The 222,177-nt window shown below is 63.0% G+C and carries 222 protein-coding genes, 6 tRNA genes and 1 pseudogene (2 of these 229 only partly in view); 111 read left to right on the forward strand and 118 right to left on the reverse strand.

From position 1 onward, the window contains the following. From AC1D1L_RS12815 to cpaB, 5 genes are all read right to left on the reverse strand, one after another. Positions 1-182: the start of a TadA family conjugal transfer-associated ATPase gene (locus AC1D1L_RS12815; RefSeq protein WP_192258762.1), read on the reverse strand. It extends 1,240 nt beyond the left edge of the window; the window shows 182 of its 1,422 coding nt (coding positions 1-182); the start codon lies at positions 180-182; the stop codon falls past the left edge of the window. Then, positions 179-1,393, reverse strand: coding sequence for a CpaE/TadZ family protein (locus AC1D1L_RS12820; RefSeq protein WP_352588834.1), 1,215 nt, complete (start codon positions 1,391-1,393; stop codon positions 179-181). The genes AC1D1L_RS12815 and AC1D1L_RS12820 overlap by 4 nt, the downstream gene beginning before the upstream one ends. 44 nt (positions 1,394-1,437) lie before the next feature. After that, entirely contained in the window at positions 1,438-1,704 is a 267-nt protein-coding gene (locus AC1D1L_RS12825) for a hypothetical protein (protein ID WP_477341739.1), read from the reverse strand. A 4-nt stretch (positions 1,705-1,708) separates the two neighbouring features. Then, positions 1,709-3,109 (reverse strand): type II and III secretion system protein family protein, encoded by a 1,401-nt coding sequence (locus AC1D1L_RS12830; RefSeq protein ID WP_477238481.1) that lies wholly within the window; start codon positions 3,107-3,109, stop codon positions 1,709-1,711. A 78-nt stretch (positions 3,110-3,187) separates the two neighbouring features. Next, the gene (cpaB, locus tag AC1D1L_RS12835; protein ID WP_192258766.1) at positions 3,188-4,093 is read right to left on the reverse strand and encodes a Flp pilus assembly protein CpaB; all 906 of its coding nucleotides are present in this window, start codon (positions 4,091-4,093) and stop codon (positions 3,188-3,190) included. Between the two features lie 260 nt (positions 4,094-4,353). On the opposite strand from cpaB, the gene parE reads away from it, so the two are divergent. Continuing rightward, positions 4,354-6,408, forward strand: a complete 2,055-nt coding sequence (gene parE / locus AC1D1L_RS12840) for a DNA topoisomerase IV subunit B (RefSeq protein WP_352588822.1) — start codon at positions 4,354-4,356, stop codon at positions 6,406-6,408. A 44-nt stretch (positions 6,409-6,452) separates the two neighbouring features. Next, positions 6,453-8,516 (forward strand): FUSC family protein, encoded by a 2,064-nt coding sequence (locus AC1D1L_RS12845; protein ID WP_477341742.1) that lies wholly within the window; start codon positions 6,453-6,455, stop codon positions 8,514-8,516. 4 nt (positions 8,517-8,520) lie between these two features. On the opposite strand, the gene AC1D1L_RS12850 is transcribed toward AC1D1L_RS12845, so the two are convergent. Continuing rightward, the gene (locus AC1D1L_RS12850; protein WP_112564644.1) at positions 8,521-9,642 is read right to left on the reverse strand and encodes a DUF2336 domain-containing protein; all 1,122 of its coding nucleotides are present in this window, start codon (positions 9,640-9,642) and stop codon (positions 8,521-8,523) included. Between the two features lie 151 nt (positions 9,643-9,793). Here AC1D1L_RS12850 and AC1D1L_RS12855 point away from each other — a divergent pair, with 151 nt between their 5' ends. Next, entirely contained in the window at positions 9,794-10,246 is a 453-nt protein-coding gene (locus AC1D1L_RS12855) for a MaoC family dehydratase (RefSeq protein ID WP_477341744.1), read from the forward strand. Then, positions 10,246-11,127 (forward strand): HpcH/HpaI aldolase/citrate lyase family protein, encoded by an 882-nt coding sequence (locus AC1D1L_RS12860; RefSeq protein WP_477341745.1) that lies wholly within the window; start codon positions 10,246-10,248, stop codon positions 11,125-11,127. The genes AC1D1L_RS12855 and AC1D1L_RS12860 overlap by 1 nt, the downstream gene beginning before the upstream one ends. 69 nt (positions 11,128-11,196) lie before the next feature. Here AC1D1L_RS12860 and AC1D1L_RS12865 read toward each other — a convergent pair whose 3' ends face one another. Beyond that, a complete protein-coding gene (locus AC1D1L_RS12865) occupies positions 11,197-11,781 on the reverse strand; it encodes a nitroreductase family protein (RefSeq protein ID WP_477341747.1) in 585 nt (194 codons plus the stop codon). Here AC1D1L_RS12865 and AC1D1L_RS12870 point away from each other — a divergent pair. After that, positions 11,765-11,956 carry a hypothetical protein gene (locus tag AC1D1L_RS12870; protein WP_477341749.1) on the forward strand — a complete coding sequence of 64 codons (192 nt, stop codon included), beginning with the start codon at positions 11,765-11,767 and terminating at the stop codon, positions 11,954-11,956. The two genes, AC1D1L_RS12865 and AC1D1L_RS12870, sit on opposite strands and share 17 nt — an antisense overlap. Continuing rightward, complete coding sequence (locus AC1D1L_RS12875) at positions 11,949-12,914, forward strand: hypothetical protein (RefSeq protein WP_352557526.1); 966 nt, start codon at positions 11,949-11,951, stop codon at positions 12,912-12,914. Before AC1D1L_RS12870 ends, AC1D1L_RS12875 begins: the two co-directional genes overlap by 8 nt. Before the next feature lie 10 nt (positions 12,915-12,924). Here AC1D1L_RS12875 and AC1D1L_RS12880 read toward each other — a convergent pair. Next, positions 12,925-13,861, reverse strand: a pseudogene (locus AC1D1L_RS12880) (lysophospholipid acyltransferase family protein). Between the two features lie 84 nt (positions 13,862-13,945). Continuing rightward, entirely contained in the window at positions 13,946-15,919 is a 1,974-nt protein-coding gene (gene thrS, locus AC1D1L_RS12885) for a threonine--tRNA ligase (RefSeq protein ID WP_477341752.1), read from the reverse strand. A gap of 207 nt (positions 15,920-16,126) precedes the next feature. Between thrS and AC1D1L_RS12890 the strand changes: the two genes are divergently transcribed. Beyond that, on the forward strand, positions 16,127-16,963 hold the full coding sequence (locus AC1D1L_RS12890) for an SAM-dependent methyltransferase (protein ID WP_477341754.1): 837 nt from the start codon (positions 16,127-16,129) through the stop codon (positions 16,961-16,963). A gap of 11 nt (positions 16,964-16,974) precedes the next feature. Here AC1D1L_RS12890 and blaOXA read toward each other — a convergent pair whose 3' ends face one another. The 3 genes from blaOXA to AC1D1L_RS12905 form a co-directional block, all read right to left on the reverse strand. Next, on the reverse strand, positions 16,975-17,790 hold the full coding sequence (blaOXA, locus tag AC1D1L_RS12895) for a class D beta-lactamase (RefSeq protein ID WP_477341756.1): 816 nt from the start codon (positions 17,788-17,790) through the stop codon (positions 16,975-16,977). A gap of 153 nt (positions 17,791-17,943) precedes the next feature. Next, positions 17,944-18,312: a membrane protein insertion efficiency factor YidD gene (yidD, locus tag AC1D1L_RS12900; protein ID WP_477341758.1), complete on the reverse strand. Its 369-nt coding sequence runs from the start codon at positions 18,310-18,312 to the stop codon at positions 17,944-17,946. A gap of 124 nt (positions 18,313-18,436) precedes the next feature. Then, entirely contained in the window at positions 18,437-18,595 is a 159-nt protein-coding gene (locus AC1D1L_RS12905; RefSeq protein ID WP_477341760.1) for a hypothetical protein, read from the reverse strand. 93 nt (positions 18,596-18,688) lie between these two features. Here AC1D1L_RS12905 and AC1D1L_RS12910 point away from each other — a divergent pair, with 93 nt between their 5' ends. Further along, on the forward strand, positions 18,689-19,606 hold the full coding sequence (locus AC1D1L_RS12910) for a LysR substrate-binding domain-containing protein (RefSeq protein ID WP_477342173.1): 918 nt from the start codon (positions 18,689-18,691) through the stop codon (positions 19,604-19,606). A gap of 28 nt (positions 19,607-19,634) precedes the next feature. On the opposite strand, the gene AC1D1L_RS12915 is transcribed toward AC1D1L_RS12910, so the two are convergent. Both AC1D1L_RS12915 and AC1D1L_RS12920 read right to left on the reverse strand, forming a co-directional pair. Continuing rightward, complete coding sequence (locus AC1D1L_RS12915; protein ID WP_477341762.1) at positions 19,635-19,979, reverse strand: hypothetical protein; 345 nt, start codon at positions 19,977-19,979, stop codon at positions 19,635-19,637. A 95-nt stretch (positions 19,980-20,074) separates the two neighbouring features. Further along, the gene (locus tag AC1D1L_RS12920; RefSeq protein ID WP_112564670.1) at positions 20,075-20,521 is read right to left on the reverse strand and encodes an iron-sulfur cluster assembly scaffold protein; all 447 of its coding nucleotides are present in this window, start codon (positions 20,519-20,521) and stop codon (positions 20,075-20,077) included. 240 nt (positions 20,522-20,761) lie between these two features. Between AC1D1L_RS12920 and folE the strand changes: the two genes are divergently transcribed. The 3 genes from folE (at position 20,762) to AC1D1L_RS12935 (ending at position 22,997) form a co-directional block, all read left to right on the forward strand. After that, positions 20,762-21,397 (forward strand): GTP cyclohydrolase I FolE, encoded by a 636-nt coding sequence (gene folE, locus AC1D1L_RS12925; protein WP_454574164.1) that lies wholly within the window; start codon positions 20,762-20,764, stop codon positions 21,395-21,397. A gap of 91 nt (positions 21,398-21,488) precedes the next feature. After that, positions 21,489-21,941 carry a phosphoribosyl-AMP cyclohydrolase gene (hisI, locus tag AC1D1L_RS12930; RefSeq protein ID WP_477342175.1) on the forward strand — a complete coding sequence of 151 codons (453 nt, stop codon included), beginning with the start codon at positions 21,489-21,491 and terminating at the stop codon, positions 21,939-21,941. A gap of 84 nt (positions 21,942-22,025) precedes the next feature. Continuing rightward, positions 22,026-22,997 (forward strand): patatin family protein, encoded by a 972-nt coding sequence (locus AC1D1L_RS12935; RefSeq protein WP_112564844.1) that lies wholly within the window; start codon positions 22,026-22,028, stop codon positions 22,995-22,997. Between the two features lie 15 nt (positions 22,998-23,012). Here AC1D1L_RS12935 and recJ read toward each other — a convergent pair whose 3' ends face one another. From recJ to AC1D1L_RS12960, 5 genes are all read right to left on the reverse strand, one after another. Then, positions 23,013-24,797 carry a single-stranded-DNA-specific exonuclease RecJ gene (gene recJ, locus AC1D1L_RS12940; RefSeq protein WP_477341765.1) on the reverse strand — a complete coding sequence of 595 codons (1,785 nt, stop codon included), beginning with the start codon at positions 24,795-24,797 and terminating at the stop codon, positions 23,013-23,015. Positions 24,798-24,857: 60 nt separating this feature from the next. After that, positions 24,858-25,841: a class II fructose-bisphosphatase gene (gene glpX / locus AC1D1L_RS12945; RefSeq protein WP_477341767.1), complete on the reverse strand. Its 984-nt coding sequence runs from the start codon at positions 25,839-25,841 to the stop codon at positions 24,858-24,860. A 230-nt stretch (positions 25,842-26,071) separates the two neighbouring features. Next, positions 26,072-27,385, reverse strand: coding sequence for a homoserine dehydrogenase (locus AC1D1L_RS12950; protein ID WP_477341768.1), 1,314 nt, complete (start codon positions 27,383-27,385; stop codon positions 26,072-26,074). Positions 27,386-27,433: 48 nt separating this feature from the next. Continuing rightward, positions 27,434-28,651, reverse strand: a complete 1,218-nt coding sequence (locus AC1D1L_RS12955; RefSeq protein ID WP_142865034.1) for an LL-diaminopimelate aminotransferase — start codon at positions 28,649-28,651, stop codon at positions 27,434-27,436. Positions 28,652-28,742: 91 nt separating this feature from the next. Next, positions 28,743-29,207, reverse strand: a complete 465-nt coding sequence (locus AC1D1L_RS12960; RefSeq protein WP_477341770.1) for a hypothetical protein — start codon at positions 29,205-29,207, stop codon at positions 28,743-28,745. Between the two features lie 43 nt (positions 29,208-29,250). Between AC1D1L_RS12960 and phaC the strand changes: the two genes are divergently transcribed. The 9 genes from phaC (at position 29,251) to AC1D1L_RS13005 (ending at position 36,666) form a co-directional block, all read left to right on the forward strand. Next, entirely contained in the window at positions 29,251-31,086 is a 1,836-nt protein-coding gene (gene phaC / locus AC1D1L_RS12965) for a class I poly(R)-hydroxyalkanoic acid synthase (protein ID WP_477341772.1), read from the forward strand. A 327-nt stretch (positions 31,087-31,413) separates the two neighbouring features. Further along, complete coding sequence (locus AC1D1L_RS12970; protein ID WP_477342176.1) at positions 31,414-32,571, forward strand: YcbK family protein; 1,158 nt, start codon at positions 31,414-31,416, stop codon at positions 32,569-32,571. Positions 32,572-33,022: 451 nt separating this feature from the next. Then, a tRNA-Glu gene (locus AC1D1L_RS12975) sits at positions 33,023-33,097 on the forward strand. Positions 33,098-33,443: 346 nt separating this feature from the next. After that, positions 33,444-33,779, forward strand: coding sequence for a hypothetical protein (locus AC1D1L_RS12980; protein WP_477341774.1), 336 nt, complete (start codon positions 33,444-33,446; stop codon positions 33,777-33,779). A gap of 146 nt (positions 33,780-33,925) precedes the next feature. After that, complete coding sequence (locus AC1D1L_RS12985) at positions 33,926-34,177, forward strand: hypothetical protein (protein ID WP_477341776.1); 252 nt, start codon at positions 33,926-33,928, stop codon at positions 34,175-34,177. 5 nt (positions 34,178-34,182) lie between these two features. Beyond that, on the forward strand, positions 34,183-34,347 hold the full coding sequence (locus tag AC1D1L_RS12990) for a DUF3606 domain-containing protein (RefSeq protein ID WP_477342178.1): 165 nt from the start codon (positions 34,183-34,185) through the stop codon (positions 34,345-34,347). Between the two features lie 221 nt (positions 34,348-34,568). Then, the gene (locus AC1D1L_RS12995; protein ID WP_352588762.1) at positions 34,569-34,748 is read left to right on the forward strand and encodes a hypothetical protein; all 180 of its coding nucleotides are present in this window, start codon (positions 34,569-34,571) and stop codon (positions 34,746-34,748) included. Positions 34,749-34,782: 34 nt separating this feature from the next. Then, entirely contained in the window at positions 34,783-35,010 is a 228-nt protein-coding gene (locus AC1D1L_RS13000; RefSeq protein ID WP_352588759.1) for a KTSC domain-containing protein, read from the forward strand. A gap of 1,332 nt (positions 35,011-36,342) precedes the next feature. Then, positions 36,343-36,666, forward strand: a complete 324-nt coding sequence (locus tag AC1D1L_RS13005; RefSeq protein ID WP_477341779.1) for a helix-turn-helix domain-containing protein — start codon at positions 36,343-36,345, stop codon at positions 36,664-36,666. 635 nt (positions 36,667-37,301) lie between these two features. Here AC1D1L_RS13005 and AC1D1L_RS13010 read toward each other — a convergent pair. Continuing rightward, on the reverse strand, positions 37,302-37,496 hold the full coding sequence (locus tag AC1D1L_RS13010; RefSeq protein ID WP_477341781.1) for a hypothetical protein: 195 nt from the start codon (positions 37,494-37,496) through the stop codon (positions 37,302-37,304). 186 nt (positions 37,497-37,682) lie between these two features. Between AC1D1L_RS13010 and AC1D1L_RS13015 the strand changes: the two genes are divergently transcribed. Further along, the gene (locus AC1D1L_RS13015) at positions 37,683-38,222 is read left to right on the forward strand and encodes a hypothetical protein (RefSeq protein WP_477341783.1); all 540 of its coding nucleotides are present in this window, start codon (positions 37,683-37,685) and stop codon (positions 38,220-38,222) included. Between the two features lie 24 nt (positions 38,223-38,246). Here AC1D1L_RS13015 and AC1D1L_RS13020 read toward each other — a convergent pair whose 3' ends face one another. From AC1D1L_RS13020 to AC1D1L_RS13030, 3 genes are all read right to left on the reverse strand, one after another. Beyond that, positions 38,247-38,915: a DUF2161 domain-containing phosphodiesterase gene (locus tag AC1D1L_RS13020; RefSeq protein WP_436260212.1), complete on the reverse strand. Its 669-nt coding sequence runs from the start codon at positions 38,913-38,915 to the stop codon at positions 38,247-38,249. Between the two features lie 63 nt (positions 38,916-38,978). Beyond that, the gene (locus tag AC1D1L_RS13025; protein WP_477341785.1) at positions 38,979-40,220 is read right to left on the reverse strand and encodes a sensor histidine kinase; all 1,242 of its coding nucleotides are present in this window, start codon (positions 40,218-40,220) and stop codon (positions 38,979-38,981) included. Beyond that, on the reverse strand, positions 40,217-40,942 hold the full coding sequence (locus AC1D1L_RS13030; RefSeq protein WP_477341787.1) for a response regulator: 726 nt from the start codon (positions 40,940-40,942) through the stop codon (positions 40,217-40,219). The genes AC1D1L_RS13025 and AC1D1L_RS13030 overlap by 4 nt, the downstream gene beginning before the upstream one ends. Positions 40,943-41,161: 219 nt before the next feature. On the opposite strand from AC1D1L_RS13030, the gene AC1D1L_RS13035 reads away from it, so the two are divergent. From AC1D1L_RS13035 to AC1D1L_RS13055, 5 genes are all read left to right on the forward strand, one after another. Next, entirely contained in the window at positions 41,162-41,839 is a 678-nt protein-coding gene (locus AC1D1L_RS13035; protein ID WP_477341789.1) for a hypothetical protein, read from the forward strand. A gap of 113 nt (positions 41,840-41,952) precedes the next feature. Further along, entirely contained in the window at positions 41,953-42,168 is a 216-nt protein-coding gene (locus AC1D1L_RS13040; RefSeq protein ID WP_477341791.1) for a hypothetical protein, read from the forward strand. A 253-nt stretch (positions 42,169-42,421) separates the two neighbouring features. Next, a complete protein-coding gene (locus AC1D1L_RS13045) occupies positions 42,422-43,687 on the forward strand; it encodes an efflux RND transporter periplasmic adaptor subunit (RefSeq protein ID WP_477342180.1) in 1,266 nt (421 codons plus the stop codon). 4 nt (positions 43,688-43,691) lie between these two features. After that, positions 43,692-46,829: an efflux RND transporter permease subunit gene (locus tag AC1D1L_RS13050; RefSeq protein WP_477341793.1), complete on the forward strand. Its 3,138-nt coding sequence runs from the start codon at positions 43,692-43,694 to the stop codon at positions 46,827-46,829. Positions 46,830-46,839: 10 nt separating this feature from the next. Next, the gene (locus AC1D1L_RS13055) at positions 46,840-48,339 is read left to right on the forward strand and encodes an efflux transporter outer membrane subunit (protein ID WP_477341795.1); all 1,500 of its coding nucleotides are present in this window, start codon (positions 46,840-46,842) and stop codon (positions 48,337-48,339) included. Positions 48,340-48,368: 29 nt separating this feature from the next. Here the strand turns inward: AC1D1L_RS13055 and AC1D1L_RS13060 are convergent, their stop codons facing one another. From AC1D1L_RS13060 to AC1D1L_RS13075, 4 genes are all read right to left on the reverse strand, one after another. Then, positions 48,369-48,644 (reverse strand): DUF6074 family protein, encoded by a 276-nt coding sequence (locus AC1D1L_RS13060; RefSeq protein ID WP_352588720.1) that lies wholly within the window; start codon positions 48,642-48,644, stop codon positions 48,369-48,371. Positions 48,645-48,788: 144 nt separating this feature from the next. Next, positions 48,789-49,088 carry a DUF982 domain-containing protein gene (locus AC1D1L_RS13065; protein WP_352588717.1) on the reverse strand — a complete coding sequence of 100 codons (300 nt, stop codon included), beginning with the start codon at positions 49,086-49,088 and terminating at the stop codon, positions 48,789-48,791. Positions 49,089-49,211: 123 nt separating this feature from the next. Then, a complete protein-coding gene (locus tag AC1D1L_RS13070) occupies positions 49,212-49,448 on the reverse strand; it encodes a hypothetical protein (RefSeq protein ID WP_352588714.1) in 237 nt (78 codons plus the stop codon). 118 nt (positions 49,449-49,566) lie between these two features. Next, the gene (locus AC1D1L_RS13075) at positions 49,567-49,830 is read right to left on the reverse strand and encodes a hypothetical protein (protein ID WP_477341798.1); all 264 of its coding nucleotides are present in this window, start codon (positions 49,828-49,830) and stop codon (positions 49,567-49,569) included. Positions 49,831-50,193: 363 nt separating this feature from the next. Between AC1D1L_RS13075 and map the strand changes: the two genes are divergently transcribed. Beyond that, a complete protein-coding gene (gene map / locus AC1D1L_RS13080) occupies positions 50,194-51,021 on the forward strand; it encodes a type I methionyl aminopeptidase (protein ID WP_192257239.1) in 828 nt (275 codons plus the stop codon). A 75-nt stretch (positions 51,022-51,096) separates the two neighbouring features. On the opposite strand, the gene AC1D1L_RS13085 is transcribed toward map, so the two are convergent. Beyond that, the gene (locus AC1D1L_RS13085) at positions 51,097-51,999 is read right to left on the reverse strand and encodes an SDR family oxidoreductase (protein ID WP_477341800.1); all 903 of its coding nucleotides are present in this window, start codon (positions 51,997-51,999) and stop codon (positions 51,097-51,099) included. Between the two features lie 47 nt (positions 52,000-52,046). Further along, positions 52,047-52,796 carry an SDR family oxidoreductase gene (locus AC1D1L_RS13090; protein ID WP_477341802.1) on the reverse strand — a complete coding sequence of 250 codons (750 nt, stop codon included), beginning with the start codon at positions 52,794-52,796 and terminating at the stop codon, positions 52,047-52,049. Between the two features lie 107 nt (positions 52,797-52,903). Between AC1D1L_RS13090 and AC1D1L_RS13095 the strand changes: the two genes are divergently transcribed. Further along, complete coding sequence (locus AC1D1L_RS13095) at positions 52,904-53,806, forward strand: LysR family transcriptional regulator (RefSeq protein ID WP_477341804.1); 903 nt, start codon at positions 52,904-52,906, stop codon at positions 53,804-53,806. A 152-nt stretch (positions 53,807-53,958) separates the two neighbouring features. Continuing rightward, positions 53,959-54,726 carry a RadC family protein gene (gene radC, locus AC1D1L_RS13100; protein ID WP_477341806.1) on the forward strand — a complete coding sequence of 256 codons (768 nt, stop codon included), beginning with the start codon at positions 53,959-53,961 and terminating at the stop codon, positions 54,724-54,726. A gap of 73 nt (positions 54,727-54,799) precedes the next feature. Here the strand turns inward: radC and AC1D1L_RS13105 are convergent, their stop codons facing one another. Beyond that, a complete protein-coding gene (locus AC1D1L_RS13105) occupies positions 54,800-55,579 on the reverse strand; it encodes an alpha/beta fold hydrolase (protein ID WP_477342182.1) in 780 nt (259 codons plus the stop codon). 118 nt (positions 55,580-55,697) lie between these two features. Next, complete coding sequence (locus AC1D1L_RS13110; protein WP_477341808.1) at positions 55,698-56,705, reverse strand: LysR family transcriptional regulator; 1,008 nt, start codon at positions 56,703-56,705, stop codon at positions 55,698-55,700. Between the two features lie 166 nt (positions 56,706-56,871). On the opposite strand from AC1D1L_RS13110, the gene AC1D1L_RS13115 reads away from it, so the two are divergent. The 7 genes from AC1D1L_RS13115 (at position 56,872) to AC1D1L_RS13145 (ending at position 63,147) form a co-directional block, all read left to right on the forward strand. Beyond that, the gene (locus tag AC1D1L_RS13115; protein WP_477341810.1) at positions 56,872-57,798 is read left to right on the forward strand and encodes a DMT family transporter; all 927 of its coding nucleotides are present in this window, start codon (positions 56,872-56,874) and stop codon (positions 57,796-57,798) included. A gap of 150 nt (positions 57,799-57,948) precedes the next feature. Then, a complete protein-coding gene (locus tag AC1D1L_RS13120) occupies positions 57,949-58,833 on the forward strand; it encodes a cytochrome c oxidase subunit II (protein WP_477341812.1) in 885 nt (294 codons plus the stop codon). Between the two features lie 24 nt (positions 58,834-58,857). Further along, positions 58,858-60,627: a cytochrome c oxidase subunit I gene (gene ctaD / locus AC1D1L_RS13125; protein ID WP_477341814.1), complete on the forward strand. Its 1,770-nt coding sequence runs from the start codon at positions 58,858-58,860 to the stop codon at positions 60,625-60,627. Further along, positions 60,624-61,328 carry a cytochrome c oxidase subunit 3 gene (locus tag AC1D1L_RS13130; RefSeq protein WP_477341816.1) on the forward strand — a complete coding sequence of 235 codons (705 nt, stop codon included), beginning with the start codon at positions 60,624-60,626 and terminating at the stop codon, positions 61,326-61,328. The genes ctaD and AC1D1L_RS13130 overlap by 4 nt, the downstream gene beginning before the upstream one ends. A gap of 13 nt (positions 61,329-61,341) precedes the next feature. After that, on the forward strand, positions 61,342-62,064 hold the full coding sequence (locus tag AC1D1L_RS13135) for a heme-copper oxidase subunit III family protein (RefSeq protein ID WP_112564734.1): 723 nt from the start codon (positions 61,342-61,344) through the stop codon (positions 62,062-62,064). A 9-nt stretch (positions 62,065-62,073) separates the two neighbouring features. Further along, entirely contained in the window at positions 62,074-62,478 is a 405-nt protein-coding gene (locus AC1D1L_RS13140) for a cytochrome C oxidase subunit IV family protein (protein WP_477341818.1), read from the forward strand. Positions 62,479-62,673: 195 nt separating this feature from the next. Beyond that, positions 62,674-63,147, forward strand: a complete 474-nt coding sequence (locus tag AC1D1L_RS13145) for an aminoacyl-tRNA deacylase (protein ID WP_477341820.1) — start codon at positions 62,674-62,676, stop codon at positions 63,145-63,147. 54 nt (positions 63,148-63,201) lie between these two features. Here the strand turns inward: AC1D1L_RS13145 and AC1D1L_RS13150 are convergent, their stop codons facing one another. The 4 genes from AC1D1L_RS13150 to tig all read right to left on the reverse strand — a co-directional run bounded on the left by AC1D1L_RS13150 (position 63,202) and on the right by tig (position 67,437). Continuing rightward, a complete protein-coding gene (locus AC1D1L_RS13150; RefSeq protein ID WP_477341822.1) occupies positions 63,202-64,020 on the reverse strand; it encodes a DUF2189 domain-containing protein in 819 nt (272 codons plus the stop codon). 312 nt (positions 64,021-64,332) lie between these two features. Then, positions 64,333-65,265 (reverse strand): heme o synthase, encoded by a 933-nt coding sequence (gene cyoE / locus AC1D1L_RS13155; RefSeq protein WP_477341824.1) that lies wholly within the window; start codon positions 65,263-65,265, stop codon positions 64,333-64,335. Between the two features lie 52 nt (positions 65,266-65,317). Next, the gene (locus AC1D1L_RS13160) at positions 65,318-65,698 is read right to left on the reverse strand and encodes a c-type cytochrome (RefSeq protein WP_352588933.1); all 381 of its coding nucleotides are present in this window, start codon (positions 65,696-65,698) and stop codon (positions 65,318-65,320) included. Positions 65,699-65,961: 263 nt separating this feature from the next. Next, positions 65,962-67,437, reverse strand: a complete 1,476-nt coding sequence (tig, locus tag AC1D1L_RS13165) for a trigger factor (RefSeq protein ID WP_192257266.1) — start codon at positions 67,435-67,437, stop codon at positions 65,962-65,964. 340 nt (positions 67,438-67,777) lie between these two features. Between tig and AC1D1L_RS13170 the strand changes: the two genes are divergently transcribed. Continuing rightward, a tRNA-Leu gene (locus AC1D1L_RS13170) sits at positions 67,778-67,860 on the forward strand. Between the two features lie 99 nt (positions 67,861-67,959). On the opposite strand, the gene AC1D1L_RS13175 is transcribed toward AC1D1L_RS13170, so the two are convergent. The 3 genes from AC1D1L_RS13175 to AC1D1L_RS13185 form a co-directional block, all read right to left on the reverse strand. Next, positions 67,960-69,408 (reverse strand): aromatic amino acid lyase, encoded by a 1,449-nt coding sequence (locus AC1D1L_RS13175; protein ID WP_477341827.1) that lies wholly within the window; start codon positions 69,406-69,408, stop codon positions 67,960-67,962. A gap of 81 nt (positions 69,409-69,489) precedes the next feature. Next, positions 69,490-70,071 carry a GDYXXLXY domain-containing protein gene (locus AC1D1L_RS13180; protein WP_477341829.1) on the reverse strand — a complete coding sequence of 194 codons (582 nt, stop codon included), beginning with the start codon at positions 70,069-70,071 and terminating at the stop codon, positions 69,490-69,492. Next, the gene (locus AC1D1L_RS13185; protein ID WP_477341831.1) at positions 70,068-71,180 is read right to left on the reverse strand and encodes a DUF2157 domain-containing protein; all 1,113 of its coding nucleotides are present in this window, start codon (positions 71,178-71,180) and stop codon (positions 70,068-70,070) included. The genes AC1D1L_RS13180 and AC1D1L_RS13185 overlap by 4 nt, the downstream gene beginning before the upstream one ends. Positions 71,181-71,527: 347 nt before the next feature. Between AC1D1L_RS13185 and AC1D1L_RS13190 the strand changes: the two genes are divergently transcribed. Both AC1D1L_RS13190 and AC1D1L_RS13195 read left to right on the forward strand, forming a co-directional pair. Beyond that, entirely contained in the window at positions 71,528-71,668 is a 141-nt protein-coding gene (locus AC1D1L_RS13190) for a DUF1127 domain-containing protein (RefSeq protein WP_006335194.1), read from the forward strand. A 51-nt stretch (positions 71,669-71,719) separates the two neighbouring features. Then, positions 71,720-71,863 (forward strand): DUF1127 domain-containing protein, encoded by a 144-nt coding sequence (locus AC1D1L_RS13195; protein WP_112564748.1) that lies wholly within the window; start codon positions 71,720-71,722, stop codon positions 71,861-71,863. A 367-nt stretch (positions 71,864-72,230) separates the two neighbouring features. Here AC1D1L_RS13195 and AC1D1L_RS13200 read toward each other — a convergent pair whose 3' ends face one another. Then, positions 72,231-73,130 (reverse strand): LysR family transcriptional regulator, encoded by a 900-nt coding sequence (locus tag AC1D1L_RS13200; protein ID WP_477341833.1) that lies wholly within the window; start codon positions 73,128-73,130, stop codon positions 72,231-72,233. A 134-nt stretch (positions 73,131-73,264) separates the two neighbouring features. Here AC1D1L_RS13200 and AC1D1L_RS13205 point away from each other — a divergent pair, with 134 nt between their 5' ends. From AC1D1L_RS13205 to AC1D1L_RS13220, 4 genes are all read left to right on the forward strand, one after another. Beyond that, positions 73,265-73,744, forward strand: coding sequence for a carboxymuconolactone decarboxylase family protein (locus tag AC1D1L_RS13205; protein WP_477341835.1), 480 nt, complete (start codon positions 73,265-73,267; stop codon positions 73,742-73,744). Positions 73,745-73,802: 58 nt separating this feature from the next. Continuing rightward, entirely contained in the window at positions 73,803-74,555 is a 753-nt protein-coding gene (locus AC1D1L_RS13210; protein ID WP_477341837.1) for an SDR family oxidoreductase, read from the forward strand. Positions 74,556-74,618: 63 nt separating this feature from the next. Continuing rightward, a complete protein-coding gene (locus AC1D1L_RS13215; RefSeq protein ID WP_477341839.1) occupies positions 74,619-75,044 on the forward strand; it encodes a cupin domain-containing protein in 426 nt (141 codons plus the stop codon). Between the two features lie 66 nt (positions 75,045-75,110). Further along, on the forward strand, positions 75,111-76,127 hold the full coding sequence (locus AC1D1L_RS13220; RefSeq protein ID WP_477341841.1) for a mechanosensitive ion channel family protein: 1,017 nt from the start codon (positions 75,111-75,113) through the stop codon (positions 76,125-76,127). Here the strand turns inward: AC1D1L_RS13220 and AC1D1L_RS13225 are convergent. Further along, positions 76,110-76,598, reverse strand: a complete 489-nt coding sequence (locus AC1D1L_RS13225; protein ID WP_477341843.1) for an RrF2 family transcriptional regulator — start codon at positions 76,596-76,598, stop codon at positions 76,110-76,112. The two genes, AC1D1L_RS13220 and AC1D1L_RS13225, sit on opposite strands and share 18 nt — an antisense overlap. A 168-nt stretch (positions 76,599-76,766) precedes the next feature. Between AC1D1L_RS13225 and trmFO the strand changes: the two genes are divergently transcribed. Then, positions 76,767-78,185, forward strand: coding sequence for a methylenetetrahydrofolate--tRNA-(uracil(54)-C(5))-methyltransferase (FADH(2)-oxidizing) TrmFO (gene trmFO / locus AC1D1L_RS13230; RefSeq protein ID WP_477341845.1), 1,419 nt, complete (start codon positions 76,767-76,769; stop codon positions 78,183-78,185). A 3-nt stretch (positions 78,186-78,188) separates the two neighbouring features. On the opposite strand, the gene AC1D1L_RS13235 is transcribed toward trmFO, so the two are convergent. From AC1D1L_RS13235 to yajC, 7 genes are all read right to left on the reverse strand, one after another. Continuing rightward, positions 78,189-79,139 (reverse strand): sterol desaturase family protein, encoded by a 951-nt coding sequence (locus AC1D1L_RS13235; RefSeq protein ID WP_477341847.1) that lies wholly within the window; start codon positions 79,137-79,139, stop codon positions 78,189-78,191. Then, positions 79,139-79,573 carry a hypothetical protein gene (locus AC1D1L_RS13240; protein WP_477341849.1) on the reverse strand — a complete coding sequence of 145 codons (435 nt, stop codon included), beginning with the start codon at positions 79,571-79,573 and terminating at the stop codon, positions 79,139-79,141. Before AC1D1L_RS13240 ends, AC1D1L_RS13235 begins: the two co-directional genes overlap by 1 nt. A gap of 82 nt (positions 79,574-79,655) precedes the next feature. Next, entirely contained in the window at positions 79,656-80,477 is an 822-nt protein-coding gene (locus AC1D1L_RS13245; RefSeq protein ID WP_477342184.1) for a phytoene/squalene synthase family protein, read from the reverse strand. Between the two features lie 25 nt (positions 80,478-80,502). After that, positions 80,503-80,892 carry an Mth938-like domain-containing protein gene (locus AC1D1L_RS13250; RefSeq protein ID WP_112564768.1) on the reverse strand — a complete coding sequence of 130 codons (390 nt, stop codon included), beginning with the start codon at positions 80,890-80,892 and terminating at the stop codon, positions 80,503-80,505. An 11-nt stretch (positions 80,893-80,903) separates the two neighbouring features. Beyond that, positions 80,904-83,453: a protein translocase subunit SecDF gene (gene secDF, locus AC1D1L_RS13255; RefSeq protein WP_352588620.1), complete on the reverse strand. Its 2,550-nt coding sequence runs from the start codon at positions 83,451-83,453 to the stop codon at positions 80,904-80,906. Positions 83,454-83,638: 185 nt separating this feature from the next. Further along, positions 83,639-84,739, reverse strand: a complete 1,101-nt coding sequence (locus AC1D1L_RS13260) for a SecDF P1 head subdomain-containing protein (RefSeq protein WP_477341852.1) — start codon at positions 84,737-84,739, stop codon at positions 83,639-83,641. Between the two features lie 55 nt (positions 84,740-84,794). Then, a complete protein-coding gene (gene yajC, locus AC1D1L_RS13265) occupies positions 84,795-85,142 on the reverse strand; it encodes a preprotein translocase subunit YajC (protein WP_112564772.1) in 348 nt (115 codons plus the stop codon). Positions 85,143-85,413: 271 nt separating this feature from the next. Between yajC and AC1D1L_RS13270 the strand changes: the two genes are divergently transcribed. Further along, positions 85,414-86,289: an ATP-binding protein gene (locus tag AC1D1L_RS13270; RefSeq protein ID WP_477341854.1), complete on the forward strand. Its 876-nt coding sequence runs from the start codon at positions 85,414-85,416 to the stop codon at positions 86,287-86,289. A gap of 38 nt (positions 86,290-86,327) precedes the next feature. Here the strand turns inward: AC1D1L_RS13270 and AC1D1L_RS13275 are convergent, their stop codons facing one another. After that, positions 86,328-87,143, reverse strand: a complete 816-nt coding sequence (locus AC1D1L_RS13275; protein ID WP_477341856.1) for a helix-turn-helix domain-containing protein — start codon at positions 87,141-87,143, stop codon at positions 86,328-86,330. A 111-nt stretch (positions 87,144-87,254) separates the two neighbouring features. Between AC1D1L_RS13275 and AC1D1L_RS13280 the strand changes: the two genes are divergently transcribed. Beyond that, positions 87,255-88,145 carry an NAD-dependent epimerase/dehydratase family protein gene (locus AC1D1L_RS13280; RefSeq protein ID WP_477342186.1) on the forward strand — a complete coding sequence of 297 codons (891 nt, stop codon included), beginning with the start codon at positions 87,255-87,257 and terminating at the stop codon, positions 88,143-88,145. Between the two features lie 126 nt (positions 88,146-88,271). On the opposite strand, the gene AC1D1L_RS13285 is transcribed toward AC1D1L_RS13280, so the two are convergent. From AC1D1L_RS13285 to AC1D1L_RS13345, 13 genes are all read right to left on the reverse strand, one after another. Continuing rightward, positions 88,272-89,780, reverse strand: coding sequence for a peptidoglycan DD-metalloendopeptidase family protein (locus AC1D1L_RS13285; RefSeq protein WP_477341858.1), 1,509 nt, complete (start codon positions 89,778-89,780; stop codon positions 88,272-88,274). A gap of 115 nt (positions 89,781-89,895) precedes the next feature. Continuing rightward, positions 89,896-90,549, reverse strand: coding sequence for a protein-L-isoaspartate(D-aspartate) O-methyltransferase (locus AC1D1L_RS13290; RefSeq protein WP_436260353.1), 654 nt, complete (start codon positions 90,547-90,549; stop codon positions 89,896-89,898). A gap of 26 nt (positions 90,550-90,575) precedes the next feature. Next, a complete protein-coding gene (gene surE, locus AC1D1L_RS13295; protein ID WP_112564779.1) occupies positions 90,576-91,337 on the reverse strand; it encodes a 5'/3'-nucleotidase SurE in 762 nt (253 codons plus the stop codon). Further along, positions 91,337-92,641, reverse strand: coding sequence for a serine--tRNA ligase (gene serS, locus AC1D1L_RS13300; protein WP_477341860.1), 1,305 nt, complete (start codon positions 92,639-92,641; stop codon positions 91,337-91,339). Before serS ends, surE begins: the two co-directional genes overlap by 1 nt. A gap of 116 nt (positions 92,642-92,757) precedes the next feature. Further along, a complete protein-coding gene (gene tatC, locus AC1D1L_RS13305; RefSeq protein WP_477341862.1) occupies positions 92,758-93,633 on the reverse strand; it encodes a twin-arginine translocase subunit TatC in 876 nt (291 codons plus the stop codon). Then, positions 93,630-94,376 carry a Sec-independent protein translocase protein TatB gene (gene tatB / locus AC1D1L_RS13310; RefSeq protein WP_477341864.1) on the reverse strand — a complete coding sequence of 249 codons (747 nt, stop codon included), beginning with the start codon at positions 94,374-94,376 and terminating at the stop codon, positions 93,630-93,632. Before tatB ends, tatC begins: the two co-directional genes overlap by 4 nt. 28 nt (positions 94,377-94,404) lie before the next feature. After that, positions 94,405-94,626: a twin-arginine translocase TatA/TatE family subunit gene (locus AC1D1L_RS13315; protein WP_023667688.1), complete on the reverse strand. Its 222-nt coding sequence runs from the start codon at positions 94,624-94,626 to the stop codon at positions 94,405-94,407. A gap of 180 nt (positions 94,627-94,806) precedes the next feature. Beyond that, positions 94,807-95,592, reverse strand: coding sequence for an SMC-Scp complex subunit ScpB (gene scpB, locus AC1D1L_RS13320; protein ID WP_477341866.1), 786 nt, complete (start codon positions 95,590-95,592; stop codon positions 94,807-94,809). Further along, on the reverse strand, positions 95,589-96,392 hold the full coding sequence (locus AC1D1L_RS13325) for a segregation and condensation protein A (RefSeq protein ID WP_192257679.1): 804 nt from the start codon (positions 96,390-96,392) through the stop codon (positions 95,589-95,591). The genes scpB and AC1D1L_RS13325 overlap by 4 nt, the downstream gene beginning before the upstream one ends. 61 nt (positions 96,393-96,453) lie before the next feature. Further along, entirely contained in the window at positions 96,454-97,473 is a 1,020-nt protein-coding gene (nagZ, locus tag AC1D1L_RS13330) for a beta-N-acetylhexosaminidase (RefSeq protein WP_477341868.1), read from the reverse strand. A gap of 133 nt (positions 97,474-97,606) precedes the next feature. Next, a complete protein-coding gene (locus tag AC1D1L_RS13335) occupies positions 97,607-100,930 on the reverse strand; it encodes an SPOR domain-containing protein (protein WP_477341870.1) in 3,324 nt (1,107 codons plus the stop codon). Positions 100,931-101,033: 103 nt separating this feature from the next. Continuing rightward, positions 101,034-102,791, reverse strand: a complete 1,758-nt coding sequence (gene argS, locus AC1D1L_RS13340; protein WP_477341872.1) for an arginine--tRNA ligase — start codon at positions 102,789-102,791, stop codon at positions 101,034-101,036. A 62-nt stretch (positions 102,792-102,853) separates the two neighbouring features. After that, positions 102,854-104,068 carry a deoxyguanosinetriphosphate triphosphohydrolase gene (locus AC1D1L_RS13345; protein WP_477341874.1) on the reverse strand — a complete coding sequence of 405 codons (1,215 nt, stop codon included), beginning with the start codon at positions 104,066-104,068 and terminating at the stop codon, positions 102,854-102,856. 76 nt (positions 104,069-104,144) lie between these two features. Between AC1D1L_RS13345 and erpA the strand changes: the two genes are divergently transcribed. The 6 genes from erpA (at position 104,145) to AC1D1L_RS13375 (ending at position 106,816) form a co-directional block, all read left to right on the forward strand. Next, entirely contained in the window at positions 104,145-104,492 is a 348-nt protein-coding gene (gene erpA, locus AC1D1L_RS13350; RefSeq protein WP_142865088.1) for an iron-sulfur cluster insertion protein ErpA, read from the forward strand. A 7-nt stretch (positions 104,493-104,499) separates the two neighbouring features. After that, positions 104,500-105,093, forward strand: a complete 594-nt coding sequence (locus tag AC1D1L_RS13355; RefSeq protein WP_477341876.1) for a hypothetical protein — start codon at positions 104,500-104,502, stop codon at positions 105,091-105,093. Further along, entirely contained in the window at positions 105,090-105,245 is a 156-nt protein-coding gene (locus tag AC1D1L_RS13360) for a hypothetical protein (protein ID WP_477341878.1), read from the forward strand. Before AC1D1L_RS13355 ends, AC1D1L_RS13360 begins: the two co-directional genes overlap by 4 nt. Before the next feature lie 2 nt (positions 105,246-105,247). Continuing rightward, positions 105,248-105,640 (forward strand): VOC family protein, encoded by a 393-nt coding sequence (locus AC1D1L_RS13365; RefSeq protein ID WP_477341880.1) that lies wholly within the window; start codon positions 105,248-105,250, stop codon positions 105,638-105,640. Positions 105,641-105,648: 8 nt separating this feature from the next. After that, a complete protein-coding gene (gene xth / locus AC1D1L_RS13370) occupies positions 105,649-106,443 on the forward strand; it encodes an exodeoxyribonuclease III (protein WP_352588203.1) in 795 nt (264 codons plus the stop codon). 118 nt (positions 106,444-106,561) lie between these two features. After that, positions 106,562-106,816: a hypothetical protein gene (locus AC1D1L_RS13375; RefSeq protein ID WP_352588200.1), complete on the forward strand. Its 255-nt coding sequence runs from the start codon at positions 106,562-106,564 to the stop codon at positions 106,814-106,816. A 157-nt stretch (positions 106,817-106,973) separates the two neighbouring features. On the opposite strand, the gene AC1D1L_RS13380 is transcribed toward AC1D1L_RS13375, so the two are convergent. The 9 genes from AC1D1L_RS13380 to AC1D1L_RS13420 all read right to left on the reverse strand — a co-directional run bounded on the left by AC1D1L_RS13380 (position 106,974) and on the right by AC1D1L_RS13420 (position 118,816). Beyond that, positions 106,974-107,798, reverse strand: a complete 825-nt coding sequence (locus AC1D1L_RS13380; RefSeq protein WP_112564806.1) for a tetratricopeptide repeat protein — start codon at positions 107,796-107,798, stop codon at positions 106,974-106,976. Further along, positions 107,785-109,509: a dihydroxy-acid dehydratase gene (gene ilvD, locus AC1D1L_RS13385; protein WP_477341882.1), complete on the reverse strand. Its 1,725-nt coding sequence runs from the start codon at positions 109,507-109,509 to the stop codon at positions 107,785-107,787. Before ilvD ends, AC1D1L_RS13380 begins: the two co-directional genes overlap by 14 nt. 290 nt (positions 109,510-109,799) lie before the next feature. Continuing rightward, positions 109,800-111,002: an outer membrane protein transport protein gene (locus AC1D1L_RS13390; protein ID WP_477341884.1), complete on the reverse strand. Its 1,203-nt coding sequence runs from the start codon at positions 111,000-111,002 to the stop codon at positions 109,800-109,802. A gap of 358 nt (positions 111,003-111,360) precedes the next feature. After that, positions 111,361-114,144 carry a valine--tRNA ligase gene (locus AC1D1L_RS13395; protein ID WP_477341886.1) on the reverse strand — a complete coding sequence of 928 codons (2,784 nt, stop codon included), beginning with the start codon at positions 114,142-114,144 and terminating at the stop codon, positions 111,361-111,363. A 257-nt stretch (positions 114,145-114,401) separates the two neighbouring features. After that, positions 114,402-115,304 carry a DUF2497 domain-containing protein gene (locus AC1D1L_RS13400; protein ID WP_477341888.1) on the reverse strand — a complete coding sequence of 301 codons (903 nt, stop codon included), beginning with the start codon at positions 115,302-115,304 and terminating at the stop codon, positions 114,402-114,404. Positions 115,305-115,675: 371 nt separating this feature from the next. Further along, the gene (locus tag AC1D1L_RS13405; protein ID WP_477341890.1) at positions 115,676-117,064 is read right to left on the reverse strand and encodes a TolC family outer membrane protein; all 1,389 of its coding nucleotides are present in this window, start codon (positions 117,062-117,064) and stop codon (positions 115,676-115,678) included. A gap of 186 nt (positions 117,065-117,250) precedes the next feature. Continuing rightward, complete coding sequence (locus AC1D1L_RS13410; RefSeq protein ID WP_477341892.1) at positions 117,251-117,925, reverse strand: protein-L-isoaspartate O-methyltransferase family protein; 675 nt, start codon at positions 117,923-117,925, stop codon at positions 117,251-117,253. Between the two features lie 109 nt (positions 117,926-118,034). Beyond that, a tRNA-Cys gene (locus tag AC1D1L_RS13415) sits at positions 118,035-118,108 on the reverse strand. 447 nt (positions 118,109-118,555) lie between these two features. Further along, positions 118,556-118,816: a hypothetical protein gene (locus AC1D1L_RS13420; protein ID WP_352557443.1), complete on the reverse strand. Its 261-nt coding sequence runs from the start codon at positions 118,814-118,816 to the stop codon at positions 118,556-118,558. Between the two features lie 232 nt (positions 118,817-119,048). Between AC1D1L_RS13420 and AC1D1L_RS13425 the strand changes: the two genes are divergently transcribed. Both AC1D1L_RS13425 and AC1D1L_RS13430 read left to right on the forward strand, forming a co-directional pair. Next, positions 119,049-119,123 (forward strand) — tRNA-Asn (locus AC1D1L_RS13425). A 176-nt stretch (positions 119,124-119,299) separates the two neighbouring features. Then, entirely contained in the window at positions 119,300-119,530 is a 231-nt protein-coding gene (locus AC1D1L_RS13430) for a hypothetical protein (RefSeq protein WP_477341894.1), read from the forward strand. Positions 119,531-120,275: 745 nt separating this feature from the next. Here the strand turns inward: AC1D1L_RS13430 and AC1D1L_RS13435 are convergent. The 3 genes from AC1D1L_RS13435 to AC1D1L_RS13445 all read right to left on the reverse strand — a co-directional run bounded on the left by AC1D1L_RS13435 (position 120,276) and on the right by AC1D1L_RS13445 (position 121,212). Next, positions 120,276-120,578 (reverse strand): hypothetical protein, encoded by a 303-nt coding sequence (locus AC1D1L_RS13435; protein WP_477341896.1) that lies wholly within the window; start codon positions 120,576-120,578, stop codon positions 120,276-120,278. A 113-nt stretch (positions 120,579-120,691) separates the two neighbouring features. Then, positions 120,692-120,919 carry a hypothetical protein gene (locus AC1D1L_RS13440; RefSeq protein WP_477341898.1) on the reverse strand — a complete coding sequence of 76 codons (228 nt, stop codon included), beginning with the start codon at positions 120,917-120,919 and terminating at the stop codon, positions 120,692-120,694. Further along, a complete protein-coding gene (locus tag AC1D1L_RS13445; RefSeq protein ID WP_477341900.1) occupies positions 120,916-121,212 on the reverse strand; it encodes a hypothetical protein in 297 nt (98 codons plus the stop codon). Before AC1D1L_RS13445 ends, AC1D1L_RS13440 begins: the two co-directional genes overlap by 4 nt. A 271-nt stretch (positions 121,213-121,483) precedes the next feature. Between AC1D1L_RS13445 and AC1D1L_RS13450 the strand changes: the two genes are divergently transcribed. The 4 genes from AC1D1L_RS13450 to AC1D1L_RS13465 all read left to right on the forward strand — a co-directional run bounded on the left by AC1D1L_RS13450 (position 121,484) and on the right by AC1D1L_RS13465 (position 122,828). After that, a complete protein-coding gene (locus AC1D1L_RS13450; RefSeq protein WP_477342188.1) occupies positions 121,484-121,705 on the forward strand; it encodes a helix-turn-helix domain-containing protein in 222 nt (73 codons plus the stop codon). A gap of 304 nt (positions 121,706-122,009) precedes the next feature. Continuing rightward, positions 122,010-122,132, forward strand: coding sequence for a hypothetical protein (locus AC1D1L_RS13455; RefSeq protein WP_477341902.1), 123 nt, complete (start codon positions 122,010-122,012; stop codon positions 122,130-122,132). A gap of 23 nt (positions 122,133-122,155) precedes the next feature. Beyond that, entirely contained in the window at positions 122,156-122,335 is a 180-nt protein-coding gene (locus AC1D1L_RS13460) for a hypothetical protein (protein ID WP_477341904.1), read from the forward strand. A gap of 313 nt (positions 122,336-122,648) precedes the next feature. After that, positions 122,649-122,828: a hypothetical protein gene (locus AC1D1L_RS13465; protein WP_477341906.1), complete on the forward strand. Its 180-nt coding sequence runs from the start codon at positions 122,649-122,651 to the stop codon at positions 122,826-122,828. A 224-nt stretch (positions 122,829-123,052) separates the two neighbouring features. Here AC1D1L_RS13465 and AC1D1L_RS13470 read toward each other — a convergent pair whose 3' ends face one another. Then, positions 123,053-123,742: a hypothetical protein gene (locus AC1D1L_RS13470; RefSeq protein ID WP_477341908.1), complete on the reverse strand. Its 690-nt coding sequence runs from the start codon at positions 123,740-123,742 to the stop codon at positions 123,053-123,055. Positions 123,743-124,236: 494 nt separating this feature from the next. Here AC1D1L_RS13470 and AC1D1L_RS13475 point away from each other — a divergent pair, with 494 nt between their 5' ends. Further along, a complete protein-coding gene (locus AC1D1L_RS13475; protein WP_477341910.1) occupies positions 124,237-124,380 on the forward strand; it encodes a hypothetical protein in 144 nt (47 codons plus the stop codon). On the opposite strand, the gene AC1D1L_RS13480 is transcribed toward AC1D1L_RS13475, so the two are convergent. Further along, positions 124,367-125,257, reverse strand: a complete 891-nt coding sequence (locus AC1D1L_RS13480) for an adenylate/guanylate cyclase domain-containing protein (RefSeq protein ID WP_477341912.1) — start codon at positions 125,255-125,257, stop codon at positions 124,367-124,369. The genes AC1D1L_RS13475 and AC1D1L_RS13480 overlap by 14 nt on opposite strands. A gap of 921 nt (positions 125,258-126,178) precedes the next feature. On the opposite strand from AC1D1L_RS13480, the gene AC1D1L_RS13485 reads away from it, so the two are divergent. Then, positions 126,179-126,856: a GDSL-type esterase/lipase family protein gene (locus AC1D1L_RS13485; RefSeq protein WP_477341914.1), complete on the forward strand. Its 678-nt coding sequence runs from the start codon at positions 126,179-126,181 to the stop codon at positions 126,854-126,856. Positions 126,857-127,777: 921 nt separating this feature from the next. On the opposite strand, the gene AC1D1L_RS13490 is transcribed toward AC1D1L_RS13485, so the two are convergent. After that, complete coding sequence (locus tag AC1D1L_RS13490) at positions 127,778-128,095, reverse strand: hypothetical protein (protein ID WP_477341916.1); 318 nt, start codon at positions 128,093-128,095, stop codon at positions 127,778-127,780. Positions 128,096-128,364: 269 nt separating this feature from the next. Between AC1D1L_RS13490 and AC1D1L_RS13495 the strand changes: the two genes are divergently transcribed. The 4 genes from AC1D1L_RS13495 to AC1D1L_RS13510 all read left to right on the forward strand — a co-directional run bounded on the left by AC1D1L_RS13495 (position 128,365) and on the right by AC1D1L_RS13510 (position 130,387). Next, the gene (locus AC1D1L_RS13495) at positions 128,365-128,526 is read left to right on the forward strand and encodes a hypothetical protein (protein WP_477341918.1); all 162 of its coding nucleotides are present in this window, start codon (positions 128,365-128,367) and stop codon (positions 128,524-128,526) included. 63 nt (positions 128,527-128,589) lie between these two features. After that, complete coding sequence (locus AC1D1L_RS13500) at positions 128,590-129,021, forward strand: cupin domain-containing protein (RefSeq protein ID WP_477341920.1); 432 nt, start codon at positions 128,590-128,592, stop codon at positions 129,019-129,021. A gap of 107 nt (positions 129,022-129,128) precedes the next feature. Then, positions 129,129-129,884 carry a copper homeostasis protein CutC gene (locus AC1D1L_RS13505; protein ID WP_477341922.1) on the forward strand — a complete coding sequence of 252 codons (756 nt, stop codon included), beginning with the start codon at positions 129,129-129,131 and terminating at the stop codon, positions 129,882-129,884. After that, on the forward strand, positions 129,881-130,387 hold the full coding sequence (locus AC1D1L_RS13510) for a GNAT family N-acetyltransferase (RefSeq protein WP_477341924.1): 507 nt from the start codon (positions 129,881-129,883) through the stop codon (positions 130,385-130,387). Before AC1D1L_RS13505 ends, AC1D1L_RS13510 begins: the two co-directional genes overlap by 4 nt. Positions 130,388-130,504: 117 nt before the next feature. Here the strand turns inward: AC1D1L_RS13510 and AC1D1L_RS13515 are convergent, their stop codons facing one another. Further along, on the reverse strand, positions 130,505-131,743 hold the full coding sequence (locus tag AC1D1L_RS13515) for a flavin-containing monooxygenase (RefSeq protein ID WP_477341926.1): 1,239 nt from the start codon (positions 131,741-131,743) through the stop codon (positions 130,505-130,507). Between the two features lie 149 nt (positions 131,744-131,892). Here AC1D1L_RS13515 and AC1D1L_RS13520 point away from each other — a divergent pair, with 149 nt between their 5' ends. Further along, positions 131,893-132,396: an SRPBCC family protein gene (locus AC1D1L_RS13520; RefSeq protein ID WP_477341928.1), complete on the forward strand. Its 504-nt coding sequence runs from the start codon at positions 131,893-131,895 to the stop codon at positions 132,394-132,396. Between the two features lie 3 nt (positions 132,397-132,399). Here AC1D1L_RS13520 and AC1D1L_RS13525 read toward each other — a convergent pair whose 3' ends face one another. From AC1D1L_RS13525 to AC1D1L_RS13540, 4 genes are all read right to left on the reverse strand, one after another. After that, positions 132,400-132,510, reverse strand: a complete 111-nt coding sequence (locus AC1D1L_RS13525; RefSeq protein ID WP_477341930.1) for an MFS transporter small subunit — start codon at positions 132,508-132,510, stop codon at positions 132,400-132,402. Between the two features lie 35 nt (positions 132,511-132,545). After that, positions 132,546-133,343 (reverse strand): FAD binding domain-containing protein, encoded by a 798-nt coding sequence (locus tag AC1D1L_RS13530; protein ID WP_477341932.1) that lies wholly within the window; start codon positions 133,341-133,343, stop codon positions 132,546-132,548. 12 nt (positions 133,344-133,355) lie between these two features. Continuing rightward, complete coding sequence (locus AC1D1L_RS13535) at positions 133,356-135,707, reverse strand: xanthine dehydrogenase family protein molybdopterin-binding subunit (protein WP_477341934.1); 2,352 nt, start codon at positions 135,705-135,707, stop codon at positions 133,356-133,358. A gap of 109 nt (positions 135,708-135,816) precedes the next feature. Then, on the reverse strand, positions 135,817-136,317 hold the full coding sequence (locus tag AC1D1L_RS13540) for a (2Fe-2S)-binding protein (protein ID WP_112565388.1): 501 nt from the start codon (positions 136,315-136,317) through the stop codon (positions 135,817-135,819). 247 nt (positions 136,318-136,564) lie between these two features. On the opposite strand from AC1D1L_RS13540, the gene AC1D1L_RS13545 reads away from it, so the two are divergent. Genes AC1D1L_RS13545 through AC1D1L_RS13555 form a run of 3 tightly spaced genes read left to right on the forward strand, consistent with a single transcriptional unit; the run spans position 136,565 to position 139,542 of the window. After that, positions 136,565-137,749 carry an FIST N-terminal domain-containing protein gene (locus tag AC1D1L_RS13545; RefSeq protein ID WP_477341936.1) on the forward strand — a complete coding sequence of 395 codons (1,185 nt, stop codon included), beginning with the start codon at positions 136,565-136,567 and terminating at the stop codon, positions 137,747-137,749. A gap of 4 nt (positions 137,750-137,753) precedes the next feature. Then, on the forward strand, positions 137,754-139,097 hold the full coding sequence (locus tag AC1D1L_RS13550) for an ATP-binding response regulator (protein ID WP_477341938.1): 1,344 nt from the start codon (positions 137,754-137,756) through the stop codon (positions 139,095-139,097). A gap of 19 nt (positions 139,098-139,116) precedes the next feature. Next, positions 139,117-139,542, forward strand: coding sequence for a lipocalin-like domain-containing protein (locus tag AC1D1L_RS13555; RefSeq protein ID WP_477341940.1), 426 nt, complete (start codon positions 139,117-139,119; stop codon positions 139,540-139,542). Positions 139,543-139,629: 87 nt separating this feature from the next. Here AC1D1L_RS13555 and AC1D1L_RS13560 read toward each other — a convergent pair whose 3' ends face one another. After that, positions 139,630-140,313 carry a response regulator gene (locus AC1D1L_RS13560; RefSeq protein ID WP_023681717.1) on the reverse strand — a complete coding sequence of 228 codons (684 nt, stop codon included), beginning with the start codon at positions 140,311-140,313 and terminating at the stop codon, positions 139,630-139,632. Positions 140,314-140,520: 207 nt separating this feature from the next. Here AC1D1L_RS13560 and AC1D1L_RS13565 point away from each other — a divergent pair, with 207 nt between their 5' ends. From AC1D1L_RS13565 to AC1D1L_RS13575, 3 genes are read left to right on the forward strand one after another with little or no spacing between them, the layout of a single operon-like run. After that, complete coding sequence (locus tag AC1D1L_RS13565; protein WP_477341942.1) at positions 140,521-141,213, forward strand: fumarylacetoacetate hydrolase family protein; 693 nt, start codon at positions 140,521-140,523, stop codon at positions 141,211-141,213. A gap of 4 nt (positions 141,214-141,217) precedes the next feature. Beyond that, entirely contained in the window at positions 141,218-141,868 is a 651-nt protein-coding gene (gene maiA, locus AC1D1L_RS13570; RefSeq protein WP_477341944.1) for a maleylacetoacetate isomerase, read from the forward strand. Positions 141,869-141,901: 33 nt separating this feature from the next. Beyond that, positions 141,902-142,942 carry a zinc-dependent alcohol dehydrogenase family protein gene (locus AC1D1L_RS13575; protein ID WP_477341946.1) on the forward strand — a complete coding sequence of 347 codons (1,041 nt, stop codon included), beginning with the start codon at positions 141,902-141,904 and terminating at the stop codon, positions 142,940-142,942. Positions 142,943-142,969: 27 nt separating this feature from the next. On the opposite strand, the gene AC1D1L_RS13580 is transcribed toward AC1D1L_RS13575, so the two are convergent. Further along, a complete protein-coding gene (locus AC1D1L_RS13580) occupies positions 142,970-143,833 on the reverse strand; it encodes a DMT family transporter (RefSeq protein ID WP_477341948.1) in 864 nt (287 codons plus the stop codon). A 106-nt stretch (positions 143,834-143,939) separates the two neighbouring features. On the opposite strand from AC1D1L_RS13580, the gene AC1D1L_RS13585 reads away from it, so the two are divergent. Continuing rightward, positions 143,940-145,358 carry an aminotransferase-like domain-containing protein gene (locus AC1D1L_RS13585; RefSeq protein WP_477341950.1) on the forward strand — a complete coding sequence of 473 codons (1,419 nt, stop codon included), beginning with the start codon at positions 143,940-143,942 and terminating at the stop codon, positions 145,356-145,358. Positions 145,359-145,362: 4 nt separating this feature from the next. Here AC1D1L_RS13585 and AC1D1L_RS13590 read toward each other — a convergent pair whose 3' ends face one another. Further along, the gene (locus AC1D1L_RS13590; protein ID WP_477341952.1) at positions 145,363-146,256 is read right to left on the reverse strand and encodes a LysR family transcriptional regulator; all 894 of its coding nucleotides are present in this window, start codon (positions 146,254-146,256) and stop codon (positions 145,363-145,365) included. Positions 146,257-146,385: 129 nt separating this feature from the next. Here AC1D1L_RS13590 and AC1D1L_RS13595 point away from each other — a divergent pair, with 129 nt between their 5' ends. After that, positions 146,386-147,840 carry an MFS transporter gene (locus AC1D1L_RS13595; RefSeq protein ID WP_477341954.1) on the forward strand — a complete coding sequence of 485 codons (1,455 nt, stop codon included), beginning with the start codon at positions 146,386-146,388 and terminating at the stop codon, positions 147,838-147,840. A gap of 15 nt (positions 147,841-147,855) precedes the next feature. On the opposite strand, the gene AC1D1L_RS13600 is transcribed toward AC1D1L_RS13595, so the two are convergent. The 3 genes from AC1D1L_RS13600 to AC1D1L_RS13610 form a co-directional block, all read right to left on the reverse strand. Then, positions 147,856-148,353 (reverse strand): MaoC family dehydratase, encoded by a 498-nt coding sequence (locus AC1D1L_RS13600; protein WP_477341956.1) that lies wholly within the window; start codon positions 148,351-148,353, stop codon positions 147,856-147,858. Between the two features lie 178 nt (positions 148,354-148,531). Beyond that, positions 148,532-148,957 carry a phasin family protein gene (locus tag AC1D1L_RS13605; protein ID WP_477341958.1) on the reverse strand — a complete coding sequence of 142 codons (426 nt, stop codon included), beginning with the start codon at positions 148,955-148,957 and terminating at the stop codon, positions 148,532-148,534. Between the two features lie 110 nt (positions 148,958-149,067). Beyond that, on the reverse strand, positions 149,068-150,363 hold the full coding sequence (locus tag AC1D1L_RS13610) for a DUF445 domain-containing protein (protein WP_477341960.1): 1,296 nt from the start codon (positions 150,361-150,363) through the stop codon (positions 149,068-149,070). 281 nt (positions 150,364-150,644) lie between these two features. On the opposite strand from AC1D1L_RS13610, the gene rirA reads away from it, so the two are divergent. Next, the gene (gene rirA, locus AC1D1L_RS13615) at positions 150,645-151,106 is read left to right on the forward strand and encodes an iron-responsive transcriptional regulator RirA (protein ID WP_112565484.1); all 462 of its coding nucleotides are present in this window, start codon (positions 150,645-150,647) and stop codon (positions 151,104-151,106) included. Between the two features lie 5 nt (positions 151,107-151,111). Here the strand turns inward: rirA and AC1D1L_RS13620 are convergent, their stop codons facing one another. From AC1D1L_RS13620 to hemP, 5 genes are read right to left on the reverse strand one after another with little or no spacing between them, the layout of a single operon-like run. Next, the gene (locus AC1D1L_RS13620; protein ID WP_477341962.1) at positions 151,112-151,900 is read right to left on the reverse strand and encodes a heme ABC transporter ATP-binding protein; all 789 of its coding nucleotides are present in this window, start codon (positions 151,898-151,900) and stop codon (positions 151,112-151,114) included. A 23-nt stretch (positions 151,901-151,923) separates the two neighbouring features. Next, complete coding sequence (locus AC1D1L_RS13625; RefSeq protein ID WP_477341964.1) at positions 151,924-153,021, reverse strand: FecCD family ABC transporter permease; 1,098 nt, start codon at positions 153,019-153,021, stop codon at positions 151,924-151,926. Positions 153,022-153,025: 4 nt separating this feature from the next. Then, positions 153,026-153,916: a heme/hemin ABC transporter substrate-binding protein gene (locus AC1D1L_RS13630; RefSeq protein WP_477341966.1), complete on the reverse strand. Its 891-nt coding sequence runs from the start codon at positions 153,914-153,916 to the stop codon at positions 153,026-153,028. Between the two features lie 11 nt (positions 153,917-153,927). Beyond that, on the reverse strand, positions 153,928-154,986 hold the full coding sequence (locus tag AC1D1L_RS13635) for a hemin-degrading factor (protein ID WP_477341968.1): 1,059 nt from the start codon (positions 154,984-154,986) through the stop codon (positions 153,928-153,930). A gap of 32 nt (positions 154,987-155,018) precedes the next feature. After that, a complete protein-coding gene (gene hemP, locus AC1D1L_RS13640; protein ID WP_023673860.1) occupies positions 155,019-155,225 on the reverse strand; it encodes a hemin uptake protein HemP in 207 nt (68 codons plus the stop codon). A gap of 256 nt (positions 155,226-155,481) precedes the next feature. On the opposite strand from hemP, the gene AC1D1L_RS13645 reads away from it, so the two are divergent. The 4 genes from AC1D1L_RS13645 to hmuQ all read left to right on the forward strand — a co-directional run bounded on the left by AC1D1L_RS13645 (position 155,482) and on the right by hmuQ (position 159,525). Beyond that, entirely contained in the window at positions 155,482-157,629 is a 2,148-nt protein-coding gene (locus AC1D1L_RS13645; RefSeq protein WP_477341970.1) for a TonB-dependent hemoglobin/transferrin/lactoferrin family receptor, read from the forward strand. 5 nt (positions 157,630-157,634) lie between these two features. Next, positions 157,635-158,075 (forward strand): hypothetical protein, encoded by a 441-nt coding sequence (locus tag AC1D1L_RS13650; protein WP_477341972.1) that lies wholly within the window; start codon positions 157,635-157,637, stop codon positions 158,073-158,075. Positions 158,076-158,202: 127 nt separating this feature from the next. Then, positions 158,203-159,159 carry an energy transducer TonB family protein gene (locus AC1D1L_RS13655; RefSeq protein WP_477341974.1) on the forward strand — a complete coding sequence of 319 codons (957 nt, stop codon included), beginning with the start codon at positions 158,203-158,205 and terminating at the stop codon, positions 159,157-159,159. Between the two features lie 51 nt (positions 159,160-159,210). Then, positions 159,211-159,525, forward strand: coding sequence for a heme-degrading protein HmuQ (gene hmuQ / locus AC1D1L_RS13660; RefSeq protein WP_112565354.1), 315 nt, complete (start codon positions 159,211-159,213; stop codon positions 159,523-159,525). Between the two features lie 38 nt (positions 159,526-159,563). Here hmuQ and AC1D1L_RS13665 read toward each other — a convergent pair whose 3' ends face one another. Together AC1D1L_RS13665 and putA are read right to left on the reverse strand one after the other, a co-directional pair. Next, positions 159,564-160,616 carry a glycosyltransferase gene (locus AC1D1L_RS13665; protein ID WP_477341976.1) on the reverse strand — a complete coding sequence of 351 codons (1,053 nt, stop codon included), beginning with the start codon at positions 160,614-160,616 and terminating at the stop codon, positions 159,564-159,566. 91 nt (positions 160,617-160,707) lie between these two features. Then, a complete protein-coding gene (gene putA / locus AC1D1L_RS13670; RefSeq protein ID WP_477341978.1) occupies positions 160,708-164,316 on the reverse strand; it encodes a bifunctional proline dehydrogenase/L-glutamate gamma-semialdehyde dehydrogenase PutA in 3,609 nt (1,202 codons plus the stop codon). A 164-nt stretch (positions 164,317-164,480) separates the two neighbouring features. Here putA and AC1D1L_RS13675 point away from each other — a divergent pair, with 164 nt between their 5' ends. Then, positions 164,481-164,933 carry an Lrp/AsnC family transcriptional regulator gene (locus AC1D1L_RS13675; protein WP_112565348.1) on the forward strand — a complete coding sequence of 151 codons (453 nt, stop codon included), beginning with the start codon at positions 164,481-164,483 and terminating at the stop codon, positions 164,931-164,933. Position 164,934: 1 nt separating this feature from the next. On the opposite strand, the gene AC1D1L_RS13680 is transcribed toward AC1D1L_RS13675, so the two are convergent. Together AC1D1L_RS13680 and AC1D1L_RS13685 are read right to left on the reverse strand one after the other, a co-directional pair. Beyond that, the gene (locus tag AC1D1L_RS13680; protein WP_477341980.1) at positions 164,935-166,134 is read right to left on the reverse strand and encodes a cytochrome-c peroxidase; all 1,200 of its coding nucleotides are present in this window, start codon (positions 166,132-166,134) and stop codon (positions 164,935-164,937) included. Positions 166,135-166,138: 4 nt separating this feature from the next. Beyond that, positions 166,139-166,582 (reverse strand): FixH family protein, encoded by a 444-nt coding sequence (locus AC1D1L_RS13685; RefSeq protein WP_477341982.1) that lies wholly within the window; start codon positions 166,580-166,582, stop codon positions 166,139-166,141. Between the two features lie 156 nt (positions 166,583-166,738). Between AC1D1L_RS13685 and AC1D1L_RS13690 the strand changes: the two genes are divergently transcribed. Further along, positions 166,739-167,659: a sugar kinase gene (locus AC1D1L_RS13690; RefSeq protein ID WP_477341984.1), complete on the forward strand. Its 921-nt coding sequence runs from the start codon at positions 166,739-166,741 to the stop codon at positions 167,657-167,659. Positions 167,660-167,666: 7 nt separating this feature from the next. Here the strand turns inward: AC1D1L_RS13690 and AC1D1L_RS13695 are convergent, their stop codons facing one another. The 3 genes from AC1D1L_RS13695 to AC1D1L_RS13705 all read right to left on the reverse strand — a co-directional run bounded on the left by AC1D1L_RS13695 (position 167,667) and on the right by AC1D1L_RS13705 (position 171,476). Beyond that, on the reverse strand, positions 167,667-168,692 hold the full coding sequence (locus tag AC1D1L_RS13695) for an aldose epimerase family protein (RefSeq protein ID WP_192257688.1): 1,026 nt from the start codon (positions 168,690-168,692) through the stop codon (positions 167,667-167,669). Positions 168,693-168,873: 181 nt separating this feature from the next. Beyond that, entirely contained in the window at positions 168,874-170,331 is a 1,458-nt protein-coding gene (locus tag AC1D1L_RS13700; protein WP_477341986.1) for an NAD-dependent succinate-semialdehyde dehydrogenase, read from the reverse strand. A gap of 194 nt (positions 170,332-170,525) precedes the next feature. Then, entirely contained in the window at positions 170,526-171,476 is a 951-nt protein-coding gene (locus AC1D1L_RS13705; RefSeq protein ID WP_112565340.1) for an AEC family transporter, read from the reverse strand. A gap of 109 nt (positions 171,477-171,585) precedes the next feature. Here AC1D1L_RS13705 and AC1D1L_RS13710 point away from each other — a divergent pair, with 109 nt between their 5' ends. The 11 genes from AC1D1L_RS13710 (at position 171,586) to AC1D1L_RS13760 (ending at position 179,951) form a co-directional block, all read left to right on the forward strand. Continuing rightward, positions 171,586-171,993, forward strand: coding sequence for a caspase family protein (locus AC1D1L_RS13710; protein ID WP_477341988.1), 408 nt, complete (start codon positions 171,586-171,588; stop codon positions 171,991-171,993). Next, a complete protein-coding gene (locus tag AC1D1L_RS13715; protein WP_477341990.1) occupies positions 171,878-172,402 on the forward strand; it encodes a hypothetical protein in 525 nt (174 codons plus the stop codon). Before AC1D1L_RS13710 ends, AC1D1L_RS13715 begins: the two co-directional genes overlap by 116 nt. A 34-nt stretch (positions 172,403-172,436) precedes the next feature. After that, positions 172,437-172,985, forward strand: coding sequence for a histidine phosphatase family protein (locus tag AC1D1L_RS13720; protein ID WP_477341992.1), 549 nt, complete (start codon positions 172,437-172,439; stop codon positions 172,983-172,985). Between the two features lie 215 nt (positions 172,986-173,200). Beyond that, positions 173,201-173,275 (forward strand) — tRNA-OTHER (locus tag AC1D1L_RS13725). Position 173,276: 1 nt separating this feature from the next. Further along, positions 173,277-173,343 (forward strand) — tRNA-Met (locus AC1D1L_RS13730). Positions 173,344-173,705: 362 nt separating this feature from the next. Then, the gene (locus AC1D1L_RS13735; RefSeq protein ID WP_477341994.1) at positions 173,706-174,851 is read left to right on the forward strand and encodes a slipin family protein; all 1,146 of its coding nucleotides are present in this window, start codon (positions 173,706-173,708) and stop codon (positions 174,849-174,851) included. Positions 174,852-175,028: 177 nt separating this feature from the next. Further along, a complete protein-coding gene (locus tag AC1D1L_RS13740) occupies positions 175,029-175,310 on the forward strand; it encodes an acyl carrier protein (RefSeq protein WP_006335407.1) in 282 nt (93 codons plus the stop codon). A 56-nt stretch (positions 175,311-175,366) separates the two neighbouring features. Further along, the gene (locus AC1D1L_RS13745) at positions 175,367-176,557 is read left to right on the forward strand and encodes a beta-ketoacyl-ACP synthase (protein ID WP_477341996.1); all 1,191 of its coding nucleotides are present in this window, start codon (positions 175,367-175,369) and stop codon (positions 176,555-176,557) included. A gap of 42 nt (positions 176,558-176,599) precedes the next feature. Next, complete coding sequence (locus tag AC1D1L_RS13750) at positions 176,600-177,871, forward strand: beta-ketoacyl-ACP synthase (RefSeq protein ID WP_477341998.1); 1,272 nt, start codon at positions 176,600-176,602, stop codon at positions 177,869-177,871. Positions 177,872-177,907: 36 nt separating this feature from the next. Further along, positions 177,908-178,936 carry a zinc-binding dehydrogenase gene (locus AC1D1L_RS13755; RefSeq protein WP_477341999.1) on the forward strand — a complete coding sequence of 343 codons (1,029 nt, stop codon included), beginning with the start codon at positions 177,908-177,910 and terminating at the stop codon, positions 178,934-178,936. A gap of 4 nt (positions 178,937-178,940) precedes the next feature. Next, positions 178,941-179,951, forward strand: a complete 1,011-nt coding sequence (locus tag AC1D1L_RS13760; RefSeq protein ID WP_477342001.1) for a lipid A biosynthesis lauroyl acyltransferase — start codon at positions 178,941-178,943, stop codon at positions 179,949-179,951. A 4-nt stretch (positions 179,952-179,955) separates the two neighbouring features. On the opposite strand, the gene AC1D1L_RS13765 is transcribed toward AC1D1L_RS13760, so the two are convergent. Next, a complete protein-coding gene (locus AC1D1L_RS13765; protein WP_112565327.1) occupies positions 179,956-180,387 on the reverse strand; it encodes a L,D-transpeptidase in 432 nt (143 codons plus the stop codon). 223 nt (positions 180,388-180,610) lie between these two features. Between AC1D1L_RS13765 and AC1D1L_RS13770 the strand changes: the two genes are divergently transcribed. From AC1D1L_RS13770 to AC1D1L_RS13790, 5 genes are all read left to right on the forward strand, one after another. Continuing rightward, entirely contained in the window at positions 180,611-181,891 is a 1,281-nt protein-coding gene (locus tag AC1D1L_RS13770; protein WP_477342003.1) for an acetylornithine deacetylase/succinyl-diaminopimelate desuccinylase family protein, read from the forward strand. A 122-nt stretch (positions 181,892-182,013) separates the two neighbouring features. Further along, a complete protein-coding gene (locus AC1D1L_RS13775; RefSeq protein WP_477342005.1) occupies positions 182,014-183,492 on the forward strand; it encodes an ABC transporter substrate-binding protein in 1,479 nt (492 codons plus the stop codon). After that, on the forward strand, positions 183,489-184,436 hold the full coding sequence (locus tag AC1D1L_RS13780) for an ABC transporter permease (RefSeq protein WP_477342007.1): 948 nt from the start codon (positions 183,489-183,491) through the stop codon (positions 184,434-184,436). Before AC1D1L_RS13775 ends, AC1D1L_RS13780 begins: the two co-directional genes overlap by 4 nt. Then, on the forward strand, positions 184,433-185,302 hold the full coding sequence (locus tag AC1D1L_RS13785; protein WP_477342009.1) for an ABC transporter permease: 870 nt from the start codon (positions 184,433-184,435) through the stop codon (positions 185,300-185,302). The genes AC1D1L_RS13780 and AC1D1L_RS13785 overlap by 4 nt, the downstream gene beginning before the upstream one ends. Then, the gene (locus AC1D1L_RS13790) at positions 185,299-186,921 is read left to right on the forward strand and encodes an ABC transporter ATP-binding protein (RefSeq protein WP_477342011.1); all 1,623 of its coding nucleotides are present in this window, start codon (positions 185,299-185,301) and stop codon (positions 186,919-186,921) included. Before AC1D1L_RS13785 ends, AC1D1L_RS13790 begins: the two co-directional genes overlap by 4 nt. Before the next feature lie 119 nt (positions 186,922-187,040). Here AC1D1L_RS13790 and AC1D1L_RS13795 read toward each other — a convergent pair whose 3' ends face one another. Beyond that, entirely contained in the window at positions 187,041-187,472 is a 432-nt protein-coding gene (locus tag AC1D1L_RS13795; protein ID WP_477342013.1) for a TerB family tellurite resistance protein, read from the reverse strand. Between the two features lie 198 nt (positions 187,473-187,670). Here AC1D1L_RS13795 and AC1D1L_RS13800 point away from each other — a divergent pair, with 198 nt between their 5' ends. The 4 genes from AC1D1L_RS13800 to AC1D1L_RS13815 all read left to right on the forward strand — a co-directional run bounded on the left by AC1D1L_RS13800 (position 187,671) and on the right by AC1D1L_RS13815 (position 190,144). Beyond that, a complete protein-coding gene (locus tag AC1D1L_RS13800; protein WP_477342015.1) occupies positions 187,671-188,456 on the forward strand; it encodes a TSUP family transporter in 786 nt (261 codons plus the stop codon). A gap of 52 nt (positions 188,457-188,508) precedes the next feature. Further along, positions 188,509-188,679, forward strand: coding sequence for a hypothetical protein (locus AC1D1L_RS13805; protein ID WP_112565466.1), 171 nt, complete (start codon positions 188,509-188,511; stop codon positions 188,677-188,679). A 148-nt stretch (positions 188,680-188,827) separates the two neighbouring features. Next, positions 188,828-189,652, forward strand: coding sequence for a helix-turn-helix domain-containing protein (locus AC1D1L_RS13810; protein WP_477342016.1), 825 nt, complete (start codon positions 188,828-188,830; stop codon positions 189,650-189,652). Positions 189,653-189,724: 72 nt separating this feature from the next. Further along, the gene (locus tag AC1D1L_RS13815) at positions 189,725-190,144 is read left to right on the forward strand and encodes a VOC family protein (RefSeq protein ID WP_477342018.1); all 420 of its coding nucleotides are present in this window, start codon (positions 189,725-189,727) and stop codon (positions 190,142-190,144) included. On the opposite strand, the gene AC1D1L_RS13820 is transcribed toward AC1D1L_RS13815, so the two are convergent. Beyond that, entirely contained in the window at positions 190,141-191,616 is a 1,476-nt protein-coding gene (locus tag AC1D1L_RS13820) for a cobyric acid synthase (RefSeq protein WP_477342020.1), read from the reverse strand. The two genes, AC1D1L_RS13815 and AC1D1L_RS13820, sit on opposite strands and share 4 nt — an antisense overlap. Positions 191,617-191,619: 3 nt before the next feature. Beyond that, positions 191,620-192,252: a dimethylsulfonioproprionate lyase family protein gene (locus AC1D1L_RS13825; RefSeq protein WP_477342022.1), complete on the reverse strand. Its 633-nt coding sequence runs from the start codon at positions 192,250-192,252 to the stop codon at positions 191,620-191,622. Positions 192,253-192,379: 127 nt separating this feature from the next. On the opposite strand from AC1D1L_RS13825, the gene AC1D1L_RS13830 reads away from it, so the two are divergent. Continuing rightward, entirely contained in the window at positions 192,380-193,546 is a 1,167-nt protein-coding gene (locus AC1D1L_RS13830) for an isobutyryl-CoA dehydrogenase (RefSeq protein WP_477342024.1), read from the forward strand. A gap of 25 nt (positions 193,547-193,571) precedes the next feature. Next, positions 193,572-194,456 carry a 3-hydroxyisobutyrate dehydrogenase gene (gene mmsB / locus AC1D1L_RS13835; protein ID WP_352588021.1) on the forward strand — a complete coding sequence of 295 codons (885 nt, stop codon included), beginning with the start codon at positions 193,572-193,574 and terminating at the stop codon, positions 194,454-194,456. A gap of 283 nt (positions 194,457-194,739) precedes the next feature. Here mmsB and AC1D1L_RS13840 read toward each other — a convergent pair whose 3' ends face one another. The 5 genes from AC1D1L_RS13840 to AC1D1L_RS13860 all read right to left on the reverse strand — a co-directional run bounded on the left by AC1D1L_RS13840 (position 194,740) and on the right by AC1D1L_RS13860 (position 200,035). Continuing rightward, the gene (locus tag AC1D1L_RS13840) at positions 194,740-195,378 is read right to left on the reverse strand and encodes a cytochrome c oxidase assembly factor Coa1 family protein (protein WP_477342026.1); all 639 of its coding nucleotides are present in this window, start codon (positions 195,376-195,378) and stop codon (positions 194,740-194,742) included. 115 nt (positions 195,379-195,493) lie between these two features. Then, the gene (locus AC1D1L_RS13845; protein WP_192257489.1) at positions 195,494-195,859 is read right to left on the reverse strand and encodes a hypothetical protein; all 366 of its coding nucleotides are present in this window, start codon (positions 195,857-195,859) and stop codon (positions 195,494-195,496) included. A gap of 123 nt (positions 195,860-195,982) precedes the next feature. After that, positions 195,983-197,362, reverse strand: a complete 1,380-nt coding sequence (locus AC1D1L_RS13850; RefSeq protein ID WP_477342029.1) for an aspartate aminotransferase family protein — start codon at positions 197,360-197,362, stop codon at positions 195,983-195,985. 254 nt (positions 197,363-197,616) lie between these two features. Further along, entirely contained in the window at positions 197,617-199,686 is a 2,070-nt protein-coding gene (locus tag AC1D1L_RS13855; protein WP_477342031.1) for a prolyl oligopeptidase family serine peptidase, read from the reverse strand. 124 nt (positions 199,687-199,810) lie between these two features. After that, on the reverse strand, positions 199,811-200,035 hold the full coding sequence (locus tag AC1D1L_RS13860; RefSeq protein WP_477342033.1) for a hypothetical protein: 225 nt from the start codon (positions 200,033-200,035) through the stop codon (positions 199,811-199,813). A 470-nt stretch (positions 200,036-200,505) separates the two neighbouring features. Here AC1D1L_RS13860 and AC1D1L_RS13865 point away from each other — a divergent pair, with 470 nt between their 5' ends. From AC1D1L_RS13865 to AC1D1L_RS13880, 4 genes are all read left to right on the forward strand, one after another. Next, positions 200,506-202,083 (forward strand): trimethylamine methyltransferase family protein, encoded by a 1,578-nt coding sequence (locus AC1D1L_RS13865; RefSeq protein WP_477342035.1) that lies wholly within the window; start codon positions 200,506-200,508, stop codon positions 202,081-202,083. 73 nt (positions 202,084-202,156) lie between these two features. Further along, the gene (locus AC1D1L_RS13870; RefSeq protein WP_477342037.1) at positions 202,157-204,727 is read left to right on the forward strand and encodes a GcvT family protein; all 2,571 of its coding nucleotides are present in this window, start codon (positions 202,157-202,159) and stop codon (positions 204,725-204,727) included. A 43-nt stretch (positions 204,728-204,770) separates the two neighbouring features. Continuing rightward, positions 204,771-206,345, forward strand: coding sequence for an ArnT family glycosyltransferase (locus tag AC1D1L_RS13875; RefSeq protein ID WP_477342038.1), 1,575 nt, complete (start codon positions 204,771-204,773; stop codon positions 206,343-206,345). Positions 206,346-206,401: 56 nt separating this feature from the next. Beyond that, positions 206,402-207,709 carry a M24 family metallopeptidase gene (locus tag AC1D1L_RS13880; RefSeq protein ID WP_477342191.1) on the forward strand — a complete coding sequence of 436 codons (1,308 nt, stop codon included), beginning with the start codon at positions 206,402-206,404 and terminating at the stop codon, positions 207,707-207,709. Here AC1D1L_RS13880 and AC1D1L_RS13885 read toward each other — a convergent pair. Further along, a complete protein-coding gene (locus AC1D1L_RS13885) occupies positions 207,674-208,501 on the reverse strand; it encodes a phosphate/phosphite/phosphonate ABC transporter substrate-binding protein (protein WP_477342040.1) in 828 nt (275 codons plus the stop codon). The genes AC1D1L_RS13880 and AC1D1L_RS13885 overlap by 36 nt on opposite strands. Before the next feature lie 92 nt (positions 208,502-208,593). Next, positions 208,594-209,604 carry a fatty acid desaturase gene (locus AC1D1L_RS13890; protein ID WP_477342042.1) on the reverse strand — a complete coding sequence of 337 codons (1,011 nt, stop codon included), beginning with the start codon at positions 209,602-209,604 and terminating at the stop codon, positions 208,594-208,596. A gap of 229 nt (positions 209,605-209,833) precedes the next feature. Between AC1D1L_RS13890 and AC1D1L_RS13895 the strand changes: the two genes are divergently transcribed. After that, the gene (locus AC1D1L_RS13895) at positions 209,834-210,691 is read left to right on the forward strand and encodes a helix-turn-helix domain-containing protein (RefSeq protein ID WP_477342044.1); all 858 of its coding nucleotides are present in this window, start codon (positions 209,834-209,836) and stop codon (positions 210,689-210,691) included. 112 nt (positions 210,692-210,803) lie between these two features. Beyond that, positions 210,804-211,826: a betaine--homocysteine S-methyltransferase gene (gene bmt / locus AC1D1L_RS13900; protein ID WP_477342046.1), complete on the forward strand. Its 1,023-nt coding sequence runs from the start codon at positions 210,804-210,806 to the stop codon at positions 211,824-211,826. Positions 211,827-211,837: 11 nt separating this feature from the next. Here bmt and AC1D1L_RS13905 read toward each other — a convergent pair whose 3' ends face one another. The 7 genes from AC1D1L_RS13905 to AC1D1L_RS13935 all read right to left on the reverse strand — a co-directional run bounded on the left by AC1D1L_RS13905 (position 211,838) and on the right by AC1D1L_RS13935 (position 219,612). Further along, positions 211,838-212,029 carry a hypothetical protein gene (locus AC1D1L_RS13905; protein ID WP_477307393.1) on the reverse strand — a complete coding sequence of 64 codons (192 nt, stop codon included), beginning with the start codon at positions 212,027-212,029 and terminating at the stop codon, positions 211,838-211,840. Positions 212,030-212,363: 334 nt separating this feature from the next. Further along, complete coding sequence (locus AC1D1L_RS13910; protein ID WP_477342048.1) at positions 212,364-214,502, reverse strand: vWA domain-containing protein; 2,139 nt, start codon at positions 214,500-214,502, stop codon at positions 212,364-212,366. Positions 214,503-214,504: 2 nt separating this feature from the next. Then, positions 214,505-215,065, reverse strand: coding sequence for an RNA polymerase sigma factor (locus AC1D1L_RS13915; protein WP_477342050.1), 561 nt, complete (start codon positions 215,063-215,065; stop codon positions 214,505-214,507). Between the two features lie 79 nt (positions 215,066-215,144). Continuing rightward, a complete protein-coding gene (locus AC1D1L_RS13920; protein WP_477342052.1) occupies positions 215,145-216,323 on the reverse strand; it encodes a BaiN/RdsA family NAD(P)/FAD-dependent oxidoreductase in 1,179 nt (392 codons plus the stop codon). A gap of 95 nt (positions 216,324-216,418) precedes the next feature. Beyond that, entirely contained in the window at positions 216,419-217,156 is a 738-nt protein-coding gene (locus AC1D1L_RS13925; RefSeq protein WP_477342054.1) for a dienelactone hydrolase family protein, read from the reverse strand. Between the two features lie 105 nt (positions 217,157-217,261). After that, positions 217,262-217,948, reverse strand: a complete 687-nt coding sequence (locus AC1D1L_RS13930) for a hypothetical protein (RefSeq protein ID WP_477342056.1) — start codon at positions 217,946-217,948, stop codon at positions 217,262-217,264. Between the two features lie 89 nt (positions 217,949-218,037). Next, positions 218,038-219,612, reverse strand: a complete 1,575-nt coding sequence (locus tag AC1D1L_RS13935) for a trimethylamine methyltransferase family protein (RefSeq protein WP_352587969.1) — start codon at positions 219,610-219,612, stop codon at positions 218,038-218,040. 260 nt (positions 219,613-219,872) lie between these two features. Between AC1D1L_RS13935 and AC1D1L_RS13940 the strand changes: the two genes are divergently transcribed. Then, the gene (locus AC1D1L_RS13940) at positions 219,873-220,571 is read left to right on the forward strand and encodes a corrinoid protein (RefSeq protein WP_013531175.1); all 699 of its coding nucleotides are present in this window, start codon (positions 219,873-219,875) and stop codon (positions 220,569-220,571) included. A gap of 89 nt (positions 220,572-220,660) precedes the next feature. Here AC1D1L_RS13940 and AC1D1L_RS13945 read toward each other — a convergent pair whose 3' ends face one another. Further along, positions 220,661-220,801, reverse strand: coding sequence for an entericidin A/B family lipoprotein (locus tag AC1D1L_RS13945; protein WP_023670401.1), 141 nt, complete (start codon positions 220,799-220,801; stop codon positions 220,661-220,663). A gap of 65 nt (positions 220,802-220,866) precedes the next feature. On the opposite strand from AC1D1L_RS13945, the gene AC1D1L_RS13950 reads away from it, so the two are divergent. Then, entirely contained in the window at positions 220,867-221,496 is a 630-nt protein-coding gene (locus tag AC1D1L_RS13950) for a DUF1638 domain-containing protein (RefSeq protein ID WP_477342059.1), read from the forward strand. Between the two features lie 114 nt (positions 221,497-221,610). Further along, positions 221,611-222,177: the 5' portion of a DUF4893 domain-containing protein gene (locus AC1D1L_RS13955; RefSeq protein WP_477342061.1), read on the forward strand. 9 nt of this gene lie beyond the right edge of the window; 567 of the gene's 576 nt are visible here — the first part of the coding sequence; it begins with the start codon at positions 221,611-221,613; its stop codon lies beyond the right edge, outside the window.

A 222,177-nucleotide genomic window follows, 5' to 3' on the forward strand; every position in this document is an offset into this window, starting at 1 on the left:
TGAATGCGCACGCGGGCGTCGAGCACCTTGTTGGCGCTTTTTCCCGGTGTTGTATCTGGCTTCGGCGGCGAGGCCTTGCGGATCGTCGGAATGACCACCGCATGATGCGCGACCGGCGCCGCATCGGCGGGCTTCAGCGGGCGGACGTCACGGTTCTGCAGGGTCGAGAAGCGACTGGTCATCCCGCTTTCCTCTTCAGGAGGCCCCTGCCGATGCCGAACAGCGAGCGTGATTTCTCCGGCGTCGCCACGGCTTCCTCCGGCAGGATGATCTTCTTCAGATCGTTGACGACATTGGCGTTCGGGTCGATCTCGTGCAGCGGCACGCCGCGGTCGACCGCTTCGCGCACCAGCCGGTAGTTGTTGGAGATGCCGCCGACGAAATGCTCGCCGAGGATTTCCTGCACATCCGCCTGCTTGATACCGTTGTCGAACATCTTCTGCTCGAACCGGTTGACGATGACATTCGGCTTCACTTCCTTGCCGGCCGTCTCGTAGACTGCCTGGATCAGCCGCTGTGTGTGGCGCAGGCACGGCACCGTCATTTCGGCGACGATGTAGAGCTTGTTGGAGCCGAGCAACACCGTCTCCGTCCACGGGAACCAGGTGCGCGGCATGTCGATGACGACATTGTCGAAATAGGCCGAGACGAGATCGAGCATGCGCACCACGACATCGGTCTTGAACGAGCGCATTTCCGATGGATGTGTGGGGGCGGCCAGCACGCAGAGCCCGCTGGCATGCTTGGACAGCATCACATCCAGCAGCTGCCGGTCGAGGCGCTCGGGCTGGTTCTCGATTTCGGTGATGTCGAAGCGCGGCTCAAGGTCGAGATATTCGGCGCAGGCGCCCTGCTGGAAATTGAGGTCGACCACGCAGGTCGACGCGCCGCGGGTCACCGAATGATGCAGCTGGAAGGCGGTTTGCAACGCCAGCGTCGTGGTGCCGACGCCGCCGGCGGCCGGCATGAAGGTGTAGATCTGCGACTCGGTGTTTTCCTCGCGTCCCGGCCCTTGCAGCGCGCGGATAGCGGAGCGCACCAGGTCTGCGGTGGTGATCGGCTTGACCAGGAAATCGGCGACCTGCAGCTGCACCAGGATGCGCACCGCGGCGGCGTTGAACTCCTGGGTGACGACGACCACCGGAACCCGGCCTTCGAGCCGGCGCATGATGCGCTGCAGCGACTCGATCTCTTCCAGCTTCGCCGCATCCATGTCGACGATGAGCGCGCCGAAATCGGCTTCCTGGACCTCGCCGCGCAGTTCGGAAATGTTCTTCTCGACGGTCGAAAGCTGGATCACCTCCGAGGCCGCGAACGCGGTGCGCGTATCCTGCACAAAGGTCCGGTCGCTGGACACCAGCAGGATTTTCTTGGTCTTGATGCCGCTTGCCATTTTGTCAGCCTGTCAGGTCATTCCCGGTCAAATCGCCAGGAAGATCAATCGGTTGTCGACGTTGGTTGCACGGCCTTGGCGCCCGCCGCCTGATCGGCGGCGTTCACCGCCGCCTCACTGCGCTGCGCCGGCACCAGCAGCCTGGTGTTCTGGACGCCGTACTTCCAGGGATCGACCATCTGCATGGCCGTATTGGCAGCCTGCGCGTTGCCGGCGCCGGTCGTCGGCCCCTCGCTGCGGATATAGTCGTCGCTGGTGCAGCCGCTGGCGAGGCCGGCGAACAGCAGGGCGATGCATGGTCCCATGCGCATGGCTTCAATCCTTCGGCAGGTCGAGGAAATGCCCGACCGTGGTGACCGGGGCCGGCTGTGCCGTGCTGCCGCTGGCCATTGCCATTGCGCGGTTGGCGTCGGACGCCTTCACTTCTTCGGTGTTGTTGAGGAAATAGTCGACATTGCTGGCCGGCTGCGTGCCGTCGGTCGGCTCGAGCAACTTCTTCGACGGATCGACCGGCTTGACCAGATAGGGGGTGACGATGATCACCAGATCGGTCTCGCGCCGCTGATAGGATTTCGAAGAGAACAGCGGGCCGAGCACCGGCAGCTTGCCGAGGCCGGGAAGACGCGACGTGGTGATGTCGTTCTGCGATTGAAGCAGACCGGCGATCATGAAGCTCTGGCCGTTCTTCAGGTCGACCGATGTCCTGGCGCGGCGCACGATAAAGCCCGGCACCGAAATCTCACCGATATTGTAGGAGGCCGAGGCATCGATCGAAGACACTTCCGGCGCGATGTCGAGGCTGACCAGTCCGTCCTTCAGCACGGTCGGCGTGAAATCCAGGCTGACGCCGTATTTCTTGTAGCTGACCGAGATCTTGCCATTGTCCTCGGAAACCGGGATCGGGAACTCGCCGCCGGCGAGGAAGCTTGCCGTCTGCCCCGAACGGGCGATCAGGTTGGGCTCGGCCAACCGCCTGGCAAGGCCGCGCTCCTCCAGTGCCTTGATGGCAACGTCGATCGACAGGCCGTTTGACAGCAGCCGGCCGATGATCTCTCCATTGCCCGCAGCCGGCAACGCGCCCGGCTCGATGGTGACGTCTCGCCCGCCAAGGCCGTAAGCGAAATTGGCGCTGTATTTGGCGCCGAGATCCTGTCCGGCCTGGCGGTTGATCTCGACGAAGCGGACGTTGAGCTGAACCTGCTGCGAGGACGAGATGTTGACCGAATTGATCACTTCCTCATTGCCGGAGAAGCGGCTGGCGATCTTGCTCGCCTTCTCGGCGGCGACCGCGTCGTCCGCCTCGCCCGACAGCACGACGCGGCCATTGGCCGAGCCGACCTTGATCTTGGCATCCGGCACGCTGGCGCGGATGGTGCTGGCCAGCTGGTCGGTGTCCAGCGTCACCTCGATGTCCACGGTGCCGACCAGCTGCTTGTTCTCGTCGAACAGCGCGATGCCGGTGGTGCCGAGATTGTTGCCCAGCACATAGAAGGATTTGTCGGTCAGCGGATTGACGTTGGCGATCTCCGGATCGCCGATAACGATCTGGTAGAAGGCGGCATTGGTCATGATCGTCTTCGGCTTGCCCTTGGCCACCTTGATCGACGCATTCTTGGTCGACGACACATAGACGATGTCGTTGTCGGCCCTGGCCGGCGCGCTGAGGCCGAGCATTGCGGCCGCGGCGAGGCAAGCCGCCATCGCAAGCGCCCGCATTGGGCGCAGCCCTTTCGTCATCCGATATGCATGAAGTCCCGACATCTGTCCCGTCCCTCGCCCGGTCCCCACCGGCAGTTATGGCTGGTCCCGCGCAGGAACCTGGTATTCCTCGACCTGCGTGCCGCGCGTCACGATGATCGTCTTGAATTTCGGCTTCTCAGGCTCCTTGGTCGCGGCCGTGAACAGCGCGCCGGCAGCAGCCTGGACGCCGGACGCGACCGACCCGCCGAAGGATGAGATGGTGGTGACGCCGTCCTTTGCGGCACCGCCGTCGGCGGAGGAGCGGAGCGACAGCGACAAGGTGCCGACGGTGCGGGCAAGCGCCACTTTCTGCGCGCCGTCCGTTGTTACCTCGATGGTTACGGAATTGGCGATCTGCGGCGTGGTCTGGCGCTCGTCGGCGCCCTGCCCGACGGTCAGCACCCTGGCGTCGGAGACGACGATTTCGGAGGTAACGGTCGAACCGGCCGCGCCTTGCGCATTCTTGGCCACTTCCTGGATTTCGCCGGCATCGCGTGTCAGCACCACGTCGACGCGGTCGCCCGGCATCACGAAGCCGCCGACACCGGCGATCTCGTCGGTGCGGATGGTCACCGCCCGCATGCCGGGCGTCATCATGTTGGACAGCGTCGCGCGGCCGTTCGGCCCCGACAGCTTGCTGAGCAGCACCGGCTCGTTGATCTCGATCGGCGACAGCACAACACGGCTGCCTTCGGCAAGCAATGCGTTGATGGTGGTGAAGGCGCCCTGCGGCACGGACTCTTCCGACCATGGGATTTCAGTGAGCTGTGCGCGGTCGAGTTCCATGCCGTAACGCAGCGGTGCGTTGGCCACCACAATGGTCTTAAACTCAACTTTTGGGGTCACGGGCGCCGGGATCGCCGCCGTCTTTTCCTCGGCATCGGTCCTGGCCTGGCTCTTGACCCAGAAATCCGCGGCAAAGATCGAGATCGCGCCGAAGACGGCGGCGATGCCGATCATGGTTATGGCCTTGCCCCTCACAACTAACCCCTGACACCCTGATGGTCTTTTGTTTATTGAGGCCCACACTAGGCCGCTTGGTTAAAGATTCAGGAATCCCGACCGGTCCCCACGGACCTATTTCCGCCGGCTTGGTTATCGAAAGGTTTTAGGATAAGAAGGGGTTAAATCCCCGAACGTAACAGGAACTTTGGTCGCTTGGCGCTGAAAAGCGTGGCAGTATCGACGGGTGATTCGCGGCACCGGATTCTATGGCAGGCATGGACGACAACAACGATCTTTTCGGCAATCTGGAAAAGCAGCCCCAACCGACCCGGACAACGGCGCGCCCAGCTGATCCGCTGGTGCAGGCCGCGAAGCGTCCCGTTGCGACCAAGGATGGCAGCGAAGGCTACAGCGCTGCCGACATCGAGGTGCTGGAAGGGCTGGAGCCGGTGCGGCGCCGTCCCGGCATGTATATTGGCGGCACCGATGACAAGGCGATGCACCATCTGTTCGCCGAGGTCATCGACAATTCGATGGACGAGGCGGTCGCCGGCCATGCCACCTTCATCGACGTCGAGCTTTCGGCCGACGGGTTTCTGACCGTTACCGACAATGGCCGCGGCATCCCGGTCGATCCGCATCCTAAATTCAAGAAGCCGGCGCTCGAAGTCATCATGACGACGCTGCATTCGGGCGGCAAATTCGACTCCAAGGTTTATGAGACCTCGGGCGGCCTGCACGGCGTCGGCGTCTCCGTCGTCAATGCGCTGTCGGACCATCTCGAAGTCGAAGTGGCGCGAGGCCGCCAGCTCTACCGCCAAAGATTCTCTCGTGGCGTTCCGGTGAGCGGGCTGGAGCAGCTCGGCGAAGTGCACAACCGCCGCGGCACCAAGATCCGCTTCCATCCCGACGAGCAGATCTTCGGCAAGGGCGCAGCCTTCGAGCCGGCGCGGCTCTATCGCATGACGCGCTCGAAAGCCTACCTGTTCGGCGGTGTCGAGATCCGCTGGAGCTGCGATCCGTCGCTGATCAAGGAAAAGGACCAGACGCCGGCCAAGGCGGAGTTCCATTTTCCCGGCGGCCTGAAGGACTACCTCAAGGCATCGCTCGGCGACGACTTCCAGGTGACGCGGGAAATCTTCGCCGGCAAGAGCGAGAAGCAGGGCGGCCACGGCTCGCTGGAATGGGCGGTGACCTGGTTCGGCGGCGACGGCTTCATCAACTCCTACTGCAACACCATCCCGACCGGCGAAGGCGGCACGCACGAAGCCGGCTTCCGCAATGTGCTGACACGCGGGCTTCGCGCCTATGCCGATCTCGTCGGCAACAAGCGCGCCTCGATCGTCACCTCCGAAGACGTCATGATCTCGGCGGCAGGCATGCTGTCGGTGTTCATCCGCGAGCCGGAATTCGTCGGCCAGACCAAGGATCGGCTGGCGACGATCGAGGCCATCCGCATTGTCGAGACCGCCATCCGCGATCCCTTCGACCATTGGCTGGCCGACAATCCGCAGGAAGCCTCCAAGCTTTTGGAATGGGTGATCGCGCGCGCCGACGAGCGGGTGCGCCGGCGTCAGGAAAAGGAAGTGTCGCGCAAGAGCGCGGTGCGCAAGCTCAGGCTACCCGGCAAGCTCGCCGACTGCACGCAGAATGCCGCAGCCGGCGCCGAGCTGTTCATCGTCGAAGGCGACTCGGCCGGCGGCTCGGCCAAGCAGGCGCGCGACCGCGCCAGCCAGGCCGTCCTGCCGCTGCGCGGAAAAATCCTCAACGTCGCCAGCGCCGGCAACGACAAGCTGGCCGCCAACCAGCAGATTTCGGATCTGATCCAGGCGCTCGGTTGCGGCACGCGCTCGAAATATCGCGACGAGGATCTGCGCTACGACCGCGTCATCATCATGACCGACGCCGACGTTGACGGCGCCCATATCGCGTCGCTGCTGATCACCTTCTTCTACCAGGAAATGCCGGGCCTGGTGCGCGACGGCCATCTCTATCTGGCGGTGCCGCCGCTCTATTCGATCCGGCAAGGCGGCAAGGTCGCCTATGCCCGTGACGATGCGCACAAGGACGAGCTGTTGCGCACCGAATTCACTGGCCGTGCCAAGGTCGAAATCGGCCGCTTCAAGGGCCTGGGCGAGATGATGGCCGCGCAGCTCAAGGAGACCACCATGGACCCGAAGAAGCGCACTTTGCTCAGGGTCGATGTGAACGAAATCGATTCAGCCACCAAAGACAGGGTCGATGAGCTGATGGGCACCAAGCCTGAGGCCCGCTTCCGCTTCATCCAGGAACGCGCCGAATTCGCCGCGACGGAAGTGCTGGATATCTGAGCGTCAGCCGGTCTAGCCTGCGCTTCCGATACGGAGACCAGCTTGTGATCTGGCTGAAGAGCTATTTCGAAGCCAGTTTGGCGGGGCTGGCTCAGCCGACACGCTCGGACTGGATTTTCGCGCTACGCACCGTTTCGGCCGGCCTGATCGCGCTTCTCGTTGCCTACGCGCTAAAACTCGACCACCCGCAATGGGCGATGATGACAGTCTTCATCGTCGCCCAGCCGGTCGCCGGTATGGTGCTGGCGAAAGGCTTTTACCGGCTGCTCGGCACGCTGGCCGGTGGGCTTGCGGCGATCGGCATCACCTCCGTTTTCGGCACCAACCCCTGGCTGCTGGTCACGGCGTTGTCCGTCTGGATCGGCCTGTGCACGCTGGTTTCGTCGCTGCTGCGCAACCCGGAAGCCTATGGCGCCGCACTTGCCGGCTATACCGCGATGATCATTGGGCTGCCGGCCTTCGGCCAACCGCATGTGATCGTCGATCTCGCTGTAGCGCGCTGCGCCGAGATCGTGCTCGGCATCGTCTGCGCCGGGCTGACCAGCCGGCTGATCCTGCCCAAGCTGGCGGCCGATGCCATCATATCGCGGCTGAAGCGCAGCATCCTCGATCTTGCCACCTATGCCGGCGGCGCTTTTTCCGGCGGCGACCCGGCGACGCTGGCCGGCCTGCATCGCAAGCTGATCAGCGACGCCCAGACGCTGGCCGAGATGCGCACCTATGCCCGGCTCGAAGCACCGAGCTTCGCCACCCGCGCCCATCCGGTCCGGCGCACCATCGGCCAGCTTTTGTCGGCGCTGTCGGCGGCGCGCGCGCTGCATTCTCACGCCGCGCCGAAAAACGCTGCACTCATCCCGGTGCGCTCCGAACTGCAGTCGCTGGTCAGCGAACTTGCAGCCACGTCCAAGGCGCTGGACGACACGTCGCCCTGGGTGACGCGGCTTGAGGCGATCGCCGGCAAGGCCCGGCAAATGCCCGACGCCTCGACCGATCAACGCGACGACAGGGTCGGCTCCATAACGCGCCTCACCATCGCCGCCGATTTCGCAGAAGCCTTCAAGCAGGTGTTGCGCGGTCTCGATGCCCTGCGCGCACCGGTGACCCGTCCTGGTCAAGGCAACAGGCAGCAGCCCGCGCTGGTGGTGCACCGCGACTACCCCGGTGCTTCGCGCAATGCCATACGCGCGGCCCTCGCCACGCTGGCGGTCGCCGCCTTCTGGCTGACGACGAAATGGTCCGACGCTGCCGGCACCGTCATTCTCGTGGCCGTCGTCTCCAGTCTTTTCGCCGCCCGGCCTGACCCGGTGCAGGTGTCATGGGGCTTCTTCAGGGGAACGCTGCTGGCCCTGCCCTTTGCCTTCCTTGTCGGCCAGATCGCGCTGCCCGCCCTGCCCGGCTTCAGCTGGTTCACGCTGTTTGTCGTGCCGATCCTGATTCCGACGGCGCTGGGCATGGCCAATCCGCGCACCGTCGGGGTGGCGACCGCCTTTGCCATCAACTTCCTCGCCTTCCTCAGCCCGCATCAGGCGATGACCTATGCTCCGGGCCCGTTCTTCGCCGGCTCGGCGTCAGTGCTGGTCGGCATCCTGCTGGCGATCGGCGTCTTCATCGTTGTGCTGCCCGCCGATCCGTGGCTTGCGGCCAACCGCATCGTCCGCGCCATGCGAGAGGACTTGGCCCGGCTTTGCCTGCATGAGCGTGTGCCGCGGCGTTCGGCCTTCGAGAGCCTGGCCTATGACCGTATCAACCAGCTGATGCCGCTCTTGCAGAACGCCGGCAGGAAAGGCGATGCCGTCCTCGGCGGCAGCGTTGCCGCCGTCACCGTCGGTCTCGAGATCCTGCGGCTGCGCACTGCACAGCAGAACCCGGCCACGCCTTCCGAAACCGCGCTTTCGATCGGCAATTTCCTGCGCGGCCTGGCGCGTGAACTGCTCTTTCGCGCATCCGGCGATCCGCAGACGGCGACGGTCGCCGTCGCCCGGCAATATGCAGCCGGCCTCAGCGAGCGCGGCGACAGTGCCGAAACGCTGCAGATTGCAGCCTCGCTGCGCATCATCGCCGCGGCGATCGAGGATTTCCCGGATTTTTTCGCCAAGGATCGGGACTAGGAAGTCATGCTGCGGCGATCGCCAGCGCATGGCCGCGCGCGTTTTCGCGCAGCGCGTCGAGATGGATCGATTTGACCAGGCCGGCGAGATCGCCCTCAGTGGACTGGCCGCCGAGTTCCTTCAGCATCAGCCAGCTAACTTCCTGCACGCCGGCGACGCGCTTGCCATTGGCGACCTCGCGCCAGATCTTGAGCGCCCGCAGGATGATACCATGGGTCGGAGCGGCAAGACCGGCGCCGCGAAACAGCGCCTGCAGCGCAACGTCTTGTCCGCCGGCAAGCAGCGCCCGCACCCGTTGCTCCGACTGCTGGCTGAGCGCGACCAGGGTCGAGCCAAAGAAGTCGACCTTGCCGTGGGCAATCGTGCGGATGATGAAACTTGCGGTCAGGTCACCGCGCAGGCGCAGATGCTCGATGAGTGCGGCATGTTCTTCCGTGCGCGTGCCTTCGACCAGCCGCACCGAAGCCTTGACGCAGGCATCGCGCGTGACGCGCTCGGCTCTCGCCGCCCCCATCAGCGCCATCACCAGCGGTGAACCCTTCAGCGTTTCGCCGAGCTTGACCAGCAGCATGTGCCGGCAGTCGGCAGGCAGCCTGATATCGGTGACCATTGCCTCGCGCAAATGAGCGATATGGCCATGCCGCTCGGCCATGCGGCGAAAGCTGAGCGATGCTATATCGGCACCGTCATTGGCGAGCAGCGCGGCGCATGCTTCCGGTTCGCCGATCTCGGCAATGGCCGCGGCAACCGCCATCGAGACGACCGGCCGGTCGGCGATCAGTTTTTGCGTCGCTTTGTGACCGGCCGCAACGCGGTCGATCAGATCGGCATCGGTGAGCAGCGGCGAGCGTGCCAGCACCAGGGCTGCAACCTCCGGCTGATCGGAGGCGAGCGCGCTGATGATCTGCAGCGGGGCGTGATGGCTCATCGACAGTGCCTCGGCCAGCGCCAGCCGCACCTTCGACGAGGCGTCGTCAAGCAGCAGCGTCAGCGCCGCCTCGGCGGCGCAGCGGTCCTCGAACGGCAGGTCGGAATTGATATAGGCGCGGGCGAGCGCGCTCGCCGCCGCGGCACGCTCCGAAACCCTCGCCGTGTAGATCCATTTGAGAAAATGCGAGACAACCATACTGCCTGCTTATGCCCCTTGCCGGAAAGCTTCCGGCCCCAGGAATGACCCTAGGCAGAAAAGGTTTACGAACGGTTCACCATGTTTATTAACTGGCTTGCGGGTGGCATGGGCAGCGCCTATCAACGTCAGGCAGCAGAGGAGGACGATAATGGCCGGGCTTTATCTCGAAGAGTTCGTCGTCGGCCATGTCTTCCAGCACACCCTGCGCAAGACCGTCACCGAGAGCGACAACATGCTGTTTTCGGTGATGACGCTGAACCCGCAGCCGCTGCATATCGACTTCGACTTCGCCGCCAAAAGCGAATGGGGCAAGCCGCTGGTCAATTCATTGTTCACGCTCGGCCTGATGATCGGCATTTCCGTCAATGACATCACCGTCGGAACCACGGTCGCCAATCTCGGCATGAAGGAGACGGTGTTTCCCCACCCGGTTTTCCACGGCGACACTATCCGTGTCGAGACGACGGTGCTCTCGGTCAGGGAATCGAAATCGAAGCCGGACCGTGGCATCGTCGAGTTCGAGCATCGCGCCTACAATCAGAGCGATGTGCTTGTCGCCAAATGCACGCGCCAGGCGATGATGATGAAAAAGGCGATCTGATGCGCTCGCTGCTGTTTATGCCGGGCGATTCCGAAAAGAAGCTGGAGAAGGGCTTTGGCGCCGACGCCGACGTGGTCATCGTCGACCTCGAGGATTCCGTCGCGCCACAAAACAAGGTGGCGGCGCGCGAGATCGCGGCACGCTTCATTGCCGGCAACAGGCAGCAGACAAGCTCCGCCATCTATATCAGAGTCAACGATCTTTCGACCGGATTGACCGACGACGATCTGGCAGTGCTGGTGGCAGTCAAACCGGACGGCATCATGCTGCCGAAGTCGAACAGCGGCCAGGATGTTCAGCAGCTCTCCGCAAAGCTCCGCGTGCACGAAGCCGAAAACGGATTGCCGGACGGCGGCATAAAAATCCTGCCGATCATCACCGAGACCGCTGCCGGCGTGCTTGCCGCCGCGAGCTATGCGGGGGTAAGCGCCCGGCTTGCCGGCCTCACCTGGGGTGCGGAAGATCTGTCGGCTGCGATCGGTGCGCGCGCCGCGCGCGACGACAACGGCCGCTATACCGATGTCTTCCGTCTTGCCCGCTCCATGACCATCCTCGCCGCCGGCGCGGCCGAAGTCGCGGCGATCGACACGGTCTTCCCCGCCTTTCGTGACATGGCTGCCTTCGAAGCCGAATGCGCCGAGGCCGAGCGCGACGGCTTTACCGGCAAGATGGCGATCCATCCGGCGCAAGTGCCGGTCATCAATGCCGCTTTCACACCCTCGGCCGAGGCGATTGAACGATCGCAGGCCATCGTCGCAGCGTTCGAAGCTGCCGGAAATCCCGGCGTGGTCGGCATTGACGGCAAGATGTATGACCGGCCACATCTGCGGCTGGCCGAACGGCTCCTGGCCCGGGCCGGCGCTGCGGGCGTTTCTAGTTAGTCCGTTGAGTGTAACGCCGCCCAACGGCCGCTCGTCGGCACGGATGCGCCGGCTCACGACGGCACGCGTTCAAGCCTTCCACGGCCCCGTATAGTCGGCATAGAGCTTTGCCGGATCGGGCCGCGGCCGTTCCGGCGCCGGGCCCTGGTAGGAGCCGATATGGACGAAGCCGACGATGCGTTCCTGCGGCGCCAGCCCCAGCAGCGCCCTGCCCTCGGCCACGTCGGAATACCAGTTGCTGATCATGTTGGTGCCGTAGCCCAGCGCATTGGCCGCGATCATCAGGTTCATCGCCGCCATGCCGCCGGACAGGAACATTTCCCATTGCGGGATTTTTGGGTTGTCCTTCGGAACCGACACCACGCCGATCACCAGCGGCGCACGCGAAAACCGCGCCAGCTCCTGGTTGTGGCGGTTTTCCGGCAATGGCCCTTCGCGCTGTTCGGCAAGGGCGGCGAGCTTCCTGCCGATCTCGACGCGCGCTTGGCCGCGATAGAGGATGAAGCGCCAGGGCTCCAGCCGGCCGTGGTCAGGCACACGGCTTGCAGCCGCGATCATGGTCGCGATATCGGCATCGCTGGGCGCCGGCTCCTTCAATTCAGGGATCGGTGCGGAATTTCGGGTCAGCAGGAAGTCGATGATCGGCGACGCCATGGGGGCCTGGTCTCCTAAAGCACTCGATTTTGAGCTGAAGCGCGCCATTGCGGATCGGGGGCGGCTCGGGCATTGGCGCGGACGCGCCGGACGAAAGAGCCTGTTGCCAAGGCGGACCGGACTCTTAAGCCTTGAAATTGCCACCGCCTTGGGCTTCAACGCAAGGCATGTTTGAGGGGACATTGCGCCTTTTCCTGATTTGGCTCGCCGCCGCGCTGTTGATGGCGCCGGCCTCGATGGCCATGGCGCAGAATGCCGACGGCATCTCCAATCTGAAACTCCCCGATATTTCGAGCTATACATCGCCCAAGAGCGAGACGTCGCTGGCGCTTAGTGGCGGTGGCGCCATCACGCTGTCGGCCCAACTTACCGACAAGGGCGCCGATATCACCCGCGGCATCGTCTGGCGCGTGTTCAAGCCCGAGGCCGCCAGCGACGGCAAGCTGCCGATGGTGGCGTCCGCGCATGGCGGCACCGCGGTGTTCCAGCTCGAACCGGGCAGCTATCTGGTGCACGCCTCCTACGGACGCGCCGGCGCCACCAAGCGCATCACCGTCGGTAAGGACGCCAAGCGCGAAAGTCTGGTGCTCGATGCCGGCGGCCTCAAGCTCGACGCGGTGCTGTCCGGCGGCGTGCGCATTCCACCGAAAAAGCTGCGCTTTTCCATCTATGAGGGCACCGCCGAGGCCAATGGCGACCGCGCTTTGATCATCCCCGATGTCGAGCCGAACAGCGTCGTGCGGCTCAACGCCGGCGTCTACCATGTCGTCTCCACCTATGGCGCGGTGAATGCCGTCATTCGCTCCGACATACGCGTCGAGGCCGGCAAGCTGACCGAAGCCACGGTCGAGCATCGTGCGGCTGAAATGACCATGAAGCTGGTGCGCGAGACTGGCGGCGAAGCCATCGCCGATACATCCTGGTCGCTGCTCAACGAATCCGGCGATCCGATCAAGGAAGCCGTCGGCGCCTTCGCCTCGATGGTGCTGGCCGAAGGCCAATACACCATCATCGCCAAGAACCGCGACCGCATCTACCAGAAGGATTTTACCGTCGTTGCCGGACAGAACCAGGAGATCGAGGTCCTGGCCACCGAGGCCTCGGCGATCGATCCCGAGGAAGGCGCCGACTAGTTAGCGTTTCTCAGGCGGCCTTGCGCAGGCGGCGCGGCAGAAAGTGGACGCGGCCACGCGGTGCATCCGGCGCCAGATCGAAGACGCCGCGATGAAGACGGTCGAGCAAGGTCGCGGTCGCGCAGCGGCTCCAGTTCGGCCCAGTTCAGCACATTGCCGACGCGCACGTCGATCGCCTTGCCGGACAGCCGCGCGAATTCGCGGATGAGCATCGAAAGGCGCAGCGTCAGCGACGCCTTGCCGACGAATTTCGCCACCCTTCCCTCGCGCTCGGCCATGTTCATCGGGCCGCTGACCAGATGGAACAGCCGGCCGTTCTGTCCGGAAAAATGCATCGGCACCACCGACGCCTTGGCATCCTGCACGAGGCGCGCCGGAAACATCTTCCACGGCAGATCGCGCGCCCGGCCAAAGCCTTTCGGCGCGGTGGCGACGCCTCCGGCCGGAAACACGACGATGGTGACGCCCTCTTTCAACAGCCGAACCGCCTCGTGGCGCACCGCCATGTTGTTCTTCACGGCGTCCTTGGTCTCGGAAAAGTCGATCGGCAGCGAGTACGGTTCCATCTCGCGGATCTTGAGCAGATCCTTGTGGATCATGACGCGGAACGGACGTCCGAGTTGCTCGACCAGCGACAGCACGGCAATGCCGTCGCCGATGCCGAACGGATGGTTGGCGACAATCACCAACGGCGTGTCCGGCAGCTTCGCCGGCGGCCACTGATCGGCGCTGCGCACCTTGACGTCGATGAGCTCCAGCATGCGGCTGAACACGCGCTCGCCGGTCGGCGCCACCTGGCGGCGCCAAAAATCGTAGAGCGCAGCATACCGGTCACGTCCCGACAGGCCTTCAATGGAATGGATGAACCAGCGCGTCAGCGCGGGCTGGCTCGCATTGGCGTAGGACAGCTCGGGAAACGGTCTTTCCCGCATTTTCAGCTTGAGCATGTGGGCTCGTTACAGGGTTGGCGTGACAGGCATGTGAAAATGGCGGTGGATCGCTCCACCGCCATTCCTGCAGATATTGATGCTTCAGGCCGCGCGCCGTCTGCGGTCGGGCGAAGTGGCCTCGTCGGACAGCGACTTGAGCGCATCGGCCAGCGTCAGCGATTCCTGGTCGCGGGAGCCGAGCCGGCGGATGTTGACCGTCTCCTCCTCCGCCTCGCGCTTGCCGCAGACGAGGATCACCGGAACCTTGGCCAGCGAATGCTCGCGGACCTTGTAGTTGATCTTCTCGTTGCGCAGATCGGCTTCGGCGATAAGCCCCGCCGCCTTCAGCTGTGCGACAACCTTTCGCGCGTAGTCGTCGGCATCCGAGGTGATCGTCGCCACCACCACCTGCAGCGGTGCGAACCACAGCGGGAAATGACCGGAATAGTGCTCGGTCAGGATGCCGAGGAAGCGCTCCATCGAGCCGCAGATGGCGCGATGCACCATCACCGGCTGCTTCTTTTCCGAATCCGAACCGATGTAGAAAGCGCCAAAACGCTCCGGCAGGTTGAAGTCGACCTGCGTGGTGCCGCACTGCCATTCGCGGCCGATGGCGTCCTTCAGCACATACTCGAACTTCGGCCCATAGAAGGCGCCCTCGCCCGGATTGATCGAGGTCTTGATGCGGTTGCCCGACCGCGTCCTGATCGTATCCAGCACGCTGTTCATGATCGCTTCGGCGTGGTCCCAGGCCTCGTCGGTGCCGACGCGCTTGTCAGGTCGCGTCGACAGCTTCACGCTGACCTCGTCGAACCCGAAATCGGCATAGGTCGACAGGATCAGGTCATTGATGCGCAAGCACTCGGCGGCGAGTTGATCCTCGGTGCAGAAGATATGCGCATCGTCTTGCGTGAAACCGCGCACGCGCATCAGCCCGTGCAGCGCGCCGGACGGTTCGTAGCGATGCACATTGCCAAATTCTGCAAGCTTTACGGGCAGATCGCGATAGGATTTCAACCCATGCTTGAATATCTGCACGTGGCCCGGACAATTCATCGGCTTCAGCGCGAACACGCGGTCGTCGTCGGTGTCGTCGCCGGCCACCGTCACCTTGAACATGGCGTCGCGATACCAGCCCCAGTGACCCGACGTCTCCCACAGGCTCTTGTCCAGAACCTGCGGCGCGTTGACCTCCTGGTAGCCTTGTTCGTCAAGACGGCGGCGCATGTAGTTGACCAGGTTCTGGAACATCTTCCAGCCCTTGGCGTGCCAGAAGACGACGCCCGGCCCCTCTTCCTGGAAATGGAACAGATCCATTTCGCGGCCGAGTTTGCGGTGGTCGCGCTTCTCCGCCTCCTCCAGCATCGTCTGGTAGGCATCGAGCTCAGCCTGGTCGGCCCACGCCGTGCCGTAGATGCGGGTCAGCATCGGGTTGTTCGAATCGCCGCGCCAATAGGCACCGGCCACCTTCATCAGCTTGAAGGCGTTGCCGATCTGCCCGGTCGAGGCCATGTGCGGCCCGCGGCAGAGGTCGAACCAGTCGCCCTGGGCATAGATCTTGAGATCCTGGTCCTCGGGAATGGCATCGATCAGCTCGAGCTTGTAGCGCTCGCCCTTCTCGGCAAAGACCTTTTTCGCTTTGTCGCGCGACCAGACTTCCTTGGTGAACGGCTTGTTGCGCGCAATGATCTCGCGCATCTTCTTTTCGATCACCGGGAAATCGTCCGGCGTAAACGGCTCGTTGCGGGCGAAGTCGTAATAGAATCCGTTCTCGATCACCGGCCCGATGGTCACCTGCGTTCCCGGCCACAGCTCCTGCACGGCCTCCGCCAGCACGTGCGCCGCATCGTGGCGGATGAGCTCCAGTGCGCGCGGATCGGTGCGGGTGATGATCTCGACCTTGCCGGGCTTGCCGAGCGGGTCGGAAAGATCACGCACAGTGCCGTCGATGGCATAGGCGACGGCTTTCTTGGCCAGCGACTTCGAGATCGATTCGGCCAGCCCAGCACCGGTCATCGCCGCGTCGTAGTCGCGGACGGAGCCATCGGGAAATGTCAGGGAAACGGAATTCAGCATCAGGTATCTCCTATCCAGTCCCGCAAACGAGCGCGGGTGGTCGTGGTGTGAAGCCGGAGGCATCCGGCAGCGGGCGGGTTTTAGAGGCAGCACGGTAAGAGGTAAAGAGCCGTCGATGGCGCAGCCGTCAGGAATTGGCGCGACAGATGTCGCAGGCCAGTCGCACAGGCTTGCGAATTTCCCCGACACGAGGTTGGAATCCCCGGCATGAAAGACGCAAAACCCAGCCGAACCGCCATGGGCGTCGCGCGCATGCGGGCCCTCCACCAGTTCTCACCGCAGGCGGCGCTGTTTCGCGACCCGTATGCGAGTGCGATACTGGGCGATGCCGCACCGACGGCAAAGGAGCTCGAGCAGGAAGATGAGCGCAGCCGGCGCATGCGCCTGTTCGTGGCCTCGCGTGCCCGTCTCGCCGAGGACTGGCTGGCTGCGGCGGTGCGCCGGGGCGTTCGGCAAGTGGTGGTGCTCGGCGCCGGTCTCGACACTTTCTCGCTGCGCAATCCGTACCCGAATGTCGCGGTGTTCGAAGTCGATCATCCGGCAACGCAGGCCTGGAAACGCAAATGCCTCGCCGATGCTGGCCTTGCCGAACCGCCGGCCACCACGTTCGTGCCAGTCAATTTCGAGCGGCAGAACCCGGCGGACGAACTGGCATTAGCCGGCTTGAGGCCAGCCGAGCCCAATTTCTTCATCTGGCTGGGCGTCGTTCCGTATCTGAGCCAGGAAGCGATCTTCAGCACCCTGTCCTGGATTGCCGGCATGCCCGGTTCGGAGGTCGTCTTCGACTATAGCGAGCCGGCCGAGAACCGCGATGCGGCGGGTCAGGCTGCCCTCTCCTTCCATGCAGCGCGCGTCGCCGCTGTCGGCGAGCCCTGGATCAGCTTCTTCGTCCCCGCCGCGCTGGCGCGATCGCTGCGCGAACTCGGCTTCGATGAGATCGAAGATCTGGAAAGCAGCGAGATCGCCGCCCAATTCTCCAGGGCGCCAAAGGCAGAGGCAAGGAATTCCGGCGGCCACCTCATCCGTGCCCGCCGGAGCGCTTAAGCCACGCAAGGTCACTTCACCAGCTGCGGCAAATCCTTCAGGAACGCCGTGCGCGTCGCAGGGCCTTTCGGCGTGTCGACCGGCTTGGTATCGACCACCAGCCGGGCAAAGACGATCCGGCGTCCGCCCTTTTCGGCCCAGCCGACGAACCAGCCCAGCGAGCGCTTGTCCTTGCTGTTGCCGAGCCTTGTGCTGCCGGTCTTGCCCTGCACCGTCCAGTCGCCGGCCTGAAAACTCGGCAGGATGGCTTGGGTCATCTCATGCGCCTTGGCCGTAACAGGCATCTTGCCGGCAAGCAGCTGGCGCAGGAAGGCTGTCTGTTCGACCGGCGATATCTGCAGTGAGGAATTTATCCAGGATTGCGTGAGCCCGTTGTCCTTGCCGGCATCGCCCGAGACATCCATGTTGCCGTAGCCGAATTTCGAGACGTAGCCGGCAAAGCTTTTCGCGCCGAGCCGGCGCACGATCTCGCGCGAATACCACACGATCGAGTCGCGCTCCCAGATCGTCGGGTCGACGGTTTTGTGGTCGCGCTTCACGGCCTTGAATTCAGGCTTGTAGTCCCAGCGCGGCGTATGCGCGTCACTCAGGATGCCGCTGTCGTAACCGATCAGCGCCAGTGGCACCTTGAAGGTGGAAGCCGGGCTGACGCGTTGGTCGCAGACGCCGTTCTGATAGAGCGTCTCGCCGCTCGCCGCGTCCTGGATCAGCGTGCATGCGACATCGCCGAGCGGCGCCGAGTGCGCCCGCATCGGAAACCCCAAATACCAGGCCAGAAGGAACAGGACCGCGGCAATGATAAAGGGATGGGTTTCGATCCGACGCATGTGAGCTCTCCTGGGAATGACAGGCGCTTAGCGAGTTGTCTTGGCTCGATTTTGACTCAAATGCGCAGTCTTTGTGCAGGCCGTTGTTAACCCTACCGGACCGTAAAGAAATGCGGCCTTGGCGATCTGAATCAAGGGCCAAGAGGGTCGCCGTCAGGCCTCGCCGCGCTTCTTGCCGATCCGCCAGTACCGCCAAGGCATGAACCAGACATAGCGTGGGGCGAGCACCTCCGGAACACGGTCTATGCCATGCGTTCCGAACGGCCCGCAGCGCAGCACGCGAAACAACCCCATCCAGCCACCGGCCCACAAGCCGTGCCGGGCAATCGCCTCATGCGCGTATTCGGAACAGGTCGGCAGATGCCGGCAGGAGTTGCCGACAAAGCCGGACAGCGTCAGCTGGTACAGCCGCACCAGCGACGTGCCGAAAATGCGGCCGGGCGTCCTGCGCCAGGGACCGGGCCAGTTGCGCCCGCGCTGGGTCTGTCCGGGGGCATGCACATGCCGGTGCTGGTCGCCCACGGCGATCTCTTTCTGAACGTGATCCGAACCCGTTTTTCAGGATCGGCTTGCGCTTCCAAGCCGATAGATGTGAGCTTCGGCAGGCAAACGCAATCCCGTTCACTCACTTGCTTCCCTGTCGGCATCAGGGTCGCGAGCGACGAAAGGGATGCCGCTCCGTTGGACTCGCCCAGCGGGTGGCCGGCCGTTCCTCGATGCGCGGGGCGTGATGCCGCCTGTCGCCCTGCCATTGAAACGTCGCGATCCGCATCACATCGCCAAAGATTTCCAGAAACTGGATCATGTCCGTGTCTCCTTTGAGAGCGGATTAGACGCCCACTGGTCTTCGCCTTCAAACGAGTATAATTTCCGCTTCGGATAACTTTGGGTTATGCGAATGAAGCGCGGCCGGCTGCCTCTGACAGCGTTGCGAAGTTTCGAGGCGGCCGGCCGACAACTGAGCTTCAGCCGGGCCGCCGAGGAGCTGTTCGTCTCGCAGGCCGCGATCAGCCGGCAGATCCGCGAACTCGAGCAGTTCCTGCGCCGGCCCTTGTTCCACCGCCATCACCGCCGCGTCGAGCTGACCGAGGCCGGCCAGCGCCTGCTCGATCAGCTGGTCAGAAGTTTCGACGACATCGACAGGCTGCTTTCGGACCTGGTGGCGGCCCCGGCGCAGTCCGTGGTTCGCGTCAGCGTCGAGCCTTCGCTGGCCTCGGTATGGCTGTTGCCGCGGCTCAACCGCTTCAGCCAGTTGCGGCCCGATATCGACGTTTCCCTCGAAGTTGACCCAAGGCCGATCGAGTTCCGCAGCGATCAGCCCGAACTTGCATTGCGCTTCAGTGCGCGAGCCACCTCATGGCCGCGCAGCGAGGCCGAATGGCTCGCTTCGACCGTCGATTCACCGGTCCTGTCGCCGGCCTTGCTGGCGTCGGGCCCTCCTCTCGAAAAGCCGCTCGACCTCGCCCGCTACACGCTGTTGCACGAGGAAAACCGTCAAGGCTGGGCGCGCTGGTTCGAGGCGGCCGGCGTGGCCGCCGACGCCATTCCGGCGCGCGGCCCGATGCTGGCGGATGTGTCGCTGTCAAAGCAGGCGGCCCTGCTCGGCCACGGCGTGGCGCTGGGCGACCTTTTGCAGATCGGCGAGGAGATTGCGTCCGGCGCGCTGGTCAAGCCGTTCGACATCGACGTCGCATCCGGCGCCTACTGGCTGGTCGCCAGGAGTTTGAAGGACCTGCCGGAACCGGCCAAGGCTTTTGCCGATTGGGTGAGAAGCGAATTTGCCGAAAGCAGACGCGCGCAGGAACACCAGACCTAAGCCGGCGTCCTTCTTAAGCCTTCGGTTTCTATTTCTGCTGCGCGCTGGATGACATCACTCGGGCGTCGAAATTGACCGTCGTCTCGCGCCAAGCCTGGTAGCTATCGGCAAAAGCTGCAAGGCCAGTGAAGGGCGCACAACGGGTAATTGCCCGAACTGCGCTATCATTGAACCTCTTGCCCTGTGGTTCTGTCGCGGGGTTGAGTATCTTTGGCGGTCCGGCGAGCGAGCCATCCGGGTTCAGACTGATTTGGACGCGCGTGATCGTGATCACGTATCCGTCGTCGACTGGGATAGTCCAGCAGCCAGCCAGCTTGTCAGAAAGGTAGGCGGCAGCCCTTCTGCTTCGAAGCGCTTTCTGCTCCTGCCGCATAACCGCTCGTCACCAGCGAAACCGCAAGGCCCGAAGCCACCGTCAACCAATGCAAGCGGTTCCTCCATCATGGCCGGCGCGAAACCGGCGCTATGTCACGCGGCTTCTTCGGCGCGTTTCTTCTCGATCTGGCCGATGGCGTCGACGACCGCGTCGAAGGTCAGCATGGTCGAGGCATGGCGCGCCTTGTAGTCGCGCACCGGCTCCAGATATTTCAGATCGGCGAAACGACCTTCTGGCGGCGCCCCGTTTTCCTTGAGCATCTTCAGCATGGTGTCGCGCACAGCCCGCAATTCGTCAGCGCTGGCGCCGATGACGTGCTGAGCCATGATCGAGGACGAGGCCTGGCCAAGCGCGCAGGCCTTCACGTCATGGGCGAAATCGGTGACGACGCCATCGTCCATCTTGAGGTCGACAGTCACTGTCGAGCCGCACAATTTGGAATGGGCACGTGCCGTCGCGTCCGGATCATCGAGCCGGCCGATGCGTGCGATGTTTCCGGCAAAACCCAGAATTTTCGCATTGTAGACGTCGTCAATCATATTTTTCCAATCCGTCGCCGCCAAGCGAACAGCGATTGCCGCTGTGGCGTCTTTCATTCGCTGGGCACGACCATATATAATGCTGGCAGTCGGGTATCGACAAGGCAACGCAAAGCCGCCGTCCTTGCCCATTCGTTCACGCCGCTTGCGGGCTGGAAGCCGGGCGAATTTCCAGCACCCGAAAGGTCGTGGTCCGTTCAACTCGTTCCTCCTGAGAGAGGAACTACGGGAGACGCCTTTATGGATGCCGTCATCAAGAAGATCATGCCCCCCTCCGACTATCTGGACAAGCCGGTCACCGACAGACCGAGCGAGGCCGAGGTCGAGGCCGCCGTGCGCACGCTGTTGCGCTGGACCGGCGACAATCCGAACCGCGAAGGCCTGATCGACACGCCCAAGCGCGTCACCAAGGCCTTCCTCGAAATGTTCAACGGCTACGACATGTGCCCGGCCGAAGAACTTGGCCGCACCTTCGAAGAAGTCGCCGGCTATGACGATCTCGTCATCGTCAGGGACATCCAGTTCCATTCGCATTGCGAGCATCACATGGTGCCAATTATCGGCAAGGCGCATGTCGGCTATCTGCCGGACGGCAAGGTCGTCGGCCTGTCCAAGATCGCCCGCGTCGTCGATATCTTTGCCCATCGCCTGCAGACGCAGGAAGCCATGACCGCGCAGATCGCCGGCGTCATCCAGGACGTGCTCAATCCGCGCGGTGTCGCCGTCATGATCGAGGCCGAGCATATGTGCATGGCCATGCGCGGCATCCGCAAGCAAGGCTCCACCACGTTGACCTCGACCTTCACCGGCGTGTTCAAGGACACGCCTGAGGAACAGGTCCGTTTCGTCACCATGGTGCGCGGCCTCGGGGTGTAAGCCCCCTCGCCGGCATCGCCAAGCCATGATCCCGAAAAGTGGAGACCGGTTTTCGGATAAGATCATGGCCAAACAAGAAGACAAACCGGCGATGTCGGCACTAACGTTCCCCAAGGCTCCATCCGACAAGAAGGCGTTAGAAGAAGGCGCGGTGTTTTCACCGCGCTTTGACGCCAGCGGTCTCGTCACCGTCGTGGTCACCGACGCCGAAGACGGCATGCTTTTGATGGTCGCGCATATGAATGCCGAGGCGTTGACGCTGACGCTGGAGACCGGCATCGCCCATTACTGGTCGCGCTCCCGCAACGCACTTTGGAAAAAGGGCGAAACCTCCGGCAATTTCCAGCATGTCGTCGAAATGCGGACTGACTGCGACCAGGACGCCTTATGGCTTCGCGTGAAAGTGTTGGGCCACGACGCAACCTGTCACACAGGCCGGCGTTCATGCTTTTATCGGACGGTGGGGCTCAACGACGGCAAGGCGACGCTTGCCGACGATGGCAGTAAACCGCTATTCGATGCGGACCAGACGTATCGGAAGTGAACCATTCAACAGTCACAAACCACCCATATTCACTATTTTCAAACGTCCTTCCTTTAGAACGGACATGGGACATGGGAGATCATGATGCTCGAATGGGCGTCATTGCGTAGCAGACCAGACGCGCGGGAGGCCAATGGCCCCTCATCGTCCGGCGGCGTGCCTGACCCGCAACCTGCGGGGAAGACAGGCATTTCGCTCGCGCTGGGCGGCGGCTGCGCACGCGGCTGGGCGCATATCGGCGTGCTGCGCGCGCTCGACGAGGCTGGCATCGAAGTCTCGATGATCGCCGGCACCTCGATCGGCGCGCTGGTCGGCGGCTGCTACATCGCCGGCAAGCTGGATGAGCTCGAGGAATTCGCACGCAGCCTGACCAAGCGCCGCATCTTCGGCCTGCTCGATCTCAATCTGCGCGGCAGCGGCCTGTTCGGCGGCATGAAGCTGGACGCCAGGCTGCGCGAGCACATGGCCGGCATCCGTTTCGAAGACCTGACAAAGCCTTTCGTCGCCGTTGGCGCGGAAATCCGCACCGGCCACGAGATCTGGCTGTCGAGCGGATCGCTGATCACCGCCATGCGGGCCTCCTATGCGTTGCCCGGCGTGTTCGAACCGGTGAATTGCAACGGCCGCGTGCTGGTCGACGGCGCGCTGGTCAACCCGGTGCCGGTCTCGGTCTGCCGCGCCTACGAGCAGCCGTTGGTCGTCGCGGTCAACCTTCACTACGATCTGTTCGGCCGCGCCGCCGTCATCAAGCACAGCGCCGGCGAACTGCTCATCGAGAAGGACGCGCCTCGGCCGGGGCAGGCCGACCCCGACCACCAGGCGCACCAGACGCGCCTCGGCATCACCGGCGTCATGGTCGAGGCCTTCAACATCATCCAGGATCGGATTTCGCGCGCGAGGCTGGCCGGCGATCCGCCCGACATGTCGCTGCAGCCGAAGCTCAGCCATATCGGCCTGACCGAATTCCACCGCGCCGACGAGGCCATCAGCCTCGGCTACCACGCGACGATGGCGCAGATCGGCGAGTTGAAGCGGCTGCAGACGGTTCTGGCCTAAACCAATCCAGTAATCTCAGGCCTTGGCCGCATCGCTGATGCGAAACTGCACCGAACGGTTGCCGTTCCAGTAATTGCCCGACAACGAACCGGCGACATGGATCGTCTTGCCCCGGTTCTTGAACAGGAATTCGCCGAGCGCGGTATCGACCGCGCGAAAGGCGATCGCCTGGATGCGGCCGCCGCTCTCCGACTGCAGGTCGGCGCGGATGTGGTTGGTGCCGACTGCGCGCGCGTCGGCCAGCCGGTGGCGTGGCAGCGCGAACACCGGCGCGACATGGCCGGCCCCGAACGGACCGGCCTTCTCCAGGGCATCGAGCAGGCTCAATGTCGCCCCTTCGGCGGCGAGCGCACCGTCTATGGCCAGGCTTTCCTCGTCCTGCAGGCGGAACACCTCGGCCGCCGCGCGCTCCTCGAAGAAGGCTCTGAGTTCACCGAGTTTTGCGCGCTCCACCGTGATGCCGGCCGCCATGCCATGGCCGCCGCCCTTGACGATCAGCCCGGCATCGGCAGCTTCGCGCACCAGCCGCCCCAGGTCGAAGCCCGACACCGAACGGCCCGATCCGGTGCCGATGCCATTGGCGTTGAAGGCGATAGCAAAGGCCGGCCGGCGCGCATGATCCTTCAGCCGCGATGCAATGAGCCCAACGATGCCGGGATGCCAATTGGTGCTGGCGGTGACGATGACGGCCGGGCCATTGCCGCCGGCAAGCTCGGCGTCGGCCTCGGCGCGCGCCGCGGCCAGCATCTCCAGCTCCATCTGCTGGCGTTCCTGGTTGAGCCGGTCGAGCGTCTCGGCAATCGTGCCTGCCTCGACCGGATCGTCGGTGGCGAGCAGCCGGCTGCCAAGGGCTGCGTCGCCGATGCGGCCGCCGGCATTGATGCGCGGCCCGATCAGATAGGCGAGATGAAAGGTGCTGATCGGCTCGCCGATGCGCGACACCCGCGCCAGGGCGGCCAGCCCCTCATTCTTCTGCTGACGCGCCATCTGCAGCCCTTTGACAACGAAGGCGCGGTTGACGCCGACGAGCGGGACGACGTCGCAGACGGTCGCCAGCGCCGCCAGGTCGAGCAGCGAAAGCAGGTCGGGGTGCGTTGCATCGGGCAAGCGGCTGCGCAGGATCCTGGCTGTCTGCACCAGGGCGAGGAAGACGACGCCGGCGGCGCAAAGGTGGCCTTGTCCGGAAAGATCGTCCTCGCGGTTGGGATTGACGACCGCGGTCGCTTCCGGCAGCGCGCCACCGACCTGATGGTGGTCGAGCACCACCACATCGGCGCCGGCCGCCTTTGCCGCGTCGATGGAAACGGCGCTGTTGGTGCCGCAATCGACGGTGACGATCAGCGTCGCGCCACGCGAGACCAGTTCGCGCATGGCCTCCGGATTGGGGCCATAGCCCTCGAAAATGCGGTCCGGAATGTAGATTTCAGACGGCACCGAGAAATGCGTCAGGAAGCGCCTGAGCAGTGCCGACGAGGCGGCGCCGTCGACATCGTAGTCGCCGAAGATCGCCACTTTTTCCTTGGCCATGACCGCTTCGGCGATACGAGCGGCGGCCTTGTCCATGTCGGTCAGCGAGGCCGGATCCGGCAACAGGTCGCGGATCGTCGGATCGAGGAAGCGCTCGGCCTGGTCGGCGGTGACGCCGCGCCCGGCCAGCACGCGCGCGACAATGTCGGGCACGCCGTGGCCCTGCGCGATGGCAAGCGCCGTCATGTCCTGCCGCTCGCTCAACCGGTGTTCCCAGGAAACACCGGTCGCGGACTGCCTGACATCGAGGAAGAGGCGTTTGTCGCCCGTCATAGGACGCGTCGTCTGCAGATTGTCATTTCCGGCAATATGCGACGGCTAAACAGGAAAGTCTCAAAACTTTTCCAGATCCTGGTGACGCGCCTTGATCTCGCGCACGGTGCGCGAAGACGAGCGCAGCACGATGGTGTGCGTGGTGATGTAATTGCCGCCGAACTTGACGCCGGCCAACATGTTGCCGTCGGTGACGCCGGTCGCCGCAAACAGCACGTCGCCACGCGCCATGTCCTCGGCGCGATAGACCCGCTTCGGATCGGCAATGCCCATTTTTGCCGCGCGCGCCACTTTCTCCGCTGTGTCGAGGATCAACCGGCCCTGCATCTGGCCGCCGGTGCAGCGCAGCGCTGCCGCGGCCAGCACGCCTTCCGGCGCACCGCCGGTCCCGAGATAGATGTCGATGCCGGTCTCTTCCGGATCGGTGGTGTGGATGACGCCGGCGACATCGCCGTCGCCGATCAGCCGGATCGCAGCACCCGTGGCACGCACCGCTTCGATCAGCCTTTCATGGCGCGGCCGGTCGAGGATGCAGGCGGTGATTTCGGAGACCGCGACACCCTTTGCCTTAGCCAGGCTGGCGATGTTTTCGGCCGGCGAGGCATCGATGTCGATGACGCCTTCGGCATAGCCCGGGCCGATGGCGATCTTGTCCATGTAGACATCGGGGGCAAACAACAGGCTGCCCTTTTCGGCAATGGCGATGACGGCCAGTGCGTTGGGCAGGTTCTTGGCGCAGATCGTCGTGCCTTCGAGCGGATCGAGCGCGATATCGACCGCCGGACCGATGCCACTGCCGACTTCTTCGCCGATATAGAGCATCGGCGCCTCGTCGCGTTCGCCCTCGCCGATCACCACCGTGCCCTTTATGGCGAGGCGATTGAGTTCCTGGCGCATGGCGTCGACCGCGGCCTGGTCGGCGGCCTTTTCATCGCCGCGCCCGCGCAGTCTGGCGGCCGCGACCGCGGCGCGCTCGGTGACACGCACAACTTCCATGGTGAGTATCCGGTCGAGACCGGCGACAATGTTCTGGGCCACATTCATCGGGAGAAATCCTCGTTCACACACGCCTCCGCCAGGGGCGCGCTTCTTGTGTCAAAGCTCCATGACAAGGGCAAGACTTGCCGCGTCAATTTTTCGAAATCGCAGCAATATCAATCGATTAAAGAGGAAAGATGACTTCCTCAAAAGCAATTCCAGGAAAAGAGCAAGGCGGTTTTCCCGGGAAAAGCGCGTAGCGCTTTCCCTTGGGAATTGCGTCAAACAAAAAGAGGCTACCCAGCCCGCTCGATGCGGATGACCTGCGGCTTGTCTGTGAGATGGCCGTCCTTGGTGATGCCGTCGACGGCCTTGCGCACCGCCGCTTCCGTCGTCTCGTGGGTGACCAGGATCACTGTTTTCTGCGCATCGGTTTCCGGTCCGGCCGCATGCTGAACGATCGATTCCAGCGAAATGTCGTTATCGGCCATGCGCTTGGCGATTGCGGCAAACACGCCGATGCGATCGTGCACGGTAAGCCGGATGAAATAGCCGCCGGCATGGCTACGCATCTGCGCCTTCTTGTAGGGGCGCAATTCCTTGGCCGGCAGACCGAACACCGGACCATGCTGGAAGCCCGGCCGGCTCTTGGCGATGTCGGCGATGTCGCCGACCACCGCCGAGGCGGTGGCGTTGCCGCCGGCGCCAGGGCCGGAGAGCAGGAGTTCGCCCAGAATGTCGGTTTCGATCGCCACCGCATTGGTCACGCCGTGCACCTGCGCGATCACCGAGGCGGTCGGAACCATGGTCGGATGCACGCGCTGCTCGATGCCGCTGTCGGTGCGCTGCGCAACGCCGAGCAGTTTTATCCGGTAGCCGAGATCGCCGGCGGCGCGGATGTCAGCCTGGCTGATGTTGGAAATGCCTTCCATGTAGATGTCGTTGGCGGCGATCCTGGTACCGAAGGCCAGGCTGGTCAGGATCGACAGTTTGTGCGCCGTATCATGGCCCTCGATGTCGAAGGTCGGATCGGCCTCGGCATAGCCCAGCCGCTGCGCGTCCTTCAGGCACTCGTCGAAGGAAATGCCCTCTGCCTCCATACGGGTCAGGATGTAATTGCAGGTGCCGTTGAGGATGCCGAAGACGCGTGTCACCGAATTGCCGGCCATCGCCTCGCGCATCGTCTTGATGACCGGGATGCCACCGGCGACCGCCGCCTCGTAGTTGAGCAGCACGCCCTTCTTCTCGGCGATTTCGGCCAACGCCACGCCGTGCTTGGCCAGCAGCGCCTTGTTGGCGGTGACGACATGGCGCCCGGCCTCAAGCGCTGCCTTGACCGACGAGCGCGCCGGCCCTTCGTCGCCGCCGATCAGTTCGACGAAGACGTCGATGTCGGCGGTCTGCGCCATCTTGACCGGATCGTCGAACCATTTGGCGGCGCCGAGATCGACGCCGCGGTCACGCTTCGAATCGCGTGCCGAAACGGCTGATACAACGACGTCACGGCCGCACTGGCGTGTCAGTTCGGCCGCCTTGTCGCGCAGCACGCGCGCTACCGAAGCGCCGACGGTGCCGAGACCCGCAATTCCAACACGCAACGCTTCAGCCATGTCCGGCGACGCCCCTCAAACTCTGCTCAATTAAGATGTGCGACGACCTCAGCGATGCGCGGCGAGCGGCACCACATTGTTCGGCTGCTTGGCGCTGGACGCCAGAAAGCGCTTGATGTTGCGCGCCGCCTGACGGATCCGGTGCTCGTTTTCGACCAGTGCGATGCGCACATGATCGTCGCCATGTTCGCCGAAGCCGATGCCCGGCGCCACAGCCACGTCGGCGTGCTCGATCAGCAACTTGGAGAATTCGAGCGAGCCGAGATGCTTGAACGGCTCCGGGATCGGCGCCCAGGCAAACATCGAGGCCGCTGGTGCGGGAATGGTCCAGCCGGCGCGGCTGAAGGCGTCGACCATGACGTCGCGGCGCTTCAGATAGACCTCGCGCACTTCGGCGATGTCGGCGCCGTCGCCATTGAGCGCATATGCCGCCGCCACCTGGATCGGCGTGAAGGCGCCGTAGTCGAGATAGGACTTCACCCGAGTCAGCGCCGAAATCAGCCGCTCATTGCCGACGGCAAAGCCCATCCGCCAGCCGGGCATGGAGAAGGTCTTCGACATCGAGGTGAACTCGACGCAGACATCGATGGCGCCTGGCACCTGCAGCACCGAAGGCGGCGGATTGCCGTCGAAGTAGATCTCCGAATAGGCAAGGTCCGAGAGGATGATGATGTCGTTCTTCTTGGCGAAGGCGACGACGTCCTTGTAGAAATCGAGCGAGGCGACCAGCGCCGTCGGGTTCGACGGATAGTTGAGGATCAGCGCTAGCGGCTTCGGGATCGAATGGCGGACACCGCGCTCGAGCGCCGGAATGAAGCCATCGTCCGGCTCGACCTGCAGCGAGCGGATGACGCCACCCGACATGATGAAGCCGAAAGCGTGGATCGGATAGGTCGGGTTGGGGCACAGGATCACGTCGCCGGGCGCGGTGATTGCCTGCGCCATGTTGGCGAAGCCTTCCTTCGAGCCGAGCGTGGCCACCACTTGCGTGTCGGGATTGAGCTTCACGCCGAAGCGGCGCTGATAGTAGGCGGCCTGAGCGCGGCGCAAACCGGGAATGCCGCGCGAGGAGGAATAGCGATGCGTGCGCGGATCGCGCACCACTTCGCACAATTTGTCGACGATCGCCTTCGGCGTCGGCAGGTCCGGATTCCCCATCCCAAGGTCGATAATGTCGGCGCCGCGCGAACGGGCGCTGGCCTTCAGCCGGTTGACCTGCTCGAACACGTAGGGCGGAAGCCGGCGGACCTTGTGAAATTCTTCCATGTCAGTTCCAGACGATTAGAATTGGCTTTGGCAGAGTTGGCTTGGCAAAGCGGACCTTGGCAAAGGTGGGCTTTCGGCGCGCCATATAGCCCTATTTGCAGGTAGGGTCGAGGGCGGGATCGCATTTGGCCTCGATCTGTTTCAGCGTATCCTTGCCGTGGTTCTTCGCCAGCGAGTTCAGGGCCGCCGGGCTGGTGGACGGAACACCGCCGCCTCCCTTGCCCGCCTGCGCCTGCTGTTCACCCTTCAGCAGGGCAAGCTTGGCCTGGGTCTCCTCAGGCGTGAGCTGCTTTGCCGCGACCTGCGGCGGGATGTTCAGATTGGGGTAGGAGCCGGTGTCCTGCGCGCCCTGTGTCAGGCCGGTATTCATCCCGTTGCCGGTGTTGGCGCTGGTGCAGCCGCCTGCTGCCAACAGCCCTGGCGCCAGAAAAGCTGTCGCAACAGCGATGCGGCAAAAGCGACCTGCCCCTGAAAAAATGGTCTTGCCGGTGTTAATCGTCATATTGTTTTCCTGGCAGCCGGGGTACAGCGCATTGGACCCGGTCAGATGTCCCATGATAATATGTCAAGAAAACGCCTCGGGAGGAACCCCGCGAGCCATGTCCAAAACACCTGATTCGAGCAAAGCGGAAGATGATCAATCTTCGACCGTCGAGCAATATCTGGTGAAAGACCCGGAACGCTTCGCGTTGAACATGGCGCGCATGGTCGAGCAGGCCGGCAAGGCGGCCTCCGCCTGGGCCGAGCCGCGCGAAAAGGGCGAGGTGCGCGATCACGTCGCCGAGCCCGTGGTCGACATGGTCAAAACCTTCTCCAAGCTCAGCGAATACTGGCTTGCCGATCCGCAGCGCGCGCTGGAAGCGCAGACGCGACTGTTCGCCGGCTACATGACCGTCTGGGGAAACGCCATCCAGCGCATCAGCCCGAATGCCGAGGCGCCCGACGATGCGGTCAAGCCGGAGCGCGGCGACAAGCGCTTCCAGGACCCTGAGTGGGGCCGTAACGCGTTCTTCGATTTCCTCAAACAGGCCTATCTCGTCACCTCGCGCTGGGCGGCCGACCTCGTCGAGCATGCCGAAGGCCTCGACGACCACACCCGCCACAAGGCGAGCTTCTACGTCAAGCAGGTGTCCAACGCCATCTCGCCGTCGAACTTCATCCTGACCAACCCGGAGCTGTTTCGCGAAACCGTTGCCTCCAACGGCGAAAACCTGGTGCGCGGCATGAAGATGCTGGCCGAGGACATCGCCGCCGGCAAGGGCGACTTGAAGCTGAGACAAGCCGACTATTCGCCCTTCGAGATCGGCAAGAACGTCGCGACCTCACCCGGCAAGGTGGTCGGCCGCAGCGATGTCGCCGAGATCATCCAATACGATCCGACGACCGAGACCGTGCTCAAGCGCCCGCTGCTGATCTGCCCGCCCTGGATCAACAAATACTACATCCTCGATCTCAACCCGCAAAAATCCTTCATCCGCTGGGCGATCGAGCAGGGCCACACCGTCTTCGTCATTTCCTGGATCAATCCCGACGAGCGCCACGGCGCCAAGGGCTGGGAAGCCTATATCCGCGAAGGCCTGCAATACGGGCTCGACACGATCGAGAAGGCGACCGGCGAGAAGGAGGTCAACGCCATCGGCTATTGCGTCGGCGGCACGCTTTTGGCGGCCGCACTCGCGCTCCTGGCGCAGGAAGGCGACAACCGCATCAAGTCGGCGACCTTCTTCACCACGCAGGTCGACTTCACCCATGCCGGCGACCTGAAAGTGTTCGTCGACGAGGACCAGGTGGCGGCGGTCGAAAAGTCGATGAACGAAAAGGGTTACCTCGACGGCACCAAGATGGCGACCGCCTTCAACATGCTGCGCTCGGGCGACCTGATCTGGCCCTATGTCATCAACAACTACATGCGCGGCAAGGATCCCCTGCCCTTCGACCTGCTCTACTGGAACGCCGATTCCACCCGCATGGCGGCGGCCAACCATTCCTTCTATCTGCGCAACTGCTATCTCGAGAACAATCTCACACGAGGCGTGATGGAACTCGCCGGCCGCATTGTCTCGCTCGCCGACGTCACCATCCCGGTCTACAATCTGGCATCGAAGGAAGATCACATCGCGCCGGCGCTTTCGGTATTCCTCGGCTCGCAATATTTCGGCGGCGACGTCGAGTATGTAATGGCCGGCTCCGGCCACATCGCCGGTGTCGTCAATCCGCCGGCGGCCAAGAAGTATCAGTACTGGACCGGCGGCAAGCCGGTGGGCGATTTTGGCCAGTGGTTCGCCAATGCAGTGGAGCATCCCGGCTCCTGGTGGACGCACTGGCAGCACTGGATCGAGACCCAGGACGACACCCTCGTTCCGGCCCGCAAACCGGGCAACCATATGAAAACCCTGGGTGATGCCCCCGGCACCTATGTCAAGGTGCGTGTGTAACAGACTGTAATGTCTGGTGAGTTGACGGACCGGCAAAACGGGGCGAAATGGTGTCGTCAACCATCAAGTAGCCTCAATTCGCCTACAACGAGCGATTAATTCAGAGGCTTGCAGAATTGACACAAGTCTCGTTTCCGGTTTGGGAACATAGGGTTATTGGACGTGAACGTTTCGACGCCGCACCAATAGCAGGCCGACCGGACACCGAGGGGGAATTTAGTTTTGAGATCAGTAGGATCGCGTCTCGCGGGGAGAGAGGGTCGCACAATAGCGGCAGCACTTTTCTCCGTGCTTCTGGCGTCCTGCACCTCCGCCGGCGACCCGACAATGTCGGTCGGCATGCCTGGCTACAACGCCACTGCTTCTGACATCGCCGCGGCTTCCGGCACCAGCCCTGCGGCGCCGGGCGATTCGACCGTGCAGGTCACATCGACCGCGCAGATCACGTCGACGGCGCCACAGATGATGATGACGGCCGCGGGCGATGCGACGCTGCCCGAGCAGGTCGCCTATGTGCCGGTGGCCAAGCCCGGCACAAGCTTCCCGGTCACTATTCCCGCGGGCGCCGAAGCCATCGTCGGCCAGGCGCCGCAGGCGCTGCAGCAGCCGGCACAGACTGCGGCCGCAACGGACGACGCGGCGCAGAAGATTGCCGATGCCGATGCCGGCGTGACCGCACCGAAGCCGACGGCCGCAGCACCCGCGACCCCCGCGACCAATGAAGTCTACGTGACGGCCGCCGCACCCCAGCAGGTCGACACGCCGAAGAGGGGTTTCTTCGCTTCGCTGTTCAGCACGGCACCAGCCTCGGCTGCACCCGCTCCGCTGATCAACTCCCGCTCGGGCGAACAGCCTGCGGTTGCTGCCCAGCCCAAGGAAGCGCCCGCCAAGCCCATTGTCACGCTGGCTTCTGCCACCTCGGCCGACAAGCCGGTGCAGTTGGCCTCGCTCGGCGACGACAGCAGCAGCCATATCACCGGCGCCGATGCGCTGCCCGGCGTGCGCCAGACGGCGCTGTTCGAGATCAAGCGCAAATCCGGCATCGACGACGAAAGCGACGTCGATCTGAACGAGGACGAAGGCTCGGGCGGCGCCTATCAGGTGGCTTCCGCCGCCGGCCTCGCCCGGCTGGCGCCCAACGGCCTCTTGAAGCAGAACGAAAGCGTCGACGTTGCCTGCCTGAAGCCGTCGCTGGTGCGCGTGCTGAAGACCATCGAAGGCCACTACGGGCGCAAGATGATGGTCACCTCCGGCTATCGCGACCCGGCCCGCAACCGCCGCGCCAACGGCGCCAAGAACTCGCTGCACATGTATTGCGCCGCCGCCGACATCCAGGTTCCCGGCGTCTCCAAATGGGAGCTGGCGAGCTACATCAGGACCATGCCCGGCCGCGGCGGCGTCGGCACCTACTGCCACACCGAATCCGTCCACGTCGACGTCGGCCCCGAGCGCGACTGGAACTGGCGCTGCCGCCGGCGGGGCTAAGCCCCCATACGGCAAACGGGTTGAGGGCTGCCAGCAGCCCACCGTTCCTTCCGGCTAGCTATGAGCAACGTTCGAGATTAGCCGAAGCCTCCGCGACTTCGTCATCCTTGGGCGCAGCGACGCGAAGCGGAGCGCAGACCCAAGGATCCATGCCGGGACTCCAGCCGCAGAACGCAGCGGTGCAGAATTCTGCACCGTGGCGACGCTCAAACGTCGCGGCATGGATCCTCGGGTCTGCGCCGCGTCGCTACGCTCCTTGCTCCGCCCGTGGATGACGACCGTGAGGAACGCTTCGGCCAATCTCCACAGGCATGCGATCTCCGCGCGACTACGGAGCCCGCCTGCCCTACCGAAACAGCCGTTCTTAGCCCTCCTGAAAAAAGTTGTCGCATCTTGCGGCTGATGGGTTGCCGGTTGGCAACAACGCAATTATAAGCCGCTTCGTCTGAGCGCGCCCATCGTCTAGCGGTTAGGACACCGCCCTTTCACGGCGGTAACAGGGGTTCGATTCCCCTTGGGCGTACCAGATATTTCAAGGACTTGATTGTGATCTGATGTCTGCGGACTCGATAAGGGCCAGAAATGCATCTCCGCGTCGGTGAGTCTCCGCACCAAGGTGGGCTTCGCGAAGCAGGGCTCGTTAGTTCAGGTCGATTATTTTGAATGGGTGGACCGTCACGACCGTTTTAGCGCCGCTTACCATCCCGTCGGCCGCTCGCGGTTAACCAATGTCCGATTTAAGCCAGCATTCCTTTTTGCTCTGAACGAACGCAAAAGCGGCACAACTAGTGGCGCAGGTGTGGCCTTAAGTCGCAAACTATTGGCTTCAAAAGCAGGGCGTCGGGCTTCATTGACGGTGCGACCAGCACCATATGGTGATCCAAAGCCCTCCAAATCGAGAGAAGCTCGCCCGACGGGTCGCACTGCGGCTGTCAGCCAGAAATGGCTATGAACCAAGGAACCTGAAAACCATCATGCCTGAAAATACCAGACTAACTTCGAGAGACATTCCCCTCATTCAGCTCGGCGTCTATCAGTGCCGCTTCCCGGTGAGCGAAGACCCGTCAGTACCTGGCGGCTACCGTTTTTGTGCCGGGCCAACTTCGCCAGATCGTGTCTACTGCGATCACCACCACAACATTGTGACCGCCGTGGACCCTCGTCGAGCCCGTTCGGGTCTCCATATCCCCCAACGGCGCGCCGCTTAGGTTACGAGGCCCACAAGCCACACCCGCCGGCAGCGGCGCGTCACATCCCGGCGGAAACGCGCTGTTAACGTCGTTCGCGGGTGACGGTATGTCGGCCCCGGTTCGAAAGTGTAAGTTCCATTCGCTCTCAGCCGTGGAGGTCGGGAATGAACTTGCTGCGAACAGCGCTTTTGTGCGCGGCCATGATCGGCCTGGCAGGCGTGGTGTCGGTTCGCGCCGAAGATCAGCCTGTGTCGCCGAACGCCGCAGCGGTACCAGAGCAGCCGCCGGTTCATTGCGAGGGGCAAAATTGCTTGCCGCCGGCCGAGGACCACGTCGAGGAGTGCAAGGGGCAAGATTGCACGCCGGTGCCATCGACCGACCAAGCGCCTGCTCCTGAGGTCGAACAGGTCAACTAAACAGCATCGGCCGGTATCCTCCCAGCGAAACCGGCGACGATTATGAGGTCCAGTATTTCGCCAAGAAGGTCGGGATCACGCCCCAGCAGGTGAAAGACCTGATCGCCAAGCACGGGAACATTCGCGCGACGCTGGAGCGGGAAGCGAAGGCAATGGGAAGCGAAAGGTAGGCCAGCATGCCAGAATACCAAGTGGAAGAGTGGCATGGAGACGAGCGTGTCTCGTCCCATGCCACAAACGCCGATGATCCGATATCAGCGGTAGAGAAAGTCACTGGGCAACGAGTGTCGCCTCGAACTCTTCAGGAACACTGGTTTCGTGTGGTCGATGAGGATGCGAGAAGCACGCATGAATTCAGTCTTGAGGATGGCGTGCCCCGGGACTTTGCCAAATGACGAGAATTGCGGACCTTGGACCACCTAAGCCCGGCAAGCCCCACGAGCCGAAGGCAGACGGCCACGACCATTTTCACACATGCCCGATCTGCGGCCAGAAGGTCGACCGGCGCGACTTTCGCCAGGTGATGTGGCACGAGCAGCCGGATCACGAGCCGCTTGAAATGAACAACTAGGAGCGGGGCGGTTGCCGAAGACCCTCAACCAACCATGCCGTCGACCTCGATCAGCAAGTTCGACTATGACCCAAACACCCGGGTTCTCTCAGTCTGGTTTGTAGCCAGCGGGAAGCACTACGAGTTCTTGGACGTACCGGTTGAGGCCTTTGCCGCGTTTCAATCTGCGTTTGCTAAGGGCCGCTATTTCAACAACCACATCCGTAACAACTACGCATTCCGGCTCGCGCAAGGGAAGGCAGGAAGCTCATCGGGCGGTTGACATAAGCGGCAAGAGAGAAAGCCCGACCTGCTGGCTCGCGCCGCGGGCATGAAAACGGCTCGCATCGCTGCAAAACGGCCCTGCAGAACCAAGGCAAAGACCATTGCAACTTTGGAGAGTGAGTGGGCCTGCACCGCTGGGGGCGATGCGGGCCCGGCCAAGGGTTGGGGCCCTCGGCCAGCAGCGGGGGGCCGCTGCCGTATCTGAAACCAGGCGCAAAATATCAGGTTCCGCTTATATAGCAAAAAGCCGGCCGAGCTCCTTTGACGGGCAGCCGCATCAGCTAGATAGTGCCAGTCCGTATGATCCATTCCAGCAAGTTGGAATCTACGTCATCACTATCCGTATAGTCTCGGATCAACAGGGCAGCCTCGTCACGCCATCGGTCCTCTGGGATGTTCTTTTCGATGACGCATTTTAGGAAGGCGCCACGCAAGACATTGCAGTCGGAAGCCGATATCCTTGGCTGGGTCATGATGCCCACCTCTAATCCCGGGGCGAAAGCGCAACGAACTCCAAGCACCGATGCGTCGCCGGTGACCTTGGGGGATTTAATGCGCTCAGAGGTGGCTTCAACCAGGACTCACTGTACGTCCTTAACCAATCGTTACCGATCGTTCGGAGAGCGCTAATTTCGGTGGGCGGTTCCCGTATTCCGCGGTGGCCGGCGCGGATTTCACTGTTCTCACCGGCCAAGATCGCGTCGGCCACCTTCAGGCTCTATAAGCATCGCTTAATGAACGATTCCACCAAACCGGCCTGGCCCCCGGGGCCGGTCAGGGCCCGACGTTCAACCCGCCACCCCAACGCACTGCCGGATAGCCAAGCCTTATCCTCGCGTCGCATTGGTCGCAGTTGAAGCTCGATATAACCTTGAACCACGAGCCCTTTTTCACCATTACATGGGAACAGTTGGGGCACTCAAATTCCAGGTACTCGTCCTTCAACTCATTCGAAATTGGCGTTAAGCCACCTCCCCAATACAACGACGCGAATGACACTGCCGAACGTAGCGCTTCAGCAAACGTTCCGCGTTCCGACGTCAGGCGCATTGCACATGGGACCTAGGTCCGATTACATTGTCTCGGGCGCGATCGGCGATTTTTGATCGACTTGATGGACCCTTGCATTCGTCACAGAAGTCTTTGGCAATCACCTCGCAGATACGGCTCGCAAACTCGCTCGGCGAAGGCTCTCAAAAGTCAGGCTGCTGACTAAGACCTGACGGCGGGCTTAATGTCTCATTGTCTGGTTCGGCTCCGTAGCTGTCTCTTATGTAAGCGAGATGGAACATTCGCTGTCAGCCGCTGTTCTTTGCCAGGAGGAACGGTCATGGCCGACGACATTAGGAACCACGGCGTCAGCCAGCAGGACGGCAGAGGCGAAAGCACTTCGACCCTGGTGATGACACCAGAGCAGTCGCGGGCGGCACGGGCGCTATTGAACTGGTCTCAGGTGCGGCTCGCTTCCAAGAGCGGTTTGAGCGAAGGGACAATACGCGACTTTGAAAACGGGCGGAGGATTCCGCGTCCCACGAAGCTCGCCGCCCTACTTCATGCGTTTGAGGTGGCTGGTGTAGTATTCACCGCTGCGGGGCCGTCACGAACTAACTTCTCTGAAGGGGAGTCGGGTGTGATCGGCTCCAATGAGATGTAGCGCTACGCTAAGCTGGATCCAAGAAAATCAAGGGCGGGTTAACGACTAGCCGCCTTCGCCAGCGCGCGTTCACCTTTGCCCAGCACCGTGTGCGCCCCATGCGTGATGCCCATGATCTCGGACCCTTCGAACCAAGTCGAGACGTTCAATTTCGGAAAATGCAGCACGCGAGCCGCCCACCAGACAATGTCGTGATCGCCTAGCCCCTTCGCCCCAGGCGCCAATCTCCTCGCTCGGGCTTCCGCGATCACACCATAGGCTTACGCGATCCCGGCAGTTCACAATACATCTACAAGCGGTCGATTCCTTAGGGATGTAGCCGCTCCCATCAGAGGTCCGTCGCGTGGGGGCACGCGGCGGACTGCTGGTGGCCCATCCGGCTGATATAGCGCGGCGCCCGGACCATCGCCAGGCGACGGCGGGTTTGTTTAGCCTTCCCTTACGTAAAGAAACGTCTCCTGCACGGTTCGGGAACGGAAGGAGCCCATTCTACAACACGTTATGTCGGCGTATGATCCCTTGCCAGCCGGCGCCCTCACGCCGGTTAGGCCCGGTGGTCAAAACCCCCAAGCCCCCGCCCTTGACCGCTGGGCCGCTACTAGCCCCACCAGCGAGCGTTTCCGTGGGCCGCCATCCTACCGCCGGCGAAGAGCCTCGCCCGTCCTGGCGCCCGCCTGTGGCTCGACGCCGACGCTGCGCAGCCAGTCCACCCAGCCGGTCGGGCGCTGGTCATGGATGAGTGAAGCGCCGAGCAGGTCGGCGGGGGTGCGCAGCGCGCCGGCCAATTCCTTCGTCGCGACAGGCGACAGAAAATCCCTGGCGATCAGCAAACTCTCGCAGCCTTCCGGGGGCGCATCGGCGTAGGGGCTGGAGTAAAGCGCGGCATTCCAGTCCGTGATGCATCCATCATCCGAATGGCAACGCCGTCTTTACCGGCGGATGTCAGGATCCAGCCGTCATTGTGCCTTCATCGATGATGGCAGATTGTGGCAGGCGCCACGGGCGGGATCGGCAGGATGCTGGCTTGGGAGACATCGCATACGGACCGGTGGCAGGCCGGCGGCTGGAATGGTCTGCAAGCCTGCTTTGCCTTCCTCGCCTTGACGGCGGCCTTCGTACAGACGGCAGAGGCAGGCGACCGTATCTCGCATCTGCTTGATCGCACCAGCACAGCCTCGGCCTATGCGGCCGAATCGGACCTTGTAACTGCCTACACGTCGGGCATGGCGCGCAGCCGCCTGAACCTTGCCGGGCGCACCGGTGAGACCAATCTGGCGGTCCCGCTCGAGCCATGGTCGTTGCGAACGGAATTCCGGGCGCGGACATGGCGCGCGGCGGATGGCAGCCTGCTGCAGGGTTTTGCAGGCACTGGCGGCTTCCGGGTGACCGTCGGAAATTGCCTTGCCCGCTTTTGCGCCGCCAGCGAATGCAGCGATGTCGGTTGGCCGCTCTACAGCTGCAGCGACGGCCGCAAACGAAAGATGTCGGCCACCGACTTTGTGACGGCAAGTTTCGATGGCGTCTCCTACCGGCGGTTGAGCGCCGCCAAGGAGTAACGCTGCAGGCACTGCGAAAAATCCTCACCCCTGGTCGTGCGCCACCTGCGGCCAGCGCTGCAGGGCGGCGTGGCCACCTTCGGTCAGCGCATAGACCCCACGCTCGGCCCGAGCGAACCAGCCATAGACATTGTCCAGAAGGATGCTGGCCGCCCGTGGCGAAATCGCCTTCAGATCGCGCGGCCGCTTCGGGCCATCAGTCATGGCGGCGGCGCAGGCCAGCGCATCCTGCCGGTAGGCGGTCATGATCGGCGCGCGCGAACCGCCGCCGATCACCGGATCGCCGCGCCGGCGCCGGTGTTCCTCCATCAGCCGCGAGCGCCGCTTCGGGTCGCGGCGCGGCGGCAGAGCGGCCGGGCTGAGCAGCAATTCGACCTCGCCCTTGCTGCTGACAGCCAGAAGCCCGAAGCCGAGCCGCCGGCAGAGCGCGCGAAAACGGCGGTCGTGCTCGCGGCCCTTGCCACGCGCCGACATGCGCGCCGCCAACCATACCTCGTCGCAAGCGGCGGCGCGATCGACGCCTTGCAGGACGAGTTCGAGGTTGAACTGCAGTTTCAGTTCGCAAATGACCAGCACCGGCGGCTCGCCATCGCGCACCGCCACGATATCGCAATTGCCGATTTCGCCCTTGACCGTGAATTCCAGGCTCTCAAGAAACCGCTTCACCGGGACGTAGAGGGACGTTTCCTGCATGGCGCAGGCATAGCCGATTCGGGCCGGACCGGCACCGGGATCGCCGAGGGGTCTGGCCGCGCGCTAAACCGCCTCAAACCCAACCGTCTGCAAAAGCCCGCCGCCCGGCAGGTTTTCCAGCGTGATGGTTCCACCATAGCGTTCGACGATTTCCTTGGCGATGGCCAAGCCCAGACCGGCGCCGGGGATGGATTGCCAGCGGGCGGGGTTGACGCGGAAGAATGGTTCGAACGCCTTGTTTAGCAATTCCGGCGGGATGCCGGGGCCATGGTCGGCGATTGCCAAGGCGGCGCGGCCGTCGGCAGCGGTGAGCGAAACGCTGCAACCCTTGCCGTGCGTGGCGGCGTTGACGATCAGATTGCGCAAGGCCCGGCGCAGACCGAGCGCCCCTGCCCGCACCGAGACCTTGTCGAGGTGGTCGGCCGACACCTGGTGTCCCAGCGACCGCATCTCGGCGGCGATGTCGCGCACCAGCCGTTCCAGGTCGACCGGTTCGACCGCATCCTGGTTGACCTCCTCGCGCACCAGCCGGATGGCGCTATCGGCGATGCGGTCGAGCTCGTCGAGGTCGTGCAGCCATTTTTCGCGGTCGTCGTCGAGAAATTCGGCGCGCAGCCGCATGCGGGTCATCGGCGTGCGCAGATCATGACCGGCGGCAGCGACCAGCCGCATGCGACTTTCCATCGCCGTCTTCAGCCGGGCGGAGAGCTGGTTCAGCGCATGCGCGGTCGCCTTGACCTCGGCCGAGCCCACTTCCGGCACCGACGCCAGCACACCGTCCGAGCCGATCTTGGAGACGGCGGCCTCCAGCATTTCCAGCGGCCGGATCAACACGGAAGTGAAATAGACGGACACCGCCGTGGCGCCGGCCACGATCAGCGAGATCCAGCCGGCCAGAACCAGCCATTCGCGCCTTGGCGGCTTGACGTGCGGCACCTCCATGATCGCCCAGCGGCCGTCGGGCATTTGCACCGATGCAATTTGTCCGGGTTCGTCCGCCTTGTCGCTGACGATGGCCCGGAGGTCGAAGCCCCGGCGGCGCAGTATGTCGTTGAGCATCGCCGTTTCAGCACGAGTGACCTTGCCGCCGGCGGGATGATCGGTGAGCTGCACGTTCAGCACATCAGGGACGGGACCGGGCTGCAGCCGCACCACGAGTTCCATCTGTTGCGCAATCCAGGGCACGGTCAGTTCCGGCGGCGGCCCACCGCCGCGCACGCTGATCACGGCGGCGGTGGCCAGGCCAACTACGCCGACGATCGAAGCGACCAGCAACAAAATGAGCCGCCGGCGCAGCGAGTTCATATCTCCGCCTCCACGGCCTCGACGCGCGCGGTAAGCTGGTAGCCGCCATTGCGCACTGTCTTGAACAAGGGCCCCTCGCCGGTCTCGCCGAACTTACGGCGCAGCCGGCTCATCAAAACGTCGACCGAGCGATCAAGCGGTTCGCGCTCGCGCCCTTGTGTGAGATCGAGCAACTGGTCGCGCGACAACAGCCGGCCGGGCCGGTCGAGAAACACCTGCAACAAGTCGAATTCGGCGCCGGTGAGATCGACAAGGGCACCTTCAGCGTCGGTCACTTTGCGGATGTCGGGCTCCAGCGTGTAGCTGGCGAAGCGGTAGATGCGCGCGCGTGGTGCGGCAAACTCCTCCGGCACCGCCCGCCGCAGCACGGCGCGGATGCGGGCGGAGAGTTCGCGCGGGTTGAACGGCTTGCCGATATAATCGTCTGCGCCGAGTTCCAGGCCGATGATACGGTCGACGTCCTCTTTCAGCGCCGTCAGCAGGATGATCGGGATATGCGGTTTGCGGTCCCGCAACCCCCGGCAGATATCGAGCCCCGATCCATCGGGCAGCATGACGTCGAGCACGATCAGGTCGAACTGGCCAGCGCCGAGCTTCTGCTCGCATTCGCGCCGGTCCGCCGCCATCGACACGCGGAAGCCCTGGCCGTCGAGATAGCGCCCGAGAAGCGTCCTGATCTCGCGGTCGTCGTCGACGACGAGGATGTGGGGTTGCGATTGCATTGCCTGCGATGTGCCCTTTGCCGATTTACCGCGCCGATTATAGGCAAGCCGCCGGCGCACAGCAGATAAAATTGCAACCGAATGTTGCCGGCAATCCGGCAGAAACATTCCGAAACAAATCTCCCTTTGCTGGAAACCTTCGGCAACACACCGAAGCAAAGCGGAAAAAGAGGCCCCCTATCCTGCTGCCATCCGATGCATGTGGGAAAGGATTACGTCATGCAAAGCAGACTTCTGGCGCTCGGCCTGTTCTCCGCGGTCGCCATTCATCCCGCCCTTGCGCAGCAGGCCGGCCCCGCGCCCGGCGAGCAGCCGCAAATCCTGGCGCTGCAGGACGACCCGGACCAAGGTCCCCCGGGTCAAGGTCCCTGGCCGCACCGGCCGGCATGGCATCGCCCGGACAGCTTCGGTCCGCATCGCATGGGCCCGCCGCCACAATTTGTGCTCGCGGCCCGGCTTGCTACGCTTGAAACCCGCATCGGGGTGCGCAGCGAACAGCTCGACGCCTGGCGCGACTATACCAGCGCGCTGCAGGCGGTGCTGGCACCGCCCGGGCCCGATCATGGCCCCGGTGGTTCCGGCAATCGTGGTCCTGGAGCCGCGGATGGCTCCGGCGGCAAAGCCGATCAGGGTCCCCGCGATCCCTTCGCTTTCCAGGAAAGGCTGGCCGACGATGTTACCGAGCGCGCGGTCGCAGCCACCAAACTGAAGGACGCCATCGCAGCCCTTCGCATCAAACTGACGCCCGAACAGCTTGAAATTCTTGCCTCGGCGGAGCCTCACGGACCACCCCCCGGTCCCTGGGGCCACCTGCCGGACGCAGCCGGCCCCGGAGGTCTGCCTGGCCATGACAGACATGCTCCCGATGCCCTACCCCGGACTGATGAGCAACTCTGACCGGCTGCGCCGGCCGGCCCGCTGACACACCCGTTCTCGGGCCGGCCGGTTTGTTTTCCCCAAAATGGGCAGCCGGCTCGTCCCGGCCGCCGTCAAGCAACGAAAGCACGACAATGTGGGAAGCCCTGATGATGCTGCGGCTGATCGCAGCCTTTGGCCCAGTCGGCGGCTCGCTCAGTTCGACCGGCCGCGGCGCTCGAACCATGCAGCCGGCCCTGCCGGCAGACACGCTCAAGGGCGCGATCCGGCTAAGCTTCGCCGCCTGGCGCCTGTCGCTGCCGCTTTCGACACAGTCGAGTGCCGCCCTTGATGACAAGAAAATTGCGTAAGGGCCGCCCATTGCCGATCACGGGCAAGGCGCTTGGCGAAACGCTGTCTATTGGCCTATTGGTGGTGCTGGGCATCGCGGCCAAGACTTCATTCTGCCAAAGACTCATTGTGCTTGTCGAATACACCCTGGCCGCCGAGAAGGAGCGCAGGATGAGCCGCTTCGAGGCATTGCTCGACGCCGCGCGCAAGCCCTGGCGCAAAAACCCGCTGCCGACAACGCGACCGCAACCCCAGCGAAAGATGACCGACGCCATGCCGTTCCCGTCCAGCCAGTCCTTTTTACCGTCGCGTCGGTCCGCATCCTGGGCCGCCCTTTGCGCCGCACTCCTTCTCGCGGCCTGCTCGCAGGAGGGAGCAAAGGCTCCGGCAGGCATGGGCGCTGCTGGCCGGCCCGAGGTCGGTGTCGTCACCCTGCATCCCCAGTCGGTGGCCATCACCGCCGAACTGTCTGGGCGCACCAGCGCTTCGCTGACCGCCGATGTGCGCCCGCAGGTGAATGGCATTATCCAGGCCCGGCTTTTCCAGGAAGGCAGCGAGGTCGTGGTCGGCCAACCGCTCTATCTCATCAACCCCGCGAGCTACCAGGCAGCCCTGGATAGCGCGAAAGCAGCCCAGCAGAAAGCTGAAGCGGCGGTGCCGACCGCGCAGTCCAAGTTCGACCGCTACGCCGGCCTGCTGGCGCAAAAGGTGGTCTCGCAGCAGGACTACGACGATGCCGCCGCGACGCTGGCGCAGGCCCAGGCGGATGTGGCGTCGGCCAAGGCAAGCGTCGAAGCCGCGCGCATCAATCTCGACTACACCAAGATCACCGCGCCGATCGCCGGCCGCATCGACAAGTCGTCGCTGACGCCGGGGGCCCTGGTCACCGCCAACCAGGACACCGTGCTCACAACCATTCGTGCGCTCGATCCAATCAACGTCGATGTCACGCAATCGAGCACCAATCTGCTCAATTTGCGCCAGGCGATCAACGAAGGCCGGCTGAAGTTCAGCGGCCCCAATGTCTCGGTCAAGCTGAAGCTCGACAACGGCACCGTCTATACGCAGACCGGCAAGATGGAATTCGCCAGCGCCAATGTCGACCAGTCCACCGGCACCTTCGCTCTTAGAGCGCAGTTCCCCAACCCGGATCGCCTGTTGTTGCCGGGCATGTATGTGCGCGCGCTCATCGAAGAAGGCGTCGCCCAGAACAGCTTCCTGGTGCCGCAGCGCGCCGTCAGCCGCAACACCAAGGGTGAAGCGACAGCCATGGTCATCAACGCCGCCGGCAAGGTCGAGCAGCGCGTGCTCGCCGTGCGCAACAGCGTCGGCAACAGCTGGCTGGTGGATTCGGGCGTTGGCGACGGCGACCGCGTCATCGTCGAGGGCTTGCAACTCGTGCGCCCAGGTGGCGACGCGACCGGTGTCGAGGTGACGATCGACGAGGCGACCGGCGAGGTCAAGGACCGCGCGCAGACCTCATCGGCCGTGCCTGCCACCTCTGAGGTGGCCGCCAACGCCCCGAAGACCGGGAACTGACCCGATGTCCGCATTCTTCATCAACCGGCCGATCTTCGCCTGGGTGATCGCCATCGTGATCATGTTGGGGGGCCTGCTCGCCCTCACCACGCTGCCGATCTCGCAATACCCGCAGATTGCGCCGACCACGGTCAACATCAGCGCCACCTATCCCGGCGCTGACGCCCAGACGGTGGAAAACTCGGTGACCAAGGTCATCGAGCAAGGCATGACCGGCATCGACAATCTCGACTACATGACGGCGACGTCGACCTCGACCGGCGCGGCCTCGATCACGCTGACCTTCACCACCGCGGCCGATCCCGATACCGCGCAGGTGCAGACGCAAAACAAGCTGCAGCTGGTGCAGTCGCAGCTGCCTCAAGTGGTGCAGAGCAACGGCATCACTGTCTCCAAATCCTCGACCGGCTTCCTGATGGTCATCGGCTTCGTTTCCAGCGACGGCAAGATGAATTCGACCGATCTCGCCGACTATGTCGACTCCACCATCAACGACACGCTGAAGCGTGTCGCGGGTGTCGGCTCGACGCAGCTTTTCGGATCCGGCTATGCCATGCGCATCTGGCTCGACCCCGACCAGCTCGCCAAATACGCCCTGATGCCAAGCGACGTGGCCGCCGCGATCGAGGCGCAGAATACGCAGGTGTCGGCCGGGCAGCTCGGCGGCCTGCCGCAACGCAAGGGCCAGCAGCTCAACGCCACGGTAACCGCCAAGAGCCGGCTGCAGACCGCCGAACAGTTCCGCAACATCATCCTGAAGAGCCAGACCGACGGCTCGCTGGTCCGCCTCAACGATGTCGCCACCCTCGCGCTCGGCGCCGAAAGCTATACGACGCAGGCCAATTACAACGGCAAGCCGGCAGCCGGCGTCGCCATCAATCTGGCGACCGGGGCCAACGCCATCAGCACGGCGGAAGCGGTGCGTTCGACGATCAACCGGCTGAGCCCGACCTTCCCGCAGGGCGTCGAGGTCGTCTACCCCTACGACACCTCCCCCTTCGTCCGGCTGTCCATCGAGGAGGTGGTGAAGACGCTGCTCGAAGCCATCGTGCTCGTCTTCCTGGTGATGTTCGTCTTCCTGCAGAATCTGCGTGCCACCATCATCCCGACCATCGCCGTGCCGGTCGTGCTGCTCGGTACGTTCGGTGTGCTGTCCTTCTTCGGTTATTCGATCAACACACTGACCATGTTCGCCATGGTGCTGGCCATCGGCCTGCTCGTCGACGACGCTATCGTCGTGGTCGAGAATGTCGAGCGCGTCATGCAGGAGGAAGACCTGTCGCCGAAAGAGGCGACGCGCAAATCGATGAACGAGATCACCGGCGCGCTGGTCGGCATCGCCACCGTGCTCTCGGCGGTGTTCGTGCCGATGGCTTTCTTCGGCGGCTCGACCGGCATCATCTACCGGCAGTTCTCGGTGACCATCGTCTCGGCGATGATCTTGTCCGTACTGGTCGCACTTGTGCTGACGCCGGCACTCTGCGCCACCATCCTGCGGCGGCCCAAGGACCATGCGACACAGACCGGTCCGTTCGGCTGGTTCAACCGCGTCTTCGACCGCGGCACGACGGCCTATCGTGACGGCTCGCACGGCATCATCAACCGCTCCTGGCGTTTCCTCGCCGTCTTCCTCGCCATCGTCATCGCCATGGGCTGGATGTTTGCCCGGCTGCCGAGCTCCTTCCTGCCGGAAGAGGACCAGGGCATCCTGATCACCAGCGTGTCGCTGCCGGTCGGCGCGACGCAGGACCGCACGGAGCGCGTGCTGAAGCAGGTCACCGACCACTATCTCAACGACGAAAAGGACGCGGTCGCAGGGGTGTTCACCGCTTCCGGCTTCGGCTTTGGCGGCGCCGGGCAGAATGTCGGCATTGCTTTCGTGCCGCTGAAGGAGTTCAGCCAGCGCAAATCGCCGGCCTTGGCTGCGCAAGCGGTTGCCGGCCGCGCCATGGGCGCCTTCAGCAAGATCAGGGACGCGCAGGTCTTCGCGCTCGCCCCGCCCGCCATCCAGGGCTTTGGCAACACCAACGGCTTCGATTTTTACCTGCAGGACGTCAACGGCGCCGGCCATGACGCGCTGATCCAGACCCGCAACCAACTGCTGGGTCTTGCCGCGCAGAGCAAGGTGCTCACCGCCACAAGGCCCAACGGCCAGGAGGACCAGCCGCAATTCTCGGTCGACATCGACCAGGAGAAAGCCAGCGCGCTCGGCGTCAACCTTGCCGACATCAACAACACGCTATCGGCGGCCTGGGGCAGCGACTACGTCAACGACTTCATCGATCGCGGACGGGTGAAGCCGGTCTACCTGCAGTCGGACCCGAACTTCCGCATGCAGCCGGAGGATCTGGACAAATGGCAGGTCCGCAATTCCGCCGGCACCATGGTGCCGTTCTCCTCCTTCGCCTCCAGCCACTGGACATTCGGCTCGCCGAGGCTTGAACGCTACAATGGTTCGGCCGCGGTCGAGATCCAGGGTGCTGCGGCCGCCGGCATCAGCTCGGGTGCCGCCATGGACGAGATCGACAGGCTGGTGGCGCAGCTGCCGCCCGGCTACTCCCATGAATGGACCGGGCTGTCGCACCAGGAACGGCTTTCCGGCAACCAGGCGCTGTCGCTTTATGCGATCTCGGCGCTGGTCGTGTTCCTGTGCCTGGCAGCACTGTATGAGAGCTGGTCGATCCCGTTCGCGGTCATGCTGTCGGTGCCGATCGGCATCTTCGGCGCGCTCTTGGCGGCCAGCTTGTTCGGCCAGACCAACGACGTCTATTTCAAGGTCGGCCTGCTGACTACGATCGGCCTTGCCGCCAAGAACGCCATCCTGATCGTCGAGTTCGCCATCGAGCGGCAGACGGCCGGCATGGGTCTGGTCGAGGCGACGCTGGAGGCGGCGCGACAACGATTGCGGCCGATCCTGATGACGTCGCTGGCCTTCATCCTCGGCGTCACGCCGCTTGCGATCGCCAACGGCGCCGGCTCGGGCGCGCAAAACTCCGTCGGCATCGGCGTCATGGGCGGCATGATCGCGGCGACGGTGATCGGCGTGTTCCTGGTGCCGCTGCTGTTCGTCACGGTGCGGCGCATCTTCAAGGGCGGGGCGGCTAAACAGGGCGAAGCGACAGCAGCAGCCAACCAGCAATAAGGGTTTTCGTATGACAGGTTTTGAACGTGGCTCGCGGGCCGCGAGGCGGACAATTTTGCCTATGCTTACCGCCGCCGTGCTCTCCGGCTGTGTCGTCGGTCCGGACTATCAGAAGCCGTTCCTGGCGATGCCGGCTGCGTGGAGCGACCAGAAGTCGTCCAGACCGGCCAAGCCGCCGCAACTGTCGCAATGGTGGCAACGGCTGCGCGATCCGCAGTTAAATACGCTTGTCGAGGAAGCGGTTGCCGGCAATCTCGATGTCGCCACCGCCAAGGCAAAAATCCGCCAGGCACGCGCCAGCTACCGCCAGAGCGTCGGAACCTTGTTCCCCACGGCCGATGGCAGCGGCTCGGCCACCCGCAGCAAGACCGCCGCGACCACGGAAGGCGGAAGCGCCGGAGATGCCTACAGCTATTACCAGGCCGGCTTCGACGCCAGTTGGGAGCTCGACCTGTTCGGCGCCAACCGCAGGGGCGTCGAGGTCGCCCGCTATGGGGTGGACGCTTCCGAGCAGGAGCTGCGTTCGACCCTGCTGACCCTGGTTGGCGACGTCGCATCCTATTATGCCCAGGCACGCGGCTACCAGGCGCGCATCCAGCTCGCACGGCGCACGACTGCCTCGCAACAGCAGACCGCGGCGCTGACCCGCACCATGCTTTTGGCCGGCACGGGGACGGCCGCCGACGTCGCCAAAGCCCAGGGACAGGCAAGCGCCACGGCGGCCGATGTCCCCTCGCTCGAGGCCAGTTACGCCCAAGCCGTACACCGGCTTTCCGTTCTAACCGGCCGCCCGCCGGCGGCGCTGAACGAGCGGTTGAAGCGCGGCGCGCCGATCCCGGCTCCGCGCCTGCCGCTGCCGACCGGCATTCCGGCCGACATTTTGCTGACCCGGCCGGACGTGCGCATGGCCGAGCGGCAGTACGCCCAATACACCGCCAAGGTCGGCCAGGCCGAGGCGGCCCGCTATCCCTCGGTCAGCCTCACCGGCAACATCGACACCTCGGCCTTCAAACTCGGCGACCTCGGCAAGAATTCCACCATCGGCTGGTCGTTCGGGCCGACGCTCAGCGTGCCGATCTTCAACGCCGGGCAGTTGAAGGCTGCGGTCGACGTCGCCAGGGCCGAGCGCGACCAGTATTTCATTGCCTACAAGGCGTCCGTGCTGACGGCGCTGGAAGATGTCGAAAACGCCATCGTTGCGCTGCGCCAGGAGCGCATCCGCAACGGCAAGCTTGCCGCTTCCGTAAAATCCTATGGCGAGGCCGCCAATCTCGAGCGCACGCTGTTCAAGTCCGGCGAAAGTAGCCTTCTCGACGTGCTCGATGCCGAGCGTTCGCTCTATTCGGCCGAGGACAGTCTGCTGCTAAGCCGCATCGCCATTGCCACCGACTATGTCGCGCTCAACAAGGCGCTCGGCGGCGGCTGGGATGGCATGATCGACAGTACAAAACCTGAAATTATCGACGCCAAGACCGGGCCACGGCTGGCATCAGCGCCTGTGAGCCAGTGATGTCGGGCGGCGGGCTTGTCTGCGCAGGTTTAGAAGCGGGTGCGCGTCTGGCGCTGCCCCGGTGCGGCATCGTCCGCCTTAAAATGCATCTCGTCCTGGACGGCGGCAAAAAACCGGCGGACATCGTTGGCGGCGGAAGCCGCGTCGCTGCCGGCCGCAATCGCCTTGTCGAGGAGTTCGCGCGCGGTGGCCTTCCAGAAGGAGGTGGCCGTGTCGCCATGTAGCCTGCCCAGCCTGGCCGCCACCTCGCGTACCAGCATGGTCTGCCGGTCTAGCGGAAAGGCGCGCACATTTGCTGAGGACATATTCTGCACCATGACACTGACGCAACGAATCAGACGCTGCTCTATGCGTCATGCCTAGCTCTGAAGTCGGAAACGGAACCTTAACGCTGCGGAGTCCGCGTCGATCTGAGCGAGTCGGTTGGCATGCCTCCAGATCAAAGGGCTCTAGAACCGCAGGCCCCTCGCCTCGCCGCCGCTTCGCTTGGCCGTAATCATCATGTCCCTGGCCAGCAGGCCACTCACCCGGCAGAACGCCATGAAGGCGCGGCAGGCGTCCTCGGTCTTGACCACATCCACCGTGGCACCAAAGCAGGCATTGAACGCCGCTTCATAGACCTTGCCCTGTCGCTTCTTTGGCCACTCATGCAGGACATCCAGCGCCTGTTCGACGCTGTAGATCTCCTCTACCGGCAGCCCGGGGGCGGGCGCGATACGCACCGGCACTTCGAATTGCAATCTGTCCATTTCCAAGTCTCCCGAACTGGCGTCGACCACAGCAACGCCGTTCGTTCCGAAAAGTTGCTTCGACCGCCTTTCGCCCAAAAATGTGTCGTCAGTGCGGTCTCGGCATTCGGGGAGCGCTTGGCCCTATTGGTTCGCCGGATCGGTCTCGGCCTCATAGGCCATACGCACGGCGATGAAGAGCACATAGGCCGAGGGCAAAGCGAAGATCGCGGCAAGCACCAGTGCGGCCGTTCCCGCCATGCCGAGCGTCTCGGCGATCGCCCAGTAGAGCGTGCCGATGCAGATGAGCGCCTGCACCGAAAGGAACAAGGCGGCCGAGACCGCGCGGGTGAGCGTTTTGACTGTTTTTATGCGTTGCATGGAAGACTCCGAAAAACGGCGCGTCACGCGAATCCATGGTCGGCCTGCGGCCGCCGCGGAATCGCGACGCGAAAACAATGGGATGATTGAAAGATGCGGGCTTTAAGCCGCGCTCAGCCTAAACGGATGGCGGCGCCCGTGGCTGGTTGGCATGGACGCGCGGCGCCGAGATAAACGCCGATGGCGCCGCTGCCGGGACCGGCCAAGCCTGGTCCAGCAGGAACAAGCCGGTAGCAGGCGCGATCGCCGCTGCATTGCCGCTGACGGCCTTGGCCGGCACCGGCCGGCCGGCGCGGATTTCGAGCCCTTGCGCCTTGGCTGTGACGCGCAGCAGCGCCACGGCATCGCCCTGGCGCGCAGTACTGATGCTCGGTCCGCCCAAATTTGCGGGTCGCCGATGCCGTTGCTTCCACCTGGAACAGGCTGAGCAGCGACAGCAGCAGCAACGCCATCAGGCCCGAGCAGATCGCCCTGATCGGCGTCATGACTGATTTTGCGCGCTTGACCGCCATTGGAAGGCAAGATCTCCTGATATCTCCACCGACCTAGCCGACCGAGCCCCAAAAGAAAAGCTTCGGTCGCCCGAGCAGAACAAGGAACAACACCGCCGAAAGGCATGAATATCGCCGGCGCAAGCCCCTCGCCGGCAGTTCTTCCTTGAACCTTGCGGCTTCCAATGCCAAATCTGGAGAGATTTTCGAACGGCGCTGATATGCATCGCCCGCTTACAGGCAAAACGGACACTATGGTCACTTATCTCGACGCCGCCACGGCACCCCTCAGGAACACCGGCCAGATCCGCCTCTACGGCGAGGAAGGCTTTGCCGGCATGCGCAAGGCCTGCGACCTCACCGCGCGCTGCCTCGACGAGCTGGTGCCGATGGTCCAGCCGGGCGTCACCACCGAGACCATCGACCGTTTCGTTTTCGAGTACGGCATGGACCATGGCGCGCTGCCGGCGACGCTGAACTATCGCGGTTACACCAAATCGTCGTGCACCTCGATCAATCATGTCGTCTGCCACGGCATTCCCGACAACAAGCCGTTGAAGGATGGCGACATCGTCAACATCGACGTCACCTACATCCTTGACGGCTGGCACGGTGATTCCTCGCGCATGTATCCGGTCGGCACCATCAAGCGCGCTGCCGAGCGCCTGCTTGAAGTCACCCATGAATGCCTGATGCGCGGCATCGCGGCGGTCCGGCCCGGCGCCCGCACCGGCGCCATCGGCGCCGCCATCCAGACCTATGCCGAGGCCGAGCGCTGCTCGGTGGTGCGCGACTTCTGCGGCCACGGCGTCGGCCAACTGTTTCATGACGCGCCCAACATCCTGCACTACGGGACATCAAGCGAAGGCGTCGAGATGCGGCCAGGCATGATCTTCACCATCGAGCCGATGATCAATCTCGGCCGCCCGCATGTGAAAGTGCTCTCGGACGGCTGGACGGCGGTGACCCGCGACCGCTCGCTGTCGGCGCAGTACGAACACACGATCGGCGTCACCGAAACTGGCTGCGAGATTTTTACGCTCTCGCCAAACAAGCTCGACCGCCCCGGCTTGCCGGCCTAGCGATCCAAATACGCAAATGGGCCGGCGACACAGCGCCGGCCCGTTTTGTGTTTCTTGTTCTTGTGGCTAGCGACCTCAGCCGACAACAGCCGGGTGAAGCAGCTCTTCGAGGCCAATGTTGCGGTAGATCTCGCGGCGCATGCGGTCGGCAACGCCGTTGACGATTTCGGCGCCGTCCTGTGACGGGTCGACATGGACGCGGAACGGCCGCTTGCCGAACGGCATGTCCACGACGCGAACGATCTCGCGCGCCACTTCCGACGGATCGGCATCGGCAGGCTCGAGCCCGGCCAGTCCCTTCAGCGCCCGATCGGCAATACCGGCATAGGGTCCGGCTTCATATTCGGCAACGCGCGCCGCATCGGACGGCTTGCCCGAATGCGCAAAATGATTGGTGCCCTTGGTGAAGGCGCCGGGAACCGTGATGGTGGTTTCTATCCCCCACAGAGCGAGCTCGGTGGAGTAGGACACGGCCAGCGCATCCATCGCCGCCTTGGCGGCGAAATAAGGCGCCAGGAACGGCGGGGTGCCGCCGCGCGTCGAGGATGAGCCGACCCAGACCAGCAGGCCCTTGCCCTGCCCGCGCAGATGCGGAAGCGCGGCACGATTGACCCGCTGCGCCCCCAGGACGTTGACGTCGTACTGCTGGATGAACTGGTCGGGGGTGAAGGCCTCGGCGGGACCGAACACCATATGACCGGCATTGTGGACGATGACATCCAGCCGGCCCGCCTCGGCGATGATGTGGGCGATGCCGGCCTCGGCCGAAGTGTCCGATTGAACGTCGAGCTCTGCGGTGCGCAGATCGGCCTTGTGCTCAGCGGCCCAGGCGGCGACGGCGGCGACCTGGGGTGCATTGCGCCCGGTCGTCTCGCGCATCGTGGCGTAGACGGTGTGGCCGGCTTCGGCCAGCGACCTGGCGGTCATCAGGCCGAAGCCCGAGGACGCGCCGGTGACGAGGATGACGAATTTCGACATGACGAGGTTTCCTTGGTTGAGGTTGGGTGTGCGGGCGGGCGGCAGGATCAGATGATCCCGCCATTGGCCCGCAAGGTCTGGCCGTTGATCCAGGCGCCGTCCGGCCCGGCGAGGAAGGCTACGGCGTCGGCGATATCCTTGGGCTGGCCGAGACGTTCGAGCGGGGCGAGTTTGGCCATGCGGTCGACGAGGTCCTGCGGCTTGCCGTCGAGGAATAGTTTCGTTGCCGTCGGCCCCGGCGCGATGGCGTTGACAGTGATGTTGCGGCCGCGCAATTCCCTAGCCAGCACGCTGGTCATCGCTTCCACGGCAGCCTTGGTGGCGGCATAGACGCCATAGGTCGGCTGCAGCAGGCCGACGACGCTGGATGAGAAATTCACGATCCGGCCGCCGTCGCGCAGCCGCTTCGCCGCCTCGCGCAATGTGTTGAAGGTACCCTTGAGGTTGACGGCGATCGTGCGGTCGAACAGCGCGTCGTCGCTGTCGGCGATGGTGGCGAGGTTCATGATGCCGGCATTGTTGATCAGCACGTCGATGCCGCCGAAAGCGGTTTCGACCGTGTCGAACATGCGGGTCGCCGCGGCAGCGTCCGAAATGTCTGCCTTGGCCGTCACGGCCTTGCCTCCGGCCGCTTCGATCCTGGCGGCGACCGCTTCTGCCGAGGCGGCGTTGCCGGCATAGTTCACCACGACGGTGAAGCCGTCCTTGGCGAGGCGCTCGGCGACAGCAGCGCCGATGCCGCCCGAGGCACCGGTGACGAGGGCGATCTTGCCAGTCTGATTGATCTGGTTGGTCATGGTCAGTCTCCTTGTTGAGTGCCGTTGATCGGCTGACAGCAAGATGCGCCTTCCCGTGCTGCGGATAATTGGGCATAATCCGACATCATCATTCGAGATTTCGAACAATGGATCGCTTCGAAGCCATGCGCGTCTTCATCCGCATCGTCGAGCGGCGCAGCTTCACCAAGGCCGCGGACGATCTTGGACTGCCCCGCTCATCTGTCACCGACGCGGTAAAGGGTCTGGAGGCGCGGCTGGGCGTGCGGCTTTTGCAGCGCACGACCCGTCAGGTCAGCCCGACACTGGATGGCGAAGCCTATTATCAGCGCTGCGTCAGCCTAGTCGCCGATCTGGAAGACGCCGAGGGCGCCTTTGTCGGCGCCAAGCCATCAGGCCTTGTCCGCGTCGACATGCACGGCACCCAGGCGCGGTATTTCCTGCTGCCGGGCCTGCCCCGCTTCCGCGAGCTGTATCCGGACATCCGGCTGCATATCAGCGAGATGCACCAGCCGTTGGATATGATCCGTGAGGGGTTCGATTGTCTCCTGCGCGCCGGCGAACTGTCCGACAGTCCGCTGATCAAGCGACGCCTGGCGACGCTGGAAAGGGGCACCTTCGCCAGCCCCGACTACCTCGGCCGCTTCGGCACGCCGCAGACGCCCGACGATCTTGCGGGCCACGAAATGGTCGGGCTGATGTCGCCCGAGGCAGCAGAGATCATCCCGCTCGTCTTCAGCATCGACGGCAAGCCCCGCCGGATCACCTTGCCTGCCAATGTGACTGTGACCGGCCCCGAGACCAATGTCGCTTCCGCATGCCTTGGTCTCGGGCTGATCCAGGTGCCACGCTACCGGGTCGTCTCGGAGCTGGCCAGCGGCGCGCTGGTCGAGGTGCTCACAGGCTTTCCGCCGACACCGTTACCGGTTCACGTCCTCTATTCGCCCACACGCCAATTGTCGCCGCGCCTGCGCGTATTCATCGACTGGATGGCACAGCAGTTTCGCAATCGAACCGCGCCGGCCGAATGAAGCGCCGGACCACAGCAGCTGCCTGATCCTCTGAGGCCTCAGCTTGGCCAGGCGCAGGCCGTTCACCCCCGGCCTTACGCTCGTCGCCGAAAAGCACTCGACCGCTGCCAGCCTGTCGCTCTAGTCTCATGCGGAAGCCTTCGGGGGGATGGATGGGGAAGAGTGGCGACGACGAAAGAGGGTTCTTCTCCGAGCGGTGGATTGAACCGCCGGCGAAGGACAAGGCGCCAAAAGACAAACCGACGGAGAAACCGCACTATCACGGCCATCGCGACCGCTTGCGCGAGCGCTTCGTTGCCGGCGGCGCGGACGCCCTGCCCGACTACGAACTCCTCGAGCTGCTGCTGTTTCGCCTGATCCCGCGCGTCGACACCAAGCCGATCGCCAAGGCGCTTTTGGCGCGCTTCGGCACATTCGGCGAAGTGCTTGGCGCACCGGTGGCACTGCTGCAGGAGGTGAAGGGCATCGGCCCCGCAGTGGCCGTCGACCTGAAGGTGATTGTCGCTGCCGCGCAGCGCATGGCACGCACCGAAGTCCGCGACCGCGAGGTGCTGTCCAACTGGACGCAGCTTCTTGCCTATTGCCGCTCGGCCATGGCGTTCGAGAACCGCGAACAGTTCCGCATCCTCTTCCTCGACAAGAAGAACGTTCTGATCGCCGACGAGGTGCAGCAGGTCGGCACCGTCGACCACACGCCGGTCTATCCGCGCGAAGTGATCAAGCGCGCGCTGGAACTGTCGGCCAGCGCCGTCATCCTGGTGCACAACCACCCCTCAGGCGACCCGACGCCGTCGCGCGCCGACATCGAGATGACCAAGCAGATCATCGACAGCGCCAAGCCGCTCGGCATCGCCGTCCACGATCACATCATCATCGGCAAGAAGGGCAATGCCTCGATGAAGGGCCTGCTGCTGATCTAAGCCTGACCCAAAGTAGCGCGGACGGAGCATGAGGCGGCTGATATCCATGCCGCCCCAGATCCGCCCAATCCCACTAGCTGAGCGACCCGGCTGCTTGCGAGATGAGCCCGGCGATCACGTCGGGGTGGGAAATCAACGACAAATGGCTTGCCTTCACTTCGATGGTCTTTGCGTTCATGCGCTTTGCCATGAAGCGCTCGAGATCGGGATTGATCGTGCGATCCTCGGTCGAGACCGCATACCAGCTTGGCTTCGAGCGCCAGGCCGCTTGCGTTGTCTTTCCGGTGAAAAGCTTGTCCGAGATCGGCCCCTGGACGGCGTAGAGGATGCGCGCCTTGTCGCGAGGAATATCGCCCGCGAAATCCCGCAGGAAGGCCTCCTCGCTAAGCTTGCCATAGCCTTCGGACCAGACGAGCCCGGCGGAGGCGGGCGGCGCCGCAAAAGTCTTGGCGAGCGCCGTGTAATCTTCGCCCGCATCCGGCGCGCGCGCCGCGACATAGACGAGCGAGGAAACCTTTGGATCCATCCCTGCCTCGCTGACGATCATGCCGGCAAAAGAGTGTCCGACAAGGACCGTCGGTCCATCCTGGAGTGCGATCGCACGCCGCGTTGCCTCGACACCAGCCTCCAGCGTGGTCAGCGGATGCTGGACAACGGTTGCGTTGAGGCCGGCCTGTTGCAGCAGGCCGACCACCTCTGACCAGCATGAGCCATCCGCATAGGCGCCATGGACCAGAACGACATTGCGAACCTTGGGGGCCGTCTGCGCTCGCGTCGTATGGGAGCCGGCCAATAGGCTCGTCGCCACCCCGGCGACGAGCGCGGTGGAGAAAGTACGCCGATTTATCATGATCGTGGATTCCTCGAGAGGTTGGCGGATCGCGCCCAGACTTCGGCTGGGACGCGCCGCAAATGCTTCGCCCGGCGCCTATGTCCAGTCTTCGCAGCCTGCCGAGCCTTCGTTACGGCCGTCACCGCTTCGCGATCGCGCGCCTTGGCTCTCGCCGAAGCTCTGGGGCTTTTTGCTGGGCCCGAACGCACGCGCTTCCGTTGGCGTCCACGTCACGCACGCCGCCGAGCCTGCCTTCCAGAAGGTCGCGCCGCTGCTGCAATTCGCCGGAGACGAATTTGGTAAAGGCATGCACGCGCGCCGTGCGGCGCAGATCGTCATGCACCAGCACCCACAGCGCAGAGCCGATTTCCTCGATCAGTCCGCCGACGCGTACAAGCCCGGGCAGGCTGTCACCGAGATAACAGGGAAGCGCTGCGATCCCCATGCCGGCGCCGGCTGCATGCGACATCGTCACCAGGGAATCGGCGCGCATGGCTATCTCGGCATCCGGCAGTGACGACCGCATCCAGCGGGCAACACCGGTGTTGGCCAGGCTGTCATCGGGCGCAATCCAGCGCAGCGAACCGAATTTCGGCTCCGCTGGCAGCGTCTCGGCATAGCCGCGCGCCGCGTAGGCGGCGAAGGCGACGCCCGAGATGCGCCTGCCGACCAGGATTCCCTGCGGCTGCGACACCGGCCGGATGGCCACATCCGCATCCCTATGCGTCAAATTGGCGATGGTATTCTGCGTCATCGCCTCGACCCGTATGCCGGGATGGAACTCACGAAACGCAGCCAGGATCGGCGGCAGCACCGACACCATCAGCGTGTCCGTGGTCGTGACCCGCAACGTGCCTTCGAACCTGAGATCCTGCCCCGAAAGTTTGCGCGCCAACTCATTGACCGTCTCGGCCATTGTGCGCGCCGCACCCAGCAGCTCTTCGCCGCCGGCGGTGAGCGCATAGCCCGTCGGCAGCCGATCGAAAAGACGGATGCCAAGCCGCGCTTCGAACGCGTTGACGCGCCTCAGCACAGTGGTGTGGTTCACCCCCAGGATTCGCGCTGCCGCCGCCAGCGAAGCGCCCTCCGCGACAGCCAGCACCATCCGCAGGTCTTCCCAGTCGATTTGGTCGCGTGAGCTGTGCATTTCCGCAGAATGATAAGGGAAAACACGGAAGGTTGCGAACTAAAAGCCAACGGAGCTCTGCAGAAACGCACAGCGGATGGGCAAATCAGCAGATCGATCTGCGAATCCGCGCACGCCATATAAGCCGTCGCAACAGTCGCACGCCTCAAATTCAAGGAATGATATCGTGGAAATCCTCTTCATACCCCTGCCGCTTGTTGCCGGCAGTCTGCTCGCGGTGCAGGCCGGCGCTAACGCCCAACTGTCGAAGGCGGTCGGCTCGCCCTTCGCCGCGACGACGCTTCAGCTCGCCGTCGGCGCAATCGTGCTGCTGTCGGTCACGGCCCTTACAGGAACGGCGCCTGCGCTGCTGGCCGTTCGCAACGCCGAATGGTGGCACGCGATTGGCGGCATGGCTTCGGCCTTCTACGTCGTGTCGACCATTCTTCTGTTCCCTCGCCTCGGCGCTGTCGTATCGGTCGGCCTCTTCATCGCCGGGCAAATGCTTGTGTCCTTCGCCCTCGACACATTCGGCTGGCTCGGCATTCCGGAGGCCGGCCTGCGCCCCGGGCCTGCCTTTGGCATGCTTGTCGTGCTTGCAGGCGCGGCCCTCATCGTTCTCGGACAGAAGGGCGCGGCCGACAATCTCGCGCCGTCGAAACTGGGCTGGATCGGCCTGGCGCTGCTGGCCGGCACCGTGCTGCCGGTGCAAGGTGCGGTCAACGCCTTGCTTAGGCACGACCTTGGCGGCGCGCCGTTTGCTGTCGGCACCATCTCATTCCTGGTGGCGATGCTGGCCATGGCTGCGGTGCTTCTGGCCACGCTGGCCCTGAGCAAGGCGCCTCGCCCCCGCCTCGCAGGCCTGTCGTCGGTGCCCTGGTGGGGCTGGCTCGGCGGGTTCGCCGGCGCCACCTATGTCACGACGGTCTTCACCGCAATCCCCGTCATTGGCGCAGCGGCTGCCGTCAGCCTGACGGTGGCCGGGCAGCAGGTGGCCAGCATTTTCGTCGACACGTTCGGCTGGTTCCGGCTGCCGCAGCGGCTAGTGTCGGGCATGCGGCTCGCCGGCGTCGTGTTGTTGCTGGCCGGCTGCATTGTCATCAAGGCGCTTTGATCCCGTGCCGAGCCCCGGCCGCCGCCGCAAAAGCGATTTTTTGCCCCTTCCACAGCCGGCTCTAGAATTTCGATCGCAAATCACGCATGATGCACTTGGTATTTTCCCGGGACGGCTTCGCGCCCCCTGAAATACCGGGAGGAACGGGACATGCCCATCGTGGTTGTACTCGTTTTGATCGTCTTGGGCTCGGTGTTGTTCCACTTCCTGAGCCCATGGTGGTGGACTCCGATTGCCTCGAACTGGGACTATATCGACAACACCATCATCATCACCTTCTGGATCACCGGCGTCGTTTTCGCCGCCGTGGTGCTGTTCATGGCCTATTGCGTCTTCCGCTTCCGTCATCGCGAAGGCAGCCGGGCTGCCTACGAACCGGAGAACAAGAGGCTCGAATGGTGGCTGACGATCGTCACCGGAGTGGGCGTCACGGCGTTGCTGGTTCCCGGCCTGTTTGTCTGGAGCCGGTTCGTCAACGTTCCAAGCGACGCAACCGTGGTCGAAGTCGTCGGCCAGCAATGGCAGTGGAGTTTCCGCTTGCCGGGCAAGGACGGCAAGCTCGGCACATCCGACACCCGCGACGTCACCGCCGAAAACCCGCTGGGCGTGATCGCCAAGGATCCCAACGGCCAGGACGATGTCGTGGTGGAAGCGGCCGACCTGCATCTGCCGGTCGGCAAGCCGGTCAAGATGCTGCTCCGCTCGATCGATGTGCTGCATGATTTCTATGTCCCGGAATTCCGCGCCAAGATGGACATGATCCCGGGCTCGGTCACTTATTTCTGGTTTACCCCGACCAAGACCGGAACCTTCCAGGTCCTGTGCGCCGAGCTTTGCGGCCAAGGCCATCCGATGATGCATGGCATCGTCATGGTTGATACCGAGCAGGACTATGTGGCCTGGCTCGGCCAGCAGCAGACGTTCGCGCAATTATCGGCGCCCCAGCAGACCGGCTCGGCGGAACAGGCGCCGGTCAACGCGACGGCGTCAGCTTTGAAAGTTGCGGTAAAACTCGAAACTGTCGGGTCCCGCTGAAAAGGGCACGGAGGTGCTCCGCCCATGGTCGATGTCACGCCTGCAGATGCCGTCCCGCCCGCCGAAGTCGCGGAAATGGAGCTCTACCATCCGCACAGCTGGTGGACGAAGTATGTCTTCTCGCAGGATGCCAAGGTCATCGCGATCCAGTATGCAGGGACCGCAACGGCCATCGGTCTGGTCGCCCTGGTCTTGTCATGGCTGATGCGCCTGCAACTCGGCTTCCCCGGCACGTTCGACTTCATCACCCCGGAAGCCTACTACCAATTCATCACCATGCACGGCATGATCATGGTGATCTACCTGCTCACGGCGCTCTTCCTCGGCGGCTTCGGCAACTATCTGATCCCGCTGATGGTCGGTGCGCGCGACATGGTCTTTCCCTATGTCAACATGCTGAGCTACTGGATCTACCTGCTTGCCGTGCTGGTTCTGGTGTCGAGTTTCTTTGCGCCCGGCGGACCGACGGGCGCCGGCTGGACGCTCTACCCGCCACAAGCCATCACCAGCGGCACGCCGGGCGGCCAGGACTGGGGCATCATCCTGATGCTCGTCTCGCTGATCCTGTTCATCATCGGCTTCACCATGGGCGGCCTGAACTATGTCGTGACGGTGCTGCAGGCCCGCACGCGCGGCATGACAATGATGCGCCTGCCTTTGACCGTGTGGGGCATCTTCACCGCGACCGTCATGGCGCTGCTGGCCTTTCCCGCGCTGTTCGTCGCCTGCGTAATGATGTTGCTTGACCGCGTGCTCGGCACCTCCTTCTTCATGCCGGCGATCGCCGAGATGGGCGAGCAACTGCCGCACAATGGCGGCAGCCCGATCCTGTTCCAGCACCTGTTCTGGTTCTTCGGCCATCCCGAAGTCTACATCGTGGCGCTGCCGGCCTTCGGCATCGTGTCCGACTTGATCAGCACCCATGCGCGCAAGAATATCTTCGGCTATCGGATGATGGTCTGGGCCATCGTTGGCATTGGCGCGCTGAGCTTCGTGGTCTGGGCACATCATATGTATGTCAGCGGCATGGATCCCTATTTCGGCTTCTTCTTCGCCACCACGACGTTGATAATCGCCGTCCCGACCGCCATCAAGGTTTATAATTGGGTGCTGACCTTATGGCGCGGCGACATCCATCTCACCGTACCGATGCTGTTTGCCCTGGCCTTCATCGTCACCTTCGTCAATGGCGGGCTGACCGGCTTGTTTCTCGGCAATGTCGTCGTCGACGTTCCGCTGTCGGACACGATGTTCGTCGTCGCCCACTTCCATATGGTCATGGGTGTCGCCCCAATCGTCGTGGTTTTCGGCGCGATCTACCATTGGTACCCTAAGGTCACCGGCCGGATGCTCAACGAGACGCTCGGCCGCTTCCATTTCTGGGTCACGTTCCTCGGCGCCTACCTGATCTTCTTCCCCATGCACTATCTCGGCCTGATGGGCGTGCCGCGGCGCTACGCCGAACTGACCGACATGACTGTCATGACGGAGTCGGCCCACCACCTGAACTCGTTCATCAGCATCATGGCGTTCATCGTCGGCTTTGCCCAGATGGTGTTCCTGTTCAATCTGATCTGGAGCATCCGCCATGGCCGCGAGGCCGGTGGCAATCCATGGCGCGCCACCACACTCGAATGGCAGACGCCGCAGACACCACCTGCGCATGGCAATTTCGGCAAGGATTTGCCGATCGTCTATCGCTGGGCCTATGACTACAGCGTGCCAGGCGCCAAGGAGGACTTCATTCCGCAAAACATGCCGGGCACCTTCGGCCCCTCCAGGGAGCCAGCATGAGCGTCATCCTGGTCTTCCTGCTCGTGATCGCCGGCTTTGCCGGCTGGTGGCTTTCGCATCAGCGGCTGATGACCAAGCCATGGCTCGAGCAAGGTGCGGCGGGAGATTTTGTCGCCTTCGACCGGTCGGGCCTGCCGACCGCCAAGATCGGCCTCGGTGTCTTCCTCGCCGTCGTCGGCTGCCTGTTCGCGCTGTTCACCAGCGCCTACTTCATGCGTATGGCGCTGTCGGACTGGCAGCCGCTACCCATGCCGCGCCTGCTCTGGCTCAACACCGGCATGCTGGTCCTGAGCAGCATCGCGCTGCAATGCGCCTCGGTCGCGGCGCGCAAGCGCCAGATGGACACGGTCAGGCTTGGCCTTGCCGCAGGTGGGCTCACCGCGATCGCCTTCCTCGTCGGGCAGCTGATGGCATGGCGGGACCTGACCGCCGATGGTTATTTTCTGGCCTCCAATCCGGCCAACAGCTTTTTCTACCTGATAACCGGGATGCACGGCCTGCACATAGTGGGAGGGCTGGTGGGCCTGAGCAGAACAACCGCCGGCGCCTGGAACGGAGCACGGCCGGAACGGCTTCGCCTCAGCGTCGAATTGTGCGCCATGTACTGGCATTTCCTGCTTTTCGTCTGGCTCGCCATCTTCGCTCTTTTGGCCGGCTGGGCCGCGACGTTCATCGATATTTGCCGGCAGTTGCTGACCTAGGAGGTCGAGGAGCATGGCAGAAACGACACTGACGCATACCGGCCAAACGGAGTCGCGACCCGCAGGCTGGCAAGGCATTGCCGCCGACTGGTCCTCGGATCAGCGCGCGTTCAAGAACGTGTCCTGGGGCAAGGCCATGATGTGGATCTTCCTGCTCAGCGACACCTTCATCTTCGGCTGCTTCCTGCTCTCCTACATGACCGCGCGCGCCTCCACACGCGTGCCGTGGCCAAATCCGAGCGAGGTCTTTGCGCTTCGTATCGGCGGTTCGGACATCCCACTGATCCTGATCGCCATCATGACCTTCGTGCTGATCTCGAGCAGCGGAACGATGGCCATGGCGGTCAATTTCGGCTATCGCCGCGACCGCCGCAAAACGGCAATCCTCATGCTTTTGACGGCAGCATTGGGAGCCACCTTCGTCGGCATGCAAGCCTTCGAATGGACCAAGCTGATCACCGAAGGGGTACGGCCCTGGGGCAATCCGTGGGGCGCGGCGCAGTTCGGTTCGACTTTCTTCATGATCACCGGCTTCCACGGCACGCATGTGACGATCGGGGTGATCTTTCTCATCATCGTGGCGCGAAAGGTCTGGCGTGGAGACTACGACGTCGGACGTCCTGGCTTCTTCACCAGCCGCCGGGGTCGCTACGAGAACGTCGAAATCATGGGGCTATACTGGCATTTCGTCGATCTGGTCTGGGTGTTCATTTTCGCATTCTTCTATCTTTGGTGAGAGGCTGACATGGCTGAAGCAACCGCAAACGGCCTGGGGCAACACGCACTTCACGCTGGTCATGCGCATGACGCGCCAGCGACTGGCGTCGCCCAGGCGGAGGTTCATCAGGAACACCCGATCAAGCTCTATCTGGTGGTCTGGGCATGGCTGTTCATCCTCAGCACCTGCTCCTATCTGGTCGATTATTTCGGCCTCCACGGCTATCTCAGATGGTCGCTGATCCTCATCTTCATGATCCTCAAGGCGGGGCTGATCGTCGCCGTGTTCATGCACATGGCCTGGGAGCGGCTGGCACTGACCTATGCGATCATCCTGCCGCCGGTTCTGATACTGGTGTTCGTGGCGATGATGCTCTTCGAAGCGGATTACACGCTTCTCACCAGGATGGTGTTTTTCGGGCCGGGGCCCTGACGCGCAATCCGGGTTTGAGGCTTCGCCCGCGGCATTTCCAGTCAGGAACCGCAGGATCCTGACTGTGGTCCGGCCGACGTGCTGCTGCCTTGAAACAAGCGGCGGCTGATCCATCTTGCTATTATCGGAAACGATCGGAGGGGAATGATTGCCTTCGTTTCCAATGCGCCGCGAACTCCAGCAGGGAGGCCGAAGATGACGATCGCAAACAGACTGAAGGACTACATTGACGGGAGAGGAATCTCCTACGACACCGTCGCCCATCATCGCACATCGACGAGCAGGCAGTCCGCCATTGCCGCGCATGTGCCCGGCAGCATGATGGCTAAATCGGTGGTCGTGCACCACGAACTCGGTTATGCGCTGGCCGTGGTCCCAAGCACGCACAGAATCGAGCTCGGTAGACTGCAGGACGTCATGGACAGGCGTCTTGGACTCGCCTCCGAAGACGAGGTGGTCTCACTCTTCGGCGATTGTGACACCGGCGCCATTCCGCCGATCGGCGCGGCCTATGATGTCCCGGTGATCCTCGACGACAGCCTCGGCGAAGCCGCCGACATCTATTTCGAGGGCGGCGACCACAGGACGCTGGTGCATGTGAGCGGCAAGGATTTCCGCAACCTGACCATGGACGCACGTCACGCCCGCTTCAGCCACGCTGCCTACTGAAAAAATCAACCGTCTGCACCGGTACTCTTGCCGGTGCAGACCAGCCGGATATCGTCAACTCGACGGCCTGACCGGCGACGGCGGTTCCACAACCTTCCGGTAGACATGCCATGTGGCGTGACCGAGGATCGGCAGCACGACCGCCAGCCCGGCAAACACCGGCAGCGAGCCGATGATCAGGGCGACGGCGACCATCAGTCCCCAGACAGCCATGGTGATCGGATTTGCCAGCACCGCTCGCACCGAGGTGTGGATGGCTTCGTAGGCGCCGACATCGCGGTCGAGCAACAATGGGAAGGCGACGACTGTCGTGCACAACACCACCACCGCGAAGACGAAGCCGATGGCGTGCCCCAGGATAATCAGAGTCCAACCGCGCCCGGTGGCAAATATCTCATTGATGAAGCCGGATATCGATTCCGGCGGAGCCGGGCCGAAGAGATATTGATAGAACATCTGCGCTGTCAAAAGCCAGGTGATGAAGATGGCAAACAGCATGATCCCGACCGCCGCGATGGCCGGCACGGCCGGAGAATTCCTGACCTCGAAAGCGTGCCTCCAGGAGGTGTCGAGCCCGGCTTCTCGTCTGCGGCTGATCTCGTAGAGGCCGATCGCTGCGAATGGACCGATCAGCGCAAAGCCGGATACCAGCGGAAACAGCAACGGCAACGCATTGGCGCCCGAAGTCCAGGCAGCAAGCACGACGCCGACAAGCGGATAGAGCAGGCAGAGAAAGACGATGTGCGACGGTTTGACCATGAAATCGTCAACACCGCGCTTGAGCGCATCGAAAAGATCGGAAATACCGATTTTTCGAATTTTGGTGTGTTCCAGCGTTTCGCTGGCGCCTGCAATGACGTGAAAACTTGCCATGCCCGTTCCTCCAGACCAGGTCCGGTACGGTCGCGGTTTCACGGTGCTGACGTTCTGCATGACTGGCCACGCAAAACCGCGACCTGCACCGAAATCAACATACTCCATTGCCTGGAACTTGTCGCCCTTTTGTCACAAAGGCTCGGAAGGTCATGCGCTGGCTCTTGCGGCCCTTCTTCGATATCCTGTCCAATCGAAGGTGTAGGTCATGGACAGAAAACCCATTCTGCTGCTCGGCCTTGGCGTCGTCGCTCTGCTGGTCCTGGGATTCTGTGCTCTGCCAGCGTGAGCCGATCCCGATGTGCAACGCTGTCAACCTCCGGCTGACATGAACGCGCGCATCGCGATGGTGTCGGCAAGCAGCATGGCAAAGATCGCGAAAAGATAGAAAATCGAATAGGCAAACAGCGCCTTTGCCGGCTTCATCTCCTTGTCGGGGATGACCAGAACCTTCCAGGCGCACCAGATGAAACCCGTGCCCAACGCGGCCGAAACAACCCCATAGAACCCGCTCGTGAATCCGAACGCCCAGGGCAACACGCCGATTGGCGCCAGGAGTAGTGAATAGGCGAAGATCTGCCTTCTGGTCGAGGCCTGGCCGGCCACGTTCGGCATCATCGGGATGCCGGCAGCGGCGTAGTCGCCTGCCTTGAACAGCGCGAGCGCCCAGAAATGCGGCGGCGTCCACAGGAAAATGATCAGGAACAGGATGAGGCTTTCAATGCCGATGGCGCCAGTGGCCGCCGCCCAGCCAATCATTGGGGGAAGGGCACCCGCCGCGCCGCCGATGACGATGTTCTGCGGCGTCGAGCGCTTCAGCCACATCGTATAGATGACGACGTAGAAAAAGATGGTGAAGGCCAGCAGCGACGCGGCAAGCCATCCCACCAGCACGCCGAGCGTCATGACCGAAAACGCGGAAAGCACCAAGCCGAAGCCGAGAGCTTCGCCGGGCGTGACACGGCCTGACGGAACCGGCCGCTTTGATGTGCGTGACATCAGCGCGTCTATGTCCGCATCGTACCACATGTTGAGCGACCCGGCCGCTCCCGCTCCAACCGCAATCGCACCGATTGCGATCACGGCGATGACCGGGTTCATCGCGCCGGGCGCCACCATCAGACCGACGAAAGCGGTAAAGACGGCAAGCGCCATGACCCGCGGCTTCAAGAGCGCAAAGAAATCGCCGGCCGTCGCTTCCGAGAAGCGGACGCCGGTATCCTTGAGGCTTTCCTTGACCGACATTTGAGACGACCATCAATGGAAAACGGGCGGCCTGGCCGACCGAAGAGCCAAGCTACTGGGAAAATTGCTTCAGATAGGCGATGACGTTGGCGACATCCTCGTCCTTCTTGAGGCCGGGAAACGCCATCTTCGTACCTTTGACCATGGCCTTGGGATCGTGAAGGTAGGTGGTCAGCGTCGGTTCATCCCATTTGACGCCGGATGCGCCGGCCGCGATCATGGCCTCGGAATATTTGAAATCCGGATGCGTGCCGGCCGTCCGGCCGATAACGCCGTGCAACGACGGGCCGATCTTGTTCGTGTCTTGGTCTGCGACGTGGCAGACCTTGCATTTGGTGAAGACCTTCTCGCCCGCCGCAGCATCCTGTGCCCGCGATGGATTGGCGATGAAGGTTGCAACAGACACGACGGCGAAAAACGCAACCAAGCGCATGGCATTTCCTCCCTGGTCGTCAAATTTGCCCGAGACGATCTGCGCATGCCGATACCGCCAGCATGCGCCTTGCACGGCAGAACGGATTCTCCGCTTCTCCCCCCAAATGGAATTGCGGCACCTGTGTACCACAGAATTTGGCCGGCAGGTAGAACAGGTCGACCGTACAAAGGTTTAGGTGATCTGCGGTGGCTCAAGGCACATCCGCCACAACGAAAAAGGCCGCCTCGAGGGCGGCCTTTTCTGATCTTGTCGTCAAGCGCTTATTCGGCGTCCTTGGCGGCCTTCTTCTTGGGCGCGGCCTTCTTCTTGGGCTCTTCCGCGTCGTCGGCCTTTTCAGCCTTGTCGGCCTTCTTGGCAGCGGCCTTCTTGGCCGGCTTGGCCTTAGCGGTGTCGGTCTCCTCGTCGTCTGCCATCAGCTCTTCCTTGCTGACCTTGACGTCGGTGACCGAGATCTGGCCGAGCAGATGGTCGACGACCTTCTCCTCGAACATCGGCGCACGCAACGTGTTCAGCGCTTCCGGATTGCTGCGGTAGAACTCGAAGGCTTCCTGCTGCTGGTTGGCCGGGTAGCGGCGCACCTGCTCGAACAGGCCGCGCTGCAATTCCTCGTCCGAAACGGTGACGCCGGCCTTCTCGCCGATCTCGGCCAGAACCAGACCGAGACGCACGCGGCGTTCGGCAAGGCGCAGATATTCGGCGCGTGCCTCTTCTTCCGTCGTTTCTTCGTCGGCGAAGGTACGGCCGGCAGCTTCGAGATCGCGGTTCACCTGGGTCCAAATGTTGTTGAATTCGGCATCGACGAGCTTCGACGGCGCTTCGAACGAATAGGCTGCGTCAAGCTGGTCGAGCAGCTGGCGCTTGACCTTCTGGCGGGTCATCGAACCGAACTGGTTCTCGATCTGGCCGCGCACCACGTCGCGCAGGCGTTCCAGCGATTCCAGGCCGAGATTCTTGGCCATCTCGTCGTTGATTTCCAGCGCGCCGGGCTTGGACACTTCCTTGACGGTGACGTCGAAGGTGGCTTCCTTGCCGGCCAGATGCGCCGCCTGATAGTTTTCCGGGAAAGTGACCGTGACCTGCTTCTCGTCGCCGGCCTTGGAGCCGATCAGCTGGTCCTCGAAGCCCGGGATGAATTCCTTGGAGCCCAGGACCAGCGGCTGGTCGGTGCCAGCACCGCCGGAGAAGGCCTCGCCGTCGATCTTGCCGACATAGTCGATCGAAACGCGGTCGCCTTCGGCGGCCTTGCCGGTCTTCGGCTCGAAGCTGCGTGCCGATTCGGCGACGCGCTGGACCTGCTCGTCGATCTCGCTGTCCGGCACTTCGAACACCTGGCGCGTCACCTTGATGTCGGAGAAATCCTTGATCTCGATCGCCGGGATGACCTCGTAGTTGAGGCGGAATTCGAAGTCGGCGCCACCGGCCAGGATCTTCTCGGCCTCTTTCTCGTCCTCGGTCATGATCACTTCGGGCTGCATGGCGGCCTTTTCGCCGCGCCCGGTGATGATCGAACGGGTCGAATCGTTGAGGATCTCGTTGACCACTTCGGCCATGAACGACTTGCCGTAGACCTTGCGCAGGTGCTGGACCGGCACTTTGCCCGGACGGAAGCCGTTGATGCGGACCTTGTTGCGGGCGTCGGACAGCCGCGCCATCAGTTTGGCTTCCATATCACCGGCCGGCACGGTGATCTTGATCTCGCGCTTGAGACCGGAGTTGAGCGTTTCGGTGACCTGCATCGTAAAACCTTTATCTTCACCAAAGAGACTGCCACGGCCTTCTGCCGTTCACAGCCTGCCGGTACAATCTTGCCGGGAATGGCTTTTGGTACGGAACCTGGCGATTTGACCGAAATTACGGCTCAAATTCTTCCAAACTGCGTTCCAAGATGTGAATAAGTTCTTGTTTTTCCTACTTCTTATCACATTCTGCAGAAGCGGATCGGCGCGTCCCGTCACATTTGACACGCCTTTTGTCACAGGCGAGGCTAATTTTCAACCATCTTCGCGTTGCAGCGAATGACCGTCATTTTCGCCCCGACATTGACAGAATGATGGCTACATGGGATTGCCGGGCCACGCGGGTATGGCGGAATTGGTAGACGCACCAGATTTAGGTTCTGGCGTGAAAGCGTGGGGGTTCGAGTCCCTCTACCCGCACCACCCTTTGCTCTGACGAGCTTCGGGTGGCAGGCCACCTGAGGCTCGTCAGAGCAAAGGGTGTCCTCCGAAGCCTTGGCGTAGGAGGACTGGCGCGACGCCCTACACTTCAAACGCTTGGCTCGTGAACCACTCCGCCAGCTTCGCCAGTTCCGGCCCCAGCACCCGGTCAGCATCGACCGGCGGCACGATCTTCCTGATATTCGCGACAAAGTCCTGCAACGCCGGCGGCGCGGTCCGTTCGGTGACGTGCAGCGCTTGCGAGGCGATCATAGCCAGCATGGCCATCGCCGCATCTAGGCAGCGGCCGGCGGTCGCTTCCTTGGTCCAGGCGAAGAATGCCGTGGTGGCGACGTCGTCCTGGCCGGCCCCGGCCGATTCGGTGCCCGGAATGAAGGTGCGCTGTGCCGCAAGCTTTGCCTGTTCGAGATAGCCGGTGATCGCCATCGGCACATAGCCGACATTGCCGTGGCCGTCGCTGTCGGCCCAATGCCGACCGGTCATCAACAGGTCCGGCAGCAGCGACACCTTGCCGTTGAGAAGTTTCGAGGCGTGGCGGTCGCAGAGCAGGCAGAGATCGGCCCAGATCGCTGCCAGATCGTCCAATGCCGGCGTCGCCATCGCATTGTGATAGCCGCCGGTGGAGATGCAGCGTCCCAGCGGATGCGCGGCGTCGGGCGGGATATAGACCGGATTGTCCGATATCGAGGCCAGCGACACGGTGGCCGCCTGCTCGGCGCCCGAAAGCGCCCGATGCGCGTGGCCGAGCACGCGCGGCACGATGCGGTAGCTGACCGGCGCCTGATAGTTGCGCCGCCCGTCACCGGCGCCGACCAGAAACTGCCGCAACCCGCGCAAGGCCGCCGCCTCGTGTTCGTCGCCCCAGAGCCCGTCGAGGGCGGCATCATAATGCTCGAGCGGGGCGCGAAACGCTTCGATCGACAGCGCAAACACCTTGTGCGCCATCGCAACGCGGCGGCGTGCGGCAAGTGCCGCGTCAGCCACCAGTGCCGCCGCGCAAGGCGAGCCGTTGATCAACGAACCCCGCTCCTTCACTTCGAGCTCCAAGCCGGCGGTAAGCTCGGCAAACAGCGGATAGAGCGCCAGGATCTCGCCGGCGCCGCCCTGCCCCTGCGATGGCACCACCGGCATCGGTCGGCCATCCAGCATCGCCGCGACAGCCTGCGCGATACGCGGCGTGGTGGCGGCATTGCCTTCGATGAAATTGGTCAGCCGGGCAAGCACGATCGCCCTGACGACGCGCTCGGGCAACTGCTCGCCGAAGGAGGTGGCCGCAGCAAAAGCCTTGATGCGCGCATGGCGGACGCGCTCGTCACGTTCGAGCTTGCGGCTAGCCAGTTCGCCCATGGCGGTGGTGACACCATAGATGACCGGCGGCGGATCGGACTCGATGAGTTGGAGGAACGAGGCGCGGCATTCGGCGATGCGTCGCAAGGCCTTGTCGCTGATGGCGACCGTGTCGTTTTTCCAGGCGACGCGCAAAACCGCATCGAGATTGATGTCGTCGCGCGTCGTCAGCGTAATCGTCATGGTTCTTCGCCCGGCCTGGTCTGGATGGATCTGGGCGAAGCGATCGATGTCTACCGAAATCCGTGCCCTGGGTAACGTCGTTTAATAGAGCGGTTCCTCGAACAATGTCTTGTCGCCGTCCATCAGCGCCTTGATCTGCGCCTCGCCATTGGCGGCGAGCGCGATTCGCACCCCGAATGGCCGCACCCGCATGTCGTTCTGGATCGCGATGCCCTGTCCCTCCGGCAGGTAGAAACGGTCGATGCCATATTGCGGTGCGATTGTGGATTCGGAATCAAGCGTCCAGCCCGGCGCGCCCTGGCCGACAATATCGGCTTCGTCGGCGGCCGGCGGCGTCGGCGCCTTGCCGAACCAGGCAGTGGTCGCATGCCAATAGCCGTCGGCGCCCGGCTTCAGCCGGACCACGATCGGCGTGTTCTCGGTGCTGAGCTGTCCGGCCGGAATGTTGGCGATCAGCTTCACCGGCAGGCGCGATATCTCGTAGCCGAGTATAATATAGTCGCCGCGCAACAGGTCGCGCGGATCGACCGGCTCGATCTTCAGCAAGACCTCCTTGCCGTTGCGCAGGATCGCGGCCCGGCCGGCGATGATCCAGCTCAGGAAGCCGATCTGCACCAGCGCCAGGATCAGCGCCGAGATGACAAGTTTCTTTCCCGACATCATGCTGCCGCTCCTTCCGGGGCCTTCATGCGTTTTTCGACGCGGATGATGACGAGGGCCAGGATGCCGAACAGCACCGCTGCGGCCAGGAAGAAGCCGGCCGTGTCGAGCATCGACTGCAGTGTCACCACGTAGATGACGGCGAGTTCGAAGGCAAAGCCGGCATAGGCGACCCAGCGCAGCCCCCTGCTCTCGCGCCCGCCCAGCATGACCGCCGCAGCAATGCCGGCCAGTGCCACGACCGAGGCGATGGCAAAGCCGCCGTTGAAGGTGCTGTGATCGCCAAGCTCGAACTGAATCATTGCCAAGCCTGTCAGAAAGCCGATCAAGGCGTGCAATGGCAGCCGCCCGCCGAGCTGCAGAACCCGGTCGACCGGCCCAGCGGCGAAGATTCCCACGGCAAACAGCAACGCCGACACCACGACCAACGGGATAGCCAGCAGAAGCGTGTTGTGGTCCATGCCGCGCACCGCGATATAGAAGATGACCGAGAGAATAATCAGATGTCGGGCCGGCTGGCTGCGCGTCCAGAACGAGACGACAAACAGCGCCAGTGCCATGATGACGAAGAAATTCGGGAATTCGGTGCGGTTGTAGAAGTCGAACTCGCGCACGAACAGCCAGGCCACGGATATGCCGACGGCAGCGACGGTCAGCGGGTTCGAGCGCAACGCCACCGCGGCAAGTGCTGTGCCGATGCCCCAGGTGACAATGGCCGAGGCCTCGTCGCCCGTGAGATGGTACATCTGGCCGATCAGCGCGATCGATCCACCGAACGCCGCGGCCGCCACGATCCACAGCGCCTCGCCGATGGCCGTCTGGTCACGCGTCTTCAGCACCGCGCCGCCGACATAGCCGGCGAGAATGACGGCAAACAGTGCCGCGACCCGCACCAGGCGCGGGATGGCCTCCCAATTGGCGGCGACGAAGAGCAGGATCGCGGCGCCGAACAGCAGCGCCGCCATCATTGCCAGGATGGTGCCAAAGCTCAGCGATTTGCGTTCGTTTGCTTCGATGTCGCGCGTCAGCGCATCGGCCGTCTTCGCGTCGATCAGGCCGGCCTGCAGCCAACGCCCGATATCCGTCCTCACCCGTGACGAATAGCTCGCCATGCCGCTTCTCCCCCAGTTTTGGCCTTTTGTCAGCCGATGCGGTCAAACCGCTGACGCCAGAGCATGATGCCGAAAAGTGTGACGCGGTTTTCGGGCGACATCATGCTCTATCTCTTAGTTTAGAGGCGGATTCAGATTTCAGGTCGAACAGACCTGAAATCATCCGACTCTAGGCATTTTCCGATTCGGGTTCCTTTATGTCGAAGCCGTGAACGGCCGTTAATGTTGCATTGCACAATTTGCATTGCTGCCATGCGTCAATGGCACTTTTAAATCGATATAACCCCGCCTATTTTCCATTCGTACACAAACGGAATGATCCGAAGAAAGACGAAACGAGTACTACCATGAACCTGATCCGCAACTACCGCAACTGGCGCCGCTACCGGGACACCGTCTCCGAGCTGAGCCGCCTGTCGAACCGCGAACTGACCGACCTCGGCATCAGCCGCAGCGACATCCACTACGTCGCCCGCAAGGCAGTCTAATCCTCTTCGGGCCGCAAATGGTCCGAACCAGTTTTGAAAAAGAGAACGACAATGAACCTGATCCGCAACTACCGTAACTGGCGCGTTTATCGCGACACCGTTACCGAGCTGGGTCGCCTTTCGAACCGCCAGCTCCATGATCTCGGCATCGTCCGCGACGAGATCAAGATCGTCGCCCGCAAGGCGACCTTCTAACGGCAAGAATTTCGCCAGGGTCGACCTCCTCCCCGACCCTGACGGATACGGCCAACCCTTACCTCCTCCCAAGGGTTGACCACCAAAACGGCGCCCGCCGCACCTCCTCCCGCGGCGGGCGTTGTTTCCGAAGCGAACGCAGTTCGTCTTCCAAAGCGAACGTAGTTCGTCTTCCAGGGTTTCGCCCCCTTCATCCGGCGAAAAGAATTTCGTCAAAGCCGACCTCCTCCCCGGCGATGACGAATACGGCCGGTCCCCACTCCTCCCGAGGATCGGCCCCCAAAACGACACCCGCCGGATCCTCCCCCGGCGGGTGTTGTTGTTTCTGGGGCAGGCTTTCAGCTGAGCAAGCAGTCGACCAAGGCGCTTATGCCGCCATCAAAGCATCGTCACGGACGGACTGGACAAGAAAGTCGAGCACCGTCGTCACCCGCAGCGGCATGTTCTTGCGGGATGGATAAACGACATTAATCGGCAGCCGCGTCGGCGGAAAATCCGGCATCACCTTGACCAGCCTGCCTGCTTCGATGTCCGGCCCGGCCAGGATATGGGACAGCACCGCAAGCCCGGCTCCTGCCAGCGCAGTCCGATGGACAGCCATTGAATTGTTGGCGACCAGGCGAGGCTCAACGCGCACGACCATTTCATCCGATCCATTGGAGAACGACCATGACCGGCCATCGCCGGCGCGGCTGTAGCAAATGCAGCTGTGACCTTTGATGTCTTGCGGCCCTTGCGGTGTACCGCGCGCCTCGAGATAGCTGGGCGAGGCCACGAGAAAGGCCGTCGTCCAGCCGATCCGGCGGCAGATCAGGCTGCTGTCACTGACCGGCCCGAGGCGTACCTCGAGATCGATGGCATCGGCGACCAGATCCGAGGCTTCCTCCCGCAAGATCAGTTCGACGGCAAGGGATGGATGATCGTCTAGAAGCCTTGCGAGGCGATCGCTAATGGAGAGCCCGAGCGGCGCCGGCAAGCTGAGCCGCACTTTTCCAGACACGGTTGCACCTTCGGCGCCACCCGCTTCGCTCAGCGCGTCGACCGCTTCCACCACGCGCAGCGCCATCGGCAGCATCTGTTCGCCCTCCACCGTCAAGGCAAGCGCGGTCGTGGTGCGATGCAGAAGGCGCGTCTTCAGATGCGCTTCCAGCGCGGAGACCTGCCGGGACACGGCCGGCTGCGTCAAATTGAGGTCGATCGCGGCCGCGGAGAAGGACCTTGTCTGTGCCACCCGCAGGAACGTTCGCAATGCCGATACGACGTCCATCCTTACCCTCATTACCTTTCGACATATGCCTTATGTCCGCATCCTAGGCGGCAGGCGCTTTACTGTCCAGCTATTATGGATATTAGTTGTCCTTAAGGACACAAGATATCCTCAAACCTTCAAAAGGACTCGCCATGACACAGCGCCTGAACGCCGCCCAACAATCGCCCGAGCTGTTCAAGAAGCTTTCCGACCTCAGCATGGCCGAGGCGCACGGCGCCATCGAGGAAAAGATCCGCGATCTCGTCCATATCAGGGCTTCGCAGATCAATGGCTGCGCCTTCTGTCTCGACATGCATGTCAAGGAAGCAAAGATCCACGGCGAGAGCGAGCTGCGGCTCTACCATGTCGCCGTCTGGCGGGAATCGACCCTGTTCATTCCGCGTGAGCGTGCCGCTCTTGCCTGGACGGAAGCCGTCACGAAACTCCCCGAAGGCGGCATTCCCGACGACCTCTACGAGCGTGTGCGCGGGCAGCTCTCGGAAAAGGAAATCTCCGACCTGACCTTGTCGATCATGACCATCAATGCCTGGAACCGCCTCAACGTCGCCTTCAAGACTGTGCCCGGTTCGGCGGACAAGCTCTACGGGCTCGGCAAGGCTGGCCTGAACTGACCCTTCCCCAACCATCAATCGATGCGGCGTGACAGCGCGGCCGCAAACGGAGAGCATCATGAAAATCGTCATCATCGGCGGCACCGGCCTCATCGGCACCAAAACCACCGAACGCTTGCGCAAGCAGGGCCACGAAGTGATCGCAGCCGCGCCGAACACCGGCGTCAACACCATCACCGGCGAAGGGCTGAAGGAGGCGCTTGCTGGTGCGGAGGTGGTCATCGATCTCGCCAACTCGCCGTCCTTCGAAGACAAGGCCGCGATGGAATTCTTCGAGATTTCGGGCCGCAACCTGCTGGCGGCGGGCAAGGCTGCCGGGGTCAAGCACCATATCGCGCTCTCGGTTGTCGGAACCGAACACCTGCAAGACGCCGGCTATTTCCGCGCCAAACTCGCTCAGGAAAAGCTGATCAAGACTTCCGGCATTCCTTACACCATCGTTCATTCCACGCAGTTCATGGAATTCCTGCCCGCCATCGCCAAATCCGGCGCGGTCGGCGAAGCCGTGCATCTGTCGCCGGCCTATGTGCAGCCCATCGCATCCGACGATGTCGCCGATGCCATGGCCAATGTCGCGCTCGCCGCGCCGATCAACGGCACGATCGAGATTTCCGGCCCTGAGCGTGTGCGCATGAGCGAGCTCGTCGCCCGTTACCTCAAGGCTTCCGGCGATCCCCGCAAGGTCGTGACCGATCCGGAGGCGCTCTATTTCGGCGCCAGGCTGAACGACAATTCGCTCGTCTCCGACAACGATCCCCGCCTTGGCCACATCAGCTTCGAGCAGTGGTTCGCCACTTCGGCGCGGAAATGACCGTCAGGCTGCGCCTCAGCCCAGGCGCAGCGCACTGCGCAACACAAGAAAAGGAGTTTCGAAATGATCAAGTCCATCGCCGCAGCCGTCATCGTGACGGCAGCCCTGGCCAACCCGGCCGGAGCCAAGGATGCTCACGCCGGCGAAAAGGCCGCCAAAGTCACGCTTGTCTATGAACATGAACTGCCGAATGTGCCAGGCAAGAGCATCAAGGGCATCCTGGTTGAATATGGTCCCGGTGGCTTCTCCGAGGCGCACACCCATCCGAGCTCGGCCTTCATCTACGCGACGGTTCTGGAAGGCTCCATCCGCAGCCAGGTCAATGACGATCCGGCCAAGGTCTACAAGGCCGGCGAGAGCTTTTCGGAAATGCCGGGCGATCGCCACAGCGTGAGCGAGAACGGCAGCAAGACCAAGCCGGCAAAACTGCTGGCCGTCTTCGTCGTCGATACAGCCCAGAAAGAACTGACCTATCCGGTCACGAAATAGGCCGAAAAGGCCGGACGCAGTCCTGGCTTCCGGACTTGCCTGTGAGCTTTATCCTATCGGGGACCCATGTTCGGCAATCATCATTCCGTTGCCCTGGTCTTGATCAATCTGCTGGGCCTTGCCGGCATTGTCGTCTGGTATTTCCAGGGCCGTGGGCGCCCGATGGCACGCCTGATCGTCCAGATCCTGTTCTTCGCCAGCATGACTGCAGTGCTCTGGCTCAGCGGAATCCTGCCGCATTGGGTGGCTGAGACCGATCTTCAGGGCGCGTATCTGGCAAAGTCGGCGCGCATCCTCTGGTGGATACACCTTGCCTGGACGCTTGTCGGCTTTGTGCGCCTCTATATCGTCGTGGAACATCGGCCGCGAGAAGCGCGCCTGCTCCAGGAACTGGTCGTCGCTGTCATCTATCTCGGCGTGGCGCTGTCGATAACGGGTTTCGTCCTCGGCGTTCCCGTCGCAACGCTGGCGGCAACGTCGGGCGTGGTTGCCATCATCGTCGGGCTTGCGCTGCAGAACACGCTTGGCGACGTCTTTTCCGGCATAGCGCTGACGCTGGGGCATCCCTACACGCTCGGCGACTGGATCATGCTGGGCGACGGCACGGAAGGACGCATCGTCGAAACAACCTGGCGCTCCACGCATCTGCTTACCGCTGCGTCCAACATTGTCGTCCTGCCCAACAGCGTGTTGGCGAAACTCAGCCTGACCAATCTAAGCCGTCCCGACGAGAGACAGCTGATCAGCGTGAACGTGCGGATTGCCAGGACGCAGGCACCGCATGTCATCGAGGGAGCTATGCGCGAGGCCCTCGGAAACTGCGAGCGGATCGTCAAGGACCCGGCACCGCGTGTCGCGCTCAAGGACATCAACGCGGTGGCAATCGGGGTGGACCTGTTCTTTTGCGTGGCCGGTCCGGCCGACCGGTTGCTTGCGAGGAATGAGGTGATCGACTCTGTCCATCGGCATTGCGAGGTGAATGGTCTTTCCCTGGCTATGCCGCCGCAGAGCTATGCCATCCTGCTGCCGGCGACGGGAGACCAGCCGCAAGCGACGGTCATGCGCTCATCCGGCGCGCTCTAGCACCCATTCGAAGCTGTTCTTCCAAAGTTCCGCCGGAATCTCCTGCGCCAGCGCTTCGGTGAGATCGGAAAGCCTGACACTGCGCAATTTTGCCCGCCAGGCCTCGTCGGCTTCCCACATGATGCGCGACACCGCGCAGGGACCGCTTTCGCAATAGCCCTGCGGACGGCAAGGGTTGTTTTCGCGGATGTTGGTGCACACAAACGTTCGCGCCTTGCCCTCCACCGCTTCGACGATCTCCAGGAAAGTCAGCTCGGCCGGCGGCCGCGCCAGCCGGTATCCGCCCGACGGACCGAGCGTCGTATCGACCAGGCCCGCCTGCGACAGGCTTTGCAGCGCCTTGGAAAGATACTCCTTGGGAAGGCCGTGGAATTCGGCGAGCGCTTTTGTCGAGAGATAACGCCCGGCAGGTAGGCCTGCGAGAATGGCGCAGCAGTGCAGCGCCCATTCGACTTGGCTTTTCAGGATCATCAATGGATTCCGGGTCGATACCAATCAAGCTTATATTAAGGATATGAAATATCCCTATTTTCCTGCTGTGTAAACAGACAGCCGGCGCAGTGGTTACGAGGGACAGCAACGCCCACGCTCGCAGCCGGCCAATTGCAAACAGCGCGCCAAGCGATTATTCCGGCGTTCATGAGCAAAAATCCAATCCACATCGTCGGCGGCGGCCTCGCCGGCTCCGAGGCCGCTTGGCAAGCAGCGCAAGCCGGCGTGCCAGTGATCCTCCATGAGATGCGCCCCGTGCGCGGCACCGATGCGCACAAGACCGACGGTCTGGCCGAGCTCGTCTGCTCCAATTCCTTCCGCTCCGACGATGCCGAGAACAACGCCGTCGGCCTGCTGCATGCTGAAATGCGGCTCGCCGGTTCGCTGATAATGAGCGCCGGCGACGCCAACCAGGTGCCGGCCGGCGGCGCGCTGGCCGTCGACCGCGACGGTTTCTCCGACGCGGTTACGAAAAAACTCGAAGCGCACCCGCTGATCACCATAGAGCGCGAGGAAGTGCCGGGCTTGCCGCCGGCGGAATGGGACCAGGCAATCATCGCCACCGGGCCGCTGACAGCACCTTCGCTTGCCCAGTCGATCGCCGAAGCGACAGGCGCCGACGCATTGGCCTTCTTCGACGCCATCGCCCCGATCATCCATTTCGACACCATCGACATGGACACCTGCTGGTTCCAGTCGCGCTACGACAAGGTCGGGCCCGGTGGTACCGGCAAGGACTACATCAACTGCCCGATGGACAAGGAGCAGTATCTCGCCTTCGTGCAAGCGCTGGTCGACGGCCAGAAGACCGAATTCAAGCAGTGGGAAGGCACGCCCTATTTCGACGGCTGCCTGCCGATCGAGATCATGGCCGAGCGCGGCGTCGAGACGCTGCGCTATGGGCCGATGAAGCCGATGGGGCTGACCAATGCGCACAATCCGACGGTCAAAGCCTATGCGGTGGTGCAGCTGCGCCAGGACAATGCGCTGGGCACGCTCTACAACATGGTCGGTTTCCAGACCAAGCTGAAGCATGCCGAGCAGGTGCGCGTGTTCCGAACCATTCCCGGGCTCGAAAACGCCGACTTCGCCCGGCTGGGCGGCCTGCACCGCAACACCTACATCAACTCGCCGACCCTGCTCGACGCCTCGCTGCAGCTGAAGTCGCGGCCCGGCCTGCGCTTCGCCGGCCAGATCACCGGCTGCGAGGGCTATGTCGAGAGCGCGGCCATAGGTCTCCTCGCCGGCCGCTTCGCTGCTGCCGAGCGGCTAGGCCATGCGCCATCGCTGCCGCCACTCACCACCGCCTTCGGTGCATTGCTCAACCACATCACCGGCGGCCACATCGTCTCCGATGATGAGCCGGGCAAACGCTCATTCCAGCCGATGAACGTCAATTTCGGCCTGTTCCCGCCGGTGGAGGCGCCGAAAACCGAAGGCAAGCGCCTGCGCGGCAAGGACAAAACGGTTGCCAAGCGCCACGCGATCACGTCGCGTGCGCGGGCTGATTGCCGGGAGTGGCTGGGATTGCCGGCGCAACCAGAAACGGCCGAAGCCGCGGAGTAACCCCTACTCCGCCAGCTCAGCCCTTACCATCGGCAGCCCCGGCTTGCCCGCCTCGCCCGGGTTCCTCCTGACATAGGCCGCCTTCAAACTCTCTGAAGTCTCGCGCGAGTCGTCATGGCTCCAGCCCGGCGGCTTGATCAGGTAGTTGAGCCGGTCGCGCATCGTCAGTCCCGGCGCGAAGGCATCCCTGAACATGCCTATCCACTCGTGGAACGCCACTTTCAGCGGATTGAAGGTGCCGAGATTTTTCACGATGCCATAGCGCGGCCGGTCCTCCTCCAACTCCTCGACGAAGGTGCCGAACATGCGGTCCCAGATGATCAGCGTGCCGGCATAGTTGGCGTCGAGATAGCGCGGATTGGTGGCGTGGTGGACGCGGTGGTGCGAGGGCGTGTTGAAGATGAATTCGAACCAGCCCCACATCTTGCCGATCGCTTCGGTGTGGATCCAGAACTGCCAGACCAGGTTGAAGCCGAAGGTGAAGGCGATCACCGCCGGGTGGAATCCGAGCAGCACCAAAGGCGCCTGCAGCACGAACATGAAGGTGAACAGCCCGGTCCAGCTTTGCCGGAGCGCCGTCGACAGATTGTAGTGCTGGCTGGAATGGTGATTGACATGCTCGGCCCACACCCAGCGCACCCTGTGCGCGATGCGGTGATAGACATGGTAGCGCAGGTCATCGAGCAGGAAGGCAGCCAGGAACACCCATACCGACAGGCCGAGATTGAAGACGCGGAACTGCCACAGCCACAACAGCGCCCAGTAGGAAACGACGCCGAGCAGGAGGCCGGCAACGACATTGCCGGTGCCCATCATCAGGCTGGTCAGCGTGTCGCGCGTCTCGAACGAGCCCTTGGCGCGGCCGGTCCGCACCAGCCAGAGTTCGATCAGGATGGCGGCGACGAAGAACGGAATGGCAAGCTGGGTCACTTCAGGGAAATTGTAGTCGTCCATCACGCGGCCTCCCTCGCCAGGCTCGGAATGTGCGGCGAAAGCGCTGCCGCGATAGCCTTGGCGTCAGCCTTGTCGGTGAAGGCAAAGCGTCCGCCTTTCCAGGTGAAGTCAGCCAGCTTCAGCGTGATCGCGCCGGCTTCGTCGACGTCGACGGCCGGGACATCGTGCGGCGTGACGATGCGGGTCAAGAAGCAGTCGCCGACGCTGTGGACGATGCCGCAGCGCCCTTGCCCGAGATCGAGGAACGCCGTCCTGCTATCCGCCGTCAGGCGCACCGCTCCCGCTTTCTCGTCCGGAAAATCATCGGCAAACCGGCTGAGCGCCTGATCCGCACCGGCAAGCGTCGCAATCTTGCTGCCGCCGGTGAAGTGCACGGCGAGCACCGACAGCGCGATGCCGACAACGACGAGTGCGACCAGCACAGGCAGGCTCATGAACAGGAATCTCCTCCGGACCGGTCGCGTCTTTTGGCGACGATTTCGGGCCGAAGAATCTCTAGCACGATTGACGTTTACGTCAAATGGCTGGCCAGCCCCGCGTCGCGCGTCTGAGCAACAGCCAATGCCGGCGCAATGCCGAAAGGCGCACCGCTCCAGCCAGAGGCGAACGGCGGCCGTCCTTCATCTTGCCGAGATAGGCTCTGGTAAGGGCCAACGGCAAAAAAGCCGGGCGTAGCGTCTCTGGAACGGCCGAAGCCCCTTGCTCGAAAGCGCTGAGATGCTCCTGCGCCAATGCCATCATCGCTGCCACCGCTCGCTCCGCACCGGGACCGCCATCGCCGCTGACAAACTCCTCAGGCGACGACCCCGCCGCTGCCAGAATATCGGCCGGCACAAAGCATTGGCCGCGCCGTCGATGCAGCGGCAACAACAGCAGAAGTCCGGTCATCGCCTGCGCACAGCCCGCCCGGCCCGCCAGTTCGGCAAAACGCGGCGCCTCGATGGGATCGAGCACCATCGCCGCAAGCTGGATCAGCGCTGCCGCCGTCTCGCCACAATAGCCTTCAAGATCGGTACGCGACGGCATCGGATCGTCATAGAGGTCGAAGATGCGGGCGTCGAGCATGTTGTCGAAGGCAGCTTTCGGCAGGCCGCGATCGGCAATCGTGGCCTTCAGCGCGTCGGCGAGCGGGTTGCCGGAGACTGCGGCCTCAGTGGCGATGACATCGCGCCACCATTGCAACCTCACCTCGCCAGGCAGCGCCTCGTGAATACGATCGCGGACAGACGCGATCTCGGCATTAAAGGCGTAAAGCGAAAACAGCGCCTGGCGCTTGTCGGCAGGTGCATAGAGCGCGCTGACATAGCGGTCGTGGTCGCCGGCGCGCACCGCCTCCATGACGATGTTGGCGGTATCGGTCACGTCAGTCGACGGCGATAAGGGCTGCGGCCACGGCGCGGTCTTCGGCAAGCAGCACATTGTAGGTCCGCACCGCCGCTCCCGTCGACATCGGGTCGGAGGCAATGCCCGCCGCTTTCAATGCCGCGCGCAGTGCCGCCGGCAACGGTCGCAAATCCTTGCCGGTGCCGACCAGCAGGATCTCGACCTTGCCGGCCTCGGCCAAAAGTAGGCTGAAATCCGCCGCCGTCAGCGCCAGCGGATCGGCCGGTTCCCAGCCATGGATGCCCGAGGGCAGGCACAGCAGCGAGCCGCGATGCGACATATCGGCGAAGCGGAAGCCGCCATTGCCATAGGCCTCGATCGGGGCGCGGCCGGGGAAATGCGCCTCGCGGATGACGATGCCTTTTGCCACCGGGGTGGCCGTCAGGTCGCCACGGCTTTGCCGCCACCCACCGGCTTCTCCTCGTCCGCCGTCGCCTGCGGCCTTAGCCTGAACAGGATCAGCAAGGGTGCTGCGATGAAGATCGACGAATAGGTGCCGAAGACGACGCCGAACAGCATCGCCATGGTGAACGACCGGATCACTTCACCGCCGAACAGCACCAGCGCCAACAGCGCCAGGATCGTCGTCACCGAGGTCAGCGTCGTTCTCGACAGGGTCTCGTTGATGGCGTTGTTCAGCAATTGCGGCAGCGGCATCTTTTTGTATTTTCTGAGATCCTCGCGGACGCGGTCATAAACGACGATCGTATCGTTCAACGAATAGCCGATGATGGTCAGGATCGCCGCCAACGACGACTGGTTGAACTCGAGCCCGGTGATGACGAAGAAGCCCAGCGTCATCACCACATCGTGCACCGTCGCCACGATGGCGCCAACGGCGAACTGCCATTCGAAGCGGAACCAGACATAGACCAGGATGCCTATCAGCGCGACCAGCATGGCAATGGTGCCTTGCTTGGCCAGTTCGCCCGAAACCGTGGGGCCCACCACTTCGACGCGGCGGAAATCATAATTATCCTGCAGCTCACCGCGCACCTTGTCGATGACGGTCTGCTCGGCATTCTCGCCACCCTCCTGGGTGCCGACGCGGATCAGCACGTCGTTGGGGGCGCCGAACTGCTGCACCTGCACTTCACCGATGTTGAGCTCCGACAGCCGGCTTCTGATATCGCCGATATCGGCGTCGCCTTGCTTGGACTGCACCTCGATGATCGAGCCGCCCTTGAAATCGATGCCGTAATTGATGTCGATGGTCAGGAATCCAATAACCGACAGGACCGACAGCAGGCTGGACAGCGCGAAGGTCCAGCGGCGGATGCCCATAAACGGGATTTTTGTGCCCGGCGGAATGAAGGTCACCGGCGCACGCGGCAATTCCTTCGGGCGCGCGCGGCGCAGCCAGATCGACACCAGCAGACGGGTGAAGGTGAAGGCGGTGAACACCGTGGTCAGGATGCCGATGGCGTAGGTGATGGCGAAGCCCTTGACCGGGCCGGTGCCGAGATAAAACAGCACCACGGTGGCGATCAGCGACGTCACGTTGGAATCGACGATGGTCGCCAACGCCTTCGAGAAGCCGGTATCGATCGCCTGGATCACGGAGCGGCCAAGCCGTCGCTCCTCACGGATGCGCTCATAAATCAGCACGTTGGAATCGACCGCCATGCCGATGGTCAGCACGATACCGGCAATGCCGGGCAAGGTCAGCGTCGCACCAAGCAACGACAACAGACCGACGATCATCGCCACGTGCACGGCAAGCGCAATGTTGGCGAGGAAGCCGAGGAAGCCGTAGGCGACGAACATGAAGGCGACGACAAGGATGGAGCCGATAATGCCGGCGACCTTGCCGGCATGGATCGAATCCTGGCCAAGGCCCGGGCCCACCGTGCGTTCTTCGATCACGGTCAGCTTTGCCGGCAGCGCGCCGGCGCGCAGCAGCACGGCGAGATCATTGGCGCTCTCGGCGGTGAAATTGCCCGAAATCTGGCCGCTGCCACCAAGGATCGGCTCGCGAATGACCGGCGCCGAGATTACCTGATTGTCGAGGATGATGGCGAATGGCTTGCCGACATTCTGCTGGGTCGCCTGGCCGAACCGGGTCGCGCCGCGCGAGTTGAAGGTGAACGAAACCACCGGCTCGTTGGTCTGCGAGTTGTAGGTTGCCGTCGCCTTGGCGAGATCTTCGCCGGAAACGATGACGCGGTTTTCGACCAGATAAGGAACCGGCGGATCATCCTGCGAGTAAAGCACCGAGGAGCCTGCCGGCGGGCGGCCATTCAGCGCATCCTGCACCGACATCGAGGTGTCGACCATCTGGAAGGTCATCTTGGCGGTCTGGCCGATGATCTCCTTCAGCCTTTGCGGATCCTGCAGGCCGGGCACCTGGACCAGCACACGGTCGTCGCCCTGCCGCTGCACGATCGGCTCGGTGGTGCCGAGTTCGTTGACGCGGCGCTCGACGACTTCGATCGACTGCGCCAGTGCGGCCGAGGTGCGGTATTTGATGCCGGCGTCGGTGACGGTGAATTTCAACAGGCCGGCTTCGGAATCATCCAGCGACATTTCCTGGATGGAGCCGCCGGTGAACAGGCCGGCAGCGACCGGATCGGTCAGCGGCTTCAGCGCCTTCTTCGCGGCGTCGATCTGATTTGGGTCGGTGATGCGCACCTGCACGGTCCTGCCGGTGCCGCCAAGGCCGGTATAGCCCACCTTGGCGTCGCGCAGCAGCGTGCGGATTTCGTCGCGCGTCGTCTCCAGCTGCGCCTTGACCAGATCGTTCTGGTCCATCTGCAAGAGGATATGCGAGCCGCCCTGCAGGTCGAGACCCAGCGTCATCTGCCGCTTCGGCACCCAGCTTGGCAGTTGCGCCAATGTGCTGGCGGGGAAAAGGTTGGGCGCGGCAAGGATGAACGTGGCGGCCACGGCCAGCCAGATCAGGATCATCTTCAGGCGCGAAAAATACAGCATATGGCGTCGTCCGTCAGGGCATACTGGCGGATCGTTCCGCCGACAATTCGGTTATTTCTTGGCGTTGTTATTTGCCACCGGCTCGCCCTTACCCTGCACATCGTCGATTGTCGAGCGCGCTAAGGTCAATTCGGCGCTGCCGTTGGCAGCGGTTTCAGCGTCAATCGCCTCTGTCGGTTTCCATTCTAATTCTGAACGCCGCCGGGCGCTATCGTGCGCACGTCGACTATTTTCAGCTTTGCCGGCATCGGGCCCGAACGCAGGAGTAGAGCAAGGTCGTCGGCGCTCTCCTTGGTGAAGTTGCCCGATATCTGGCCGGTACCACCCAGGATCGGCTCGCGGATGATGGGCGCCGAAATCACGCGATCGTCGAGGATTATTGCAAAGGGTCTGCCGACATTCTGTGAGGTCGCCTGGGCAAAACGCGTCTTACCCTTGGCGTCGAAGGCGAACGATACAACCGGCTCGTTCATGGCCGAGTTGTAGGTTGCCTGGGCATTGACGACGCTGTCGCCGGAAACAATGACGCGATTTTCGACCAGATACGGAACCGGCGGATCGTCCTGCGAATAAAGCACGGAGGACCCTGCCGGCGGACGGCCATTGATGGCGTCCTGTACCGGCATCGTCGTATCGACCATCTGCAAGGTCAAATTGCCGGGCTGCCCCAGAATGTCGGTAAGCCGAGCTGGCGTCTGCAAGCCGGGCACCTGAACAAGGATGCGGTCATTGCCTTGCGGCTTTACGATCGGTTCGACACCGATGCCGTCGCTGACCCGGCGTTCGACGACTTCCAGCGATTGCGCCAGCGCCATCGACGACCGCAGCTTCAAACCGTCATCCGTCAGCGTGAACCTGAGCAGTCCTGGTTCCGGCTCATCAAGCAGCATCTGCTTGACCGGATTATCCCCGGCGACCGGATCGGTAAATATCTTCAGGGCTTTCTTGGCGGCATCGACTTGTGCTGGATCTCTAATCTCGAGATGTGCCTCGCGGCCCGACTGACCAAGCCCCTTATAGCCAACTCGAGCGTCGCGCAGCAGCGTGCGAATGTCGGCAAGCACCGTCTCGAGACGAGACTTGATCAGATCGTCCTTGTCCACCTCGAGCAGCAACTGCGAGCCGCCCAGCTGCTCGAAGCTCGCGTGCCGATTAGGCAGCCAGGCAAGAAGATCGTCGAGCGTGCCGTCCGGCTTCAGGGAGCGCGCGCCGAGCAGCACGCCGAACACCACCACGACCGCAACCGCCAGCCAGATCAGGATCTTCGTAAGGCGCGAAAACCGCATATGGCGTTGCCCGTTGCTGGTTTACCCTGCCCTAAAATCCGGTTCTGTTCTGGACTTACTTCTTCGCGTTCTGGTTGGCCACCGGCTCGCCCTTGACCCGCACATCGGCGATCGTCGAGCGCAGTGCCGTCACCTTGGTGCCGCCGCCAAGGTCGATCTCGAGCTCATGGTCGTCGATCACCTTGGTCACCTTGCCGACGAAGCCGCCGCCGGTGATGACCGTGTCGCCACGGCGCACCGCCGAGAGCATCTCCTGGCGCTTCTTCAGCTGCGCGCGCTGCGGCCGGATGATGAGGAAATACATGATTACGAAGATCAGCACGAACGGGAGTATCATGCCGATATCCCCGAACGGGCCAAGCGGAGTTCCGGTGGCTTGGGCGTATGCCGGTGTGACGAACATCAAGAACTCCTGGTTACGAAGAAGGCCATAAGGCGGCCTCGCCAAATTTGGCCGGAATATAGTGGGTAAAGTTGCCAATGCAACTGGACGGCCCGGCTTTCGGCTGCTTTTCCAGCCCGGTGACCCGTGTTAGAGCATGCTCCCGGATAACGGGCGTGGTTTGCACAAAAGATCACGCTCAAACAAAAGCTTGGAACCAGTTCCTATCTCGCCCGGACCAGGACGATTTCCGCCCGCTACGCACGTTCGCAGAACAACAAAAGACCGAGACATGACCGACAGCACCATCGAGGCCCTGAACCAAAAGCTCGACCGCCTGATCGAGGCTGTCACCCGCCTCGCCCCGCCGCCGGTGCCGCAGACCGATCTTGCCGTGGCCGATTGCTTCGTCTGGCAGGCCGATCCCGGCTATCTCGAACCGGTGCGCAAGGTCAATCGCGTCGACATCGGCCTGATCCGCGGCGTCGACCGCGTGCGGGACATTCTGGTCGAAAACACCGAGCGCTTCGCCGCCGGCCACGCCGCCAACAACGTGCTGCTGTGGGGCGCGCGCGGCATGGGCAAGTCATCGCTGGTCAAGGCCGTGCATGCCGAGATCAACGCCAAAGCCAAATCCGACCTGCCGCTGAAACTGATCGAGATCCACCGCGAGGACATCGACACGCTGCCCAGGCTGATGGGCCAGTTGAAGGCGGCGCCCTTCCGCATCATCCTGTTTTGCGACGATCTGTCGTTCGACCATGACGACACTTCCTACAAGTCGCTGAAGGCAGCCCTTGAAGGCGGCGTCGAGGGCCGCCCGGCCAATGTCATCTTCTATGCCACGTCGAACCGCCGGCACCTGCTGCCGCGCGACATGATCGACAATGAGCGCTCGACGGCCATCAACCCGTCCGAGGCTGTCGAGGAAAAGGTTTCGCTGTCCGATCGTTTCGGCCTGTGGCTCGGCTTCCACAAATGTTCGCAGGACGAATATCTCGACATGGTCAACGGCTATGCCAGCCATCACGGGCTGGAGATCGACCCGGAGCAGTTGCGCGCCGAAGCACTCGAATGGGCAACGACGCGCGGCAGCCGCTCGGGCCGCGTCGCCTGGCAGTTCACCCAGGACCTAGCCGGCCGCCTCGGCAAGCCGCTCAACGATTGATGAGTTGGATTGCGCCGCCGACGCAAACCAACGACAGGTTATTTCGGCGGCGCCACCCGTCGCACGTCACGCGGCGTTTGGCCGATCTCGCGCCGCATCCAGTGCGCCAGGTGTGATTGGTGCGCGAAGCCGGTCAACGCCGCTATCTCGCTCGTGCTGAGATCGCCGCGCCGCAGCAGGACACACGCCCTTTCCACGCGGCGTCGCAACACATAGCGATGCAAGGTGACGCCCATCGCCGCCTTGAACCATGTGCGCAGATGCGAACTGCTCGCGCCGGCCACCCGGCTCAAGCGATCGATCGAAAGCGGCTCGTCGAGAGCGGCCTCGATGTGTTCGAGGACACGTTTGAGCTGGGCGTCAGACAACCGGTTCGCTCGAACCATGTCAGGGCCATCGAGGCCGAGCAGCCTCACCGCAAGCGCGGCGCCGATGCTTTCCGCAAACAAAGGGCCACTCGGCGCGCCTGCGGCGAGATCGCTCTGCAGCGCTTGAGCCAGATGCTCGATCCGCTGGTCACGCAGCAAATGTCGTGTGTCCAGCCGCGATGCTCGCGCCTTGCCGCCAAGTTCCGCGGCGACCCTTTCCATCAAGGCCGGCTGCAAGACGATCTCCATCGTGTCGAACGGGGTTTCGGCCTCGAAACCGCCCTCCTCGCCGGCCGGCACAAGGTCGATGTCGCCGGCGCGCCTGACGAAGTATCGCCCGGCCTGATTGCAGTAGGAACGCGTCGCCGCGCTTGCATGCACCATGATGCGATGGTGCGCCGCCCGGGGCAGCCGATGGACGCCTGCCTCGATATGCCGGCAAACCATCGTGACGTCGGACGAGGCCGGAGCGAATTGCGGAAGCATGCTCTCTCGATTCATGGCGAAACCTGTTCAAGATTTGGCAATTCCCGCGCGATTTTCAACGCCGCGAACCTGTACTCCCGCCTCTCCTTTAAATACGGAAGAGAGGTTGCGATGAGTTCGTATGTTGTTGTCGGCGCGGGCCCGGTTGGTCGCGAGACGGCTCGCCTTCTTGGCGAGGAAGGCCATGATGTCATCCTGACCAGCCGAAGTATCGGTTCGAACGTGTTGCGGAATGTGCGGTCGATACAGGCCGACGCCACGGACGCCTCGGCGCTGTCGCGTGTGTGCCAGGGCGCCGATGCCGTTTTCATGTGTGCCATGGCCACATATCATCGCTGGCCAACAGACTTTTTCCCCATAATCGACGGCACCGTGCGCGCCGCGGAAGCAGTAGGCGCCAAGCTCATCGTGCTTGGAAACCTCTATGGTTACGGCAGGAATGGCGAAAACCCGCTGCGCTCCGACATGCCGCTGGACCCGAATTCGAAGAAGGGAACCGCCAGGACGATCATGTGGCAGCGGGCGGCCCGCGCCAGCGTGCCGGCGATCGAAATCCGGTCCAGCGACTATCTCGGGCACGGCGCGATCAGCTACTTCTCGCTGATCGCGCTGCCCTCCATCATCGAGAGCAAGCCAACCGCTTTCATTGGTGACCTCGACGCCACTCATGCCTGGAGCTTCACCAAGGACGTCGCCAGGACGCTCGTCGCCGCCTCCCGCTACACCGGCGAATGGGGACGGGCGTTTCATGTCCCCTCGCAATACGCCTCGCCCAACGAGCTTATCCGCAAAACCGCGGCGATGCTTGGCCGGGATATTGCCGAGACGCACTCCTACTCTATCCCCGAGATGGAAGCGCTCGGCATGCATGAGCTGATCGAGATGAGGTACCTCTTCGAGACCCCCTTGCTGATTGATTCCTCCGACGCGGAGACGCTTCTGGGCGTTAAGGCCAGCAGCCTCAAGGAGATGATCGCCGACACCCTCCAGGATTATCTTTAAGTCCGGTCGTCAGGCAATCTTCCGCAACTGAAAAAGCCCGCCCCTTGCGGAGCGGGCTGAGCCGGCGGGCCGGACTGGAGGTCAGACGGCCTGCAATCGTTTATTGTTCTATTCGAGACAGCCCGACTATTCGAGATAGCCGGACGGATCGACCGGAGCGGAGTTCTTGCGCACTTCGAAGTGCAGTTTCGGCGAGTCGGTGGTGCCGCTCATGCCCGACAGCGCGATTTCCTGGCCGCGCTTGACCTTCTGGCCGCGCTGCACCTCGATCGAACTGGCGTGGCCGTAGACGGTGACCAGCCCGTTTTCGTGGCGCACCAGCACCGTGTTGCCGAATTCCTTGAGGCCGTCGCCGGCATAGATGACGACGCCATTCTCGGCCGCCTTGACCGGCGTCCCCTCCGGCACCGCGATGTCAACACCGTCCTTGCCGCCACCAAAATTGGAGATGACGCGGCCACGCACCGGCCAGCGCATCTTGCCGATGCCGGTGGCATCCGGCGCGACAGCGTCGTCGTCCTCGGCCTGCTGGATGACCTTGGCGTCCTTCTTCGGCGGCGTGTAGGTGGCGAGCGTCTCCGTCGGCTTTGCCGCCGGCTGGGTGGTGGCCGTCGTCACCGGATCGACCTTTGCCGGCTTGGCGCTGGCGACCGTTGCCGTGCCGCCGGCCGGAACCTTCAGCGTCTGGCCGATCTTGAGCAGACCGTCCTGCATGCCGTTGGCCTGCTTCAGCGCGACGACGCCGACGCCGGTCTTCCTGGCGATGGAGGACATGGTGTCGCCCGACTGCACGGTATAGGTTCCGGCACCCGCCTTGGGCGTGGCCGCAGCCGTCTGCTGCGCCGGTTTGTCGGTCGTCGGCTTGTTCGCGGCGGCCGAGGCGTCGACCTGCGCGGCGGATTTGCCGTCCTTGAGTTTCGGCTGCTGCGGCAGCACGGCGACCTTCTCCGGCGCCGGCGCCTTGGGGCCGTTCGCCGGCTTGCCATCGGCAACTTTCGGCTCGGTCCCCTTGCTCGAATAGGCATAGGCCGGGATGACCAGCTTCTGGCCGGTCTTGAGCCCCTTGGTGGCGCTTAAGCCGTTGACCTTCATGATCACATCGGCCGGCACGTGATAGCGCTGGGCGATGCCGGAAATGGTCTCGCCATCCCTGACGACGATCTCGGTGGCATGCGGCGTGCCGGCGGCCGGCTTCGGCGCGTAAGGCTCATCAGCATTCTTGAACGGCCTAGCCGCCTGGACAGTGCCGGTCGTCGTCGTCCTGTCGACATGCGGTGCCGGTCCAAGTGCCGGCGCGGAAGCGGTGCGCATCGGCGCCGCCGCCGGCTGGCTTGGCGGCGGCAGTTGCTGGACGGTGACCGGCTCCAGGCTGGAGCGGCTGACCGACTGGCTATGGCTGCCATCGATCGGCGCGGCGGCGATCGGCTCGGCCGCCACGTCGCCCGGATAGGGCTGTGCGGTGCTCTGCTTGTCGATGATGGCGCGCTGATTGTTGGTCGAGGAGGTGAAGACGTCGTCGACACCGTTGAATCGCGAGGCCTGGGAGCTACACCCCGCCGCCACGCCGGCTAGCATGAGAACAGCGCAGCCCCGCGACAGAGTACGCCCGTTTGCCTTCAAAACACTGAATTGCATCGCACTAACCCGCAGACCCGGTACACACTGGTCATGATTAAAGCGCGTTAATGTTACTGGCGGGTTAACCCATTAGAATCCGGCGCAAATTTTCTTAAAATATTCGAGCGTGCTGCTAGATGACGGCCGCCACGCTGCGCAGGATCGGCTGCAGGCGCACGGTTCCGATATCCTCGCGCTCGAAACGGCTGCCGACCTTGGTCAGCTTGGCCAGCACCTGCTCGCCCTCTTCCGGTCCGATCGGCGCAATGACGATGCCGCCGGACGACAACTGGTCGAGCAGGAAGCGCGGCAAGCTGTCGAATGCCGCCCAGGCGACGATGCGGTCGAACGGCCCTTCATTGGCAAGCCCATTCGAACCGTCCGCCTGGCGCACGACGACATTGCCGATGCCGAGCGCCTCGAAACGTTGCCTCGCCTGCTCGGCCAGCGTCTTGTAGCGGTCTATGCTGACGACCCGCGCCGCCAGCCGCGACATCACCGCCGCCGTGTAGCCCGACCCCGTGCCGATCTCGAGCACACGGTTGCCGGGCTCTATTGCCAACGATGCGATCACCGCCGCCTGCAGATCGGCGCCTTCGATCGCCTCGCCGCATTCGATCGGCAGCATGCCGTCCGACCAGGCGATGGAATGGTATTGGCCGTTGAGGAAGCCGCGCCGTGGCGTCGCTTCAAAGGCGGCGATCAACGCCTTCGGCACCGCGCCGCGGCCACGCAGGCGCAGCAGGAAAGCGGCAAAACCCTCGCGGTCGTCTAGCGGCAAGTTCATGCAAAAACCTTGTTCATGCCAAAACCTTAATCAGACAGAGCCTTGGTCAGTTGATCGCGGATTTCATGCGCGGTGAGGTCGAGTTGCAGCGGCGTCACCGACACCAGCCTGTTGCGCAGGGCATGGAGATCGGTGCCTTGCTTGCCTTCGACCGGCTCGCGGCCGAAGCGCAGCCAGTAATAAGGCAGGCCGCGCCCGTCCCGGCGCTCGTCGACCCACAGGCTGTGCACCAGCTTGCCTTGCGAGGTGACCACGGTGCCGGTGACCTCGTCAGGCAGGCAGTTGGGAAAATTGACGTTGAGCAGCACGCCGTCGGGCAGCGGCATGGCGATCAGCTTCTTCAGCAGCGCCGGAGCCAACGTCTCGGTGGTCTCGTAGGGAACGACGCGATCCTCGCCGACATAGGAATAGCCCTGGCTGAGCGCGATCGAGCGGATGCCGAGCAGCGCGCCTTCCATGGCGCCGGCGACCGTGCCGGAATAGGTGACGTCGTCGGCGATGTTGGCGCCGGAATTGACGCCGGACAGGATCAGGTCGGGCGCGCCGGGCAGGATCTTCTTGACGCCCATGATAACGCAGTCGGTCGGCGTGCCGCGCACGGCATAATGCTTCTCGCCGATCTTCCTCAGGCGCAGCGGCTCCGAGATCGACAGCGAATGCGCATAGCCCGACTGGTCCTGCTCCGGCGCCACCACCCAGACATCGTCCGAAAGCGTGCGGGCGATGCGTTCGAGCGACGCCAGGCCCTCGGCGTGGATGCCGTCATCATTGGTCAGAAGAATGCGCATTATTTCGATTCGATCTTCGCCAGACCGCCCATATAAGGCCGCAGCACTTCAGGAATCGTTACGCTGCCATCCTCATTCTGGTAGTTTTCGATGACAGCTATGAGCGCGCGGCCAACTGCGGTTCCCGAACCGTTGAGCGTATGGACGAAGCGGTTGCCCTTGCCGTCCTTGTCCTTGTAGCGGGCGTCCATGCGGCGCGCCTGGAAATCGCCGCACACCGAGCAGGACGAGATTTCGCGATAGGCGTTCTGGCCGGGCAGCCAGACCTCGATGTCGTAGGTCTTGCGTGCGCCAAAGCCCATGTCGCCGGTGCACAGCGTCATGGTGCGGAACGGCAGGCCGAGCCGCTTCAGCACTTCCTCGGCGCATTGCGTCATCCGCTCATGCTCGGCCAGCGAAGACTCCTGGTCGGTGATCGAGACCAGCTCGACCTTGTAGAACTGGTGCTGGCGCAGCATGCCGCGTGTGTCACGCCCGGCCGAGCCGGCTTCCGAGCGGAAGCACGGCGTCAGCGCGGTATAGCGCAACGGCAGTTTCTCATGCGCCGTGATCTCCTCGCGCACCAGATTGGTGAGCGGCACTTCGGCGGTCGGAATCAGGCCCAGCCGGCCGTCGCCATGCGGCGTGAAGAACAGATCGTCCTCGAATTTCGGCAACTGGTTGGTGCCGAACAGGACCTCGTCCTTGACCATCAGCGGCGGGATGATTTCCTCATAACCGTGCTCGGTCGTGTGCAAATCGAGCATGAACTGGCCGATGGCGCGCTCCATGCGTGCCAGCCCGCTCTTCAGCACGGTGAAGCGCGACCCCGACAGCTTTGCCGCCCGCTCGAAATCCATCATGCCGAGCGCTTCGCCGATCTCGAAATGCTCCTTCACCCAGTTCGGCCGCGTCGGCACCTTGCCGACAATGTGTTTGACGACATTGTCGTGCTCGTCCTTGCCGACCGGAACGTCATCGAGCGGCACGTTAGGCAGCACCGCCAGCGCATCGTTCAGCGCCTTGTCGAGTTCGCGCTCGCGCGCCTCGCCATTCTGGATGAAGGTCTTGATGTCGCCGACTTCGGCCTTGAGCTTTTCGGCAAGGGCTGCGTCGCCCGAGCGCATGGCGTTGCCGATCTCCTTCGAGGCGGCGTTGCGGCGCTCCTGCTTGGTCTGCAATTCGGTGACGTGCTCGCGACGCGCCTCGTCCCTGGCAATCAGATCATCGACCGTGGACTGCGCCTCGTCAGCCGACCACGAACGCTTTGCCAGCGCCTCGACAAGGGCCTTCGGGTTGTCGCGAATCCATTTGATGTCAAGCATGGGTAGTACGCTCCTGAGCTAGGCCAGAGGGCGTAAACCGCATCCTTGACCGATGCAAGACGAGCGTTCAGCGACCGTCGCGTTTTTCCGCAGACGCGGACACCAGAACGGTGCGGCTAGGAGGGAGCCTGCGTCGAGGACGCTTTCGCTGCCTTTTCGGCCACGGCTTCGGCAGCTTCCTGCTTCTCGCGCGCCAGCTTCTGCTTGACCTGATCGCGCTCGATGAACCGGGCCGCCCAGATCGAGACTTCGTAAAGCAGGATGGTCGGGATGGCCAAACCGATCTGGCTCATCGGATCGGGCGGCGTCAGCACGGCCGCGACGACGAAGGCGATGACGATCGCCCATTTGCGCTTTTCGGCCAGCGCCTTCGACGACAGCATGCCGACGCGCGTCATCAGGCTGGTCACCACCGGCAGCTGGAACACCAGGCCGAAGGAGAAGATCAGCGTCATGATCAGGCTGAGATATTCCGACACTTTCGGCAGCAGCGAAATCTGAACCTGGTCGTCGGTGCCGGCCTGCTGCATGGCGAGGAAGAACCACATCACCATCGGCGTGAAGAAGAAATAGACCAGCGACGCGCCCATCAGGAACAGGATCGGCGAAGCGATCAGGAACGGCAGGAAGGCGTTGCGTTCGTTCTTGTAGAGGCCGGGCGCGATGAATTTGTAGATCTGGGTGGCGATCAGCGGAAAGGCGATCACCATGCCGCCGAACATGGCGAGCTTGACCTGCGTGAAGAAGAATTCCTGCGGCGCCGTGTAGATCAGCTCGACCTTGTGCGGATCGAGCCCAGCCCATTGCGTCGCCCATTTGAACGGGATGACCAAAAGGTTGAACAGCTTCTTGGCGAAGAAGAAGCAGACGAGGAAAGCGGCGAAGAAGCCGCCGATCGACCAGATCAGCCGCCGCCGCAGTTCGATCAGATGCTCCATCAGCGGAGCCGACGACTTCTCGATCTCGTCCTTTTCGCTGTCCGCAATGCTCACTTGGCGGCTCCCGCCGTCTTCTTAGGCGCAGGCTTTTTGGCCGGCGCAGGCTTCGGGTCAGCCTTTGTCGCTGCCTTTGGTGCAGCAGCTGATTTACTGGCTTTTGCCGGTGCCACCTTGGCGGGCGCTGCTGACGCCTTGGCCGAAGCTTTGGCGGCTGGTGCCGACTTTGCCGGTGCTGCCTTGGTTGCCGCTGTCTTGGGTGCCGGAGCGTTCGCTTGCTTCGGTGCCGCGGCCTTCTTTGCAGGCGCATTTTGCGGCGCTGTCGTTGCAGCGGCCGCTGTTACCACGGACTCGTCGGTCATGGCCGGGAAGATCGGCGCTGGCGGGGCAGCGTCCGGAGCGCTCACACCGGGCATCACCGTGGCGCCGTTCTTGAGCGGCTCGGCTGCTTGCGGCGTCTCCGCCGCCGGCGTTGAGGGATCGACGGCGGGCTTCGGCTTCATCACCGCATCGACGCCGGAGCGCACATCGGCTGCCGCCTGTTCGAACGGATTGAGCTGCTTGCGGATCTCGGCTGCCGGATTGAGGCTTCGCAGCGTATCGACCGACTTCTTGACGTCGTCGAGTTCGGCTTCCTTCAGCGCCTCGTTGAACTGCTTCTGGAAGTCGGCGGCCATCGCGCGCAGCTTCGCCGTCGTGCGGCCAAAGGTGCGCAGCATATTTGGCAAATCCTTGGGCCCGACGACCACGATCATGACGATCGCGATCACCAGCATTTCGGTCCAGCCGACTTCAAACATGGCAATCTGTTCCGACTAGAACCTTGGGCTAGCTCTTGCTGGCCTTTTCCTTCACTGCCGAAACGGTCTCGTCGGGGCGGTGCTCGACGGTGCGCTTGTCATCGGCGGTGTCGTCGTCGGCCATGCCCTTCTTGAAGCTCTTGATGCCCTTGGCCATGTCGCCCATCAGCTCGGGAATCTTGCCGCGGCCGAACACCAGCAGCACGATCACCAGCACGATCATCCAGTGCCAAATCGAAAATGAACCCATTGTAACTCTCTCTCGAATGTTTTCCCTGGCGATGATCTATGCGTTTTCGCGTTGGGATTCAAACACAACCGCGACAAAGTTTATGAAGGCGCGGCTTATGTCACGCATTTTCGGCAAAGCTGCCCGCTACCAATCGGCGCATCTACATCTGGAAAGCGGCTTTTGACAGGCGCTGCCGGGTCAATCTTCCGTGACGCGCGGCGTCAACAGGCCGAGTTCCTCGAGGTCGATGTCGGTCAGCGCGTCCTCATCCTCGGTCAGCGCATCCGGATCGGCCGGCGGCAGCGGGATAGCGAAATTCGACGGCATGCGGCCGGAAAGCAGCCCCGCCCCCTTCAACTCGTCCATGCCGGGAAGATCGCGGATTTCCTCCAGCGCGAAATGATCGAGGAAGCTGTCCGTCGTGCCGTAGGTGACCGGACGGCCGGGCGTGCGGCGACGGCCGCGCATCCGCACCCATTCCGTCTCCAGAAGCGTGTCGAGCGTGCCCTTCGACGTCTCGACGCCTCTGATGTCCTCGATCTCGGCGCGCGTCACCGGCTGGTGGTAGGCGATGATCGCCAGCACTTCGAGCGCCGCGCGCGAAAGCTTTCGCTGCTGGACCGTATCGCGGCTCATCAGGAAGGCGAGATCGCCGGCGGTGCGGAATGCCCAGGCGTCGCCGACCCGGACCAGATTGACGCCGCGCCGGGCATAGATTTGCTGCAGATCGGCCATGGCAGCGGCGATGTTGATGCCGTCGGGCAGTCTGGCTGCGAGCTGTTTTTCACTGACCGGCTCGGCGCTGGCGAACACGATCGCCTCGGCCATGCGCACGGCTTCCGCCATATGCAGCCGCTCGCCAGGATTCATGGGCGCGTTCTGGGGCGAATTGTGGGTGTCGGTCGGGTCCTGGGCGATAATGCCCTCCTCCGTCTCTTCTTCGACCTTGAACGGAATGACCGAAGCGTTGGCGCGTTCGCTCATGATGCCACCTCAACTGCCTTGATTGCCGATGCCCGGTGGTCGCGCAGATAGATCGGCGCAAATGCCTGCTCCTGCCGCACATCAATCTGGCGCTCGCGCACCAGTTCCAGTGTCGCGGCGAACGAACTTGCGATCGCCGTGCGCCGTTCTTCCGGGCTCGTCATATATTCTATCAGGAAGCTGTCGAGCGTCGTCCAGTCACGCATCGAACCGATCAGCCGGGCCAGGATGTCGCGCGCATCCTTGAGCGACCAGACGCCGCGCCTGGCGATCGTCACATTGGTGATCGCCTGTTTCTGGCGCTGCTGGGCATAGGCGGTGAGCAGATCGTAGAGCGAAGCCGAATAGGCGTTGCGCTTTTCGACGATGACCATTTCGGGCATGCCGCGCGCAAACACGTCGCGGCCGAGCCGGTTGCGGTTGACCAGCCGCGCCGAGGCGTCGCGCATGGCCTCCAGCCGTTTCAGCCGGAATTGCAGCACCGCCGCCAGTTCCTCGCCGCTCTCGCCTTCCTCGCCGGGCTGCTTGGGGATCAAAAGCTTCGACTTGAGGAAGGCCAGCCACGCCGCCATCACCAGATAGTCGGCGGCAAGCTCGAGCCGCAGCGCCCTCGCCGTCTCGACAAAGGTCAGATATTGCTCGACCAGCGCCAGGATCGAAATGCGCGCCAGATCGACCTTTTGTGTGCGGGCAAGGTGCAGAAGAAGGTCGAGCGGACCTTCGAAACCGGCGACATCGACGACCAGCGACGGATCGCCGGTGACACGTGAATCGTCGTTCTCGGCCCACAGACGGTCCATCGGTGCGGCCTTCGCAGCCTTGCTATCCAATGTTTCCGCCACTTGCCCCTTTGTCTCCTGTCTAGGCCACTGCGTCAAAATAGGTGGCAAACTCGGCGCGTATCTCGGTTTCGTCGGCCCGGTCACGATCCCTTATATAGGTCAGCGCCCGCTTGGCGCGTTCCAGCGACGTGCCTTCAAGTCCTGTGGTTCGCGATGCGATGCCCGCCATCTCCTCGAAAACGCCATTGCAGTGAAGGACCAGATCGCAGCCCGCCGCAAGGATCGCCGCCGCCTTTGTCGGGAAATCCCCAGAAAGTGCCTTCATCGAGGTGTCGTCGCTCATCAGAAGCCCGTCGAAGCCGATCTCGCGGCGGATGATCTCGTCGATGACCTTGCCCGACGTGGTCGCCGGGTTGTTTGGATCGATGGCGCTGTAGACGACATGCGCCGTCATCGCCATCGGCAGATGGCTAAGCTCCCGGAACGGGGCGAAATCATGCCGCTGCAGGTCGCTCAGCGAGGCATCGACCACAGGCAGTTCGAAATGCGTGTCGGCAAAGGCGCGCCCATGGCCCGGAATGTGCTTCATGACCGGCAGCACGCCGCCCAACATCAGCCCTTCCGCCGCCGCGCGGCCAAGCTCGATGACCGGACGCGGCTCCTTGCCGTAGGCGCGCGCGCCGATAACGTCGCTGGCGCCCTCGATCGGCACATCCAGCACCGGCAGGCAATCGGCCGAGATGCCGTAGCGCAACAGGTCGAAAGCATGCAGCCGCGCCATCAGCCAGGCGGCACGCGTGCCGGCATCATGGTCCTTGCGCCACAATGCGCCGAGCGCACCGCCGGCCGGATAGTTCGGCGCCAGCGGCGGCCGCAGGCGCTGCACCCTTCCACCTTCCTGGTCGATGAACACCAGCGCATCGGGGCGCCCGATGCAGTCGCGCATTTCGGCGACCAGATCGCGGATCTGCTCGGTCTCGCCGATGTTGCGCGCAAACAGGATGAAGCCCCACGGGCATTCATTGCGATAGAAGCGGATTTCGTCGCGAGTGAGCGATTTCCCGGCACAGCCGAGGATCATGGATTTTGATTCGGTCATCCCAAGAGTTTAGGGCTTCGCGCCGTCAAAGGGAATCACCCTGGACGGCAAGCGCCTGAACCGCTTGCTCATCCACATGAAAAAGCCGGCGCGACCCCTTGGGACGCGCCGGCTTTGATAATTGGATCAGGTCTTAGCGCGACACGAAGCAGTTGCCGCCGGCAGCCTTGTAGCTGGTGCACAGATTAATCGCATCATTGCGCGACTGCGCCGGGACGCGGACGCGGTAGAAAGTGCCCTTGCCGGCGATCTCGGCCTTGACGATGTTGGCGGTGCGGCCGGCCAGCACGCTGCCGTAGCGGCGCTGCAGGTCGGCATAGTTGGCCTGGGCGCTTTCGACCGTCGGCTGCGAAGCAATCTGCATCGACCACGAACCGCCGCCTGATGTCGAAGCCGTCGCCGGAATGGAGGCAACCTGGTCGGGCTTGACCTCACCGACCACATCGACCGGCTGGTCGGACGGGCGCTGCGGCGCCACGGCAACCGTCTCCGGCGTGTTGGCGGACTGGGTCTCAACCTTCGGCGCGGTCGCCGGCTTCACCGGCTTGACCGGCTTGGCGGTCTCGGCACTGGCCTGGTCGCTGTTTGCCTGATCGGTGGCAGGCGCCACGGTGCCGGTCTGCTCGGCATCGGCTGAAGGGGCGACGTGCTGCGGCGCCGGATCGGTCGGCTCGGCAGCTGCAATTTGCGGCGCGGCCGGCGCCGGATCCTCGCGTGCCACCAGCGAGCCGTCAGGCTTGACCACCATGGTCCGCACCTTGCGCGGGGCAACGGCGACCGTATCGGGGTTCTTGTCGGCTTCCTGCAGAACCTGCGCGATGCGGTCCTCGGATTTGGGCGCGGGGGCTGCAGCCGCATCGGGATTGCCGGCAGCGTCGGGGTTTCCGGCGGCATCGGTGCCCGGGGCAGCGTCGGTCTCGTCGGGCGACAGATCGACAACGCGGCTTTCCGGCTCCTTTGCCTTCACATCGACCGGCTCTTCGGTTGATGTGACCAGCTTCTCCTGCACCGGCTCGGCCGGTTTGGTGCCCTTGGCGACCGCGTCATAAACCTTGTTGTCCTGGTTCGGCACCACAGCGCCACCCGGATTTTCCGGCTTGACCTTGATCGGGGTGTTATCAGCCTTGACGATCACGGGAGCGTCGCTGCCGCCCTTGCCGCCAAAGGACAGGGCAAAGGCGCCGAGGCCACCGATAACGGCCACCGCGGCGACGACCGCGGCGATAAACAGGCCGCTCCGGCGCGGCTTTGCCGCTTCCTGTTCGGCAAGGCCCGGCACCGTCATCGCCTCGTCCAGGTCCGGATCGTAGTCGAGTTCGTCGACCGAGAAATCGTCGGCCTGCGAAACCGGCTGACTGCCGGGCAAATCGCCCATGTCGAAGCCACCGGCTGCATAGGCAGTTTGCGCTGCGGCGGCAGGCGCATCGGCGGGCTGCGCCGCATAAGCGCGCTGGTCGAGCTCATGGCCCGAACTGAAGCCGGAGCTGTAGGAATCGTCGTCATAGCCGGCATTGCGTACCGCAGCTTGTGGCGGCGCCACTTCCACCGCGTTCATGTCGGTGAGCAGGCCGGCGAATTCGGCGTCGATATCGTCATAGGCCGCTGGCTCGTCTTCCTGGAAGCTGAGCTCGGGAATATCGAGGTCGTCGGCGATCGCCACCACGCGCTCCGGCACATCGACCGTCTCGACATCCGGCATCTCGTCATAAGCCTGAGGCGGCGCTTGGCGCGTCGGCGCTGGCGCTGCATAAGCAGCGACCGGCTGGTCGCCGTAGGTTGGTGCGGCTGCCGCAGGCACGGAAGGCTTTTCTGCAAAAGAAGCTTGGGGCTGCGCAGCAACGGAAGGCTGCGCAGGGGTCGGGGTCACGCGGCTCCACGAACGCGCCGGCTCCGGCGGCGTCGAGCGCCAATCGCCAGCGACCTGTGCGGCTGTGTCGTCATCACCGAGATCGATGCCTTTGGCCAAGGCCGCGTCGAAGGCATGATCGTCGAACTCGATCTCAGGCTCATGGCCCTCGAGTTCACCGGCAAGCAGATCGTCGAAATCGGCATCGTTCTGGGCTGCGGCGGCTTGAGGAGCCTGCGCAGGCGCGTGTTCGTCCAGGTCCCAGTCAAGATTGTCGGCAGAAGCCGCCGGCGCCGCGGCGGACCGCTGCACCGGCACGACAGGCTCATAGGCCCGTGTGGGCTCGATGACTGGCGCCGGCCGTGGTGTGGTCATCGCGCCAAGCAGCGCGTTGAGTTCATCTTCCAAAGTCCGTTCGTCAGCAGCCGGCGCGGCCGGGGTCGCCACAACGGTGGGCGCCACAACAGCGGGCGCTACATAAGCGGGTGCGACCGGGGCTGGCTGGACCGGGGCGGCGGCGGCCTCGGCAGCCGGCTCGTGGTCGGCAACCGCGTCGTCGATGCTCAGGTCGAAATCGTCGAACGCTTCGTGCGCGGCCTCATGAGAGGGGCTTGCCTCCGCAGTCCACGCCGGCGTCTCGTCGACTTCCGGCGCATCCATCTCAACCGGGGCGCTGGCCTCCAGATCGCTGACATCCAGATCGCGCTCTTCCGGAGCCTCGGCTTCGACAGGCTGAGCTTCGAAAGCCTGAGGCTCGAAATCCTGGCCAGCGAAATCCCGGGCAGCGAAATCCATGTCGACATCGGCCATTGCGTCGTCGAAATGGTCGGAAAAATCCTCATCGGCAACAGCGTGGTCGCCGGCGTCGACGACCGGCGCCTCTGTTGCCGGAGCGGCATACTGGTCCTGCGCCGGCACATTTCTGTCCAGCGTCAGTTCGTCTTCCAGCGACAGCGAGACGGCATTGTCGAAATCATCGTCGAATGCGACATCGTCAGCAGGCGCAGCAGCAACCACGGCGACACCAGCGCTATGGGCGACGTCATCGGTCGCATCGTCATCGAGCAATCCCTGCTCGAGCGAGGCGGCAAGCTCATCGTCCATCGGCAGGTCGTCTTCGAGCGGCGACACGTTTTCCAGCGAGCTGGCGACAGCCATGTCGAAATCGTTATCGAATGCAGGTTCGTCGAATGCGGGCTCGGCAAACGAAGGTTCGGCGGCTGGCGCCACGGCCTGCGGGCGAGTGCCAAAATCATGATCGGCGGCGTCGTCGAACACGAAATCATGGTCCAGCGAAGCGGCAAGCGCATCGTCCATCGCGGCATCGGCGGTTTCGAAAGCCGGCTCGCGACTCTCGGCGGCAGGTTGGTGAACCTCGGGAGTTGGCTGGCTAACCTCCATGGAGACGAGGTCGTCGCCGAGTTCGCCCATCAACTCCTTCTCGAGGTCGATGTCGAAATCGCCCTCGTCCGCAACCTTCTGGACGACCGGCGCCTTTGGTTTGACCGGCTGGCGTGGATCGAAACCCATGATCCTGGTCAGTTCCGCGAACGGATCATCCTCGGCGATGTCGTTGTTGTCGGCTGCTCTCAGTTGGGTTCTGTCTGCCATTATTGTTCCCGAACTCGCACTCATTCGGACGCCATGGACGTCGCGCAGGGTTGGCCCTTACCAGCGCAATGTGGGCAAATGGTGACAGGTTTTTTAGTCAAACCTAACGCATTTCGGTGGGCGCATCAGCCCCAATCAGCGTCAGGCCGGAGGTCAAAACATCCGAAACAGCCTGCACCAGCCCTAGTCTGGCATGTGTCAATTGTCGGTCGTTAACCTTAACAAAACGTAAGTCGGGATTATCGGTGCCCCGATTCCAGTGGCCATGAAAGCTGGAGGCCAGATCGTAGAGGTAGAATGCCAGCCTATGCGGCTCCAGCGCAAGGGCTGCGGATTCGATCAGCCGGGGATATTCAGCCAGCTTCCGGATCAGGCCGATCTCGCCCTCATCGGTCAGCGACGCCGAGGCGGCCGCCAGGCTTTTGCGGTCGAAATTGGCTTCGCCCAACTGCTCGCTCGCTTGCCGGAACACCGAATGGCAGCGCGCCGAGGCGTACTGCACGTAGAACACCGGATTGTCCTTCGACTGCTCGGTCACCTTGGCGAAGTCGAAGTCGAGCGGCGCGTCATTCTTGCGGAACAGCATCATGAAGCGCACCGCGTCACGGCCGACCTCTTCAATGACTTCCCGCGCCGTGATGAAATTCCCAGCCCTTTTTCCCATCCGGACCGGCTCGCCGTCGCGAAACAGCTTGACCAGATTGCTAAGCAGAACCGTGAGCTTCACGTCGTCGCCGGCAATCGCCCGCGCCAGCGCTTCCAACCGCTTGACGTAACCGCCATGGTCGGCCCCTAGCACATAGATCAGGTCGACAAAGCCGCGGTCGACCTTGTCCTTGAGATAGGCGACATCGGCGGCGAAATAGGTGAACGAGCCGTCGGACTTGACCAGCGCCCGGTCCATGTCGTCGCCAACCGCGGTCGAGCGGAACAAAGTCTGCTCGCGGTCTTCCCAGTCGTCCGGCTTTTCGCCCTTGGGCGGCGGCAGCTTGCCCTTGTAGATGTGGCCCTTCAGCGTCAGATCGTTGATCGCCGAGCGGATCTTCTTGGCGTTGTCGGCATGCAGCGTGCGCTCGGAGAAGAACACGTCGTGATGCACGTTGAGCAACGCCAGATCCTCGCGGATCATCACCATCATCGCATCTATGGCGCGGTCCTTGACGATGGCCAGCGCCTCGTCATCCGGCATTTGCAGCAGGCTGCGGCCGAACTCTTTCGCCAGCGCCTGGCCAAGAGGGACCAAATAGTCGCCGGGATAAAGGCCAGGCGGAATTTCGCCGATCTCGTCGCCGAGCGCCTCCCGATACCGCAATATGACCGAGCGGCCGAGCACGTCGATCTGACCGCCGGCGTCGTTGATGATGTATTCCTTGGTCACGTCATAGCCGGCGAAGCCCATCAGATTGGCCAGCGTGTCGCCGACCACCGCACCCCGGCAATGGCCGACATGCATCGGTCCGGTCGGGTTGGCCGACACATATTCGACATTGGTCTTCTTGCCGCCGCCGATGGTCGAGCGGCCATAGTTGCGGCCCTGCCCGAGCAGCGCGGTCAGATGCGCCTGCCAGAAGGCGTCCTTGAGCCTGAGATTGACGAAGCCCGGGCCGGCGACGTCGGCTGCGGCGACATCGGCGTCGCTGCGCAGCGCTTCCACCAGCCGTTCGGCCAGCGCGCGCGGATTCTGCCCTGTCGGCTTGGCCAGTACCATCGCCGCATTGGTAGCAAGATCGCCATGGCTGGCGTCGCGCGGCGGCTCGACGGCGATGCGCGACAGGTCGGGCGTAACGCCATTACTGTCTTTCAAATCAAGCGCTTCGACGGCTTTTGTGATTCGCGCGCTGAAATCGGCGAAGATGTTCATGGGTCTTGCTCTGGCGGACTGTGCAGGAGAACCGGCTCATTGGCCGGCAAATCGCGCCCGCCCTAGCTTAAATCGGGCGTGTGGTCAAACAGACGGCGGTGTTCCTTCAAGGCATAGGTATCCGTCATCCCCGCCAGGAAATCGGCGACGCTGCGCGCCTTGATGCGATCCTCGGCTCGATCGAGCCCTTCGCGCCAGCCGTCCGGCATGGCGCGCGGATCGGCGAAATAGACATCGAACAGGTCGCGCACGATCTGCTCGGCGTCGCCACGCACGCGCATCACCTCATCGTGCCGGTAGAGGTGCTTGTAGAGAAACGCCTTCAATTCCTTCTCGGTCGCCGCCATCCCGGCGGAAAACGTCACCATCGTCTCGCCCGCCGCCCGCACCGCTTCGGCACTGTCGGGCTTGATGCGCTCCAGATTGGCGGTGGTCGAAACGATGACATCCTCGACCATCATGGTGATCTGACGGCGCATCAGTTCATGGCCGGTGCGCACGTCGTCGAGGCCGGGATAGCGTGCGCGCACGCTTTCGAGGATCGATCCCGGCAGCGTAACCGTCTCCAGCATGTCCAGCGTCAGGAAGCCGGAGCGCAGGCCGTCATCTATGTCGTGGGTGTTGTAGGCGATGTCGTCGGCGATCGCCGCGCATTGCGCTTCGATCCCGGCAAAACGGTCGAGTTCGAGGTCGTGCAGTTCGGAATAGTCGCGGATCGCCTGCGGCACCGGACCCTTAAGGCCTTTTCCCCTGGCGTCGGTCAGCGGGCCATTGTGCTTGACCAGGCCTTCCAGCGTCTCCCACGTCAGGTTCAGCCCGTCGAACTCGGCGTAGCGCCGCTCCAGCCGCGTCACCACGCGCAGCGACTGCGCATTATGATCGAAGCCGCCCCATGCGGCCATCCGCTCGTTCAGCGCGTCCTCGCCGGTATGACCGAACGGCGTGTGGCCGAAATCGTGGACCAGAGCGACCGCCTCGGCCAGATCCTCGTCGCCGCGCAGCGCCCGCGCCAGAGCCCGCGCGATCTGCGCCACCTCGATCGAATGCGTCAGCCGGGTGCGGTAATGGTCGCCCTCGTGGGCGACGAACACCTGCGTCTTGTGCTTCAGCCGGCGGAAGGCTGTGGAATGGATGATACGGTCGCGGTCGCGCTGGAACGGCGTGCGGGTCGGGCTTTCGACCTCGTCATAGAGCCGCCCACGCGACTTGGCGGGATCACTGGCATAGGCCGCGCGCGGCCGATAACCGAAGCCGATGTCGCCAAGCTCATTTGTCATGGCTGATGCCGCCGCAGTTGACTTGCCCCTTCCCGCTTCATACCTATCATGTGAAACCGAAAGCAAGGTGACGCCCATGGGCGCTGATGCCAAGACTGCCATGAAAGTCGAGATGACCGACTCCGCCGCCAGGCGGATCGCCAAAATCGTGTCTGGCGAAGCCGGCAAGACGGCGCTGCGCGTCTCCGTCGAAGGCGGCGGTTGCTCCGGCTTTTCCTACAAGTTCGACCTGGTCGATACCCGCAACGACGACGACGTCGCCATCGAAAAGGACGGTGCCACCGTGCTGATCGACGACCTCTCGCTGGTCTATATGGGTGGCTCGGTGATCGACTTCGTCGACGATCTGATGGGTCAGTCGTTCCAGATCCGCAACCCGAATGCAGTCGCCTCCTGCGGCTGCGGCACCAGTTTCAGCATATGATGCTGGGATGCTCGACGTCCTCCTTAAGGACTGGAACGCATCTAACACTCTTACGCTCGTTGCGGCGGTCTTTGGCCTAGCGTCGGTCATAGCCGGCCTTATTTCATACAATCGACAACAGAAATGGCAGCGGCAGATGCATGTCATCGATCGAATGGACAATTTCGTGTCCGGTGGATTGTCGAAGAATGCATTGGTAGCAATCGACTGGATAAACCGGCCCATTGTTTTGGACGAGGCTAGTTCCATCCTGGTGGGCAGAAAAAAAATTCAATACGGCAAAGACATGCTGGTCAAGGCATTGGAAATTGATTTCCAAGCTAAGGGTGACACCTCTCTCGTTTATCTGAGGGACTGCTTTGAAGCCTTTTTTGACCAAATGGCCGTTCTGGAGAACCAGCAGAGAAGTGGATTGATTAGCATCTCTGACGTCGCTCCCTATCTCGGATACTACGCGAAGCGGTTACTCCATGGAAATGACGTTAATAGAGAAGAAGTCATTCGCCAGTTCTGGGAGTTTTCCGAGCATTTTTATGGGGAAGCCAATCTCAAAGCGTTCTTTGAAAAGATTTGCTTGGAACATACGAAACGTCAGAAATGAAGTTCGTCGCCCAGAACGTCAACGGCGCTAGAGCCCGCACGGGCGGTCTGGACCATTGGTTGACGGAGACACTTGGCATCGTCTGCCTGAAGGAGGACGAGAGCGCAATGCGCCAACAGGTGGCGCATTTGCGGTATTTCGTGAGCGAATGACTATGCGCAGCATTGGCGCGGTCCGTCAGGTCGCGCTGTCGGCCGGGCGCGATCTCGACATTACGCTGGCCTTCTGGCGCGATGTGCTCGGCCTGGGCGTGCATGCGCGCTACGATCCGCCCGGCATGGCCTTTATCATGGCCGGCGGCGTGCGCTTGCTGTTCACCGATGGCGTGCCGGCAGGAACCGTCTATCTCGATATAGTGGGCCTCGAAGACTTCCACGCCGAGGCGAAAGCATCAGGCGTTCCCTTCACCGCACCGCCGGCGCTCGTCCACAAAGATACCGAAGGCACGTTCGGTCCAGCGGGGGAAAGCGAATGGATGGCCTTTCTAAAGGACCCGGCAGGCAATACGATCGGGCTTGTCGAACGTCTCCCGCCCGAACATCCCTGAGGCCGCCCATGAAAATCGTCACCTGGAACATCAACGGCGTTCGCGCCCGCATCGGCAACCTCACCCATTGGCTGACCGAAAGCCAGCCCGACATCGTCTGCCTGCAGGAGATCAAGACCGTCGACGAACAGTTCCCGCGCGCCGAGATCGAGGCCCTGGGCTACAATGTCGAAACCCATGGCCAGAAGGGTTTCAATGGCGTCGCCTTGCTGTCGAAGCTGCCCTTTGATGAGGTTATCCGAGGCCTGCCGGGCGACGACACGGATGAGCAGGCCCGCTTCATCGAGGGCGTGTTCTCGACCGATCAGGGCGCGTTGCGCGTCGCCTCGCTCTATCTGCCCAACGGCAATCCGATCGATGACGACAAGAAGTTCCCCTACAAGCTGTCCTGGATGGAGCGGCTGCATCGCTGGGCCGAGCAGCGCCTGCTTTTGGAAGAGGCGCTGGTGCTCGCCGGCGACTACAATGTCATCCCCGAGCCGATCGACGCGCGCTTCCCCGAGAACTGGCTTGGCGATGCGCTGTTCCAGCCGCAGACCCGGCAGGCCTTCCGGCGGCTGAAGAATCTCGGCTTCACCGAGGCGGTGCGCGCCGTCACCGACGCTGCCGACGTCTACACCTTCTGGGATTACCAGGCCGGCGCCTGGCAGAAGAACAACGGCATTCGCATCGACCATCTGCTGTTGTCGCCCGAAGCCGCCAACCGCTTTTCCTCGGCTTCGATCGAAAAGCACGTGCGCGCCTGGGAAAAACCGTCCGACCATGTGCCGGTGGCGATCGATCTGGCCTTGCTGCCGGCCTGACAGCTGCCGAACCCTGATATCGCCACAATCGCGCTCTTCATTCGGAAATCAGCATGGCGGCTGGGGTTCCATGACCATAATACGATTCCTTCTTTGTCCGATCGGCCTGGCATTTGCCATGGCTGCACCCGCAGCGGCCTTCGCCGACCAGCAGTGCCTGGCCAATGGCAAGTCGTACCAGGTCGGCCAGGTCGCTTGCCTGACGGTTTCCGACCAGAGCCACATGGCCCGCTGCGACCTCGTGCTCAACAACACCTCATGGACGAAGATCGGCGACACCTGCCCCGACAACACGATGAAGCCTCACCTGAAGGTCACGCCAATCTCGATGCCGGCGCACAACGCGGTGCCGACGGAACCGATCGCGAACTGATTTGGTCGAGAGCTGATCTTCCCCTCGTGGGAGATGCCGCAGATTCCAGCTGTAGGTCTCAATATTTTGTAGGTTGGACGAGAGGTCGCGATCCTTCGCGCCCTCCTCTGGCCTGCCGGCCATCTCCCCCACGAGGGGGAAGATCAGCGCGCGACCCTTACTGGTCGCCGCCGCCCTTGGTGAGAATATCATCCGCCAGCGATATGGCGGTACGGCGGTCGGCTTCGCCGGCGGCGGCAAACGCTTCTTCCTGCATGCCGCGGATCCATGGCTGATCGGCCGGCGAGGCGCGTTCGAGCGCGGCTGTCATCATCGCCAGCCCGCGCACGATCTTGCCGCTCTGGAACAGAAGATTGCCGAGCGTCGCCTGGGCGCCGGCATGGCCCTTTTCAGCAGCAAGCTGGAACCAGCGGCCGGCCTGCTTGACGCTGGCCTTCACGCCGCCCTCGCCCTTCAGGAACATCTGGCCCATCTCGAACTGGGCGTTCGGATTGCGGTAATTGGCGGCTGCGCGCATGTAGTACTCCTGCGCCGCGACCTCGTTTTCCTCGACCGGGCTGCCGGGAATGCCGGTCCTGAGATAGTCGCCCAGCGCCACCAGCGCGTCGGAGACATAGCTTTCCTCCGGCGATCCTGGCTCGACATCCTGATCGACGATCTCGGAGAAGAATTTGAAGGCCGCATAGTCGTCGCGGGTCACGCCGTCGCCTTCGGCATACATGCGCGCGAGCTTCCAGGTGGCGCCGATCTGGCCGTTTTCGGCAGCGTATTTATAGGCCTCGACCGCCTGTTCCTTGTGGCCGCTCTTGTAGGCGGAGAAGCCGAACTGGAACACCGCCCACGGGCTCGATTGCGGCTTCACGCCGGTCTTGTCGTCGAACACCTTGTCGTCGAAGGCCATGGCCTGGCCCACGGCGCCAAAGATCGCGACAGCGACCAGTGCCGGAAGGACAGATGACCTCAACAACTCAGATATCCGCATAGCAATGTGTTTCTTTGGCACCGCCGGGATGGGTGACCGCGCCGTCGCGGGCAGGCCCCACCGTCTGTGCGTATTTCCAGATCGCGCCCGATTGATAGTCGGTCGTGCGCGCCTTCCAGGCCTTCGCCCTCGTTGCCAGTTCAGCCTCGGACAGGTCGACCTCGATCGTGCCTTTGGTTGCGTCGATCGAGATCACATCGCCGTCCTTCAGCAGTCCGATCGGTCCGCCAACGGCAGCTTCGGGCCCGACATGGCCGATGCAGAAACCGCGCGTCGCGCCCGAAAAACGGCCGTCGGTGATGAGGGCCACCTTGCCGCCCATGCCCTGGCCGTAGAGCGCCGCCGTCGTCGACAGCATCTCGCGCATGCCCGGACCGCCGCGCGGACCTTCGTAGCGGATGACGAGAACCTCGCCTTCCCTATAGTTGCGGTGCGTGACCGCCTCGAAACATTCCTCTTCCGAATCGAAACAGCGTGCCGGGCCAGAGAATTTCAGCTCCGTCATGCCCGCGACCTTCACGATCGCGCCTTCGGGGGCAAGGTTGCCCTTCAAGCCCACGACACCACCGGTTTGGGTGATTGGTCGGTTGGCGGGACGGACCACATCCTGGCTATCATTCCAGGCAACATGCTCCATGTTTTCGGCCAAAGTACGGCCAGTAACGGTCAGGCAGTCGCCATGCAGATAGCCGTGGTCGAGCAGCGTCTTCATCAGCAGCGGAATGCCGCCGGCCTCGAACATGTCCTTGGCGACATATTTGCCGCCCGGCTTGAGATCGGCGATGTAGGGGGTCTTTTCGAAAATCGCGGCGACGTCGAACAGGTCGAACTTGATTCCGGCCTCATGCGCGATCGCCGGCAGGTGTAAAGCCGCATTCGTCGAGCCGCCGGTGGCCGACACCACCGTCGCCGCGTTCTCCAGTGCCTTCAGCGTGATGATGTCGCGCGGCCGGATGTTCTTGGCGATCAGCTCCATGATCTTTTCGCCGGAGGCGAAGTTGAAGCGGTCGCGCATCTCGTAAGGCGCCGGCGCGCCGCAGGAATAGGGCAGCGCCAGGCCGATCGCCTCGGCGACGGTGGCCATGGTGTTGGCGGTGAACTGGGCGCCGCAGGAGCCGGCTGACGGACAGGCGGCCTGCTCGATCTCGAGCAGCTCGGCATCGCTGACCGTGCCGACCGAATGCTGGCCGACCGCCTCGAACACATCCTGCACGGTGATCTGCCGACCGCGATAGCTGCCGGGCAGGATCGAGCCGCCATAGATGAAGATCGACGGCACGTTGAGCCGCACCATGGCCATCATCATGCCGGGCAGCGACTTGTCGCAGCCGGCAAGGCCGACCAGCGCATCGTAGCAATGGCCGCGCATGGTGAGTTCGACCGAATCGGCGATGACATCGCGCGACACCAGGGACGACTTCATGCCCTGGTGGCCCATGGCGATGCCGTCGGTGACGGTGATGGTGCAGAATTCGCGCGGCGTGCCGTTGGCGGCCGCGACGCCCTTCTTGACCACCTGCGCCTGACGCATCAGCGAGATGTTGCAAGGTGCCGCTTCGTTCCAGCAGGAGGCGACGCCGACCAGCGGCTGCGCGATCTCGGCCGCCGACAGGCCCATGGCATAGAGATACGAACGGTGCGGCGCACGCGCCGGACCAACGGTCACATGGCGGCTCGGGAGCTTGGCCTTGGAAATAACTCTGGCGTCCATACTCTTCCTTGCCGCGGGCGGTGCGGCCTGCCCCATCGCCGAGCCTTCTGGCGCGTATCCCGAGACAAATTCGAGGTGCGCCGGGTTTATGGCGGGAAATGGGCAATTTCTTCGGCCGTGGCCGCAGCGCGGGGGTTGGCCGGGAACTGTTGCCAAAACGTCACAATCGCGAGAGGCGAAAGTGATGAGACGGATTTGCAACGCCGGCGCGTTGCGGCACGGCTCGACACCGTGCCTCAAACGAAAAAGGCCGGGCAAGTGCCCGGCCTTTTGTGTGAATTTTCAGAGCCTTAGAACTTGATCTTGACGCCGCCCGAAATCGCCGTGACCAGATCGTTGCCGAAATCGTAGCTCACATCGGCACCGGCCACATAGCCGTTTTCGCCTGCCACTGTGCCTGAGTGGCCGCTGGTCAAGACGCCGATAGCGCCGGCCAGCCGAACTTCGATATTCGGGCTCGGCGTGTAGGCGACACCGCCGCCCAGCGTCCAGGTATCCGTCTGCGAGCCGTAGCCATGCGAGGTACCGCGGTCCCAGGTGAGCTGACCGGCAGCGCTCCACTGGTCGTTGAACTTGTGACCGATGCCGCCCGAAACCGTCCAGCCGTCGCGATACATAAGGTCAAGTGACGTCACAGCCAACGGAGAGCCCGTAAAGCATGACGAAGCGGGGAAACCCACTGGACAGATCGCAACGCTTTGCAGCAGGCTCCAGTTCACCCACTTGATTGAGCCGAAGGCGAGCCAATCCGGCGCGATGCCTGACTGCAACTTGAATTCCACAGAGTCCGGCATATTCTGTTCGGCGCCGAAAATCGGAGTGGGAAAACCACCGACAGTCAGGGTGCCTGCAATATTGTCGAGCTTGACTTGCGAATTATACACGAGGCTGGCGCGCAACGCGATCTCGGGTATTTCGTACGCAAGGCCAGCGCGCCATCCCCAGCCATTGCTATCCAAACCCACACGGCCAATTGTGGTGCCCAGCAGTGGGTTGGCGTAGCTTTCCTTGAAACCGTAAACCCTCTGGTAGAAGACGCCGCCGATGAAGCGAAGCTGGCCCTTGCCGGCATCCATCTTGTAAGAACAGGTGGCGGCGTAGTTGTCGCTCTTAATGTCCGTTTCGATGTTTGAGTAGGAGCCGTTCCAGATGCCAGGATTGGTGTGCGCGCCCCATGGCTGCGAATAATCGACCATGCAGTCGACACCTTTGACTACTTCAGCCTTAACGCCGATGCGCGGGGACCAATAGCTCTCGCTGTCGTTCGCCGTGCTGCTAACAGTCAGGCCAGCACCGCTGGTATCCACCGCGTTCTTGAGCTTGCGGTCCGGCATAACGTAAGTCGCCTCGGCTTCCGTGGCGAACGGAGCTGGGTCAAACAGAAGGTCGATGTCGTAGCCACCGCGCTCGATGCCGCCGGCATGCGCGGATCCGATCAAGCCCAGCGAAAAACACCCCGCCCCCAGCAGTGTTTTCAAACGCAAATTGCTCATGATGTCCTCCCCGAGATACTAGTGCGTCAAGCTAGAACCAATTCAGGTTAACGGTGCAACAATGAAATCACATAGCGTACACGTACACTCTTGCGGACCGCTTTTCGAACACAGTGGTGGCCTGGCCAGCAGGTCCGAAAATGGCCATTTGGCAGACACATTAGGAAAAAAATCAGAAAGAAACGCTTAAAACGGCACGAAATCCGGCTGTTTTGCCGGCATTGCGCCCGATTGTTACATTATGGCAACAATGGGGCTGAAACTTTCCGTTTACGTCAATATTAACGCAACGGAATGCCTATTTTTCGGGCAAACGAGCAGTCGCGACACGCTTGTCGGCGCCTCGCGAATCCGGTGTTCAACCGGCGTCGCGCACCCTGGTCAACGCCACCGAAAGCTTCTCTTGCTGATCGCGGTATTCGTCGAGTTTTTCGCGCTCGGCTGCAACGATCTCTTCCGGCGCGCTGGCGACGAATCGTTCGTTGGACAGCTTCTTGTGCAACCGGGCGATTTCCTCGGTCACCTTGGCCAGTTCCTTCTGCAGCCGCGCCGCCTCGGCGGAGAGATCGATCAGGCTGCCGAGCGGCAGGCAGATGGTCGCTTCGTTGAGCACAATCTGGGCCGAGCCCTTGGGCGCTGCGTCCTGCAGCGAGATGTCGCCGACCCGCGCCAGCCGCTTGATGGCGGAAGCATGGCGTTCCAGCCTCTGATGGGTCTCGGCGCTGGCGCCGACCACCACCAGCGGCGCGATCGCTGCCGGCGGCACGTTCATCTCCGAGCGCACAGAGCGTATGCCGGAGACCAGATCGACCAGCCAGTTGATGTCGGCGGCCGCATCCGCGTCCTCGAAGTCTGGTGACGGCCAGGCGGCGTGGCAAAGCAGCGTTGCGCGCGTCCTGCCCTCGCCTGCCGTCTGCGCCCACAATTCCTCGGTCATGAACGGCATCATCGGATGCAGGAGCTTGTAGATTTCGTCGAGCACGAAGGCGACGCAGGCGCGGCTTTCCGCCTTGGCCGCCTCGTCAGTGCCCATGAACACCGGCTTCAGAAGTTCCAGATACCAGTCGCAGAACAGGTTCCAGACAAAGCGGTAGGCAGCGCCCGCCGCTTCGTTGAAGCGGTAGCTGGTAATGCCCTCGGTGATCGCGTGCGACGCCCTGGTCAGCTCGGTCAGGATCCAGCGGTTGACCGGCAGCTTGGCGTCGTTCAACCAGAAATCGTCATTGCGCGCGACCTCGTTCATCTCGGCAAAACGCGTCGCGTTCCACAGCTTGGTGCCAAAGTTGCGGTAGCCGGCGATGCGCGCCGGATCGAGCTTCACGTCACGCCCTTGCGCCGCCATCACCGTCAGCGTGAAGCGCAGCGCGTCAGCGCCATATTCGTCGATGAGATCAAGCGGATCGATGACGTTGCCTTTCGACTTCGACATCTTCTGCCCATTCTTGTCGCGCACCAGCGCATGCACATAGACGGTGTGGAACGGCTCCTCGTCCATGAAATGCAGGCCCATCATCATCATGCGGGCGACCCAGAAGAAGATGATGTCGAAGCCGGTCACCAGCACATCGGTCTGGTAATAGGTCTTCAGCTCCGGTGTCTGGTCGGGCCAGCCAAGCGTCGAGAACGGCCACAGCGCCGACGAAAACCAGGTGTCGAGCACATCCTCGTCGCGGGTCAGGATTTCGCCCGGCTTGAAGTTCTCAAGCTTGTCCTCGACCCAGGCCTTCCACGGCCCTTCGAGCGCCAGATAGTATTCGACCGCCGCCCCCAGCGCCTCTTCCTCGGTCTTCTCGACGAAGACGCGCCCATCGGGCCCGTACCAGGCCGGAATCTGGTGACCCCACCAGAGCTGGCGCGAGATGCACCAGGGCTGGATGTTCTCCATCCAGTCGAAATAGGTCTTTTCCCAATTCTTCGGCACGAAGTTGGTACGCCCCTCGCGCACAGAGGCGATCGCCGGCTTGGCCAGTTCCGCCGCGTTGGCATACCACTGTTCGGTGAGAAACGGCTCGATCGGCACGCCGCCGCGGTCGCCATGCGGCACGGCATGACGGTGCGGCTCGACCTTTTCGAGAAAGCCGCCGGCCTCCATCAGCTCCACAAGCTTCCTGCGCGCGATGAAACGGTCGAGACCGTCGAGTTCGTCCCAGACGGCCTGGCGCTCCGGCGTGATCTCAAGGCCGGCGAGGAAGTCCTCGTTGTCCTTCAGTTTGATGGCTGCCTCGATGGTCAGGATGTTGATGGCCGGCAGCTTGTGGCGCTTGCCGACCTCGAAATCGTTGAAGTCGTGCGCCGGCGTGATCTTGACCGCGCCCGAGCCTTTTTCCGGATCGGAATACTCGTCAGCCACAACAGGGATCTTCCGGCCGACGATGGGCAGGACGACATTCTTGCCGACCAGATGCCGGTAGCGCTCGTCGTCCGGGTGCACGGCGACCGCCGTATCGCCCAGCATCGTCTCCGGACGGGTGGTCGCCACGGTGATGAATGTCCCGGGATTTTCCGGATCGAACGCCTCGCCCTCGATCGGGTAGCGGAAGTGCCACAGATTGCCGTTGACCTCCTGCGGCTCGACCTCGAGGTCGGAGATCGCCGTCAACAGCTTCGGGTCCCAGTTCACAAGGCGCTTGTCCTTGTAGATCAGCCCCTCCTTGTACAGGCTGACGAAGACTTCGAGCACGGCCTTGGACAGGCCTTCATCCATGGTGAAGCGCTCGCGCGACCAGTCGGCCGAGGCGCCGAGCCGCTTCAGCTGGTTGAAGATGGCGCCGCCGGATTCGGCCTTCCACTCCCAGACCTTCTCGATGAATTGTTCGCGGGTGAGGTCGCGGCGATGGGTCTGTTTTTCCATCAGCTGGCGTTCGACCACCATCTGCGTGGCAATGCCGGCATGGTCCATGCCGGGCTGCCACAGCACATTCTTGCCGCGCATGCGCTCGAAGCGCACCAGGATGTCCTGCAGCGTGTTGTTGAGCGCATGGCCCATATGCAGCGAGCCGGTGACGTTGGGCGGCGGGATGACGATGGTGAAGGCCTCGGCCCCCTCCTCTGCCCCGGCGCCGGCGCGGAAGGCGTCCGCCTCTTCCCAGATTTTGGCGATCTTCGGCTCGACGGTCTTGGCGTCGTAGGTCTTTTCAAGCATGGGAAAATGGTCCGCGCTGTCGGGAGTTTGCTAGTCCGGTGTAAATCGGAAGGTTTTGGCCAAGTCAACCGCAGGGCGGCCTGGTCCTTCACCGGCAAATAGGCGTCGCCCCGGTCATTTCAACGGAAAGGCCATGCCCGTGTTTTCATTGCCGCAGATATCGACGGCAACCTGATCGCTTTTGCCACAGCAGCCAAGGGAAGCTGAAGCTCAGAAAAAGCTCCAGGCCGCGCTTTTCCTCTTCGGGATCAGCGGAATTACTGCGCACCGCGCGCGACGCGCTCGATTTCCTCGCGCACCAGGCGCTCGACCAGCGTCGGCAGATTGTTGTCCAGCCAATCCTGCAGCATCGGCCTCAGCATCTCCTCGGCCATCTCGTCGAAGGTCTTCTTGCTGCGGCTGGCAAAGGCGTCGGAGAGCTCGCCGAAGGCCGCGGCCACCTGCCGTCCGGTGTGTTCCGAAACGATCGCCGGGCGAACCGGTGTTGCATCGGCCTGGCGCGCCTGCTCGCTGCGCGACGGGCCTGGCTCGAAAGCCGGCTCGGCCGCGAGATCGTCCTCGAAAGCCTCGATCTCCGCGGCAGCGGCCTGCCGCTTCTCGGTCTCTTCCTGCCTGATCTCTTGCGGCCTGACTTCTAGCGGCTTGGCCACATCGGCGGGCTTTGTCTGACTGCCCACGGCTGCAATTTCGCGCCGCCAATCGGTGACGATGGAATCGGTGGTCTCCGCCTTTGCCCGGGCTGGCGCTTCCGCCTTGGCTGCCGGGGCGGACTCGCTGGCTATTCTGGCGCTCACTTCCGCCAGGGTCATCGGCGCATGCGTGGGGGGCGCGACGGTTGTAGCAGCAGGATTTGCCGGCGTGGCCGGCTTCACCGAAGCCGGCTCGGAGCGCGGCTCCAGCCGTGCCGCGACAGGTTCGGCCAGTTGCGCCTGCACCTCGGCTAGCGTCACCGGCTTCTTGCTTTCGGCCGCGCTGTGCAGCTCGCTGCGGAAGGCCTCGACATCCGAGGCCGGCCCGGCGGCAGGCACAAGATCCTGACGCAACTCATCGGCGTCACCCGGCTGCTTGCGGCCGGTGTCGCTGTCTTCGATGATCCTTCTGATGGAAGCCAGTATTTCTTCCATGGAAGGTTCGCGCTGCGCGCTGCTTGCCGTCGCCATCGTCACATCCGCCACCCCGCGCATGACCCCGAAAATCGGTTCGATTTTCGGACAGGATCATGCGCAAAATCCAAGTGCTACAGCATCCTTGCGCGTCCAATCGGACGCGCGGCGCTGTAGTGACCCGTTCTAAGATTCTCTGTCCGTCAAAGCCGGACACGAATCATGGCGACAGCGTAGCCGACGGATCGCCATCGGAGAATCCCCAATCTCGGGAGGTGCGGGATTTCAACAATTTAGACATGGCTGCGAACCGAAAACCTTCTTCGGAAAAGATCCTGTCGGCACAAAAGGATAGCGCCGTGCATCCCTGGGATGCACGGCGCTCCAACACTCCAATCCTGCCGGGACTTGAAACCGCCTGGGCGCGATCAGCGGCCATCCGGTGTGCGCAGACCGATCCACTTGTCCTTGACGGCTCTGTAGTGCTCTTCAGGCTTGTACTTCACCACATTCAACGCCAGGCGCTCGACCGACAGGCGGCCCATAGCCGAAAGAATAGCATAGCTCGCCACCACCACATCGCGCTCGGAGGTGGCAAGGTTGATCTTGGCGCTAATGACATCGTTCTGGGCGTTCAGCACATCGAGCGTCGTGCGCTGGCCGACATTGCGCTCTTCGATAACGCCGTTCAAAGCCAACTGCGCGGCGGCGATCACCTGCCGGTTGGCCGCGACGCTCTCCTGTGCAGAGGTGTATTGCGTCCATGCCGATGTCACCGCCTGACGCACCTGGTCGCGGCTGACATCGACCTCGATGCGAGCCTGGCTGAGCGATTCCTTCGACTGGCGGACCAGGGCCGAGGTGCGGCCACCCGAATAGATCGGAATGGTCAGTGTCGCACCGATGTTAGCGGAACGGGTGGTGCCATTCTGCGACGTCAAGGTTTCCGGCGAGTTTTTGGAGTAGTCGTCCGAAACGCCGGCGGAAGCGGAAAGCTGCGGCAGCAGCGCACCTTCGTGCGACTTCACTTGAAATGCGGCCGCGTCGACCAGATGCTCGGTAGAAAGAATGGCCGGATGTTCGGTCGCCGCGATGTCGATCGCCGCATCGAGGCTCCTCGGCAAAAGCTTCGCCAATGGCGACGCCGCCTTGAGCTTGCCCGGCTCGTCACCGACGATCTGGCGATAGGTTGCGGCACTGGCCAGCGCCTGCGCGCGGGCCGCACTCAACTGCGCCACCGCCTCCGAGCGCGAGGCGTCGGCCTGCGCCACGTCGGTGCGCGTACCTTCGCCGACCTCAAACCGCGAGCGTGCCGCGCGCGCCTGCTCGGTCAGGAACTGCAAATTCTGTTCGGTCAGCACCGCCACCTGACGGTCATGGATGACATCCATATAGGCGCTTGCCGCGTTGAACAGCGTATTCTCTTCGGTGTTGCGCAGGCTCTCGACCGACGCCTTGACCTGCGCCTCGGCTGCCGCGACGTTGTTCTTGGTCTGAAACCCGTCAAACAGCATCTGATTGATGGCGACGCCGAAGCTCCCGGTTGTCAGACGAGTGCCGGTGTTTGAACCGTTGAGGTGCCGGCTGGCGTAGCCGACGTCCGCACTCCCGGTAATGACCGGCCTGTATCCCGACTTGGCGATCGCCACGCCCTCATCGGTGACGCGCACGCCCGCACGGGCCGAATTCAGCGACGAATTGTTCTGGTAGGCCTTGGAAAGCGCGCCGAGAATGGTTTCCGCCGAGGCGGCTATCGGCGAAAGCGCTGTCGCGGAAATAAGGACGGTAGCAAACAAGCTTTTGGCTAAGGACGGCACTTTAAATCCCTCATTCGTTTTGCACGGGAACCACGCCACGCCAGCCAATCCCAAGGGATCAGCCAGCGCCGCGTCGATTTATCGTTCCCCCGCTGACGGCCTCCCGAAACACCGGTTAACCAAATCAGCAACGATTGTCCAATCGCAAGCCAACATGACAGCGCCTTTGCTGCAAGGCAAAATCACTTAGAATTCGAACGCATGAATACGTTCAAATCCCGGTAGTGGCTTAATTGCCGCATTAAATGCCCTTCTTCCGGTTACAACCCCCCCTGCTTTGAAAAACAAACGGGCCACACCGGCATTGCCCTGCCCTTCGACGGCGACCAGACGGCCGCCTTCGGCGAGTTGGCCGAGCAGCGCCGCCGGCACTTCCTCGACGCTGCCGCCGATCAGAATCACATTGTAGGGCGCCTTGGCGGCATGGCCTTGCGGCAGCGGCCCGGTGACCACGGTGACATTGTCGCAGCCCTGCGCCGAGAGTGCGGCCTTGGCCGTCTCTGCCAGTCCGGCATCGCTTTCCAGCGCAATGACGGATTTTGCCAGCCTGGACAGGAGTGCTGCGCAATAGCCGGTGCCGCAGCCGACATCGAGCACCGAATCGCCGGCGTCGATCTCGGCCAGCTGCAAAAGCTTGGCCAGCGGCGACGGCTCCATGAGGTAGCGCGCACCGCTGCCGTCGGCGCTGTCGGCGATGCGGATATCCTCGTCAATATAGGCAAGAGCCTGTTGGCCGGCCCCTACAAAGGCCTCTCGCGGCACGGCAAGCATGGCATCGAGCAATGCTGCGTCGGTCACATCGGTGGTGCGGACCTGGCCGTCGACCATCTTGACGCGAAGCTCGGAGAAATCAGCGCTCATGTCCCAACCAATCCGTCAAAAACCAATGCGCCGAAAGGCGCTAGCCGCGCCAACACTGCGGCGCATTCGACCGGAACTCAAGCCCCCGCCGCGCGGGAGCTGAAGCAACTGGAGGCCTCGCCCGGAATCGAACCGGGGTGCAAGGATTTGCAGTCCTCTGCGTAACCACTCCGCCACGAGGCCTCGTCGCTCCCGGCGAGCGAACTCAATATGGTGATGGCGAAAGGTCGTCAAGCGTCCGCGCAGCATTCCGGCGCGCTTTCCGCGTCAGCCTCCGCGACGTGGTTCCCGAGCGGTTTAATCGCTTACCACGCCAGCATATTAGCCGGTCATTAAGCATGACCGAGCAGCAGGCGAAACTCGAACCCATGGCTCTGCGTAGCGGAAGATGGAGGTAATCCATGTGTCAGCCCGCGGCAGACAGGAAATCCAACACATCGGGCAGATTGTCGCTGCTGCGCTGCGAACAGCTTGTGCGCTACGCGATCGACCGCCTTGCCATCGAGGGCGCAAGCCGGCTCTCGCCGCACGATCGCGCGGCTGGCTTCAGCGGCTGCCGTCCTCAAGGAAATCTGCGAGGGGCTGGAAAAGCGCAGCGACGGCTGAGCCGGGACCGTGCGCCCATCGCATTCAACCCGGCCGCCGGCGTCGTTCCCACCAGACGACGAACCGCCGCCGCTGGCGGCGCACCGCGGCAAATTCGTAGGAAAGCACCAAAAGGCCGAGCGGAATCATCCAGAAACCGAGAATCGGCAGGAAGCCGAGAATGCCGAAAAACACCAGCACGCCGCCGATGGCGATCCTGAGGCCGCGTGAGCGCGGCATGGTGAACTCGCGGCCGAACACCGAAATTTTCCGCGCCGGTGCCTGGTTTTCGCCTGCTGCAGTCATGTCGAACGTCGATCCGGTTGCCACCAGTTAAAGCCATATTGGTAAAGGCTGCAATCGCCCTTTCGGTTCCGCCGACCAGGGCCGGACGGCGTCCAAGACCGCTCATATGTGGTGTCATCGGGCGATTGCCAGAAACCATTGCATGAAAAAGCGCTAAAAAAATGCGAAATGCTTCTTTGCAAAGCCGAAACGGGTTTGCTATAGGCTGCGCCACTCACATGAGAGCCTCTGTTCCCCGGTAGCTCAGTGGTAGAGCAACCGGCTGTTAACCGGTTGGTCGCTGGTTCGAATCCGGCCCGGGGAGCCAACATTTCCAAGCACTTAGCAAAGCCAGAAAACCGAAGATTTTTCGGTTATGTACGGTATATGTACGCCGGTCTCGAATGCTTGCCGCAGAATCGAAAGGCCTGGCGTTTGATTCCTCTTAGTTTCCTGCGACTGTCGGTTGGTCGCGCGACAACGAAACGTGACATGGAGGGGACGATGCGAAGTGCGATTGTTGGCATCGCTATGATTGCGCTCGCCGGCTGCTCAAACAGCGAACCTCGCTATCAGGTTTCACAGGGCTCGATCGCTGCCTACATGAATCCGGGCCAGTCACAGCCGACAACTGTTCTGCTCGACAGGCAGACTGCCCAAACATGGTTTTTGGTCCGCACGGCTACCGGCGAAGTCACGTGGTTGCCGCTCGCCGCACCGATGATGTTGAAATGAGGTTATCCCGCGTCTTGGCGCTGATTTCGGTCTTGGCCGGCTGCGCGCCAAAGGGTGACGATTCCGTCATCTATACACTCTACCGAAGCTCCGCCGCCGCCGAAATGCGGATCCATCTGGCAACGTTCGACGCGGCCGAGACAGAAGCCTACAACCGCGAGAATTGTCAAATCGCAGCCGGTCTGTTTCAGGCACAATCGGGTGTCGTTGTCCGATACTGGTGCGAGAAGGGGCGATATAGAAAGTAGAGAAGCGCTACTCTCTGCCCCCTTGCTCTAAATGCATGATGTTCGAGCGACCCAGCTCTTTTAGCCTGGCAATGCTAGCGCTCGTAGCTCAATCTAGGACAGAGGACCTTCCCGGGTAGATGCAGGTTCGAACCCTGCCGAGTGCACCAAAAGCCCGCCACCGAGGCATCTGTGAATTTTGTCACAGACGCATCGACGCATCGGCCTAGCTTGCTGCGTGTAGTTTCCTGCAGCGGTGAAGGGAGTACTCCGATGCTTGTGAACGTTCCTATGCTTCTGAACCTTCCTCTTGTCGTAGTTGGTCCCCTAGCCGATTGGCTCCATCATCGAGCCAAACAGAAGGCGCAGTTGAAGGCAACGGTCGAGCTGAGCGAGTCACCAGACGACATGCTCAGCGACATCGGGATTTCCCGTGACGACATCACAAATGCGTTCCACAGTGCGAGACGCGCATAAAGGCGGGCTAACAAAATGGCCCGCCACCGTGAGGCAGCGGCCTACCGAAGCTTTGATTCCCACCGGTCGGCTTGCATAAGATGGGCAAGCACCCTTCTGATCATGTCGGCTCGTGGCTCTGCCGACGATTTTAGGTGCAATGTGAGGTGGTAGGCGCAGTCGGCTATCTCCTTGTTGGCCATCTTCGACTTGCCTGAGCCGTGCAGGTTTTTGGCATATGCGGTAGCCGCGCCTTCGCTCTCGCCGCTGGCTTCTATTATCATCAGGCAGCACTCGAAGAGCACGAGGAACAGGGCATGATTAGCGTCCTGATGCTGGACCTCGATTTTTGCGGCATCTGACATTGGAGCATCCCACCGACCAAACCCTTTTGCCTAGCCAATTTAGCTGAGGGGTGAAAAAGCGGAAGGCCCGCCACCATGAGGCAGCGGGCTCGATTGTTTCGGCTACGGAATGATCAGTGCCCGCCCTCATGACTGGCGAGGGCTTCGTGAACGGACTCCAGCAGCGTCTGTGCCAGATGAAGCCCGGACCCTATGGCGTCTGCGAGCCCTAAGGTATTGCCGCCTCCGTTCTGGATCGCCCAAGCGGCGGCTTCACACAGATGAATGATGGCCATCGCCTCGCAGCTACAGGCCATGATATCGGCCGCCGTCATGTCGCGGTGATCGACAAAGCGGCTCATAGCGATACCAGCACTTCCTGCGACAGATCCGTTTCCCAGGTGACCGGCTCGCCATCGCATTGATCGGGCTCCGCGTCGTGGGTGTCCTCGTCGTCGCAAGTGTCAAGCTCGAGATCAAGCGTGTTTCCCGGATTGCCGCGATCGACCCAACCTAACGTCGGCTCGTCGTCCGCGGTCTCCTCCAGATCCCAATCGGCCTCCATGAGGTCGAGCGCGGTCACTAGAGACATGGCCCGGTCCAGGAGGTCGTTCAGGCGCTTCTCGACTTCCTGGCGCCATGTGCGCGGATCCACGCCTTGCGGGCATCCCAAGGGCTTCAGCGTGGGCGTTCATCGCCGAGCCTCGTAGTCATCAATGATGCGCTTGGCACGGTCGGAAAGACGGTTCGCCGTGCGCAAAAGCAGGAGTGCCAGGCGAAGGCGGAAGATGCGGCAGAGGGCGGGCATAGCTCCGCCGGCTGCCTGAACGGGTGTGTTCGGCATTGAATATCTCCAGTCAGTTGTGATACTTACACTTGTGAAATTAGCACAAGGAAGACGAGTTGTGAAGCCTGCACAAGTGAGGATGGCCAGAGCGGCCTTAAACTGGTCCCTCGCCGACCTTTCAAAGGCTGCCGGAATTCACCGCAACACCATCTCGAATTTCGAGACAGGCAGGTATGGTGGCTCTGAAGATGCATTGGCTGCGATCGAACGAGCCTTGATCTCGGCCGGTGTCGAGTTCATCCCCGAGAACGGCGGCGGCGCGGGCGTGAGGTTGAGTAAGAGGGGTGGAGACAATGGGTAGTTTTCGGTCAAGCGGCGGAAGGGAGATCGGCGCTTTGAAGCATCTGACGACAACGGGAAGATCTATCTGGTTATCGAGTTCGAACTCACCCTGCAATCGAACGAGATCCATCCTGACCGCATGGCAAGGCGCTTAAAACCCCAGAGGTATTTTGAGTTGCCCGATGGCAGCAGCGTTGTGCCCATCCCTGGTGAAATCGACGCATTCCGAATTGTCAGGGCTGGCAAGCTCATCCGGAAAGCGTAGACGAGCTTGCGCGTGATGTCGCGCTTGCCAAGGCGAAGCAAAATAAGGGGCTCGCAACATGGAAGAGCAGGTCAGCACTTTCAAAGACGGCATCACCTATATGAACTGGGACGTCGTGCGGAAGAACCGGTTCGCACAGAATGTTGTGCCGCCGCGGCCGCCAGACTGGCCGACCATGTAAGCCCTATCAGCCTTACCGGATTAGTGCTTATCGGGATCGACGAGAAGACCAACGAAATGTTCTGGGATGGCAAGCGGCTCGTTACCGAGAAGCGATTCACGGACTTTGAGCGCGGCCTGGCAATTGTCGGTCTTTGCATTGCCTTCATTGGCGTCGCGGCAACCGTGGTTCAAGCATGGGCCGCCGTTGCTTCTTTGCCTTAGTCCGGCCCGGCGAACCTTGTCCCCATCTACATCGCCGCCATCACCGCCTCGATGCTTGCCGGCGCGATCTGGCGCCACCGGCAGCGCGACATGATAGGCATGGCCGCTTGCCTCCTGCCGTCAGTGGGATGCCGCGTTTCAGGCAGGCCGTTTCAACCACCTCGATTTTGGCATCCAGCAGTGAGCGCTCCAGCCGCGGGGCTATTGCGCGCCTCGTGTCTGCGAGGTTGTTCCGCTCACCCATGCCGACCGACCAATTGTCCCCCCGCCGGGTTGCATCGGAACCAACGAGTAGCGCAGATGTTTCCCTCTCATGCTGGTTGGAGATTTCGACACCGCGCCGCTCAGGCACACCAAGTTGTTTCGCGATGCCAAGATCGCGATGCTGACGCACCGAGTGCTGTTCCACATGGATATGACCGCGGCTGCGGCCGATAAGGTCGAGGAAGCGCTGGCGGATTTGCTCGATGCGACTACGGCCAAGCGACACTAGGCACGACGAGCTGTGATGAATTACGTCAAATCGGTACTCAGGGAATTTCTGCCGGCTTGGCTCGTGCCGAAGGCGCCACACGTCGACGCGCGCCCTTCTGAGCAACAGCCGCGAGTCCGCGAACTTATAGGCGCGGCGCCACCGCGGCGATATCGCGGTCCCGTCAGGCCGGAATCCAACGATAATCGGGCACACGGCTCGCAAATGTAGCGGTGTCGAGATCATCAGCCGCCCCACGATGCTGGCGCGACATTGCGCCTTGGAACAAAAGTGGTGAGCGACCATTCCACTTTTGAAGGGGCCACGAACCGAAAGGATGCGGCGCACGACAGCGCTTCGGGAAGATAAGCTCTACCCCGACAGCGCATTATTGAGGAGCCGTCACCATGCCCAATTTGTTTGAACCGCTCAACTCGGACGGACACAAGCGCAGCGTGATTTACCATGCCGCCCGGTTGACGTTGCTCCACGATCGAATGATCAAGCGTTTCGAAAAGGTCGACGATGCGGCTGAGAGAGTTCAGGCAGCGGCGGAAATGCTCGCCGATGCTGTTCGGCCCGCCGGAAGCACACAAACGCTCGGCATGTGAGTCCGTCCCCGCGAGGGCGTGTGACAGTCTGTAGCCAACCGTGACGGAACCTAAACAGCCGGGAGATGTTTCGCTTGCCTGTAGCTCAAACCAGCGCAGCGAGGTTGTCCCGTGATCCCGAACCCGAACTTTGACGCGATTACAGATGCCGAGGAGCAGATCCACCGCGCCGAACTCGCACTTCAGCGCACAGAAGATATGCTGGCTGAAAACATCGCTCGCCGCCGAAAGATGCGATCTCTGGTTGATGGCGCAAACCGGGAGCGATCCTCCAACAACGAAGGACGTCGAGCGGGTTGAACCAGGCCGGACCCGCTTAGTCATGTGCCCCTCGTTGCCGTGGCGTAGGCGGAGAGGGGAGCCTCGCGCGTGCAGACGCCTAGATTGCTTCCCTCAGTGCCTTCTCCAGTGTCCTTAGTTTCCTCTGTAGTATTAGGCGGACTGTGGTAGTCCGGTTTCGCTTCTCGCTTGATGCCAGTCGATCGGGCTCGAGGCGTACCGTTGCCGGGCTCATCGCAAGCTCCAGGATCTCGCAGGCCCAGAACATTTTCAGTTTGTAGGCGATGCCTCGGCTCTTGCGTTTAACATCCAGCTTTCCGTGACTTTTCCTCAGAAAGTTCCGACACCTTTTTTTCTCAATCGCACGGGAAACCCTCTGTTAACCGGTTGGTCGCTGGTTCGAATCCGGCCCGGGGAGCCAACATTTCCATAGGTTTCAGAGTTGCAGGAACAGCCGAAAATTGGCTGATCTACAGCATATCTACACAACTCGACTTCGCTAGGCGCCGATCTGCATGAGATCGCTCGAAGGAGAGAAAATGGCCATGGAACACGTTTTTGACGATTTGATCGGCCTGCAACGGACACGGCCGAGACGGGATTGGCGCGCCTTTGCTGCAGCATTGGCGATTCACCTCGCCCTCGCCGCCCTGATCCTCTCCAGCCGGGTCAGCCTGAGATAATTTCGTAGCTAAGGATCTGAGCGTCGCTGAGGGACGACCTCCGCCCAGGCGAGATGACGCCGGAGCCGAACAGGAGAACTGCTTCCCGGCGAACGAACACTTCATGGTCGGGTCCAGTCGACACAAATGTGCCCGACGAGCTTCGCTCGACAAGCCCCGCCCTGCCGTTCGAAATGGTGAAGGTCGCGTGGTGCCTTGAGACCCAGGGCCGCGGGACGATGATATTGCATTCAGGAGATCGGCCGATGGTTACGAATTCGTTGTTGCGGCAAGATCGCAACTGATCTCCATAGCGGATGACCAGATTGATGTGCCTTGGCGGGGCGAACCGCCTATCGATAATGGTGCCCCGGCTGGCGATCTGCGTAGTGAGCGCCCCATCATCGCCACCCAGGGTATAGACGTCGAACGGCTCTTCCTTCCCCTTGAAGGGCATTTTGTCGATGAGCCGCAAGGAATTGCGACCCTCTAAGGAAAGGGCTTCGAAGAAGCTCTGGCTGATCAACACCTCCCCCGGGTTGGCCGTGGTGGACAACCTTGCGGTGACATTGACAACGTCGCCGAATACTTCGCCCCGCGTGCGAATAACCGCCCCGAAGTGCAATCCGATCCGGGTAGTCAGCGACCCTCTCGTCAGCTCGCTGACAATTTGACGGACGGCCCTCAGCGCCCCCTCTGGCCTCTCGAACAGGCTAAGCACGTCATCGCCCTTCGAGTGAATGAAATCACCGCCGTTCCGGGAGGCGATCTCGCGTATCGCGTCTAGGCAATCCGAGACCTGCTGCAGAGCGGCATCGTCGCCGATGCGCTCATAGAGCGGCGTGCTGCCCACCACATCGGCTAAGAGGACTGCGGCTAGAACTCTTTCCTGATCCATCGTCCTAAAACTCCGGCACCGGCCTATGCTTGCGTTGTAGAATGCACGGCAGCGCAGTATGGCGCTACCGTCAGCACGACATGGTGGGCATGGCCCGCCTGCCTCTGATAGCCGTCCGGGCGGTTGCGGTGGTGATGCTGCCGGCCACCGGCTGACTTAGGCGATCACACCATTAAGGGCACGCAGGCGACTCAGTTACGCTTCTCAAGCGGCGGACCTTACCCGCCTTTGGCCGGCGCCTGCCCACCCAACCCCCTATCGCCACTACCGAGCTACCCGTCTCCTGCATGAGGTGCTCTTGAACGCCGTGCGGGCTATCACTGGAAAGGAAGTGCAGTTGCTCCAGTGGAACGGGGACAGGGCCGGCGCAGCCGCCAAGCTAGGGGTCGAAAGGTGTCCCGTCGCCTTTTCGAATGAACGAAGGGCGGCCGGACAAAACCGGCGATAAGGGATGTTAATCGTCGGTCCAAGCGTTCTACCTCCGCAACGAAACCGCATCATGTCTCCTCGCGGAAATCCTGTAACGAGGCGTGCCGCAAGTCCTCCGCGCCGCGAGTATGCTTCACGGTCGCGACGAGGCCCAACTTGACGTCGGCCGCTCCCCAGGCCGTTCGATGTCAATACCCTGTTCCTGGCCGCTCCCGATTATCCCAAAGGCCCGGGTGAGCATTTTCTCCCCATGCAACCGTTGACCTACCTGATGCCGGCCTTGCTGGCATCGAGCACGCGAGCCTGCCAACTCACATTTCGGATTGGTTGTTGGTCTAGCAGGCGGCTAGGCGCGCGCCCGCCAGCGAAGCGGGTAGTGTCTCAGTTTGAAATTTGCCCCATGGTCATATGGGAATGTGCTATTACGATCCATCGCCGGCTCTGAGGTTTAGGCCATGATGGCCCCGAATGGTCTCGCTGAGAGGTAGATCAATGACAAAAGTGCGTGGCGTTTCGTTTGTGGTCCTTGCCGCACTTTCCGCAATGTTGGGGTTAGCCGGCAACGTGGATGCCGAGGATGCACCTCTGACAATCGTCACCCTCGGCGACAGCTACATCAACAGCTATGGACTAGCTCCGGCTGACGCATTCGCGGCCACGCTCAAGTCGGCGCTGAACGCTGCCGGGCACCCAGTGACAATTGTCGAGGTGGGGTACAGAAACGACTGCGAACGGGGTCTCGCTTGGCTGGCGGAATCCAAGGATGGCCTTGACCTGCAGGCGAACCCTGCAAACCACGTTGTCATCGTTGAATTGGGTCAGAACGATTGCGCTCAAATCGACCTGAAGGATACGCGAGCGAACCTCGACCAGTTTCTGAGTATCCTCGACCAGAAGCGCGTTCCAGTGCTTGTGGTTGGAACCGAGGCCTATGGTTATTGCGCGTCTAGGCTCGGGGCTGACTATGCCGAGCTGTTTTCAAAGATGTTCTCCGAGCTAGCGACCAAGCATGGGGACTTGCTCTACGCCGACTTCAAGGAGGGCGTGACTGGGCATCCGGAGTTGCTTGAACCGGACCACGACCACCCAAATGCAGCGGGTGATGCGATCGTCGTTAGAAACATGCTCCCTATGGTTGAGGCGCTGCTCGCCCAGGTGCAACTGCGTTGAACAGCCGCCCCGCGCAAAACTCCACGGAAATGTCGCCTAGACAAGCAGCCGGCTGATGTGCGCGACCTTTTTTCTGGCAAAGTCGCCGAACCCATGCTCGCTTAGCTGAGCCGGGACATGATCCTCGAAGGTCAGGTCTCGCCTTTGGCAGCTATCTCCCATTGTGAACCGGAACTCGCCGGATGTTGGCCCCAACCCCAACTCCCGACGAGCCCATCCCGATTTGTCACACAAATCAGGGCCGGGATTAGCCGGCAATTCCAGACTTGCACAAAAAGGTGCCAAGTCTTCCCCCGATCAAATCAGAGGCCGTTCTGCCAATCTGTTAACCAATTCACTTTGACGGCCCTCACTTGTCGACGATGTCGGACATCGAACCGCCAAATTGTCATGTCGGGCGGGAAGGCTTCACCAGATTGGCTTCAATGCCAGCGATTGTGCCCATCACAGGACGGCATGACGTTACGTCAAGAATCAGCTACCGCTGCAGCTGCGGCGAAGCTGATACCCGCTTGGCCGGCGCTGATCAGGCAACCTCCATTGCGGCGCCGGCCCCTTTACATCACCGACCAACTTAAAGATGGCATTGCGTTGCCAAGAAGCGCTTGGCTGAACTGCCGCCGGCCGAATCATTGCCCCCAGGATGTCACGCCCAGCGTCGCGTAATCGCGTTGCGCAGTGCCCTGCCGCCAACCGGCAATCAATTAGTATGCACTTAATTAGATCCGGAGAATTTTAACGAATCATTGACCGCGCTGTCCCAGAATAGGACGGCGCGGTCAATCCCAACCGGCTGCGCAGGCGGCTCCGGCAACCCAACCCCCGCCGCACTGTCGGAGCCGCTCCCACACAACCCATTAGTACCAGCAATGGTTGAATCAACGGTTACGACAGGTACTTTCCGGTGCGTTTTGCCAGTCGTTAGACTTTGATGGAAAAGAGGGAAATAGTCGTGCTGGGATCCAGCAGCCGGTGATGGCCCACGCTGGATTCGGGACGTGGGCGTTTAGTTTCCCGCGCCAGTACGGCGACAAGCACCGAGCAGTCGAGTTCCTCGTTGAATGAAACGCACGGATCCGCCTCCAGCAAAATTTGCGCCAGGCGAAGCGATTTCAATCTGGCCGTCTTGGCTACACGTTCAGCGCATTCGACCTCGATGACCGTTTTCGCGGACCGCGCACCTGGGCGATCTCCCAGCCAACACATTCCTGCAACCTCGAACTCCCGATGCTGTTCCATCCATCGATTCCATACATTCGTGAACCATGTCGCCGTTCATTTTGATGAAGCCTTGCCCACGCTTAGCAGGGATTCACATCGAATTCAGTTCGATCTGGGATCGGCCTATGGAAACGATCCTTTGAGATGCGCGACATGCCATCGGCGCGAAAAAACTAGCTCTGTGCAAAACCCCGAAGCGGTGTCCAGAGGTGCGGCGATAGGACGGCAGGGACAACATCTGGACTCCAAATGGCATGAACCGCATTGTACTCGCGGGAGAAGGCAAAATGGACAAACTGAATATAGGGGCTGATCAGCCCAAACGCTGGAGGGACCAGGCCGTGCGCGGTCGCCGGAGGCGCCTTTCGCGTAACGTCGGTGCGTGGGTGCTGATCCTGATGGCGATAATCGTCTTCTCTGGTCTGATTGCCTTCAAGGCGTACAGATAGCCAAGGCTCGCCAGCTCGCGTTCATCCCTGCCGCGCGGCGTGGCGGCAAAACCTGGAGGACCCATGCGAAAGATTCTGGCATCGACGCTGCTGTTCGCGGCCGCGCTATCTGCAAATCCTGCTGCGGCTCTGGACAGTTCCAGCCCACCCGTCGTCGTGACGCCGCTTGCCGATCGCACCCAGACGGCTTCCGGCCAGCCGATCGTTCTGCCGCAGAAAAATGTCCAGGTGCTGGTCTCGACCTACGATATTGCGGTGGGCGCCACGCTGCCGGTGCACAAGCACCCGTTTGCCCGCTATGCCTATGTCGAGGCTGGAATGCTCAAGGTGACGAATGTCGAGACCGGCAACAGCAACACCTACAAGACTGGCGATTTCATCGTCGAGATGATCGGCCAGTGGCACCAGGCGACCAATATCGGCGACGACCCGGTCAAGCTCCTGGTCATCGACCAGGTCGAGCAAGGCGCCAAGAACACGGTGCTGCGCCAATAACAGCGGCCGGGTTGCCGGCTGGCCCAAGCGGCGACTGGCTGTTCCGCTTCCCCGGCAACCGAGCCCCTGCTAGGGCTGGCCGTCTTTAAATCATAAAGGATCGCCCCTTGGCCAGAAATGCTCGCCCCCTGATCGAAATCTGCGTCGAAGGCATCGACGGATTGCTGGCGGCGCAGGCCGCCGGCGCCGACCGGGTCGAGCTCTGCGCCAGCCTGGTCGAAGGCGGCATCACGCCCAGCTTCGGCACGGTGCGCGCTGCACTCGAGAGCGCGACCATTCCCTTCCATGTCATCGTGCGCCCGCGCGGCGGCGATTTCCTCTACAGCGAGGCCGAATACCGTTCGATGCTCGCCGATGTCGCATCGCTCCGCGATCTCGGCGTCGCCGGCGTCGTCGTCGGCTGCCTCAATGCCGACGGCACCATCGATGAGGCGCGCATGGGCGCACTGGTCGAGGCGGCCGTTCCGCTCGCCGTCACCTGCCACCGCGCCTTCGATATGACCCGCGACCCCGCCGAGGCGCTGGAAACGCTGATCCGCTGCAAGGTCGGCCGCGTGCTGACCAGCGGCCAGAGCGACACCGCGGTGGAAGGCGCCGGCCTGTTGGCGGAGCTGGTCCGCCAGGCCGGCAACCGCATCATCATCCTCGGCTGCGGCGCTCTCGATCCCGGAAACATCGCTGGGGTGCTGGCAGCCACCGGGCTGACGGAAATGCATTTCGCCGCGCTCAAGGACGTGCCGAGCACAATGACCTACCGCAACCCGCAAGTCGGGATGGGCGGCACCGATCTCGACCGCGAGTACCGCACCACGGTGACCGACGCGGCGCTGGTGGCGGCGACGATTGCGGCAGTCAGGACATGACGGCCACGCCGATCAGCCGCGTCTCGCCCCAGGACGAAGCGGCGATCCTCGCGCTCAACAACGAGCATGCGGCCGAGCTGTCATGGCTCGAACCCGAACGGCTATCCTTCCTGCTTAGCGAAGCGTTTTACATCAGGCGCATCGGCTCCCTCGAAGCCTTCATCATGACCTTTGACCAGGATGCGCGCTACGATAGCCCGAATTTCCTCTGGTTCCGATCGCGCTATCCACGCTTTGTCTATGTCGACCGCGTCGTCGTTGCCGGCGAAGCGCGCGGCCGCGGCCATGCCCGCCGCCTTTATGAGGATCTGTTCGCAGAGGTTACAGGCGCCGGCCACAGCATCGTCACTTGCGAGGTCAATGCCGATCCGCCCAACCCGGCTTCCGACGCCTTCCACGCCGCGCTTGGCTTCGCCGAGGTCGGCGACGCGGTGATATATGGCGGCAAGAAGGCGGTGCGCTACTACCTCAGGCAGATCCAGAGCAATTCAGGAAAAGCGTGAGCGGTTTCCCGGGAAAGGGAATGACGTGACACTGGCGGCGCAAAGCGTCGGCAGCCGACCTCCGATCCTGATTTCCCGCCCTGACGGCGAAGTGCTTCTTGCCTGTGCCAAACGGGGTCACGAATGCCTTGCGATGTGTTCGACAAGGCGAGGTGCTTCCTCGGCAATGGCCAATATGATTCCAGATTTGCGGGTGGAGGCGAAATCCAGGCCGGCGAAGTAGAGGCCCGGCAGGACACCCACGCCATCCGTATGAACGGGCTGTCCCGCAGCGTCCAGCGCATCAGCAAGTCTCACATAGCTGAAATCGCCCTTGAAGCCTGTACACCACACCACGCTCGTGATGCCGGATCCGGAAAGATCGAGCGAACCGATGAAGGAATCCGGTCGACGCCATGCGACGGTCTCCGCGGGGTCGGGATCCGATACGGGTGCGTCTATCCGGGCCTGGCTTATGTAATCATCGATATAACGTTTGACATTGTCGGAGGCCTGGTCCCCAAAGCGGACATTTGCTTCGAGATCGTCGGCGAGCGTAAGACGGCCGCCATTCGCAGCGCCGGTCAACCGCCCGAGAAGCACAACACCTTGGGCGCTGAGCGACTGAAGGCTTATCGTGTGCTCCGACCCGAGCACACCACGCGCGGGGATGCGTCCCGCAAGCCGAATGACCTCCTCTCGCCGCACGTCGAGAAATCCGGTTTCCTCGAGCCAGAGCATGACGTCGCGTCCACGATAGCGCCGTGGGAGCCGCCCGACGCGACTGGTCGCAAGGAAGACGGTCCGCCCCGCTTGCGCCAGTTCCTCCGCGATCTGAGCACCTGATTGACCGCTTCCGACCACCAACACCGCTCCACCGGGTAGATCGGAAGCGCTGCGGTAGCCGGAGGCGTCGATCTGGTAGATGTAAGGTGGCAACCCATCTGATGAGATTGGGCGCACGGGGCAATTCAGGTTGCCGCTTGCGACAACCACGTTGCGCGCCCGAAGCATTCCGTTCGAGGTGGTCAGCCGATAGACGCCATCGTCCTGGGTGAGTTCGCTCACCGCAGTATCGGCTTGGATAGGCAGCCCATTTCTCCCGGCGAAATCCTCAAGGAGAGCGATGAACTGGTCGCGCGTGAGGACCCCATACGGATCCGGACCCTCGTAGAGGTCGCCCGGCATGACGGTCTGCACGTTAGGGCTATTCATATGAAAGGAAGCCCACCGCTGCGTGCGCCAGGTCTCTCCTATGCGACCCCGCTCCAACACGGTATGGCGCAGGCCTTTTCGTGCCAGCCAATAGCTTACACCGAGCCCCGCCCAACCGGCCCCGACAACCACAGCATCGAGAACATCGGCACTATCATTCATTGCCGGGTGATCTCATGATCGGCATCCCCCATCGCCGCGACAATTAAGCCTTGTTCATCGCCATGAGTCCAGCGTCGGCGAGCGGCTCTGGCGCCGTAAACAAGCCAGAACTAATGTAGCGGTTTCCAGCAGCCGGGAGCGAAACACCAATGCCGAGCAACGTCTTCCGCTTCGACGAAAGCTGGGACATTCCCGAGGCGACGCCGCAACAGGTCTGGGACGTGCTCTCCGATGCCGAATTGCTGCCGCTGTGGTGGGGCGACGTCTACAAGGAGGTCGTGCCGCTGGACCGCAAGGGCAAGGGCGTCGTCGGCTCGCGCGCCAAAGCCCGGGCGCGCGGCGCCCTGCCCTATGAATTGAACTTCATCATCGAGGCGGCCGACCTCGAGCCCGGCCAGCTGGTGGTGGTCAAGACATTCGGCGATTTCGATGGCCTGTGGCGGGCGGAACTGTCGCCTTCGGGAACCGGCACCCACGTCGATCTCGTCTGGCAGGTGACGGTCGAGAGGCCGATCCTCAAATTCCTGGCGCCGTTGCTCAGGCCGGCCTTTGCCTGGAACCATCGCTGGACGACGCCGCGCGGCGAAGCCGGCCTGCGCCGCTATCTCGTGGCGCAGAAGAAGGGCGAAGCAGCCCTGATGCCGCCTCCCTGAGCGCTACTGGAACAGCGCCATGGCGCTGTTGACGGTCATCCAGACCCCCCACGGCAGCGGAATGCCGACGAGCAGCCAGGCGAGCATAAGCTTGAGCGTATAAAAAGGGGCCACGAGGGCCCCTTTCCAGTCACTCATGTCAGAAAAATTCAGGCGTTGGCGGCCGCCACCGCGCGTTTTGCCATCACTGCGATCAGGCTGGCGCGGTAGTCGGCCGAGGCGTGGAGGTCGGTCATCAAATTCTTCGCCGAAACCTTGACGCCGTCGAGCGCCGATGCGGCAAAGTTCTTCGCCAGTGCCGCCTCGATCTCTTTCGAACGGAATACGCCGTCATCGCCGGCGCCGGTGACGGCAACACTGACCCCGTCCTTGCCCTTGGCCACGAACACGCCGACGATCGCATAGCGAGATGCCGGATTGCGGAATTTTTCGTAAGCCGCCTTGGCCGGCGCGGTGAAGCTTACCGCAGTGATGATCTCGCCGTCCTTCAGCGCCGTCTCGAACAGGCCGGTGAAGAATTTGGCGGCTGATATCTCGCGCTTGTTGGTGACGATGGTAGCGCCCAGCGCCAGCAGTGCCGCCGGATAGTCGGCGGCCGGATCGTTGTTGGCGACCGAGCCGCCGATCGTTCCCTTGTAACGCACGGCAGGGTCGCCGATCAGCGACGCCAAATGCGCAAATGCCGGGCAGGCCTTCCTGAGCTTCTCGTCATTGGCGACGTCGTAATGGGTGGTAGCGGCGCCGATGGTGACGGTCTTGCCCGACACTTTGACGCCTTGCAGCTCCTTGATGCGCGACAGGTCGACCAGGTCGGAGGGTGCTGCAAGCCGCGTCTTCATCGCCGGGATCAGCGTCATGCCGCCCGAAAGCAGTTTGGCGTCGCCGTTCTTGATCAGCTTGGCGGCGTCGGCGACTGAGGTGGCGCGATGGTAATTGACCGAATACATTTTCGTTCCTCCTCAGTGCTTCGTCGCCGCGCGGATGGCTGCCCAGACCGTGGACGGCGATGCCGGCATGGCGATGTCGGTGATCCCGATGGCGTCGGTGATGGCGTTGATGACCGCCGGCGGCGAGCCGATTGCGCCAGCCTCGCCGCAGCCCTTGATGCCGAGCGGATTGCTCGGGCACGGCGTGTTCGAGGTCGAGACCTTGAACGACGGCAGGTCCCCCGCGCGAGGCATCGTATAATCCATGTAGCTTGCCGTCAGCAGCTGACCGCTGGCGTCGTAATGCGCGCCTTCCAGAAGCGCCTGGCCAATACCCTGGGCAATGCCGCCATGCACCTGGCCCTCGACGATCATCGGGTTGATGATGTTGCCGAAATCGTCCGCCGCGACGAACTGGATAATCTCGGTCGTGCCGGTTTCCGGATCGATCTCGACCTCGCAGATGTAGCAGCCCGCCGGGAAGGTGAAGTTCGCCGGATCGTAGAAGGCGGTTTCCTTCAAGCCGGGCTCCATGCCTGCCGGCAGATTGTGGGCGGTGTAGGCGGCGAGCGCCACCTGGAACCAGGGCAGGCTCTTGTCGGTGCCGGCAACCTTGACCTCGCCATTCTCGATGACAATGTCGCCCTCATCGGCCTCGAGCAGGTGGGCTGCGATCTTCTTGGCCTTGGCTTCGACCTTGTCGAGCGCCTTTGATATGGCCGACATGCCGACGGCGCCCGAGCGCGAGCCGTAGGTGCCCATGCCCATCTGCACCTTGTCGGTGTCGCCATGGACGATCGAGACCGAGTCGATCGGCACGCCGAAGCGCTGGTTGACCAGTTGCGCGAAGGTCGTCTCATGGCCCTGGCCGTGGCTGTGCGAGCCGGTCAACACTTCGATCGTGCCGACGGCGTTGACCCGCACCTCGGCCGATTCCCACAGACCGACGCCGGCGCCGAGCGAGCCGACCGCCGCGGACGGCGCGATGCCGCAGGCCTCGATGTAGCAGCTCATGCCGATGCCGCGCAGCTTGCCTTGCTTGGCGGCGGCCGCCTTGCGCTTGGCAAAGCCGGCATAGTCGGACGCCTTTGTCGCCGCATCGAGCGAAGCGCCGTAGTCGCCGGCGTCGTAATTCATGATCACCGGCGTCTGATGCGGGAAGGAGGTGATGAAGTTGGTGCGCCGCAGTTCGGCCGGCGACACCCCGAGTTCGCGCGCCGCCGTCTCCATGGTGCGTTCCAGCAGATAGGTGGCCTCCGGCCGCCCTGCTCCGCGATAGGCATCGACGGGTGCGGTGTTTGTGTAGACGGTGCGCACATTGGCGTGGATGGCCGGGATGTTGTACTGGCCCGACAGCAGCGTCGCGTAGAGATAGGTCGGCACGCAGGACGAGAACAGCGACATGTAGGCGCCGAGATTGGCGATGGTGTCGACCTTGAAGCCGGTGATCCGGTTGTTCTTGTCGAACGCCATTTCGACCGTCGAGACATGGTCGCGGCCATGCGCGTCGGTGAGGAAGCTTTCGGTGCGGTCGGCGACCCATTTGACCGGCACACCGGTTTTCTTCGACGCCCACAGGCAGACGATCTCTTCGGGATAGATATAGATCTTCGAGCCGAAGCCGCCGCCGACATCGGGCGCAATTACGCGCAGCTTGTTCTCCGGCGCGACATTGTAGAAGGCGCTCATCACCAGCCGCGCGACATGCGGGTTCTGCGAGGTCGTCCAGCAGGTGTAATGGTCCTCGGCCTTGTCGTAATGGCCAAGGGCGGCACGCGGCTCCATGGCGTTGGGAACCAGCCGGTTGTTGACGATCTTCATGCGGGTGACATGGGCCGCGGCCTTGATCGCCGCGTCGGTCGCCTTGGCGTCGCCGATCTCCCAGTCGAAGATCAGGTTGTCCTCGGCCTCGGCATGGACCTGCGGCGCACCTTTTTGCAGCGCCTTGGTGGCATCGACCACCGCCTTCAATTCCTTGTAGGTGATCTCGACGGCTTCTGCCGCGTCGCGTGCCTGGCCCTTGGTTTCGGCCACCACGATGACGATGGCGTCTCCAACATAGCGCACCTTGTCGACGGCGAGCGGCGACCAGGCGCCCATCTTCATCGGCGAGCCATCCTTGGAATGGATCATCCAGCCGCAGATGAGGTTGCCGATGCCGTCGGCCTTGAGTTCCTTGCCGGTCAAGACGCCGATGACGCCGGGCATGCCTTGAGCCTTTTTGACGTCGATCTTCTTGATCTGCGCATGGGCGTGCGGGCTGCGCACGAAGGCGGCATGCTTCATGCCGGGCACCACCATGTCGTCGACATAACGGCCGGCGCCGGTGATGAACCTTTTGTCTTCCTTGCGCGCGACCCGAGCGCCAATACCTTCAATACCCATAAGAAAATTCCTCCGGAATTCAAGGGAATAGGCAGTAGGGAGTTAGGCGGTAGGGGGAGATCTCGCGGTTCAGTATGGCCGTTTTGCCCTGCTCCCTACTGCCTGCTCCCTAAGCTGCCTGTTTCGCCCTGCCCTTCGACGCCTTCGCCATCGTTTTCGATGCGGCGAGGATCGCCTTGACGATGTTGTGGTAGCCGGTGCAGCGGCAGATGTTGCCTTCGAGCTCGGTGCGAACCGTCGCCTCGTCGAGGCCTTCGGGATGGCGCGCGATCATGTCAGTCGCCGTCATGATCATGCCTGGCGTGCAGAAGCCGCATTGCAGCCCATGATGTTCCTTGAACGCGGCCTGCACCGGATGCAGGTCGGCGCCGTTGGCCAGCCCCTCGATCGTCACCACGGTCGACCCGGAGGCCTGCACGGCCAGCATCGAACAGGACTTCACCGCTTTGCCGTCGACATGCACGACGCAGGCGCCGCATTGCGAGGTGTCACAGCCGACATGCGTTCCGGTGAGACCAAGATTTTCGCGCAGGAAATGAACCAGAAGTGTTCGGTCCTCGGCAGCGCCGCTGACCCGTTTTCCGTTCACGACAAACGAAACGTCCGACATGCATCCTCCCTGGGTATAACCTCGGTAATCATGCTGCCGATGCGGCTTTGGCGCTCGGCCAGGCGCTATTCGTACACCGCACAACGCGCAAAAAACACACGGTGCTCATTGTACTTTCGGTCATGGAGAAACGAAAATCATGGGCTCGCCCGCCCCATTGCCAAAGTGCGGATTGAAGGCAACAATGTCACCGACGCTGGCGCCAAAAGACATAAAAACAGGCGCACACAAAAACGCGTCGGAGGAAATGCGGAGAAAGCTGCTGGCCAGTTCACGGACGAGCTATGCATCCGGTCTGTCGGCGCTCACCACAGACGAGCCTGACATGGATGCATTCGCCCGGGCGGTCGCCACCGAGGCCGCTGCCATCAACGCAGGCTTTGCGCTGCTGTTCTTCTCGCAGAGCCTGGTCGACGCCACCGCCCTGTCGCAAGCGCTGAAGACCCATGCGCCGACGCTGGCCTATGCCGCCTGCTCGACTGCCGGCGAGATCACCCCGCAGGGGCTGGAGGAAGGCCATGTGCTGGCTCTTCTGCTTCCTTCGGCCTCATTCTGCGCGGTCAGCGCCATGGTCGACAATCTCTCCTCGTCGGGCATGGACAGGATCACCGGTGAAGTCGAGGCCTTGCGGCGCCTGCTGCGCGGGCGCATCGGCAGTTGCCATTCCAACAGCACCTTTGCGCTCTGCTTCATCGACGGCCTGTCCTTTGCCGAGGAAGCGGTGACCTCGGCCATCCATTGGGGGCTGGACGACATCCCGCTGATCGGCGGTTCGGCGGGCGACGATTTGAAATTCGAAACCACCAGGCTGATCTCGAACGGCAAGGTGGCCTCCGACAGCGCCATCATCGTGCTGATATCAACCGAAATTCCCTTCCATGTCTTCAAGACCGACAATTTCGTCCCCACAGACGAGAAGCTGGTGGTGACGGCATCCGATCCCGACCACCGCACCGTGCGCGAATTCAACGCCACCAATGCGGCCGAGGAATATGCCGCCTCGGTCGGCATCGTCGCGGAGACCCTTACGCCGATGAGCTTCGCCTCGCATCCGGTGGTGGTGAAGGTGGGTGGCGAATATTACTGCCGCTCGATCCAGAAGATGCATCCCGACGGCTCGCTGTCGTTCTTCTGCGCGATCGACGACGGCGTCGTGCTGTCCATCGCCCAGCCCAAGGACATGGTGGAATCGACGCGTGCCGCACTGCGCGACGTCGAGGAGCGGCTGGGTGGCATCGACATGATCCTCGGTTTCGATTGCGTGCTGCGCCGGCTCGATGCGCGCAACCGCCAGGTTTTCCGCGACATTTCGGAGCTTTACCGGGTCAACAACGTCATCGGCTTCGGCACCTATGGCGAGCAGTATCGCTCGATGCATCTTAACCAGACTTTCACCGGCATCGCTTTCGGCGAACGCCAGGCGGCGGAATAGGCCCATGCCGCTCAGGGACATCGACGACGTCGACAGGCTGAAGAAGATCAACGCCGCTCTGGTCAGCCGCGTCGAGCGCTCGATGGACCAGCAAGGCAACGCCTTCTCGCTGTTCCAGACCGCGATTTCGCTGGAGAACCGGGTGCGCATCCGCACCGAGGAACTGCACTCGACCTTGCGCCGGCTGGAGCAGTCGAACATCGACCTCAGCGCCGCCAAGGAAAACGCCGAACTGGCGAACCTGTCCAAGACGCGGTTCCTGGCTGCCGCCAGCCATGACGTGCTGCAGCCGCTGAACGCCGCCCACCTCTCCGTCTCGGCACTGGCCGAAGTGCAAACCAGCGACGAGGGCAAGAAACTCGTCCGTCAGGTCGAGCGCTCGCTGGAGACCATGGAAGACCTGTTGCGCACGCTGCTCGACATTTCCAAGCTCGATGCCGGCGTGGTCCAGCCCGACATTGGCGACGTCAATTTGGAGACGCTGTTTTCCTCGCTACGCTCGGATTTCCAGCCGGTTGCCAAGCTGAAGGGGCTGACACTGAAATTCCGCCCGGTCAGCGCCGTGGTGCGTTCGGACCGCACGCTGTTGCGCCGCATCCTGCAGAACATCCTGTCCAATGCGCTGCGCTATACCCGTTCGGGCGGCGTGCTGGTCGGCACAAGGCATCGCGGCGACACCATCCGCATCGACGTCGCCGACACCGGCTGCGGCATTCCCGACGACCAGCGCGAGGCGGTGTTCGAGGAGTTCCATCGCGGCTCCGCCATTCCGGCCGATGCCGGAATCTCCGGCGGCGGGCTGGGGCTTGGCCTAGCCATCGTGCGGCGCATGGCCGCCGCGCTCGGCCATCCCGTGACGTTCTCCTCGAAGGTCGGACGCGGCACGATCTTCCACATCGATGTTCCGGTCGGCATAGGCGCCAGCGCCGACGCCATCGCCAGCCTTGCCGAGATGGAGCGTCCGCGCGGCTACGGCCTGTTCGGCACCAAGGTGCTGCTGGTCGAAAACGACGCCGATGTGCTGCAGGCGATGACTTTCCTGCTCGAGCGCTGGCAATGCCTGGTGCGCGCCGCCACCTCGACCGAGGACGCACTCGGCCTGCTCGGCGACACCGACTGGGTGCCCGACATCGTCATTGCCGACCAGCATCTCGACGACGGCGACCTCGGCACCGCAACAATAGCCGAAGTGCGCGACTATATCGGCCGCGCCGTGCCGGCACTGATCGTCACCGCCGACGCCTCCGAAGCCGTCGCCAAAGCCGCCCGCGCCGCCGGCATCGAACTGATGCGCAAGCCGCTGAAACCAGCGCAGCTAAGGGCGCTGCTGGCGCATTTGTTGGCTTAAAACTGCTACAGGAGCGAATATGTCTGAGCCCGGCACCAAACTCCACGGTTCCTGGCGTTTGGTTTCTTTTGATACCGAGCTTCAGGATTCAAAAGAGCGCAGTCAACCGTGGGGCGCCGACCCCAATGGGTACCTTATTTTCGGCTCGGATGGGCGAATGATGGTGCTGGTTACCGCAGAGACGCGGGAGCCAGGGAATACAGATGAGAAACTGGTGGCACTGTTCCGTACTGTGATGGCCTATACCGGACGGTATCGGATAGACGGCGATAGGTTCATCACCAAGATTGACTCATCTTGGAATGAAGCCTGGAACGGCAGTGAGCAGGAACGATTCTACAAGGTTGATGGAGACACCCTCGACGTCTTTACGGCCTGGATGCCGAATCCGTTGGTATCAGGAAATCCAATAGGAAGGGGGATTCTCCGTTTTAGACGCGAGTAATTTTCCCCACGCTGAGTTCGCAGCCAGTCGCTGGTTTGCAGGTCATCAACTCGACGGTGCGATGACAGTGCTGCCTTTCAGCCCCCCTCAAAACCCCGCCTGATCCCGAAACAGCTCCGCATTGTCCAGCTTCGACACCTCGATCACCGCTTGCGTGCGGCTGTAGACGTTGAGCTTGCGCAATATCTCCGAGACATGCGCCTTCACCGTGGTCTCGCCGACCTGCAACTCGTAGGCTATCTGTTTGTTGAGCAGGCCCTGGCGCAGCATCTGCAGCACGCGTAGCTGCTGCGGCGTCAGCTTGGCCAGGCGCTGCACCATGTCGGCGCGGTCGGTGCTGTCGGCGTCCGGCGGCTGTCCCTCGTAGTTTTCCGGCACATAGATCGCGCCCTCCATCACCGAGCGGATGGCGGCGGCGAGATCGCTTTTGCGCGCCGATTTCGGGATGAAGCCGGCAGCACCATAGGACAGCGCCTCGGAGATGATCTTCGGCTCCTCATAGCCCGACACGACGACCACTGGCAGCCGCGGATGGCGGGTCCTGAGCTGCAGCAGCCCGTCGAAGCCATGGACATCGGGCATGTTGAGATCGAGCAGGGCCAGATCGAACGGTTTTATTCCGCCCAGAAGGTCCAGCGCTTCGGCGATCGAGCGCGCCTCCACCGTGTCGACTTCCGGGTAGGCCATCTGAACGGCGCTGTGCAACGCCTCGCGAAACAGCGGATGGTCGTCGATGATCAGGAACCGGGCGCGATCGTTGATTGCGGTCATGGGGTTCGTTTCAGTCCTTCCTGGACAGGATACTCCCGCTGGTATGGCCAGCTTATTGGCAAATAGTCTATCGCCATCTTAACCCCGGAGGCGAAGCCGACTTCTTCCAAGCAATCAAGGCGGCGCCGACGCTTTCGCGACGCTCATGCCTTGCCCGGCCGTCCAAATCGGTCAAATGTGCCGGCAGCTGAAGCAGAAAGACCTGGCATGACAGATTTCGTCCTCCCCTTGCCCGCAACACCATCGGTGGCCGTCGCCGGCTCGGCCGAGCGCTTTGCCGTGCGCCGCATCTTCTGCGTCGGCCGCAACTATGCCGCGCACGCCCGCGAACTCGGCAATGACGAGCGCGACCCGCCCTTCTTCTTCACCAAGCCGGCCGATGCGGTGGTCGATAGCGGCACCACGATCCCCTACCCGCCGCTGACCAAGAACCTGCACCACGAGATCGAGCTGGTCGCGGCGATCGGCAAGGCCGGCTTCCGTATCCCCCGCGCGCAAGCGCTCGACCATGTCTGGGGCTACGGCGTCGGCATCGACCTGACCCGCCGCGACCTGCAGGACGAAGCCAAGAAGGCGGCGCGGCCCTGGGACTGGTCGAAGGCTTTCGACCGCTCGGCGCCCTGCGGGCCGCTGGTCCCCGCCGCAAAATCCGGCCACCCGCAAAAGGGCCGCATCTGGCTCGCGCTCGACAGCGCGGTGAAACAGGACGGCGACCTCGCCGAACTCATTTGGCCTATCGCCGATATCGTTTCGATCTGCAGTGAGTCGGTTGCACTACAACCGGGCGACCTGATTTTCACCGGCACGCCGGCCGGCGTCGGCGCGGTGGCGCCCGGCCAGACGATGACCGGCGGCGTCGACAACATCGGCTCGATCGAGATCACGATCGGCCAGCCGTGATCCGATGAGCGACCTCGTCCTCCACAACTACTACCGCTCCTCCACCTCCTACCGCGCACGCATCGCATTGGAGATGAAGGGGCTGACCTACGAATACGTGCCGCATCATCTGCGTCATGGCGACCATCTGGAACCGGCTTACCTAGCGGTCAATCCGCAGGGACTGGTACCGGCGCTGATTCTCGGCGACGGCACGCTTTTGACGCAGTCCCTGGCGATCATCGAATATCTCGACGAGACCAATCCGGAGCCGCCGCTGCTGCCCAAGGACGCGCTCGGCCGGGCGCGCGTGCGAATGCTGGCGCAGATGATTGCCTGCGACATCCACCCGGTGAACAATCTGCGCGTGCTGACCTCGCTACGCACTTTGTTCGGCGCCGGCGACCAGGACGTCGTCAACTGGTTCCGGCACTGGGTCAACGAAGGTTTTCAGCCGCTTGAAAAGATTCTGACTTCGTCGCCAGAGACTGGCACCTTCTGCCACGGCGATGCGCCGGGCCTCGCCGACATCTGTCTGGTCGCCCAGATCGCCAGCAACGCCCGCTTCGGCGTCGACCTGACGCCCTACCCCACGATATCGCGCATCCACGCCGCCTGCATGGCATTGCCGGCCTTTCAGAAGGCAGCGCCGGAGAATCAGATAGATGCGGAATAGAAGCGCACTGGCGCAGAGCATGAGGACCACCCGATGAAAGCCGTCGTCTTCGAGAAATTCGGCCAAGCGCCGACGATCCAGACCGTGCCGGATCCGAAACCGGCCGCCGACGGCGTCGTCATCAAGGTCGAGGCCACCGGGCTTTGCCGCAGCGACTGGCATGGCTGGATGGGCCATGATGACGGCATCACGCTGCCGCATGTTCCCGGCCATGAACTGGCCGGCATCGTCGTTGCCGTCGGCAAGCAGGTCACTCGCTGGAAGGCCGGCGAGCGCGTCACCGTGCCGTTCTGCGTCGGCTGCGGCCGCTGTTTCGAATGCACCTCCGGCAACCACCAGGTCTGCGAGCATCAAACGCAGCCAGGCTTCACCGCCTGGGGCTCGTTTGCCGAATATGTCGCCATCGAACATGCCGACACCAATCTCGTGCGCTTGCCCGAGGAGATGGAATTCGCCACCGCCGCCAGCCTCGGTTGCCGCTTCGTCACCTCGTTTCGCGCCATTGTCGACCAGGGCCGAGTGACGCCGGGCGAATGGGTGGCGGTGCATGGCTGCGGCGGCGTCGGCCTGTCGGCGATCATGATCGCCAGTTCCATGGGCGCCAATGTCATTGCCATCGACCTTACCGACGAGAAGCTCGAGTTCGCCAAAAAGATCGGCGCCGTGGCGACCATCAATGCCTCGAACACGCCGAATGTCGTCAAGGCGGTCAAGCAGATCACCAATGGCGGCGCACACATGTCGATGGACGCGCTCGGCCACCCCACGACATCGTTCAACTCGATTTCCAATCTGCGCCGGCGCGGCCGCCACGTGCAGGTCGGCCTGATGCTAGGCGAGCATGCCCGGCCACAGGTGCCGATGGACAAGGTGATCGCCTTCGAGCTCGAAATCCTCGGCAGCCACGGCATGCAGGCCTACCGCTACCCCGCCATGATGGAGATGATCCGCACCGGCAAGCTGAAGCCCGAACTGCTGGTCGGCAAGAAGATCAGCCTCGATGAGGCGCCCGCGGCGCTGATGGCGATGGGCGGATTTGAGGGTATCGGCATCGGGGTTGTGACGAAGTTTTAGGCGCGGAGTCGCCCTCCGCCACCAAAACTAGCTCGCAAACTTCTTCGCGCCGAACACGCAGGCGACCACGCCGAGCGTCACGACCACCATCAGCGGGCTGACCTGCTCGTGCAGCAGCGTCGCCGCCAAAGCGAGGCCGAAGAAAGGCTGCAGCAGCTGCAATTGTCCCACGGCGGCGATGCCGCCTTGCGCAAGGCCGCGGTACCAGAACACGAAACCGATCAGCATGCTGAACAGCGAGACATAGGCGAGACCTGCCCAGGCGCCGGAGCCGATGGCGGCAAAGGATTGCGGCAGCGTCGCGAACGTCAGCACCAGCATGATCGGCAACGAGATCGCCAACGCCCAGCAGATCACCTGCCAGCCGCCGAGCCTGCGCGATAGTGCGGCACCCTCCGCATAGCCCAAGCCACAGACGATGATGGCGGCCAGCATCAGGCCGTCGCCGATCGGCGACGCCGTCACGCCTTGCGTCAGGGCAAAGCCCGCAACCAGCGCGCTGCCGATGCAGGAGAACAGCCAGAAGGCCGGACGCGGACGCTCACCGCCGCGCAGCACGCCGAAGATTGCGGTGGCCAGCGGCAGCAGGCCGACGAAGATGATGGAATGGGCAGAGGTGACGTGCTTCAGCGCCAGCGCGGTCAGCAAGGGAAAGCCGACCACCACGCCAAGCGCCACGATCACCAGCGACAGAAAATCGCTGCGCTCCGGGCGCTTCTGCCGGAACAGAATAAGCATCGCCAGACCGAGCAGGCCGGCGATCGCCGCGCGAGCCGAGGTCAGAAAAGTCGGATCGAAATCGGCCACTGCCACGCGCGTCGCCGGCAGCGAGCCTGAGAAGATCAACACGCCGACGAATCCGTTCACCCAGCCGCTCGTGCTCTTGTCCATTCCAGGCTCCATTGCTTTGGCTCTGTATCGGGCTTGACCCTATGGTGGAGCTAGAGACAATGCGGTACAATTCTATCAAACTGTAATGGCCAATTGAGCAATACAGATGACCAAACTCGTTCTGGAAACCGACACGGCATACGCTCCTGTCGCGACCACGCTTGTCGAAACTGTCATGGCGACCATTCGTCAGCGGATTGCCGCGCGCAGCCTGACGCCTGGCGCGCGATTGCCCTCGATCCGCGCTTTCGCCAAAGCCATGCAGGTGTCCAAGTCGACCGTGGTCGAGGCCTATGAGCGTCTCGCCGCCGAAGGCGCGATCCGCTCCCGGCCGGGCTCGGGCTTTTATGCCGCCGGGTCGCTGGCGCCGCTGTCGCTGGCCGAGATCGGACCCAGGCTCGATCGCGCCATCGATCCGCTCTGGGTGTCGCGCCAGTCGCTGGAAGCCGGTGGCGAAATGCTGAAACCCGGCTGCGGCTGGATGCCGGCCTCGTGGATGCCGCAGTCCGCCTTGCGCCGGGCGCTGCGCACTGTGGCGCGAGCCGACGATGTCGACCTCGCCGATTACGGCACGCCGCTCGGCCTGCCGCCGCTCAGGCAATTGCTGGCGCGGCGTATGGAAGGGCATGGCATCGACGTCTCGCCCGAACAGATCATGCTGACGGAATCCGGCACGCAGGCCATCGATCTCTTGTGCCGGTTTCTGACCGAGCCCGGCGATACCGTACTGGTCGACGACCCTTGCTATTTCAATTTTCACGCGCTGCTGCGCGCCCACCGTGCCAAGGTCGTCAGCGTGCCTTACACGCAAACGGGACCTGACATCGAGCTGTTCGCGCAGGCGCTGGCCGAGCACAAGCCGCGCCTCTACATCACCAATTCCGCCATCCACAACCCGACCGGCGCGATCCTGTCGCCGGTCACGGCGCACCGGCTGTTGAAGCTCGCCGACCAGTCGGACCTGACCATCATCGAGGACGACATCTTCGCCGATTTCGAACACAGCCCCGCACCCCGGCTGGCGGCATTTGACGGCCTCAACCGCGTTGTCCAAATCGGCAGCTTCTCCAAGACATTGTCGGCCTCCGTTCGCTGCGGCTTCATCGCCGCACCGCGCGACTGGATCGAACAGCTCACCGATCTCAAGATCGCCACCACTTTCGGCGGCGGCCGGCTGGCTGCCGAACTGGTGCTGGCGCTGCTCAGGGACGGCGGCTATCGCAAGCACATGGATTTGCTGCGGGCGCGCCTTTCCCGCGCCATGGGCGAGACGGGCGCGCGCCTGAAAACGATCGGCATCACGCCATGGATCGACCAGCCCGCCGGCCTGTTCCTGTGGTGCAGCCTGCCCGATGGCGTGGATGCCGCCGACATCGCCCGCCGTGCCTTGGCCGACAACATCGTGCTGGCGCCCGGCAACGCGTTCAGTCTGTCGGGAACCGCCAGCCGCTTCCTGCGCTTCAACGTTGCCCAGTGCGCAGATGAGCGGATTTTCCGGGTGCTTGAGACGGCAATGGCGCGCTGAGCGCTCACCGAGAGGCCGCGCAGACCTCGCGCACGCAATCGCGCAGCCAGCGTTGCGCCGGGTCGGCATCGAGCCGCGGATGCCAGAGCATCGAGATGGTCACCTCGACCGTGGCGACCGGTAGCGGAAAGCTAACCATGCCGGCGCGTGCGCCTTGCGTATGCCGTTCGGGGATGCTGGCGATCAGATCGGAAGCGCGCGCCATGGCGAGTGCTGCCGAGAAGCCAGAAACCATGCACACCACGGTCCGCTGCAGGCCAAGCTGTGCCAGCGCCTCATCGATCGGTCCCCTCTCCCGGCCACGCCTTGAAACGCTGATGTGCCGGCCGGCGGCATAGCGCTCGGGCGTCACCACACCTTCGCTCAAGGGGTGACCCGCTCGCACCGCGCCGACGAAGCGGTCGCGGAACAGCGCCTGTATGCGCACTTCAGGTCCGGTTTCGCCTGCAACGCCGATTTCCAGGTCGATCGCGGCGTCGCGCAGCGAGGCGACATCCTTGTCGGCTTTGGGCGCAAAGCGCAGCCGCACGCCCGGCGCCTCGGCCTGGATGCGGGCGACAAGACGCGGTCCAAACTCCTCGACGAAACCCTCATTGGTGCGCAGCGTGAAGATTCGGTCCAGCTTCGCGAGATCGAGAAGCCTGGCAGGGCGCAGCAACGCCTCGGCATCCCCAACGACGCGGCCAGCCTGCTGACGCAATTCCTCCGCCCGTGGGGTCGGCACCAGGCCCCGGCCGGCCCGAACCAGCAGCGGATCGCCGGTTGCAGCGCGCAGCCGCGCCAGCGTGCGGCTCATCGCCGAAGGGCTGAGCCGCAGCCGGGTCGCGGCGCGCGCCACGCTGCCTTCGGCCAAAAGGACGTCGAGCGCGAACAGCAGATTGAGATCGGGCAATGTCATCGGCGCATCATAGCATGACATGGCGTTTAACGCACGAATAAGATGCAAATGCTGCGCCTTCCGCTATGCCACCTCAGAAATTAGATCTCCAACAGGTCCGTTTCCCGGGCCTGAAAGAAGGAGATCGCCATGGCAATTGCTGAGCAGAACGAGCGCGCATCGGTGCCGCGACAAACCCAGTCCGCTGTCCTGGCGCTGGCCAGCCTGTCGCTCGCCACGCTGCTGTCGTCGCTGGGAACCAGCATTGCCAGCGTCGGCCTGCCGTCCCTCATGCAGGCCTTCGACACGTCCTTCCAGTCGGTGCAATGGGTCGTTCTGGCCTATCTGCTCGCCATCACCGCGCTGATCGTCAGCGCCGGACGGCTGGCCGACATGTTTGGCCGCCGGCGGTTGCTGCTTGGCGGCATCGCGCTGTTCACTCTGGCCTCGGTGCTCTGCGGCCTGGCGTCGACGCTATGGCTGCTGATCGCGGCGCGCGCCGTGCAAGGACTTGGCGCGGCATTGATGATGGCGCTGACACTGGCCTTTGTCGCGGAGACCGTAGCCAAGGAGCGAACCGGCAGCGCCATGGGTCTGCTCGGCGCCATGTCGGCGATCGGCACGACGCTCGGCCCCTCGCTCGGCGGCTTGCTGATCGCCGGCTTCGGCTGGCGGGCGATCTTCCTCGTCAATGTCCCGCTCGGCGTCGCGGCCTTCGCCCTCGCCTGGTTGGCCCTGCCTGCCCGCGGCAAGGCTGCCGAAGCCGATCGAGGCAGCTTCGATGCAGTGGGCACCGTGCTGCTCGCCTTTACGCTCGCCGCCTATGCGCTGGCGATGACGCTCGGCCGGGGCAATTTCGGCACCCTCAACATCGGCCTGCTGATCGCGGCCGGCATCGGCGTCGTTATGTTCGGCGTTGTGCAAACGAGGGCGAAGAATCCCTTGATCCGGCTTGCCCGGTTGTACGACATCCGGCTCACCGCCAGCCTCGCCATGAACCTCGTCGTCGCCACGATCATGATGGCAACGCTGGTGGTCGCGCCGTTCTATTTGTCGCGCGGGCTCTGGCTCAACGCCGCAATGGTCGGCGTGGTGCTGTCGACCGGTCCGCTGGTCTCGGCGCTCTCGGCGCTTATCGCCGGCCGCCTCACCGATCGCTTCGGTGCCAACAGGATGATGATCGCGGGGCTGCTCGCCCTCGCCATCGGCACCTCGCTTTTGTCGCTCGCCATGACAAAACTCGGCGTTGCCAGCTATGTCATGCCGATCGCCGTCACCTGCTTCGGCTACGCCCTGTTCCAGACATCCAACAATGCAGCCGTCATGGGCGGTGTCGCCGCCGGCGAGCGCGGTGTCGTGTCCGGCCTGCTCAATCTGTCGCGCAATCTCGGCCTGATCACCGGCGCATCGCTGATGGGCGCCATCTTTGCGGCCGCATCGACGGGAGGGCGGCAAGGCCAGGAGGTGTCGGCCTCAGCAGCAGCCGCGCACGGAATGCACGTCACCTTTCAGGCAGCAACGGCTATGGCAGTGGCTGCACTGTTGCTGGCGCTGCTATCGGCCCGATCAGCCGGGAGGTCATCGTCGCGGCAACAGCCATCGTGATCGAAGGTAGGGTGCTTAAGTTGCGGTCCGCTTGCGGCGCTCATAGAGCATGACCAGCGTTTCGGCAGTCAAAGCCGGCCTCTGCTCACCCTCGATCTCGACGGTGTTGGCGGCCTTCATCAGATACTGGCCCGGGCCTTTGTCCTCCACCGACAACAGCGTCGAGCGCAGCCTGATTCGTGCGCCGACCCTGACCGGCGCCAGGAAACGCACCTTGTCGAAGCCGTAATTGAAGGCAGCCTGCGTGTTTTCGGGCACGATGCCCAGATCGAGCGCCAATGCGCCGATGATCGACAGCGTCAGATAGCCATGCGCAATCGTGGTGCGAAATGGGCTCTGCCGCTTCGCGCGCTCCGGATCGACGTGAATCCACTGATGGTCGCCGGTGCATTCGGCGAACTGGTTGATGCGGCTCTGGTCGATCGTCGTCCATTCCGACACGCCGAGTTCCTGCCCGGCCATCGCCCTTAGCTGCTCAAAGGTCGGCGGCGTTTTCGGCCGTAGTTCCGTCATTCCTGCTTTCCCGATGGCTCCAACTGCCTCGGACCACGAACCGACAGCCCCTGTCAATTCGCCTGTTGCGATTCCGTTCCGTCATTTTCCGCCGATCGGTACGCCTCATCCATGGCCATGCGCCGCAAACGGCCGTCTGTGCAGAGGCGGCGGGCAGCGGGTCAGGCCGTGCCCAAGATCACTTCTTCTTCTCGTAGCCGGAGCGGATTTCCTCCATCGCTTCCTTGATGCGCTCGCGCAGGATTTCGACGGATTCGGTGCCACACCTCTTGACCAGCTCGGCCACTTCGCTGGCATTTTTCAGAGCGGCTTCGAAGGATTTCTTGGCGAACTCCGCCTGTTTCGTCATCAACTCCTGCGGATTGCCCGGCGCCTTGTAGTTCTGCGCCATGTCGCTGATTTCGCGCAGCGTGTCCTGCAGCATCTCGCGCTGCCGGGACAGCAGCGAGGTCGCGCCGGCAGCCCCCGCCCGCACCGATTTCTCCAGCGCCTCGAGGTTCTTGCGGTGATGCGCGAGGATCGCCTCGACATTCGGCACCTTCAGGTCGCGGCCGAACCGGCTGAACATGTCCAGGAAAGAATCGGATTCGGGTTGTTTGGCCATTGGTCGCTTGCTCCCCAGTTTGCGCAAATGCTGAACCCTAGGCTGGACAATAGCACTCGCGCGCCGCGTGTCCATTCGCCCGCGCAATGCAATTTGGCGGCGAATGCAGGTCAACCGGCAAGCAACAGCAGCTCACCCACATAGAGCGCGACGCCGGCAAGGCCGCCGATGATCATGCCGTTGAAGCGGATATATTGCAGGTCCCTGCCGATGTTCATCTCGATCAGCCTGGTCAGCTGGGCAAGGTCCCAACGCTTGACCTGGTCGGCGATGAATGTCGACACGCCGCTTTTCTGGCTCTCCACGAACGAGGCCAGCGCCACGACAAAGCCCTGGTTCATGTCGGCCCTGATCTGCGGATCGCTGGCAAGATGGCGGCCGACCTCGACGAACATGTTGGCGAGATGCTCGCGGACAATCGAATTCTCCGCCTTGGCGTCCTGTTCGATGAACAGGCGCAGACTCTCCCACATGTCGCCAGCCAGCGCCTTGACCTCCGGCCGCGCCAGAAAATCGCGCTTCAGTTTCTCGGCTCGCTTGGCGTATTGCTTCGAGGTTCTGAGCCGCTCGATGAAGGAATGCGCGAAACGGTCGAATTCGGCGCGCATCGGGTGATCGGGATCGGCCCGCACCTCGTCGAGCAGCGAACCGGCCGACGCTACGATTTTCTTCAACAGGTAAGCGTCAGCGCGGAACAGGTTGAACAGCGACGGCAATTCCTCGCGGATTTTTTCGCGCATGGTCGCCAGCGCCTCTTCGTCGTTCAGGAACCGGCCGATCACCCGGGTGAACTCATCGAACAGTTTCTGATGGCGGCGGTCGTCGGTCAGCGCCGACAGCAGCTCGGCCGCCAGCGGCGCCAGCGGCACCTTGTCGATCTGCTCCAGCATGCGGCTGGTGACGAAACCACGCAGGCCGGATTGCTCGATTGCCGCAAGCGTCCGCGGCACCAGCCGCACGACAAAGCGCGACAGGCCGGCAGAGCGTTCGGCGTCAGTCAGCCAGTCGGCGACAAGCACCGCAAAATCGACCTCGGCGAGTTTTTTGCGCACCGGCTCGGGCGCCAGGAAATTGACCTCGATAAAGCGGCCGAGATTGTCGGCGATGCGGTTCTGGTTCGCCGGGATGATAGCGGTGTGCGGGATCGGCAGGCCGAGCGGCCGCTTGAACAGCGCCACCACCGCATACCAGTCTGCCAGGCCGCCGATGGTCGCCGCCTCCGCGAAGGCCGCGACAAAGCCCAGCCACGGATAAGTGCCCTCGAACGATTTGGCGACGGCAAAGACCACGACGCAAAGCGCCAGCGCGGCCGTGGCGAGGAACTTTGTCCACCGCAGCGCGGAAAGCTTGGCGCCTGCTTCGGTATCGAAACCGCCGGACATCAGGGACGGGGCCGATTGAGACATTGTGGGCCGCTCCTCGTCGATCTCAGGGTATTTAGGGACTGTTTCGGCCCGTGACATGACAGGACGGCCGATTTCGCCTCAAGACATGCCGATTTCGCACACAAAGTTGACAGGAATATTCATCTATCATGCAATCCCAGTCTGGAATTGTTCCAAGGTATAGGCCATATTCCCAAGAGGCCAGTGTGGGCGAATCCGAAACTCCGGGTGAGAAAGCCGCACCAGCACAGATCTAAAATCTGGTGCAGTTCCAATGCGCCAGCACTTGGGTGAGGAATGAAATGCGGTTAACGCGCCAGACCAACTACGCCATGCGCATCCTGATGTATTGCGCGGCAAACACCGAACGGCTGAGCCGCATTCCGGAGATCGCGGCCGCTTATTCGGTGTCGGAGCTTTTCCTGTTCAAGATCCTGCAGCCGCTGGTCGAACACGGTCTGGTCGAGACGGTGCGGGGCCGCAATGGCGGCGTCAGGCTTGGCCGTCCCGCCGAGCAGATCAACCTATTCGACGTCGTGCGGGTGACCGAAGAGAGCTTCGCCATGGCCGAGTGCTTCGAGAACGACGCCGCCGAATGTCCGCTGGTCGACAGCTGTGCCCTCAACTCGGCGCTGCGCGAGGCGCTCAACGCCTTCTTTGCCGTACTCTCCCGCTACACGATCGCCGATATGGTGGCAGCGCGGCCGAACGTGCGCCATTTGCTCGGCATCGACATGCTCGTGCAGCGAGCCCCGGCCGCCTGAATTTTCTAGACAGCGGACTGCGGCAAAACAAACGGCATATTGGCGGCCGGCAACACGCCGACCCGCAGCCGGCAATCGAAGACTTTTTCGATCAGATCGTCGCTCAGCACCTCTTGCGGCGAACCGTCAGCGGCGAGCCGGCCGCGATGCATGACGAAAACCCGGTCCGCATACATGGCCGTCAGATTGAGGTCGTGCAGGATAGCAATCACACCGCCGCCGCGCCGGGCGAAATCTCGGGCAATGTTCATGATGATCAGCTGGTGCTTGATGTCGAGGCTGGAAACCGGCTCGTCGAGGAACAGATAGCGCGGCTTGCCGTCGAGCACCGGCTCCCACACCTGGCACAGCACGCGTGCCAGCTGCACACGCTGCTGTTCGCCGCCCGAAAGCTCCTGGTAGAAACGGCCGGCAAAGCCGTCGAGGTCGACCCGCGCCAGCGCCCGCTCCGGCAGTCGTTCGTCTTCGCCCGGCAGCACGCCAGAGCGGCCGCCGACAAGACCGAGCCTGACCACTTCGCGCACCGTGAAGGGAAAGGACAGCGTCGTCGCCTGCGGCAGCACGGCGCGCGCTGTGGCAGCCTCCACCGGCTTCATCGCCGCTAGGTCGCGGCCGTTGATATCAACCGTTCCTGAAAACGGCAGATCACCTGACAATGCCTTGAGAAAGGTGGTCTTGCCCGAGCCGTTAGGCCCGACGATTGCCGCGATCTCGCCGGGCCGCGCGGTAAAGTCGACATCGGTGACAATGCGCTTGCCGCCGATCGCCACCGAGACATCGCGTGCTTCGATCATGCCCGCCTCACAGGTTTCAAGTCTCACAAGTCGATTACGCCGCGCTTGCGCAGCAGAATCCAGAGGAAGAACGGCGCGCCAGCGATCGCCGTGACGATGCCGATCGGCAATTCGGCCGGCGCCACGATGACGCGGGCGACGGCATCGGCGGTGAGCAGCATCGAGGCGCCGAGCAGCGCCGATGCCGGCAAGAGATAGCGATTGTCCGGACCGATCAGCAGCCGCAGCAGATGCGGTACGACGATGCCGACGAAGCCGATACCGCCGCTGACTGCGACCGAAGCGCCGACTGCCGCCGAGACGCCGACGATCGCGGTGTATTTCAGCCGCTGCACCGGGATGCCGAGATGGCCGGCTGTCGCCTCGCCGAGCGCCAGCGCATTGAGCCCGCGGGCCATGAACGGCATTGCCGCCAGCGCCAAAACGATGATCGGGCCGACGGAAGCGATCTTCGGCCAGGTGGCGCCGCCCAGCGAACCCAGTTGCCAGAAGGTCAGGTCGCGCAATTGCCGGTCGTCGGCCATGAAGATGAGGATGCCGGTCAGCGCCATGGCAAGGGCGGCGAGCGCAATGCCGGCAAGCAGCATGGTGGCGACCGAGGTGCGCCCCTGCCGCGTGGCGACACGGTAGAGCACCAGCGTCACCGCAAGGCCACCGCAAAAGGCGGCGATCGGCAAGGCCAAACTGCCGAGCGCCAGAGTGAACGGCGCCAGCCAGCTTGTACCGAGCACGATGACGGCGACGGCGCCCAGGCTCGATCCGGCTGACACCCCAATCAGGCCGGGGTCGGCGAGCGGATTGCGAAACAGGCCCTGCATCACCGCCCCGGATACGGCCAGTGCCGCGCCGATCAGCACGCCGAGCAGCACGCGCGGCATGCGGATGTCATAGACGATCAGCCGGTCACGCGCGCCGAGCCCGGCGTCGGCCGGCACAGCGCCGGTCAGCCAGTCGCGGATGACGCCGACGGCCGACGCATCGGAGGCGCCCGATGTCAGCGACAGGAACATGGAAAGCGCAAGCACCAGACACAAAAGCACGATGACAAGGCGCGCGCGCCCCGAACGATCGCCCTCGCCCGCCACCTCGCCCGCCGCGCCGGCGATCGACTGATCCACCATCTGCTCAGTCCGTGACCTGACTGCCATAGAGCGAGACGGCGAGGTCGTGGATGGCACTGGCCGTGCGCGGCCCGAAGCCAAGGAGATAGCTGCCATCCATCAGGATCAGTTTGCGGCCTTCGCCAGCCGGCGTCGAGGTGATCGACGGGATGGCGAACAGCTCGTCTTCCGCAATGGGCGGCCCGGCATTCTTCATCGCCAGGATCACGTCCGGCCTGGCGGTGACGATGGCCTCGTCGGACATCGCCTTGTAGCCGGAAAAACCCTCGACCGCATTGACCGCGCCGGCAAGCTTGATGATGCCGTCGCCGGCGGTATCGCTGCCCGCGGCGAGGATCTTACCGCCCTGGATCGACAGCACGAACAGGATGCGCTTGCGCTCCTTGATCGATGCCGTCTGTTCTTCGGCCGCCTTCAGCTTGGCGTCGGTCTCGGCCACCAGCGCTTCTGCCTTGGCGTGGACGCCAAGCGCCTTGCCGACAATGCGGATCTTTTCCAGGATGCCGTCATGGTTGTAGTGCTCGGGCACGTCGATGAACGGAACGCTCGACTTTTTCAGCACATCGACCGCCTCCCTCGGGCCGCTGCCATGCAGCGCCAGAATGCCGGACGGATTGACCGACAGAACACCTTCCGCCGACAGCTGGCGCATATAGCCGACGTCGGGCAGCGCCATCGCGGCGGCGGGGTAGCGGCTGGTCGAATCGCGGGCGACGAGATGGCCCTCTTCGCCAAGCGCGTAGACGATCTCGGTGATGGAGCCGCCAATCGCCGCGATCCGCGACGTGTCGGCAAACATGGCGAGGTTTTCGGTGGCCGGCGCCGGCGCGGTGGCAAGTAACAGCGACAGACCCATGGTCGCGGCAAGCGTCGGGCGCCTGAACAGTGAAATCATCGTTATGATCCTCAGGCTGCGGTCGGGCTTGGAATGCGCGGCAGGTTTTCGGCGAGGAACCGCCAATCATCGCGCTCGCCCTCGCCTTCATGGCGCTTGCCGAAGAACTGGATGATCATCTTGCCGTCGGCGCCATAGGCTTCGAGCGAGGTGACGTGACCGTCCTTGGTCGGCTTGCGTACTGCCCAGACCTCCTGGATGTGATCGGTGCGCAAGTGCAGGTGGAAAGTCTCGTCCAGCACGTTGATCCAGGGACCCATCGGCTTGATCGACTTGACCGGGCCGGAATGGATCTGGATGCAGCCGCGGTTGCCGACGAAGCACATGATCGGCATGTCGCCGGCTGCGGCATGGTGGAACATGGCGCTGACGGCGTCATTGTCGAGCAGCCAGGCATAGTCCTGGCCAACCATGCGCACGGCCTGGCGGCGGCTGAGCTTCAGCGCCTTCAGCATGCCGAAGAACTGATGCACGTCGGTCAGCCGGCTCCAGCGGTCGCGCAGATCGTCGATGTTGGCAGCAGCACCGGGCGTCTCAGCATCGTCCTCGGCCAAGCCTGCGACAGAAACGGTCGGCTCCTGGTTCGACGATTCGAGCCCAGCCACCAGCTTCTGGTAGGCATACAGATTGGACGCCGGCCGCAGATGCACCTTGTGCACCGCATCGCCCGCCGCGTCGAAGAATTGCAGGCTGCGGCGGATGTCGCCGCCGTCGCGCTTTTCCACGGCAAAACCATGCGCCCAGACTTTCGGAAAGATGCGCAGGTCGATGTTTTCGCCGAGCACCGTGGCATTGTGCGTGCCCGGCACGACCTTGTCGTAGACGCCGATCTTCTCGTGCACCGCGCTTTCGTTGCGGGTCAGCGCCATCACTTCGCCGACGGCGTCGAGGCCGATCAGCAGATCGTTGACCCGCGGCTCGACGCGCACGACCCCCTCGCCGCAATGCGCGGCGACCAGTTCGGCCTCCGAAATACCGAGTTCGGCGGCAACATCGCGCTCGCGCGCTTTCGGATTGTCTGCCCGCGCCCGCCGGATTTCATGCGGGGCGGGTTTTACGCGCTGGTCCATGTCCTGCTTACCTGTCTGCCCTGTCTGGTTCGTCACTTGTTGAGGATCAGCTTGCCCTGGCGAGTGATCTTGAGCCGGTAGAGCGCGCCATGGTGCTCGATGCCGATCTCGTGCTCGCCCTGGAACAGCGTGTTGGACGACAAGGTCCTCACCGCCAGCGGCACCCGGTCGAAGCGGGTCGGCGTCTCCTCGGAACGGCGGACGCGGTAACGGAAGTCGTTGGGATTGTGGGTGTTCATTTCTGTCTATCCCTTTTCCTGTGCCGGGCGTCTGGCTAGGCGTTGCAAAAATGCCGATTCATTTCTTGACTCGAATAATCATGTTTATTAGTCAGTGCATTACCGGACTAAATGAGTCAAGATTTAAGACGCCGGACGAAATGAAAAATGCCAGCGAGCGCCGCCGCCAGCCAGCATCGAACCTGGAGTTGGGGCAATGGGGTTGGCAAATCGGGGACGACTGGATCTGGCACACGCCGATCCGGCGCATCGGCCTATGGCAAAGGCAATTGCAGCCTTGCTTGCGGGGGCAGCAGCGATCGCATTGTTGACGCCGCCGGCCAGCGCGCAACAAGCTACCGACCAGCAGCAGACTGATCCGAGCAAGAAAACCGAGGATACCAAGCCCGCGCCGGCCGGCGTAACGCTGCTCGACAAGATCCTCGTCATCAGCCGCACCGGCGAAACGGCGATCGAATCGCTGGCCTCGGCCAGCCATGTCGACAAGGAACAGCTGGACCGCCGCATGGCGACGACACCCAATGAAATGCTGCTTGGCGTGCCGGGCGTCACCGCGCAGGCCGACGCACGGCGCGTCAGCTCCAGCATCAACATCCGCGGCCTGCAGGATTTCGGCCGCGTCGCGGTCATCGTCGACGGCGCCAGGCAGAATTTCCAGCGCTCCGATCACGGCACGCAGTCGACCTTCTATGTCGATCCCGAGCTTATCAAATCCGTCGATGTCATCCGCGGACCGGTCGCCAACACCTATGGCTCCGGCGCCATTGGCGGCGTCGTCTTCTTCGACACCAAGGATGCCGAGGATTTCCTCAAGCCGGGCGAAACCTGGGGCGCATCGGTCACCGGGCGCTATGAAAGCAACGGCAAGGGCTGGACCACCAGCGCCAGCGGCGCTTACAAATTCAACGACAACTGGGATGTGCTGGGCAACATCGTCTACCGCGACTACGACGACTACAAGAACGGCAGCGGCGACACGGTCGCCGGCACCGGCTTCGACGTGCTGAGCGGCCTGCTCAAGACCACCATCCGCCCGAGTGAAAACAGCGAATTGAAGCTCGGCTGGGTCGGTTCGAGCGATGGCTGGACGGAAACCAGCGGCGGCGTGCCGGCCAACGACGTCGACCTGAAGTCGAACACCTTCACCGCCCGCTACAACATCACCGACGACGCCAAGAGCTGGCTCGATCTCCACATCAACGCTTCGTACAACAAGACCAATCTGGACCTGACCACGCTTGTGCCGCAAAACCGGTTCGATCCGGTCACCGGCCTCCCCGTCGTGCTGCTGGCCGGCTCGGCGTCGACCTTCGATGTCGGCACCACCGGCATCGACATCTGGAACACATCGCGCTTCGAGACCGCCGGCATCGCGCACGAACTGACCTATGGAGGCGACTGGGTCGGCGACGATGTCGAGACCGGCGGCACGTCGGGCGGCGACAGTTTTTATACGCCGTCAGGCAAGCGCAACGTCTCGGGCGCCTACATCCAGGACAGGCTGAGCTGGGACTGGCTCGAAGTCATCACCGGCCTGCGCTACGACAATTACAGCCTGAAGGACTCGGACAACGAAACCTCAGGCGACAGGCTGTCGCCGCGCATCACGGTCGGTGTCACGCCCTTCGAAAGCGCCAGCCTGGCTGGCCTGCAATTCTATGGCACCTACGCCGAAGGCTACCGCTCGCCGTCGCTGACGGAGACGCTGATCAGCGGCAATCATCCGGCCGGCGTCACCTTCCCGTTCCTGCCCAACCCGAACCTGCGGCCTGAAACCGGCAAGACCACCGAATTCGGCGTCAACTACAAGCTGAACGACATCCTGGAATCCGGCGACGCGTTTCGGCTCAAGGCGGCCTACTTCCACAACGATGTCGACGACTATATCGAGGGCGTGACGCTGTCGGCATTCGACCCGACCAGCGGCTGCCCGTTTGGCCCCGGCATCCCGATCTGCTTCCAGTACCAGAATTTCGCCCAGGCCAAGATCAACGGCTTCGAACTGGAAAGCGTCTACGATGCCGCCTGGGGTTATGCCGGGCTGTCGGCCTCGATCATTAACGGCCATACCATCTCCTATGAAGGTGAGCGGGCCGACCTTGCCACCATCCCGTCCTCGCAGGTCACCGGGCAGCTCGGCTTCCGTTTCCTCGAAGATAGGCTGACCGTCGGCGGCGAGGTGCAGTACAACGGCAAGCCGAAGGGCAACCCCGTGGCCAAGGATTATACGCTGGTCAACGCCTTCGCCAGTTACCAGGCAACCGACAATTTGAAGGTGGACTTCCGCGCCGACAATTTGTTCGATGTCAAATACACCAACCCGCTGAACGGCGGCACCACCGCCGTCATCTACGAGCCCGGCATCACGCTGAAGCTGGCCGCAACCATGCGCTTTGGAGGCTGACTTCAATGATAAAGTTGACGACACCGCTTCGTCTTTTGACCTCGACGCTGGCGATGTCGCTCGGCTTGGCGCCGGCGTGGGCGCAGTCCGCGCCGGCGCCGCAACTCAGCCTCGAGCTCAATGCCGCGCAGCCCTCCGACAAGGGTTGCCGCCTGACCTTCGTCGTCAACAATGCGCTCGGCGCCGATCTGTCCAAGGCGGCCTTCGAGATCGCGCTGTTCAACGAGGCCGGCGTCGTCGACCGTCTGAGCGTGCTCGACTTCAAGGATCTGCCCGCCGGCAAGACCAAGGTGACCCGCTTCGACCTCGCCGGCACCAACTGCACCAAACTCAGCCGCGTGCTGATCAACAGCGCCACCGAATGCGCCGGCACCGGTGTCGAGCCGGGCACCTGCATGCGCGGGCTGAAAACGCAGACCAAGACAGGTATAGCTTTCGGCGTCTGAGGTGGGCCTGCATCCCACCTTCAAGCACAACAGCGCGGCTTGGTCCGTCTCCGGTCCGCCGTCATGGCCGGCAACCGATCTTGATTTGACAATCCCGCCTCGCTCGCGGCAGGTCTCGCCGCGAGACATGCAGGACATCAGCCCCCTCCCCGACGACGCCGGCAACGAACTTGCGATTGCGCCGCCCGTGCCACTTGCGCGGCCGGCGGCCGATCGCAAATGGACGGTGGCGATCGCTGCCTCCTGCCTGCTGCACGCGGCGGCCGCGGCCGCTTTCCTGGTCGCACCCGCCGGAACGTTCGATACCGGAGATGCGATACAATCCGAAGGCTCCCAACAATCCGGCGCCCACGTCGTCGGCACCGCTTTGAAAAACCTGCCGCCTGACGCGATCGATGTTGCCTTGGTGGCCGATCCGCAGCCGGCCAAGCCCGAGGTCGTTCAACCCGCGCCGTCGACCGAGGCGGCCCAACCCGTCAAGGAGCCGCCGGCACCCAAGCCTGCACCGGAAGTCGCCAAACAGGCAATTGTCGCTCCAGATACACTGACGGCCGCGATCCCGAATGATCAAAGTGTCGCCCCAGCGGCTGAGAAGCCGACATCGTCAGCCGTTCAACCGAAAAGTTCAGAGGCGCCGCCCGCCAACGAGCCGCCTGTTGATTTGCCTGATGCCAAGGCCCCGGTCCCGAGCCCGAGGCCTAGCCCATCAGAATCGGTAGACGCTGGCGCGACAGATGGCGAGGAACGTGACGCGCTGGCGGCGGCCAGCAAGGGTAAAAAACAGGGCGCAGCCGGCAACGCGATGGAATCCGGTTACAGCGTTGAAGTTCAGAACAAGCTTGCCCGCGCCAACCGCCGTGTTTCGAAAGAGATTCAGGAAAAGGCTCTCAACAATGCCAGGGTCGTTTTCGTCGTCATGGCCGATGGCAGCATCAGCGACCTGCAGCTTGCCGAAAGTTCAGGATCCTCAGAACTCGACCAATTCGCTTTGAAACTGGTACGCCAGCAGGCCCCGTTCCCGCCCATTCCACCCGAGACCGGCATGTCAAGCTGGGTGTTCAGGGCGCGGATCGGCCCGTTTTAAGCAGATCGTAGACCTTCGCCAAATGTCGTCCGCCAATTCAAGAGGAAGCCAATGTACATCGCCATGAACCGCTTCAAGGTCCAGAATGGTTCGGAGACCGCCTTCGAGGATGTCTGGAAGAACCGCGATTCCAGCCTCTCGGAGATGAAAGGCTTCAGGGAATTCCACTTGCTGCGCGGCCCGGTCAACGAGACCGAGGGCTACACGCTGTTTGCCTCGCACACGGTGTGGGCAAGTCACGAGGATTTCGTCGCCTGGACCAAATCCGAGAATTTCCGCGCCGCCCACCGCAACGCCGGCACCTCCAAGGTGCACTATCTCGGCCATCCGCAGTTCGAAGGCTTTTCGGTCGTCGAGGGCGCCTGAAATATTTTAGCCTCAGCCGCATTCAAGGCTGCCCACTGTCAGGCCCGACTGACTAATCGCCGCAAAGAGCGGGTGACGCGCTTGCGCAGCCATCGCAACCGGCCTCTGCGATCCAGAAAGGGCGTGACGCGCGGATCATCTACCAGGCGGCCGAACCGCCTGATGTGCTGCGCCAGGAATCCAGGCACGAACTCGCGGCCATTGACGGCACCGAGCCGCTCGGCATTGGCGAGCACATAGTCGAGAACATCCCTACCCAACGTGATCTCATGCGTGCGATAGGCCGCCGACTGCTGCACGTGGCCTCCGGCATAGGAGACGCCGGCGGATGCATTGGCGCCGTGCAGGCGATAGAGGCCGAGACATTCCGACAAGAGCAGGCTGCCGGCCGACAGATGCGCGCATGTCGCAGCCAGATAGTCGGTCCCTATCCTGGTCTTGAAGGGGAACGCCAGAACCGGTTCCAGTGCGCCACGCCTGAAAACCATCGATGATGTCGGCGCCCAAATCCAGCCATAGACCCCTGGCCCAAAATAGGTGACCGGATGATCCGATGCATAGGCGAACTCGGGCGCCATCTCGCCAAGCTGCTTGCCGGCCGGGATGATGGTCCCGAGGCCATCCGGCTTCGGACGCGGCTTGCGCAACAGGACATAGGTGCCGCCCAGCAACGTGCGGTCGCCATCGATCAGGAACACGTCTGAACTGGACAGTGCCGCAGAGCGCACTGCATTGAGATGGGCCGAAATATGCGCCAGGAGAAAATTCGGCAGCCAAACATCGTCGGCGTCGAGGAACGTTACAAAAGGCGCGTCGGTCGCGGCAAAGCCATCGCGGAATCCGGCGATCTGTCCGCCATTTTCCTGGCGTGCCAACAGGCGCAGGCGCGGATCGTCTATTGTCTGGAGGAGTTGCCGGATATGTTCGGCCGAGCCATCGGTCGAGGCATCGTCAACGATGACGCAGTCCCATCTCTGATAGGTTTGCGCCAGGACCGAACGAATCGCGTCCTCGACATAGGGCCGGTAGTTATGACTGGTGATAACCACCGACACGCGCGGCAGCTCAAACGGTCGGAACGTGTCTTCCATCTGATCGGCTGCGCCTGCTCAAGTTGCTGCCCTGTAGCATTAGCGCATACCCTTACAATCCAACGCAGGCAAGCGAGCCGCGAAAAGCCCCCTACGCCGCGGCCAGCAGGCTGGCATTGCCGCCGGCAGCGGTGGTGTCGACGCAGACGGCGCGTTCATGCGCATAGGCCGCCGGGTTGAGCACTTCGCTGACCAGCGGCACGATCGGGCCGCTCCGGTTGGCGATGACCTTGCGCACGATGCGGGCTGCTTCCGGCTTGCCCGAGAAGGCGACAACATCGACGCGCAGCGAACGCGCCTCGACCGGGTCGGGCCGGCCGTCTATGGCTGCCAACGGCAGCCCCTTGCCGGTCAACGCGGAGAGGGCTGCCGGCGCGCCGGGCGCCACGGCCAGCACCGCGTTGCCGGCGGCAAGCGCCTGGATCGTCTGGGCAAGCAGCGTGTCGGCGTCCGGCCCGAGGCACAGCACCCGGCCGCGCGGCGACAGCGACAGCGTGTTGGCCTCGCCGGTCGGCCCGGGCAGGTCGACCTGGCCGAAATCGATTGCAGCGGCAGCGCCGATCGCCGCCGCGCCCTTGCCGCGCAGATGTTTTCTCAAAATGGCGATGCGGTCCGGCCGCGTCGACCAGCCGCCAAGCGTCGGCTCGGGCAGATTGTCGGCGAGTTCGGTCGCCGTCACCTTGTGGCCCTCCGCAATCTCGGTGCCGGCCTCCGGCGCCTTGCGGAACCGCCGGAGATAATGCGGACCGCCGGCCTTCGGCCCGGTGCCTGAAAGCCCCTCGCCGCCAAAGGGCTGCGAACCGACGACGGCGCCGATCTGGTTGCGGTTGACGTAGATGTTGCCGGCATGGATGCCGTCGACGAAATGCTGGACACGGCCTTCGATGCGGGTGTGCAGGCCGAAGGTCAGGCCATAGCCCTTGCGGTTGATGGCGGCGATAACGGCGTCGATCCCGCCGGCGTCGAAGCTGGCGACATGCAGCACCGGGCCGAACACCTCGCGCTCCATCTCCTCGATGCCTTTGACCCGGAACACATGCGGCGCGACGAAGCGGCCATCTTTCGGTGCTTCGAGCTTGGCGATCAGCCGGCCCTGCAGGCCCATCGTGGTGCAATACTCGCGGATCGAAGCCTGCGCCTCATCGTCGATGACCGGACCGACATCGGTCGAAATAGCCCAAGGATCGCCGATGGTGAGCGCCTCCATGGCGCCCTTCAGCATCTCCAGCATCTTCTTCTCGACGTCCTTCTGCACATAGAGCACGCGCAGCGCCGAGCAGCGCTGGCCCGCACTCTGGAAGGCAGACGCCAGGATGTCGCGCACCGCCTGTTCGGGGAGTGCCGTGGAATCGACGATCATGGCATTGAGGCCGCCGGTCTCGGCGATCAGCATGGCATCAGGCGCTGCCGTCTCGGCCAACTGCTTTTCGATCAGCTTGGCGACCTCGGTCGAGCCAGTGAAGCAGACGCCAGCGATGCGCGGATCCGCAGTCAGCGGTCCGCCGACCGAGGGGCCGTCGCCGGGCAGAAGCTGGATGACATCCTCAGGTACGCCGGCCTCGCGCAGCAGTTCGACGGCGCGGAAAGCGATCAGCGGCGTCTGTTCGGCCGGCTTGGCGATGACCGAATTGCCGGTGACGAGCGCGGCCGCGATCTGGCCGGTGAAGATGGCGAGCGGGAAGTTCCATGGCGAGATGCAGACGATGGCGCCGCGCGCCTCGGTGCCCGCTTCATTGTTCGCCGCTTCGGCAGCGTAGTAGCGCAGGAAGTCGACGGCTTCACGCACTTCTGCGACGCCGTCGGCCAGCGACTTGCCGGCCTCGCGGGTGGCGAGCGCGAAGAACTCGACGGCATTGGCCTCATAGAGATCGGCGGCGCGGTTGAGGATCGCGGTGCGTTCGGCGACCGGGCGCTTCGCCCAGGCAGGCTGCGCCTCCACCGCAAAGCGCACAGCCGTCGCGACCTGCTTGGCTGCCGCTTCGCTGACCGTGCCGACGACCTCGTCGGGCTTCGCCGGATTGACCACCCGGCGCTGCTTGCCGTAGCCGGCCGCACGCGTGATCGGCTTGGCATGCCAGCGCTCAGGCCCGGCGAAGTCCGCCTTGGCCTTGTCGATCGCGGCCAGCGTCACCGGATCGGTGATGTCGAACCCCTTCGAATTACGCCGCCCAGCGCCGAAGACTGTCGCCGGACGAGCGATCGCCGGATTGGCGGCGGGGCCCTGGCTCTCGACCGTCTCGAGCGGATCACGCGCAATATCCTCCGGCTCGACATCCTCGTCCGTCAGTTGGTGGACGAAGGAGGAATTGGCGCCATTCTCCAGCAGGCGGCGAACCAGATAGGCCAGGAGATCGGAATGAGCGCCGACTGGTGCATAGATGCGGCAGCGCGTGCCTTCGGCCTGGCGCACCGTCTCGTGCAGCGCCTCACCCATGCCGTGCAGGCGCTGGAATTCGAAGGCGTCCCTGTTATCAGCCATCGACAGGATGGCGGCGACGGTATGCGCGTTGTGGGTAGCGAACTGCGGATAGATGCGGTCGGTCATCGACAGCAGCTTCTTGGCGCAGGCCATGTAGGAAACGTCGGTATTGGCCTTGCGGGTGAAGACGGGGTAGCCGGAAAGCCCGAGCGTCTGGGCCCGCTTGATCTCGGTGTCCCAATAAGCGCCCTTGACCAGCCGCACCATGATGTTGCGGTCGTACTTTTTCGCCAGCGCATGGAGCCAGTCGATGGTGAAGGCCGCGCGTGGCCCATAGGCCTGGACGACGACGCCAAAGCCGTTCCAGCCGGCAAGCTCCGGCTCGGCCAGCACGCGCTCGATGACATCCAGCGACAGATCCAGCCGGTCGGCTTCCTCGGCGTCGATGTTGAGGCCCATGCGCGAATGGCGTGCGGCCAGCGCCAGCGACAGCAGCCGCTCAGCCATGACAGGCAGCATCTTTTCCTTCTGCGCCTCTTCATAGCGCGGATGCAGCGCCGACAGCTTGACCGAGATGCCGTGGTTCTGCCGGATATCCGGACCGTTGGAACCGGAATCGAGCGAGGAAATGGCGTCGGCATAGGCCTTGAGATAGCGCAGCGCGTCGGCCTCGGTGCGGGCCGCCTCGCCCAGCATATCGAAGGAATAGAGATAGCCTTTCTGGATCATCGGACGGCCGCGCTTGATCGCCTCGGCAATGGTGCGGCCGAGGACGAACTGCTCGCCCATTTCGCGCATGGCGGCGGCGACCGCCTTGCGGATGACCGGCTCGCCCAGCCTTCGCACCATCGAGCGCAGCGTGCCTTCGATGCCGCCTTCGCCCTCGTCGAGCACGCGGCCGGTCAGCATCAGCGCCCAGGTCGAGGCATTGACGAAGATCGAACTCGAACCGCCCGAATGCGCCGACCAGTCATGGGGCGCGATCTTGTCGGCGATGAGGTCGTCCATGGTCTCGGTGTCGGGCACGCGCAGCAGCGCCTCGGCCAAGCACATCAGCGCCACGCCTTCCTTGGTGGAGAGGCCGTAGGCCGAGAGAAAAACCTCCATCAGCCGCGGGTCGGACGAGCCGCGCACCGCCCGCACCAGATCGGCGGCACGAGCCGAGATCGCATCGCGGTCTTCGGTGGAAAGCCCGGTTGCTTCGGCAAGCCTCTTCACCGCCGCGTCTTCGTCGGGCAGGTAATTGGTGCGGATCTGCTGGCGGATGGTGTCGAGCGGCATGGCGGTCCTGCGGAGCGAGCATCAGGGAACGGGCCGGCGGTCGCCGGACCGAATGGCGCAAGCTAGCACAGAGCCGTATTTTCAACCGGTCCAAAGAAATCGACATTGCAGGTCGAATAAACTATCATTGTGTTCACTTTCTCATCAATTGGACTGCAATATCAGTGACAGAAGACCAATTGGACCGCATCGATAAAAACATCCTGTCGTCTCTGGCGCGCGACGGGCGGCTGTCCATGTCGGAACTGGCCGGCAAGGTCGGCCTATCGAAGACGCCGGTGCAGGCGCGGGTAAAGCGCTTGGAAAAGGACGGCTACATCAGAGGCTACCAGGCGATCATCGACCGCGAGCGCATGGGCGAAGGCCATGTCGCCTTCGTCCAGGTCAAACTGTCGGATACGCGCTCTGCCGCCCTCGACGCTTTCAACCGCGCGGTGCAGGCCGTGCCGGAAATCGAGCAGTGCCACATGATGGCGTCGAGCTTCGACTATCTGCTGAAGGTCCGCACCACCGACATCGCCGCCTACCGCCGCGTGCTCGGCGAGCGCATCTCGGCGCTCCCGCACGTCGCCCAGACCTCGACCTTCGTGGCAATGGAGACGGTGAAGGACCGCTGACTCACTCCGACAGCGTCTTCAAGAATGCCACCAGCGCAGCGCGTTCACGGTCCGACAGCTGCAGCGGGTGCACCTCGGAGGTGCCCCCGACAGCAGCGGGTGCCGCCGAATAATGCGCCACCACCTCCTCCAGCGAGGAGAACTGGCCGGCATGCATATAGGGCGGCCGCGTCGCCGCGCCCCGCAGCGACGGCGTCTTGTAGGCGCGCATCAGTTCGGGCGCGTCCTTGACCATGAAGCGCAGTTCGCCGCAGGCGCCGGCGTCACCATCGCGGAACGCGCCGAAGCAGTTGAACGGATCAGCTTCAACCTGCGCCACTGCATCGAAGCGGCCGCGATCCAGCGGCAAGTCCTTCACCGGTGGCACGCCGGTGTTGTGGAAACTGTTGTCGGTGAAGCGCGGCCCGTTATGGCAGGTGACGCAATTGGCCTTGCCGATGAACAATTTCAGCCCGAGCATTTCCTCCGGCGAAAAGGCATCGTCGGCTTTCGGCTTGGCGCCGGACGCCAGGTCGATGGCGAAACGGTCGAAACGCGTCTGCGCCGGTTCGATCGACCGTTCGAAGGCGGCGATCGCCTTGCCGATATTGGAAAAGACGCGGTTGACATCGTCCATCTGGGCCGCAGTCATCGCCTTCCATGCCGCCTGCTCGGCCTCATTGCCCAGCGGACTGGCATTGGCCGGCACGGTGGAAAGGTCAGGCAGCGGCCCAAAGATCCGCTCGTAGCGCTCGCCGAACCGCTTCTGGATGTAATGCGCGAAGGCGGCGCGGTTTCCCGCCTGCTCGAGCGGATTTTCCAGCGGCGTCAGCGCCTGCGCCCACAGGCTGTCGCGCCGTCCGTCCCAGAAGAACCACGGATTGCGCGCCACGCCGGCCAGCGGCATGCTGCGCCGGTTGGTGCGGCCGACACCGACGGCCTGCGGCAGGTCGTCCTGGAACTGCCGATCGATCTTATGGCAGGTCGAGCAGGACACGTTGCCGTCACGACTCATGCCCTGGTCGAAGAACAGCGTGGACCCCAGGGCCGCGGCGGCCGGCACGTCAGCGAAGCGGTTGGTGGTGTCGGGCTTCAGCGCCGGCAAGGCGTTCAGCGCCAGCGAAGCGATGGTCTTCTTCTCGGCATCGGAAAAATCCGGCTTGCCGCAGCCGGCAACCAGCAGAACCGCCGCCACTGCCAGAAGACGCGACAGGCGGCTCATCTGGTCACAGCACCACGTTGAAGACGACCGTGTCGGAACCGGCGGCCGCTGAAATGGCAAAGCGCAATTGCCACACGCCGCTCATGGTGAATTTCAACCCCTCGATGCGGTAGCGCCCCTCGCCCAGATAATCGGTCGCCTGCGGACTGGTCGGCAGGCCGTGATTGTGCTGCGGCATGCCGCCGGAGACCGAGATCGCCGCACCTTCCACGGGATCGCCTTTGACCGTCTTCAAGGTGAGCAGCCAGGATTGCAGCTCGCCTTGTTTGATAACGCCCCGCTCCGGCTGGAAACTGGCGACAAACAAACCGTTCGCCGTCTTCTTCGAGCGCGAAACATCCGGGCCCGGCGCCGACTGCGGCGCGGTCAGATAGACGATCGCCAGTATGCCAGCCAGCAAGGCGGCCAGACCAAGGCCCGCAAGAAGATAACGCCATATCGATGCCAAACCGGTTCCTCTTCCAAACATAACGTCCCGGGAAGCAATTCGCGTCCCGCCGCTTCTGTGGGAAAACGCTTCTGGCGCAAAAATCCGTCGCCGCCAAGCATGGCGCTGCCGGCTGCAAAAAGCTACAGGACCGAAACCAAACCCCGAGGGAGAATTATGGCAGCAGACGGCATCGCTTCGATCGGTGAATGCATGCTCGAACTGTCCGGCCAGACCGGGCCCAACTGGCGCATGGGCTTTGCCGGCGACACGTTCAACACGCTATGGGCACTGCATGCGCTGAGCGGCGAGAGGCCCGCCACTTACGTCTCTGCCTTCGGCGACGATCCGTTCTCGCAGGGTCAGATTTCCTTTTTCGCAGAAAACGGCATCGGCATCGGCGCCAGCCCGGTCATCCCGGGTGCCCGGCCCGGCCTTTACGCCATCACCTTGACCGGCGCCGAACGCGCCTTCACCTATTGGCGCGGCGACGCGGCGGCCAGGCGGCTTGCGTCGGACCCGGTCGCCCTGGCAAAAAGCCTTGAAAACCAGGCGCTTGTGTATTTTTCCGGAATCACTTTGGCAATTCTCGACGCCGCCGGGCGCAAGACGTTGCTGGCAGCGGTGGCCAAGGCGCGCGCTGCCGGTTCGCTGGTTGCCTTCGACCCCAACTACCGGCCGCGCCTCTGGCAGAGTCGCGAAGAGGCGCAAGCTGCGATCTTCGATGCGCTTGCCGTCACCGATATCGCGCTGCCGACCTTCCCCGACGAGCAGATGCTGTTTGGCGACACCGCGCCGCAAGCGACCGCAGCGCGGTTTGGAAAACTGGTCGGCGAAGTCGTCGTCAAGAATGGCGAGGAGCCGGCATCGATCGCCACTGGCGGAACCCTGCAGCCGGTCCCGGCCCAGCATGTCGCCACCCCCGTCGACACCACCGGCGCCGGCGATTCCTTCAATGGCGGCTATCTCGCCGCCCGGCTTGCCGGCCATGCGCCGGCAGAGGCCGTGCAGCGTGCGCATCGCGTCGCCGCCGCTGTCGTGCAGGTGCGCGGTGCGCTGGCGCCGTTCGAAACGCTGAAAACCGCTTTCAACAGCTGAGGAAATCTCAGGGTAAGCGGAAACGATACTCCGTGACCTGATGATAGATTTGTCCCGGCCACAGCGTGGCCTGCGGGAAATAGGGCCGGTTCGGCGCGTCGGGCCAGGCCTGTGCTTCGAGGCAAAAGCCGGAAAACGCCTTGTAGCGCCGCCCGCCCAGGCCGCCCGAGGTCGGCGTGACATATTGGCCGGTGTAAAGCTGCAGGCCGGGCTCGGTGGTCCAGACCTCCATCTCGACGCCTGAATTGGCGCCTTGCGCCCACGCCACCTGGTGAAGCGGACCACGGCTGGACGCAAGGCAGAAATTGACGTCGTAGGGGAGCTGCTCGCCTTCCGTTTCCATGCGCAGCGGCCGCGCCTGGCGGAAGTCAAACGGGGTATCGTCGACAGGCTTGACCACGCCGGTCGGGATCATCTCGCCATCGACCGGCGTGTAGGCGCCGGCATTCAGCATCAGCCGGTGGTCGAGAATGTCACTGCTGCCGCCATCGTCGAGATTGAAGTACGAATGCTGCGCCAGATTGCAAAGCGTCGGCTCCTCGCAGGTGGCGGTCAGCTCCATGGAGAGCGTGCCGGGGATCTTCAGCCGGTAGGTGCAGGTGACGTCGAGCGCGCCGGGAAAGCCCATCGTGCCGTCGGGATCGTGCAGCGTCAGCGTGACAAAATCCCGGCCGTGCAGCGAAACCGTCCATGGCCGGTGAAAAAAGCCCCGCGAACCGCCATGCAGCGTGTGCTTGCCCAGGAAATTGCGTTCGGTCTGGTAGCGCTGGCCGGCGATGGTGAAGCGGCCGTCGCGGATGCGGTTGGCATAACGGCCGACGACCGCGCCGAAAAAGGCCCGGTCGGTCTCATAAGGTTCGAAGCGGTCATAGCCGAGCACCAGCGGCGCGTCATGGCCGGCAAGCCGCAGATCCTGGATAATCGCGCCGAGCCCGATGATGTTGGCGCTGATGCCGCCGCCCCGGATGGTGAACCGGCGGACGGGTTCGCCCGCCTGCGTCGTGCCGAAGACCTCGCCGTCCTTCATCGCTATGCCCAAATGCTAATTCGTTGATCTGTCGACTTAGAGCAATTCCAGGAAAAGTGTGAAACGGTTTTCCGTCCGGAATTGCGAAAAACGAAGAGATAGAGCGGTTCGGCGTTTCCGCTGAACCGCTCTAGGCCGGCTGGTCTGGCAAGGGCAGGCGCATGGCCTGCCCTGCCCCGTCAGCGATTTAGAGGCCGAGGCCGCCGATGCAGACATATTTGGTGTCGAGGTAATCCTCGATGCCCTGATGCCCGCCTTCCTTGCCGAGGCCCGATTCCTTGACGCCGCCGAACGGCGCTTCCGGCGTGGTGATCAGGCCTTCATTGACGCCGACCATGCCGTATTTCAGACCTTCCATGACCCGGAAGGCGCGGCCGAGATCGCCGGTGTAGAAATACGCGGCAAGGCCGAACTCGGTGTCATTGGCGAGCGCGATGGCCTCTTCCTCGGTCTCGAACTTGAACACCGGGGCGATCGGGCCAAAAATCTCTTCCTTCATGAAGCGCATGTCAGGCTTGGCATTGGCGATGACAGTCGGCTGGAAGAACGAGCCGCCAAGCGCGTGGCGCTTGCCGCCGGCAACAACCTTGCCGCCCTTGGACGTGGCGTCGGCGATGAATTCCTCGACCTTCTCGACCGCCTTCACGTCGATCAGCGGTCCCTGCTGCACACCCTCTTCGAGGCCCGAGCCAACCTTCAGGCCATTGCTGGCTGCGACCAGCTTCTCGACAAACTTGTCGTAGATGCCGGCCTGCACGAGGAAGCGGTTGGTGCAAACGCAGGTCTGGCCGGAATTGCGGTACTTGGCGGTGATCGCACCGGCAACGGCACGGTCGAGATCGGCATCGTCGAAGACCAGGAACGGCGCGTTGCCGCCGAGTTCCATCGACACTTTCTTGACGGTCACCGACGACTTCTGGATCAGAATCTTGCCAACCTCGGTCGAGCCGGTGAAGGTGATCTTCGATATCAGCGGGTTGGCGCAGATCTCATCGCCGATTTCGGCAGCCGAGCCGGTCAGAATGTTGACGACGCCCTTGGGGAAGCCGACTTCCTCGGCCAGCGCACCCCAGGCAAGACCCGAGTAAGGCGTCTGCGAGGCCGGCTTGACGACGGCGGTGCAGCCGGCGGCAAGTGCGGGGCCGAGCTTGCGGGCAAGCATCGAGGACGGGAAATTCCACGGCGTAATCGCGGCGATGACGCCGACCGGCTCCTTGATCACCAGGATGCGGCGATCGCCCCACGGCGACGGCACGACGTCGCCGTAAGTGCGGCGGCCTTCCTCGGCGAACCACATGATGTAGGCGGCGGCCGAGCCGATCTCGCCCTTGGATTCGGCCAGCGACTTGCCCTGCTCGATGGTGAGCAGTTCGGCCAGCACGTCCTGATTGTCCATCATCGCGTCATGCAGCTTGCGCAAGAGCTTCGAGCGTTCGAGCGCGGTGGTCTTGCGCCAGCTCTTGAAGGCTTCGGCGGCGGCTTCGATGGCGCGGCGGGTTTCCGCCTTGCCCGACTTCGGCACGGTGCCGATCTTGAGGCCGGTGGCCGGGTTGTTGACGTCGACCGTCTGGCCGGTGTCGGCCTGCACCCATTCGCCATTGATGAGATTGGCCTGGCGCATGAAATGGCTGGTTTTCTGAAGCATGGTCTAGCCTCCGTTCGGCGCACTGACGGGCCGGTTTCTGGATCTCTTCGATGAGCGTGCGCAAAGGCTGCGGAGCCGGCACGCTGAAGCCACTGCTCTTAACCTAGGGCAAGCCCCGCAAGCAATCGCAAGATGGCATATAGGGGTTGGGCCAGAGCAAGACGAGAGCCGCAACAGGCAAATTGCCGTGTGGCCTAACCGAAGACGTGAACCACCACCGTCAGCCAGAAGGTCGTCGTGAGAACGGCACAGGCGGTGGCGATGGTCATCTGGTTCGACGCTAGCGCCTGGCCGGTGTTGAACTGCACGGCGATCAGGTAGGAATTGACGCCGGATGGCATCGCGGCCACCATCACCGCCACCTTGGCCGTCAAGGGCGGCAGGCCGAGCAACCAGACGAAGACAAGCACCAGCGCCGGCATCAGGAACAGTTTCAGTGCCGAAAGCACCAACGCCGGCCTGACATTGCCCGAAATGCCGAAGCGGCGCAGGCTGAGCCCCATGGCGAACAGCGCCACCGGCCCTGCCGTAGCGGCCAGCGCATCGACCAGGCGCATGGCGACATCAGGCAGCGGTGCACCGGTGATGCGCCATGCGAGCCCCGCCAGAATCCCGATGATCAACGGATTCATGAACAGCCGCCTGAGGAAGCTACGCACAACGCGCAAAGGATGCACGGGTTCGCCGCTGCCGCGGCCGAACACTTCGAACAGCACGATCGAGGCCATCAGCATGGTCGGCAGATGCACGGAGACCAGCAGAGACAACACCTCGAAGCCATCCGCACCGAATATGCCGAGGATAAAGGGCACGCCGAGCAACACGACATTGGAAAACGCCGACGACACGCCGCCAACGACACCGGCACGAGAATCCCTGCCGAAGACACGGGTGGTGACCAGATGGCCGGCGGCCCAGGTGATGGCGACGGCCGCGAAGTAAGCGCCCCACAGCGGCCATGGCGCGACACCATGGAAGTCGGACCGCACCATCGTCTGGAACAGCAGCAGCGGCATCGCCACGTTGATGGCGAATTCGGAGATGCCCTCACCGCTCGCCGGCCTGAGATAGCCGGTCCACCCGGCGATATAGCCGAGCGCGACAAGGCTGAAGACGAAGAGGACGGTTTCGGTGAGCGGCGACATTTCCAGAGGGATAAGCGAGCCATGCTCGCGGCGCAATCGCGCCCGAATTTGATCATCGTCGGCTGGCAGGCTTATAGAGGGTTTGGATCACTGGGCGGACGACACGACAATGGCCTTTGTCGGCACCTCGAAAGGCAATCTTGTCCGGCGGCTGGCGGCTTTCGTCGCCGTGCTGCTTTGCCTTGCCGTATCGGTGGCTCAGGCCACTGAGACCAAAAGCCTCAAGGGCGTCGCGCTGATCATCGGCCAGTCGAAATACGACCATATCGCGGCCCTTGCCAATCCGGCCAATGACGCCCGTGACATGGCCAAGATGCTGACCGACCTCGGCTTCGATGCCCGCAACGTCACCGATCGCGATGCCGCCAAGCTGAAGCGCGACCTGGAGCGGTTTACCGAGGATGCCGAAGGCGCCGACGTCGCCTTCATCTACTATTCCGGCCATGACCCTGCAGGATTCGATTGCGGCGCGGCGGGCAGCGCTCGAAATACTCACCATCGAGGCAGCACCGGTTGACTGGGCCAATACTCAAAATGGCATCGGTATGAGCCTGCTCAATCTCGGCAATCTCCAGCGGACCGACAACTATCTCAACGACGCCGAAGCGGCGTTCACTGCGACGCTGAAGGTGTTTACGCGCGAAAGTCAGCCGCTGCAGTGGGCCTTCGAGCAGAACAATCTTGGTGACGTCCACTGGAACCGCGCCAGCTATGGGGCGGGCAAGCCGGAATATCTCAAGGCGATCGAATTCTTCGAGAACGCCAAGCAGGGCTTTACTGAAGCCGGCTACACGATCCCCATCCCGCTCACCGACCAGAAGATCGATCTGGCGAAGAAGCAGATGGCGAAAAAAGTGAAGTTGCGGACGGAGCGTCTGCCTTTCGCTTGTCTTTGTGCCGGCTTTCCGATCCCTATATGCGAATAACCGGGGCCGACATCCGGCTCTCGGAAGGTATCAGATGATTCGATTTGTGCTGGCGCTATTTCTGCTTGTTGTCCCGGCCGCGGCCCATGCGACAGATGCCGGCTGGGCGCTTTTGCGTGACGGCGGCCATGTCGTGCTGCTTCGCCACGCGCTGGTCACCGGCACCACCGACCCCGCCAATTTCGACATCAACAACTGCGCCACGCAAGTCAATTTGTCGGCCCGCGGCAAGCAACAGGCGAGCAAGATCGGCGCCTTGTTCGGCGCCCGCGCCGCGCCCATCGAGCGCGTGCTGTCCAGCCGCTACTGCCGCTGCCTCGACACCGCCCGTATCGCCTTCGAAGCCGAGCCGGAGCTTTTTGCACCGCTCGATCTCCTGAAGAGCGATCCGACCGAGAAGGCCGCGCAGCTCGACGCGGTCATGAAGGAGATCCGTGCCTATTCCGGCTCCGACAATCTGGTCATGGTCACCCATCTCGAAAACATCGTCGCGCTGACCGGCGTCTCGCCGCGCGAAGGCGAAGCGGTGGTGGTCGAGCCGCAAGGTGACGGCCTGCGCGTGCTCGGCCGCGTCACTTTCTGACAAGGCCGCCATCCCGCGCACTGTTGCCGAAATACCACCGCCGAAAGAAGCCGCAAATTCGCCGCCAAATGCCGCTTGCGACAACCCGTCGCAGGGTCTATAGGCGCGCTCCCGGTCACGAAAACCGAAGCGAGCACAACGGTTGGAGCTTTCGTCTCCGCCCGTGCAGGCGGCTTTGCCGCCCTGTATACGGCGCCGTTTTGGGGATTGGGATCGCGGATGTAGCTCAGTCTGGGAGAGCGCCGGATTTGGATCCGGAGGTCGCAGGTTCGAATCCTGCTTCTGCACCACGGATAGCTCAGTTTGGGTAGAGCATCAGACTCATAATCTGACGGTCGAAGGTTCGAATCCTTCTCCAATGGCTGACAGGCCACCACCCTTTCACGGTGTTATCTGAAAACGGTCCGGGACCGGAATGCTGAAGACCTGACGAGCCGCCGAAGCCCACAGGCCAAGGCCGGTTCGAACGGTCTGACGCCATCGACTCGCGGCCAGGCCCGCGGTGATGGTCAAGGCGCAGTGTCGCCGGCAAGGGAGGCTTCGGTCTCCGGCGCCCGCTTCGCTGCCCCGCGATCCGCTCCCGAGGGCCCGCCACGGATTGATGCCACCGGTCCCCGGATCATTCGTGCCGGGAACGACGAAGTGAAACGAGAAACGAAAGGGAAGATCGACGCATGACGTGACGCCTCGCATGGGGCCATGCCCGACAGGAGTAAGACAATGACGACTATTCTCGACAAGGTTCTTGGACGCGAGCGCGTCCTCGTGAAGGAAAACGAACGTGCCCTCACCCTCTACAAGGGGGAGATCAAGGCTGTCCTGCTGCCGGGCGAGCATTCGCTCGTCAACCGGCGCGGCAACCTTGAAGTGTCCCGGCACGATCTGAAGAACCCGGAATTCGTTTCGGCGTACGAGAAGGCGTTGTTCGACAAGCTCCCGGATGTGGCCGCGCGTCATTTGACCGTGGTTCGCACCGGACGCACGGAGGTCGCCGTCATCGAGCGTGACGGCAATCTGCATGCTGCGTTGGCGCCGGACCGCAAGCTGGTGCTGTGGACGGATGCCGGCCCGTGGAAGGTAACGCTGGTCGACACCGCAGTCGATCTTGCCATCGATCCGGAGCTGATGCGCCGGCTCGGCCAAAGCAGGAAGACGGAATTGATGTCCGTCCATCCGGTCGTCGATGGCCAGGCCGGACTGCTGTTCGTCGACGGTGTGCTGGTGCGCACGTTGTCGGCGGGCGTGCATGCGTTCTGGAATGTCGGACGCATGGTGCAGGTGAAGGTCGTCGACCTCAAGCGCCAGTCGCTCGATGTCGCCGGGCAGGAAGTGCTGACCAAGGATCGGGTAACGATCCGGGTCAACATCGCCGCCGAATACCAGGTCGTCGACCCGGTCAAGGCGGTGAGCATGGTGAAGGACTTCTCCGAAGCCCTCTACCGCGCCCTGCAGTACGCCTTCCGCAAGACGCTTGGCGCGCTGACGCTCGACCAGATCCTCGAAAAGAAGGTGACGGTCGACGAGGAGGCGGCGGCCAAGGTCCGAGCCGACATGGCCGCGATCGGCGTCGAGGTCAGCGATATCTCGCTCAAGGATGTGATCCTGCCGGGCGAGATGCGCGAAATCCTCAACCAGGTGGTTTCGGCCGAAAAGCAGGCCGAGGCCAACGTCATCCGCCGCCGCGAAGAGACGAACGCCACGCGTTCGCTCCTCAACACAGCCAGGGTGATGGCCGAGAACCCGGTGATGCTGCGGTTGAAGGAGCTTGAGGCTCTGGAAACCATCGCCGGCAAGGTCGAGCGGCTGACCGTCCACAACGGAACGGGCGGACTGCTCAACGACATCGTCAAGCTGCGCGAGAGCTGAGCTGATGTTACGTCAAATGGAAGGGCCGCCGGGTCAGCCGGCGGCCCTTCTTGCGCTTCTTGAGACCCCTCCCCATCTGCGCCCGGCGCATCAGGCCTTTTCCTGCCGGGAAAAACCGATTAGACAGCGCCCAAACCAGATGCGGACAGATTCCGCCCGCAACCGAAGGAAGAGCCCTTGTCCACCACGTTCGACAAAGTCGCCAAGATCATTGCCGACACCAGCGAGATCGATATCGACACCATCACCCCCGAGAGCCACACGATCGACGATCTCGGCATCGACAGCCTCGATTTCCTCGACATCGTCTTTGCCATCGACAAGGAATTCGGCATCAAGGTGCCGCTGGAAAAGTGGACCCAGGAAGTCAATGACGGCAAGGCCTCGACCGACGATTACTTCGTCATGAAGAACCTGTGCGCCAAGATCGACGCGCTGGTCGCCGCCAAGAACGCCTGATATCGGGCAAGCGCGCGGCCTTGACGGGCTGCGCCGCCTGACCCACAAAGCCGCTCATGAGCAGCCCCCGCGACGTCGTCATCACTGGCATTGGCCTTGTCTCCTCGCTTGGAGAGGGTCCGGACGCACACTGGCAGAAGCTGGCGCAGCCTGGCCTGCAGCCGGTGCTCGAAGCCGCACGCTTTGCGCCCTATACCGTCCATCCGCTGCCCGAGATCGACTGGAACCTGCAGATCGCCAAGCGTGGTGACCAGCGGCAGATGGAAACCTGGCAGCGGCTCGGCACCTATGCCGCCGGCCTGGCGCTGGACGATGCCGGCATCAAGGGCAATGACGAGCTTTGCACGACCATGGACATGGTTGTCGCCGCCGGCGGCGGCGAGCGCGACGAGGCGGTCGATGCCGCCATCCTCGCCGCTTCCGAAAGCCGCAACGACCGCGACGTGCTGCTGAACGAGAAGCTGACCACCGAATTGCGGCCGACCTTGTTCCTGGCCCAGCTTTCCAATTTGCTCGCCGGCAACATCTCCATCGTCCACAAGGTGACCGGATCGTCGAGGACCTTCATGGGCGAGGAAGGGGCCGGTGTCGCCGCCGTCGAGACGGCCGCCGCGCGGATCCGCTCGGGACAGTCGACGCATATTCTGGTTGGCGGCGCCTTCCAGACCGAACATTCCGACATGCTGCTCGGCTATGAACTGGCCGGCTACCTGCACCGTGGCCCATGGAAGCCGGTCTGGCAAAGACAGGGTGCCGAGGGTGGCGGCCTAGTCTCCGGCTCCGGCGGCGCCTTCCTGGTGCTGGAACAGCGCGAACACGCGACAAGCCGTGGCCGCAAGATCTATGCCGAGCTCGGACCGGTCGTCTCCGGCCGCGCCCGGCGCTCGCGCGGCGAACTCGACGCCGAGATCGCGACCTTGCTCAAACAGGCAGCACTCCCCAACGGCAAGCTGCTTGCCATATCCGGCGCTTCCGGCGCGCATACGGCAACATCAGCCGAGAAGGCAGCGCTCGATGCCAATCCGGCGATATCGGCGCGCGGTTTCGCGACGCTGACCGGGCATATGAAGGAAGCGCAGTTTCCGTTCGCTGTGGCGCTCGCCGCACTGGCTGTCGACCGCAAGGCCGCCTACCCCGTTTTCGACGCCGCGACCGAGAAGCCGTTCGAAGGCATTCCGCAAACCGTGCTTGCAACGGCGATCGGCTATCACCAATTCGAGGGCATGGCGCTGGTCAACACTGCTTGAAGCAGTGCTGCGCGATCATGCTGCAAAGTTAAGAGGTTCCGGATGGCCAATCTCAGAGATCACATGGGCCGGCCGATCGTCGCCGTCACCGGCATCGGCGTGGTGACCTCGCTCGGCGTCGGCAAGGCAGACAATTGGGCGGCGCTGACCTCCGGCAAATCGGGCATCCACCCGATTACTCGCTTTCCCGTCGACCATCTCAACACCCGCATCTCCGGCATGGTCGATTTCCTGGATTCTAGCTCTAAGGGCGCCAGCCTCCTGACTTACGAGCTGGCCGAAACCGCAGCAAATGAGGCCGTGGCCGAATCCGGCCTCGATTCCTCTGATTTCGGCGGGCCGCTCTTCCTCGCCTCGCCGCCGGTCGAGCTCGACTGGCATGATCGCTTCTCGCTCTACAATTCCGACAACAAGGACGCCGGCGCCGAGAGGCTGCTCAGGGTGGCGCGCGGCCTGAAGGAATTGGACATATTCGAAACAACACAGTTCGGCTCCATCGCCGACCGGCTGGCCGACCGGTTTGGCACGCGCGGCCTGCCAATCACGCTGTCGACGGCCTGCGCATCGGGCGCTACCGCCATCCAGCTCGGCGTCGAGGCAATCCGCCGCGGCGAATGCGCCCGGGCGCTGTCGATCGGCGCCGACGGCTCTGCAACCGCCGAGGCGCTGATCCGTTTCTCGCTGCTGTCGGCGCTGTCGACCCACAACGACATCCCGGAAAAGGCCTCAAAACCCTTCTCCAAGGACCGCGACGGCTTTGTCCTGGCCGAAGGCTCCGGCGCGCTGGTGCTGGAATCGCTTGAGGCTGCCATTGCCCGTGGCGCCAGCGTTCTCGGCATCCTGCGCGGCTGCGGCGAAAAGGCCGACGATTTCCACCGCACCCGCTCCAAGCCCGACGGTTCGCCGGCAATCGCCGCCGTGCGTGCCGCGCTTGCCGATGCCGGCTTGAGCGAGGACGAGATCGACTATGTCAACGCCCACGGCACGTCGACGCCGGAAAACGACAAGATGGAGCACCTGTCCCTGTCGACCGTCTTCGGCGAGCGCATCGGCTCGATGCCGATCTCGTCCAACAAGTCGATGATTGGCCATACGCTTTCGGCCGCCGGTGCCGTCGAAGCGGCATTTTCGCTGATGACCATGCGCGAAAGCGTCATTCCGCCGACCATCAACTACGACAATCCCGACCCGGCAATCGTGCTCGACGTGGTGCCGAACAAGAAGCGCAACGCCGAGGTTCGCAGCGTTCTGTCAAACTCCTTTGGCTTTGGCGGCCAGAACACCTGCCTTGTCATGGCGCGGGAACCGGTCTAAGCGAGCCGTTCCGCTCGAACAGAACCGACAGGCCCTATGCGCGCACTGCAACTTATCGAGGACCGCCGTCTTGAAACGGTGGACCTGCCGCCCCCGCCGCCGCCCGCACTGGGTGAGGTCACGCTGCGCATCAAGGCGGTGGCGCTGAACCACATCGACGTCTGGGGCTGGCGCGGCATGGCCTTTGCCAAGCGCAAGCTGCCGCTGGTCGTCGGCGCCGAAGCCTCCGGCGAAGTCGAGGCCGTCGGTCCCGGCGTTTCCAGCCTGCTGCCCGGGCAATTGGTGTCGATCTATGGCGCCCGCACCTGCGGCCTCTGCCGTGCCTGTCGCGAAGGCCGCGACAATCTCTGCGAACATGTATCGGGCGTGCACGGCTTCCATCTCGACGGTTTTGCCCAGGAGAAGATCAACCTGCCGGCGCGCCTGCTGGTCCCTGCCCCGCCCGGCGTGACCGATGTCGGCGCCGCCGTCGCGCCCGTCACCTTCGGCACGGTCGAGCACATGCTGTTCGACAATGCGAAGCTGCAACCCGGCGAAACCATCCTGATCCATGCCGGCGGCTCCGGCATCGGCTCGGCGGCGATCCAGCTGGCCAAGCGCATGGGTTGCACCATCATCACCACGGTCGGCTCGAACGACAAGATCGACAAGGCCAAGGCGCTCGGCGCCGACCATGTCATCAACTACCGTGACGACCGTTTCGAAGGCGTCGTGCGCAAGCTGACCAAGAAGAAAGGCGTCGACGTCGTCTTCGAACATGTCGGCGCCGACACCTTTGCCGCCTCGATGCTGTGCCTCAAGCGCGGCGGCCGCCTGGTCACCTGCGGTTCGACCTCGGGCGTGTCGACGCAGATCAACCTGATGCAGCTCTTCCAGCAGCAGCTGAAGCTGCTCGGCTCTTTCGGCTGCCGCATGGAGAATATGGCCAACGCCATGCAGAAGATGGCGGCGGGTCAGGTCGCCCCGGTCATCGACACCGAAGTCGACTTCGACGGTATCGACGCCGCGCTGAAGCGCATGGAAGGCCGCGACGTGTTCGGCAAGATCATCCTGCGCGTTTCCTAGGACAATGGTCGGCAAGGTGTTCAAGAAAGCCCGTCGGGACTTCATGTTCCGCTATGGCCGAAGACTGCGCCAGATGGAGCACTGGCTGGTGGCGCGTGCGGCGATGACGATCATCTCGCTGCTGCGTCTGCTGCCGGCCGACAGCGCGCTCAATTTCGCCGACCGCGCCGCCCGCCGCATCGGCCCGCGGGTGGGACGCCACCGCGTCGCTGTCAACAATCTGCGTCTCGCCTACCCCGACAAGGGCGACGCCGAGATCGAGGCTATCGCTTCCGACATGTGGGGCAACATGGCCCGCCTCGCCACTGAATACATCTTCCTCGATGCGCTGTTCGACTATGACCCGAACGCGACGACGCCCGGGCGCGTCGAAGTCGGTGGCGCCGATCACTTCAAGCACATCGCCACCGAGCAGAAGCCGCACATCCTGTTCACCGGCCATCTCGGCAATTTCGAGCTTTTGCCGGTGGCGGCCGCGACCTTCGGCATGCAGATCACGGCGCTGTTTCGCCCGCCCAACAACCCGTACCTCGCCGACTACATCCACTCGACCCGCCGTTCGAGCATGGGCGCTCTGTTGCCCTCCTCCACTGGCGCCTCCTTCGCGCTGGCGTCCATTCTCGAGAATGGCGGCAATATCGGCGTCCTGGTCGACCAGAAATTCTCGAGCGGGCTGGAGACGACCTTCTTCGGCCGCCCGTGCCAGAGCAATCCGGTTCTGGGCATGCTCGCCCGCCACTATGATTGCGATGTCTATCCGGCCCGCTGCGTAAGGCTGCCGCGCAACCGCTTCCGCCTCGAGATCGAAGACAAGCTCACCCTACCGCGCAATGAGAGCGGCAGTGTCGACGTACCGGCCACCACCCAACTGCTCGCCGACGTCGTCGAGCGCTGGGTTCGCGAGGACCCGGGACAGTGGATGTGGTTCCACAAGAGGTGGGAAATCTCAGGCCGGCGTCGCCGCCGGCGTGGACAGTCCAAGGACGCTGCCGGCCAGCGGCAGCGTCAATCTTAGGTCGTCAGTTCGTCACCACGATCCGGGTGTTGCCGAAGCCGACTTCCCGCACCATCGAATAGAAGGCCGCGGCATTGGCCGTGTGCAGCCGCACGCAGCCATGCGAGGCCGGACGCCCGAGCTGCCTTACCGCATTGGTGCCGTGGATGGCGTAGCCGCCATGGAAGAACACCGAATAAGGCATTGGCGACATGTGGTATTTCTTCGAATACCACATCCGCGCCGTCCGCTGCGGCCGATAGGTGCCCCGCGGCGTGAAATAGCCGCTGCGTGCGGTGGAGACGTTCCACCGGTAAAGCACCTGGCCATATTGGCTGACGGTCATGGTCTGCGATGAGACGTCGATGCTGGCCACCAGCGAAGCAGCCCGGCTTTCGATGGACGTGCCGAACAGCATCGCAGCAAAAGCTGCCGCCATGAGAACGATTTTAGTCATGAGATCAAACCCCTTTGATGCCCCTTGCCTGCTCTGTCATCACGCGGTTTTTCATCTTTTTAACGACAGGTGAGTGATCTAACACACACTCCTTGATAAAATCGCCAATCTAAAGCAGCGAATTTGAACGATTTTCCCGCCATAGTTGCCGCTGCAAAACGTAGTTTCGGCGCTAGCGGCGTGACACTTGCAAAAACCACCCGTTCGTTGCTCAACTCCGCTGATGAACGAACGACTCTTCAAAGCGATCGACGACCGTTCGGATGAACTGGTCCGGCTTACCGCCGACCTGATCCGCTTCCCGACCATCAACCCGCCGGGTGAAGCCTATCGCCCCTGCGCGGAATATATTGCTGCCCGGCTAAGCAAGCGCGGCTTCGAAACCGAATTTATCCGCGCCGAGGGCACGCCCGGCGATACCGACCGCTATCCGCGCGTCAATGTCGTCGCCCGCTTCGACGGCCGCTCGCCCGGCGCCTGCGTCCATTTCAATTCGCATATCGATGTCGTCGAAGCCGGCGAAGGCTGGAGTGTCGATCCCTTTGCCGGCGTGGTGAAGGACGGCAAGGTCTACGGGCGCGGTGCCTGCGACATGAAGGGCGGCCTCGCCGCCTCGATCATCGCGGCCGAAGCGTTCATGGAGGTTTTCCCCGATTTTCCCGGCGCCATCGAAATCTCGGGCACCGTCGACGAGGAGTCCGGCGGTTTCGGCGGCGTCGCCCATCTGGCAAAGCTCGGCTATTTCTCGAAACCGAAGGTCGACCACGTCATCATCCCGGAGCCGCTGAACAAGGACCGCATCTGCCTTGGCCATCGCGGTGTCTGGTGGGCAGAGATCGAGACCAAGGGCGAGATCGCGCATGGCTCGATGCCGTTCCTCGGCGACAATGCGGTGCGCCACATGGGCGCCGTGCTGCAGGCCTTCGAGGACGAGCTGTTTCCGGCGCTCGACCGCAAGGTGACGCGCATGCCTGTCGTCCCTGAAGGGGCAAAGCGCTCGACCATGAACATCAATTCGATCCATGGCGGCCAGACCGAGGATTTCCGCCCGGGCCTGCCCTCGCCCAACGTGCCCGATGCTTGCCGGCTGACCATCGACCGCCGCTTCCTGCTCGAGGAGGACCTTGCCACGGTCAAAAGCGAAGTGACCGATATCCTCGACCGGCTTAAGCGCGAGCGCAAAAAGTTCGACTACGAAATCCGCGACCTGATGGAGGTTCTGCCGCTGATGACCGAGCGTGATGCGCCGGTGGTCAAGGCGGTGGCGCAAGGCATCATGGCGATCTTCGACCGCGAGCCGGATTATATTATTTCGCCAGGCACTTACGACCAGAAGCACATTGCCCGCATCGGCCACCTCTACGATTGCATCGCCTATGGTCCGGGCATTCTCGATCTCGCCCACCGGCCCGACGAATGGGTCGGTATCTCGGATATGGTGGAATCGGCCAAAGTGATGGCGATCGGGCTCAATGTGCTGCTCAGAGGAACGGCTACTGGCTGATCCGTCGACATCAGCCGAAAAAACATTCCTCCCGGCGCCGCTGCAGAGCACGAAACGCAATTTACTCCACCTCGAAATCACGCTTCTATCGCACCAGGGTTCGAGCATTTGGGAGTTGCACGATGAAATTGTGGAAAACCATTCTTGCCGCCGCGCTGTTGGCGCTGGCCACCGGCTCTCAGGCGTTTGCCGCGCGTACCGACCTGGTGATCGGCATTACCCTCGAACCGCCGCATCTCGATCCGACCGCCGGTGCCGCCGCGGCGATCGACGAAGTGCTCTACGCCAACGTGTTCGAGGGCCTGACCCGCATTGGTCCGAACGGCGAAGTGGTGCCCGATCTCGCCGAGAGCTGGGCCATTTCCGATGACGGCAAGGTCTACACCTTTAAGCTGCACACCGGCGTCAAATTCCATGACGGCACCGATTTCGATGCCAGCGACGTGAAATTCTCGCTCGACCGCGCCCGCGCCGACAATTCCGTCAACGCGCAAAAGGGCCTGTTCGCGGCCATCGACACGGTCGACGTCGTCGATCCGGCGACGGTCAAGGTCACGCTGAAGAACCCGCAAGGGTCGTTCCTCTACAATATGGGCTGGGGCGACGCGGTGATCGTGGCGCCGGAAAGCGCCGAGACCAACAAGGAAAAGCCCATCGGCACCGGCCCGTTCAAATTCCAGAGCTGGGCCAAGGGCTCGTCGATCACCCTGGTCAAATCGGACAATTACTGGGGCGCTCCGGTTTCCCTCGAGAAGGCCGAGTTCCGCATCGTCCCCGATGCCGCGGCCGCCGTGCCGGCGCTGCTCTCCGGCGACATCCAGGCCTTCCCGTTTTTCGATCCCGACAGCGTCGCGCAGGTCAAGGATGATCCGCGTTTCAAGGTGGTGATCGGCTCGACCGAAGGCGAAACCATTCTGGCGATCAACAACAAGAAGCCACCTTTCGACAAGCTGGAGGTGCGGCAGGCGATTGCTTTTGCGCTCGACCGCAAGGCGATCATCGACGGCGCCTCGGCCGGCCTCGGCGTGCCGATCGGCTCGCACATGTCGCCGGCCAGCAAGGCCTATGTCGACCTCACCGGCCTCTATCCGCATAATGTCGACAAGGCCAAGGAATTGCTGAAGCAGGCCGGCCTGGAGAACGGCTTCAAGGCGACGCTGAAACTGCCCCCGCCCTCCTATGCCCGCCTCGGCGGCGAAATCATCGCCTCGCAGCTGCGCGACGTCGGCATCGATCTGGAGATCATTCCGGTCGAATGGGCGCAGTGGCTGGATCAGGTGTTCACCAAGAAGGATTACGACCTGACCATCGTCTCCCACACCGAGCCCAACGACATCGATATCTATTCGCGCAAGGATTATTACTTCAACTACGACAATCCGGCCTTCGACAAGATCATCGCCGAGCTGAACCTCACCTCCGACGACGCCAAGCGCAACACGCTGCTCGGCGAAGCGCAGAAGATCCTGGCCGACGATGCCGTGGTCGGCTTCCTCTACGAACTGCCGAAGGTCGGCGTCTGGGACGCCAAGCTGCAAGGCTTGTGGGAGAACGCGCCGATCCAGGCGAATGACCTGACCAAGGTGAAGTGGACGGATTGACCGCCTACCTCCTCAAACGCCTCGCCATCGCCATCGCGACCTTGATCCTGGCCTCGATGGTGGTATTCGCCGTGCTCGAAATCTTGCCCGGCGATCCGGCACGGTTGATGCTTGGCCTCAACGCCAGCGCCGAGCAGGTCGAGCTGCTGCGCAACCAGATGGGGCTCAACGCGCCACTGGCCTATCGCTACCTCCACTGGGTGGGCGGCCTGCTCAGCCTCGATTTCGGCCGCTCCTACACCTATTCGGTGCCGGTCATCGACCTTGTGCGCGAACGCATGGCGGTTTCCCTGCCGCTGGCGCTGATCGCGCTGGCGCTGTCGACCATCATTGCCATTCCGGTCGGGCTTTATTCCGCCAGCCGGCGCGGCCGGGCCGGTGACACCATCGCCATGGGCGCGGCCCAACTCGGCGTTGCCGTGCCGAACTTCTGGTTCGCGCTGATGCTGATCTACCTCTTTGCCGTCTGGCTGCGGCTAGTGCCGGCCGGCGGCTTTCCCGGCTGGGGTGCCGGTGTCTGGCCGGCGCTGAAATCGCTGCTGCTGCCCGCCATAGCTCTCGCTCTGCCGCAGGCGGCGATCCTGGCTCGCGTCGCCCGCTCGGCGCTGATCGAGGTGCTGAACGAGGACTATATTCGCACCGCTCGCGCCAAGGGCCTGCCCTACCGCGCTGTGCTGTGGCGGCACGCGCTTCGCAATGCGATGATCCCTGTGCTGACCATTCTCGGTCTGCAATTCGCCTTCCTGCTCGCCGGCACCATCATCATCGAAAACGTCTTCTATCTGCCCGGTCTGGGACGGCTGGTGTTCCAGGCGATCACCCAGCGCGACCTGATTGTCGTCGAAAGCATCGTCATGCTGCTGGTCGTCGCCGTCATTGCGGTCAACCTCGTCGTCGATGTTTCCTACGCTATCGTCGACCCCCGCCTTCGAGGCCGTCAATGACGCTGCACGTCGACATCCCAGAGGAGACGTTTGGCAGCATCCTGGTCAAGGCATTCCGCAACCGCTCCTTCCTCATCGGCTTCGCCATCACTGTGCTGGTGGTGGCAATGGCGCTCGTCTCTTACGTCTGGACGCCTTACGACGTGACCAAGCTGGTGATCTCGGACAAGACGCTCGCGCCCTCTTCGGCGCACTGGTTCGGCACCGATCATTTCGGCCGCGATATCCTGTCGATGATCATGGTCGGCGCCCGCAATTCGATCGCCGTGGCACTGGTCGCGGTCGGCATCGGCATGGGCGTCGGCGTGCCGCTCGGCACCTTTGCCGCGGCGCGCGGCGGATTTGTCGACGAGGCGCTGATGCGGCTGAACGATCTCGTCTTCGCCTTCCCGGCGCTGCTGTCGGCGATCATGATCACCGCCATCTTCGGGCCGGGCGCGATCAACGCCATCATCGCCATCGGCATCTTCAACATTCCGGTGTTTGCCCGCGTCGCCCGCGCCGGCGCGCTGGCGATCTGGCCGCGCGAATTCATCCTCGCCGCGCGCGCTGCCGGCAAGAGCAAGACTCAGATCAGCATCGAACACGTGCTGCCCAACATCGCCACGCTGCTTCTGGTGCAAGGCACCATCCAGTTCGCGCTCGGCATCCTCGCCGAAGCCGGGTTGTCTTATGTCGGCCTCGGCGCACAGCCGCCAATGCCGAGCTGGGGCCGCATGCTGTTCGACGCCCAGACGCGCATGGTGGTGGCGCCATGGATGGCGATCTTCCCGGGCATGGCCATCGTCATCACCGTGCTCGGCCTCAACCTGCTGGGCGACGGCATTGCCGACATCCTCGACCCGAAATCGCGGCGGCAGCGATGAGCCTGCTGGAGATCGAGAACCTGTCGCTGGCGATCGGCGACACGCCGATCCTGAAGGGGATAGAGCTCTCCGTCGCGCCGGGCGAGGTGATGGGCCTGGTCGGCGAATCCGGCTCCGGCAAATCGATGACGGCGCTGACCATCATGCAGCTTCTGCCCCATGCCGCGCGCACCAGCGGGCGCGTCACCTTCGACGGCATCGACATCCTGGCGGCGACCGAGGACCAGATGTGCGCGCTGCGCGGCGACGATATCGGCATGGTCTTCCAGGAGCCGATGACGGCGCTCAATCCGGTGAAAACCATCGGCGAACAAGTCGCCGAAGGCATACGCTGGCACACCAAGGCCAGCCGTGCCGAGGCCGAAGACCGGGCGCGCAAAATGCTCGACCGCGTCGGCCTGCCCGAGGCGAAATTCCCGCTGTCGCGCTATCCGCACGAACTGTCCGGAGGCCAGCGCCAGCGCGTGGTCATCGCCATTGCTTGCGCATTGAAACCCAAATTATTGATCGCCGACGAGCCGACCGCGGCGCTCGACGTGGTGCTGCAGGCGCAGATCCTCGACCTGCTGCGCGGCCTTGTCAGCGAAAACCGCATGGGCCTGCTGTTGATCTCGCACGACCTCGCCGTCGTGACCGAAATGGCCGACCGCATCACCATCCTCCGCCATGGCGAGGTGATGGAAGCCGGCGACACCGCGCGCACGCTGTCGGAACAGCTGCATCCCTACACGCGACAGCTGGCGCTGGCCTCGATGCACGTGCCGGCGCGCCCCAAGGCGCATGCTACCGGCCAAGGCAAACCCCTGCTTCAGGTCGAAGGCGTGACGCGCGACTATCCTGGGCGGCGTATCTCCCTGTTCAAACCCGCGCCCCCGATCCGAGCTGTCAACGACGTCTCCTTGTCGTTGGCGCCGGGTCAATCGGTGGCGCTGGTCGGCCGCTCCGGCTGCGGCAAGTCCACGCTGGCCCGCATGATCCTGGCGCTCGACAAATCTACCTCGGGAACGATCCGCTTCCGCGGCGAAACCATCACCGGCAGGAGCGAGGCGGAGCTGAAGCCAGCGCGGCGCGACATGCAGGTGGTGTTCCAGGACCCTTACGGTTCCTTCGACCCGCGCCAGAAGGTCGAGAAACTGGTGGCCGAGCCGCTGCATGTGCTGGAGAAAAAGCCGACGCCTGCCGAGCGCCGCGAGATGGTGGCGCATGCACTGCAAGAAGTCGGCCTCGGCGTCAGCGACATGGACAAATATCCACATGAATTTTCCGGCGGCCAGCGCCAGCGCCTGTCGATCGCGCGCGCCATCATCACACGCCCGAAATTGGTGGTCGCCGACGAGCCGGTCTCGGCACTCGACGTCTCGATCCGCGCCCAGATCCTCGATCTGTTCGCCGAGCTCAACCAGAAGCTCGGCATCGCCTATCTCTTCATCACCCACGATCTGACCGTCGCCCGCGCCATCACCGACGAGGTGCTGGTGATGCATGACGGCAGGATCGTCGAGCGCGGCAAGACGAGTGATGTGCTCGACCATCCCCAGTCGGAGGCGGCAAAGGCGCTGGTGGCGGCTGCTCCCGACCTGCACCGGGCGATCGCACGGCGCATGCAGGAACAGGGGTGAGCGGCCGGTTCGCGCAGCGAATTCATCGTGCCAGTGGCACGATGAAAGGTCGCGAACGCTGGGACGCTGCGAAGCAGCGGGGACCCGGCTAGCCGCCGTCGAGCCCAGCTCTTCCGGCTTCACTCTTCCGGCTTCACCACATCGATCGGGCTGATGTCCAGCAGGTCGAGCGTACGGCGGAGCAGCCGCACCTCGCTCTCGGCCAGTTTCGAATCGGCCTTGGCGATCTCGGCCATATGGCGTGCCAGCAGCTTGCGCCGCTCGACATCGAGATCGCGAAACAGCGCGATGGCCTGCGAGCCGTTGGTCTCGTAGCCGAACTCGTTGAGGTATTCGATGACCGCGTCGATGCTGGTTTCCGGGATGCCGAAGGCCTCCCTGCAGATACGCCGGAAGGCGACCATCTCGCTCTCCGAAACCGAACCGTCGGCGAGGATCATGCGAAACAGCATCAGAAGTTCCGCTGACAACACCGGGTCGTCCGCAACCTTGCGCACGCCGGGGTCGCCATCGAAGATCGAGCGTATCTGATCGAGCAATGCCATCGCCAACAACGTCCCCTTTTGCTAGTCCGCCCGGTGCCTATGACCCAAAAGTGCGCAGCGGCTTTGGGATAATGACATGCACTACAGGAAATCCAAGCGCAACGTGCCTGGATAGCGGTGCGCGGATTCGGCCTTGCGCAAACCAGGTCGTCATGATCGAAGGCGCGGCATCTCTTTTCCCGCCGGAATGCCCAGAAAATCCCGATGTTCGACCTCGCCACCCAGACAATCATCATGCTCGCCTTCGCCGCCTTTGCCGCCGGCTTTGTCGATTCGATAGCCGGCGGCGGCGGCCTGATCACCATCCCGGCTCTGTTGCTTGCCGGTTTCCCGCCGGTCGCAGCACTTGGAACCAACAAGCTGCAAGGCATTTTCGGCACCGCGTCGGCCACCATCCACTACGCCATGAAAGGCCATGTCGATCTGCGCCGTCAGTTGCCGTCCGCGCTTCTGGCCCTTGCCGGCAGCGCCGTCGGTGCCTTGCTGGCGGCCTTCGTGCCCGGCGATCTCTTGCGGGCGCTGCTGCCGCTGCTGTTGATCGCCATCGCGATCTACTTCGCCGTGAAGCCCAATATGGACGATATCGATCGCGCCGAGCGCCTGTCGCCCTTCCTGTTCGGACTGACAGTCGCCCCCTTGGTCGGCTTCTATGACGGCCTGTTCGGGCCGGGCGCCGGCTCCTTCTACATGCTGGCCTTCGTCAGCCTCGCCGGCTTCGGCGTACTGAAGGCGACGGCGCACACCAAGCTGCTCAATTTTGCCTCCAACATCGGCGGCTTCATCGTCTTTGCCGTCGCCGGCGTCATCTACTGGAAGATCGGGCTGATGATGGGCGTCGCCCAGTTCCTTGGCGCGCGCCTCGGCGCCAGCCTTGCCATCCGCATCGGCGCAAGGCTGATCAAGCCGCTGCTGGTGATCATCTGCCTGGCGCTGGCGATCAAGCTGCTGGCCGATCCGGCAAACCCACTACGCCAGCTAATTGGTGTATGAGCCCACGCCCTGATAGAATGTAGCAGTACGAATCATGTTGGAGGGACCACACATGAATCTTAGTGCACCCACTCAGCTTATTTTCATTATTTCCCTTGTCATCGCCATCATCGGCGTTCTCGCCGCACTTGGCGTTCTTGCGTTTATTCCCTTGGCATCGGTCTGGATTATGCTCATCGCCTACATCGTGCTTGCCGCCGGCTGCATGATGCGCGGCGCCTAAGCACGCATATCTCAGGCAACCGAAGCGCCCGGCCAAAAGCCGGGCGCTTTTGCTTTCGACCCCTTTTGATTCAGGCCCCGTTTTGATTCAGGCCCCGTTTTGATTCGGGATTGGGCGTCTGCTAGATTTGATTGGCGAAGGATGGCCAATGCCGATCGATATGCAGCGCCGCAAGGAACAGGATCTCTCCATCGCCGGGCGGTTCGAGATGCGCCGGCGGGCTCCGCCGCCCGCGCTCGAGGGCATTGTGTCGGAGATTTGCGGCTATCGCGAAACCGCGCCCGGCCATTTCCGCAACATCGAATATGCCTCGCTGACCGTGCCGCTGGTGGTCAGCTTCGCCGAGCCGTTCGCCATCGGCCTTGGCAAGGATCCCGGCGACAATGACCGTTTCGCCAGTTTCGCCGCCGGCCTGTTTGCCGGCCCGGTAATCATCGAATCCTTTGGCGCCGCCTGCTGCGTGCAGATCAACTTCACCCCGCTCGGCGCCCGCCGCTTCTTCGGCCTCCCGATGAGCGAGCTGACCGACAGCATGATCGTGCTCGACGATGTGCTTGGCGCCGAGGGCATGGCGTTGCGTGAACGGCTTGGTAACGCGCCGGACTGGGCGACGCGTTTCGATCTCGCCGAGGCCTTCGTCGCCACCCGTCTCGCGCACGCGGCTGACACGCCGCCTGAAATCACTTGGGCCTACGACCGCATCGTTACATCTGGCGGCCGGACCCGCATTTCAACCATCGCCGAGAAACTGGGCTGGAGCCGGAAACATCTCGCCGGCAAATTCTCCAATGCGACCGGCATCGGGCCGAAGACGCTTTCGCGCATCGTGCGCTTCAACCGGGCGCTCGGCCTGTCGCGGCAGGACCAAAGCGACTGGGCCGATATTGCCGCCGATTGCGGCTATGCCGACCAGGCGCATCTGGTGCGGGAGTTCCGCCAGCTCGCCGGCGATCCCCCCACAGCGCTGAGGTAACATTTCTTCAAGACGGGCGAGCGGCCTTCGAACAGAGTGGGCTATCAACCAACTTGAATGAAGGAGGTTTTCATGCCCGCAATCACTGAAGCACCCCGGCTCTACCCTGCCTTGCGCTACAAGAATGCAGGAAAAATGATCGACTGGCTGGGCGAGGCCTTCGGCTTCGAAGTCCGCGCCCGTTATGGCGAGGGCGACATCGTGCACCATGCCGAGCTGGTGGTCGGCTCCTCGATGATCATGCTGGGTACAGCGCGCAGCGACGACTACGGCAAGATGGTCGGTGAGCCCGGTTCCGGCGGCGGCAAGTCGATCTATGTCGCCGTCGACGATGCCGATGCCGCCCATGCGAGGGCCAAAAAGGCCGGCGCCACGATCATTCAGGAACTGACCGACCGCGACTATGGCAGCCGCGAATTCATCTGCCGCGATCCGGAAGGCAATGTCTGGTCGTTCGGGACATATTGGCCGAAGGCGGGCGAAGCCGGCTAACGGGCCAGCCCGAAAATGGCATCGCAGTCGAGATGCCTCTCCAGCTCAGCTGCGACCTCGTCCAGGGCCTTTTCCACCTCGGCGCGATAGTCGATGCCGCCGCCTTTGACGCCGAGGCTCTCCAGGAATCTTGCCCGGAAGCCGTCGGCGGAAAACAACCCGTGCAGATAGGTGCCCGACACCTTCCCGTCAGCGGAAATAGCGCCGTCATCGATGCCGTTGATCATTGCGGATGGCCGCGCCATATCAGGCCCGGTGGTGCGGCCGAGATGGATTTCGTAACCCTCGAGCGGCAGGCCGAACGGCACCGAGCGCGCGTTAACATTGCGCACCGTCTTTTCCGGTTCCATCACCGTCTCGATGTCGAGCAGGCCGAGCCCTTCCGCCTCGGTGACGCTGCCTTCGATGCCGGCGGGGTCACGCACCATGCGACCCAGCATCTGGAACCCGCCGCATATGCCGACGACATGGCCGCCGCGTTTGCGGTGGGCGAGAAGGTCGCGATCCCAGCCATTCTCGCGAAACTTTATGAGATCGCCGATCGTCGATTTCGAGCCGGGGATGACCACCAGCCCGGCGTCTTCCGGCAGTTTCTTTCCCGGCGGCACGAACACCACTTCGACCTGCGGTTCGGCCTTGAGCGGGTCGAGATCGTCGAAATTGGCGATGCGGCCAAGCATCGGCACGGCGACTTTCAACGCCCGCTTCTCGCCGGAGGCCAGGCGTTCGAGCACAACCGAATCCTCCGACGGCAGCCGCGCCGCTGCCTTCAGCCACGGCACGACGCCGAAACAGCGCCAGCCGGTGAAGTTGTCGATCGCCCTGATGCCGTCGTCGAACAGCGAGACATCGCCGCGAAACTTGTTGATGAGGTAGCCGACGATCATCCGGCGATCCTCTTCCGGCAGGATCAGATGCGTGCCGGCGACCGAAGCGATGACGCCGCCACGGTCGATGTCGCCGACCAGGATGACCGGCACGTCGGCGCGCGTGGCAAAGCCCATATTGGCGATGTCGCGGTTTCTCAGATTGATCTCGGCCGGCGAGCCGGCGCCCTCGACGATGACAAGGTCTGCGCCTTCGCCGACCTTGTCCCAGGAGTCCAGCACGGCGTCCATCAGCCCCGCTTTCATCGCCTGGTAGTCGCGCGCTCGCGCCTCGCCGAACACCTTGCCCTGCACGATCACCTGCGAACCGATGTCGCTCTGGGGTTTGAGCAGCACCGGATTCATATGCACGGTCGGCTGCACACCACAGGCCAGCGCTTGCAGCCATTGCCCACGGCCAATCTCGCCGCCGCCGGCGCGGTTGTCGCCGGGGATGTCGGCGACGGCGGCATTGTTCGACATGTTCTGCGGCTTGAACGGCCTGACCTTCAGTCCGCGTTTTTTTGCGGCGCGGCAGAGCCCGGCAACCAGCACGGTCTTGCCGACATCCGAGCCGGTGCCTTGCAGCATGATCGCTTTGGCCATGGCTCAGCCCCTACCCTGCGCGCCGGGAATGGTCGACTTCTGCGCCAGCGGCCCGCCGCGCCAGATGTAGAGCGCCAGCAGCGGCTCGTCGCCGGTGCGCATGGCATGGCTGACATTGGAGGCGTGGTGGATCACCTCGCCTGCCTGGCGGACGTGAAGGCCGCCCTCGCCCATGCGCCATTCGGTACCGCCGGTCAGCGGAATGTAGATCTCCTCGGCAACGTGATGATGATCGGGATAGGTGATATCAGGTCCGAGGATCAGCAGGCCGGCCGCGACCTCGTCGTTGGCGAAATGGCCGCGTAGCCCAAAAACCTCCAGCCAGCCGTATTTCTGCAGGAACGCCGAGCCGAAATCCGCCGCATTGTAGGTCTGCCCCCAATGCAGATCGTTGCGGCGCTCCGCCAGCAGGCGCACCAGAGGCTGCGCATCCGGCGGCGCCAATTCGGCGATACGGTCGAGTTGGGAAAGGCAAGGCAGTCTATGCGGTTCGAGCGCACGCGCCGGCATTGTCCAGTCGATGCGGGCTACAGCGTCCCGCACCAGTGCATTGTCCACGCCTCGGAGATAGCCGTGGAAGCGTTCGAGCAGCTCACTGAGATATGTCGGCACGCAATGCTCCGTTGATCCATTCATGCACAGCGGCTGCGCGGCAGGCCGGGTTGCGCGGCGGCATCATTGGTCTAGATTGGGCGGCGCGCAAAGCCAAAAACAACAGGCCAGCAAGCCAACCCCCAGCAAGGGGAAACACAGGGAGCACGCCATGGACGCCGCGGTCGATGCGAGCACCAGCCAGTTCGAACTCAACGAGGAGCAGCGCGCCATCCAGGAGATGGCGCAGGCCTTCGCCGCCGATCGCGTCGCGCCCAATGCACTCGAATGGGACCGGGCAAAACACTTTCCCGCCGATGTGATCCGCGAGACCGGCCCGCTTGGCCTCGGCGGCATCTATGTCAGGGACGATGTCGGCGGTTCGGCGCTCGGCCGGCTCGACGCCGTGCTGATCTTCGAGGCGCTGTCGCACGCCGATCCTGCGTTTTCCTCCTTCATCTCCATCCACAACATGGTGGCCTCGATGATCGACCGCTTCGGCAGCGACGAGCAGCGCCAGCGCTTCCTGCCGAAGCTGACTTCGATGGAATGGCTGGCAAGTTATTGCTTGACCGAGCCCGGCTCGGGCTCCGACGCGGCGGCGCTGAAAACGCGCGCGGTGAAGAGCGGCGACGACTATGTGCTGAACGGCGCCAAGCAGTTCATCTCCGGCGCCGGCGACAGCGACCTCTATGTCGTGATGGCGCGCACCGGCGCCGACGGTCCCAAGGGTATTTCCACCTTCGTCGTGCCCAAGGATGCGCCCGGCCTTTCCTTCGGCGCCAATGAGCACAAGATGGGCTGGCACATGCAGTCGACCCGCCAGGTCATTTTTGAAGACTGCAAGGTGCCGGCGGCAAACCTGCTGTCGGGCGAAGGCGCCGGTTTCGGCATCGCCATGGCCGGGCTCGATGGCGGCCGCCTCAACATTGCCGCCTGCTCGCTCGGCGGCGCGCAGTCGGCGCTCGACAAGGCGCTGGCCTATACCGCCGAGCGCAAGGCCTTCGGCTCGAAGATCAACCAGTTCCAGGCGTTGCAGTTCAGGCTGGCCGACATGGAGACCGAGCTGCAGGCGGCCCGCATTTTCCTCTACGCCGCCGCCTCGAAACTCGACCGCAAGGCGCCGGATGCCGGCAAATGGTCGGCCATGGCCAAGCGCTTCGTCACCGATATCGGCTTCAACGTCGCCAACGAGGCGCTGCAGCTGCATGGCGGCTACGGCTATCTGCACGATTACGGCATCGAGAAGCTGGTGCGCGACCTGCGCGTCCACCAGATCCTCGAAGGCACCAACGAGATCATGCGCGTGATTATCGCGCGGGCATTGATCGGCCGCTGAAGCCAGCAATACCGGGAGAGAGATAATGACGACGATCGCCTTCATCGGCCTTGGCAATATGGGCAATCCAATGGCCGCCAATCTGGTCAAGGCGGGGCATGTTGTGAACGGCTTCGACCTGATGCCGGAGAATCTTGCGGTAGCGCGCGAGCATGGTGTCACCGTCATGGCAAATGCCGTTGCCGCGGTGAAAGACGCCGATGTCGTCATCACCATGCTGCCTGCCGGCAAACACGTGCTGTCGGTCTATGAAGACATCGCGCCCAAGGCCAAGCAAGGCGCGCTGTTCATCGATTCCTCGACCATCGACGTCGAATCAGCCCGCAAGGCCCATGCCGCTGCAAAGAAGCACGGTCTGCATTCGATCGATGCCCCCGTCTCCGGCGGCACCGGCGGAGCTGCCGCGGGCACCCTCACCTTCATGGCCGGCGGGTCGACCGAAGCTTTTGCTGCCGCTGAACCGATCCTGAAGCCGATGGCCGGCCGCATTGTCCATTGCGGCGACGACGGCGCCGGCCAGGCGGCAAAAATCTGCAACAACATGATGCTCGGCATTTCGATGATCGGCGTTGCCGAGGCCTTCGTGCTGGCCGAAAAACTGGGCCTCTCGCATCAGGCGCTGTTCGACGTCGCCTCGACCTCGTCGGGCCAGTGCTGGTCGCTGACCACCTACTGCCCGGTGCCCGGCCCGGTGCCGGCATCGCCGGCCAACAGGGATTACAAGCCGGGCTTTGCCGCGGCACTCATGCTGAAGGACCTGAAACTGTCGCAGGAGGCTGCCCAAAGTGCCGGCGCGGTGACGCCGATGGGGGCTGAAGCAGCCCAGCTTTATGCGCTGTTCAACGCGCAGGGAAATGGCGGCGCCGATTTTTCCGGAATCATAAATTTCCTGCGCGGCAATTCTCTATAAGTTTCGAATTTTGCAGCGTTTTTATCGATTTTTCTCGTATGGAAAAATTGCAAATTTAGATTTGCTTAAGCTCTCGATAACCCGACGGTAACGATGTGCCTATACAACGGATGGCGAGGCGGACATATCGCATCCGCCCGGCGCTCCGGATCAGGTCTCGCGTACCGGAGCCCGTAAGTTTCGCAAGTGTTTTGTTGGCGAAACGCCATGCGTATCTGGCAAAGCCGCGTTCCCGATGGGGCGCGGTTTTTGCGTTTCTAGGAACTATTACTGCGTCGTCCGATTATATTTTGGTTGCCGCACCTGGACTGCCGATGTGATCCTCGTCAACCAGCACGATTGGCGCCCCTCCGGCCATGACGACAAGCAGGCGCAGGTTCCATTTTCCCGCGCTGCGCACGGCATGCGACATCACCCAGCCCCATCCATGGCTGCCATGGACGGGAACGCTGAGCTGGGCGTCGCCCGAGCCGTCTCCGACGACTTGGACGCTGCCGACCACCCAATAGCCGGCGTCAATATCTTCACCCAGCGCGGCCTTGACGCGATCATCGGCGCGCATCGTCTCCATGGTCAGCCGGTAGGCGTCGCTGTTCTTCATCATGCGAGGAACGACGAGGGCCACGGCGGCGATACTGACAAGCGAGACCACGAACAGGCTGAGCCCGGCGATCGCCCAGTTGCGTTGCACCCTTCGAAAATGCTCGGCATCGCGCCAGGACACATTCCGCCACGCCCAGCGGCTGCCCTTGGCGCCCAGCACGAAGAGCATGACGATGTTGACCAGAGGGACGAACATCAGCAGCGCGATGAAGGTGTTGTTGGCGATACCCCAGATCCAGTTGAGGAAAAACGCGCCCCAGTTCCAACGGTCGAGTTCGGGCGGAATTTCAGCGGGCTGGTTGAGCGGTTGTACGGCCATCATGTCCCCCATCGGCAAAGACTGCCGCGCGGGAGTCTAGCGCAGGCGCGGCAAAACCGGAAACCGGCTTTGACCCCGACGCCAAAGTCGGACAGAGGTGGGGCCGAAGCCTCAATCAGTCCTTTGACGAAAGCCGACGAAAATTCGCTTTCACCGCGCGGCTGGCAGGCTTGAGCGCCGCACTGATCGACCGTTCCACGGCTATGCCGTTGAACAGCGATGGCGTGCGACCGGAAAAAACCTCCGGCCAGAAGCGCGCCGCCGATTGGAACAGCGCCATTTGCGCGGCAAACGCACCTTCGGCAACAGCCGTGGCTTTCTCATTGATGGCGCGTGCAGTCTCGGAGCCAAGGCCTCTGCCGTTTTGTGCGTCGGCTGCCATCAGCGGCAGGCGCATGGCCATCACCAATGGCGCCAGCATCAGGTCGGCTCCTATGGCGCCCGCTCCTCGCGTGCGCAGTGTCTTCGTGATCTTTTTCATGAACCCCTCAACTGCAGCCGATCCTGCCGGCTGAGAACACTACGCGCGACGGCGGCTATCGTTCCCTGACATCACGAAGTTGCGCCGGCGCGCTGCCCTCAGCGCGCCTGGCGATCTCTCCGCCTACTTCTTGCGCAAATCCGCCAGCGCCAGATCGAGCGCCCTGGCGATGCGTTCGCAAGCCATGTCGATCGTCTCGCGCGTCCAGATCAGCGGCGGCGACAGGATCATTGTGTCGCCGGTGGCGCGCAGCATCATGCCTTGCGCGATGGCGTGGTCACGGACGGTGACGGCGGCACTGCCCGCCGGCAGGAAACGCTCCTTGGTCGCTCTGTCCTTGACGATCTCGATCGCCCCCATCAGCCCGATCGAACGCACCTCGCCGACCAGCTCATGGCCGGCAATGCGCTCCTGCAGCGCCTGGGCGAAGTAAGGTCCGGTGTCGTTCTTGACGCGGTCGACCAGACCTTCGCGCTCCATGATCTCGAGGTTCTTCAGCGCCACCGCGCAAGCGACCGGGTGACCCGAATAGGTATAGCCGTGATAGAACTCGCCGCCCTTTTCGACCAGTGTCGCTGCGATGCGGTCGCCGACCAGCAGTGCCGAAAGCGGCTGGTAACCCGACGTCAGCGCCTTGGCCGTGGTGATGGTGTCGGGCTCGATGCCGAAGGTCTGCGCGGCGAACCATTCGCCGGTGCGGCCATAGCCGGTGATGACCTCGTCCAGCATCAGCAGCACATCGTATTTGCGGCAGATGCGCTGCACTTCCGGCCAGTAGCTCATCGGTGGGATTTTTACCCCACCTGCTCCCATCACCGGTTCGCCAATGAACGCGGCGACCTTGTCGGCGCCGGCTTCGAGGATGGCGTCCTCCACCGCCTTGGCGGCGCGCAGGCCGAAATCATGGTCGCTTTCACCGGGCAGCGCCAGCTCATAGGCATAGGGCATCATCACATGGACGATGTTGGGGACGGCGCCGCCGAGTTGCTTGTGCATCAAATCCATGCCGCCGAGCGACGTCCCGGCGATAGTCGAGCCGTGATAGGCCGACTTGCGCGAGATGATACGGTTCTTCTCGGGCTTGCCTTCGAGCGCCCAGAAATGGCGGACAAGCCTGAGTGCCGTGTCATTGGCTTCTGAACCCGACGAGCCGTAGAATACCTGGGCGACGCCCTTGGGCGCCAGTTCGGCCAGCTTCTTCGACAACAGCACCGGCGTCGGCGTCGAGCATTTGAAGAAGGAATTGTAGTAGGGCAATTCCTTCATCTGCGCGTAAGCAGCGTCGGCCAGTTCGTCACGGCCATAGCCGACATTGACGCACCACAGCCCGGCCATGCCGTCGAGAATCTCGGTTCCATCGGCATCGTAGATGAACGGACCGTTGGCATGGGTGATGATCCGCGAGCCGGCCTCCCGCAATTCCTTGTGGTCGGTGAAGGGATGCAGATGATGCGCGGAGTCGATCTGCTGAAGCTGCTTCAGCGAATAATTCTGATAGGTCATGTCTGGAATCTTTCCTCTGAAATCATTCCGGCGATGCCGGGGCGAATTCGTCAGAGGACGGCAGGTGGTGAATAGCCAATGCGGGCGCACAGCCGCAAAAGCTCGGCGCGCAGCGTGCGCGGTGACGGTGTCACCGCGACCCGAAATACGCGAGCCCCAAAGGCGCTAACCAAGATCCTGACGAGAGCCATGGCCGGCACCTTAGAGCAAAGGCTGGTCGAGGTGAACCACCCTTTGCTTGGCCCACGCGGGGTCTAGGCCTTGGCGGACAACGCCCTTTGCAGGAAGACGTATTTCATCGCGGTTTGTGCAGCCTGCGGCCGGCGGTCGCCGCGCCCGCCATGGCCGCCCTCGGTCTCCTCGAAGAACAAAGTCCTGTCGTGCCCGGCTTCCTGAAGCCGCGCCGCCATCTTGCGGGCATGGCCGGGATGGACGCGGTCGTCGGCGGTCGATGTCGTCAGCAGCACCGGCGGATAGGCAGCGTCGGCTGACACATGCTGGTAGGGCGAATAGGTGCCCAGCCACCTGGCCTCTTCCGGTTTCGACGGATCGCCATATTCGCCCATCCACGAGGCGCCGGGCGGCAGGTCGGTGTAGCGCAGCATGTCGAGCAGCGGCACTTCGATGATGACGGCGCCGAACAGCTCGGGGTGCTGCGTCAGCGAAACACCGGTCAGCAAGCCGCCATTCGAACCGCCCTGGATGCCGAGCGAGCCGGCCGCGGCGATGCCGCGCTTGACGACATCCTTAGCCACCGCGGCGAAATCGTCGAAGGCATTCTGGCGGTTGCCCTTCAGCGCTGCCTGGTGCCAGGCGGGGCCAAACTCGCCGCCGCCGCGGATGCAGGCCTGCACATAGGCATTACCCTTTTCCAGCCACAGCCTGCCGCGCACGCCGGCATAGCCGGGCAGCAGCGGCACTTCGAAGCCGCCATAGCCGTAAAGCAGCGTCGGCACCGGACCCTTCTGGTCGCGCCGCCTGACAACGAAATACGGGATCATGGTGCCGTCCTTCGAGCGCGCCTCGAACTGTTCGGAAATCAGCGGCGCGGCATCGAAACGCGCCGGCTGCGCCTTCACCGTGGCGAGCGTCTCGCCATCGTCGTCCGACCAGATGATCGAACTCGGCGTCAGGAAATCGGTGAAGGAGAACGAAACGCTGGCCCCGAAATGCTCGGCATGCGCGATGCCGACATTGCCGTTTTCAGGCAGCGCCACCGGCTTGAGCGACCAGCCTTCCCCATTGCGCTCGGCGACGATGACCTTGCCGCGCACATTGTCCATCAGGTTGATGAACAGCCGGTCCTGCGTGCGGGCAATGCCGGCGATGGACACGCGATGCGCCGGCTCGAGCACGGTTTCGACAGGTCCCAAATCGCCGGTGTCGATCCAGCGTTCGAAATCCAGGGAATAGAGCCCGTCAGGCTGGCACTCGGTGCCATCGGGCGCCGTCCACGGGGTGCGCACGCCGAATACAAACCGGCCCTTGAACAGAGCACTGTCGGTGACATCGTCCGGCAACGGGATGCGCCGGTTTTCGCCCGATGGCAGGCGCAGAAAACTGTGCGAGGAGAAGAAGGCGATCGCGCGGGCCAGAAACAGATACTGCCTGTCGTCGTCATATTCGACCCCGACACCGGCCGCGAGATCCTGCTTCTCCGCCTCGAAGATCGGCGTCGCGTCTTCCAGGCGGGTGCCGCGCTTCCAAAGTTTGACGACGCGCGGATAGCCGGACTGGGTCTTGTCCTCTTCCTCGAATGCGGCCGAGACAAGGACGGTGTCCTTGTCCAGCCAGGAAAAGCCGGATTTGGAGGCGGGAGCGCGGAAGCCGCCCTCGACAAAGGATTTGGCTTCAATGTCGAATTCGCGCATCTCGCTGGCATCGCCACCATCCGGCGACATCGCCACCAGGCAGAGGTTGAAATCGGGGTAGAGGCGGCTGGCGCCGCTGAACACCCACTTCACGCCCTCCTTGGCCGACAGCACGTCGAAGTCGATGATCGTCTCCCAATCCGGCTTCTCGGTCTTGTAGGAGGCGACCGTCGTGCGGCGCCAGAGGCCGAGCACATTGGTCTTGTCCTGCCAGAAATTATAGACGTGACCGTTGAGCGCCGCACCGACCGCGATGTTGTCTTCGGCCGTCATCAGGTCGAGCGCCGTCTCGAACGCCGCCTGGTAGGACGGGTCGCCTTGCAGTTCGCCGACCGTGATCTCGTTCTGGCCATGCACCCAGTCGAGCGATTCCTTGCTGGTCCGATCCTCGAGCCAAAGGAACTTGTCCTCGGCGGCTGCTTCGGTCTGGCGTTTTGTCGTCGATTGGGTCACGCGTGGTCTCCAAGCTTTTGTCTGGCGGCCCTGCCTACATCGCGTCGCAGGCGGTTTTATTCAAGATGGTGACGTTGGGTCATCGAGACTGATGAAGGTTAGCCCCCGCTCCAGACAACCCCCGTCAGGCGTTTTGGCGCTTGAAGGATCGATAGAGCGCGAAGCTCACCAGCAGTGCGTCGAGGCCGGCGATGACCACCGGCAGGCCGAGCGGACCGATGACCTGCATCAAGGCACCAGCGCCGGGCGGGCCGACAATGCCGCCGGCACCCCACATCAAGGCGAAGGCGGCGTTGCCGGCGACCAGCACCGTTCCCTTGAAGCGGCTGCCGAGTTCGACCAGGGCCATGGTGTAGACGCCGTAGCCGACCGCGCCGACAGGATGAGGCCGACCGGCATCATCGCCGCCGAAAGGCCGATCAGCGCCGGCGACATGCCTTGCCGCTGCATCAAGAGCGTAAACAGCGGGTAGCTCAAGCCTTGCGCGGCACCAAACATGGCAAGCGCAGCGGTGACGCCGGCAAGCGCTGCCTATTGCGTCCCCGCTTCGCCATCGCTCGAACCGGTCGCGGCCATGCTGCTTTCCATGTGAACTGCCGGACCATTCAGCGGCAAACCATGAGCTAGCGGTTCGGATTCGCGAAAGGAAGGGCCGCCGCCGAAATCCCCTTGCGCCAAGGCCAGTGGACGCGTCCTATCTGTCGCAAACTGCCGTTCCGGCATGTCGCTTCCCTCGTCCTAGTGGTCGCCGCCTCCGCAATGGCCGGACAGCCGCCGGTCCATTATGCCGCCCGCTACCCGCATCGTACGAGGACCATCATGACCGCCGCCCTGCACCCAGCCGAACCGCCTTTGGCAACCGACCGCGCCCGTCGTGGTGGCCGTGCGGGCAAGCGCGCCGGCGGCTCGGCCGCCTTCGAACAGCCGGCTTTCCGACAGTTGAGAAACCCGCTGACGCCGACCAAGCTGGTCTCCGACGACGAGCTGGAATCGATCCACCTCGCCTCGTTGCGCGTCTTGAGGGAAATCGGAGTCGACGTGCTGCATGACGAAGCCCGTCGCATCATGAAGGAACATGGCGCCGACGTGACCGCGGGCAGCGAGCGCGTGCGCTTCGACAGTGACATGATCCTCGATCTCATCTCGAACTGCCCGTCGGAATTCACGCTGCATGCCCGCAACCCGGCGCACGATGTCCGCTTCGGCGGCAACAATGTGATCCTGTCGATGATGGCCTCGGCGCCGAACTGCTCCGACCTCGATCGAGGCCGCCGCCCGGGCAACCAGCAGGACTACCGCAACTTCCTGCGCCTGGCGCAGATGCACAACATCCTGAACTGCACCGGCGGCTATCCGGTCGAGCCGACCGACATCCACCCGTCGGTGCGCCACCTCGAATGCATCCGCGACCTCGCCACGCTGACCGACAAGGTGTTTCACATCTATTCGCTCGGCAAGGAACGCAATGTCGACGGCATCGAGATCACCCGCATCGCGCGCGGCATCAGCCATGAGCAGATGCTGGAAGAGCCGTCCGTCTTCACCATCATCAACACCAATTCGCCGCTCAAGCTCGACGTGCCGATGATGGAAGGCATCATCCAGATGTCGAGCAAGGGCCAGGTCGTTGTCGTCACGCCCTTCACCCTGTCGGGCGCCATGGCGCCGGTCACCATCGCCGGCGCGCTGGTGCAGCAGAATGCCGAGGCACTGTCCGGCATCGCCTTCGCCCAGATGGTGCGCAAGGGCGCGCCGGTCGGCTATGGCGGCTTCACCTCCAATGTCGACATGAAGTCCGGTTCACCGGCCTTCGGCACACCCGAATACATGAAGGCACAGCTGGTCGGCGGCCAGCTTGCCCGCCGCTACAAGATCCCCTACCGCACCTCCAACACCTGCGCCGCCAACACGGTCGACGCGCAGGCCGCCTATGAAAGCGTGTTTTCGCTGTGGGGCGCCATCCAGGGCGGCGGTAATCTGATGATGCACGGCGCTGGCTGGCTCGAAGGCGGCCTGCGCTGCTCCTACGAAAAAACCATTCTCGATATCGACCTGTTGCAGATGGTGGCGGAGTTCCTGACCCCGCTCGACCTCTCCGAAGAGGCGCTCGGCTTCGACGCCATCCAGTCTGTCGGCCCCGGCGGCCATTTCTTCGGCACCCAGCACACGCAAGACCGCTACAAGAACGCCTTCTATTCGCCCATCCTTTCCGACTGGCGCAATTTCGAGACCTGGGCCGAAGCCGGGTCGCCGACCGCGCTGGAAAAGGCCAATAAGGTCTGGAAGGAACGGCTGGCGTCCTACGAGGAACCCTATATGGACCCGGCCATCCGCGAAGAGCTCAACGACTTTGTCGAAAAGCGCACGTCCGAAGGCGGCGCGCCGACCGATTTTTGATCAACATCGCGCAGCGTCTGTCTCGCCGCTGACCAACACCTGATTCAATTTAAGCAAAAACGGACCCATCTTTATGAAATCTCACGTCAAAGCGGTTGTCATTGGCGGCGGCGTCGTCGGCTGCTCGGTTCTCTACCATCTGGCCAAGGCCGGCTGGACCGACATCATGCTGATCGAGCGCTCGGAGCTGACCTCCGGCTCGTCCTGGCACGCTGCGGGCGGCTTCCACACGCTGAACGGCGACCCCAACGTCGCCAAGCTGCAGGCCTACACTGTGCAGCTCTACAAGGAGATCGAGGAGATCTCCGGCCAGTCCTGCTCGCTGCATTTGACCGGCGGCGTGATGATGGCCGATACGCCCGAACGCATGGACTTCCTGCGCCTTGCCCACGCCAAGGGCCGCTATCTCGGCATGGACACCGAACTCATCACGCCGTCCGAAGCCAAGGCGATGTTCCCGCTGATGGACGAGACCAATTTCGTCGGCGCCATGTGGGACCCGGTCGAAGGCCATCTCGACCCCTCCGGCACCACCATTGCCTACTCCAAGGCAGCCAAGAAACTCGGCGCCGAAATCGTGCTGCGCAACCGCGTTGTCGATCTCACGCAGCAGCCCGACGGCACCTGGAATGTCGTTACCGAACAAGGCACGGTCCACGCCGAGCATGTCGTCAATTGCGGCGGCCTGTGGGCGCGCGAGATCGGCCGCATGGTCGGCGTCGAACTGCCGGTGCTGGCGATGGAGCACATGTATCTGCTCACCGAGCCGATGCCGGAGGTCGAGGAATTCAACAAGTCGACCGGCCGCGAAATGATCGGCGTGCTCGACTTCAAGGGCGAGATCTACACCCGCCAGGAGCGCAACGGCATCCTGCTCGGTACCTATGAAAAGGCCTGCAAGCCATGGTCGCCGGTCAACACGCCGTGGGATTTCGGCCACGAACTGCTGCCGCCGGATCTCGACCGCATCGCGCCGTCGCTGGAAATCGGCTTCAAGCATTTCCCCGGCATCGAGAAGGCCGGCATCAAGCAGATCATCAACGGCCCCTTCACTTTCGCGCTCGACGGCAACCCGCTGGTCGGCCCGGTGCAGGGCCTGACCAATTTCTGGTGCGCCTGCGCGGTTATGGCCGGCTTCAGCCAGGGCGGCGGCGTCGGCCTCGCTCTGTCCAACTGGATGGTGCATGGCGATCCCGGTTTCGACGTCTGGGGCATGGATGTCGCCCGCTTCGGCGAGTGGGCCGGTCTGCGCTACACCAACGCCAAGGTGCGCGAAAACTACTCGCGCCGCTTCTCCATCCGCTTCCCCAACGAGGAACTGCCGGCCGCGCGCCCGGCGCAGACGACGCCGCTCTACGACACCATGCTCGCCAACAACGCCGTCATGGGCGACAGCTGGGGCCTGGAAACGCCGCTGTGGTTCGCGCCCAAGGGCAAGGAACCTAGGGATATCGTCTCCTTCCACCGCTCCAACGATTTCGGGCCGATCGGCGAGGAAGTCCGCGCCACGCGCGAAAAGGTCGGCGTCACCGAGATTGCCAACTTCGCCAAATACGAAGTGTCGGGACCTGCGGCGGAGGATTTCCTCAACCGCCTGATGACCAACCGCATGCCGAAGATCGGTCGCATCGTGCTGACGCCGATGATCAACGAATTCGGCAAGCTGATCGGCGACTTCACCATCGCCAAGGCCGGTGAAGACCGCTTCATGATCTGGGGTTCGTCGGCCGCGCAGAAATACCACATGCGCTGGTTTGAGAAGCACCTGCCGAAGGACGGTTCGGTGCGCATCCACCGCTTCGACCAGACGTTGGTGGGTCTTTCGATCGCCGGGCCGAAATCGCGCGACCTCTTGCAGAAGCTGGTCGATGTCGACATCTCGACCAAGGCCTTCCGCTTCATGGACTTCCGCGAAATGGCGGTCGGCGGCGCGCCCTGCATGGTCAACCGCATCACCTATACCGGCGATCTCGGCTATGAGATCTGGATGGCGCCCGCCTATCAGCGTCTGGTCTACAAGGCCATCAAGGACGCCGGCGAGGAGTTCGGCCTGGTCGATTTCGGCATGCGCGCTTTGCTCTCCATGCGCCTGGAAAAGAACTTCCCGACCTGGTTCCGCGAGCTGCGCCCGATCTACGGACCGTTCGAAGGCTCGATGGACCGCTTCATCAAGCTCGAGAAGAACGACTTCATCGGCCGCGAGGCCGCCGCCAAGGAACAGGCGGAAGGGCCGAAGCTGCGCCGCGTCTCGTTCATCGTCGATGCGACCGATGCGGATGTGATGGGCGACGAGCCGATCTGGGCCAAGGTCAGCAAGGACTACGGCACGGTTGAAAAGCCGCATGGTTACGGCGCGCGGCGCTTCGACACAGCGGGCAAGGAAGTCCGCGGCTCGAAAGCGGCGGAAGGGGCTTCGGCCGTGCGCGGCATCGTCGATGGCGACTGGCGGGTGGTCGGCTGGGTCACCTCGGGCGGCTATGCGCATTCCGTGCAGAAATCGATGGCGCAAGGCTATGTGCCGGCTGCGCTTGCCGAGGACGAAAGTGCTGGCCTGTTCGAGATCGAGATCCTCGGCCATCGGCGTTCCGCCCGCATCAATGTCGAGGCGCCCTTCGACCCCAGCGGCGAGAAGATGCGGACCTAAAAAGGCGACAGCGTGTGTGAGATCGTGTAAGGGGCCATCGGCGGTGGCCGCAGCCTTTTCCCTCGATGAGAAGACGATCCCCTTGCAGTATCTAGAGAAATGGACGGACTGGCTGTGCGAAGGCAAGGTCGGTCCCTTCAACGCCGCGCTGGTCTGTCTCGCGGTCTATTGCCTTGTCCAGATCGTGGTGATGGCGCTGTTGTCCCACATCGTTGGAACCGGCGTCGGCGTCGACGATTCCGAACAGCTGATGTACATGCATTACCTCTGGGCCGGCTATGGCGGCTCGCAGCCGCCTCTCTATACGTGGCTTGCCCGCCTCGTCGCCGGCGTGGTCGGGACGAATATACTCGCGCTCAAGATCGTGAAGTATCTTCTGATCGGCGTGGCGCTGGCGTCGGCTTTCATCGCTGTCCGCCGTCTCGGCTATTCCAGCCGGGCCGGCGCCGCCGCCATGCTCGGCCTGTTGTTGTTTCCGCAGATGGTGTGGGAGATGCAGCATGCCCTCACCCACTCGATTGCCGCCTTCTGTTTTTCAGTGGTGCTGTTTCTTGCGCTCGTCGAACTGGTGCAGCGGCGATCGCTGACCGCCTACGTATTGTTCGGCGTGGCCATCGCAGCCGCGCTCCTGTCGAAATACAACAACGTGATTTTTCTCGCCGCGCTGGTGCTGTCCACCCTGTCGCTGCGCGAAACACGCGGCGTTATCCTCAACCGCCAGTTTTTGATCAGCGTGGCGGTGGCTGTGCTGCTTTGCCTGCCGACACTCTACTGGAGCCTGACGCACACCGACCAGGTGCTGTCGCACGCCGGCGGTTTCGGCATGGCCAGGGAAAGCGGCGTAATCCTGAACGCGTTCTCCGGAGTGTGGGGGTTGGGCAAGGCGATGCTGAATTTCGCACTGTTGCCGGCCGGGATATTCGCGGCCGCTTTTCTCATCGGCAGGAACAGGCCGGCGCCGGCCCGGCAACCGGCGCCATGGACCGAGAAACTGGTGTTGCGCACGATCGCCTTTGCGCTTGGTATGACGGTCGTGCTCGTCCTGACGAGCGGCGCGACGCAATTTCGCGATCGCTGGATGCTTCCCATCCTTGTGCTGCTGCCCGTCGCACTCGCCCTTCGCATGGACGCCAGGGGCGACAGGGGCCGGAAGTGGCAGGAGATCATCGTCTTTGTCGGCGCAACGCTTGCCATCCTTGTGCTGCCCTTGACCTGGTACGAGCACCTTTATGGCGGCGACAGCCGCGGCAGCATCGTGCGTGTGGACTACAATTCGCTCTACAGCCAGTTGACGGCAAACGGACCGATCCGCACCACCGTATCGAGTTGGCACTGGTTGGGAAATCTGCGTCTGGTCGACCCCGATCTCGTCGTCCTCGATGGAGAATTGCCGGACTTCGGCCAATTGCTGAAAGAGCCGGCGGTGTTCGTCACGGCAGACGACAGGGTGGGGGTCGAAACTATCCTCAAATTGCTGGATCAGGCCGGCTACGCAGCGGATGGACCGCCGCAGCAGCTGGCCGTGCCCATGCTGTTCGGCAGCGACCCGCCCACCCGCACTGTAACCGTCACGCGGTTGAAGAAGGTGGCGGCCGCGGCAGGCGCAACACCACAATAGCATCGGCAGGGAGGCGTCGGGTGGAGAAGCAAGGGTTCGGTCGTCACCGCAAGATCATGCCGTTCGAGCCGGGCTCGGTCGAGGCTTTGCGCGACGCCTCGCGCCAGAAGGCGGCTTCGCTCAACCAGCACGTGCTGGGCTATGGCGCGCTGGCTGAGTCCGAATGGCAAGCGGCAGGCATCGCAGCACCCGACCTGCCCGCGATGCGCAAATACCGGCTCGAGCGCATCCGCGCTGAGCTGAAGCGCCGCGGCTATGCCGGCGCCCTGCTCTACGACCCCGTCAACATCCGCTACGCCACCGATTCGACCAACATGCAGCTGTGGGTGGCGCACAATCCGACCCGCCACTGCTTCGTCGCCACTGAGGGACCGGTGGTGCTGTTCGACTATTTCTCCTGTGAGCATCTCTCCGACCATTCCGGCGTCGTCGACGAGGTGCGACCGGCAGTGTCGTGGATGTATCTCTATGGCGGCGAGTTGACCGAACAGAAGGTCCGACGCTGGGCCGCCGGCATCGCCGATCTGGTCAGGGAACATGGCGGCGGCAACAGCCGCATCGCCGTCGACCACATCAACCCGGAAGGCGTCGAGGAACTCGCTCGGCTTGGTATTGCCATTGGCAATGGCGAAGCGGTGATGGAAAACGCGCGGCTGATCAAGTCGCCTGACGAGATCCTCGCCATGCGCCGCGCCATCGTCGCGTGCGAGGCGGCGATGGGCGAGATGGAAGCGGCGCTGAAGCCGGGCATTTCCGAAAACGAACTCTGGGCCGAGCTGCATCGCGGCAACATTGCGCGCGGCGGCGAATGGATCGAAACCCGGCTGCTCGCGTCGGGGCCGCGCACCAATCCATGGTTCCAGGAATGCTCGTCACGCGTCATCGAAGCAGGTGACCTCGTCGCCTTCGACACCGACCTGATCGGCCCCTACGGCTTCTGCGCCGATCTCTCACGCACCTTACTTTGCGGCGACGAAAGGCCGTCGAACGAGCAGCGTGACCTCTTCCGCATCGCCGCCGACCAGATCGCCCACAACACGCAACTGATGCAGCCCGGCATCTCCTTCCGTGACCTGGTCGAACGCTCCGTAGTGCCTCCTGGAGATTGCTTCCCGACCCGATACGGCGTGCTCTATCACGGCGTTGGTCTGGCCGACGAATACCCGACCCTGCCGCATGCCAGCGACTGGACGCCGGGCACGCCCGACGGCGTGCTGGAGCCGGGCATGGTGCTGTGCGTGGAAAGCTATATCGGCAGGCTTGGCGGCCATGAGGGCGTCAAGATCGAGGAGCAGATCCTGATCACCGCGACCGGCAACGAGCAGCTTTCAACCTACCCGTTGGATGCGAGGCTGCTCGGCTAGACCGGCCAGGGCTTCGCGCAGCGCCCTGACTGTTTTTTCCGGCGTCATCCTGGCAGTGATGTATGGCAGGCCTTTGCGCCTTGCCGTCCAACCGACGACCGCCACCTTTTGGACGGCAGACTCGAAACGCTGCGCCAGCGCCCAGCTCTCACAGTCGATCGCGGCGATATCCGCCTTGCCCTCGGCAACCGCGACGATCGAACCGCGATGGCCGCCACTCTCGCTGCGCGACGAAAAGATATCGAGACTTTCGCCGGCCGCGTCCAGGTCTCGCGTCATCGCAATGACGCCCGACATCGAATCGCGACTGTTGAAGGTGAAGCGCTTGCCACGCATGAGATCGAGCGGCAGCAAGGCTTTGCCGTCCGCAGGCGACCGAACCTGTGGCCCCTCGCCTGTCCGCATCACCAGCGCGCTCGAATAGAGTTCGCCCTGACCGCCCTCGTAAGCGTCGTAGCTCGGCTGTCCGACCACCTGCACCTGTTTGGACAGGCCCAGCTCCATCGGCCCCCAGCAGGTCTGCGCGAACAGCAGCGCCGGATGCAGCCAGAGCTGGTGATGGTCGAGTTCGTTCGGCGGCAGCGTTACCGGATCGGGCGCGATCAGTCTGCCCTCGGCGTCGTGGATGCCGCCCGGCACCTGCGGCAGGTCACCATTGCGGCGCACGATAGCCTGCGGCGCATCGATGCCCTTGTGCCGAAAAGCCTTGCGCAACCCGGCCCATTGCGCGTCGACCTCGTCGCGCACTTCGGGCCAGTCATACATCGGCAAAGCCGCAACCAAGTCACTCATGCCGACACTCAATCATCATGTCTCAGGAAAGGATCGCAAAAACGCGGCGTCCAATCAGAATTGCCCGACACGGGGCCTGGGATGCCCCGAAATTATTCCTTGGGCGGCTCGGCGGGAACCGGCGCGCTGCCGAGCCCGCTAATACTGCGCGCCCTGACGCGCGGCTTGAACGCCCTGCCCGGCTCGGCCTGGCGGCGCAGCACCGGGTGAACGATCGGCTCCTTGGCCTTGAAGGCGTAGGCTTTGATCAGCGCAAAATAATTCGGGTAGGCATAGCCATTGTTCATCCGCAGCCACTCGTCGCGGCGGTCACGAAACAGCTTCGGCAGCTTGTACCAGGCCACCGTCGGGGTCTTGTGATGGACGAAGTGCAGATTGTTGTTGAGGAAAAGGAACGACAGCGGCGAGCGCTCGATGATCACCGTGCGTCCCTCAGGATGCTCGGACCACTGATGCTCGGCGAAGGTGCGGACAGCGATCAGCGACTGGCCGAGCCAGACCGGCACCAGAATGTAGAGCCATACGGGGATGCCGAAGCCGAACTGCACGACCGGCAGCACGATGGCAAGGCCGATAGCATGCAACAACCAGGCTTTGCGGATCACCTTGTCGCCGGCAATCATATGCTTGGCGTCGTCGATGAAGAAACCGATGCAGGACAGCCAGGGGCCGAGAAAGAAACGGCCGACCATGGTGTTGTTGATCTTGAGCAGGAATTTCATCGTCGCCGGCAGATCGTCATGCATCCACAGCGCCTGGTAATAGCTCTCGGGATCGTCGAGCGGATCGGTCAGTCGCTCGTCGGCGTGGTGGCGCAAGTGAAGCGTCTTGAAGCGACGGAACGGCCAGACCAGGCCGATCGGCAGGAAGACGAAGGCTTCATTGATCAGCGCGCTGCGCGTCGGATGGCCATGCAGCACTTCGTGCATGATTGACGACTGCAGGGCCAGGATGAAGCCGAGGAGAATGAGAGCCAGGATCGGATAAGAGGGCCAGAACAGCAGACCGACAGCAAGCCATGTTCCGTAACAGAAGAAAGCGAGGACCACGGTCGGCCATTCGATGGCCGCTGCGTTGCGTCGCTTGATGCTCTTGCCTGCCATGCTATCGACCACTGTCCTTCAGTCGCCGGAACCCCAATTGGCTCCTGACAGCATAGTGTCAGGAGAAGCGATTCCACTCAACGAGACAAAGTGTACAAAATGTTGCGATTGCGCATTTTTGACCGCATATGTTATACATTGTAAACGACCTAGGGATTCATTTACGCCTGAAGCCCTGATTCGACGGCTCTGGCGCAAATTTTTCCTCAAATAGCCTAGGGAACGAACAGTGGACAAACGGGACCTGTCAGCCATCTTTCGGGAGCGTCTGAAGCTGCTCCTGACACGATCCGACCTCAACCAGTCGGCCTTCGCATCAGCAGTCGGCATCGATCGGTCGGCGCTGTCGCAACTGATGTCCGGCGCTTCGACGCGGCTGCCGCGCGCCGAGACGCTGCTCAACATCGCCGCCGAATTCAAAGTGTCTCTGGATTGGCTGCTTGGGCTCAGCCAGGACGAAGGCGTCACCGGCGAAATCCGCGAAAGCCTGGAGATCGAGGAGGCGCCCGACGGTTTCGACCGCACGCTCTTGGCCAAATGGTTTGCGGAAGCCGCGGGCACCAAGATCCGCTATGTCCCGGCCGGCATTCCCGACCTCCTGCGCACACACCAGCTGGTCGACTACGAAGCCAACATCACCAACCGAAGCCGTCTGGCGCAGGCCAGCGAGACCCAGTACCGCATCGAGTACAACAGGCGCCCGGAGACCGACATGGAGGTCTGCATGCCGCGCCACACGCTGGAGATTTTTGCCCGCGGCCTCGGCGTCTGGGATCGTTTTCCCGAGGCAGACCGGCGGCAGCAGCTCGCCCATATGGCGACGCTGCTTGATGATCTCTACCCGACCTTCCGCCTGTTTCTCTATGACGGCCGCATGCGCTACTCGATCCCGCTGACCATCTTCGGTCCCTACCGCGCCGCCATCTATGTCGGCGACATGTATGTGGTGCTGAATGCCACCCAGCCGGTGCAGGCGCTGACCCGGCATTTCGACAATCTGATCCGCGCCGCCGACGTCAACCCGCACGAAGCAGCCGCCTTCGCGCGCAATCTGGCCGGCGCGTGGTTCCCGTCGGGTTCTGCCTGATCGTCAACGCCCCGGAAAGGTTCGCAGCGCGGCCGCGGCCCGCAAACACATTGACTGGACATAAAGACTTCTTTATATCCTTATTCCATTCGAAAATCTGAAAGCCGATCCGATGACCGCAACCAATCCTATCGACGCATTGCTGGCCGAAAAGGGTGTGCTGCTCGCCGACGGCGCCACCGGCACCAATCTGTTCGCCATGGGTCTGGAGGCCGGCGAAGCGCCCGAGCTGCTCAACGAGACAGCGCCTGACACCATCACCAGCCTGCACCAGAATTTCGTCGATGCCGGCGCCGACATCATTCTTACCAACTCTTTCGGCGGCACCCGCCACCGGCTGAAGCTGCACCACGCGCAGGATCGCGTGCATGCGCTGAACAAGCGCGCCGCCGAGATCGCCCGTGGTGTCGCCGACAAGGCCGGCAGGAAGGTCATCGTCGCCGGCTCGGTCGGCCCGACCGGCGAGTTGCTGGTGCCGCTCGGCGCCATGACCTATGACGAAGCGGTCGAGGCCTTCGCCGAACAGATCGAGGGTTTGAAGGAAGGCGGCGCCGAAGTCGCCTGGATCGAGACCATGTCGGCGCCGGACGAGATCCGCGCCGCCGCCGAAGCCGCCATCCGCGTCGGCCTGCCCTACACCTATACCGGGTCGTTCGACACCGCCGGCCGCACCATGATGGGTCTGTTGCCCAGGGACATCCATGGCGTCGTCGACGGGCTTTCGCAAAACCCGCTCGGCGTCGGCGCCAATTGCGGTGTCGGCGCCTCCGACATCCTGGCATCGCTGCTCGACATGACCGAGGCGAAGCCGGAAGCAACGGTAATCGTCAAGGGCAATTGCGGCATTCCGGAATTCCGCGGCACCGAGATCCATTATTCCGGCACGCCGGAACTGATGGCAGACTATGTCAGGCTGGCGGTCGATGCCGGCGCCAAGATCGTCGGCGGCTGCTGCGGCACCTCGTTCCAGCACCTTGCCGCGATGCGCAAGGCACTCGACGCGCACACCAAAGCTGAACGCCCGACTGTCGCGGCGATCGTCGAACGCATCGGTCCGATGCGTAACAAGGTGGCGACGGAAAACACCGCCGAGACCAGCGAAGCCCGCCGCGAGCGCCGTCGCAGCCGGGCCTGATATCGGTCAGGTTACTCGCTGTTTTCAGCGTAACGCGATAGCGCCGTCTTGAAATCCACGACGGTGCTGTCGGCGTTTCCGCTCATCGTCGTCACCAAGTCACCCGATGACTCCGGATTGCCGATCTGCTCCAGCATGACGCGGAAGCGGTCGTTGTTCAGCGCCGACATCGCCGTGGTCCTGGCCGCGGCCACATCATTCATGATGCGCCGAGATTCCGCCGAAGGCGCCTGCGAAGCGGTCGACTGAACGTCCCTTGCCGCCGGCATCGAAGTCGCAATGTATCTGATCTGCAATTCGGCCCCCAAAGCCCTGTATTAGCTCTTCGTAACAAGAGGAAATTGCGATCCGGTTCCGGAATTGCCGCACAATTTAACGATCCGGCACATCACCCTTTGTTCGAGATTCTCACCCAAATACCACCAGGCCCGAAAAAAGGCCGGCAAGGAAAGATCCTCGCCGGCCGGCCTCACCCGCCCGTAGCCGGTACCTCCGTATCAGAACGACCCCGTCTGAAAGGAACCGGCTGTATTGCCACTACCGGTTACCGCCCAGCACCGAGGCAAGGCGCACAAGCGAAAGGAACTCGGACCTGTACCCAAACGGGTCGGCTCCTCGGGCGGCGGTGGCAATCTCCATGATCTTGTCGTAGCCGAACTTCGCGGTCGCATCCTCGTCGCGCAGCTTCTGGCCGAAGGCGGCGACAGCGACGGAGAAACGCTGGTCGGTGCTGGCCTGGTCGAAGGACTCGACCTCGTTGGCCGAGGTCACCGGCGTGGTGATCAGCTTCGAGACGTCTTCGTTCGGCAGCTTGTAGCGGATCTTCACGAAGGCATATTCGTCGGCATTGGCGACGCCGCCATTGTTGACGGTGGCCTGGCCGTAGCGCAGCGGATCCATCGTCTCACCGCCACTGCCCTTCGGCGTGATCTCGTAGATCGCGGTGACCGAATGGCCCGAGCCGATATCGCCGGCATCGACGCGATCGTTGTTGAAATCCTCGCGGTTCAAGGCGCGGGTCTCGTAGCCGATCAGCCGGTATTCCGAGACCTTGTTCGGGTTGAACTCGACCTGGATCTTGACGTCCTTGGCGATGGTGAACAGCGTCGAGGAGGCATCCTCGACCAGGACCTTCTCGGCCTCGGCCAGCGTGTCGATATAGGCGGCGGTGCCGTTGCCGTTCTGGGCGATGGTCTGCATCATCTGGTCGTTCAGATTGCCGCGACCGAAGCCGAACACCGACAGGAACACGCCCGTCTTGCGCTCCTGCTCGATCAACCGCTTCAGATCCTCGTCATCAGTCTGGCCGACATTGAAGTCGCCGTCTGTGGCCAGCATCACACGGTTGATGCCGTCCTTGACGAAGGACTGCTGGGCAAGCTTGTAAGCTTCCTTGATGCCCGCCTCGCCGGCCGTCGAACCGCCGGGCGTCAGATTGTCGATCGCATTGAGGATCTTGTCCTTCTCGGTGACCTTGGTCGGCATCAGCACGGTGCCCGCGTCACCGGCATAGGTGACGATCGAGATGGTGTCGTCCGCCTTCAGCTTGCTGACCAGCAGCCGGAACGCCGACTTGAGCAGCGGCAGCTTGTCCGGCTCGTCCATCGAACCCGAGACGTCGATCAGGAACACCAGATTGGCCTTGGGCTGCTCGACCGGCTTGATGTCGAAACCCTTGATGGCGACGTGCATCAGCTTGGTGTGCCCGTTCCACGGCGTCGGCATGACGCTGACGGTCGAGTTGAACGGCGTCGACGCGGAGTCCGGACCCTTCCAGTCATAGGGGAAGTAGTTGACCATCTCCTCGACGCGCACCGTATCGGCCTGCGGCAGGTAGCCCTGCTTCAGCGAGCCGCGCACGAAGGAATAGGAGGCGGTGTCGACGTCGATCGAGAAGGTCGAGACCGGGTCCTGAAGGGCTGCATGCACCGGATTGGTCTTGAAATCCTCGACGCGGTCGCGGTTTTCCTCCTGCGGCGCAATCTGGTCGGCCGGCAGCGTCGAAGGCTGCTGCGGCGCCATTAGCTTGGATTCGGCCGTCCCCTGGACACGGCTGGCCCGTGCGCCATCTGCCGCTGGCGCAGCTGGTGAAAATCCCATGGTAACTCTGCCACCCGATGGTGCGGCCTCGGTGCTTGGCGCAGGCTCAGGCGCCTGCTGGTTAGTCTGCAAAGTGCCGTACTCGGCTTCGTTCACCTTCGCCGCAGCTTCGGTCTTCGGGGGCGCGGTCGGCGCGACAAGCGCGTCGTTGACGTCGCGGCTTCGCACTTCGGCATCCGCATCGGCCTTCTTCAGGTCGCCTTCGGGCGCCTGCTTGTCTTTTGCCGGCGCATTGGTTGCCGGTTTGTCGGCCAGGGTTTCGGTGATCTTCTCGTCGCCTCCGAACGGCGACGGCTGTTCCCTCAGCATGTGGAAGGTGGCGTATCCGGCGATCGGCAGGGCGACGAGCCCGGCAATGGCTGGCGTGGCAATGAGTTTCTTTTGCATGATCTCGCTCCAGAGCTTTTGTGCTCGCTCTGTGAGACGAAGCCCGCCAACCGATCCTTGGGTGACGGCAGAAATATTTTCCTGATCATAGGCGCGCATGGCGGCTTCGAAGGCGCGTGCCTTCGCGCTCTCGCCCGGCGCCGGTACTGCTGCATCGCGCAGCCTGTTGAGTTCGTTGTCGTCGACCATGGTCACACTTCCCCGGCTGAACGCATCAACGTCTTCAGCCGTTTCTTCGCTTCATGGATGTGCCAGGAAACCGTCGTCTCCGAGATTGCCATCGCCTCGGCGGCGGCCGCATGGCTCAAACCTTCGCCATAGACCAGAAGTACTGCATCGCGCTGCTTGTCCGGCAATTGCCGCACCGCTGCCCAGAGCGCCTCCGTGGGATCTTCGGGTTCGGCCGAGGCCTCGCCCGATATGATGCTGTAGGCACCGTAGGCCTCGGTCTTGACGTTCTCGCGCGAGGTCTTGCGCATCATGTCGCGCGCCGCGTTCATCGTCACGGAATAGAGCCATGTCGTGAACGCGCCGCCGCCGCGATAGTCGCGGATCGCCTTGCCGAGACGGACACAGACTTCCTGGGCGATGTCTTCGGCATCGGCCTTTTTTCCGCACCAGCGATAGGCGGCGCGATAGACGAAGTCGTAGTGCCGCTCCAGCAATTTGCCGAAGGCACCCCTGTCTCCGCCCTTCGCCCGCCCGATCAATTCGGCGTCGGAGGCTTCGCTCTCATCCAGCATCATCGCCATCATTTGCCTGTTGGACGAAGGCTAATGGCCAATCCTTGGGGTTATGGAAAGATTTTTTTCAGGCAGGCGCTTTTTGAAACTAGACGGCTTGTCCTGCCACCCAACCGGACGACCACGCCCACTGGAAATTGTAGCCGCCAAGCCAGCCCGTGACATCGACGACTTCGCCGATGAAAAATAGTCCCGGCACGGATTTCGCCTGCATCGTCTTCTGGTCGAGCCCGTTGGTGTCGACGCCGCCAAGCGTCACTTCGGCGGTGCGATACCCCTCCGAACCGGCAGGCTTGATGTGCCAGTCGTTGACGGCGGCTTCGACGGTTTTCATCTGAACATCCGTCAAATCAGCGAGATTGCCATCGATCCCGGTGCGCTCCGCCACCGCTTGTGCCAGGCGCTTCGGCAGATGGTTTGCCAGCACCGTCTGCACCGCTTGCCTGCCATTGACGCGCCGGGCGGCGCGAAGCAGTTCGGCCACATCCATTCCAGGCAGCATGGCGATGCGGATCTCGTCGCCCTCGCGCCAATAGGACGATATCTGCAGGATGGAAGGCCCGCTCAGGCCGCGATGGGTAAACAGCATCGCCTCCGAAAACCGGGTCTTGCCGCAAGAGACGTCAGCGTCGACGGCGTTGCCGGCCAAAGGCGCCAGCCGCTCGAGCGTCATGGCGTCGAAGGTCAGCGGCACCAGAGCCGGGCGGGTTTCCACCACCGCCAGGCTGAACTGCGCCGCAAGCTCGTAGCCGAAACCCGTCGCGCCCATCTTGGGGATCGACTTGCCGCCACAAGCAACGACCAGCGATTGGCAGGCGACCGTTCCACTGGTGAGCGAAAGCACAAACCCTTCCACGGTCCTGGTGACATCCCGGACCTCGGTCGACAATGCCAATTCCACGCCCCGGTCCCGCATCTCCGCGACCAGCATGCCGATGATCTGCTGCGCCGAGCCATCGCAAAACAGCTGTCCCAGCGTCTTCTCGTGATAGGCGATGCCATGGCGTTCGACGAGCGCGATGAAATCGCGCTGCGTGTAGCGGCTCAGCGCCGAGATGCAGAAATGCGGATTACCCGAGATGAAATTCTTCGGGCTGGTATGGATGTTGGTGAAATTGCAGCGGCCACCGCCGGAGATGCGGATCTTCTCGCCGGGCTTTGCCGCGTGATCGAGCACCAGAACCGAGCGACCGCGCTTGCCAGCCTCGATGGCGCACATCATTCCGGCCGCACCCGCGCCGATCACCACGACATCATAGGATTGCATCAGGCCAACGTTCCCGCTCGGCCGGCGCTATTCTGGCGGCCGCGCCAATGGTTCTGCCTCTAGCGCGTCAGGCAAGCAACCGGCAAGACCAACAGTCAGGCCAGCGTCTCGGCAAACAGCGTCGTCAATCGCTTCCAGTGGCGCTCGGCGCCGAAGGCATTGAAGACGCTGTGGTCCGACACGCACCAGCCATGCGCCATGCCGGCATAGTTTTCGATGGCGTGGTCGACTTCCGCGACGCGCAGCGCCTCGGCCAGTCGCGCCGACTGCTCCGGCGGAAAGCTGCGGTCGACACCGGCAACGCCGACATAGACGCGCGCCTTGATCGAGGCCGCCTTGCGGTGCGGGCTGTCGGCATTGTCGCCGGCGAGATTGCCGCCATGGAAGCTGGCTGCCGCGACGATGCGATCGGGATGGGTGGCGGCGGCATTCAGCGCCCGCGCCCCGCCCATGCAGTAGCCGACCGTGCCGATCGGTCCGGTGACACCTTCAGCGGCGAGCGCATCGAGAAAAGCGCCGCTGTCGCGGATGGTCATGTCCTGCGTCGTGCCGTGGACCAACGCCATCAGCGCGGCCTTGGTCTCCTCCACGACGAAAGCGGTCTTGGCATCGAACGGCCCGTAGGGCGCATTGCGATAGAAGAGATCCGGCACCAGCACCGCGTAGCCCTCGCCTGCAAGCCGCTCCGCCATTGCGTCGAGCGCCGGCCGCGGGCCGAAAGCGTCCATGTAGAGAATGATGCCGGCCTTGGCCGGGGAAGCGGCCGCCGGACGGAACAACCCCGCTGTCGCAACGCCGTCCTCGGTCTTTATCTCAATCTCCTGCTTCGCCATGGCCCGCTCCGTTGACTGTCGTGCGATACATATCCGCAGGCATTGTCAGGGCAAGCTGTTCCCTGACAATTGCGTTCAACATTCTGTGCGGGCGTTTAACACCCGCTAGAGGCCGGCAAAGCTCGCCATGTGAAAGCCCTGAACCTCAGGGGGATAGCGATAGGCCGTGCCATACGGACAAGCGTTGCGGTCGAGGCAGCCACCGCCCCGACACGGTTCGCCATTCGCTCCCCGCACATGCGCCAGGCACGCCTCATAGGCGAAGCCGTCCACGGAATAGGCATCGACCGGACAGGATTTCAGGCAAGGTTTTTCGACACATGCGTCGCAAAGGTGAATCACCTCGCGAGGTTCCGGAAGCGCGATCGCATCCTCGAACAGCAGCGCGCCGCGATAGGCGTGCCAGAGCCCGTATTTCGGATGCATGAGAATGCCGAGCGGCGACGGTTTCAGCCCTTCGGCCCGCATCGCCCATTGCTGGAACGGGAAATACGGCTTGTCGGATGGCGAAACCGCGCGCGCGCCAAATTTTTCCGCAACCGCGCCGATCACCTCGCGCGACCATGTGTCGAGCGGGTTGGCGATGACCTCCGGTTGCCGTTCGCGCCAGCGCTGGAAATGCAACCAGGGTGCCGCACCCGCCTGTCCGACCAGAAGGGTTGACTTGGCGGCTGCGCCTGAAACGGCAAGGGGAACCTCCTCGCCTGCCGCGAAGTTGAACCCGCCGCGCAGGATGAGGCCGTTGGCGGAAAGCGCGGCCGCTATCTCGTCAGCGGTGCCGCGCACAATCATCCCTTTTGGTCCGGGTCAGAGAAAGCGCTCCGCCAGACTTCCTTGTGGATGATGTTGGCGACTTTAGCCCCGCCTGACTCGGGCTCCTTTCAAGTGAAGGCGTCAGCCATCGACGCCTTCTTCGTCGCGATGTAGTCCTTCAACCCGTCGTCGATGCCCGGATCGAGATAAGGCGCCTCGTAGCTTTCCAGCCAGCGGCGGGCGAGCTCGTTGGCGCGTTGAGGCGCGGTCTTTTCGCCCTCGGCCAGCCACTGCTCGTAGGAATTGTTGTCGGCGATGCTGGAACGGTAGAAGGCGGTCTGGAAATTCGCCTGCGTGTGGTCGCAGCCGAGATAGTGGCTGCCCGGGCCGACCTGGCGGATGGCGTCCATCGCCTGGCCATTTTCCGACAGGTCGACGCCCTCGGCGAATTTCTGCTGCATGCCGAGCTGGTCGATGTCCATCATGAATTTTTCGTAGCAGGACGCCAGTCCGCCTTCGAGCCAGCCGGCCGAATGCAGCACGAAATTGGTGCCGGCCAGAATGGTCGAGTTCAGCGTGTTGGCGCTTTCATAGGCGGCTTGTGCGTCCGGCACCTTGGACGCGCAGAGCGAACCGCCGGTGCGGAACGGCAGGCCGAGCCGGCGCGCCAGCTGCGCGGCGCCATAGGAAACCAGCGACGGTTCCGGTGTGCCGAAGGTCGGTGCACCCGACTGCATCGAGATCGACGAGGCGAAGGTGCCGAACAGCACCGGCGCACCGGGACGGATCAGCTGCGTGAACGACGCGCCGGCCAGCACCTCGGCCAGAACCTGCGTCAGCGTGCCGGCGACCGTCACCGGGCTCATCGCGCCGGCAAGGATGAACGGCGTGACGATGCAAGCCTGGTTGTGGCGCGAATAGACCTTCAGCGCGCCCAGCATGGTTTCGTCGAACACCATCGGCGAATTGGCGTTGATCAGGCTGGTCAGCACGGTGTTGTTTTCGACGAAATCATCGCCGAACACGATCTTGGCCATGGCGACCGTGTCTTCAGCCCGCTCCGGCGCCGTCACCGAACCCATGAACGGCTTGTCGGAATACTTTATGTGCGAATAGACCATGTCGAGATGGCGCTTGTTGACCGGCACGTCGACCGGCTCGCACACCGTGCCGCCCGAATGGTGGATGGATGGCGCCATGTAGGCGAGCTTCACGAAATTCTGGAAATCCTCGATCGTCGCGTAGCGCCTGACGCCGTCGAGATCGCGCACGAAGGGCGGGCCGTAGACCGGCGCGAAGACGGTGGCGTTGCCGCCGATCTGCACCGAACGCTCGGCGTTGCGCGCATGCTGGGTGTAGATGGGCGGCGCGGTCTTGAGCAGCGAACGGCAGAGACCCTTGGGAAAATGCACGCGCTCGCCCTTGACGTCGGCGCCGGCCTCTTTCCACAGCTGCAGCGCCTCGGCGTCGTCGCGAAAGATGATGCCGATCTCTTCCAGCACCGTATCGGTGTTGTTTTCGATAATCGCCAGACCTTCCTCGTTGAGGACCTCATAGATGTTGATCTTGCGCTTGATGTAGGTGAGCTGCGTGCCCGGTCCGCCGCCGGAGCGCGCCGCGCGCCTTGCCGCCGCGCCGCCGCTGGCCGCACGCCCGCGTCGCGCATTGGACGCTTCCTGGTCGACTGACGCGTTCTCACTCATGATCGTTTTCCCTAAAAACCGTTTGCGGCCGCATATCGCAGCTTCTCGCCCGGATCGTAGCCATGCACCCTATTCGAAACGGCCCGCCAGCGCCAACGCCTGTCGCAAAATCGACAAGAATTCCAATAGATTTGCGGTCGCTTTCCTTTTGCGGGAAGTCGCAAATCAGCTATGGATACCTGCCCCCGCCGGGTTAGGTATTGACGCGATAAATTTGAGCCGCCGCGATCTCATCCCGTGCGGCAAGGAGCCTGAGACAAATGTCCGACGACGAGATCATCCTCTCCGAGCTTTCCGACGACGAGTTGGTGCAGCAGATGCACGACGATCTCTATGACGGGCTGAAGGAAGAGATCGAGGAAGGCACCAACATCCTGCTCGAGCGCGGCTGGGCGCCCTACAAGGTGCTGACCGAAGCGCTGGTCGAAGGCATGCGCATCGTCGGCGAGGATTTTCGCGACGGCATCCTGTTCGTTCCCGAAGTGCTGCTGTCTGCCAACGCCATGAAGGCCGGCATGTTCATCCTGCGCCCGCTGCTCGCCGCCACCGGCGCGCCCAAGCAGGGCAAGATGGTCATCGGCACCGTCAAGGGCGACATTCACGACATCGGCAAGAACCTTGTCGGCATGATGATGGAAGGCGCCGGCTTCGACGTCATCGACCTCGGCATCAACAATGCGGTCGAGAAATATCTCGACGCCATCGAGCAGCACCAGCCCGACATCATCGGCATGTCGGCGCTTTTGACCACGACCATGCCCTATATGAAGGTCGTCATCGACACGATGAAGGAAAAGGGCATTCGCGACGACTATGTCGTGCTGGTCGGCGGTGCGCCGCTCAACGAGGAATTCGGCAAGGCCGTCGGCGCCGACGCCTATTGCCGCGACGCGGCAGTGGCGGTCGAGACCGCCAAGGACTTCATGAAGCGCAAGCACAACGTGCGCGCTTCAGCCTGATCTTGTCAGCAAGGCGTCTGGCCAACAATCGAAAGCCGCGCCTTGCAGCGCGGCTTTTTTGTTCCCAGCTATTGGAACGGATAGCGGCGTCAGGGTTTGGTGACGGTGTCGTCGACGGCTTTCGCGGTCGATTTGATATCCCGGCCGACACCGCGGACGGTGTTGGCGCAGGCTGTGAGAGCCAGGACGCAAGCAAGGATTGCGATCGGCGCAACGCGTAACAGTTTCATGGACGGTTTATCCCTCTCTCGATAGATTCGCTCCACAGCAACGAAGGCCGCTTCGACCGGGTTCCATGGCCAGGAAACAAAAAACGAAACCGAATCAAAACGACAGGCTGCTGGTCATCGCCTGCGGAATGATTGCGCGCGAAGTTTTGGCCGTCAAGGAGCAGCTCAAGCTCGACCATCTCGACCTGACCTGCCTGCCGGCGGAGTTCCATTTCTACCCCGACCGCATCGCCCCGGCGATGGACAAGGCAATCGAAAAGGCCAAGGCGGAAGGCTACGAGCATATCTTCGTCGGCTATGCCGATTGCGGCACCGGCGGCCTGCTCGACCGGGTGCTGGAGAAGCACGGTGTCGAGCGCATGGCCGGCCCGCACTGCTTTGCCTTCTATCAGGGCATGGATGCCTACGCGAAGGTCGCCGACGACGACATGATGTCGTTCTACATGACCGACTTCCTATGCCGCCAGTTCGACGCCTTCTTCATGAAGCCGCTCGGCCTTGACAAGCATCCGGAGCTGATCAAGGACTATTTCGGCAATTACCAGAAGCTGATCTACATCGCCCAGACCGACGATCCCGAACTCGATAAGGTTGCCGAGAAGGCTGCGAAACTGCTCGGCCTCGTCTATGAGCGCCGCGCGACCGGCTATGGCGACCTTACAGGCGAACTCGCGCGGGTGGCCGCACACGTCTGAAGCAATTCTCAAGCGGAAACGCTTTCAAGCACGGATGACAGGCCGCTGCGAACGGATAAGTTGTGCGCCAAGCAAACAGGCTGATTCAGCCATTTGAAACATGGAAAGCCCCCGATGACCCCTCGCCTGCTGATCGCCGCCCTTGGCTTCCTTTGCTTTGCCCTGCCCGCTTATGCCGACGGCGAGGTGCAGAAGTTGATCACGCCAGCCGACAAGGCACGGCTCGACAAATATGGCGAGACCCGGAAAGCTGCCCTTGAAGAGGCGACGGCCGGCGACCCGGCCGAGGTTAGCGAGCTCAACGCCTTGCTGGCCAAGCCCCTGGTCGCCTTTTCCGACAAGGATCTGACCGGCAACTGGCAATGCCGCACCATCAAGGTCGGCGGCATCAGCCCGCTGGTCATCTATGGCTGGTTCAAATGCAAGGTGAGCGACGACGGCTCCGGCTGGCGGCTGGAAAAGATCAGCGGCTCGCAGCGCACCACGGGCCGTTTCTTCGATGATGGCGAAAAGCGCGCCATCTATCTCGGTTCCGGCTATGTCAATGACAACAAACCAAAGCGCTATGGCAGCGGTCCGGAAAGCGACCAGGTCGGCTACGCCTTCCGCAACAGCGCCAATGCATGGCGCATCGAATTCCCGGCGCCTTATTACGAATCGCATCTCGACATCATGGAATTG

The organism is Mesorhizobium sp. P2_D6, assembly GCF_056404315.1.

Excerpts from the sequence above, each read along its gene's own strand:
- AC1D1L_RS12820 (WP_352588834.1), bottom strand. The coding sequence starts at position 1,393 with ATGGCAAGCGGCATCAAGACCAAGAAAATCCTGCTGGTGTCCAGCGAC.
- AC1D1L_RS12825 (WP_477341739.1), bottom strand. The coding sequence starts at position 1,704 with ATGCGCATGGGACCATGCATCGCCCTGCTGTTCGCCGGCCTCGCCAGC.
- AC1D1L_RS12830 (WP_477238481.1), bottom strand. The coding sequence starts at position 3,109 with ATGCGGGCGCTTGCGATGGCGGCTTGCCTCGCCGCGGCCGCAATGCTC.
- cpaB (WP_192258766.1), bottom strand. The coding sequence starts at position 4,093 with ATGATCGGCATCGCCGCCGTCTTCGGCGCGATCTCGATCTTTGCCGCG.
- parE (WP_352588822.1), top strand. The coding sequence starts at position 4,354 with ATGGACGACAACAACGATCTTTTCGGCAATCTGGAAAAGCAGCCCCAA.
- AC1D1L_RS12850 (WP_112564644.1), bottom strand. The coding sequence starts at position 9,642 with ATGGTTGTCTCGCATTTTCTCAAATGGATCTACACGGCGAGGGTTTCG.
- AC1D1L_RS12855 (WP_477341744.1), top strand. The coding sequence starts at position 9,794 with ATGGCCGGGCTTTATCTCGAAGAGTTCGTCGTCGGCCATGTCTTCCAG.
- AC1D1L_RS12860 (WP_477341745.1), top strand. The coding sequence starts at position 10,246 with ATGCGCTCGCTGCTGTTTATGCCGGGCGATTCCGAAAAGAAGCTGGAG.
- AC1D1L_RS12870 (WP_477341749.1), top strand. The coding sequence starts at position 11,765 with ATGATCGGCGACGCCATGGGGGCCTGGTCTCCTAAAGCACTCGATTTT.
- AC1D1L_RS12865 (WP_477341747.1), bottom strand. The coding sequence starts at position 11,781 with ATGGCGTCGCCGATCATCGACTTCCTGCTGACCCGAAATTCCGCACCG.
- AC1D1L_RS12875 (WP_352557526.1), top strand. The coding sequence starts at position 11,949 with ATGTTTGAGGGGACATTGCGCCTTTTCCTGATTTGGCTCGCCGCCGCG.
- thrS (WP_477341752.1), bottom strand. The coding sequence starts at position 15,919 with ATGCTGAATTCCGTTTCCCTGACATTTCCCGATGGCTCCGTCCGCGAC.
- AC1D1L_RS12890 (WP_477341754.1), top strand. The coding sequence starts at position 16,127 with ATGAAAGACGCAAAACCCAGCCGAACCGCCATGGGCGTCGCGCGCATG.
- blaOXA (WP_477341756.1), bottom strand. The coding sequence starts at position 17,790 with ATGCGTCGGATCGAAACCCATCCCTTTATCATTGCCGCGGTCCTGTTC.
- AC1D1L_RS12905 (WP_477341760.1), bottom strand. The coding sequence starts at position 18,595 with ATGATCCAGTTTCTGGAAATCTTTGGCGATGTGATGCGGATCGCGACG.
- AC1D1L_RS12910 (WP_477342173.1), top strand. The coding sequence starts at position 18,689 with ATGAAGCGCGGCCGGCTGCCTCTGACAGCGTTGCGAAGTTTCGAGGCG.
- AC1D1L_RS12915 (WP_477341762.1), bottom strand. The coding sequence starts at position 19,979 with ATGCGGCAGGAGCAGAAAGCGCTTCGAAGCAGAAGGGCTGCCGCCTAC.
- AC1D1L_RS12920 (WP_112564670.1), bottom strand. The coding sequence starts at position 20,521 with ATGATTGACGACGTCTACAATGCGAAAATTCTGGGTTTTGCCGGAAAC.
- folE (WP_454574164.1), top strand. The coding sequence starts at position 20,762 with ATGGATGCCGTCATCAAGAAGATCATGCCCCCCTCCGACTATCTGGAC.
- hisI (WP_477342175.1), top strand. The coding sequence starts at position 21,489 with ATGTCGGCACTAACGTTCCCCAAGGCTCCATCCGACAAGAAGGCGTTA.
- AC1D1L_RS12935 (WP_112564844.1), top strand. The coding sequence starts at position 22,026 with ATGCTCGAATGGGCGTCATTGCGTAGCAGACCAGACGCGCGGGAGGCC.
- recJ (WP_477341765.1), bottom strand. The coding sequence starts at position 24,797 with ATGACGGGCGACAAACGCCTCTTCCTCGATGTCAGGCAGTCCGCGACC.
- glpX (WP_477341767.1), bottom strand. The coding sequence starts at position 25,841 with ATGAATGTGGCCCAGAACATTGTCGCCGGTCTCGACCGGATACTCACC.
- AC1D1L_RS12950 (WP_477341768.1), bottom strand. The coding sequence starts at position 27,385 with ATGGCTGAAGCGTTGCGTGTTGGAATTGCGGGTCTCGGCACCGTCGGC.
- AC1D1L_RS12955 (WP_142865034.1), bottom strand. The coding sequence starts at position 28,651 with ATGGAAGAATTTCACAAGGTCCGCCGGCTTCCGCCCTACGTGTTCGAG.
- AC1D1L_RS12960 (WP_477341770.1), bottom strand. The coding sequence starts at position 29,207 with ATGGGACATCTGACCGGGTCCAATGCGCTGTACCCCGGCTGCCAGGAA.
- phaC (WP_477341772.1), top strand. The coding sequence starts at position 29,251 with ATGTCCAAAACACCTGATTCGAGCAAAGCGGAAGATGATCAATCTTCG.
- AC1D1L_RS12970 (WP_477342176.1), top strand. The coding sequence starts at position 31,414 with ATGTCGGTCGGCATGCCTGGCTACAACGCCACTGCTTCTGACATCGCC.
- AC1D1L_RS12980 (WP_477341774.1), top strand. The coding sequence starts at position 33,444 with ATGGTGATCCAAAGCCCTCCAAATCGAGAGAAGCTCGCCCGACGGGTC.
- AC1D1L_RS12985 (WP_477341776.1), top strand. The coding sequence starts at position 33,926 with ATGAACTTGCTGCGAACAGCGCTTTTGTGCGCGGCCATGATCGGCCTG.
- AC1D1L_RS12995 (WP_352588762.1), top strand. The coding sequence starts at position 34,569 with ATGACGAGAATTGCGGACCTTGGACCACCTAAGCCCGGCAAGCCCCAC.
- AC1D1L_RS13000 (WP_352588759.1), top strand. The coding sequence starts at position 34,783 with ATGCCGTCGACCTCGATCAGCAAGTTCGACTATGACCCAAACACCCGG.
- AC1D1L_RS13005 (WP_477341779.1), top strand. The coding sequence starts at position 36,343 with ATGGCCGACGACATTAGGAACCACGGCGTCAGCCAGCAGGACGGCAGA.
- AC1D1L_RS13015 (WP_477341783.1), top strand. The coding sequence starts at position 37,683 with ATGCTGGCTTGGGAGACATCGCATACGGACCGGTGGCAGGCCGGCGGC.
- AC1D1L_RS13020 (WP_436260212.1), bottom strand. The coding sequence starts at position 38,915 with ATGCAGGAAACGTCCCTCTACGTCCCGGTGAAGCGGTTTCTTGAGAGC.
- AC1D1L_RS13025 (WP_477341785.1), bottom strand. The coding sequence starts at position 40,220 with ATGAACTCGCTGCGCCGGCGGCTCATTTTGTTGCTGGTCGCTTCGATC.
- AC1D1L_RS13030 (WP_477341787.1), bottom strand. The coding sequence starts at position 40,942 with ATGCAATCGCAACCCCACATCCTCGTCGTCGACGACGACCGCGAGATC.
- AC1D1L_RS13035 (WP_477341789.1), top strand. The coding sequence starts at position 41,162 with ATGCAAAGCAGACTTCTGGCGCTCGGCCTGTTCTCCGCGGTCGCCATT.
- AC1D1L_RS13040 (WP_477341791.1), top strand. The coding sequence starts at position 41,953 with ATGTGGGAAGCCCTGATGATGCTGCGGCTGATCGCAGCCTTTGGCCCA.
- AC1D1L_RS13045 (WP_477342180.1), top strand. The coding sequence starts at position 42,422 with ATGCCGTTCCCGTCCAGCCAGTCCTTTTTACCGTCGCGTCGGTCCGCA.
- AC1D1L_RS13050 (WP_477341793.1), top strand. The coding sequence starts at position 43,692 with ATGTCCGCATTCTTCATCAACCGGCCGATCTTCGCCTGGGTGATCGCC.
- AC1D1L_RS13055 (WP_477341795.1), top strand. The coding sequence starts at position 46,840 with ATGACAGGTTTTGAACGTGGCTCGCGGGCCGCGAGGCGGACAATTTTG.
- AC1D1L_RS13060 (WP_352588720.1), bottom strand. The coding sequence starts at position 48,644 with ATGTCCTCAGCAAATGTGCGCGCCTTTCCGCTAGACCGGCAGACCATG.
- AC1D1L_RS13065 (WP_352588717.1), bottom strand. The coding sequence starts at position 49,088 with ATGGACAGATTGCAATTCGAAGTGCCGGTGCGTATCGCGCCCGCCCCC.
- AC1D1L_RS13070 (WP_352588714.1), bottom strand. The coding sequence starts at position 49,448 with ATGCAACGCATAAAAACAGTCAAAACGCTCACCCGCGCGGTCTCGGCC.
- map (WP_192257239.1), top strand. The coding sequence starts at position 50,194 with ATGGTCACTTATCTCGACGCCGCCACGGCACCCCTCAGGAACACCGGC.
- AC1D1L_RS13085 (WP_477341800.1), bottom strand. The coding sequence starts at position 51,999 with ATGTCGAAATTCGTCATCCTCGTCACCGGCGCGTCCTCGGGCTTCGGC.
- AC1D1L_RS13090 (WP_477341802.1), bottom strand. The coding sequence starts at position 52,796 with ATGACCAACCAGATCAATCAGACTGGCAAGATCGCCCTCGTCACCGGT.
- AC1D1L_RS13095 (WP_477341804.1), top strand. The coding sequence starts at position 52,904 with ATGGATCGCTTCGAAGCCATGCGCGTCTTCATCCGCATCGTCGAGCGG.
- radC (WP_477341806.1), top strand. The coding sequence starts at position 53,959 with ATGGGGAAGAGTGGCGACGACGAAAGAGGGTTCTTCTCCGAGCGGTGG.
- AC1D1L_RS13110 (WP_477341808.1), bottom strand. The coding sequence starts at position 56,705 with ATGCACAGCTCACGCGACCAAATCGACTGGGAAGACCTGCGGATGGTG.
- AC1D1L_RS13120 (WP_477341812.1), top strand. The coding sequence starts at position 57,949 with ATGCCCATCGTGGTTGTACTCGTTTTGATCGTCTTGGGCTCGGTGTTG.
- ctaD (WP_477341814.1), top strand. The coding sequence starts at position 58,858 with ATGGTCGATGTCACGCCTGCAGATGCCGTCCCGCCCGCCGAAGTCGCG.
- AC1D1L_RS13130 (WP_477341816.1), top strand. The coding sequence starts at position 60,624 with ATGAGCGTCATCCTGGTCTTCCTGCTCGTGATCGCCGGCTTTGCCGGC.
- AC1D1L_RS13135 (WP_112564734.1), top strand. The coding sequence starts at position 61,342 with ATGGCAGAAACGACACTGACGCATACCGGCCAAACGGAGTCGCGACCC.
- AC1D1L_RS13140 (WP_477341818.1), top strand. The coding sequence starts at position 62,074 with ATGGCTGAAGCAACCGCAAACGGCCTGGGGCAACACGCACTTCACGCT.
- AC1D1L_RS13145 (WP_477341820.1), top strand. The coding sequence starts at position 62,674 with ATGACGATCGCAAACAGACTGAAGGACTACATTGACGGGAGAGGAATC.
- AC1D1L_RS13150 (WP_477341822.1), bottom strand. The coding sequence starts at position 64,020 with ATGGCAAGTTTTCACGTCATTGCAGGCGCCAGCGAAACGCTGGAACAC.
- cyoE (WP_477341824.1), bottom strand. The coding sequence starts at position 65,265 with ATGTCGGTCAAGGAAAGCCTCAAGGATACCGGCGTCCGCTTCTCGGAA.
- AC1D1L_RS13160 (WP_352588933.1), bottom strand. The coding sequence starts at position 65,698 with ATGCGCTTGGTTGCGTTTTTCGCCGTCGTGTCTGTTGCAACCTTCATC.
- tig (WP_192257266.1), bottom strand. The coding sequence starts at position 67,437 with ATGCAGGTCACCGAAACGCTCAACTCCGGTCTCAAGCGCGAGATCAAG.
- AC1D1L_RS13175 (WP_477341827.1), bottom strand. The coding sequence starts at position 69,408 with ATGACGATTACGCTGACGACGCGCGACGACATCAATCTCGATGCGGTT.
- AC1D1L_RS13180 (WP_477341829.1), bottom strand. The coding sequence starts at position 70,071 with ATGATGTCGGGAAAGAAACTTGTCATCTCGGCGCTGATCCTGGCGCTG.
- AC1D1L_RS13185 (WP_477341831.1), bottom strand. The coding sequence starts at position 71,180 with ATGGCGAGCTATTCGTCACGGGTGAGGACGGATATCGGGCGTTGGCTG.
- AC1D1L_RS13190 (WP_006335194.1), top strand. The coding sequence starts at position 71,528 with ATGAACCTGATCCGCAACTACCGCAACTGGCGCCGCTACCGGGACACC.
- AC1D1L_RS13195 (WP_112564748.1), top strand. The coding sequence starts at position 71,720 with ATGAACCTGATCCGCAACTACCGTAACTGGCGCGTTTATCGCGACACC.
- AC1D1L_RS13200 (WP_477341833.1), bottom strand. The coding sequence starts at position 73,130 with ATGGACGTCGTATCGGCATTGCGAACGTTCCTGCGGGTGGCACAGACA.
- AC1D1L_RS13205 (WP_477341835.1), top strand. The coding sequence starts at position 73,265 with ATGACACAGCGCCTGAACGCCGCCCAACAATCGCCCGAGCTGTTCAAG.
- AC1D1L_RS13210 (WP_477341837.1), top strand. The coding sequence starts at position 73,803 with ATGAAAATCGTCATCATCGGCGGCACCGGCCTCATCGGCACCAAAACC.
- AC1D1L_RS13215 (WP_477341839.1), top strand. The coding sequence starts at position 74,619 with ATGATCAAGTCCATCGCCGCAGCCGTCATCGTGACGGCAGCCCTGGCC.
- AC1D1L_RS13220 (WP_477341841.1), top strand. The coding sequence starts at position 75,111 with ATGTTCGGCAATCATCATTCCGTTGCCCTGGTCTTGATCAATCTGCTG.
- AC1D1L_RS13225 (WP_477341843.1), bottom strand. The coding sequence starts at position 76,598 with ATGATCCTGAAAAGCCAAGTCGAATGGGCGCTGCACTGCTGCGCCATT.
- trmFO (WP_477341845.1), top strand. The coding sequence starts at position 76,767 with ATGAGCAAAAATCCAATCCACATCGTCGGCGGCGGCCTCGCCGGCTCC.
- AC1D1L_RS13235 (WP_477341847.1), bottom strand. The coding sequence starts at position 79,139 with ATGGACGACTACAATTTCCCTGAAGTGACCCAGCTTGCCATTCCGTTC.
- AC1D1L_RS13240 (WP_477341849.1), bottom strand. The coding sequence starts at position 79,573 with ATGAGCCTGCCTGTGCTGGTCGCACTCGTCGTTGTCGGCATCGCGCTG.
- AC1D1L_RS13245 (WP_477342184.1), bottom strand. The coding sequence starts at position 80,477 with ATGGAGGCGGTGCGCGCCGGCGACCACGACCGCTATGTCAGCGCGCTC.
- secDF (WP_352588620.1), bottom strand. The coding sequence starts at position 83,453 with ATGCTGTATTTTTCGCGCCTGAAGATGATCCTGATCTGGCTGGCCGTG.
- AC1D1L_RS13260 (WP_477341852.1), bottom strand. The coding sequence starts at position 84,739 with ATGCGGTTTTCGCGCCTTACGAAGATCCTGATCTGGCTGGCGGTTGCG.
- yajC (WP_112564772.1), bottom strand. The coding sequence starts at position 85,142 with ATGTTCGTCACACCGGCATACGCCCAAGCCACCGGAACTCCGCTTGGC.
- AC1D1L_RS13270 (WP_477341854.1), top strand. The coding sequence starts at position 85,414 with ATGACCGACAGCACCATCGAGGCCCTGAACCAAAAGCTCGACCGCCTG.
- AC1D1L_RS13275 (WP_477341856.1), bottom strand. The coding sequence starts at position 87,143 with ATGCTTCCGCAATTCGCTCCGGCCTCGTCCGACGTCACGATGGTTTGC.
- AC1D1L_RS13280 (WP_477342186.1), top strand. The coding sequence starts at position 87,255 with ATGAGTTCGTATGTTGTTGTCGGCGCGGGCCCGGTTGGTCGCGAGACG.
- AC1D1L_RS13285 (WP_477341858.1), bottom strand. The coding sequence starts at position 89,780 with ATGCAATTCAGTGTTTTGAAGGCAAACGGGCGTACTCTGTCGCGGGGC.
- AC1D1L_RS13290 (WP_436260353.1), bottom strand. The coding sequence starts at position 90,549 with ATGAACTTGCCGCTAGACGACCGCGAGGGTTTTGCCGCTTTCCTGCTG.
- surE (WP_112564779.1), bottom strand. The coding sequence starts at position 91,337 with ATGCGCATTCTTCTGACCAATGATGACGGCATCCACGCCGAGGGCCTG.
- serS (WP_477341860.1), bottom strand. The coding sequence starts at position 92,641 with ATGCTTGACATCAAATGGATTCGCGACAACCCGAAGGCCCTTGTCGAG.
- tatB (WP_477341864.1), bottom strand. The coding sequence starts at position 94,376 with ATGTTTGAAGTCGGCTGGACCGAAATGCTGGTGATCGCGATCGTCATG.
- AC1D1L_RS13315 (WP_023667688.1), bottom strand. The coding sequence starts at position 94,626 with ATGGGTTCATTTTCGATTTGGCACTGGATGATCGTGCTGGTGATCGTG.
- scpB (WP_477341866.1), bottom strand. The coding sequence starts at position 95,592 with ATGAGCGAACGCGCCAACGCTTCGGTCATTCCGTTCAAGGTCGAAGAA.
- AC1D1L_RS13325 (WP_192257679.1), bottom strand. The coding sequence starts at position 96,392 with ATGGACCGTCTGTGGGCCGAGAACGACGATTCACGTGTCACCGGCGAT.
- nagZ (WP_477341868.1), bottom strand. The coding sequence starts at position 97,473 with ATGACCGAATCAAAATCCATGATCCTCGGCTGTGCCGGGAAATCGCTC.
- AC1D1L_RS13335 (WP_477341870.1), bottom strand. The coding sequence starts at position 100,930 with ATGGCAGACAGAACCCAACTGAGAGCAGCCGACAACAACGACATCGCC.
- argS (WP_477341872.1), bottom strand. The coding sequence starts at position 102,791 with ATGAACATCTTCGCCGATTTCAGCGCGCGAATCACAAAAGCCGTCGAA.
- AC1D1L_RS13345 (WP_477341874.1), bottom strand. The coding sequence starts at position 104,068 with ATGACAAATGAGCTTGGCGACATCGGCTTCGGTTATCGGCCGCGCGCG.
- erpA (WP_142865088.1), top strand. The coding sequence starts at position 104,145 with ATGGGCGCTGATGCCAAGACTGCCATGAAAGTCGAGATGACCGACTCC.
- AC1D1L_RS13355 (WP_477341876.1), top strand. The coding sequence starts at position 104,500 with ATGCTCGACGTCCTCCTTAAGGACTGGAACGCATCTAACACTCTTACG.
- AC1D1L_RS13360 (WP_477341878.1), top strand. The coding sequence starts at position 105,090 with ATGAAGTTCGTCGCCCAGAACGTCAACGGCGCTAGAGCCCGCACGGGC.
- AC1D1L_RS13365 (WP_477341880.1), top strand. The coding sequence starts at position 105,248 with ATGCGCAGCATTGGCGCGGTCCGTCAGGTCGCGCTGTCGGCCGGGCGC.
- xth (WP_352588203.1), top strand. The coding sequence starts at position 105,649 with ATGAAAATCGTCACCTGGAACATCAACGGCGTTCGCGCCCGCATCGGC.
- AC1D1L_RS13375 (WP_352588200.1), top strand. The coding sequence starts at position 106,562 with ATGGCTGCACCCGCAGCGGCCTTCGCCGACCAGCAGTGCCTGGCCAAT.
- AC1D1L_RS13380 (WP_112564806.1), bottom strand. The coding sequence starts at position 107,798 with ATGCGGATATCTGAGTTGTTGAGGTCATCTGTCCTTCCGGCACTGGTC.
- ilvD (WP_477341882.1), bottom strand. The coding sequence starts at position 109,509 with ATGGACGCCAGAGTTATTTCCAAGGCCAAGCTCCCGAGCCGCCATGTG.
- AC1D1L_RS13390 (WP_477341884.1), bottom strand. The coding sequence starts at position 111,002 with ATGAGCAATTTGCGTTTGAAAACACTGCTGGGGGCGGGGTGTTTTTCG.
- AC1D1L_RS13395 (WP_477341886.1), bottom strand. The coding sequence starts at position 114,144 with ATGCTTGAAAAGACCTACGACGCCAAGACCGTCGAGCCGAAGATCGCC.
- AC1D1L_RS13400 (WP_477341888.1), bottom strand. The coding sequence starts at position 115,304 with ATGGCGACGGCAAGCAGCGCGCAGCGCGAACCTTCCATGGAAGAAATA.
- AC1D1L_RS13410 (WP_477341892.1), bottom strand. The coding sequence starts at position 117,925 with ATGAGCGCTGATTTCTCCGAGCTTCGCGTCAAGATGGTCGACGGCCAG.
- AC1D1L_RS13420 (WP_352557443.1), bottom strand. The coding sequence starts at position 118,816 with ATGACTGCAGCAGGCGAAAACCAGGCACCGGCGCGGAAAATTTCGGTG.
- AC1D1L_RS13430 (WP_477341894.1), top strand. The coding sequence starts at position 119,300 with ATGCGAAGTGCGATTGTTGGCATCGCTATGATTGCGCTCGCCGGCTGC.
- AC1D1L_RS13435 (WP_477341896.1), bottom strand. The coding sequence starts at position 120,578 with ATGTCAGATGCCGCAAAAATCGAGGTCCAGCATCAGGACGCTAATCAT.
- AC1D1L_RS13440 (WP_477341898.1), bottom strand. The coding sequence starts at position 120,919 with ATGAGCCGCTTTGTCGATCACCGCGACATGACGGCGGCCGATATCATG.
- AC1D1L_RS13450 (WP_477342188.1), top strand. The coding sequence starts at position 121,484 with ATGGCCAGAGCGGCCTTAAACTGGTCCCTCGCCGACCTTTCAAAGGCT.
- AC1D1L_RS13455 (WP_477341902.1), top strand. The coding sequence starts at position 122,010 with ATGGAAGAGCAGGTCAGCACTTTCAAAGACGGCATCACCTATATGAAC.
- AC1D1L_RS13465 (WP_477341906.1), top strand. The coding sequence starts at position 122,649 with ATGCTGGTTGGAGATTTCGACACCGCGCCGCTCAGGCACACCAAGTTG.
- AC1D1L_RS13470 (WP_477341908.1), bottom strand. The coding sequence starts at position 123,742 with ATGACTAAGCGGGTCCGGCCTGGTTCAACCCGCTCGACGTCCTTCGTT.
- AC1D1L_RS13475 (WP_477341910.1), top strand. The coding sequence starts at position 124,237 with ATGGCCATGGAACACGTTTTTGACGATTTGATCGGCCTGCAACGGACA.
- AC1D1L_RS13480 (WP_477341912.1), bottom strand. The coding sequence starts at position 125,257 with ATGGATCAGGAAAGAGTTCTAGCCGCAGTCCTCTTAGCCGATGTGGTG.
- AC1D1L_RS13485 (WP_477341914.1), top strand. The coding sequence starts at position 126,179 with ATGACAAAAGTGCGTGGCGTTTCGTTTGTGGTCCTTGCCGCACTTTCC.
- AC1D1L_RS13490 (WP_477341916.1), bottom strand. The coding sequence starts at position 128,095 with ATGGAACAGCATCGGGAGTTCGAGGTTGCAGGAATGTGTTGGCTGGGA.
- AC1D1L_RS13495 (WP_477341918.1), top strand. The coding sequence starts at position 128,365 with ATGGACAAACTGAATATAGGGGCTGATCAGCCCAAACGCTGGAGGGAC.
- AC1D1L_RS13500 (WP_477341920.1), top strand. The coding sequence starts at position 128,590 with ATGCGAAAGATTCTGGCATCGACGCTGCTGTTCGCGGCCGCGCTATCT.
- AC1D1L_RS13510 (WP_477341924.1), top strand. The coding sequence starts at position 129,881 with ATGACGGCCACGCCGATCAGCCGCGTCTCGCCCCAGGACGAAGCGGCG.
- AC1D1L_RS13515 (WP_477341926.1), bottom strand. The coding sequence starts at position 131,743 with ATGAATGATAGTGCCGATGTTCTCGATGCTGTGGTTGTCGGGGCCGGT.
- AC1D1L_RS13520 (WP_477341928.1), top strand. The coding sequence starts at position 131,893 with ATGCCGAGCAACGTCTTCCGCTTCGACGAAAGCTGGGACATTCCCGAG.
- AC1D1L_RS13530 (WP_477341932.1), bottom strand. The coding sequence starts at position 133,343 with ATGTATTCGGTCAATTACCATCGCGCCACCTCAGTCGCCGACGCCGCC.
- AC1D1L_RS13535 (WP_477341934.1), bottom strand. The coding sequence starts at position 135,707 with ATGGGTATTGAAGGTATTGGCGCTCGGGTCGCGCGCAAGGAAGACAAA.
- AC1D1L_RS13540 (WP_112565388.1), bottom strand. The coding sequence starts at position 136,317 with ATGTCGGACGTTTCGTTTGTCGTGAACGGAAAACGGGTCAGCGGCGCT.
- AC1D1L_RS13545 (WP_477341936.1), top strand. The coding sequence starts at position 136,565 with ATGCGGAGAAAGCTGCTGGCCAGTTCACGGACGAGCTATGCATCCGGT.
- AC1D1L_RS13550 (WP_477341938.1), top strand. The coding sequence starts at position 137,754 with ATGCCGCTCAGGGACATCGACGACGTCGACAGGCTGAAGAAGATCAAC.
- AC1D1L_RS13555 (WP_477341940.1), top strand. The coding sequence starts at position 139,117 with ATGTCTGAGCCCGGCACCAAACTCCACGGTTCCTGGCGTTTGGTTTCT.
- AC1D1L_RS13560 (WP_023681717.1), bottom strand. The coding sequence starts at position 140,313 with ATGACCGCAATCAACGATCGCGCCCGGTTCCTGATCATCGACGACCAT.
- AC1D1L_RS13565 (WP_477341942.1), top strand. The coding sequence starts at position 140,521 with ATGACAGATTTCGTCCTCCCCTTGCCCGCAACACCATCGGTGGCCGTC.
- maiA (WP_477341944.1), top strand. The coding sequence starts at position 141,218 with ATGAGCGACCTCGTCCTCCACAACTACTACCGCTCCTCCACCTCCTAC.
- AC1D1L_RS13575 (WP_477341946.1), top strand. The coding sequence starts at position 141,902 with ATGAAAGCCGTCGTCTTCGAGAAATTCGGCCAAGCGCCGACGATCCAG.
- AC1D1L_RS13580 (WP_477341948.1), bottom strand. The coding sequence starts at position 143,833 with ATGGACAAGAGCACGAGCGGCTGGGTGAACGGATTCGTCGGCGTGTTG.
- AC1D1L_RS13585 (WP_477341950.1), top strand. The coding sequence starts at position 143,940 with ATGACCAAACTCGTTCTGGAAACCGACACGGCATACGCTCCTGTCGCG.
- AC1D1L_RS13590 (WP_477341952.1), bottom strand. The coding sequence starts at position 146,256 with ATGACATTGCCCGATCTCAATCTGCTGTTCGCGCTCGACGTCCTTTTG.
- AC1D1L_RS13595 (WP_477341954.1), top strand. The coding sequence starts at position 146,386 with ATGGCAATTGCTGAGCAGAACGAGCGCGCATCGGTGCCGCGACAAACC.
- AC1D1L_RS13600 (WP_477341956.1), bottom strand. The coding sequence starts at position 148,353 with ATGACGGAACTACGGCCGAAAACGCCGCCGACCTTTGAGCAGCTAAGG.
- AC1D1L_RS13605 (WP_477341958.1), bottom strand. The coding sequence starts at position 148,957 with ATGGCCAAACAACCCGAATCCGATTCTTTCCTGGACATGTTCAGCCGG.
- AC1D1L_RS13610 (WP_477341960.1), bottom strand. The coding sequence starts at position 150,363 with ATGTCTCAATCGGCCCCGTCCCTGATGTCCGGCGGTTTCGATACCGAA.
- rirA (WP_112565484.1), top strand. The coding sequence starts at position 150,645 with ATGCGGTTAACGCGCCAGACCAACTACGCCATGCGCATCCTGATGTAT.
- AC1D1L_RS13620 (WP_477341962.1), bottom strand. The coding sequence starts at position 151,900 with ATGATCGAAGCACGCGATGTCTCGGTGGCGATCGGCGGCAAGCGCATT.
- AC1D1L_RS13625 (WP_477341964.1), bottom strand. The coding sequence starts at position 153,021 with ATGGTGGATCAGTCGATCGCCGGCGCGGCGGGCGAGGTGGCGGGCGAG.
- AC1D1L_RS13630 (WP_477341966.1), bottom strand. The coding sequence starts at position 153,916 with ATGATTTCACTGTTCAGGCGCCCGACGCTTGCCGCGACCATGGGTCTG.
- AC1D1L_RS13635 (WP_477341968.1), bottom strand. The coding sequence starts at position 154,986 with ATGGACCAGCGCGTAAAACCCGCCCCGCATGAAATCCGGCGGGCGCGG.
- hemP (WP_023673860.1), bottom strand. The coding sequence starts at position 155,225 with ATGAACACCCACAATCCCAACGACTTCCGTTACCGCGTCCGCCGTTCC.
- AC1D1L_RS13645 (WP_477341970.1), top strand. The coding sequence starts at position 155,482 with ATGGCAAAGGCAATTGCAGCCTTGCTTGCGGGGGCAGCAGCGATCGCA.
- AC1D1L_RS13650 (WP_477341972.1), top strand. The coding sequence starts at position 157,635 with ATGATAAAGTTGACGACACCGCTTCGTCTTTTGACCTCGACGCTGGCG.
- AC1D1L_RS13655 (WP_477341974.1), top strand. The coding sequence starts at position 158,203 with ATGCAGGACATCAGCCCCCTCCCCGACGACGCCGGCAACGAACTTGCG.
- hmuQ (WP_112565354.1), top strand. The coding sequence starts at position 159,211 with ATGTACATCGCCATGAACCGCTTCAAGGTCCAGAATGGTTCGGAGACC.
- AC1D1L_RS13665 (WP_477341976.1), bottom strand. The coding sequence starts at position 160,616 with ATGGAAGACACGTTCCGACCGTTTGAGCTGCCGCGCGTGTCGGTGGTT.
- putA (WP_477341978.1), bottom strand. The coding sequence starts at position 164,316 with ATGCCGCTCGACACCATCCGCCAGCAGATCCGCACCAATTACCTGCCC.
- AC1D1L_RS13680 (WP_477341980.1), bottom strand. The coding sequence starts at position 166,134 with ATGAGCCGCCTGTCGCGTCTTCTGGCAGTGGCGGCGGTTCTGCTGGTT.
- AC1D1L_RS13690 (WP_477341984.1), top strand. The coding sequence starts at position 166,739 with ATGGCAGCAGACGGCATCGCTTCGATCGGTGAATGCATGCTCGAACTG.
- AC1D1L_RS13700 (WP_477341986.1), bottom strand. The coding sequence starts at position 170,331 with ATGCTTCAGAAAACCAGCCATTTCATGCGCCAGGCCAATCTCATCAAT.
- AC1D1L_RS13705 (WP_112565340.1), bottom strand. The coding sequence starts at position 171,476 with ATGTCGCCGCTCACCGAAACCGTCCTCTTCGTCTTCAGCCTTGTCGCG.
- AC1D1L_RS13710 (WP_477341988.1), top strand. The coding sequence starts at position 171,586 with ATGGCCTTTGTCGGCACCTCGAAAGGCAATCTTGTCCGGCGGCTGGCG.
- AC1D1L_RS13715 (WP_477341990.1), top strand. The coding sequence starts at position 171,878 with ATGCCGAAGGCGCCGACGTCGCCTTCATCTACTATTCCGGCCATGACC.
- AC1D1L_RS13720 (WP_477341992.1), top strand. The coding sequence starts at position 172,437 with ATGATTCGATTTGTGCTGGCGCTATTTCTGCTTGTTGTCCCGGCCGCG.
- AC1D1L_RS13735 (WP_477341994.1), top strand. The coding sequence starts at position 173,706 with ATGACGACTATTCTCGACAAGGTTCTTGGACGCGAGCGCGTCCTCGTG.
- AC1D1L_RS13745 (WP_477341996.1), top strand. The coding sequence starts at position 175,367 with ATGAGCAGCCCCCGCGACGTCGTCATCACTGGCATTGGCCTTGTCTCC.
- AC1D1L_RS13750 (WP_477341998.1), top strand. The coding sequence starts at position 176,600 with ATGGCCAATCTCAGAGATCACATGGGCCGGCCGATCGTCGCCGTCACC.
- AC1D1L_RS13755 (WP_477341999.1), top strand. The coding sequence starts at position 177,908 with ATGCGCGCACTGCAACTTATCGAGGACCGCCGTCTTGAAACGGTGGAC.
- AC1D1L_RS13760 (WP_477342001.1), top strand. The coding sequence starts at position 178,941 with ATGGTCGGCAAGGTGTTCAAGAAAGCCCGTCGGGACTTCATGTTCCGC.
- AC1D1L_RS13765 (WP_112565327.1), bottom strand. The coding sequence starts at position 180,387 with ATGACTAAAATCGTTCTCATGGCGGCAGCTTTTGCTGCGATGCTGTTC.
- AC1D1L_RS13770 (WP_477342003.1), top strand. The coding sequence starts at position 180,611 with ATGAACGAACGACTCTTCAAAGCGATCGACGACCGTTCGGATGAACTG.
- AC1D1L_RS13775 (WP_477342005.1), top strand. The coding sequence starts at position 182,014 with ATGAAATTGTGGAAAACCATTCTTGCCGCCGCGCTGTTGGCGCTGGCC.
- AC1D1L_RS13785 (WP_477342009.1), top strand. The coding sequence starts at position 184,433 with ATGACGCTGCACGTCGACATCCCAGAGGAGACGTTTGGCAGCATCCTG.
- AC1D1L_RS13790 (WP_477342011.1), top strand. The coding sequence starts at position 185,299 with ATGAGCCTGCTGGAGATCGAGAACCTGTCGCTGGCGATCGGCGACACG.
- AC1D1L_RS13800 (WP_477342015.1), top strand. The coding sequence starts at position 187,671 with ATGTTCGACCTCGCCACCCAGACAATCATCATGCTCGCCTTCGCCGCC.
- AC1D1L_RS13805 (WP_112565466.1), top strand. The coding sequence starts at position 188,509 with ATGAATCTTAGTGCACCCACTCAGCTTATTTTCATTATTTCCCTTGTC.
- AC1D1L_RS13810 (WP_477342016.1), top strand. The coding sequence starts at position 188,828 with ATGCCGATCGATATGCAGCGCCGCAAGGAACAGGATCTCTCCATCGCC.
- AC1D1L_RS13815 (WP_477342018.1), top strand. The coding sequence starts at position 189,725 with ATGCCCGCAATCACTGAAGCACCCCGGCTCTACCCTGCCTTGCGCTAC.
- AC1D1L_RS13820 (WP_477342020.1), bottom strand. The coding sequence starts at position 191,616 with ATGGCCAAAGCGATCATGCTGCAAGGCACCGGCTCGGATGTCGGCAAG.
- AC1D1L_RS13825 (WP_477342022.1), bottom strand. The coding sequence starts at position 192,252 with ATGAATGGATCAACGGAGCATTGCGTGCCGACATATCTCAGTGAGCTG.
- AC1D1L_RS13830 (WP_477342024.1), top strand. The coding sequence starts at position 192,380 with ATGGACGCCGCGGTCGATGCGAGCACCAGCCAGTTCGAACTCAACGAG.
- mmsB (WP_352588021.1), top strand. The coding sequence starts at position 193,572 with ATGACGACGATCGCCTTCATCGGCCTTGGCAATATGGGCAATCCAATG.
- AC1D1L_RS13840 (WP_477342026.1), bottom strand. The coding sequence starts at position 195,378 with ATGGCCGTACAACCGCTCAACCAGCCCGCTGAAATTCCGCCCGAACTC.
- AC1D1L_RS13845 (WP_192257489.1), bottom strand. The coding sequence starts at position 195,859 with ATGAAAAAGATCACGAAGACACTGCGCACGCGAGGAGCGGGCGCCATA.
- AC1D1L_RS13850 (WP_477342029.1), bottom strand. The coding sequence starts at position 197,362 with ATGACCTATCAGAATTATTCGCTGAAGCAGCTTCAGCAGATCGACTCC.
- AC1D1L_RS13860 (WP_477342033.1), bottom strand. The coding sequence starts at position 200,035 with ATGGCCCTGGTCGAACTCGGCAGCCGCTTCAAGGGAACGGTGCTGGTC.
- AC1D1L_RS13865 (WP_477342035.1), top strand. The coding sequence starts at position 200,506 with ATGACCGCCGCCCTGCACCCAGCCGAACCGCCTTTGGCAACCGACCGC.
- AC1D1L_RS13870 (WP_477342037.1), top strand. The coding sequence starts at position 202,157 with ATGAAATCTCACGTCAAAGCGGTTGTCATTGGCGGCGGCGTCGTCGGC.
- AC1D1L_RS13880 (WP_477342191.1), top strand. The coding sequence starts at position 206,402 with ATGCCGTTCGAGCCGGGCTCGGTCGAGGCTTTGCGCGACGCCTCGCGC.
- AC1D1L_RS13885 (WP_477342040.1), bottom strand. The coding sequence starts at position 208,501 with ATGAGTGACTTGGTTGCGGCTTTGCCGATGTATGACTGGCCCGAAGTG.
- AC1D1L_RS13890 (WP_477342042.1), bottom strand. The coding sequence starts at position 209,604 with ATGGCAGGCAAGAGCATCAAGCGACGCAACGCAGCGGCCATCGAATGG.
- bmt (WP_477342046.1), top strand. The coding sequence starts at position 210,804 with ATGACCGCAACCAATCCTATCGACGCATTGCTGGCCGAAAAGGGTGTG.
- AC1D1L_RS13905 (WP_477307393.1), bottom strand. The coding sequence starts at position 212,029 with ATGAATGATGTGGCCGCGGCCAGGACCACGGCGATGTCGGCGCTGAAC.
- AC1D1L_RS13910 (WP_477342048.1), bottom strand. The coding sequence starts at position 214,502 with ATGGTCGACGACAACGAACTCAACAGGCTGCGCGATGCAGCAGTACCG.
- AC1D1L_RS13915 (WP_477342050.1), bottom strand. The coding sequence starts at position 215,065 with ATGGCGATGATGCTGGATGAGAGCGAAGCCTCCGACGCCGAATTGATC.
- AC1D1L_RS13920 (WP_477342052.1), bottom strand. The coding sequence starts at position 216,323 with ATGCAATCCTATGATGTCGTGGTGATCGGCGCGGGTGCGGCCGGAATG.
- AC1D1L_RS13925 (WP_477342054.1), bottom strand. The coding sequence starts at position 217,156 with ATGGCGAAGCAGGAGATTGAGATAAAGACCGAGGACGGCGTTGCGACA.
- AC1D1L_RS13930 (WP_477342056.1), bottom strand. The coding sequence starts at position 217,948 with ATGATTGTGCGCGGCACCGCTGACGAGATAGCGGCCGCGCTTTCCGCC.
- AC1D1L_RS13935 (WP_352587969.1), bottom strand. The coding sequence starts at position 219,612 with ATGAGTGAGAACGCGTCAGTCGACCAGGAAGCGTCCAATGCGCGACGC.
- AC1D1L_RS13940 (WP_013531175.1), top strand. The coding sequence starts at position 219,873 with ATGTCCGACGACGAGATCATCCTCTCCGAGCTTTCCGACGACGAGTTG.
- AC1D1L_RS13945 (WP_023670401.1), bottom strand. The coding sequence starts at position 220,801 with ATGAAACTGTTACGCGTTGCGCCGATCGCAATCCTTGCTTGCGTCCTG.
- AC1D1L_RS13950 (WP_477342059.1), top strand. The coding sequence starts at position 220,867 with ATGGCCAGGAAACAAAAAACGAAACCGAATCAAAACGACAGGCTGCTG.